At 75.3% G+C, this 230,686-nt stretch carries 176 protein-coding genes and 1 riboswitch (1 of these 177 cut by a window edge); of the genes, 75 read left to right on the plus strand and 101 right to left on the minus strand.

Going from position 1 to position 230,686, the window contains the following annotated elements:
* Nucleotides 1-294 precede the first annotated feature (294 nt).
* Nucleotides 295-987, plus strand: coding sequence for a YoaK family protein (locus MCM47_RS13435; protein WP_238861788.1), 693 nt, complete (start codon nucleotides 295-297; stop codon nucleotides 985-987).
* Between the two features lie 542 nt (nucleotides 988-1,529).
* Nucleotides 1,530-1,664 carry a hypothetical protein gene (locus MCM47_RS41685; protein WP_255752137.1) on the plus strand — a complete coding sequence of 45 codons (135 nt, stop codon included), beginning with the start codon at nucleotides 1,530-1,532 and terminating at the stop codon, nucleotides 1,662-1,664.
* Between the two features lie 187 nt (nucleotides 1,665-1,851).
* Here MCM47_RS41685 and MCM47_RS13440 read toward each other — a convergent pair whose 3' ends face one another.
* From MCM47_RS13440 to MCM47_RS13450, 3 genes are all read right to left on the minus strand, one after another.
* A complete protein-coding gene (locus MCM47_RS13440; protein WP_238861789.1) occupies nucleotides 1,852-2,574 on the minus strand; it encodes a GNAT family N-acetyltransferase in 723 nt (240 codons plus the stop codon).
* A 202-nt stretch (nucleotides 2,575-2,776) separates the two neighbouring features.
* The gene (locus tag MCM47_RS13445) at nucleotides 2,777-3,121 is read right to left on the minus strand and encodes a GNAT family N-acetyltransferase (RefSeq protein WP_238861790.1); all 345 of its coding nucleotides are present in this window, start codon (nucleotides 3,119-3,121) and stop codon (nucleotides 2,777-2,779) included.
* Nucleotides 3,122-3,163: 42 nt separating this feature from the next.
* On the minus strand, nucleotides 3,164-3,844 hold the full coding sequence (locus MCM47_RS13450; RefSeq protein ID WP_238861791.1) for a hypothetical protein: 681 nt from the start codon (nucleotides 3,842-3,844) through the stop codon (nucleotides 3,164-3,166).
* Between the two features lie 516 nt (nucleotides 3,845-4,360).
* Between MCM47_RS13450 and MCM47_RS13455 the strand changes: the two genes are divergently transcribed.
* From MCM47_RS13455 to MCM47_RS13465, 3 genes are read left to right on the plus strand one after another with little or no spacing between them, the layout of a single operon-like run.
* Complete coding sequence (locus tag MCM47_RS13455; RefSeq protein WP_238861792.1) at nucleotides 4,361-4,885, plus strand: PadR family transcriptional regulator; 525 nt, start codon at nucleotides 4,361-4,363, stop codon at nucleotides 4,883-4,885.
* A complete protein-coding gene (locus tag MCM47_RS13460) occupies nucleotides 4,882-5,574 on the plus strand; it encodes an ABC transporter ATP-binding protein (RefSeq protein ID WP_238861793.1) in 693 nt (230 codons plus the stop codon). The genes MCM47_RS13455 and MCM47_RS13460 overlap by 4 nt, the downstream gene beginning before the upstream one ends.
* A complete protein-coding gene (locus tag MCM47_RS13465) occupies nucleotides 5,571-7,802 on the plus strand; it encodes an ABC transporter permease (RefSeq protein ID WP_238861794.1) in 2,232 nt (743 codons plus the stop codon). Before MCM47_RS13460 ends, MCM47_RS13465 begins: the two co-directional genes overlap by 4 nt.
* 54 nt (nucleotides 7,803-7,856) lie before the next feature.
* On the opposite strand, the gene MCM47_RS13470 is transcribed toward MCM47_RS13465, so the two are convergent.
* Nucleotides 7,857-8,312 (minus strand): NUDIX hydrolase, encoded by a 456-nt coding sequence (locus MCM47_RS13470; protein WP_238861795.1) that lies wholly within the window; start codon nucleotides 8,310-8,312, stop codon nucleotides 7,857-7,859.
* Between the two features lie 59 nt (nucleotides 8,313-8,371).
* Nucleotides 8,372-9,880 (minus strand): SDR family NAD(P)-dependent oxidoreductase, encoded by a 1,509-nt coding sequence (locus tag MCM47_RS13475; RefSeq protein WP_238861796.1) that lies wholly within the window; start codon nucleotides 9,878-9,880, stop codon nucleotides 8,372-8,374.
* A gap of 279 nt (nucleotides 9,881-10,159) precedes the next feature.
* Between MCM47_RS13475 and MCM47_RS13480 the strand changes: the two genes are divergently transcribed.
* On the plus strand, nucleotides 10,160-11,599 hold the full coding sequence (locus MCM47_RS13480; RefSeq protein ID WP_238861797.1) for a GuaB1 family IMP dehydrogenase-related protein: 1,440 nt from the start codon (nucleotides 10,160-10,162) through the stop codon (nucleotides 11,597-11,599).
* Here the strand turns inward: MCM47_RS13480 and MCM47_RS13485 are convergent.
* From MCM47_RS13485 to MCM47_RS13495, 3 genes are all read right to left on the minus strand, one after another.
* A complete protein-coding gene (locus MCM47_RS13485; protein WP_308222319.1) occupies nucleotides 11,560-12,522 on the minus strand; it encodes a DUF5995 family protein in 963 nt (320 codons plus the stop codon). The genes MCM47_RS13480 and MCM47_RS13485 overlap by 40 nt on opposite strands.
* 100 nt (nucleotides 12,523-12,622) lie before the next feature.
* A complete protein-coding gene (locus MCM47_RS13490) occupies nucleotides 12,623-13,018 on the minus strand; it encodes a DUF3224 domain-containing protein (RefSeq protein WP_238861798.1) in 396 nt (131 codons plus the stop codon).
* 139 nt (nucleotides 13,019-13,157) lie between these two features.
* Nucleotides 13,158-14,249: a PP2C family protein-serine/threonine phosphatase gene (locus MCM47_RS13495; RefSeq protein ID WP_238861799.1), complete on the minus strand. Its 1,092-nt coding sequence runs from the start codon at nucleotides 14,247-14,249 to the stop codon at nucleotides 13,158-13,160.
* Nucleotides 14,250-14,471: 222 nt separating this feature from the next.
* Between MCM47_RS13495 and MCM47_RS13500 the strand changes: the two genes are divergently transcribed.
* The 3 genes from MCM47_RS13500 (at nucleotide 14,472) to MCM47_RS13510 (ending at nucleotide 17,671) form a co-directional block, all read left to right on the plus strand.
* Nucleotides 14,472-15,431, plus strand: coding sequence for a pseudouridine synthase (locus tag MCM47_RS13500; protein WP_238861800.1), 960 nt, complete (start codon nucleotides 14,472-14,474; stop codon nucleotides 15,429-15,431).
* Nucleotides 15,432-15,701: 270 nt separating this feature from the next.
* Nucleotides 15,702-16,607 (plus strand): SDR family NAD(P)-dependent oxidoreductase, encoded by a 906-nt coding sequence (locus MCM47_RS13505; protein ID WP_238861801.1) that lies wholly within the window; start codon nucleotides 15,702-15,704, stop codon nucleotides 16,605-16,607.
* Nucleotides 16,604-17,671 carry an S-adenosylmethionine:tRNA ribosyltransferase-isomerase gene (locus MCM47_RS13510; protein ID WP_238861802.1) on the plus strand — a complete coding sequence of 356 codons (1,068 nt, stop codon included), beginning with the start codon at nucleotides 16,604-16,606 and terminating at the stop codon, nucleotides 17,669-17,671. The genes MCM47_RS13505 and MCM47_RS13510 overlap by 4 nt, the downstream gene beginning before the upstream one ends.
* Nucleotides 17,672-17,783: 112 nt before the next feature.
* Here MCM47_RS13510 and MCM47_RS13515 read toward each other — a convergent pair whose 3' ends face one another.
* From MCM47_RS13515 to MCM47_RS13545, 7 genes are all read right to left on the minus strand, one after another.
* A complete protein-coding gene (locus MCM47_RS13515; RefSeq protein WP_238861803.1) occupies nucleotides 17,784-18,200 on the minus strand; it encodes a nuclear transport factor 2 family protein in 417 nt (138 codons plus the stop codon).
* A 166-nt stretch (nucleotides 18,201-18,366) separates the two neighbouring features.
* Entirely contained in the window at nucleotides 18,367-22,080 is a 3,714-nt protein-coding gene (locus MCM47_RS13520; RefSeq protein WP_238861804.1) for a SpoIIE family protein phosphatase, read from the minus strand.
* A 132-nt stretch (nucleotides 22,081-22,212) separates the two neighbouring features.
* Entirely contained in the window at nucleotides 22,213-23,400 is a 1,188-nt protein-coding gene (locus MCM47_RS13525) for a thiolase family protein (protein ID WP_238861805.1), read from the minus strand.
* Nucleotides 23,401-23,536: 136 nt separating this feature from the next.
* Entirely contained in the window at nucleotides 23,537-24,601 is a 1,065-nt protein-coding gene (locus MCM47_RS13530; protein WP_238861806.1) for a serine hydrolase, read from the minus strand.
* 178 nt (nucleotides 24,602-24,779) lie between these two features.
* A complete protein-coding gene (locus tag MCM47_RS13535; protein ID WP_238861807.1) occupies nucleotides 24,780-25,871 on the minus strand; it encodes a glycoside hydrolase family 19 protein in 1,092 nt (363 codons plus the stop codon).
* Between the two features lie 356 nt (nucleotides 25,872-26,227).
* Complete coding sequence (locus MCM47_RS13540; RefSeq protein WP_238861808.1) at nucleotides 26,228-26,647, minus strand: HIT family protein; 420 nt, start codon at nucleotides 26,645-26,647, stop codon at nucleotides 26,228-26,230.
* A 108-nt stretch (nucleotides 26,648-26,755) separates the two neighbouring features.
* Nucleotides 26,756-27,403, minus strand: a complete 648-nt coding sequence (locus tag MCM47_RS13545) for an MSMEG_1061 family FMN-dependent PPOX-type flavoprotein (protein ID WP_238861809.1) — start codon at nucleotides 27,401-27,403, stop codon at nucleotides 26,756-26,758.
* 185 nt (nucleotides 27,404-27,588) lie between these two features.
* On the opposite strand from MCM47_RS13545, the gene MCM47_RS13550 reads away from it, so the two are divergent.
* Nucleotides 27,589-27,903 (plus strand): antibiotic biosynthesis monooxygenase family protein, encoded by a 315-nt coding sequence (locus tag MCM47_RS13550; RefSeq protein WP_238861810.1) that lies wholly within the window; start codon nucleotides 27,589-27,591, stop codon nucleotides 27,901-27,903.
* A 111-nt stretch (nucleotides 27,904-28,014) separates the two neighbouring features.
* On the opposite strand, the gene MCM47_RS13555 is transcribed toward MCM47_RS13550, so the two are convergent.
* Nucleotides 28,015-28,263: an SCO4226 family nickel-binding protein gene (locus MCM47_RS13555; protein ID WP_238861811.1), complete on the minus strand. Its 249-nt coding sequence runs from the start codon at nucleotides 28,261-28,263 to the stop codon at nucleotides 28,015-28,017.
* A 216-nt stretch (nucleotides 28,264-28,479) separates the two neighbouring features.
* Between MCM47_RS13555 and MCM47_RS13560 the strand changes: the two genes are divergently transcribed.
* The 13 genes from MCM47_RS13560 to MCM47_RS13620 all read left to right on the plus strand — a co-directional run bounded on the left by MCM47_RS13560 (nucleotide 28,480) and on the right by MCM47_RS13620 (nucleotide 42,297).
* Complete coding sequence (locus MCM47_RS13560; protein ID WP_238861812.1) at nucleotides 28,480-31,803, plus strand: AAA family ATPase; 3,324 nt, start codon at nucleotides 28,480-28,482, stop codon at nucleotides 31,801-31,803.
* A 119-nt stretch (nucleotides 31,804-31,922) separates the two neighbouring features.
* Complete coding sequence (locus MCM47_RS13565) at nucleotides 31,923-32,315, plus strand: hypothetical protein (RefSeq protein WP_238861813.1); 393 nt, start codon at nucleotides 31,923-31,925, stop codon at nucleotides 32,313-32,315.
* 27 nt (nucleotides 32,316-32,342) lie between these two features.
* The gene (locus MCM47_RS13570) at nucleotides 32,343-32,819 is read left to right on the plus strand and encodes a hypothetical protein (protein ID WP_238861814.1); all 477 of its coding nucleotides are present in this window, start codon (nucleotides 32,343-32,345) and stop codon (nucleotides 32,817-32,819) included.
* A gap of 154 nt (nucleotides 32,820-32,973) precedes the next feature.
* Nucleotides 32,974-33,101: riboswitch (FMN riboswitch) on the plus strand.
* A 196-nt stretch (nucleotides 33,102-33,297) separates the two neighbouring features.
* Entirely contained in the window at nucleotides 33,298-33,993 is a 696-nt protein-coding gene (locus tag MCM47_RS13575; RefSeq protein ID WP_238861815.1) for a riboflavin synthase, read from the plus strand.
* Complete coding sequence (locus tag MCM47_RS13580; RefSeq protein ID WP_374209123.1) at nucleotides 33,990-34,634, plus strand: nicotinamide riboside transporter PnuC; 645 nt, start codon at nucleotides 33,990-33,992, stop codon at nucleotides 34,632-34,634. Before MCM47_RS13575 ends, MCM47_RS13580 begins: the two co-directional genes overlap by 4 nt.
* A complete protein-coding gene (locus tag MCM47_RS13585; RefSeq protein ID WP_238861816.1) occupies nucleotides 34,631-35,890 on the plus strand; it encodes a bifunctional 3,4-dihydroxy-2-butanone-4-phosphate synthase/GTP cyclohydrolase II in 1,260 nt (419 codons plus the stop codon). The genes MCM47_RS13580 and MCM47_RS13585 overlap by 4 nt, the downstream gene beginning before the upstream one ends.
* A gap of 109 nt (nucleotides 35,891-35,999) precedes the next feature.
* On the plus strand, nucleotides 36,000-36,470 hold the full coding sequence (gene ribH, locus MCM47_RS13590) for a 6,7-dimethyl-8-ribityllumazine synthase (RefSeq protein WP_238861817.1): 471 nt from the start codon (nucleotides 36,000-36,002) through the stop codon (nucleotides 36,468-36,470).
* 115 nt (nucleotides 36,471-36,585) lie between these two features.
* The gene (locus tag MCM47_RS13595; protein ID WP_030306151.1) at nucleotides 36,586-36,858 is read left to right on the plus strand and encodes a phosphoribosyl-ATP diphosphatase; all 273 of its coding nucleotides are present in this window, start codon (nucleotides 36,586-36,588) and stop codon (nucleotides 36,856-36,858) included.
* Nucleotides 36,859-36,927: 69 nt separating this feature from the next.
* Complete coding sequence (hisG, locus tag MCM47_RS13600; protein ID WP_238861818.1) at nucleotides 36,928-37,776, plus strand: ATP phosphoribosyltransferase; 849 nt, start codon at nucleotides 36,928-36,930, stop codon at nucleotides 37,774-37,776.
* A gap of 238 nt (nucleotides 37,777-38,014) precedes the next feature.
* On the plus strand, nucleotides 38,015-38,449 hold the full coding sequence (locus MCM47_RS13605) for a PH domain-containing protein (protein ID WP_238861819.1): 435 nt from the start codon (nucleotides 38,015-38,017) through the stop codon (nucleotides 38,447-38,449).
* Between the two features lie 246 nt (nucleotides 38,450-38,695).
* Entirely contained in the window at nucleotides 38,696-40,039 is a 1,344-nt protein-coding gene (locus MCM47_RS13610) for a hemolysin family protein (RefSeq protein WP_238861820.1), read from the plus strand.
* Nucleotides 40,036-41,082, plus strand: a complete 1,047-nt coding sequence (locus tag MCM47_RS13615; RefSeq protein WP_238861821.1) for a hemolysin family protein — start codon at nucleotides 40,036-40,038, stop codon at nucleotides 41,080-41,082. The genes MCM47_RS13610 and MCM47_RS13615 overlap by 4 nt, the downstream gene beginning before the upstream one ends.
* A gap of 231 nt (nucleotides 41,083-41,313) precedes the next feature.
* Nucleotides 41,314-42,297 (plus strand): NAD-dependent epimerase/dehydratase family protein, encoded by a 984-nt coding sequence (locus MCM47_RS13620; protein WP_238861822.1) that lies wholly within the window; start codon nucleotides 41,314-41,316, stop codon nucleotides 42,295-42,297.
* Nucleotides 42,298-42,373: 76 nt separating this feature from the next.
* On the opposite strand, the gene MCM47_RS13625 is transcribed toward MCM47_RS13620, so the two are convergent.
* Nucleotides 42,374-44,437, minus strand: a complete 2,064-nt coding sequence (locus tag MCM47_RS13625; RefSeq protein ID WP_238862137.1) for an AAA family ATPase — start codon at nucleotides 44,435-44,437, stop codon at nucleotides 42,374-42,376.
* A gap of 446 nt (nucleotides 44,438-44,883) precedes the next feature.
* Nucleotides 44,884-45,462 carry a uridine kinase gene (locus MCM47_RS13630; RefSeq protein WP_238862138.1) on the minus strand — a complete coding sequence of 193 codons (579 nt, stop codon included), beginning with the start codon at nucleotides 45,460-45,462 and terminating at the stop codon, nucleotides 44,884-44,886.
* Between the two features lie 342 nt (nucleotides 45,463-45,804).
* On the opposite strand from MCM47_RS13630, the gene MCM47_RS13635 reads away from it, so the two are divergent.
* Complete coding sequence (locus MCM47_RS13635) at nucleotides 45,805-46,968, plus strand: acyl-CoA dehydrogenase family protein (RefSeq protein WP_238861823.1); 1,164 nt, start codon at nucleotides 45,805-45,807, stop codon at nucleotides 46,966-46,968.
* A gap of 251 nt (nucleotides 46,969-47,219) precedes the next feature.
* On the opposite strand, the gene MCM47_RS13640 is transcribed toward MCM47_RS13635, so the two are convergent.
* On the minus strand, nucleotides 47,220-47,357 hold the full coding sequence (locus MCM47_RS13640) for a hypothetical protein (RefSeq protein WP_238861824.1): 138 nt from the start codon (nucleotides 47,355-47,357) through the stop codon (nucleotides 47,220-47,222).
* Between the two features lie 657 nt (nucleotides 47,358-48,014).
* On the opposite strand from MCM47_RS13640, the gene MCM47_RS13645 reads away from it, so the two are divergent.
* The 6 genes from MCM47_RS13645 (at nucleotide 48,015) to MCM47_RS13670 (ending at nucleotide 57,289) form a co-directional block, all read left to right on the plus strand.
* Nucleotides 48,015-48,833: a methyltransferase domain-containing protein gene (locus tag MCM47_RS13645; protein WP_238861825.1), complete on the plus strand. Its 819-nt coding sequence runs from the start codon at nucleotides 48,015-48,017 to the stop codon at nucleotides 48,831-48,833.
* Nucleotides 48,834-48,968: 135 nt separating this feature from the next.
* A complete protein-coding gene (locus MCM47_RS43230; RefSeq protein WP_238861826.1) occupies nucleotides 48,969-50,840 on the plus strand; it encodes an ABC transporter ATP-binding protein in 1,872 nt (623 codons plus the stop codon).
* Nucleotides 50,824-52,674: an ABC transporter ATP-binding protein gene (locus tag MCM47_RS13655; RefSeq protein ID WP_238861827.1), complete on the plus strand. Its 1,851-nt coding sequence runs from the start codon at nucleotides 50,824-50,826 to the stop codon at nucleotides 52,672-52,674. The genes MCM47_RS43230 and MCM47_RS13655 overlap by 17 nt, the downstream gene beginning before the upstream one ends.
* Nucleotides 52,674-53,606 (plus strand): transglutaminase domain-containing protein, encoded by a 933-nt coding sequence (locus MCM47_RS13660; protein WP_238861828.1) that lies wholly within the window; start codon nucleotides 52,674-52,676, stop codon nucleotides 53,604-53,606. The genes MCM47_RS13655 and MCM47_RS13660 overlap by 1 nt, the downstream gene beginning before the upstream one ends.
* Nucleotides 53,607-53,714: 108 nt before the next feature.
* Entirely contained in the window at nucleotides 53,715-56,285 is a 2,571-nt protein-coding gene (locus MCM47_RS13665) for a beta-ketoacyl synthase N-terminal-like domain-containing protein (protein ID WP_238861829.1), read from the plus strand.
* 53 nt (nucleotides 56,286-56,338) lie between these two features.
* Nucleotides 56,339-57,289 (plus strand): hypothetical protein, encoded by a 951-nt coding sequence (locus MCM47_RS13670; RefSeq protein WP_238861830.1) that lies wholly within the window; start codon nucleotides 56,339-56,341, stop codon nucleotides 57,287-57,289.
* A gap of 121 nt (nucleotides 57,290-57,410) precedes the next feature.
* On the opposite strand, the gene MCM47_RS13675 is transcribed toward MCM47_RS13670, so the two are convergent.
* The 18 genes from MCM47_RS13675 to MCM47_RS13760 form a co-directional block, all read right to left on the minus strand.
* The gene (locus MCM47_RS13675) at nucleotides 57,411-57,920 is read right to left on the minus strand and encodes a chorismate pyruvate-lyase family protein (protein ID WP_238861831.1); all 510 of its coding nucleotides are present in this window, start codon (nucleotides 57,918-57,920) and stop codon (nucleotides 57,411-57,413) included.
* Nucleotides 57,917-59,329: a class I adenylate-forming enzyme family protein gene (locus MCM47_RS13680; RefSeq protein ID WP_238861832.1), complete on the minus strand. Its 1,413-nt coding sequence runs from the start codon at nucleotides 59,327-59,329 to the stop codon at nucleotides 57,917-57,919. The genes MCM47_RS13675 and MCM47_RS13680 overlap by 4 nt, the downstream gene beginning before the upstream one ends.
* Nucleotides 59,326-60,009, minus strand: a complete 684-nt coding sequence (locus tag MCM47_RS13685; RefSeq protein WP_238861833.1) for an HAD family hydrolase — start codon at nucleotides 60,007-60,009, stop codon at nucleotides 59,326-59,328. The genes MCM47_RS13680 and MCM47_RS13685 overlap by 4 nt, the downstream gene beginning before the upstream one ends.
* Nucleotides 60,006-61,073 (minus strand): nicotinate-nucleotide--dimethylbenzimidazole phosphoribosyltransferase, encoded by a 1,068-nt coding sequence (locus MCM47_RS13690; protein ID WP_238861834.1) that lies wholly within the window; start codon nucleotides 61,071-61,073, stop codon nucleotides 60,006-60,008. Before MCM47_RS13690 ends, MCM47_RS13685 begins: the two co-directional genes overlap by 4 nt.
* Nucleotides 61,066-62,367 carry a glycosyltransferase family 4 protein gene (locus MCM47_RS43235; RefSeq protein ID WP_238861835.1) on the minus strand — a complete coding sequence of 434 codons (1,302 nt, stop codon included), beginning with the start codon at nucleotides 62,365-62,367 and terminating at the stop codon, nucleotides 61,066-61,068. Before MCM47_RS43235 ends, MCM47_RS13690 begins: the two co-directional genes overlap by 8 nt.
* Complete coding sequence (gene rfbG / locus MCM47_RS13700; protein ID WP_238861836.1) at nucleotides 62,364-63,524, minus strand: CDP-glucose 4,6-dehydratase; 1,161 nt, start codon at nucleotides 63,522-63,524, stop codon at nucleotides 62,364-62,366. The genes MCM47_RS43235 and rfbG overlap by 4 nt, the downstream gene beginning before the upstream one ends.
* Nucleotides 63,500-64,285 (minus strand): sugar phosphate nucleotidyltransferase, encoded by a 786-nt coding sequence (locus MCM47_RS13705; protein WP_238861837.1) that lies wholly within the window; start codon nucleotides 64,283-64,285, stop codon nucleotides 63,500-63,502. Before MCM47_RS13705 ends, rfbG begins: the two co-directional genes overlap by 25 nt.
* Nucleotides 64,282-65,928, minus strand: coding sequence for a carbamoyltransferase C-terminal domain-containing protein (locus MCM47_RS13710; protein WP_238861838.1), 1,647 nt, complete (start codon nucleotides 65,926-65,928; stop codon nucleotides 64,282-64,284). Before MCM47_RS13710 ends, MCM47_RS13705 begins: the two co-directional genes overlap by 4 nt.
* Before the next feature lie 99 nt (nucleotides 65,929-66,027).
* Nucleotides 66,028-67,044, minus strand: a complete 1,017-nt coding sequence (locus MCM47_RS13715) for a 3-oxoacyl-[acyl-carrier-protein] synthase III C-terminal domain-containing protein (protein ID WP_238861839.1) — start codon at nucleotides 67,042-67,044, stop codon at nucleotides 66,028-66,030.
* Complete coding sequence (locus tag MCM47_RS13720; RefSeq protein ID WP_238861840.1) at nucleotides 67,041-68,042, minus strand: isopenicillin N synthase family oxygenase; 1,002 nt, start codon at nucleotides 68,040-68,042, stop codon at nucleotides 67,041-67,043. Before MCM47_RS13720 ends, MCM47_RS13715 begins: the two co-directional genes overlap by 4 nt.
* Nucleotides 68,043-68,089: 47 nt before the next feature.
* Entirely contained in the window at nucleotides 68,090-69,349 is a 1,260-nt protein-coding gene (locus tag MCM47_RS13725) for a cytochrome P450 (RefSeq protein WP_238861841.1), read from the minus strand.
* Entirely contained in the window at nucleotides 69,346-70,629 is a 1,284-nt protein-coding gene (mpaD, locus tag MCM47_RS13730; RefSeq protein ID WP_238861842.1) for a daptide-type RiPP biosynthesis aminotransferase, read from the minus strand. Before mpaD ends, MCM47_RS13725 begins: the two co-directional genes overlap by 4 nt.
* Nucleotides 70,630-70,749: 120 nt before the next feature.
* Nucleotides 70,750-71,862 carry a MupA/Atu3671 family FMN-dependent luciferase-like monooxygenase gene (locus MCM47_RS13735; RefSeq protein ID WP_238861843.1) on the minus strand — a complete coding sequence of 371 codons (1,113 nt, stop codon included), beginning with the start codon at nucleotides 71,860-71,862 and terminating at the stop codon, nucleotides 70,750-70,752.
* Between the two features lie 3 nt (nucleotides 71,863-71,865).
* Nucleotides 71,866-72,156 (minus strand): phosphopantetheine-binding protein, encoded by a 291-nt coding sequence (locus MCM47_RS13740; RefSeq protein ID WP_238861844.1) that lies wholly within the window; start codon nucleotides 72,154-72,156, stop codon nucleotides 71,866-71,868.
* 159 nt (nucleotides 72,157-72,315) lie between these two features.
* Nucleotides 72,316-73,611 (minus strand): aminotransferase class I/II-fold pyridoxal phosphate-dependent enzyme, encoded by a 1,296-nt coding sequence (locus MCM47_RS13745; RefSeq protein WP_238861845.1) that lies wholly within the window; start codon nucleotides 73,609-73,611, stop codon nucleotides 72,316-72,318.
* Nucleotides 73,598-75,208, minus strand: coding sequence for an AMP-binding protein (locus MCM47_RS13750; protein ID WP_238861846.1), 1,611 nt, complete (start codon nucleotides 75,206-75,208; stop codon nucleotides 73,598-73,600). The genes MCM47_RS13745 and MCM47_RS13750 overlap by 14 nt, the downstream gene beginning before the upstream one ends.
* A 52-nt stretch (nucleotides 75,209-75,260) precedes the next feature.
* Complete coding sequence (locus MCM47_RS13755) at nucleotides 75,261-75,512, minus strand: acyl carrier protein (RefSeq protein WP_238861847.1); 252 nt, start codon at nucleotides 75,510-75,512, stop codon at nucleotides 75,261-75,263.
* A gap of 1,030 nt (nucleotides 75,513-76,542) precedes the next feature.
* Complete coding sequence (locus MCM47_RS13760) at nucleotides 76,543-77,001, minus strand: hypothetical protein (RefSeq protein WP_238861848.1); 459 nt, start codon at nucleotides 76,999-77,001, stop codon at nucleotides 76,543-76,545.
* Nucleotides 77,002-77,229: 228 nt separating this feature from the next.
* Here MCM47_RS13760 and MCM47_RS13765 point away from each other — a divergent pair, with 228 nt between their 5' ends.
* The 5 genes from MCM47_RS13765 (at nucleotide 77,230) to fxsA (ending at nucleotide 82,369) form a co-directional block, all read left to right on the plus strand.
* Nucleotides 77,230-77,670, plus strand: coding sequence for an Lrp/AsnC family transcriptional regulator (locus MCM47_RS13765; RefSeq protein ID WP_238861849.1), 441 nt, complete (start codon nucleotides 77,230-77,232; stop codon nucleotides 77,668-77,670).
* Between the two features lie 30 nt (nucleotides 77,671-77,700).
* Nucleotides 77,701-79,347, plus strand: coding sequence for an amidohydrolase (locus MCM47_RS13770; protein WP_238861850.1), 1,647 nt, complete (start codon nucleotides 77,701-77,703; stop codon nucleotides 79,345-79,347).
* Between the two features lie 162 nt (nucleotides 79,348-79,509).
* Nucleotides 79,510-79,965: an N-acetyltransferase gene (locus MCM47_RS13775; RefSeq protein ID WP_238861851.1), complete on the plus strand. Its 456-nt coding sequence runs from the start codon at nucleotides 79,510-79,512 to the stop codon at nucleotides 79,963-79,965.
* Between the two features lie 117 nt (nucleotides 79,966-80,082).
* Nucleotides 80,083-81,735 carry an apolipoprotein N-acyltransferase gene (gene lnt / locus MCM47_RS13780; protein ID WP_238861852.1) on the plus strand — a complete coding sequence of 551 codons (1,653 nt, stop codon included), beginning with the start codon at nucleotides 80,083-80,085 and terminating at the stop codon, nucleotides 81,733-81,735.
* 55 nt (nucleotides 81,736-81,790) lie between these two features.
* Nucleotides 81,791-82,369 carry an FxsA family membrane protein gene (gene fxsA / locus MCM47_RS13785; RefSeq protein ID WP_238861853.1) on the plus strand — a complete coding sequence of 193 codons (579 nt, stop codon included), beginning with the start codon at nucleotides 81,791-81,793 and terminating at the stop codon, nucleotides 82,367-82,369.
* A gap of 267 nt (nucleotides 82,370-82,636) precedes the next feature.
* Here fxsA and MCM47_RS13790 read toward each other — a convergent pair whose 3' ends face one another.
* From MCM47_RS13790 to MCM47_RS13800, 3 genes are all read right to left on the minus strand, one after another.
* Nucleotides 82,637-83,011 (minus strand): RNA polymerase-binding protein RbpA, encoded by a 375-nt coding sequence (locus MCM47_RS13790; protein ID WP_030396357.1) that lies wholly within the window; start codon nucleotides 83,009-83,011, stop codon nucleotides 82,637-82,639.
* Nucleotides 83,012-83,289: 278 nt separating this feature from the next.
* Nucleotides 83,290-84,933, minus strand: a complete 1,644-nt coding sequence (locus MCM47_RS13795; RefSeq protein ID WP_238861854.1) for a hypothetical protein — start codon at nucleotides 84,931-84,933, stop codon at nucleotides 83,290-83,292.
* Between the two features lie 144 nt (nucleotides 84,934-85,077).
* Nucleotides 85,078-85,272: a hypothetical protein gene (locus MCM47_RS13800; protein WP_238861855.1), complete on the minus strand. Its 195-nt coding sequence runs from the start codon at nucleotides 85,270-85,272 to the stop codon at nucleotides 85,078-85,080.
* A 433-nt stretch (nucleotides 85,273-85,705) separates the two neighbouring features.
* Between MCM47_RS13800 and MCM47_RS13805 the strand changes: the two genes are divergently transcribed.
* The 3 genes from MCM47_RS13805 (at nucleotide 85,706) to MCM47_RS13815 (ending at nucleotide 87,944) form a co-directional block, all read left to right on the plus strand.
* A complete protein-coding gene (locus MCM47_RS13805) occupies nucleotides 85,706-86,119 on the plus strand; it encodes an ankyrin repeat domain-containing protein (protein WP_238861856.1) in 414 nt (137 codons plus the stop codon).
* A gap of 96 nt (nucleotides 86,120-86,215) precedes the next feature.
* Entirely contained in the window at nucleotides 86,216-86,704 is a 489-nt protein-coding gene (locus MCM47_RS13810) for a GNAT family N-acetyltransferase (RefSeq protein WP_238862139.1), read from the plus strand.
* A gap of 58 nt (nucleotides 86,705-86,762) precedes the next feature.
* Nucleotides 86,763-87,944, plus strand: coding sequence for a serine hydrolase (locus tag MCM47_RS13815; protein WP_238861857.1), 1,182 nt, complete (start codon nucleotides 86,763-86,765; stop codon nucleotides 87,942-87,944).
* A gap of 62 nt (nucleotides 87,945-88,006) precedes the next feature.
* On the opposite strand, the gene MCM47_RS13820 is transcribed toward MCM47_RS13815, so the two are convergent.
* The 4 genes from MCM47_RS13820 to MCM47_RS13835 all read right to left on the minus strand — a co-directional run bounded on the left by MCM47_RS13820 (nucleotide 88,007) and on the right by MCM47_RS13835 (nucleotide 90,973).
* Entirely contained in the window at nucleotides 88,007-88,678 is a 672-nt protein-coding gene (locus tag MCM47_RS13820; RefSeq protein WP_238861858.1) for a vitamin K epoxide reductase family protein, read from the minus strand.
* Between the two features lie 64 nt (nucleotides 88,679-88,742).
* Nucleotides 88,743-89,606 carry a thioredoxin domain-containing protein gene (locus MCM47_RS13825; protein ID WP_238861859.1) on the minus strand — a complete coding sequence of 288 codons (864 nt, stop codon included), beginning with the start codon at nucleotides 89,604-89,606 and terminating at the stop codon, nucleotides 88,743-88,745.
* Nucleotides 89,607-89,831: 225 nt separating this feature from the next.
* Nucleotides 89,832-90,509 carry a hypothetical protein gene (locus tag MCM47_RS13830; protein ID WP_238861860.1) on the minus strand — a complete coding sequence of 226 codons (678 nt, stop codon included), beginning with the start codon at nucleotides 90,507-90,509 and terminating at the stop codon, nucleotides 89,832-89,834.
* A 248-nt stretch (nucleotides 90,510-90,757) separates the two neighbouring features.
* Nucleotides 90,758-90,973 carry a hypothetical protein gene (locus tag MCM47_RS13835; RefSeq protein ID WP_238861861.1) on the minus strand — a complete coding sequence of 72 codons (216 nt, stop codon included), beginning with the start codon at nucleotides 90,971-90,973 and terminating at the stop codon, nucleotides 90,758-90,760.
* A 434-nt stretch (nucleotides 90,974-91,407) separates the two neighbouring features.
* Between MCM47_RS13835 and MCM47_RS13840 the strand changes: the two genes are divergently transcribed.
* A complete protein-coding gene (locus tag MCM47_RS13840; RefSeq protein WP_238861862.1) occupies nucleotides 91,408-92,301 on the plus strand; it encodes a CHAD domain-containing protein in 894 nt (297 codons plus the stop codon).
* 39 nt (nucleotides 92,302-92,340) lie between these two features.
* Here MCM47_RS13840 and MCM47_RS13845 read toward each other — a convergent pair whose 3' ends face one another.
* On the minus strand, nucleotides 92,341-93,240 hold the full coding sequence (locus MCM47_RS13845) for a uracil-DNA glycosylase (protein WP_238861863.1): 900 nt from the start codon (nucleotides 93,238-93,240) through the stop codon (nucleotides 92,341-92,343).
* A gap of 278 nt (nucleotides 93,241-93,518) precedes the next feature.
* Between MCM47_RS13845 and MCM47_RS13850 the strand changes: the two genes are divergently transcribed.
* Together MCM47_RS13850 and MCM47_RS13855 are read left to right on the plus strand one after the other, a co-directional pair.
* Nucleotides 93,519-94,613, plus strand: coding sequence for a slipin family protein (locus tag MCM47_RS13850; protein WP_238861864.1), 1,095 nt, complete (start codon nucleotides 93,519-93,521; stop codon nucleotides 94,611-94,613).
* A gap of 90 nt (nucleotides 94,614-94,703) precedes the next feature.
* On the plus strand, nucleotides 94,704-95,174 hold the full coding sequence (locus MCM47_RS13855; RefSeq protein ID WP_238861865.1) for a CBS domain-containing protein: 471 nt from the start codon (nucleotides 94,704-94,706) through the stop codon (nucleotides 95,172-95,174).
* 60 nt (nucleotides 95,175-95,234) lie between these two features.
* On the opposite strand, the gene MCM47_RS13860 is transcribed toward MCM47_RS13855, so the two are convergent.
* The 4 genes from MCM47_RS13860 to MCM47_RS13875 form a co-directional block, all read right to left on the minus strand.
* Complete coding sequence (locus MCM47_RS13860) at nucleotides 95,235-95,645, minus strand: PaaI family thioesterase (protein ID WP_238861866.1); 411 nt, start codon at nucleotides 95,643-95,645, stop codon at nucleotides 95,235-95,237.
* 193 nt (nucleotides 95,646-95,838) lie between these two features.
* On the minus strand, nucleotides 95,839-99,594 hold the full coding sequence (gene fxsT, locus MCM47_RS13865; RefSeq protein WP_238861867.1) for an FxSxx-COOH system tetratricopeptide repeat protein: 3,756 nt from the start codon (nucleotides 99,592-99,594) through the stop codon (nucleotides 95,839-95,841).
* 104 nt (nucleotides 99,595-99,698) lie between these two features.
* Nucleotides 99,699-100,244 carry a hypothetical protein gene (locus MCM47_RS13870; RefSeq protein WP_374209124.1) on the minus strand — a complete coding sequence of 182 codons (546 nt, stop codon included), beginning with the start codon at nucleotides 100,242-100,244 and terminating at the stop codon, nucleotides 99,699-99,701.
* Nucleotides 100,245-100,441: 197 nt separating this feature from the next.
* On the minus strand, nucleotides 100,442-103,447 hold the full coding sequence (locus tag MCM47_RS13875) for an FAD-binding and (Fe-S)-binding domain-containing protein (protein ID WP_238861869.1): 3,006 nt from the start codon (nucleotides 103,445-103,447) through the stop codon (nucleotides 100,442-100,444).
* A 193-nt stretch (nucleotides 103,448-103,640) separates the two neighbouring features.
* On the opposite strand from MCM47_RS13875, the gene MCM47_RS13880 reads away from it, so the two are divergent.
* Nucleotides 103,641-104,264, plus strand: a complete 624-nt coding sequence (locus MCM47_RS13880; protein WP_238861870.1) for a hypothetical protein — start codon at nucleotides 103,641-103,643, stop codon at nucleotides 104,262-104,264.
* A 138-nt stretch (nucleotides 104,265-104,402) separates the two neighbouring features.
* Here MCM47_RS13880 and MCM47_RS13885 read toward each other — a convergent pair whose 3' ends face one another.
* Nucleotides 104,403-105,425, minus strand: coding sequence for a glycosyltransferase family A protein (locus MCM47_RS13885; protein ID WP_238861871.1), 1,023 nt, complete (start codon nucleotides 105,423-105,425; stop codon nucleotides 104,403-104,405).
* A 236-nt stretch (nucleotides 105,426-105,661) separates the two neighbouring features.
* The gene (locus MCM47_RS13890; protein ID WP_238861872.1) at nucleotides 105,662-107,200 is read right to left on the minus strand and encodes an MFS transporter; all 1,539 of its coding nucleotides are present in this window, start codon (nucleotides 107,198-107,200) and stop codon (nucleotides 105,662-105,664) included.
* A gap of 265 nt (nucleotides 107,201-107,465) precedes the next feature.
* Here MCM47_RS13890 and MCM47_RS13895 point away from each other — a divergent pair, with 265 nt between their 5' ends.
* A complete protein-coding gene (locus MCM47_RS13895; protein WP_238861873.1) occupies nucleotides 107,466-108,083 on the plus strand; it encodes a TetR family transcriptional regulator in 618 nt (205 codons plus the stop codon).
* A gap of 98 nt (nucleotides 108,084-108,181) precedes the next feature.
* Here the strand turns inward: MCM47_RS13895 and MCM47_RS13900 are convergent, their stop codons facing one another.
* The 3 genes from MCM47_RS13900 to MCM47_RS13910 all read right to left on the minus strand — a co-directional run bounded on the left by MCM47_RS13900 (nucleotide 108,182) and on the right by MCM47_RS13910 (nucleotide 112,120).
* Entirely contained in the window at nucleotides 108,182-108,895 is a 714-nt protein-coding gene (locus MCM47_RS13900; protein WP_238861874.1) for a transglycosylase SLT domain-containing protein, read from the minus strand.
* Nucleotides 108,896-109,461: 566 nt separating this feature from the next.
* Nucleotides 109,462-110,466 (minus strand): EI24 domain-containing protein, encoded by a 1,005-nt coding sequence (locus MCM47_RS13905; protein ID WP_238861875.1) that lies wholly within the window; start codon nucleotides 110,464-110,466, stop codon nucleotides 109,462-109,464.
* Between the two features lie 193 nt (nucleotides 110,467-110,659).
* The gene (locus tag MCM47_RS13910; RefSeq protein WP_238861876.1) at nucleotides 110,660-112,120 is read right to left on the minus strand and encodes an amino acid permease; all 1,461 of its coding nucleotides are present in this window, start codon (nucleotides 112,118-112,120) and stop codon (nucleotides 110,660-110,662) included.
* A gap of 298 nt (nucleotides 112,121-112,418) precedes the next feature.
* Here MCM47_RS13910 and MCM47_RS13915 point away from each other — a divergent pair, with 298 nt between their 5' ends.
* Nucleotides 112,419-113,621 carry a metallophosphoesterase gene (locus MCM47_RS13915; protein WP_238861877.1) on the plus strand — a complete coding sequence of 401 codons (1,203 nt, stop codon included), beginning with the start codon at nucleotides 112,419-112,421 and terminating at the stop codon, nucleotides 113,619-113,621.
* A gap of 109 nt (nucleotides 113,622-113,730) precedes the next feature.
* On the opposite strand, the gene MCM47_RS42570 is transcribed toward MCM47_RS13915, so the two are convergent.
* A complete protein-coding gene (locus tag MCM47_RS42570; protein WP_305067975.1) occupies nucleotides 113,731-113,955 on the minus strand; it encodes a hypothetical protein in 225 nt (74 codons plus the stop codon).
* Between the two features lie 175 nt (nucleotides 113,956-114,130).
* Between MCM47_RS42570 and MCM47_RS13925 the strand changes: the two genes are divergently transcribed.
* Together MCM47_RS13925 and MCM47_RS13930 are read left to right on the plus strand one after the other, a co-directional pair.
* Nucleotides 114,131-115,222: a Ku protein gene (locus MCM47_RS13925; protein WP_238861878.1), complete on the plus strand. Its 1,092-nt coding sequence runs from the start codon at nucleotides 114,131-114,133 to the stop codon at nucleotides 115,220-115,222.
* A 53-nt stretch (nucleotides 115,223-115,275) separates the two neighbouring features.
* Entirely contained in the window at nucleotides 115,276-115,557 is a 282-nt protein-coding gene (locus MCM47_RS13930) for a hypothetical protein (RefSeq protein WP_238861879.1), read from the plus strand.
* A 71-nt stretch (nucleotides 115,558-115,628) separates the two neighbouring features.
* Here the strand turns inward: MCM47_RS13930 and MCM47_RS13935 are convergent, their stop codons facing one another.
* From MCM47_RS13935 to MCM47_RS13965, 7 genes are all read right to left on the minus strand, one after another.
* Complete coding sequence (locus tag MCM47_RS13935; RefSeq protein ID WP_238861880.1) at nucleotides 115,629-117,017, minus strand: NADP-dependent succinic semialdehyde dehydrogenase; 1,389 nt, start codon at nucleotides 117,015-117,017, stop codon at nucleotides 115,629-115,631.
* A 228-nt stretch (nucleotides 117,018-117,245) separates the two neighbouring features.
* A complete protein-coding gene (locus MCM47_RS13940) occupies nucleotides 117,246-117,530 on the minus strand; it encodes a DUF6158 family protein (protein WP_238861881.1) in 285 nt (94 codons plus the stop codon).
* A gap of 203 nt (nucleotides 117,531-117,733) precedes the next feature.
* Nucleotides 117,734-118,327: a dihydrofolate reductase family protein gene (locus MCM47_RS13945; RefSeq protein ID WP_238861882.1), complete on the minus strand. Its 594-nt coding sequence runs from the start codon at nucleotides 118,325-118,327 to the stop codon at nucleotides 117,734-117,736.
* Nucleotides 118,328-118,381: 54 nt separating this feature from the next.
* Nucleotides 118,382-119,035 carry a vitamin K epoxide reductase family protein gene (locus MCM47_RS13950; RefSeq protein ID WP_238861883.1) on the minus strand — a complete coding sequence of 218 codons (654 nt, stop codon included), beginning with the start codon at nucleotides 119,033-119,035 and terminating at the stop codon, nucleotides 118,382-118,384.
* Entirely contained in the window at nucleotides 119,032-119,832 is an 801-nt protein-coding gene (locus MCM47_RS13955; RefSeq protein ID WP_238861884.1) for a thioredoxin domain-containing protein, read from the minus strand. The genes MCM47_RS13950 and MCM47_RS13955 overlap by 4 nt, the downstream gene beginning before the upstream one ends.
* Before the next feature lie 142 nt (nucleotides 119,833-119,974).
* The gene (locus MCM47_RS13960) at nucleotides 119,975-120,655 is read right to left on the minus strand and encodes a hypothetical protein (RefSeq protein WP_238861885.1); all 681 of its coding nucleotides are present in this window, start codon (nucleotides 120,653-120,655) and stop codon (nucleotides 119,975-119,977) included.
* A gap of 149 nt (nucleotides 120,656-120,804) precedes the next feature.
* On the minus strand, nucleotides 120,805-121,290 hold the full coding sequence (locus MCM47_RS13965; RefSeq protein WP_238861886.1) for an SRPBCC family protein: 486 nt from the start codon (nucleotides 121,288-121,290) through the stop codon (nucleotides 120,805-120,807).
* A gap of 165 nt (nucleotides 121,291-121,455) precedes the next feature.
* Here MCM47_RS13965 and MCM47_RS13970 point away from each other — a divergent pair, with 165 nt between their 5' ends.
* Nucleotides 121,456-122,325, plus strand: a complete 870-nt coding sequence (locus MCM47_RS13970) for an Fpg/Nei family DNA glycosylase (protein ID WP_238861887.1) — start codon at nucleotides 121,456-121,458, stop codon at nucleotides 122,323-122,325.
* Nucleotides 122,326-122,384: 59 nt separating this feature from the next.
* Here MCM47_RS13970 and MCM47_RS13975 read toward each other — a convergent pair whose 3' ends face one another.
* Complete coding sequence (locus MCM47_RS13975) at nucleotides 122,385-123,239, minus strand: SAM-dependent methyltransferase (RefSeq protein ID WP_238861888.1); 855 nt, start codon at nucleotides 123,237-123,239, stop codon at nucleotides 122,385-122,387.
* 449 nt (nucleotides 123,240-123,688) lie between these two features.
* Between MCM47_RS13975 and MCM47_RS13980 the strand changes: the two genes are divergently transcribed.
* The 6 genes from MCM47_RS13980 to MCM47_RS14000 all read left to right on the plus strand — a co-directional run bounded on the left by MCM47_RS13980 (nucleotide 123,689) and on the right by MCM47_RS14000 (nucleotide 129,036).
* Nucleotides 123,689-124,357: a polysaccharide deacetylase family protein gene (locus MCM47_RS13980; protein ID WP_238861889.1), complete on the plus strand. Its 669-nt coding sequence runs from the start codon at nucleotides 123,689-123,691 to the stop codon at nucleotides 124,355-124,357.
* 160 nt (nucleotides 124,358-124,517) lie between these two features.
* Entirely contained in the window at nucleotides 124,518-124,844 is a 327-nt protein-coding gene (locus tag MCM47_RS13985) for a hypothetical protein (protein WP_238861890.1), read from the plus strand.
* Between the two features lie 149 nt (nucleotides 124,845-124,993).
* Complete coding sequence (locus MCM47_RS41700; protein WP_255752147.1) at nucleotides 124,994-125,125, plus strand: hypothetical protein; 132 nt, start codon at nucleotides 124,994-124,996, stop codon at nucleotides 125,123-125,125.
* A 92-nt stretch (nucleotides 125,126-125,217) separates the two neighbouring features.
* Complete coding sequence (locus MCM47_RS13990; protein WP_238861891.1) at nucleotides 125,218-126,297, plus strand: class I SAM-dependent methyltransferase; 1,080 nt, start codon at nucleotides 125,218-125,220, stop codon at nucleotides 126,295-126,297.
* A gap of 145 nt (nucleotides 126,298-126,442) precedes the next feature.
* Nucleotides 126,443-127,315, plus strand: a complete 873-nt coding sequence (locus tag MCM47_RS13995) for a sulfurtransferase (RefSeq protein WP_238861892.1) — start codon at nucleotides 126,443-126,445, stop codon at nucleotides 127,313-127,315.
* Nucleotides 127,316-127,494: 179 nt separating this feature from the next.
* On the plus strand, nucleotides 127,495-129,036 hold the full coding sequence (locus MCM47_RS14000) for a M1 family metallopeptidase (RefSeq protein WP_238861893.1): 1,542 nt from the start codon (nucleotides 127,495-127,497) through the stop codon (nucleotides 129,034-129,036).
* 50 nt (nucleotides 129,037-129,086) lie between these two features.
* On the opposite strand, the gene MCM47_RS14005 is transcribed toward MCM47_RS14000, so the two are convergent.
* Nucleotides 129,087-130,457, minus strand: coding sequence for a condensation domain-containing protein (locus MCM47_RS14005; RefSeq protein WP_238861894.1), 1,371 nt, complete (start codon nucleotides 130,455-130,457; stop codon nucleotides 129,087-129,089).
* Nucleotides 130,458-130,579: 122 nt separating this feature from the next.
* Entirely contained in the window at nucleotides 130,580-131,506 is a 927-nt protein-coding gene (locus tag MCM47_RS14010; RefSeq protein ID WP_238861895.1) for a hypothetical protein, read from the minus strand.
* A gap of 193 nt (nucleotides 131,507-131,699) precedes the next feature.
* Here MCM47_RS14010 and MCM47_RS14015 point away from each other — a divergent pair, with 193 nt between their 5' ends.
* The gene (locus MCM47_RS14015) at nucleotides 131,700-132,278 is read left to right on the plus strand and encodes a hypothetical protein (protein WP_238861896.1); all 579 of its coding nucleotides are present in this window, start codon (nucleotides 131,700-131,702) and stop codon (nucleotides 132,276-132,278) included.
* Between the two features lie 33 nt (nucleotides 132,279-132,311).
* On the opposite strand, the gene MCM47_RS14020 is transcribed toward MCM47_RS14015, so the two are convergent.
* The 3 genes from MCM47_RS14020 to MCM47_RS14030 form a co-directional block, all read right to left on the minus strand.
* Complete coding sequence (locus MCM47_RS14020) at nucleotides 132,312-133,124, minus strand: class I SAM-dependent methyltransferase (protein ID WP_238861897.1); 813 nt, start codon at nucleotides 133,122-133,124, stop codon at nucleotides 132,312-132,314.
* Nucleotides 133,125-133,236: 112 nt separating this feature from the next.
* Nucleotides 133,237-134,661: an MFS transporter gene (locus MCM47_RS14025; RefSeq protein ID WP_238861898.1), complete on the minus strand. Its 1,425-nt coding sequence runs from the start codon at nucleotides 134,659-134,661 to the stop codon at nucleotides 133,237-133,239.
* A 132-nt stretch (nucleotides 134,662-134,793) separates the two neighbouring features.
* A complete protein-coding gene (locus MCM47_RS14030) occupies nucleotides 134,794-135,816 on the minus strand; it encodes a hypothetical protein (RefSeq protein WP_238861899.1) in 1,023 nt (340 codons plus the stop codon).
* Nucleotides 135,817-136,239: 423 nt separating this feature from the next.
* On the opposite strand from MCM47_RS14030, the gene MCM47_RS14035 reads away from it, so the two are divergent.
* Nucleotides 136,240-139,353 (plus strand): BTAD domain-containing putative transcriptional regulator, encoded by a 3,114-nt coding sequence (locus tag MCM47_RS14035; RefSeq protein WP_238861900.1) that lies wholly within the window; start codon nucleotides 136,240-136,242, stop codon nucleotides 139,351-139,353.
* A gap of 46 nt (nucleotides 139,354-139,399) precedes the next feature.
* Here the strand turns inward: MCM47_RS14035 and MCM47_RS14040 are convergent, their stop codons facing one another.
* From MCM47_RS14040 to MCM47_RS14115, 16 genes are all read right to left on the minus strand, one after another.
* Entirely contained in the window at nucleotides 139,400-139,669 is a 270-nt protein-coding gene (locus tag MCM47_RS14040; RefSeq protein ID WP_238861901.1) for a hypothetical protein, read from the minus strand.
* Between the two features lie 198 nt (nucleotides 139,670-139,867).
* Nucleotides 139,868-140,743, minus strand: coding sequence for a dimethylargininase (gene ddaH / locus MCM47_RS14045; RefSeq protein ID WP_374209125.1), 876 nt, complete (start codon nucleotides 140,741-140,743; stop codon nucleotides 139,868-139,870).
* A 35-nt stretch (nucleotides 140,744-140,778) separates the two neighbouring features.
* Nucleotides 140,779-142,065: an MFS transporter gene (locus tag MCM47_RS14050; protein WP_238861902.1), complete on the minus strand. Its 1,287-nt coding sequence runs from the start codon at nucleotides 142,063-142,065 to the stop codon at nucleotides 140,779-140,781.
* Nucleotides 142,066-142,071: 6 nt separating this feature from the next.
* Nucleotides 142,072-155,538, minus strand: coding sequence for a non-ribosomal peptide synthetase (locus MCM47_RS14055; RefSeq protein ID WP_238861903.1), 13,467 nt, complete (start codon nucleotides 155,536-155,538; stop codon nucleotides 142,072-142,074).
* Between the two features lie 44 nt (nucleotides 155,539-155,582).
* The gene (locus tag MCM47_RS14060; RefSeq protein WP_238861904.1) at nucleotides 155,583-156,578 is read right to left on the minus strand and encodes a TauD/TfdA family dioxygenase; all 996 of its coding nucleotides are present in this window, start codon (nucleotides 156,576-156,578) and stop codon (nucleotides 155,583-155,585) included.
* A 7-nt stretch (nucleotides 156,579-156,585) separates the two neighbouring features.
* Nucleotides 156,586-156,795 (minus strand): MbtH family protein, encoded by a 210-nt coding sequence (locus MCM47_RS14065; protein ID WP_238861905.1) that lies wholly within the window; start codon nucleotides 156,793-156,795, stop codon nucleotides 156,586-156,588.
* Between the two features lie 134 nt (nucleotides 156,796-156,929).
* Complete coding sequence (locus MCM47_RS14070) at nucleotides 156,930-158,117, minus strand: cytochrome P450 (RefSeq protein ID WP_238861906.1); 1,188 nt, start codon at nucleotides 158,115-158,117, stop codon at nucleotides 156,930-156,932.
* Nucleotides 158,118-158,199: 82 nt separating this feature from the next.
* Entirely contained in the window at nucleotides 158,200-159,042 is an 843-nt protein-coding gene (locus MCM47_RS14075; protein WP_238861907.1) for a thioesterase II family protein, read from the minus strand.
* Nucleotides 159,039-160,883: a non-ribosomal peptide synthetase gene (locus tag MCM47_RS14080; RefSeq protein ID WP_238861908.1), complete on the minus strand. Its 1,845-nt coding sequence runs from the start codon at nucleotides 160,881-160,883 to the stop codon at nucleotides 159,039-159,041. Before MCM47_RS14080 ends, MCM47_RS14075 begins: the two co-directional genes overlap by 4 nt.
* Nucleotides 160,884-161,045: 162 nt before the next feature.
* Nucleotides 161,046-165,482 (minus strand): amino acid adenylation domain-containing protein, encoded by a 4,437-nt coding sequence (locus tag MCM47_RS14085; protein ID WP_238861909.1) that lies wholly within the window; start codon nucleotides 165,480-165,482, stop codon nucleotides 161,046-161,048.
* Between the two features lie 41 nt (nucleotides 165,483-165,523).
* Nucleotides 165,524-170,305, minus strand: coding sequence for a non-ribosomal peptide synthetase (locus MCM47_RS14090; protein WP_238861910.1), 4,782 nt, complete (start codon nucleotides 170,303-170,305; stop codon nucleotides 165,524-165,526).
* A gap of 209 nt (nucleotides 170,306-170,514) precedes the next feature.
* Nucleotides 170,515-171,801, minus strand: coding sequence for a glutamate synthase-related protein (locus MCM47_RS14095; protein ID WP_238861911.1), 1,287 nt, complete (start codon nucleotides 171,799-171,801; stop codon nucleotides 170,515-170,517).
* A 166-nt stretch (nucleotides 171,802-171,967) separates the two neighbouring features.
* Entirely contained in the window at nucleotides 171,968-173,017 is a 1,050-nt protein-coding gene (locus MCM47_RS14100) for an asparagine synthetase A (protein ID WP_238861912.1), read from the minus strand.
* Nucleotides 173,017-174,318 (minus strand): methylaspartate mutase, encoded by a 1,302-nt coding sequence (locus MCM47_RS14105; RefSeq protein ID WP_238861913.1) that lies wholly within the window; start codon nucleotides 174,316-174,318, stop codon nucleotides 173,017-173,019. The genes MCM47_RS14100 and MCM47_RS14105 overlap by 1 nt, the downstream gene beginning before the upstream one ends.
* The gene (locus tag MCM47_RS14110; RefSeq protein ID WP_255752245.1) at nucleotides 174,315-174,761 is read right to left on the minus strand and encodes a cobalamin B12-binding domain-containing protein; all 447 of its coding nucleotides are present in this window, start codon (nucleotides 174,759-174,761) and stop codon (nucleotides 174,315-174,317) included. Before MCM47_RS14110 ends, MCM47_RS14105 begins: the two co-directional genes overlap by 4 nt.
* Before the next feature lie 331 nt (nucleotides 174,762-175,092).
* Nucleotides 175,093-176,430, minus strand: coding sequence for a helix-turn-helix domain-containing protein (locus tag MCM47_RS14115; RefSeq protein WP_238861914.1), 1,338 nt, complete (start codon nucleotides 176,428-176,430; stop codon nucleotides 175,093-175,095).
* A gap of 498 nt (nucleotides 176,431-176,928) precedes the next feature.
* On the opposite strand from MCM47_RS14115, the gene MCM47_RS43240 reads away from it, so the two are divergent.
* From MCM47_RS43240 to MCM47_RS14180, 13 genes are read left to right on the plus strand one after another with little or no spacing between them, the layout of a single operon-like run.
* Nucleotides 176,929-177,564: a hypothetical protein gene (locus tag MCM47_RS43240; RefSeq protein ID WP_238861915.1), complete on the plus strand. Its 636-nt coding sequence runs from the start codon at nucleotides 176,929-176,931 to the stop codon at nucleotides 177,562-177,564.
* Nucleotides 177,561-177,848, plus strand: a complete 288-nt coding sequence (locus tag MCM47_RS43245; RefSeq protein ID WP_238861916.1) for a LysM domain-containing protein — start codon at nucleotides 177,561-177,563, stop codon at nucleotides 177,846-177,848. Before MCM47_RS43240 ends, MCM47_RS43245 begins: the two co-directional genes overlap by 4 nt.
* Before the next feature lie 5 nt (nucleotides 177,849-177,853).
* The gene (locus tag MCM47_RS14130) at nucleotides 177,854-179,056 is read left to right on the plus strand and encodes a hypothetical protein (protein WP_238861917.1); all 1,203 of its coding nucleotides are present in this window, start codon (nucleotides 177,854-177,856) and stop codon (nucleotides 179,054-179,056) included.
* A 6-nt stretch (nucleotides 179,057-179,062) separates the two neighbouring features.
* Nucleotides 179,063-179,770 (plus strand): phage baseplate assembly protein V, encoded by a 708-nt coding sequence (locus MCM47_RS14135; RefSeq protein WP_238861918.1) that lies wholly within the window; start codon nucleotides 179,063-179,065, stop codon nucleotides 179,768-179,770.
* Nucleotides 179,771-180,226: a GPW/gp25 family protein gene (locus MCM47_RS14140; RefSeq protein WP_238861919.1), complete on the plus strand. Its 456-nt coding sequence runs from the start codon at nucleotides 179,771-179,773 to the stop codon at nucleotides 180,224-180,226.
* Nucleotides 180,223-182,922: a hypothetical protein gene (locus tag MCM47_RS14145; RefSeq protein ID WP_238861920.1), complete on the plus strand. Its 2,700-nt coding sequence runs from the start codon at nucleotides 180,223-180,225 to the stop codon at nucleotides 182,920-182,922. The genes MCM47_RS14140 and MCM47_RS14145 overlap by 4 nt, the downstream gene beginning before the upstream one ends.
* On the plus strand, nucleotides 182,922-185,666 hold the full coding sequence (locus MCM47_RS14150) for a baseplate J/gp47 family protein (RefSeq protein WP_238861921.1): 2,745 nt from the start codon (nucleotides 182,922-182,924) through the stop codon (nucleotides 185,664-185,666). Before MCM47_RS14145 ends, MCM47_RS14150 begins: the two co-directional genes overlap by 1 nt.
* Nucleotides 185,663-189,208: a hypothetical protein gene (locus MCM47_RS14155; RefSeq protein ID WP_238861922.1), complete on the plus strand. Its 3,546-nt coding sequence runs from the start codon at nucleotides 185,663-185,665 to the stop codon at nucleotides 189,206-189,208. Before MCM47_RS14150 ends, MCM47_RS14155 begins: the two co-directional genes overlap by 4 nt.
* Nucleotides 189,209-189,217: 9 nt before the next feature.
* A complete protein-coding gene (locus MCM47_RS14160; protein ID WP_238861923.1) occupies nucleotides 189,218-193,519 on the plus strand; it encodes a kelch repeat-containing protein in 4,302 nt (1,433 codons plus the stop codon).
* A 5-nt stretch (nucleotides 193,520-193,524) separates the two neighbouring features.
* Nucleotides 193,525-194,343, plus strand: a complete 819-nt coding sequence (locus MCM47_RS14165) for an aminoglycoside adenylyltransferase domain-containing protein (protein ID WP_238861924.1) — start codon at nucleotides 193,525-193,527, stop codon at nucleotides 194,341-194,343.
* Nucleotides 194,337-196,211 carry a glycosyltransferase gene (locus MCM47_RS43250; RefSeq protein WP_238861925.1) on the plus strand — a complete coding sequence of 625 codons (1,875 nt, stop codon included), beginning with the start codon at nucleotides 194,337-194,339 and terminating at the stop codon, nucleotides 196,209-196,211. The genes MCM47_RS14165 and MCM47_RS43250 overlap by 7 nt, the downstream gene beginning before the upstream one ends.
* Nucleotides 196,201-197,049 carry a glycosyltransferase family 2 protein gene (locus MCM47_RS14175; RefSeq protein WP_238861926.1) on the plus strand — a complete coding sequence of 283 codons (849 nt, stop codon included), beginning with the start codon at nucleotides 196,201-196,203 and terminating at the stop codon, nucleotides 197,047-197,049. The genes MCM47_RS43250 and MCM47_RS14175 overlap by 11 nt, the downstream gene beginning before the upstream one ends.
* On the plus strand, nucleotides 197,046-202,769 hold the full coding sequence (locus MCM47_RS14180; RefSeq protein ID WP_238861927.1) for a DUF4157 domain-containing protein: 5,724 nt from the start codon (nucleotides 197,046-197,048) through the stop codon (nucleotides 202,767-202,769). Before MCM47_RS14175 ends, MCM47_RS14180 begins: the two co-directional genes overlap by 4 nt.
* 56 nt (nucleotides 202,770-202,825) lie before the next feature.
* On the opposite strand, the gene MCM47_RS14185 is transcribed toward MCM47_RS14180, so the two are convergent.
* The 6 genes from MCM47_RS14185 to MCM47_RS14215 all read right to left on the minus strand — a co-directional run bounded on the left by MCM47_RS14185 (nucleotide 202,826) and on the right by MCM47_RS14215 (nucleotide 211,558).
* Nucleotides 202,826-203,107 carry a hypothetical protein gene (locus tag MCM47_RS14185; protein ID WP_238861928.1) on the minus strand — a complete coding sequence of 94 codons (282 nt, stop codon included), beginning with the start codon at nucleotides 203,105-203,107 and terminating at the stop codon, nucleotides 202,826-202,828.
* Complete coding sequence (locus MCM47_RS43255) at nucleotides 203,104-205,392, minus strand: ATP-binding protein (protein WP_238861929.1); 2,289 nt, start codon at nucleotides 205,390-205,392, stop codon at nucleotides 203,104-203,106. The genes MCM47_RS14185 and MCM47_RS43255 overlap by 4 nt, the downstream gene beginning before the upstream one ends.
* Nucleotides 205,389-206,834 carry a DUF4255 domain-containing protein gene (locus MCM47_RS14195; protein WP_238861930.1) on the minus strand — a complete coding sequence of 482 codons (1,446 nt, stop codon included), beginning with the start codon at nucleotides 206,832-206,834 and terminating at the stop codon, nucleotides 205,389-205,391. The genes MCM47_RS43255 and MCM47_RS14195 overlap by 4 nt, the downstream gene beginning before the upstream one ends.
* 1,248 nt (nucleotides 206,835-208,082) lie before the next feature.
* The gene (locus MCM47_RS14205) at nucleotides 208,083-209,030 is read right to left on the minus strand and encodes a hypothetical protein (protein WP_238861931.1); all 948 of its coding nucleotides are present in this window, start codon (nucleotides 209,028-209,030) and stop codon (nucleotides 208,083-208,085) included.
* 13 nt (nucleotides 209,031-209,043) lie between these two features.
* A complete protein-coding gene (locus MCM47_RS14210) occupies nucleotides 209,044-209,553 on the minus strand; it encodes a phage tail protein (RefSeq protein ID WP_238861932.1) in 510 nt (169 codons plus the stop codon).
* Between the two features lie 37 nt (nucleotides 209,554-209,590).
* The gene (locus MCM47_RS14215; protein ID WP_238861933.1) at nucleotides 209,591-211,558 is read right to left on the minus strand and encodes a phage tail sheath subtilisin-like domain-containing protein; all 1,968 of its coding nucleotides are present in this window, start codon (nucleotides 211,556-211,558) and stop codon (nucleotides 209,591-209,593) included.
* Nucleotides 211,559-211,892: 334 nt separating this feature from the next.
* Between MCM47_RS14215 and MCM47_RS14220 the strand changes: the two genes are divergently transcribed.
* Nucleotides 211,893-212,402 (plus strand): DinB family protein, encoded by a 510-nt coding sequence (locus tag MCM47_RS14220; protein WP_238861934.1) that lies wholly within the window; start codon nucleotides 211,893-211,895, stop codon nucleotides 212,400-212,402.
* 54 nt (nucleotides 212,403-212,456) lie between these two features.
* On the opposite strand, the gene MCM47_RS14225 is transcribed toward MCM47_RS14220, so the two are convergent.
* Nucleotides 212,457-212,855, minus strand: a complete 399-nt coding sequence (locus tag MCM47_RS14225; RefSeq protein WP_238861935.1) for a VOC family protein — start codon at nucleotides 212,853-212,855, stop codon at nucleotides 212,457-212,459.
* 93 nt (nucleotides 212,856-212,948) lie between these two features.
* On the opposite strand from MCM47_RS14225, the gene MCM47_RS14230 reads away from it, so the two are divergent.
* Nucleotides 212,949-213,938: a YafY family protein gene (locus MCM47_RS14230; RefSeq protein ID WP_238861936.1), complete on the plus strand. Its 990-nt coding sequence runs from the start codon at nucleotides 212,949-212,951 to the stop codon at nucleotides 213,936-213,938.
* 457 nt (nucleotides 213,939-214,395) lie between these two features.
* Here the strand turns inward: MCM47_RS14230 and MCM47_RS14235 are convergent, their stop codons facing one another.
* Both MCM47_RS14235 and MCM47_RS14240 read right to left on the minus strand, forming a co-directional pair.
* A complete protein-coding gene (locus tag MCM47_RS14235) occupies nucleotides 214,396-214,944 on the minus strand; it encodes a hypothetical protein (RefSeq protein ID WP_238861937.1) in 549 nt (182 codons plus the stop codon).
* Between the two features lie 313 nt (nucleotides 214,945-215,257).
* Nucleotides 215,258-216,868: a CocE/NonD family hydrolase gene (locus MCM47_RS14240; RefSeq protein WP_374209126.1), complete on the minus strand. Its 1,611-nt coding sequence runs from the start codon at nucleotides 216,866-216,868 to the stop codon at nucleotides 215,258-215,260.
* Between the two features lie 157 nt (nucleotides 216,869-217,025).
* Between MCM47_RS14240 and MCM47_RS14245 the strand changes: the two genes are divergently transcribed.
* The 3 genes from MCM47_RS14245 (at nucleotide 217,026) to MCM47_RS14255 (ending at nucleotide 219,023) form a co-directional block, all read left to right on the plus strand.
* Nucleotides 217,026-217,775: a TetR/AcrR family transcriptional regulator gene (locus MCM47_RS14245; protein ID WP_238861939.1), complete on the plus strand. Its 750-nt coding sequence runs from the start codon at nucleotides 217,026-217,028 to the stop codon at nucleotides 217,773-217,775.
* 478 nt (nucleotides 217,776-218,253) lie between these two features.
* Entirely contained in the window at nucleotides 218,254-218,772 is a 519-nt protein-coding gene (locus MCM47_RS14250) for a hypothetical protein (RefSeq protein WP_238861940.1), read from the plus strand.
* Between the two features lie 71 nt (nucleotides 218,773-218,843).
* On the plus strand, nucleotides 218,844-219,023 hold the full coding sequence (locus MCM47_RS14255; protein WP_238861941.1) for a hypothetical protein: 180 nt from the start codon (nucleotides 218,844-218,846) through the stop codon (nucleotides 219,021-219,023).
* A gap of 276 nt (nucleotides 219,024-219,299) precedes the next feature.
* Here MCM47_RS14255 and MCM47_RS14260 read toward each other — a convergent pair whose 3' ends face one another.
* The gene (locus tag MCM47_RS14260; RefSeq protein ID WP_238861942.1) at nucleotides 219,300-220,256 is read right to left on the minus strand and encodes a GlxA family transcriptional regulator; all 957 of its coding nucleotides are present in this window, start codon (nucleotides 220,254-220,256) and stop codon (nucleotides 219,300-219,302) included.
* An 82-nt stretch (nucleotides 220,257-220,338) separates the two neighbouring features.
* Here MCM47_RS14260 and MCM47_RS14265 point away from each other — a divergent pair, with 82 nt between their 5' ends.
* Both MCM47_RS14265 and MCM47_RS14270 read left to right on the plus strand, forming a co-directional pair.
* Complete coding sequence (locus MCM47_RS14265) at nucleotides 220,339-220,932, plus strand: MBL fold metallo-hydrolase (protein WP_238861943.1); 594 nt, start codon at nucleotides 220,339-220,341, stop codon at nucleotides 220,930-220,932.
* A 412-nt stretch (nucleotides 220,933-221,344) separates the two neighbouring features.
* The gene (locus tag MCM47_RS14270) at nucleotides 221,345-222,013 is read left to right on the plus strand and encodes a polysaccharide deacetylase family protein (RefSeq protein ID WP_238861944.1); all 669 of its coding nucleotides are present in this window, start codon (nucleotides 221,345-221,347) and stop codon (nucleotides 222,011-222,013) included.
* Nucleotides 222,014-222,185: 172 nt separating this feature from the next.
* Here MCM47_RS14270 and MCM47_RS14275 read toward each other — a convergent pair whose 3' ends face one another.
* From MCM47_RS14275 to MCM47_RS14305, 7 genes are all read right to left on the minus strand, one after another.
* Nucleotides 222,186-222,839, minus strand: a complete 654-nt coding sequence (locus MCM47_RS14275) for a 4'-phosphopantetheinyl transferase superfamily protein (protein WP_238861945.1) — start codon at nucleotides 222,837-222,839, stop codon at nucleotides 222,186-222,188.
* Nucleotides 222,840-223,018: 179 nt separating this feature from the next.
* Complete coding sequence (locus MCM47_RS14280) at nucleotides 223,019-225,400, minus strand: arylsulfatase (RefSeq protein ID WP_238861946.1); 2,382 nt, start codon at nucleotides 225,398-225,400, stop codon at nucleotides 223,019-223,021.
* Entirely contained in the window at nucleotides 225,397-227,079 is a 1,683-nt protein-coding gene (locus tag MCM47_RS14285; protein WP_238861947.1) for an ABC transporter ATP-binding protein, read from the minus strand. The genes MCM47_RS14280 and MCM47_RS14285 overlap by 4 nt, the downstream gene beginning before the upstream one ends.
* A complete protein-coding gene (locus MCM47_RS14290) occupies nucleotides 227,076-227,933 on the minus strand; it encodes an ABC transporter permease (protein ID WP_238861948.1) in 858 nt (285 codons plus the stop codon). Before MCM47_RS14290 ends, MCM47_RS14285 begins: the two co-directional genes overlap by 4 nt.
* A gap of 4 nt (nucleotides 227,934-227,937) precedes the next feature.
* Nucleotides 227,938-228,882: an ABC transporter permease gene (locus MCM47_RS14295; RefSeq protein WP_238861949.1), complete on the minus strand. Its 945-nt coding sequence runs from the start codon at nucleotides 228,880-228,882 to the stop codon at nucleotides 227,938-227,940.
* Between the two features lie 3 nt (nucleotides 228,883-228,885).
* Nucleotides 228,886-230,472 carry an ABC transporter substrate-binding protein gene (locus MCM47_RS14300; RefSeq protein WP_238861950.1) on the minus strand — a complete coding sequence of 529 codons (1,587 nt, stop codon included), beginning with the start codon at nucleotides 230,470-230,472 and terminating at the stop codon, nucleotides 228,886-228,888.
* 100 nt (nucleotides 230,473-230,572) lie between these two features.
* A protein-coding gene (locus tag MCM47_RS14305) for an ROK family protein (protein WP_238861951.1) crosses the window boundary here: on the minus strand, nucleotides 230,573-230,686 show its 3' portion. Its footprint extends 1,149 nt past the window's final position; the window shows 114 of its 1,263 coding nt (coding positions 1,150-1,263); the start codon falls outside the window, past its right edge; the stop codon is at nucleotides 230,573-230,575.

Raw genomic sequence — 230,686 nt, forward strand, 5'->3', positions numbered from 1 at the left:
CCCGACGGCACGGTGAACGAGCTGGCCGTCTGGACGACCGGCAGGAGCGGCGCCCAGCCCAAGGTCCCGTGGGCCGGCCCGGCCGACGCGGAGGTCGCCAAGGCGATGGACTCGGCGCTCTGCACCGCCCTCAAGGACTGCTGAGGACCGCCGGGGCGGCCGGCAGCGCCCCCCGACCCCGCCCCGCCCCGGCATGCCCGGAGCGGGGCGGCGTCGCCTCCGCGGTGCCCGGTCGGGCGTAGAACGGACGTGGTGCCGGAACCGCCGGGCACGCACGACCGGAGGAGGAGCGCGATGAGGAGCGACCCACGCCACGGCCCGCTGGTGTCGATGCTGCTGGCCCTGACCGTGGTCACCGGCATGGTGGACGCGGTCAGCTACCTCGCCCTCGGCCACGTCTTCGTCGCCAACATGACCGGGAACGTGGTCTTCCTCGGCTTCGCCCTGGCCGGCGCCCCCGGCCTCTCGGCCACGGCCTCGCTCGCCGCGCTGGCCGCCTTCCTGTCGGGTGCGCTCGCCGGCGGCCGGCTCGGCGAGCTCCTCCCCGGCCACCGCGGGCGGCTGCTCGTCGTCGGGGTCTGCGTCGAGGCGACGCTGCTGACCGGCGCCACCCTGGTCGCGGCTCTGGCCGACCACGGCGCCGACCCGGCCCGGTACGTCCTGATCGGGTCGCTCGGCCTCGCGATGGGGTGGCAGAACGCGGTGGTGCGCCACCTGAAGGTGCCCGACCTGACCACCACCGTGCTGACCATGACCATCACCGCCCTGGCCGCCGAGCGGGCGGGGCGCCGCCGACTCGCCTCCGCGGTCTGGATGCTCGGCGGTGCGGTGCTGGGCGCCGTGCTGGTGCTCCACGCCCACGTCACCGGCGCCCTCGGCGCGGCACTCGTCCTGCTGGTCGCCGTCGCCCTCCGGACCCGCGCCGCCGGCACCGCCCGTCCGGGCACCCCCGCCCCGGCCTGGACCGCCCCGGAGGGCGCGCCCTGAGCCCGGTCGAACCGGCGGCGCGGGGGCCGTCGGGTCTACCGGCTGTACAAGCAGTTGCCGACTCGTTGTGAGTCGCCGAATCATCACGCGTGACGGGTCGTTGATCAGTAGGCTGGCCAACCGACTATCAGGTCATGTTGGACGAGGGCGGGGGCTCGTGTCGGATGCAGTGATGAATGTCGTGATCGGGCTGATCACGAGCGTCGTCAGCGGCGGGTCCGTCTGGGCCTGGAAGCGTGTCAGCACCGCTCGCGTCCTGCACCAGAAGCAGGCACTGCTTGGTCTGCGGTCCGGTATACCGTGCGTCATCATCCTGAACAACCACTGGCAGATGCCCGCCGTCACCGAGCATGGTGACGTCTACGCGATCATCGAACTAGCGATGCTCGCGGAGGAGTCAGGGTGTGCGTTCTCTCTCGTTGCCGCAGACGCACCGGAGCTGAACGGGGATCGCACCGAACTCAGCATCGGTGGCCTGGGATCGAACCGACGCAACGTCGAGTACTTGGCCAGGCACCTGCCCGGTGTGAAGGTCAATCAACGTGGTGACTTCAGCGTCGGTGGTGAACGCTTCCCCCACAAGTTCGGTCGAACGGATGCTGCGCGTCGAAGCGGCGGAAACCTACGGCTACCAGGCTGTCGACGTCGCCACCGACCTGTCAGCCGTTGCGTTCTGACCCAGCCACGCTCCAGCAGCGACCGGGCTTCGGTCACCGATCGCCCGCCGGGGCCGGCATCGACTTCACGGAACTGCGGCCAGAGCCCTGAAACTCCCCACTCAGTCCGACCTTCAACTGAGTGGGGAACGGGGAGTAGCCCTGGCCGTTTTCCGAGATCCTCATCAACCCGGCCCCGACCCGCCTCCTATGCGAGCTCCACGCTCAGCTGAGCGCCCAGCTCGCGGAAACCCAGCGCGAGCGCGACCCGCCGCGAAGCGGGCACCCGGGCCCGCCACTGCGGGAGCAATCCGCCCGCCAACGCGTGCGCCACCGCCCCGGATCCCGTTGCCTGGGCAAGGCCCCGCCCCCGCCATTCAGGGGCGGTCAGCACACTGACGTGGGCGGTCCGGCTCGGCCAGGACCGATACCCGGCAGCAGCGACGACCTCGCCTCCCTCACGGATAACGAAGGCGGGTGAGGTGATCTCGTCCAGCTCGGCTTCGTCTGCGTCGTCTGCACCCGCCACGTTCTCCAGTTTCCGCAGATCAGGATGCTCTCCCGGCAGCTGTTCCACTGTCAGCCCGCGAGCCACCATCGACCGGAACCTGTCGTCGGACACATATGCCAGCGCCGCGGGGGCGAGGACCCGGGCCACGGGCAGCACCCCGCGGACCGAATGAGCGCCGGCGATCGCCGCTACCGGAAGGTTGGCCAGCGCGTCGCGCACCGTCTTGGCCGTGTCCTCGTTGGGGGTGGTCACGATCGCCGAGTTGCCCAGAACCACCATGCCCACCCAACCCGAGGGGCACATCCTCGACTCGGGTGACACCACCACGCTCACACCTCCCGTCGGCGCGAACGATACGGGCACCGAAGCGAGTTCCTCCCACAGCCCACGGGCTCTGGCCACCAAGGGATCTATCGACATGCGACCGATCCTGCCGGCCCGAGTACCCGACGGACCCGCGGAATAAAGCCGACGAGACCGCCACCAAGGACCACGAAGCCACGCAAACCAAGAACGCCCGCCCAGACGCATCCTGTCGGGGGCGCGATCGGGGCGGGCGTTGCTCACCACACGCTACCGACCGAACAACGCTCGCCGCCGACGCCACCACTCCAACGGGCGGTCAGCGGTGAAACCTCACCCGATCGAGGGGGTGGGGCCAACCAACTCGGAACTCTCCAACCCTTCCTCGCGCCCTCACCTGTTCAGCGCAGAAGTGGAGCCGACGGAACCCGGAAGCGTGGGGCCAACGGAACCCGTTAGAAACATGCCATCCGACCTCGACGGCGCCGTCCCCGTCGGGCAGCGGGAGCAGCAGGACGGAGCCGATCACGGTCCCGGTCTCCCGCTGCTCCAGCGCCCACACGCCGTAACGGGGGTCGGCCGAGCGGTCGCGGAACCGCTCGATCAGCTGCGCGGCCTCGGCCCGGGACTCCAGGGCCCTGGGCTCGGCGCCGAGCCAGCGCATCACCCCTCTTTCCGGGCGCCCGACGCCGCGCGCGGGTGCTTCCTAGTCGTCCGGCGGGCCGCCGGGGCTGCTGGCGGTGCGGCCGCTCCACAGCGGTTCGTGGCGGGCCCACGACCGCGTCCAGGCGCGGTCGGCGCGGCGGTCGAGGATGCGCAGCCGCAGTGCGAGCGCGCCGCCCACGCCGGCCCCGAGGGCGGCGAAACCGGCGAGGCCGAAGCAGACCGCCTCGGCGGCGAGGCCGACCGCGGACGGCGGCGTGTGGTGGGGCGTTCCGCCCCGGTCGACCCAGAGGGTGACGGCGGATCCGGCCACGACGGTGCGGCGCACCTCCACGGTGCCGGTGTGCGGCTGTCCGTCGGGCGCGGTCCGGGCGGCCCGGACGGTGATGCGCTCCTGGGAGTCGCCGGACCAGCGGGCACCGGGGGTGGCGGTGGGCCGCTCGGTGGCGAGGACGGTGGCCTCGACCGGCTCCAGGCGGGCCCGGTCGGCCGCGGCCGCACGCAGGGTCGCCCGGTGGGCGAGTAACGCACCGCCGACGGAGACGGCGAGGGCGAGCAGGAACGCCAGCGCCGCCGCGGCCCGGGCCCGGCTGCGGGAGCGGTCCAGCGGACGGGCGAGCGGCTCGCGGAGCCGGTGGCGGCGGGTGCCGAAGGCCCGCCGCAGCTCGCGGGCGGCGCGCCGCGGAGGCGACGCGGGCCGGGGCGGGCGGGGTGTGCTGGACACGGCGTGACTCCTCGGGTCGGCGCGGGCACGGCGGCGGGCGGCGTCCGGCGGCACCAGGGGCGGTCGGCCGGGCTCCGGCCACCAATCTCCCGCTGCCGGGCGCCCGGCACAAGAGCCGTGCGCGCTCGTACCACCGGGACCTCCGGGGCCGGCTCCCCGTGGCGGAAAGGGACGTTGGGCTCTGGCCGACAGGCGGCGGCAGGGCCGTTGGGCCCTCGGCGGCGGAGGGGTCGGCGGGGCAGGCTGGGGGCAGCCGCGTCCTCCACGTGCCGGGACGCGGCAGGCCCGGCCCGCTGTGGGGGCTCGTCGGGTCGCGGTGCGGGAGCGGGCGGCGGCGTGGGGCCGCCCCCGCTCCGGCCGCCGCCCCCGCTCCGGCCGCCGGCACCGGGCGGGCGTCGAGCGCTCTGCGCCCCCGCCGCACCCTTCGCGCCTCCGTCGATCCTTCGCCTTCCCAGGTCAGCGCCGTATCCTCGGCAGCTATACACTCGGAGTATACCTCTGGTGTATGTTCCTCCCATGAGTGTTCCTTTGACCCTCCTCGGGCTGCTGGAGCGGGAGCCGAGCCACGGCTACGACCTCAAGCGCGACTACGACACCTTCTTCGGGCGCGGCAAGCCCCTTCCCTACGGCCAGGTCTACGCCACGCTCGGGCGGCTCGCGCGGGACGGCAAGGTGGTGGCGGGCGAGGCCGAGCCCGGCGACGGGCCGGAGCGCAAGCGGTACGTCATCACCGAGGCCGGTGTGACCGAGTTCGAGCACTGGCTCACCGAGCCCGTCGCGCCCGAACCGAACCTGCAGTCGGTGCTGTTCACCAAGGTCGTGCTGGCCCTGATGCTCGGCCGCGACGCCGAGCTGTACCTCGACACCCAGCGCGCCGCCCACCTGCGGCGGATGCGCGAACTGACGGAACTCCGCCGCAGCGGCGCCCTGGTGGACGCCCTGCTCGCCGACCACGGACTCTTCCACCTGGAGGCCGACCTGCGCTGGATCGACCTGACCGCCGCCCGCCTGGACGCACTCGCCGAGGCGGTGCGGCCGTGACCACGCTGATCGAGGCCCGCGACCTCACCCTCTCCTTCGGCGAGACCCCCGCCCTGCGCGGCGCGAGCCTGGCCGTCGACGCCGGTGAGGTGCTCGCCGTCATGGGGCCCAGCGGCTCCGGCAAGTCCACCCTGCTGCACTGCCTGGCCGGCATCCTCACCCCCGACTCCGGCGAGGTGCACTTCGCCGGACGCCGGCTGGACACCATGACCGAGGGCGAGCGCAGCGCCCTGCGCCGTGACACCTTCGGCTTCGTCTTCCAGTTCGGGCAGCTCGTCCCCGAGTTGACCGCCGAGGAGAACGTCGCCCTGCCGTTACTCCTGCGCGGCACCAAGCGGGCGGCCGCTCTGGCCGAGGCCCGCCCGTGGTTCGCCCGGCTCGGGCTGGACGGCATGGAACGGCGCCGCTCCGGCGAGCTGTCGGGTGGACAGGCCCAACGGGTCGCCCTCGCCCGCGGGCTGGTGGCCCGTCCGCAGGTGCTCTTCGCCGACGAGCCGACCGGCGCGCTGGACTCGCTCACCGGCGAGCAGGTGATGGAGCTGATGGTCGGCGCCGCCCGCGAGCAGGGCACCGCCGTCGTCCTGGTCACCCACGAGCCCCGGGTAGCCGCCTACGCCGACCGCGAGGCGATGGTCCGGGACGGCAGGGCCAGGACGACCAGGCTCGCGCCGGAGCAGGTGGCCCCGTGATCGCCTTCGCGCTCCGCCTCGCCGTCAGCGGCGGACGGGAGGCCGTGGCCCGGCTGGTCATGATCGCCGGCGCCGTGGCGATCGGCGTCGGCCTGCTGCTCTCCACGCTGGCCGGCATCAACGCCGTCGGCGCGTCCAACGAGCGGCAGCTGTGGACCAACACCGGCGCGGTGAGCCGCACCGAGACCGCGGCGGTCGACCCGCTCTGGTGGTGGGACCACGGCGACTACTTCGACGGCAAGGAGATCCTCCGGGTCGACGTCGCCGCCACCGGGCCGAGCGCGCCCGTCCCGCCGGGCCTCGACCGGCTGCCCGCGCCCGGCGAGTACTACACCTCGCCCGCGCTCGCCGAACTGCTGCGCAGGACCCCGGCCGTCGAGCTGGGCGACCGCTTCCCCGGCCGTCCGGCCGGAGTCATCGGCGACGAGGCACTGCCCTCCCCGGACTCGCTGTACGTGATCGTCGGCCGCACGCCGGCGGAGATCGAGCACATGCCCGGCGTGAGTACGGTGACCACGATCGCCACCGCCCTTCCGCCCTCCTGCGAGCACGACTACTGCCCGGGGCTGGGTGTGCGCGGCGACGCCATGACCCTGATCCTCTCCGTGGTGGCCGGCGCACTGATCTTCCCGGTGGTCGTCTTCATCGGCACCGCGACCCGGCTCTCCGCCGCCACCCGTGAGCAGCGCTACGCCGCGATGCGGCTGGTCGGCGCCACCCCGCGGCAGGTCTCGCTGGTCTCGGCGGTGGAGTCCACGGTGGCCGCGGCGGCCGGCACCGCCGTGGGCTTCGGCCTGTTCCTCCTGCTGCGCCCGCTGGTGGCGACCGTCCCCTTCACCGGGGACCGGTTCTTCGTCCAGGACCTGACGCTCACCCCGCTCCAGGCCGCCGCGACCGCGCTGGGCGTCCCGGTGGCGGCGGCGGTCGCCGCCCGGCTGGCCCTCAGGCGGGTCACCGTCTCGCCGCTGGGCGTCACCCGCCGGGTGACCCCGAAGCCGCCGAGCGCCTGGCGGCTGGTGCCGCTGCTGGGCGGCCTCGCCGAGCTCGGCTACTTCGCCGACCGCCGTCCGGAGACCACCGACGGGCAGACCGCGGCCTACCTGACCGGCTTCCTGGTGATCATGCTCGGCCTGGTGGTCGCCGGACCCTGGCTGACGATGGCGGCCGCCCGGGGCGTGGCCCGGCGCACCGGCCGGCCGGCCACCCTGATCGCCGTCCGCCGGCTCGCCGACGACCCGAAGGCGGGCTTCCGCTCGGTCGCCGGCCTCGTCCTCGCCCTCTTCGTCACCACGGCGACGGTCTGCATCATCGGCACCATCAACGAGAACCGCGGCACGCTCAGCGGGGACCCGCAGACCCGGGTCGCGGTCGAGCAGAGCGGCCTGGTCGAGGACCCGCCGATGACGGACGCCGTGTCGGCCGGGCTGCTGGCCGACCTCCGGGCGGTCCCCGGCTTCCGCGGCCTCGCACTGGGCCACGACAACCCGAAGGCGGTCGGCGCGCTGCCCGGTGAACACCCCGGGTTCGCGCCGAACCTGGTGCTCTGCACCGACCTCGCCCAGGTCCCGGTGGTGGGCCGCTGCCCGGCCGGCGCGAGCGTCGCCGGTGTCCCGCCGTGGGGATTCCTGAGCCTGCGCTCCAGCTCCGAGATGGAGTGGCCGGCCGCGCCGGTCTCCGCGGAGGAGGTGGCTGCGCTGCCCGTGCGCAACGTCTACGTGACCACCGACGGCTCCACCGCGGCCATGGAGCGGATTCGGACCCTGCTCACCGTGGCCCACCCGGGGTACGGGTCCCGGACGGTCGGCGACTGGGGCTCCGCCCAGCAGAAGGAGCTGGCCGGGTGGCGGCAACTGGCCAACGTGGTGCTGCTGACCACCCTGCCGATCGCCGGCTGCAGCCTGGCGGTGAGCGTGGTCGCGGGCCTGTCCGACCGCAGGCGGCCGTTCGCGATGCTCCGGCTCACCGGGGCGCCGCTGCGCCTGCTGCAGCGGGTGATCGGGCTGGAGAGCGCGCTGCCGCTGCTGGTGGTGGCGGCGATCGCGACCGGGACGGGATTCGCGGCGTCCGCGATGTTCCTCGCGTCCCAGATGCACTACGACCTGGTGTCACCGGGCGCGGTGTACTTCGTCCTGGTGGCAGTGGGGCTGACGGCCGCGCTCGGGATCGTCGCCTCGACGCTGCCGCTGCTGAAGCGGATCACCGGCCCCGAGGCGGCCCGCAACGGCTGACCCCGGCCTCCGGGGCGGCGACCCGGGGCCCGGGCCGTGCCCCGTCGTCCGCGCTCAGCGGGCGACGGGGTACGCGTACGTGCCCGGGCGCAGGGCGGACGGACGGTCCGTCAGCCAGCTGCCCAGCACCAGTGCGGACGGGTAGAACATCGGCTCCGGCAGGGCGTCCAGCGGGAACCGCTCCCAGCCGGCGCAGGCGTGCGGTTCGGTGACCTCGGCGGCGGCCAGGCTCGGCGGCGCGAGGACGGCCGCGGTGAGCCGGGGCCTGCCGAGCTCGTGGTCGAGCAGGACGCCCAGCACCCGCATCTCCCCGGCCGGCAGCACGATGCCGGTCTCCTCGGCCAACTCTCGTGCGGCGGCCTGTTCGAAGGACTCCCCGGGGGTGTCCACCTTGCCGCCGGGCAGGCTCCAGGTCGGTGGCTCGCCGGCCGTGGTCCGGCGGCCGACGAGGACCCGGCCGTCCCCGGTGGGGACGATCACGCCGGCGCCGATCAGCGGTGCGGTGGTCAACTCGGTCTCTCCTCGGGGCCGGCGCCTGCCAGTCGGCGCGGTCTGCCAGTCGGCGCGGTCTACCAGTTGGCGCGCTCGTAGTCCTTCAGGAAGCAGCCGTAGAGGTCCTCGCCCCGTTCGCCGCGGACGATCGGGTCGTAGACCCGGGCCGCGCCGTCGACGAGGTCGAGCGGGGCGTGGAAGCCCTCCTCGTGGAGCCGCATCTTGTCCGGGTGCGGGCGCTCGTCGGTGATCCAGCCGGTGTCGACGGCGGTCATCAGGATGCCGTCCGCCTGGAACATCTCCTCCGCGCTGGTGCGGGTGAGCATGTTCAGCGCGGCCTTGGCCATGTTGGTGTGCGGGTGGCCGGCGCCCTTGTAGCCGCGGGCGAAGACGCCCTCCATCGCGGAGACGTTGACCACGTACTTGCGGCGGGACGCCGAGGCGGCCATCGCCGGGCGCAGCCGGCTGATCAGGATGAACGGCGCGGTGGAGTTGCACAGCTGGACCTCCAGCAGCTCCACCGGGCCGACCTCGCTCACGGTCTGCACCCAGCTGTTGGTGGGCGCGAGGTCGGGGACGAGACCGCCGGCGTCGATGGCCGTGCCGGCCTCGATCCGGGCGGGCGTGGCGGAGCCGGTGACCAGGGCGAGCGAGGTGACGTCCTCGGCGGAGATCCGCTCGACCTCGCCGCCCGCCTGGTGCGGCAGCGCGGGCAGGTCGACGCTGCCGCTGCCGAACCGGCCGATGGTGGTGGACTGCGGCAGCTCGCCGGCCGGCAGCGGCGCGGACTCGGCGGCGACCAGCTCGCGGTAGGACTCCGGCGGGCGGCGCACGGTCTGCGCGGCGTTGTTGATCAGGATGTCCAGCGGGCCGTCCGCGGCCACCTCGTCGGCGAGCGCCATCACCTGGGCGGGATCGCGCAGGTCGATGCCGACGATCTTGAGGCGGTGGATCCACTCGGCGCTGTCCGGCATGGCCTTGAAGCGGCGGATCGCGTCGTTGGGGAAGCGCGTGGTGATGGTGGTGTGCGCGCCGTCGCGCAGCAGCATCAGCGCGATGTACATGCCGATCTTGGCGCGGCCGCCGGTGAGCAGCGCCCGCTTCCCGGTGAGGTCGGCGCGGGCGTCCCGGCGGGACCGGTTCTTGGCCGCGCAGGCCTGGCAGAGGTTGTGGTAGAAGGCGTCCACCTCGACGTACCGGGTCTTGCAGGTGTAGCAGGAGCGGGGGCGCTCCAGGATTCCGGCGATCTCCGTGGTGGTGACGGTGGTCAGGCCGAAGGCGCCGGCCGTCTCGTCGTCGATCCGGGTCGGCGCGCCGGTGGCGGTGCGGGCGGTGACGGCACGGTCGTTGGCGGTCTTGCGGGCCCGGGTCTCCTGGCGGCGGCGCTGCTTGAGCGTGCGGAATATGCCGCCGACGGCCTGGCGGACGGTGATCGCGTCCGGGTGGTCGACGTGCAGGGTGTCCAGCTCGGCGAGCACGTCCAGACAGAGCCGCAGGCGCTCCGGGTCGAGGCCGGGACCGTAGTCGATCTCCTCCTCGGTGCCCTGGATGTCGCTGTCCCGCCCGATGTCCGTGCCCGCCGTCATGCCCACTGCCGTTCCTGGTTCGCCTCACCGTTTACCGCGTGAATGCTACGGGAGGGGGGCCGAGCGGGGCGAAAACCCGATCATTTGGAGGAACCTCCAGTCCGGGCCGCCGACCGGTGATCACGGTTTGTGCACTGCGCCAGCAAAGGTTCGCGGACTGGCGTTTTCACCTGTGGTTCGGCGAGGATTGGTCCACGGGTCAAGGGAGCCATGTGCGTCCACCCGTTCCCGGCCCAGTCCGCACCTTAGGTGTATCCACTGATCGCCGGAGTTCCCCCCATGCGTTTCCTGAACGATCTTCAGCCCTCGTACGACCTCACGTACGACGACGTCTTCATGGTGCCCAGCCGTTCCGCGGTGGGTTCCCGCCAGGGCGTCGACCTTTCCTCGAACGACGGCACCGGCACCACCATCCCGCTGGTCGTCGCCAACATGACCGCGATCGCCGGCCGCCGGATGGCCGAGACCGTCGCCCGCCGCGGCGGGCTGGTCGCCATCCCGCAGGACATCCCCACCGAGGTCATCGCCGAGGTCATCGGCTGGGTCAAGCAGCGTCACCTGGTGCACGACACCGCGATCACCCTGGCTCCCGGCGCCACCGTCGCCGAGGCGCTGTCGCTGCTGCCCAAGCGCGCGCACGGGGCGCTGGTCGTGGTCGAGGACGGCAGGCCGGTCGGCGTGGTCACCGAGTCCGACTGCCAGGGCGTCGACCGCTTCACCAGCCTCGCCGACGTCATGTCGCGCGACCTGCTGCTGCTCGACGAGGGCATCGACCCGCGCACGGCCTTCGACAAGCTGAGCGAGGCGCACCGCAAGCTCGCCCCGGTCGTCGACGCCGAGGGCCGCCTGGTCGGCATCCTCACCCGCAAGAACGCGCTGCGCGCCACCCTCTACACCCCGGCCGTCGACGCCCGGGGCCGGCTGCGGATCGCCGCCACCGTCGGCATCAACGGCGACGTCGCCGGCAAGGCGAAGGCCCTGATCGAGGCCGGCGCCGACGTGCTGGTGGTCGACACCGCACACGGCCACCAGGAGAGCATGATCAACGCGCTGCAGGCGGTGCGCGGGCTGGACCCGCAGATCCCGGTCGTGGCCGGCAACGTGGTCTCCGCCGCCGGTGTCCGCGACCTGGTCGAGGCGGGGGCCGACATCCTCAAGGTCGGCGTCGGCCCCGGTGCCATGTGCACCACCCGGATGATGACCGGCGTCGGCCGCCCGCAGTTCTCCGCCGTCCTGGAGTGCGCCGCCGAGGCGCGCCGGCTCGGCAAGCACGTCTGGGCCGACGGCGGTGTCCGCCACCCCCGCGACGTCGCGATGGCGCTGGCCGCCGGCGCGTCCAACGTGATGATCGGCTCCTGGTTCGCCGGCACCTACGAGTCGCCGGGCGACCTGCAGACCGCCGCCGACGGCCGCCAGTACAAGGAGTCCTTCGGCATGGCCTCGGCGCGCGCGGTGAGCAACCGCACCGCCCAGGACTCCTCGTACGACCGGGCCCGCAAGGCGCTGTTCGAGGAGGGCATCTCGCACTCGCGGATGTTCATCGACCCGGCCCGCCCCGGCGTCGAGGACCTCATCGACTCGATCGTGGCCGGCGTGCGCAGCTCCTGCACCTACGCGGGCGCCTCCAGCCTGGAGGAGTTCCACGAGAAGGCCGTGGTCGGCGTCCAGAGCGCGGCCGGCTACGCCGAGGGCAAGCCGCTGCACTCCAGCTGGGCCTGATCGCCCCGGCGCTCCCGTCCGGCCGCCGGCCGGTTCCCCGCCCCGGGGAGCCGGCCGGCCGCCGGGTTCCGGGCGGGCTCCCGGCCGGGTTCGCCGTCGTGTTCCTCGTCGTGCTCCCGACCGCGCGCGGTGACGCGCTCCCGGTCGGGTTGCCGGTCGGGTTCCCGGTCGAGCTCCCCGGCGAGTCCGAGCGGGGTGAGCAGGGCGTGGCCGAGCAGGCCGACCGAGCCGTCCAGCGCGTCGGCCAGCGCCGCCGCCGCGCGCGGCGACCCGCGCAGCTCCCAGAGGGCGCGGGCGCTCGCCCAGGCGGCGTCCCGGGCGGTGTCCACCGACCAGGCGCCGACCCGGTGCGTCAACGGCTCGATCCGCTCCAGCACGTCCGGCCCGGGCATCAGCTGCTCCCGGACGTCCGCCTCCACTCCGGCCAGCAGGCCGTTGATCCGCCGGTAGTCCCCGGCGAGGTGCTCCGGCTCGCAGCCGAGCCGGCGGCAGGTGTCCACCACCGCGAGCGGCAGGTCGTGCTGGATGTGCGCGTTCATGCCGGCCAGGGCGAACTGCAGCGGGTGCACCCCCGGGTGCGCCCGCAGCTCGAACAGCGGCCGCCAGCAGGCCGGCGGCCGGCGCCCCGCCGCGGCGGCGTCCACGGCCAGCAGGTAGCGCCCGGCGAACACCGCGTCCAACTCGGCCATCGCCGCGGGATCGGCGAAGTACGGCCGTGCCAGCCGGTCGCGCACCGCCTCGGTGACGGTGAGGTACATCCGGTTGAACACCGCGACGCCGTCACCCGCCGGCAGGCCGGCACCGATCGTGCGCAGGCGGCCGATCACCCCGTCCACCCGGTGCAGGCGCGGCCGCCGGCCGTGCCCGCTCGCCGCCGCTCTCCCTGCTGTCGCCGTTGCTGCCGCCTCCGTCGTACGGGGCATGCGCCACCCTCCGCGATCGATCGTGCACTGATCGCATCATCGTGGCAGTGCGTTGATCGGCCGGGTCGGTGCCGCGCGGACGGCGCGGCGGCCCGTGTCGTCAGCCCAGCTCGTACTCCAGGGTGTAGGTGTGCCGGCCCTCGTCGTCCACGGCCAGCTCGAAGGTGCCGGTGATCCCGGCCAGCTCGCCCGCGCCCGTACCGGACACCACCCGGATCGCCAGCCGCTCGCCGCTGCTGCCGGGCGCCGCGTGCTGCAGGACGAACGACCCCTTCCGCCCGTCCAGCTCGCCGGTGAAGCGCTCCACCGCCACGTAGGCCGCCGGCCCGCCCGAGCCGTCCAGCACGGAGAGCATCCGCACCGTGCTCCGGCCGGTCAGGCCGCCCGTGAACTCCTTGGTGATCCGGACCCGGCCGAGCGTCGCCCCCGGCTCCTCGTCCGTCTCCTCCGGCTCGAACGCCGTCACCTCGAACGCCCCGCTCGACCTCGTACCCATGGCGCACTCCGCTCATGACTCCGGACGGTGCGGCACCCCGCCGACCCGCGCACAGCCTGGCACGAGCCACTGACACCGGGGGCCCGGCCGGCGCGCGCACCGCCCCGGACACGGCGCCGAGGGGCCCGCCGGCGCCCGGTCAGCGCTCCCAGCGCAGGGCCAGCAGGGCGGCGTCGTCCGCCAGGCCGGCGTCCCCCACCCAGGCGCGGACCTCCGCCAGCAGGGCGTCCAGCACGTCCTCCGGGTTGCCTGCGGTGATCTCCGCCAGCCGCTCCGCCACCGGGAAGAACCGGCCCGCCGCGTTCCGGGCCTCCGAGACGCCGTCGGTGTAGAGCAGCAGCAGGTCGCCCGGTCCGGGGTCGAAGGAGCCCACCCGGTAGTGGCCGCCGAGCAGGTCGAGCAGGCCCAGCGGCGGGGCGTGCTCCGGCGGCACCAGCTCGGTCACCCGGCCGGCCCGGCGCAGCAGCGGGTGCGGGTGCCCGCAGTTGACGAAGCCGGGCCGCGCGCCGGACCCGTCCACCTCCAGCAGCACCGCCGTCACGAACCGGTCGTTCTGCGGGCGGCCCGCCAGCGCCGCGTCCAGCCGTTCGGCCAGCCGGCCGAGGTCCGGCTCGGTCCGGGCCGCCTCGCGGAACACCCCCAGGACGTCCGCCGCCGTCTCCACCGCGGGCAGCCCGTGCCCCTGCACGTCCCCCAGCAGCACCCGGACGCCCTGCGGGCCGGCGGCCGCCTCGTACAGGTCACCGCCGATCCGGGCCTCGGCGGCCGCGGCGACGTACCGCACGGCCACCCGCAGCGGGCCGAGGTGCTCCGGCGGCGGCCGCAGCAGCGCCCGCTGCGCCGCCTCGGCCACCGTCCGGACCTCGAACAGCTCACGCTCCCGGGACGCCACCAGGACGACGTTCCCCGCGCTGACCAGCGTGGCGGCCACGACGGTGACCAGCGCCGCCAGGTGCACGGAGGAGGGAAGCCGCCCGTTGACGGCCTCCAGCACGGCGACGAGGACCGTGGCGATCGCGCCGGTCACGAGCGGTCGCCGGGCCCGCCGGGTGGTGGCCCCGGCCAGCATCGGCGCCACCGCGAGCACCGGGGAGAGGGTCGTCCCCGGGCCGGTCACCAGGTCCACCACCACCGCCGCGACCAGGAGCAGCACCGCGCCGGCCAGCAGCCACCTGGTCCCCCGTGGCAGGCGCAGCGGCGGCAGGACGTCCGGCGGGCCGTCGGCGGTCACGCGCACACCTCCCGGGGGTCGGTCGGACAGCGGGCCTCACCGTCCACTCTCCCGCGCTCCCGCACCACCCGGCACGTCGGAGCGCCGGTGGGGAGGGGCGGGGCCGGACGGGGACGGGCGGGGCCGCAGGGGCGCGGCGGCCGCGCGCGGTCCGGACGGGGCGGGCCGGCGTCGGGCACCGCCCGGCATGCTCCGAAGGACACGCCCTAAGCTGGCGGCGAGATGAGACGCAGGAGCAAGGTGCCACCCGCCCCCCTTCCGCAGCGCCTCGGGGTCGACCCCGTGCACCTGCGGCTGCCCGTCGAGGGCGCGTGGCCGACGCTGCGCGCCTACCTGGCGGAGCGCCTTCCCACCGTCGCGCCGGAGCGGATCGACGCGCTGCTGTCCCGGCGCGAGATCGTCGGCGAGGACGGGCCGGTCGGGCCGGACGAGCCCTTCCGGCCCGGCGCGCACCTCTGGCTCCACCGGGACCTGCCCGACGAGGTCCCCGTCCCCTTCGAGCTGGACGTGCTGCACCACGACGACCGCCTGGTCGTGGTCGACAAGCCGCACTTCCTGGCCACCACCCCGCGCGGCCGCCACGTGGTCGAGACGGCGCTGTCCCGGCTGCGGCACAGCCTCGGCCTCCCCGCCCTCAGCCCCGCGCACCGGCTGGACCGGCTGACCGCGGGCCTGGCGATGTTCGTGGTGCGCCCGGAGGACCGGGGCGCCTACCAGACGCTCTTCCGGGACCGCCTGGTCCGCAAGGAGTACCGGGCCGTCGCGCCGTACGACCCGGAGCTGGCACTGCCCCGCACCGTCCGCAGCCACATCGTCAAGGAGCGCGGCGTGATCGCCGCCCAGGAGCTGGACGCGCCGCCGAACAGCGAGAGCCGGATCGAGCTGGCCGAGCACCGCGCCGGCCTCGGCCGCTACCGCCTGCAGCCGTTGAGCGGGCGCACCCACCAGCTGCGGCTGCACATGAGCGGGCTCGGCGTGCCGATCCTCGGCGACCCGGTGTACCCGGTGCTGCTGCCGGACGCGGCTCCGGACGACTTCCGCCGGCCGCTGCAACTGCTCGCCTCCAGCATCGAGTTCACCGATCCGCTGACCGGCCGGCCGCGCCGCTTCGAGAGCCGCCGCACCCTGGCCGCCTGGTCGGACCCGGCGGGCTGGGCCGACGGCGCGGCGCCGCAGCGGTAGCCGGCGGGCGCGCGCCCGGGGAGCCGTTCGCCGGTCCGCCGGCGGACCGGCCGTTCCGGTCGGGCTCCGTGACGGCAGGGCTCCGTGAGGGTCGGGCCCGTGGAGGCCGGTTTCCCGACGCTCGGGCGCCGTGACGGTCGGTCCGGGCCGCTCCGGCCACGGTCGGGCGGTCCGGCCACGGTCGGGCGGTCGGTCTAGGGCGAAGGGACGACCGGGCCCCGGGGCCGGTGGCCGATCCGGACGGACCGGTGCCGGAGCGATCGTGGTGCCATGAACGTTCCGCAGAACACCGACGTCGCCGCCGGACACGGTACCGGAGCCGCGCACACCACCGATGCCGCCCGCCTCGCGTCCGCCGCGTCCGCCGCGTCCGCCGCGCCGGTCGCCGTGGTGACCGGGGCCTCCCGCGGGCTGGGCCTGGCACTGGCCCGGGCGCTCGCCGCCGAGGGCTGGCGGCTGGTCGTCACCGCCCGCCACGCGGCCGAACTCTCCGTCGTCGCGGCCGAACTGGCCGCCCTCACCGAGGTGGTCGCACCGGCCGGCTCGGTGGTGGACGACGACCACCGCGAGCGCCTGGCCGAGGCCGCCGCCGGTCTCGGGGGCGCGGGCCTGCTCGTCAACAACGCCTCCACGCTCACCGGTTACGACCTCGCGGGCGCTCCGCTGCCGCGCCTCGCGGACTTCCCGCTGCCCGGCCTGCTGGAGACCTTCGAGGTCAACGTGCTCGGGCCGATCGCCCTCACCCAGCTCCTGCTGCCCCAACTACGGGAGCGGGGCGGGGCCGTGCTCAACCTCAGCTCGGACGCCGCCGTCGAGGCCTACCCGGGGTGGGGCGGCTACGGCGCCAGCAAGGCCGCACTGGACCACGCCTCCGCGGTGCTCGCGGAGGAGGAGCGGGAGCTGCGCGTCTGGGCGGTCGACCCGGGCGACATGCGGACCAGGATGCACCAGGAGGCCTTCCCGGGCGAGGACATCTCCGACCGGCCGCTCCCCGGGACCGTCGTCCCCGCGCTGCTGGCCCTGGTCCACGACCGCCCGGCTTCAGGCCGCTACCGCGCCGCCGACCTCCTGCCGAGGGCGACGGCGGAGGCGGCGGCAGGGGCGACGGGAGCCGCGGCGGCCCCGGAGACCACCGCCGCCCCGACCGGACCGGCCCCGGTCGGGGGTGGGCGATGACCGCAGCCGCCGATCCCGGGATCGACGTCGCCGTCCCGCCCGAACTCTCCGCCCGCGCCCCCGCCGAGGCCCGCGGCACCGCCCGCGACGGCGTGCGGATGCTGGTCGGCCGCCGCGACGGCAGTGCCCTCGAACACCGGCGCTTCACCGAGCTGCCCGAGGTGCTGCGCCCGGGGGACCTCCTCGTGGTCAACAACTCGGCGACCCTGCCCGCCGCCCTGGCCGGCACCCTGCCCGACGGCGCCCCGGTGGCCCTGCACCTCTCCTCCGCGCAGCCGGACCGGCTCGGCGCGTACCTGGTCGAGCTGCGCCGGGTGGTCCCCGGCGCCGCGCCCGGCCCCTACCCGCCCGACGGGTCGCCGGCCCGCCGCGGCCTGCGGGTGGCGCTGCCGGGCGGGGCCCGCGCCGAGCTGACCGAGCCGTTCACCGCCCGCCTCTGGCACGCCCGGCTCGACCTGCCCGGGCCCCTGGTGGCGTACCTGGAGCGCCACGGCAAGGCCATCCGGTACGGCTACGTGGACCGCGACTGGCCGATCGAGGCGTACCGGACGGTGTTCGCGACCGTCCCCGGCAGCAGCGAGATGCCGAGCGCGGCACGGCCGTTCAGCGCCGAGGTGGTGGCCCGGCTGGCCGGGCGCGGGGTCCTGGTCGCGCCGGTCACGCTGCACACCGGCGTCGCGTCCCCGGAGGCCCACGAGCCGCCGTACGCCGAGCGGTTCGAGGTGCCGGCCGCCACCGCCCGGCTGGTCGGCCACGTCCGGGCCGGCGGCGGCCGGGTGATCGCGGTCGGCACCACCGTCGTCCGGGCGCTGGAGTCGGCGGCCGGGGCCGGCGGAACGGTCCACCGGGCCGACGGCTGGACCGAGTTGGTGATCACTCCGGAGCGCGGCGTGCGGGTGGTGGACGGCCTGCTCACCGGCTGGCACGAGCCCCGCGCCTCGCACCTGCTGATGCTCGCGGCCGTAGCCGGACGGCCGCTGCTGGAGCGCTGCTACGCGGCGGCCGTTCAACGCCGCTACCTCTGGCACGAGTTCGGCGACGTCAACCTGCTCCTGCCGGACTGACCGCGGGCCGCGCGGGTCGGGCCTGGGACGGACGGGTCGGGCGTGCCGTGCGTGCCGGGCCCGGGACGGGCGGCGGGGCCGGACGGGTGCCGAGCGCAGCGCCCGCCGCCGCTCAGGCGGCCGGCTCCGCGAACAGCGTCCGCGCCGCGTGCTGCGTGTCCAGGTACTCGCGCACCGCCGTGATCAGCCCGTTCTCGACGGTGAAGATCCCCAGGCACCGGTTGTCGTAGGCGGAGCCGTTGGCGGCCGTGCCGCGGGCCGTCCACTCGGCGACGACCTGCGGTCCGTCGGCGATCAGGCCGGTGAGGGCGACCTTCGGGGCGCCGCCGGGGGCGAACAGGGTGCCCGCCGAGCCGAGGAAGTCCTCGACGATGGCGGCCTTGCCCCGCCAGATCCGTGACAGCGGCAGGTCGCCGGGGTACTCCCAGGTGGCGTGCTCGGCGAAGCAGGCCACCGCGGCGGGGAGGTCGCCGTCGGCGATGGCGGTCACGTAGCGCTCCACGACGGTACGGGGGTCGAGCTGGTCCACGGTGGGCTCCTCGGGTCGGTCGGGCCGTTCGGTCGACGGACCCAGCCAATCCCCCCGGCCCCCGCACGGGCGAACAACCGCACCGGTCCGACGACAACGATCCGTTGTCCACCCAGGCCGGCCGGGGAGCCGCACACTCGACCGGCGGGCTCCGGGCGCTGCCGCCCTACCGGCTCGACGCCCCCGGCGGCAGCTCCAGTTCGAACCAGACCACCTTGCCGTCCCGGGTGCGCCGGGTGCCCCAGCGGTGCGCCAGCTCGTTGACCAGGTGCATGCCGCGCCCGCCCTCGTCCTCCTCCCGGGCACGCCGCATCCGGGGCGCGCCGGAGTCCCGGTCGGCGACCTCCACGGTGAGCACCCGGTTGTAGAACAGGCGCAGCTGGACCGGGGAGCCGGCGTGCACCAGGGCGTTGGTGATCAGCTCGCTGGTGAGCAGCTCGGCCCAGTCGGCGAGCGGGCCGAGGCCCCACTCGGTGAGCGTGTCGCGGGTGAAGCGGCGGGAGTGCGCGACCATCGCGTGGTCGTCGCTGAGCGGCAGGGTGGCGATCCGGTCCGAGCCCGCCGGCCGGACCTGGGCCAGGATGATCGCGATGTCGTCCTCGCTGGTGCGGCCGGTGAGTTCGGCCAGCACGGCGTCGCAGGTCTGCTCCAGTGACCGGCGCCGGTCGGCGACGGTCCGGCAGAGCAGGTCGAGGCCCTCGTCCAGGTCCCGGCCGCGCCGCTCCACCAGGCCGTCGGTGTACAGGCCCAGGATGCCCTCCTCCGGGAGGGTGAACTCGACGCTCTCGAAAGGGACTCCGCCGACGCCGAGCGGGGCGCCGGCCGGCAGCTCCAGCAGCCGGGCCCGGCCGTCGGCCTCGGCGATCACCGGCGGCAGGTGGCCGGCGCAGGCGGCCGTGCAGTGCCGCTCCACCGGGTCGTACACCGCGCAGACGCAGGTGGCGAACTGGCCCTCGCCGAGCGCAGTGGTGGCCTCGTCCAGGCGGTGCAGCACTCGCGCCGGGTCCAGTTCGAGGGTGATCAACGTCCTGGCGACCGTGCGGAGTTGACCCATCGTGGCGGCGGCTCGGATGCCGTGGCCCATGACGTCGCCGACCACCAGGGCGACCCGGCCGGAGGAGAGCGGGACGACGTCGAACCAGTCGCCGCCGACCTCGCTGACCACGCTGCTGGGCAGGTAGCGATAGGCGATCTCCAGCCCGAGGGTGCGGTGGATCTCCTGCGGCAGCAGGCTGCGCTGCAGGGTCAGCGCGGTGTCCCGCTCGCGCCGGTAGAGCCGGGCGTTGTCCATCGCCAGCGCGGTGCGCGCGGCCAGCTCCTCGGCCAGCGCCCGGTCGGCCTGGCCGAACGGGACGGGATTGCGGATCCGGATGAACTCCGCACCGCCGAGCACGAGTCCGCGCGCCAGCAGCGGCACCATGAGGTAGGAGTGCACCCCGGCGTTCACGCCGGGCTCGACGCGGTCGGGCGAGGCGACGATCCGGCGCAGCGCCTCCTCGTCCACCTCCGAGACGAGGATCGACCGCCCGGTGCGCAGGCTCTCGGCGTAGAGCTTCGCCGACTGCGAGGTCTCGCCGACCTGGTCGGCGGCCGCGGACATGGGCCCCTCGGTGCTCGCCTCGCCGACCGCGACCGCCCGCATCAGCACCGAGCCGTCGTCCGGGACGGGCCCGGGCTCCTCGCCGCTGAGCACCGCATCGCGCAGGTCCACGGTGACGAAGTCGGCGAAGCGCGGGATCACCACCTGCACCAACTCCTCCGCGGTGCGGTGCAGGTCGAGCGTGGTGCCGATCCGGGTGCTGGCCTCGTTGAGCAGCGACAGCCGCTGCTGCGCCGCCCAGGCCTCGTCCAGGGCGCGCTGGCGGGCGGAGGCGGCGTCGCGCTCCCGGGTGAACAGCAGGGCGTTGTCGATCGAGACCGCGGCCCGCACCGCCAACTCCCCGGCCAGCGCGAGGTCGTCGTCCTCGTACGGGCGCTCCACGACGGTCCGGTAGAAACCGGCGACGCCGACCGGTGCGCCGCGCGCGATCAGCGGCACCACCATGAACGCGCGGACGTTCTGCTCGCGCACGGCCGCCGTCCGGACCGGGTCGTCGGCGAACCAGGCCATGCCGGCCTCGTCCATCCGCGGCACCAGCACCGGTTTGCGGTGCCGCAGGCTCCACGCGTACGGGGAGCCGGGCCGGAAGCGGTGGATTCCGCCGGTCCGGTCGATCGGCTCCAGGGTGGAGCCGTGCGCCGAGTGGAACGCCATCCGGCGCAGTACGGCCGAACCATCCGGCAGGGTGCGGGCCTCGCGCTCGCCGCGGACCAGGTCGTCCAGCACCTCGACCACCACGGTGTCGGCCAGCCGGGGTGTCGCGACCTCGGCCAACTCCTGCGCGGTCTGGGCGAGATCGAGTGTGGTGCCGATCCGGGCCGAGGCGGCGTTGACCAGCGCCAGCCGCTCCTGGGCGGCCTTCGCCTCGCGCAGCGCCTGCTGGCGGGCCAGCACGGTCTGGTGCTGGCGCAGGTAGAGCCGGGCGTTGTCGATCGCCACCGCCGCCCGCGAGGCCAGCTCGTCGCCGAGGGTGATGTCCGCCTCGGCGAAGGACTCCCGCTCGCCGCGCCGCGAGTACACCACCATGCCGAGCGTGGTGCCGCGCGCGACCAGCGGGGTGATCCGCACCGAGCGCGGGCGGTCCCCGAGGTAGGCCTGGCGGCGGCTCTCGCTGATCCCCTCGCTCAGCAGCGGCAGCTCCCAGGAGGGCACCACCACCGTCCGCCCGGTGGTCATCGCCCGCGCGTACGGCGAGTCGGGCGCCAGCTCGTAGACGGTGTCCACCGGCAGGGCCTCGGCCGGGTAGAGGGGGTCGGCGGTGGCGAGGGCGAGCCGGCGGACGAGGTGCACGGCGGCCGGGTCCAGCGGTTCGACGTTGCGGCCGGCCACCAGCGCCTCCAGGGCGAAGACGCCGCTGATGTCGGCGACCCGCGGGACCATCGCGTCGGCCAGCTCGCGGGCGGTCTGCCGCAGGTCGAGCGTGGTGCCGATGGACGCGGTGGCGTCGACGAGCAGGGCCAGGCGTTCCTGCGCCCGCGCGGCCCGGGCGTCCGCGCGGAACCGCTCGGTGATGTCGATGAGGGTGGAGCTGACCCCGAGCACCTCGCCGCTCGGCTCCTCCAGCCGGAAGTACGAGGCCGACCAGGCGTGGTCGTGCCCCGGGTCCCCGGGGGTGCGGCCGTGCGAGCGGGAGTCCAGGACCGGCTCGCCGGTCTCCAACACCCGCCGCATCACGGCCTCGCTCTCCTCGCCGTTGATCCCGGGCAGCAGCTCGGTGAGCCGGTGCCCGAGGTGCTGCTCGACGGAGAGGCCGTTCACCCGGGCGAGGGCCTCGTTCAGCCGGACGAAGGCGAGCCGGGTGTCGTACACGGCCATGCCGACGGGGGACTGGGTGAAGAACCCGTCGAGCACGGCGAGGTCCGCCTGGATCCGGCGGAGCGTGGTGACGTCGGACGCCACCGCGAGCACCAGCGGGCTGCCGCCGGGCCCGGCGATGGGGTGGGTGCGGAACTCCAGGTTGACGTGGTGGCCGTCCCGGTGTCGGACCGGGAAGACGCCCGACCAGCCCCGGCCGTCCAGGATCTCCTGGAACAGCTCCAGCACGTCGGGCCGCTCGTCGTCGGAGACCAGCAGCTGCGCGGCCTTGGCGCCGATCGCCTCGTCGGCGGTGTAGCCGAGCAGCGCTTCGGCGTCGTCGCTCCAGTGCAGGATCCGGCCGTCGGCCTCGATCAGCGCGGTCGCGATCGGCACCATCAGCAGGCCGTCCGGCCGCGGCTCCCCGCCCGGCTCGCCCCGGCGCGACCGGCCGGGCCCGTCGGCATCCCGCTGCTCGTTCACCATGGCCAGAGAACCGCCCGGAGATCGTTTCCACCAGCCCTGCCATCTTCCCACGCGGGCCCGGCCGCCCGCTCGTTCCGGCGGTGGCGGCCCGGCCGGGCCGGCGGGGGAGCCGACCTCGGCCGGACAGTGCCTCTAGTCCAGCGCCTCCAGGACGACGGCGTTGGCCAGGCCGCCCGCCTCGCACATGGTCTGCAGCGCGTAGCGGGCGCCGCGCTCGCGCATGGCGTGCACCAGGGTGGTCATCAGCCGGGTGCCGCTCGCGCCGAGGGGGTGGCCGAGGGCGATCGCGCCACCGTTGACGTTCACCTTCGCCGGGTCGGCCCCGGTCTCCTGCAGCCAGGCCAGTACGACGCTGGCGAACGCCTCGTTCACCTCGAACAGGTCGATGTCGGCGAGCGAGAGCCCGGAGCGCTGCAGCACCTTCTCGGTGGCGGGCAGCACACCGGTGAGCATCAGCAGCGGGTCCGAGCCGGTCACCGCGAAGGAGTGCAGCCGGGCCAGCGGGCGCAGACCGAGCCGGGCGGCCGTCTCGCTGCTGGTGATCAGGACGGCCGAGGCGCCGTCGTTGATCGGGCTGCTGTTGCCGGCCGTGACCGACCAGTCGATCTGCGGGAAGCGCTCGGCGAAGGACGGGTCGGCGAAGGACGGCCGGAGGCCGGCCAGCACCTCGGGCGTGGTGCTCGGCCGCACCGACTCGTCCGTCGTGACGAGGGTGCCGTCCGGCACGGTCACCGGCGCCAGCTCCGCCGCGAAGCTCCCGGCGGCGTGGGCCCGGGCGGCCTTGGCGTGCGACGCGGTGGCGAACTCGTCCATCGCCTCGCGGGTGATCGACCACTTGGCGGCGATCAGCTCGGCGCTCACGCCCTGGGGCACCAGCCCGCCCGGGTAGCGGGCGGCGACGGACGCGCCGAACGGGTCCGCGCCGGGCGGGACGTTGGACCACATCGGCACCCGGCTCATCGACTCGATCCCGCAGGCCACCACCAGGTCGTACGCGCCGGCGATCACTCCCTGGGCGGCGAAGTGGACCGCCTGCTGGGAGGAGCCGCACTGCCGGTCGACCGTGGTGGCCGGCACCGACTCGGGCAGGCCGGCGGCCAGCCAGGCGTACCGGGTGGTGTTCATGGCCTGCTCGCCGACCTGGTCGACGCAGCCGCCGATGACGTCGTCGACGAGCGCCGGATCGACGCCGCTGCGGGTGATCAGCGTTCCGAGGGTGTGCGCCAGCAGCTCCACCGGGTGGACGCCGGAGAGGGCACCCCCCGGCTTGCCCTTGCCGATCGGGGTGCGGACGGCTTCGACGATCACGGCGTCACGCATGGCGGCCGCCTTCCTCTAGGGTCGTTGGATTTCCAAACTTACTAGAGAGTAGTGAGTTTGGGAATCCAACGCTAGGAGGTCGGGCGCTAGGAAGTCGGGCGGCGGACCGTCTGCGTGCCCGCTCTGCCCGCAGGCCCTAACCGTTCTGCAGCGAGCGGAGCAGGGCGACGCCGGCCGGATCGACCGCACGCCGGCTGTTCGCCAGTGCGATGACGCCCACCTGCTTCTCGGGGTCGAAGGCGACGAACGAGCGGAAGCCGCCCGTCCCGCCGTTGTGCCAGATCTGCAGGTGGCCGCCCTGGCGCTGGTGCAGGCGGTGGCCGAGCCAGCCGAGGTGGGCCCAGGCGAACGGGTTGACCCGGTGGCGGACCTCCCGGGTGAGCGCGATCGCGGGCCCCAGGGGGGAGCCGTCCTCCGGGCCGGATGCCAGCTGGGCCCGGAGGAGGACCGCGAGGTCGCTCACGGTCGAGTGCAGCCCGCCCGCGCCGACCAGGTCCGCCAGGTGCCAGGCGGGCACCGGCCGGCCGCCGGCCGTGTGGCCCCGGGCGAGCCGGGCGGACCGCTCGCCGTCGACCGCCACGACCGTGTCGGTCAGGCCGAGGGGTGCGCAGACCTCGCGCGCGATCAGCTCCTCGTACCCGAGGCCGGACCGGTGGGCGAGGGCCAGGCCGAGCAGTCCCGCCCCGAGGTTGGAGTAGCGGAACGCGCGTCCGGGTGCGGTGCGAAGCCGCGTCCGGGCGAGCCCGGCCAGCAGCACGTCACGGGTGCAGTGGCGGTACGGGTCGGGCTTGTTCGGGCTGAGCAGCGCGGGCAGCAGCATCCCGGCGGGCAGCCGGGGCAGGCCTGAGGTGTGGGTGGCGAGGTGCTGCAGGGTGATCGGGGTGCCGCCCTTGGCAGGCATGGCTGCACCGGTCGGCAGTGCGCCGGCGAGCACCGCGGCGAGCGGCTCGTCGAGCGCGGCCGAGTCGGCGAGCACCAGCCGTGCCAGCGCGAGCGAGGTGAACACCTTGGTCACCGAGCCGATTTCGAACACCGTGTGCGGGCCCGGCACGTCGCCCGCGGGGTCGGTGCCGGTGGTGCCGGCGCGCCCGGCGCCGCGGATCTCCAGCGCGCCGCCGGCGAGTCCGGCGACCACCGCGCCGACGTGCTGGTCCGCGAGCCGGTCGGCGGTCTGCTGGACGAGGCTGCCAAGGTCGTTCATGGCGGTGAGCCTAGGGCCCGCCGGTCGCGCCGTCGTCCGCCGGGACGACGATTCCCGACCCCGCCGGTCTGCCGCCGGACGGCCGTTTCGGCTGCTCCCTGCGGCGTAGCAGGGAGCAGCCGCCGTTCCGGGTGCGTGCGGCAGTGCCGCGGGGGCCGGCCGGGGAGCCGTCGAACCGTCAGCAGCCCAGGTTCGAGCCCGGGACGGTGCCGAGGATCCGGGTGAAGTTCTGGTAGGCGTCGATCCGGCTCTGGACCTGCGCCGGATTGCCGCCGTTGCACTCCAGACTGCCGTTGATGCTGCGGATCGTCTCGCCGAAGCCGTAGCCGTTGACCATGGCGTTGTGCGGGGTCATGGTGCCCGGACCGGTCTGGGTGTTCCAGTACCAGAGCGCGGTCTTCCAGGCCACGGCCGGATCGGTCTGCACCAGGCCGGGGTTGTGCAGCAGGTCGATGCCGAGGGCGTCCCCGGCCGCCTTGTAGTTGAAGTTCCAGCTCAGCTGGATGGGGCCGCGCCCGTAGTACGCGGCCTGCCCGGCCGGGCACCCGTACGGCTGCGAGGCGTCGCAGTAGTGGGGGTAGTTGGCGGTGTTCTGCTCGACGACGTACACCAGGCCGCCGGTCTCATGGCTGACGTTGGCGAGGAAGGCGGCGGCCTCCTGGCGGCGGACGGTGTCGCTGCCGGTGTTGGCGAATCCGGGGTAGGCGCCGAGCGCGTCGAGCAGGCCCTGGTAGGTGTAGAAGGCGTTCCGGTTCGGGAACATCTGGTTGAACTGCGCCTGGCCGACCGGGAATCCGCCGGGGTTCGGGGTCGTGGTCGGCGTCCCGGTGGGAGTCGAACCGCAGGTGAACGGCTCCCAGTACCAGGTGCTGATCACCGGGTCGTAGCCCGGGTTGTCGTGGGTGGCCCGGTAGAGCCCGCCGTTGGTGTAGCGGACGATGCTCCCGGTGGTGTAGGTGCGGCCGGCCATCCAGGCCGGGTAGTCGCAGCTGCCCGAGGTGGGCGTGGGCGTCGGGCCGGTGCCGCCGCAGGCGCCCTGGTCGGACCAGACGCCGGAGCCGGCGGAGCTGGGGGCCTCGTTCTGGGTCCACCACTTGGCGTACCAGTTGTGGCCGCCGTAGGAGACGGCGGCGCCGCCGGTGTAGGCGGTGGCCGGGTTCCACGGCGCGGCGCAGGTGGCCGCGCCGGCGGAGGCTGCGGGCAGCAGCAGCGCGAGCGCGAGCGCCGTGGTGACGGCGGAGAGCAGTGCGAGCAGGCGTTTCACGGACACTTGATCACCCCTTGTGCGGTGGGGGCCGCACGGTCGTGGAGGCGGGAACGTTCGGCGCAGGGAGAGGTGCCGGGCAGGCGAGGGCGAGCGTCGGGGCAGGGGGCGGTACCCGCGGCGTGGGGCTCGTCGTGGGGGGCGGGCGACCGGGGTGTGGGCCGGGTGCGGGGCTGACCGAGACTCAAGCGGAATGGTCTATACCTGTCAAGGGGTTGGCCCGGAGTCGCCCGGCATTTCCGCGGATTCGGCCTGAACCGGGTGCATGCCGGCCGACGTCGACCCCGCGGGCCGCTCAGGGTGCGGGGCCGGACGACGGGCCCGCGCCCCGGAGCGCGGGCGGGCGGGGCGGATCCGGGGGGTCACCCGGTGGTGGCCAGCGCGGCCCGCAGGCGCTCGGCGACCTCCGCCGCACCCGCCTCGTCCGGGTACTTCCCGCGCGGCCAGAAGAAGCCGCGCAACCCGTCCTTCGGGTTGCGCGGCACCACGTGGACGTGGAGGTGCGGCACCGACTGGCTGATCCGGTTGTTGGCCGCGACGAAGCTGCCCGCCGCGCCGAGCCCGTGCTCCACGGCCGCCGCCACCCGCTGGACCTGCAGGAAGAACGGGCCCACCTGGGCCGCGGGCAGGTCCGCCAGGGTCCGGTGGTGAGCGCGCGGCACCACCAGGACGTGGCCGGGGAAGAGCGGCCGCCGGTCCAGGAAGGCCACCGCCGCCTCCTCGTCCAGCACCCGGTGGGCGGCCTCGGTGCCCGCGACCACCGCACAGAAGACGCAGTCCATCCGTCCATTGAAGCGAGCGGTCGCCCGCCCGGCGTGCCCGCGAGCCCCGCCCGGCGCGGGTTCACCCGCCCGGCGGCCGGGACGGCCGCGGGGCGGTGGCCCGCTCGGCTACTCGTAGCGGTAGAGCAGGGACTCGCGCTCGGCCTGCTCGATCGCCTCGATGGTCAGCGACGGGTCCCGGAGGTGGGAGAGGGTGACCTCGGCCGAGCTCGGCTGCGCGTCCTTGGCGAGCCAGTTCTCCGGCTTCCAGGCCGAGCCGCGCAGGAACGCCTTCGGGCAGTGCGCGTAGACCTCCTCGACCGCCACCACGATCGCGCTGCGCGGCGGCTTGCCGACCGCCGTCAGCTGCTCCAGCAGCCGCGGGTCGGTGGAGACGCAGGCGCGGCCGTTGACCCGGAGCGTCGCGTCCCGGCCCGGCACCACGAAGATCAGCCCGATCTGGCCGGTCTCGATGACGTTGTGCAGGGTGTCCAGCCGCTTGTTGCCGGTGGCGTCCGGTATCGCCAGGGTGTGCTCGTCCAGCACCGACACCAGCCCGGCCGGCCCGCCGCGCGGTGAGACGTCGCACCGTCCGGCCGCGTCGGCGCTCGCCACGAAGACCAGCGAGGAGCAGGCGATCAGCCGCCGGGCCACGTCGTGGATGTGGTCCACCTGCTTGCGGCGGACGAGGTCGCTCGGCTGCTCGTAGATCTCGCGCAGCTGCGCGGCCTCCCGGACGGCGTCCGCACGGAGCGACTCGAACAGGCTCGACGGCACGCGAGCCGGCGTGGCGTTCCCGGTGGTTGACGGTCTGACGGTCCCCGATGTTGTGGTCATGCCGGGAAATCTAGCGGAGCTCCGCCCGGCGGCCCCGACCGCCCTTCGCGAATGCCCCGGGCCCCTCCCCACCAGCGGTTCTGCGCCGATAATGGGGCCAAGGGCTCCCGTGGGAGGTGGTAGCCGTGATCGTCAGGATCTGGGCCGGTCAGGTCATGGCCGAACACATCGAAGAGTTCTGCAGCGTGCTGCTCTCGCAGGTGATCCCGCAGCTCGGGGAGAGGGACGGCTGCCTAGGCGGTGAGCTGCTGCGCTCGGTCTCCGACGACGGCCACCGGGTGCTCGTGGTGAGCCGGTGGCGCGACGAGGAGGCCCTGCGCGGGTACGCCGGGCCGATGTGGCGGATCCGGCCGGTCTGGTCGGAGGGCGAGCTGCGCTACCTCGCGCACCCGCCCGAGGTCTCCCACTTCATGCCGGTGGCGGCCGCCCAGCCGGCCTGAGCCGGTACGCGCCCGCGCCACGTCGCCGAACCGTCCGGCCCGGGGCCGCGCGCCGACCCGCGCGAGCCCGTCGGGGCCGGACAGAACCCTCGGCCGACGGCCGTCAGACCATCAGACCACCAGCGGTACCGGGTGGATCTCGTCCGCCGGGTGGCCGGTGCGCTCGTGGACCCGCATCACGGCTTCCTTGGACGGCCCCTCGGAGAGGCAGTAGACGGTGCCCGAGGCGGGGTCGGCCCAGGCCTGCTCGAAATGCACGCCCTCGGCGCCCTCGGCGTCGAGATCGGCCTGGTGCGCCATCCGCAGCTGTTCCTCGGTGATCCCGGTCATGCCGTGGTGGACGTCCATGAACTTCGCCATCGCCCTCGCACCTCCTGGGTCGGGGCCGGCGGTTGCCGACCGCCTCCCACCAGCCTGCGCCTGCCGCACCTCGGCCCGCCACCGGGGACGGGACGGGGCCACGGGTCCGGGGCCCGCCCCGCCCGCCGCCCCGCCCGCCGGGCGGCGGCCCGGTCCGGCGGCCTACCCTCGGAGCGGGGGCGGTCCCGGGTGTCCCGCGACGGAGAGGACGGTCCGATGCCCGTGCTTCCCTTCGTCGGCCGCGCCGACCTGCTGGCCGAGCTGGCCGCGGCGCTCGCCGACGCCCGGGCCGGCCGGGGCGGCCTGACCGTCCTCACCGGAGCGGCCGGCGCGGGCAAGACCCGGGTGGCGGAGGAGGCCGTCCGCCGCGTCCAGGGCTTCCGGACACTCTGGCTCTGGTGCCCGCCGCAGGTGGGCGGTCGGTCCGGCGCCGACTACCCGCTGGGCCCGTGGGCGCAGGCCGTGCACGAGCTCGCCGCCGCCACCGACTGCAGCCGGCTGGTCCGGTCCTCACCCGGGTTGCGCGCCCTCGTCGCGGCCGGGGCCGCCGGACCGGCAGACGCCCCGGTCCGGGCCGCGCCGCGCACCCGTGACCCGGAGGCCGCCCGCCGGCGCCTCGGCCGCGACCTCGCCGTCCTCCTGCGCACCGCCGCCGGGACCGATCCGCTGCTGCTCGTCCTGGACGACGTCCACGACGCCGACGCCTCCACCCTCCGGCTGCTGACCGAACTCGCCGCCGCGCTGCGCACCGCGCCCGCCCTGCTGCTGGTCACCGCCCGCGATGACGACGCCGCCTGGCAGGGCCGCGCGGCGGAGCGGGCCGCGCTGCTCCGGGCCGGACGGAGCCTGCCGGTCGGCCCGCTCGGCGAGCCGGAGGTCCGGACGCTGCTGGCCGCCGCCGGAGGGACGCGCAGCGGCCCGGCGGAGGTCCGGGAGCTGCTGGAGCGCACCGGTGGTGACGCCTTCTTCGTCACCGAGCTCCTGCGCCACGGCGGCGCCGAACGGCCCGGTCCGTTGCCGGCCACCGTCCGGGCGGCCGTCGCGGCGCGGCTGGCGCGGCTGCCGGGGGAGTGTGCCCGGGTGCTCGGCGCGGCCTCCGTGCTGGGCAGCCGCTTCGCCCTCGACGTGCTCGCCCGGTTGGCCGGGGTGCCGCTGGCCGACCTGCGGGCGGTGCTCGCGGCGGCGGCGGACGAGGGGCTGCTGGCGCTGGTCGATCCGGGGGCGGGCGAGTTCCGCCACGAGCTGATGCGGGAGGCCGTCCTGGACGGTCTGGCCCCGGCCGACCGCGCCGCGCTGCACGCGCGGGCGGGCACCGTCCTGGCCGGGCTCGCCGACCGCGGCCGCGACACCGGACCGGCCGGGGCCGCTCGCCACCTGCTGCTGGCCGGACCCGAACACGCCGCTGCCGCAGCCGAGTTCGCCGGCCGGGCGGCGGAACGGTCGGCCCGGCTGCTCGCCTTCGAGGACGCCGTCCAGTGGTACGGGCAGGCTCTGACCGCCCTCGCCGTCGCAGGCGGCGACGACGCCCGGCGGGCGTCGCTCCTGGTCGGCCTCGGCACCGCCCGGCTCGGTGCCGGCCGCCGGGAGGAGGGCCGGGCGGACCTCCTCGCCGCCGCCGACCCCGCCCGCCGCGCCGGCCGCCCGGACCTGCTGGCCCGGGCCGCGCTCGGCCTCGGCTCCGGCCCGGTGGGCTTCGAGGTGGAACTGCTCGACCGCCCGCAGATCGACCTGCTCGCCGAGGCGCGGACCAGGCTGCTCGCCCGCCCCGGCCGGCTGCCGGGGGAGCGGCCGTCCGCCGGCCCCGCGGACGGCGCCGCCGCACTGCTCGCCGCCGTCACCGCCCGGCTCTCCGTCGCCGGCGCGCTGGTCGAGCCGGACCGGGACCGGCTGGCACTCGCCGAGGAGGCGGTCGGGACCGCCCGGGAGAGCGGTGACTCCGCCGTGCTGGCCTACGCGCTCTCCGCGCTCTGCGACGCGCGCTCCGGCCCGGCGCACCGCACCGGGCGCCGGGCCTGGGCGGGCGAGATCGTCGACCTCGCGCGCGGTCTGGACGAACCCGACCGCGAACTCGAACTCCTCGGCCGGCGTCTGCGGTTGGTCGCCCTGCTGGAGGGAGGGGAACTGGCCGCGGTGGACGCCGAGAGCCAGGCGTACGAAGCGGTGTCGCGGGCGCTGGGCCGGCCGTCCTACGCCTGGTACGTGCCGCTCTGGCGCGGCATGCGCGCCCTGCTGGAGGGCCGGTACGAGGACTGCCCGGCCGCGCTGGCGGAGACGGAGGAGCTCGGACGGCGGGCGGACAGCCCCAACGCCGCGCTGCTCGCCGCCACCCAGCGGTGGTGCCTGTACGCCGAGACCGGCCGGACGGAGGAGCTGGCCCGGCTGCTCGCCGGGATGCCCCCGCTGGACTCGCTGCCGGGGGTGTGGCCCCGGGTGGCGGTCGCGCTGGTCGCCGCCCAGTTCGGCGACCGGGCCGAGGCCAGGCGCCGACTCGCCGCCGCCGCCCCGCTGGTGGACTCCGCCCCGGTGGACAGCGAGTGGCTGCCGATGCTGGCCCAGGCGGCGGAGGCGCTGGCCCTCGTGGGGCCCGACGCGCCCGCCGTCCCCGCCCGGACCGAGGACCCCACCGGTCCGGAGAGCGACGAGGACGCCCAACTGCGCGCCCTCGCCGGCCGCCTCTACGACGCGCTCCACCCCCACCGCGGGCTGCTGGTGGTGGAGGGCATCGGGGCCGCGGTCCGGGGTCCGGTCCACCGCCACCTCGGCCTCCTCGCAGGTCGCCTCGGCCGGACGGCCATCGCGCGCGAACACTTCGCCGCGGCCCTCGCGACCGCCCGTGCGCTCGGTGCGCCGCGCCTCGCCGAGCGGATCGCGAACGAGGCCGGCGCCCTGGCGCCGCGCGGCGCGCGGCTCCCGGCCCCGGCCCCGGCCGGGGAGGGGGGAGCGGAGACGGCCGCTCCGGACGGCCACGTCTTCCACCGGCAGGGCGAGTTCTGGCAGCTCCGCTACGCGGGGGAGGAGGTCCGGCTGGCCGACAGCAAGGGGCTGCGGGATCTCGCCGCGCTGCTGGCGCGCCCCGGCACACCCGTCCCCGCGCTCGACCTGGCCACCGCGTCGGCACCGGCGCCGTCGACGGCCCGGGCCGGGGCCCCGGAGGTCGGGGCCGACCTCCACCAGCCCGCCGACACCGGCGAATTGATCGACGCCACCGCCCGGGCCGCCTACCGCCGCCGACTCCGCGAGCTGGACGGGGAATCCGCCGAGGCCGACGCCGCCGGGGACGCCGAGCGCTCGGCCCGGATCGCCGTCGAGCGGGACGCGCTGGTCGGCCAGCTCTCCGCCGCGTACGGCCTGGGGGGCCGCCCGCGCAGGACCGGCTCGGCCACCGAACGGGCACGCACGGCAGTCACGGCCCGCATCCGCGCCGCCATCGACCGGATCTCACGCGCTCACCCGCCGCTCGGCCGCCACCTGGCGAACGCCGTCCGCACCGGCACGCTCTGTGTCTACGAGCCGGAGCGGCCCGTCCACTGGCGGCTCTGACCGGGCGGCCGCCGCCCGCCGGAGCGGCCGCCCCCGTCTCGTGCCGCCGCGGCTCACATCGTGCGGACGTTCCTCACGCCCCCTGAGCAGAGAAGCAGGACCGCACCGAGGAGGACACCATGCCCCGCATCTCCAAGGCCGAGGCCGCGCTCACTCTGGACGAGCCGGTGATCGAGGGCCGCTACGCCGAACTCGGCGGCTACACCGTCGGATTCGAGACCCACAAGGCCGACATGGACCCGGCTCCGTTCTTCGCCGGCCTGCCGCAGGACCGTTGCCAGAGCCCGCACTGGGGCGTCGTGCTGACCGGCCGGGTGGTGTTCCGCTACGCCGACCACGACGAGGTCTTCCAGGCTGGCGACGCCTACTACGGCGCACCCGGCCACCTCCCGCTGATCTTCGCCGGAACGGAGCTGATCGAGTTCAGCCCGACCGAGGAACTGGAGCGGACGTCGGCGGTGGTCGGCCGAAACCTCCAGGCCGCCAAGGCCGCCGAAGCCCCCACCGCCTGAGGCCGGCCGCACCCACCGGAGCGCATCATGACCACCACCACCCCCGCAGCCGCGGACCCCGTCCGGTCCCTCGGCGCCACCGAAGCCGTCGAGGCCACCGACGCCGCCGACCCGACCGAGCGCCTCGCCGCCCTCCTGATCGCCTTCCTGGAGACCGGCGCTCCGCCCGACGGCCTCTTCCACCCCGAGGTGTTCTGCGACCTCACCGTCCCGCAGTGGCGGCTCCAGGCGCGCGGTGTCCCCGGCCTGGTCGCCCTGCGGCGGGGCGGGCACCCCGCGCCCCGTGCGGTACCGCGCCACCGGCTGGACCGCACCGGCACCGGATTCGTCCTGGAGGTCGAGGAGAGCTGGGAGCAGGGCGGGCAGCGCTGGTACTGCCGGGAGCTGCTGCGCGCCGACGTCCGGGGCGGGGCGGTCGACCGACTCGCCGTCTACTGCACCGGGGACTGGGACGCCGAACAGCAGCGCCGCCACCGCACGGAGGTGACCCTGCTGGAACCCTGACCCCCGTGCACCACCACGCCCCTCGCCCCTTCTCCGCACCGCCGCGGCACCCGCGCCCATTCCCGGCCCGCGCGTGAAACAGGCCACAGCGGAAGCCTCTCCCTCGGCCCGCGCGGGCCATGGCACAATGACGTCAGTAGTAGCAGTGACGTTCAGCGCACTCCGGGGTCGGTGAAAATCCGAACCGGCGGTTACAGTCCGCGACCCGTCCGCAGCCAGCGGCCGGTTGACCAGGTGAAATTCCTGGACCGACGGTTAAAGTCCGGATGGGAGGCGTGCGCGGCGGACGAAGAGCAGTACCCGAGGCCCCCGGTGGGCCCCGGGAGGGCGTGCGACGGGAGAGCCCTCTCCCGGCGGCTCCGGCAACCCGGCGACGGGTCGTGCCGACGGCCGCGCCGCGCACCCGTGCAGCTGCCCCCGTCCGTGTCCTCTCCCGTGCCGCCCCGGAGTCCGCGCCCCAAGCGCGAGGAGAACCCGGGTGTTCACCGGCATCATCGAAGAGCTCGGCGAGGTCGTGTCGATCGAGGAGATCGGCGACTCCTCGCGGATCCGCCTGCGCGGCCCGGTGGTCTGTCAGGGCGCGCACCACGGCGACTCCATCGCGGTCAACGGCGTCTGCCTGACCGTCGTCGACACCCCGGAGCAACTGGCTACCGGCACTGGTGAGTTCAGCGCCGACGTGATGGCCGAGACGCTGCGCCGCTCCAGCCTCGGCGAGTTGAAGCCGGGTTCCCGGGTCAACCTGGAGCGGGCGATGGCGCTCGGCGCCAGGCTCGGCGGTCACCTGGTGCAGGGTCATGTCGACGCCACCGGATCGCTGTTGAGCCGCGAGCCGGGCGAGCGCGACACCGACGGGAACCTCCGCTGGGAGGTGCTGCGCTTCTCGCTGCCGGCGAGCATCTCCCGCTACCTGGTGGAGAAGGGCTCGATCACCGTGGACGGCGTCAGCCTCACCGTGGTCGAGGCCGCCCGGGACAGCTTCACCGTCAGCCTCATCCCCGCGACCCTGGCGCTGACCACGCTGGGCGCCAAGGCCGTCGGCGAGAGCGTCAACCTGGAGGTCGACGTCCTCGCCAAGTACGTGGAGCGCCTGCTGGAGTCGCGCACCCTCCCCGCCGGACTCGCCCCTGCAGAGACCGCCGAGACCGCCGAGACCGCTGAGGACGCCTCGTGAACTGGCTCAACGGCACCGTCCACCTGGTCGGCCAGGACGTCTACCGGTCCGACATGATCGGCAACCTGCTCGGCCTGGCCGCGCTGGCCCTCGGCTGGCGCCGCTCCCGGCTCACCTGGCCGGTCCAACTCCTCTCCGGCGTCGTCCTGGTGGGCGCCTACTGGACCGCCCACCTGAGCGGCGGCGTCGGCAAGCAGATCGTCGTCATCCTCGCCGCGATCTGGGGCTGGACCCAGTGGCGGCGCGGCAAGCGCTCCGACGGCGACGTCGAGGTCAGGTTCGCGACGGGCCGCGAGCGCGCCGCGCTGATCGGCGGCACCGCGCTGGGCACCCTCGCGGTCGGCACCCTGTTCACCGTCTACCCGCAGCTGTCCTGGGACGCCTGGCCGGACGCCTACATCTTCGTCGGCACGCTGGCCGCGATGGTGGCCCAGGCGCGCGGCTGGGTGGAGTTCTGGTTCGCCTGGGTCGCGGTGGACCTGGTCGGCGTCCCGCTCGCCTTCGACAACGGCCTGGTCTTCTCCGGCCTCACCTACAGCATCTACTTCGTCCTGGTGCTCCTCGGCCTGCGCGCCTGGTGGCAGCGCGGCCGCACGGGCCGCCCGGCGAAGGACACCGTCCTCCAGGGAGCCTCCGCATGAGCACCGACCGCGTCACCGAAGAAGACCTCGTGCTCGACCCGGTCGAGCGGGCCATCGCCGACATCGCACTCGGCCGGGCCGTGATCGTCGTCGACGACGAGGACCGCGAGAACGAGGGCGACATCGTCTTCGCCGCCTCGGCGGCCACCCCCGAGCTGATGGCCTTCACCATCCGCTACAGCTCCGGCGTGATCTGCGCCCCGATGACCGGCGAGGAGCTGGACCGGCTCAAGCTGCCCCCGATGACCCAGGTCAACGAGGACCGCAAGGGCACCGCCTACACCGTCTCGGTGGACGCCCGCGAGGGCGTCGACACCGGCATCTCGGCCGCCGACCGCGCCCGCACGGTCCGGCTGCTCTCCTCGCCGGGCACCGAACCGGGCGACCTCACCCGCCCCGGCCACGTCTTCCCGCTGCGCTCCGTCGAGGGCGGCGTGCTGGTCCGCCCCGGCCACACCGAGGCCGCCGTGGACCTGGCCCGGCTGGCCGGGCTGCCGCCGGCCGGCGCCATCGCCGAGGTGGTCAACGACGACGGCACCATGGCCCGGCTGCCGGAGCTGGTCGCCTTCGCCCGCGAGCACGGCCTGGCGATCATCTCGATCGAGGACCTGATCGCCTACCGCCGCCGGACCGAGCTGCACGTGGACCGGGCCGCCGTCACCGCGCTGCCCACCGCGTACGGGGAGTTCACCGCGGTCGGCTACCGGGGCAGCATCGACGGGGTCGAGCACCTCGCCCTGGTCGCCGGCGGGCTGGACGCCGACGGCCGGCTGCCGGACGGGGAGGACGTCCTGGTCCGGGTCCACTCCGAGTGCCTCACCGGCGACGTGTTCGGCTCGCTGCGCTGCGACTGCGGCCCGCAGCTGGAGGCCTCGCTGCGCCGGGTCGCCGAGGCCGGCCGGGGCGTCGTCCTCTACCTGCGCGGGCACGAGGGCCGGGGCATCGGCCTGGCCCACAAGCTGCGCGCCTACGAGCTGCAGGAGCAGGGGCGCGACACCGTCGACGCCAACCTTGACCTTGGCCTGCCCGCCGACGCCCGCGACTACAGCATCGGCGCGCAGATGCTCGGCGACCTCGGCGTGCGCTCGCTGACCCTGCTCACCAACAACCCGGAGAAGCTCGCCGCGCTCACCGAGCACGGCCTGAAGGTCAAGGGCCGCGAGGCGGTCCAGCCCCCGGCCGGCGAGCACAACCTGCGCTACCTGCGCACCAAGCGCGACCGGATGGGGCACGACCTGCCCGGCCTCGACTCCTGAGCCCCGGGCCCTGACCCCGGGCCCTGACCCCGGCCCGTCCCGCCGGACGGCGCCCGCCCTTCCCCTCCCGCACGATTCCACGCACCGCAGCACCGAAAGGGAACAGCAGATGAGCGGCCACGGAGCCCCCGAGCTGACCATCGAGAACGCCGCCGACCTCAAGGTCGCCGTGATCGCCGCGCAGTGGCACGAGCAGGTGATGAACGGCCTGCTGGACGGCGCCCACCGCGCGCTCAAGGAGCTCGGCGTCGAAGAGCCGACCGTGCTGCGGGTGCCCGGCACCTTCGAGCTGCCGGTCGCCGCCAAGCGGCTCGCCGAGCGCGGGTACGACGCGGTGATCGCGCTCGGCGTGGTCATCCGCGGCGGCACCCCGCACTTCGACTACGTCTGCCAGGCCGCCACGGCCGGCCTCACCCAGGTCAGCGTCGACACCGGCGTCCCGGTCGGCTTCGGCGTCCTGACCTGCGACGACGAGCAGCAGGCGCTGGACCGCGCGGGCCTGCCCGGCTCCGCCGAGGACAAGGGCCACGAGGCGGTGACGGCGGCCGTCGCCACCGCCGCCGTGCTCCGCGCGCTCTGACCGACCCGCCCCGCACGGGCCCGGAACACTCCCGGACCGTGGACGTCCACCGGACTGTCCACGGTCCGGAACTGTTTACCGCCTGTCAGCCCGCACGCCGTAAGGTGAGTCCATCATGGCTTCGAAGACATTCGAGGAGCTCTTCACCGAGCTCCAGCAGAAGGCCGCCACCGGCGACCCCTCGTCCTCCCGCACCGCGCAGCTCGTCCAGCAGGGCGTCCATGCGATCGGCAAGAAGGTCGTCGAGGAGGCCGCCGAGGTCTGGATGGCCGCCGAGTTCCAGTCGGACGAGCAGACCGCCGAGGAGATCTCCCAGCTCCTCTACCACCTTCAGGTGATGATGGTCGCCCGCGGGCTGACGCTCGACGACGTCTACAAGTACCTCTAGCACCCGGCCCCCTGCACCACGTCCAGGGCACGTGCACACCACCCCCAACCAGGTAAGGAACTGACCTCCATGCTGCGCATCGCCGTTCCCAACAAGGGTTCGCTCTCGGGTCCTGCGGCGGAGATGCTCCATGAGGCCGGCTACCGCCAGCGCAAGGACCCCAAGGAGCTCGTCCTCGTCGACCCGGACAACCAGGTCGAGTTCTTCTTCCTGCGCCCGCGGGACATCGCGGTCTACGTCGGCTCCGGCCGGCTGGACATCGGCATCACCGGCCGCGACCTGCTGCTGGACTCGCACTCCAACGCCGAGGAGGTGCTGGCCCTCGGCTTCGGCGGCTCCACCTTCCGGTTCGCCCGCCCGGAAGGCGTGGACGTCAAGGACGTGCAGGGCCTGGAGGGGCTGCGCATCGCCACCTCCTACACCGGCCTGGTCGAGCAGCACCTCGCCGACCACGGGGTCAAGGCCACCGTCACCAAGCTGGACGGCGCGGTGGAGACCGCGGTGCAGCTCGGCGTCGCCGACGTGATCGCCGACGTGGTGGAGACCGGCACCAGCCTGCGCAACGCGGGCCTGGAGGTGTTCGGGGAGCCGATCCTGGTCTCCGACGCCGTGGTGATCCGACCCAAGGGCGCGGGCGAGGACCCGGCCGTCGACCAGTTCCTGCGCCGCCTGCAGGGCGTCCTGGTGGCCCGCCGCTACGTGCTGATGGACTACGACATCCGGGCCGAGAACGTCAGCGCCGCCGTCGCACTGACCCCCGGTCTGGAGTCGCCGACCGTCTCGCCGCTCCACACCGAGGGCTGGGTGGCGGTCCGCTCGATGGTGCTCCGCAAGGAGGCCCAGCGGATCATGGACGACCTGTGGGGCATCGGCGCCCGGGCCATCCTGGTCACCAACATCCACGCCTGCCGCCTCTGATCCCTGCCGCCTCTGATCCGTGCCGCCTCTGGTCCCTTCCGTCGGCGGACCTCGCCGGCGAACCTCCAGCCAGCAGACCTCGCCGCGGACCCCCGCGCCGCGACCGCCGTCCCGCCGGGATTCGCCGCGGATCCCGGCGGGGCGGGCGCCGGCCGGGAGGTAAGCAGCGGTTCAATGGGGCGGGGCGCCGACTCCGGCGCCCCGCCCCCTTCCCCTGAACGACCCCCGGAGAACCCACGTGACCACCCCTGCCGAGCTCCCCGTCACCTGGGCCCCTCGCCGCACCCGGGCGGTGCTGCTGCCGATCTGCGGCCTGCTGGTGGTGATGTTCGCGGTGATCGCCGTGGCGCTCCCGGCGAACTGGCAGCTCAACGACCGGATCATGATGGTGCTCAGCGGGCTGCTGTTCGCCGGCGCCGGCGTCATGCTGGCGCGCCCGCGGGTGAGCGCCGACGCCGAGGGCGTCACCGTGGTGAACTTCGTCCGCAGCCGCCGGCTGGACTGGGCCGAGATCGTCCGGGTCAACTTCCGCCAGGGCGACCCGTGGGCGACCCTCGACCTCGCCGACGGCACCTCGCTCGCGGCCGTGGGCATCCAGTCCGGTGTCGGCAAGGCGCAGGCGATCGCGGACGCCCGGGCGCTGCGCGACCTGGTCGAGGGCCGCGGCCGCTGAGCGTCCGGGCCCGCCCGATCCCCGCTGCCGCCGAGCCCTGGCGGTGGCCCGCCCCCTGGTGGGTCCGAACACCGGGCCGACGGCCGTACGGGTATCGTCTACGCTGGTAAAAGCAGGGCAAAGACGCCCAACGGGGCTTCGCCCTGCCCGAGAACGACCTGAGGAGTGACTCCCCCCGTCCATGGACGATCCGTCCGGTAGTACCTACGCCGCCCCACTTCCGGCCACCGGAAGGCAGGCGGCACTGTGATCACCGCCTGGCTGCTGCTGTTCGCGGCCTTCCTGCTCATCCTGGCCAACGGCCTCTTCGTGGCCGCCGAGTTCGCCTTCGTGACCGTCGAGCGCGGGGCCGTCGAGCGTGCCGCCGCCGCCGGCGACGCCAGGTCCGCCCGGGTCTCCAGGGCCCTGCGGCACCTCTCCTTCGAGCTCTCCGGTGCCCAGCTCGGCATCACCGTCACCTCGCTGGTGGTCGGCATGCTCGCCGAGCCGGCCCTCTCCGTCATCCTCAGCCCGGTCTTCACCGGGATCGGCCTGTCCGAGGGCGCGGCCCGCGGTGCCGCGGTGATCGTCGGCATGGTGCTGGCCACGGTCGTGCAGATGGTGATCGGCGAGCTGGTCCCGAAGAACTGGGCGATCTCCCGGCCGCTCCAGGTGGCCCGCTCGGTGGCCGCCCCACACATGGCCTTCTCCTACGTCTGCCGCCCGCTGATCAGCTTCCTGAACGGGTCGGCCGACCGCACCGTCCGCGCCTTCGGCATCGAGCCGCAGGAGGAGCTGGGCCACGCCCGCACCCCCGCCGAACTGGTCTCGCTGGCCCGGCACTCGGCCCGCGCCGGCGCGATAGACGAGGAGTCGGCCACGCTGTTCGTGCGGACCCTCGGCCTCGGCGAGCTCACCGCGGAGTCCGTGATGACCCCGCGGGTCGACGTCGCCGCGCTCCAGCGCGACGCCAGCGCCGCCGACGTGGTCAACCTGACCCGGGCCACCGGTCTCTCCCGCTTCCCGGTCTACGCCGACAGCCTGGACGAGGTCACCGGCACCGTCACGCTCAAGGACGCCCTCGCCGTGCCGCCCGCCGACCGCGCCACGGTGCGGGTCGTCGACCTCGCCGTCCCGCCGCTGCTGGTGCCCGAGACGCTCCCGGCCGAGCGGCTGCTCGACCAGCTGCGCCGGCTCCAGCCGATGGCCATCGTGGTCGACGAGTACGGCGGCACCGCCGGCGTCGTCACCGTCGAGGACATCGTCGAGGAGATCGTCGGCGCGGTGCAGGACGAGCACGACCCCGCCGACACCCCGGACCTCGTCCCGCTGCCGCCCGTCGACGGGCGACCCGTCTGGGCGGCCGACGGCCGGGCCCGGATCGACCAGCTGGAGGGCATCGGCCTGTACGCCCCCGACGGGCCCTACGAGACGCTGGCCGGCCTGGTCTCCGACCTGCTCGGCAAGCTGCCCGCCCCCGGCGAGCGCGCCGAACTGCCCGGCTGGCGCTTCACCGTGGAGGCGGTGGACCGCCACCGCACCAGCCGGGTCCGGGTCGAACGCACCGGCGAAGCGCACCGCACCGGCGAGGACGAGGACGGCACCCGATGACCGCGCTCCAACTGGCCGTCGCCGTCCTGCTGCTGCTCGGCAACGCCTTCTTCGTCGGCGCCGAGTTCGCCGTCGTCTCGGTCCGCCGCAGCCAGATCGAACCGCTGGCCGAGGCCGGCAACCGGCGTGCCCGCACCGTGCTGCACGCGCTCTCCAACGTCTCCGCGATGCTCGCCGCCGCCCAGCTCGGCATCACCGTCTGCTCGCTGGGCCTCGGTGCCCTCGCCGAGCCGACCATCGCCCACCTGCTGGAGGGGCCTTTCCACGCCATCGGCGTGCCCTCCGGCCTGATGCACCCGCTCTCCTACGGCATCTCGCTGGCGGTGGTGGTCTTCCTGCACATGGTGATGGGCGAGATGGTGCCGAAGAACATGGCGATGGCCGGACCGGAGAAGGCAGCGCTCTGGCTCGGCCCGCCGCTGGACCGGCTCGCCCGCTGGCTCGCGCCGGTCATCCGCGCCCTGAACGCCTTCGCCAACGGCGTGCTCAGGCTGTTCCGGGTCGACGGCAAGGACGAGGTCGAGTCGGTCTTCACCACCGAGCAGCTGATGTACCTGCTGGTCGACTCCCGGGACGCCGGACTGCTCGACTGGGACCGTCAGGAGCGCCTGGAGGACGCCCTGGACCTGGGCCGCCGCCCGGTCACCGACGTGCTGCTCAAGCCCGAGCAGCTGGTCACGGTGGACACCGGGGTCACCGCGGAGCAGGTCGAGGAGCTGGCGCTGCGCACCGGCTTCTCGCGCTTCCCGGTCACCGACGGCGACCCGGCCGGCCACGGCTACCTGGGGTACGTGCACCTCAAGGACGTCCTGGACGTCGAGGACCGGTCGGCCCCGGTCCCGGCCCGCCTCTGGCGGCCGATCACCGTGCTGCGCGGCTCGCTCCCGCTGGACGACGCGCTCGGCGCGATGCGCCGGGCCGCCTGTCACCTGGCGGCGGTGCTCGACCAGGACGGGCGGACCCTCGGCGTCGCGATGCTGGAGGACGTGCTGGAGGAGCTGGTCGGCGAGATGCACGACCCGGACCACCGCACGGTGGCCTGACCGGCGTTCCGCCGCGGACCGGCGTTCCGCCGCGGGGGCGAGGGCCGGGAGAGGGCCGGGCAGCGCCCGGCGGGAGTTCGCGAAGCCAGTTCGCGGCCCGTCCGTTCCGGCGGTCCGTTCCCGCCCGGTCCCGCCCGCCGCAACGGCCGCGCGTCGTCCTTCGCTCCGGGCGATTCTGCTCTGAGCATGCAGCCGTTCCCATGCCGATCATCCGCGTGCAGGGTGGTCGGCATGAGGCTTCTACTGCTGGGTGGAACGGAGTTCGTCGGGCGTGCCCTCACCGAGGACGCACTGGCACCGGGATGGGAGGTGACGGTCTTCCACCGGGGGACGCACGCGCCGCCGGAGGGCGTGCGCGCCCTGCACGGGGACCGCACGGCCGAGGGCGGTCTGGCCGCGCTGGCCGAGGGGGAGTGGGACGCCGTGGTGGACACCTGGGCGGGCGCGCCGTCGGTGGTGCGCGACAGCGCCGGGTTGCTGGCCGACCGGGTCGGCCGCCACGTGTACGTGTCCAGCCGGTCGGTGTACGCCTTCCCGGTGCCGGCGGGGGCCGCCGCGGCCGAGGACGCCCCGCTGGTGGACGGTTCGCCCGACGACGGCGAGGTCCCGTACGCGGAGTCCAAGCGCGGCGGCGAGCTGGCGGCGCTGGACGCGTTCGGGGAGCGCGCGCTGCTGGTGCGGGCCGGACTGATCATCGGCCCGTACGAGAACATCGGCCGACTGCCCTGGTGGCTCAACCGGGTCGCCCGCGGTGGCCCGGTCCTCGCCCCGGGGCCGCGCGACCTCGCGCTGCAGTTCGTCGACGTCCGCGACCTCGCGTCCTGGACCCTCGACGCACTCGCAGCGGGCCGGTCCGGGCCCTACGACCTGGTGAGTCCGCCCGGGCACGCCACCATGGCCGAGCTGCTGGAGGAGTGCGTCCGGGTCACCGGCGCCGACGCGGAGCTGCGCTGGAAGGAGCCGGAGGCCGTGCTCGCCGCGGGGGTCGAGCCCTGGTGGGAGCTGCCGTTCTGGCTCCCGCCGGGCGAGCTCCGCGACGCCATGTACGGGGCCGACGTCAGCCGGGCGCTGGCGGCGGGGCTGCGCTGCCGCCCGGTCGCGGAGACGGTCGCGGACACCTGGGCCTGGCTGCAGGCGATCGGCGGCACGGCTCCGCAGCGCCCGGACCGGCCCGCCGTCGGCCTGGCGCCGGAGCGCGAGGCGGAGCTGCTCTGAGCGCGGTGCCCGGCGGAGTCGACCCGCCGGGCACCCCACCCCGGGCGCGTCCGACGGGCGGCCGGGGCACGGAGGATCAGCCCCGGCCGTCGATCAGCTCGCCGTAGGCCTGGACGAGGTCCGGCAGCCGCAGGGTGGCCAGGTCCTCGCGGCCGGGCGGTTCGCGCAGCAGCGTGAGCCGCAGGTCCCGGTAGGCGCAGGACTTCTCGTACAGGGTGCGGATGAACCGGCCGTTGCCGAGCTCGTCGATCCAGCCCTCGCGGACCACGTGGGTGCAGATGCTGGCCAGCTCCTCGGCGGCGTCCTCGTCCCAGCCGTCGCCGTCCCGGTCGGCCAGCGCCGCACCGATCGCGGTCAGCTCGCCCGGGCGGTAGCTGGGGAAGTCCACCCGGGTGGTGAAGCGGGAGTTCAGGCCGGGGTTGGTGGCGAGCAGCCGGTTCATCCCCTCCGGGTAGCCGGCCAGGATCACCACCAGCCGGTCGCGGTTGTCCTCGGCCCGCTTCAGCAGGACCTGCAGGGCCTCGTCGCCGTACGCATCACCCTTGCTGTAGCCGGAGTTGGAGAGGCTGTAGGCCTCGTCGATGAAGAGCACGCCGTCCAGCGCGGAGTCGATCAGCTCGTTCGCCTTCACCGCCGTCTGGCCGAGGAACTCGCCGACCAGATCGGCTCGTTGGGCCTCGACCAGATGGTCGCCGGAGAGCAGGCCGAGGGCGTGGAACACCCGGCCGAGGATGCGCGCGACGGTGGTCTTGCCGGTGCCGGAGGGGCCGGAGAAGACGAAGTGCCGCTTGGGCGGCTGGACCGGCAGGCCCTGTGCGGCCCGCAGCCGGGACATCCGCAGCTGGGCGGAGAGCGCCCGGACCTGCCGCTTGACCGGCTCCAGGCCGACCATCCGGGAGAGCTCGGCGAGGGCTGCGTCCAGCTCCTGCTCGCTGCCGGTCCGGCCGGCGGTGGCGAAGGCGCCCGCCGTCCGGGGGAGCGCCTCGCCGTGGGTCGGTCCGGCGCCGCCCGCCGCCGGGACGAGGGGCGGGACGGCCGGGCCCGGGCGCTCGCCGGCGGGGGCGGCCTGGCCCGGGGGCACCGGGGCGCCGGCGGCGCCGGGCGTACCGGGTCTGGGCGCCGGATCGGCGCCGCCGGCGTCCTGTTCGGCCGGGAGCGGCCCGGACGCCGGCCCGCCGGAGAAGGCCTCGGCAGGGTAGGACTCCGCGGAGTAGGCCTCGGCCGAGTACGCCTCGGCGGAGGAGGTCCCGGCCGGGCCGGCCCCGCCGCCGAAAGCGCCGGGCTCGAACCCGGCGGCGTCCTGGCCCCCGGCCGCCAACGCGTCCAGGTCGGCGGTGGAACCCGGTCCGTCGGTGTCCCACCCGATGTCGCCGGCCGCCGTACCCGCCTCGCGACCGGCCGCGCCCATGGCGTCCAGCAGCGCGTCCCCCAGCCCGTCCTCGGCCGCGATCGCCGCGAGCCGGGCCGCGGTGTCCATGAACGCCGGGTCGGCCCGGTGCACCGCACGGTAGAGCGGTAACGCGGCGGCGCTGCGCCCGGCCCCCTCGTACGCCCGCGCCAGCCAGTACCGCAGCTCCTTGCGCTGCGGCTGCTCGGAGCGGCAGCGGGCGAGCGAGGCCGCCAGCGGGGCCTGCGCCTGCGCGCACATGTCCAGCCGTACCCGGGCCATGCCGGCGAACAGCCCGGCCTCGATGCCGAGCAGCGGGTCGTCCAGCAGCCGGTCGGTGTCGCGGATCAGCTGCTCCCAGTCCTTGAGCAGGTAGGAGCGGCAGGCGTGCAGGAAGCGGGCCGACGGGTCCTCGGTGGGGGACGGGCACTGCTCCAGCGCCTGGTCCAGCTCGGAGAGGTGGCGGCCGTCCAGCCAGTGCGAGGCGTGGGCCAGGGCGAGGTCCCGGGAGTCCTCCAGCACCGGCTGGACCCACCAGCCCAGCCAGTACCAGGAGCTGAGCGGCCGGCTGTGGCGGCGGCGCTGCTCGCCGAAACGTTTCTGGTTCCGGTACATCGCCAGCAGGGCGCCGGAGGTGTCGCTGCGCAGCGCGTGCAGGCCGAGCCAGGCGTCGGCCATCCCCGGGTCCAGCCGGACGGCCGTTCGGAACTCCTCCTCCGCGCGGGCGTACGCTCCCGCCGTGTAGGCGTCCATCGCGCGCAGCCAGGCACGGTCGGCGAGCCGGTTCGGGGCCGGGCCGCCCGCGTTGTCGCTGTCGGAACTGTCCACCGTCGTCACTCACGCCCCCCGCGGTGTGCCTCGGGGCCCGGCCGGCGTCGGAGTCGTCGTGCGCGGAGCCGGCCGGTGGTCGTACGCCCCCGGGACGCATATGCGCCTCCCGGAAATCGTACCGGCGCGGCGCTGATCCGGAAGGGTGCCGCACCGGGTCAAATGCGATCGAGGGCGCGGGTGTTGGGCTTTCGACCGAGCCGCGGGGCCCGGAAGGGCGCACCGGCGCGCGGGGGCTGCGCACAGGGCGCGCGGGAGCGGGGACGGCACCCCCGGCTCACGGGGGAACAAGCCGGGGGTGCCGAGTCGAGGTGTCGCGCGATCCGTGGATGCGGCGACACCGGAAACCTAATTCCTGGCGATACCGCAGGTCAAGGGCTTGTTGAAGGTTCACCGACGGTGCTCGGCGTGATCCGCCCGGTCACGCCGTCGACCCGCGTCGCGGCGTACGGGCGGCTCGGGTCGACGGCGAAATGTGCCGTTTCGGCCCGTGTCCAGCCCTCCCAGAACTCCGCCAGTGCCGGGCCGTCCCGCTCCTCGCCGCGCCGCCGGGCGTCCTCGGCCGCCAGCTCCATCCAGACCACCCGTGCCAGCCACGGCCGCACCGCGCGCCGCCCGGCGCCGACCCCCTCCACCAGGACCACCGGCGCGCTCGGCACCGCTGCCGTGGAGGCGAAACGGCGCAGCGTCCAGTCGTACACCTCGTACGCGGCGTCCCGGCCGGCCGCCAGCGGCTCCAGCACCTGCTCCCTCAGCCGCCCGGTCCAGCCGAACGGCTCCGCGTGGGTGGCCAGGTCGTCCAGGTGCACGACCGGAGCGCCGCCGAGCGCGGCGGCCAGCCGGCCGGCGAAGGTGGTCTTGCCGGACCCCGCGTGGCCGTCCACCGCGACCAGTCGCACCGGCCCGCAGGACGGCGCGAGGGCGTGCAGCTCGGCCGCGAGCGCGGTCAGCCCGGCGGTGGACTCCCCGGAGCCGCCCCCCGCCCGGCGGCCGGCGCCCGCGGCACCGGCGCCGGCCGCCCCGGCGGTGCGCACATCGGACCGACCCCAGGACGGGGGTTCGAAGGTTTCGGAAGCAGCCACAATGGCCAGCCTACGGCGGCCCGCATGCCGATACGGACAGTGATCCCCCGCAGGTCGTGACGGCAGTGCCGGGAATCGGGCATACTCGCATCGCCACGCTTGTGAACGGCCGTTCACCGCAATCCGGTGCCGGTCGGTCCGACCAGCCACACCCGCGTCGGGCCCGCCACTCCGGGGCCCGGTGCCCGAACGAGGAGGCGACCAGCCGCCATGACCACCTCCCCTGCGAAAGCCGTGGACCGTCAGCTCCCCAGCGAGGAGGCCCGCGAGCTGCTGGGCCTGACCCGGGAGCTGGTCCAGCGCGAGCTGCTGCCGCGCGCGGCGGAGGACGAGGCCGCCGGCCGCTTCCCGCGCGAGGTCTTCCGCACCCTCGGCGCGGCCGGCCTGCTCTCGCTCCCGTACGAGGAGAAGTACGGCGGCGGCGACCAGCCGTACGAGGTCTACCTGCAGGTGCTGGAGGAGCTGTCGGCCGGCTGGCTGGCGGTCGGCCTCGGTGTCAGCGTGCACACCCTCTCCTGCCACGCCCTGGCCACCTTCGGCACGGAGGAGCAGCGCGCCGAGTGGCTGCCGGGCATGCTCTCCGGCGACCAGCTCGGCGCGTACTGCCTCTCCGAGCCGCAGTCCGGCTCCGACGCCGCCGCGCTGCGCACCCGCGCCGACCTGGACGGCGACGACTACGTGGTCAGCGGCACCAAGGCGTGGATCACCCACGGCGGGCAGGCCGACTTCTACAGCGCCCTGGTGCGCACCGGCGAGCCGGGCTCGCGCGGCATCAGCTGCCTGCTGGTGCCGGGTGTCACGGCCGGCCTCTCGGCGGCCCCGCCGGAGCAGAAGATGGGCATGCGCTCCTCGCCGACCGCCCAGCTGCACTTCGACGGCGCCCGGGTGCCCCGCGAGCGGCTGATCGGCACGGAGGGGCAGGGCTTCCAGATCGCACTCGCCGCACTGGACTCCGGCCGCCTCGGCATCGCCGCCTGTGCGATCGGCGTGGCCCAGGCCGCGCTGGACCTCGCCGTCGAGTACGCGCGCACCCGCCGCCAGTTCGGCCGCCCGATCGCCGACTTCCAGGGCCTGTCCTTCATGCTCGCCGACATGGCGACCCAGATCGAGGCCGGCCGCTCGCTCTACCTGTCCGCCGCGCGGCTGCGCGACGCGGGCCGGCCGTTCTCCAAGGAGGCGGCGATGGCCAAGCTGTTCTGCACCGACACCGTGATGCGGGTGACCACCGACGCCGTGCAGGTCCTCGGCGGCTACGGCTACACCCAGGACTTCCCGGCCGAGCGCTACATGCGCGAGGCCAAGGTGCTGCAGATCGTCGAAGGCACCAACCAGATCCAGCGGCTGGTGATCGGCCGTCACCTGACGAAGGGCTGATCCGTCGCCGGCCGGCCGGCGTGCGCGACGGTGGCCCGTCCGGGGATCCCCGGACGGGCCACCGTCGTTCCGGGGGAATCGCGGGCGTCCCGGAGGGGGGCGGAACGGCCGCTTGGAATTCCGGTATCGCCGTGGGGTGCATTCCCGGAGCCGCCCCGGGGATCCCCGGTCCGGGACGGCGAAAAGCGGCGGTCTCCGGGGCGGGGAAATCCGCCCCGGAAACCGCCGGGGTGCCGCTGGGCGGCGCCTGATCAGGCCGCGATCTTCCTCATGCTGAATTCACGGTCGGCGGCGTCGTCGCTCTGCAGCTCGGCCACCCAGGCCTCGAAATCGGCGATCTCCTCCAGGCTCGGCGCCGGACGGACCGCCTCGATGAGGGCAGTGCTCATGGAAATGTCACCCCCGTTCTTCCTGAGTTCCTGCTGTGGGCTGGAAGGCCGTTGATCAGGCCTTCTTGCTCGAGTTGATGTCGAAATCGGTCACCCAGGCCTCGAAGGCCGCGAGCTCCTCGTCGGTCGGAGCGATGCGCGTAGCCATGTCTGTCACCCCCGTTCGTGCGATATGTTCCGGAGATCGGGAGGGGCGCCCCTGAATGCCCGGAGGGATCATCCGGAGGCGCTTCCCGGATGACGCTCGAATTCAGCGCATCTTCATCGAGTTGATGTCGTACTCGGTGACCCAGGCCTCGAAGGCCGCGATCTCCTCGTCGGTCGGAGCCGGACGGGTAGCCATGGATTTCCACCCCCTTTCCTTGATCGACTGCGGGGCGACGCTAGCACGTTGCATGTCCACATCAGCAACGTGATGCGGGTCACATGTCCGGAGTGTTTGCGGCGATCGTCACGCTCGACTGCGTACATGTCATGACGTAGAGTCTGGCGAAGATCATCCAGTCGACGCCGCCGGGGTGCCGGAGTGCCGCACCCCAGGTCGGCCGGGCCGCAGCACGCCTGTGCGCGAGCCGGGACCACGGACATCGAGCGCCAGTGAAGCGCCGTCACCGGGCGGACCGGTCCGTCGACCTGCACATCGGAGGGGGAGTCCCAATGCCTGTCGAGGCGATCGGAGCCGACCTGCGTGCCTTCGCGGCCGTGGACGAGGCCGAGGATCCGCTGCCGCTGATCCGGGCGCTGGACGAGGGCAAGGCCTACCCGGGCATGCGCACCGCCGAGGAGGCCATCATGGCCGAGCTGCGGCTGGAGGGCGCCACGGCGGTGCTGGACGTCGGCTGCGGGCTGGGCGCCGACGCGATCGCGATGGCCGGGCGGGTGCCGCAGGGTGCCCGGGTCACCGGGCTCGACCTCAGCCGCACCATGGTCGCCGAGGCCCGGCTGCGCGCCGCCCGGGTCGGTGCGGCGGTCTCCTTCGAGGTCGGCAGCGCGCTCGACCTCCCCTTCCGGGGCGGCGAGTTCGACCGTTGCCGGGCGCAGACCCTGCTGCAGCACGTGCCCGACGCGCCGCGCGCGATCGCCGAGATCGCCCGGGTCCTGCGGCCCGGCGGCCGAGCGGTGGCCTTCGAGTTCGACCTCGGCACGACCGTGCTCGACCACCCCGACCGGGCGACCACCCGGACGATCCTCGACTACGTCACCGACGCGGCGCTCCAGGGCTGGATCGGCCGTCAGCTGCCCAGGCTCTACCGGGAGGCCGGCTTCACCGGGGTCGCGGTCCACCCGCACCCGGTGCCCAACGACCTCGCGTTCTTCCTGTTCACCATGCGGCGGCCGCTCGCCCAGCTGGTCAAGGACCGGGTGCTGACCGCCCGCCAGGTGGTCGCCTGGAAGGACCGGCTCGAGCAGCTGCACGAGGACGGTCACTACCTCGGCGGCACCACCGGATACCTGGTGTCGGCCACCAAGGCCTGACCCCCGGCCCCGACTCCCGGCCCACCGCGCCCGGCTTACCGCGCCCGGCCCACCACGCCCGGCCCCGGCCCGGCGCCGCCGCGCTCCCGAGACCTCACCCGCAGTTCCGTACCAGCGAGAGAAGTGTGCTTCCCCGTGCCCAGACGGCAAGACGGCGATCCGCCCCTGACCGAGACACCCCCGACCCCCGGCGGGGCCGAACCGCGCTCCCGCCTCGCGGCTCTGGCCGCCCGGCTGCATGACCGGGACGAGTGGAAGTTCTTCGCCGTCCTGCCCCGCGCTCACCGTGGCCTGGCCGTCGCCTGGTGGTCGCTGATCCTGGTGCGCGGCGCCCTGCCCGCCCTGTTCGCCGTCACCACCGGCCTGCTGGTGGACGCGATCGGCGACGGCACCTCGCTGACCGGCCCGCTCTGCGCCGCCGGCACGGTGTTCGTCCTGCTCCGGATGCTGGTGCCGCTGCACTCACAGGTCGGCGTCGCCCTCGGGGAGCGCCTCTCCTGCCTGCTGCACGACCTGCTTGTCGAGACCACCACGGCACCCGGCGGCATCGCCCACCTGGAGTCGCGCGAGCTGGCCGACGAGCTGGCCGGCGCCCGCGACTTCGACCAGGGCACGGTCGGCCCGCCGATGGCCATCTCGGTCGGGCTGATCGCCGGCGGCCTGGTCGAGGCGGCCGTCGGCGCCGGCCAGGTGATCGTGCTCGCCGCCTACACCTGGTGGGCACCCCTGCTGGTCGGAGGCGCCTGGCTGGCCACCCACTGGCTGCTGAGGGAGAGCAGCTTCTGGGACCGCAACACCGGCGAGGTGCTGGACGCCCAGCGACGCTCCGACTACACCTACAAGCTGGCCGTCGACGCCCCGGCCGCCAAGGAGCTGCGGATCTTCGGGCTCGGCGACTGGACCGTGGCCCGCTTCGCCGCCGCCCGCCGGCGCCTGGTGGAGCTGCGCTGGCAGACCACCAAGCTGCAGCAGCGGCCGCTGCGCTGGACCATCGTCGTCCTGGTCGCGGCCAACGGCGTCACCCTGTGGTCGCTGGCCCGGGACGCCGCCTCCGGCGCCATCGGGACCGGCGAGGTCGTGGTCTTCGCCCAGGCCGCGGTCGGCGCCAGTGCGATCGCCTTCGGCGGTCTGAACTGGGCCCTGCCGCCCGCCGCCGGTTCGGTCGCCGCCGTCCTCGGCCTGCGCGAGAGCATGGCGCAGGCCGGCCGGCTCGGCGGTACCGGCGAGCTCCCGGCCGGCGAGGCCCCGCGGGACGGGATCCGCTTCCGCGAGGTCGGCTTCTCCTACCCGAACGACGACCGGCCGGTGCTCGACGGCCTCGACCTCACCATCGAGGCCGGGACGTCGCTGGCCGTCGTCGGCCTCAACGGTGCCGGGAAGACCACCCTGGTCAAACTGCTCTGCGGGCTCTACGAGCCCACCAGCGGCACGATCGAGGTGGACGGCACTGCGCTCGGCGAGCTCGACCTGGCCTCCTGGCGCCGCCGGCTGACCGCCGTCTTCCAGGACTTCAACCGCTACGAGCTGCCGCTGCGGGACAACGTCGCACCGCTGGGTGCCCCCGACGAGGTCATCGAGGCCGCGCTGGCCGACGCCGGAGCGGCGGGCCTCGCCGACCTCGACACCGTCCTGGCCCCCGGGTACGACGGCGGCCGCGACCTCTCGGGCGGTCAGTGGCAACGGGTCGCCGTGGCCCGCGCGCTCTGCGCCGTGCGCCAGGGCGCCGGGGTCGTCGTCCTGGACGAGCCCACCGCCCAGCTGGACGTCCGGGGCGAGGCCGAGATCTTCGACCGGATCCTCACCGCCACCAAGGGGTGCACCACCGTCCTCATCTCCCACCGGTTCTCCACCGTCCAGCACGCCGACCGGATCTGCGTCCTCGCCGACGGGCGGGTCGCCGAGCTGGGCACCCACGACGAGCTGATGGCGGCGAACGGCCGGTACCGGCAGATGTTCGACCTGCAGGCGTCCCGATTCGAGGAGGAACCCGATGGCATCGCCGGCTGACAAGACCAAGGCCGCCGACCCGCTGCCGTCGTCCGTCCGGGCGCTGGCGCGCTCGCTGCGGCTCGGCTACCAGGCCAGCCCGCTGCTGATCGTGGTGGCCTTCGGGACCACGGTGGCCGCGGCCGCCCCCGACGCGCTGTTCGCGGCCGGCCTGGCCGCGCTGCTGCACGGGGTGCTCACCCAGGACGACGGCCGGATCCTCGCCGCCGCGCTCCTCCTCGGCGCCCTCGCCACGGGCAGCTGGCTGCTCGGCATCGTCAGCGACCGGGCCAACCGTCGCTTCGCCGACCGGGCCGCGGTCTACGTCGAGTCGCACGTCGCCCGGCTGCAGTCGGCGGTGACCACCCTGGAGCACCACGAGCGGCCCGAGCACGCGGACCGCATCTCCGTGCTGCGCAACCACGCCGGCGCGCTGAGCTACCTCTACCAGGAGCTCTTCGGCACCGTCGGCGTCCTCGTCCGGCTGGCCATCACCCTGCTGCTGCTGATGTCGGTGGACCCGCTGCTCGGCCTGCTGGGCGTGTTGGCCGTCCCGGGCGTGCTGGTGTCCGGCTGGCGTTCCGGCGTCGACAAGAAGGCCGAGGAGGCGGGCGCCCAGCACGAGCGCCGGGCCCGCCACCTCTTCACCCTCGCCACCTCGGCCGCGGCAGGCAAGGAGATCCGGGTCGCCGGCGTCCAGCGCTGGCTCCACGACGCCCGGCACGACGCCTGGAACCGCCGCTACCGGCCGCTGGCCCGTTCCCGCTGGACCACCGCGGTCTGGCAGGCCGCCTCCCACGCACTGTTCGGCGCCGCCTTCGTGCTGGCCGTCGCGCACGTCGCCGGAGGCTCCGGCTCGGCGGCCGCCGACAGTCTGCTGCTGCTCACCGCGGGCAGCCGGCTGGCCCAGTACGTCGGACAGACCGTCACCCAGACCCAGTTCTACCGGACCATCTGGCTCGACGTCTCGCGCCGGCTGACCTGGCTGGAGGACCTCGCCGCCGCCGACCGGGCCGCGGCCGATCTGCCCGTGCCCGCCCGCCTCACCGAAGGCATCCGGCTGGAGCGCGTCGGCTTCCGCTACCCCGGCTCCGAGCAGGCCGTCCTGGAGGACGTCACCCTGGAGCTGCCCGCCGGCAAGGTCGTCGCCGTGGTCGGCGAGAACGGCGCCGGCAAGACCACCCTGGTCAAGCTGCTCTGCCGGTTCTACGCCCCGACCGCGGGGACGATCACCGTGGACGGCGCCGACCTCGCCCGGATCTCCCCGGCCGGTTGGCGGGAGCGGATCAGCGGCGCGTTCCAGGACTTCTTCAAGTTCGAGTACCCGGTCCGGCAGTCCGTCGGTCTCGGCGACCTCCCGCGTCTCGACGATCCCGCCGCCGCCCGGGCCGGCATCGCCCGCGCCGGGGCCGAGGAGCTGGTCGACGGCCTCCCCGACGGCCTGGACACCCAGCTCGGCCCGACCTGGGAGAACGGCGTCGACCTGTCCCACGGCCAGTGGCAGAAGGTCGCCCTGGCCCGTGGCTTCGTGCGCGAGGAACCGCTGCTGCTGGTGCTGGACGAACCGACCTCCGCGCTCGACGCCGAGGTGGAGCACGAGCTCTTCGAGCGCTACGCCGAGGCCGCCCGTGCCGCCGCCGGCGACGGCTCCGGCCGGATCACCGTCCTGGTCTCGCACCGCTTCTCGACCGTGCGGATGGCGGACGTCATCGTCGTCCTGGACGGCTCACGGGTCGCCGAGTACGGCTCGCACGCCGAACTGATGGCGCGCGGCGGTCAGTACAGCGAGCTGTACGGCATCCAGGCGGCCTCGTACCAGGCGGGCGCGCGTGCCGTCCCCGCCGAGGCGCACTGATGGCCGGGCCCGCCCGCGCCGCCCGGCCGGTGGCCGACGAGCGGACCCTGCGCGCGCTCGTCGGCCGGATCGGGCGCGTGCCCGACCGGTACCGGGAGTTCGGGCAGACCGCTGCCGAGGCCGCCTGGCAGCACGGCATCGACGCGCCGCTGCTCGGCACGCTCACCGAGCTGGGCCTGCCGTGCCGACCGGCCGCCGACGGCCCCCGCTACGACCAGCTCGACCTCGCCAACGTCTCGTTGTCGCTCGCCCTGCCCTCCGCGCGGTTCATGGCCATGCGCGGCTGGGCGGCGGCGATCCGCTCGGCCGCCCGGGCCTCCGGCGCCACCGCCTACACCGTGGACGTGCTGCCGGCCTGTCCGCCCGGCCCGCGCGCGCACGACTGCAACCCCGCTGCGGCACCGCTGCTGCGCGAGCAGCCGGGCTTCGCCGGACCGGCCGGCGGCCCCTTCACGCTGACCCGGCGGGTCCCGGCCCGGCCCGCCGCGGTCCACCCGGAGCTGGCGGCGCTGACCGAGCTGGTCGCGGCGGTGCACTTCCACCACCTGCCCGCCGGACTCCGCCAGGACGTCGGCTTCCTGCGGGAGGCGGCCCTCGCCGACTGCGGGCTGGCGGCGACCTTCCTCGCCGAGGAGGCGCACGGGCTCGGCCTGACCGCCCGCCGCTCCTTCGGCCTGTTCCTCTCCGCGCCCTACTCGATCGCCCACTCCTGGCTGGACGTCAGGGTGGACGACCGCTGGGTCTCCTTCGACCCGCACCTGCTGAACCTGCTCACCGGCTGGAACCTGCTTCCGGCCGAGGAGTGGCCGTCCTACCGGTCGATCGGCGAGGGCGCCTGGCGACTCGCGGACCACGAGTTCGTGATGGCCACCCACGACGGCGCGGAGACGCCGGTGTCGTTCCCGACCCGCGCGGTGGCCTGCGACGCGTAGGGCGTCCCCAGGCCCCCGGGCCCGGCGTCCTCCGCCGGGCCCGCTGCCCGAGGCCGGCGGAGGACGCCCGGGACAGCAAGCTCCCCGGACCCAGACGAAAGGATCACCATGGCAGCCGATTCCCCGGACGGCGACCCGGCGGGTGCCGGACGGGTGCCCCCGATCGCAGCCGTGCGCGGCTACGTCCGCGCCGTCGTGGCGGAGGTCGCCGGGGTCCCGGTCGAGGAGCTGGCGGCCCCGGACGCCCTGCGCGAGCTCGGCCTCTCCTCGCTGGCCAGAATGAACGTCACCGTCCGGTTCGACCAGGACCTCGGCGACATCGAGCCCACCCTGACCTTCGAGTACCCGACCGTCGAGGAGCTGGCCGACCACCTCCTGGCGACCAGGCCGGCCGAGCTGGCCCGACTGCTCCCGGCGTCCGGCGCCGCGAGCGCCTCGCCGCGGGCCCGGCCGGACCGGAGCGACCGGCCGGACCGCACCGAGCACGCCGCACGGTCCGCCGGGGCGTCGTCGGGGGACATCGCCGTCATCGCGGTGACCGGCCGCTACCCCGGCGCGCCGGACGTCGAGGCGCTCTGGCGAAACCTCCGCGACGGGGTGCGCAGCACCGGCGAGGTCCCGGCCGACCGCTGGGACTGGCGCGCGTACTTCGACCCGCGCAGGGGCCGGCCCGACCGCACCCACGGTCGCTGGGGCGGCTTCCTGGACGGCGTCGCGGAGTTCGACGCCGAGCTCTTCCACGTCCTGCCGCTGGACGCGGCCCACCTCGACCCGCAGGAGCGGCTCTTCCTCCAGACCTGCTGGCACCTGCTGGAGCAGGCGGGGATGCTGGGCCCCACCACTCACGAGCCGGAGACCGGTGTCTTCGTGGGCAGCATGAACCACACCTACGGCAAGATCGGCGCCACCCGCTGGCCGCTCGGCGAGCTCACCGGCCCCAACTCCGCCCCGTGGTCGATCGCCAACCGGGTCTCCTACTTCTTCGACCTGCACGGGCCGAGCTTCGCCGTCGACTCGGCCTGCTCCTCCTCGCTCACCGCCGTCCACCTGGCCTGTGAGAGCCTGCGCCGGGGCGAGTGCCGCACCGCGATCGCCGGCGGCGTCAACCTGATCCTGCACCCGGCCCACCTGGTCGGGCTCTCCACGTCGTCGATGCTCTCCTCCGACGAGGCGTGCAAGGTGTTCGACGCGGCCGCGGACGGGTTCGTCCCGGGGGAGGGAGTCGGGGCGGTCCTGCTCAAGCCACTCGCGGCGGCCGTCGCCGACGGCGACCACGTCTGGGGCGTCATCAAGGGCAGTGCGCTGAACACCGCCGGGCGCACCTCGGGCTACACCGTGCCCAACCCGGCGCGCCAGTGCGACCTGGTCACCGCGGCGGCCGAGCGGGCCGGGGTCGATCCCGCGACCCTCTCCTACGTGGAGGCCCACGGCACCGGCACCGCCCTCGGCGACCCCCTGGAGATCGCCGGCCTGGCCCGCGCACTGGCCCCCGGGCGCCCTGCCGACCGGCCCTGCCCGGTCGGATCGCTGAAGGCGAACATCGGACACCTGGAGGGCGCCGCCGGCGTGGCCGGACTCACCAAGGTCCTGCTCCAGCTGAAGTACGGACAGCTCGCGCCCTGCATCGGGCTGGAGGACCTCAACCCCCGGATCGACACCCCGGTGGTGCGGTTCCCCCGGGAGACCGAGGCGTGGGTGGCGGCGCCGGGGGCGCCGCGGCGCGCCGGGGTGAGCGCCTTCGGGGCCGGTGGAGCCAACGCGCACCTGATCCTGGAGGAGTACCGGCCGGCCGCGACCGGGGTCGAGGAGGAGCCCGTCCCGGAGGAGGAGCAGCTGGTGCTGCTCTCCGCCCGCACCGGGGAGCGGCTGCGCGTGCTCGCCGCCGCCCTCGCCCGGTCCCTGTCCGAGGAGCCGGCCGGGCCGGCCGGGCTGGCCGGGCTCGCGTACGGCTCGCAGGTCGGCCGCCGGGAGCTGGCCGCGCGGCTCGCCGTCACCGCGCGCGACCGGGCCGGCCTCCGCGCCGCGCTGGAGGCCTTCGTCGCCGGGCGGTCCGCGCCCGGGCTGCGGACGGGTGCCGTGCGCACCGACGCCGGGCCCGGCGGCCTGCTCGACGACGAGGACGGGCGTACCTACCTGGACGCCCTGGTGGCCAAGCGACGGCTGGACCGGCTGGCCGCGCTCTGGGTCGACGGCGTGCCGGTCGACTGGACCCGGCTCTGGCCGGCGCCCGCCCCGCGCCGGGCGGCGCTGCCGCCGTACCCGTTCGAGCCGCGGCGTTTCTGGGTCGACCCGGCGGAACCGTTCGGCGCCCCGGGGGAAGCCGGCGACGAGGGCGGGTCCCGGGACGCGGCGGCGCCGGTCGGTGCGGTGCCGGACCCTGCCGCGGACGGCCCCGCCACCGCCGTCGAGGAGGTCCTGCGGCAGGTGGCCGCCGGCTTCCTGCTGATCGACCCCGCCGGGGTCGACGTCGAGGCCGACCTGATGGAGCTCGGCTTCGACTCCATCGCCCTGGTCCTGCTGACCGCCCAGGTGGGCGAGGCGTTCGGCATCGAGCTGGACCCGCTGCAGGTCCTGGACCACCCGACGCTGGCCGCGCTGCGCACCTTGCTGATGACGGAGCACCCGGAGGCCGTGGCGGCCCGGCCGGGCGTTCACGGCCTGCCCGGCACCGCGCGCTGACCACGCCCGGCGGCGCCGACCGCGCCCCGACCGACGAGAGAGTGGAGAACCCGATGCACGACCAGGTGGCGCAGCTGCCGGACCGCAGCCGGACGATCGAGGAGGTGGTCGCCCGGACCCTGCTGATCCCCGGCCGTCACCGGGACTTCGACGTCCCGCGGGCGATGCTGGCGAAGGCCTACGCCATCGACGCCGAACTGCTGGCCGACCTGCTCGACGCCGGCCTGCCGCACCAGGGCGGCGGCGAGGAGCTGCGGCTCAACTCGTTCGACCTGGAGAACGTGACCGTCGAGCTGGAGCTCAACTGCCCCAACTGGATGCTGATGAAGACCCTCGCCCGGGCCTTCGACGGCGAGCTCGGCAAGGACAGCAGCAGCGCGTACGCCTTCCGCACCACCGGCCGCTGCCCGGAGCCCGGCCACCCCGGCGAGTGCGAATTCGCCCCCAGCGCCATGCTGGACGCGACCCCGGGCTCCGGCGAGGTGACGTGGGACAGCCCGCTCTCCTTCACCCGCCGGGTCCGGCTGCCGGAGGAGGAGTACTGGTTCGACGACACCGCGCGGGCCCTGTTCGAGCCCGTCCACCGGCTGACCTTCCACCTGCTGCCGCACGAGCTGTCCACCGACGTCGGTTTCGCCCGCGAGACCGGGCTGGCCGACTGCCGGCTGGCCAGCCACGTCCTGCTGGCCGAGACCCGCGACGCCGGGGCGGAGGTCCGCGGCGCCAGCGGTCTGATCATGGCCGCGCCCTTCCCGCTCCAGCACATGTGGATCGAGGTCAGGACGGCCGACGGCTGGACGGCGGCCGACCCCTTCTTCCTCCGTACGCTGGCCGGCTGGCGGATCCTCGACCCGCGGGTCTGGCCGGAGCACCGCTCGCCGCGACGGATCTACTGGCCGATCGACGGTGCTCCCGCGCCGGAGGACATCGTGCTGGTCACCCACCGGGGCGAGCGGGCGTCGAGCTCCAGCCGGATCGTCAACTGGCAGCCGCAGCAGCCGTAGCGCTCGTGGAGGTCGAGGCGGCTCGGTCGGGCGCACCGGCCACCGCCGAGGGCCCGGGACCGTGCTGGTCCCGGGCCCTCGGCAGCCGTGCGGGCGGTCGCCCGCAGCTCCGCGCACCGGATCAGGCGCCCGCCCGCAGGGACTCGGGCGCGAAGTGCTCGTCGATCAGCATCACCGGGACCCCGCCGGCGAACACCCGGTAGCGCCGGGCGGCACCCGACCCGGCCGGGACGCTGTAGGAGAGGATCTCGCGGAAGGACTCCACCCGGTGCCGGCGCAGCAGCCGGCCGATCGGCTCCTCGCCGCCCAGCAGGTCGGCCCGGAGCGGCGCCGGCAGCGCGCCCGCCGCCAGCACGGTGGCCGCCCGGACGTACACCCGGCCCGAATCGGCCCCGACGAGGTGGGTGGTGCGCGACAGCAGCGGTCCGGCGGCGGGTGCCAGCAGCCCGGTGACGTCCTCCGCGGGCGGTGCGGGCGCGTGGGCGAGCCGGGCGGTGACGATGCGCTCGCCCACCACCTGTTCCACCAGCGGCGTCACGGTGCCGTCGCAGGTCAGGATCAGCCGGCCGACCAGGTCGAGGCGGGCCAGCTCCGGCGGCAGCGGGTGCGCGGGGGCCGCTGCGCGCCTCATCGGCCGGCCCCGGGGGCCAGCGCCTTGCCGGTGGCTGAGCGGGGGATCTCCGCGACCACGTCGATGCGGCGCGGCACCTGATGGGGGGCCAGCCGCTCGCGGCACCACGGGACCAGGTCGGGGGCGTCCGCGCGGAGCACCACGGCGGCCACCGGCACCTGCCCGTGCGCGGCGTCCGGGGCGGCCGTCACCCGCACGTCCGCCACCGCCGGGTGACGGGCCAGCACGCGCTCGACCTCGACCGGGGCGACCTTCTTCCCGGCCACGTTGATCAGGGTCCCGATCCGGCCGGCCAGCCGGATGCCGTGCTCGGTGGCGGTCCGGGCGAGGTCGCCGGTGCGGTACCAGCCGTCGGCGTCGAGGTCGAGCGGCACCAGGCCGTCCGGCCCGATCCGGCCGGCCGCCAGCGAGGAGGTCCGCAGCCGGAGTTCGCCGCTGTGCGGGTCGCCGTCGTCGAGCGGCACCACCCGGGCCTCGACGCCCGGCAGCGGTGCGCCCACCGCGCCGTCCTCCGCCTCCGCGGTCGCCGGGGCCAGCGTGACGGCGCCGGCCTCGGAGGAGCCGTAGCAGTTGTGCAGGCGGAAGGCGAACCGCTCGGCGATCGCGGCGGCCACGCCCGGGCCGAGCGGCGCCCCGGCCGACACGGCCGTGGCGAGCGGCGCCAGGGCGGACGCCAGCGTGCCGCCCGGGTCGGCGGCCTTGGTGAGCAGCGCGTAGTGGAACGGAAGGGCGACCAGGGCGCGGGCGCCGTCCGCCCGGACGGCGTTCGCCAGCTGGGAGGGCACCGAGCGCGCCGGGCGGATCCGCGCGGGGGCGCCGAGCGCCAGCGGGGCGATCAGGCCGTAGTTGAAGCCGTACGCGTGGAAGAGGGGAGCGGCGACCGTCACCGGTGCGTCGGGCCGGTAGCCGAGGAAGGTGCCGACCCGGCGCGCGTCCGCCAGCACGGCGGCGGCGGTGCGGACCACGCCGGTGGGCGTGCCCGTCGAGCCGGAGGTGAGGAAGACGTGGGCCCCGGCCGGGACTCCGGCGGGCAGCTCCGAGCGGCCCGATCCGGTGAGCCGCAACGGCGGCTCCGCGCAGAGCACGGTCGTCGGGCCGGCCGGCCCGTCCGGGTCGGTGTCGAGAACGGTCGGGACGACGGAGCCGGCGGGGGCGGGGGCCGCCGGGTCCTGATGGACCAGCGGGACGCCGGCCAGGTCGCAGCCGAGGACGAGGACGGCGTACGCGGCGGGCGCCGACAGCCGCGCGGTCACGGGCTCGTCGGGCACCTGCCGGCCGCGCAGCGCGCCGGCGACCCGCTCGGCGGCGGCGAGCAGCTCGCGGTACGTCCAGGCCCGGCCCCCGGCGACCAGTGCGGTGGCGTCCGGCGGGGCCGCGTTGCCGCGCACTGCTTCGACGATGCTGCTCATGGGCGGGCCTTTCGGAGGACTGCGGGGAGATCGTGGAGGGAGCGGAGGGTGCCGTCGGCGGGCGGGCCGTCGCCCGGCCGCAGGAGCAGGGTGGGGACCCCGGCCGCCGCGCCCTGCCGGGCGTCCGCGGGGCTGTCGCCGACGTAGTGCGCCCGGCCGGGCGCGAGGCCGAGCCGGCGCAGCGCCAGCAGCAGGCCCTCCGCTGCGGGTTTGGGGTGCGCGGCGTCCTCCCGGGCGACGGTCAGCCCGATCGGGAGACCCGACGCGTCGAGCAGGGCCTGGGCGTGCGCGCGCGAGCGCCCGGTGCAGATGCCCAGCGCCAGGCCGGCGGTCCGCAGCGCGGCCACCGTCTCCCGCGCTCCGGGCATCGCCAGCCGCTCCGCCGGCTCCTCGGCCAGCAGCCGTCGCAGCTCCCGGTCGTAGCCGCGCGCGGCTTCGTCGAGCAGGTCGGGCGGTACCAGGACGGCCAGGGTCTGCGCGTCGGTCGGCCGCTGCGCGGCGGCGAGGCGCGCGGCGCTCGGCTCGGGCAGGCCGACGGCGTGCAGGCTGCGCCGCAGGCAGCGCAGGTGCAGCGCCCAGGAGTCCACCAGTGTCCCGTCCAGGTCGAACACCACCCCGGCCGGTGCGTCCGCGGCACCGCGCACGGTATCGGGGCCGACCGGGGTGGCGGCCGCGGTCATCGGTGCTCCGTGAGGCCGGCCGAGGCGGCGGTGGGCGTCGCGTCGGCGACGGCGAGGGCCCCGTTGAGCAGACCGACGGCCAGGGCCGCGCCCGACGCCATGCCGAGGCGCATCTCCAGACGCAGCAGCGGAGGCTGCCCGAGGGCGGCCAGGACGTGCCGGTGCGAGGGCTCGGTGGACTCGTGGGCCGCGATCAGGTAGCCGGCCGCGGCCGGGCAGAGACGGACGGCCAGCAGGGCGGCGACGGCGGTGATCGCGCCGTCGAGCAGGACGACCTGGCGGCGGGCGGCCGCAGCGAGGATCACGCCGACGTTGCCCGCGATCTCGTAGCCGCCCAGAGCCGTGAGGGCGGCCATCGGGTCGTCGGGCCGCCCCGCGGACCGGGCGAGCGCACGCTCCACCAGGGCGGCCTTGTGCCGGACGGTGTCGTCGGGCACGCCCGAGCCGAGGCCGGTGACGTCGGCGGCCGGCCGGCCCAGCAGCCGGGCGGCGAGCGCGGCGGCGGCGGTGGTGTTGCCGACGCCGATCTCGCCGACGGCCACCAGCTCCACGTCGGCCAGCCGCTCGGCGGCGTACCGGGCGCCGGCCAGCACCGCCGCGACGGCCTGGTCGGGCGTCATGGCGTCCTCGACGGAGATGTCCCGGGTGCCCGGGCCGATCTTGTAGCGCTGGTCGCCGACCGGCTCGACCAGGCCGAGGTCCGCGGTCTCCACCCGGGCGGGCAGGCGGGCGGCCAGGATGCTGACCGGGGCCCGGCCGGCGTCGATGAGCCGCAGGACGCCGCCGGTCAGGCCGTGCCGGAACCGCGAGGTGCCGTGCACGGCGACGCCGTGGTCCCCGGCGAGCACGCTGACGGCGGCCGTCAGCGGGCCCGGCGCGGCGGTCCGGCGGATCGCGGCGACCCGCTGCACGAGGGTGTCGAGCTGCCCGAGGCTGCCGCCCGGCCGGGCCAGCGTCAGCTGCCGGACCTGCGCCAGCCGGGCGTACCGCCGCTCGGGAGCGGCCACGCCCGCACAGAGCGCGGCGACGCCCTCGCGGCCCGCCGCGGAGCCGGTCTCAGCCATCGGCCCGCTGCCCGGTCGCCGGCCGGCCGGCCGTCAGGCGTTCGCCGATCGCCGCCATGCCGCGGGCGAAGCGCTCGTTGGTGAAGCATTCGGTGATCCGCCGCTGCGCGGCCGCGCCCCGCAGCCGTGCCTCCTCCGGCCGTTCGAGCGCCCGGCGCAGCGCCGCCGCGAGGTCGGACGGGTCGAGGGTGCGGTCACCCGAGGGGCCGCTCACCGGGACGGGGTAGCCGTACTCGGGGCCGGGGATCAGCTCCCGCAGCGAGTCGACCGCGCTGGCCACCACCGGGTGGCCGAAGGCCATCATCTCGGCGCAGACGTAGCAGAAGGACTCCCACAGGCTCGGCACCACGTTGACGTCGGCCACCGACATCCAGCCGAGGGCCTCCTGCCGGGGCACGTCGCCGAGGAAGGTCACCCGCTCGGACAGCCCGGCCGCGGCGGCCAGCCCGCGCAGCTCCTCCTCCTCGGGGCCGACGCCCACCAGGGCCAGGTGCGGCAGCACCGCCCCGGCCGTGCCCGGCCGTTCGACCGCCCCCAGCAGCTCCAGCGCCCGGAGCAGTTGGGCGAAGCCCTTGACCGGGACCAACCGGCCGCAGCCGACCAGCAGCGGGGCGGGACCGAGCGCCAGCGCGCCCCGGCGCAGCGGCCACTGCGGGTCGCCGGCCACGGAGTCGATCTCCGCCGGGTCGACGCCGAGGTGGACCACGCTGTGCGGGGCGGTGCTCTCCGGGTAGTAGCCGGTGATCGCGTCGGACAGCGCCTGGCTGATGAACACGGTGTGGTCGCTGCCCAGCACCGACTTGCGCTCCAGCTCCAGCAGGTGTGACCGGTCGGCGGTCACCCCGCTGGTGACGCGGTGCTTGTCGCGGTCGTACGGGGTGATCGCGCGGAAGTCCTGGAGCAGGACGTTGACCAGCGGCACGCCGTGCCGGCGGGCGAACATCGCGGCCTCGGGGTAGCAGAAGAGGTCGGGCAGGGCGACCAGCGCCGGAGCGCCCAGCTCGGCGGCCAGCGCCTCGGCGGCCCGGTGGAAGCGCCGGTGGATCAGGAGGCTGTCGTCGGCGAGCCCGCTGCCCGCGTTGTAGACCACCTCGGTGCCGACCCGGTGCACCGTCACCCCGTCGACCCGCTCGCGCAGGTCCTCGGCCGCGCCCGGGCGGGAGGTGACCACGACGGCCTCCCAGCCCTCGGCCACCAGGCCTGCCGCGAGGTTGCGGGCGACGGTGCTGGTGCCCCCCACGGTGGTCGGCGGGTACTCCCGCGAGAAGACGAATACGCGTCGTGCGTCGGTCACTGCTGCCCGCCCGTCCGTTCGTTCTGGTTCTGGTGGTGCTGCCGCAGGCCCGCGGGGTAGTGCTCCCGCAGGAAGTCCCCGACCTGCCGCGCGGTCTGTTCGACGGGCGGGGTGCCCGCGGTCACCGCCCGGTGCCAGGCCACGACCGCGGCGGCCGAGCCGTCGAGGTCGTGGTGGTGCTGCCAGCCGAGGGCGGTGGCGGCCCTGCGGCCGTCCAGCCGCAGCAGCTCGTCCTCGGTGAACCGCGCCGCGGCGCCGTCCGGGGACACCTCGACCGCGGCCCCGCCGGCCGCGCTCCAGGCCGCGGTGAGGGCGTGCGCGAGGTCGAGCACGGTCGCGCCGTCCCCGGGAGGGGCGAAGTTGAAGACCTCCCCGCCGGCGACCGATCCGTCGGCCAGCCGGTCCGCCAGCAGCAGCAGGCCGTGTACGACGTCCAGCACGTGCTGCCAGGGCCGCACCGCGTTCGGGCGCCGCAGCCGGACCGGCCGGCCGGCGTCCAGGGCCGAGAGCAGGTCGGGCACCAGGCGGTTGGCCGCGCGATCGCCGCCGCCGATGATGTTCCCGAACCGCACCGAGGCGCCCCGGGTGGGGGCGTCCTGGTCGCGCAGCAGCGTCGCGTACGCCTCGAAGACCAGCTCGGCGGCGGCCTTGGAGACGCTGTACGGGCAGCCGCCGCCCAGCTCGTCGATCTCCCGGTACGGCCAGGCCCACTCCCGGTTGCGGTAGCACTTGTCGGAGGTGACGTGCACCAGCACCCCGGGGCGGCAGAGCCGGACGGCCTCCAGCACGTTGAGCGAGCCGGCGATGTTGGTGCCGAGCGTGCCGTGCGGGTCGGCCAGACCGACGCTGACCAGCGGCTGGGCGGCCAGGTGGAACACCGCGTCGAAGGGCTGCGCGGCCATGGTCCGGTGGACGGCGGCGAAGTCCCGGACGTCGCCGGTGACGATCCGCGCGCCCAGGCCGGCCAGGCCGGCGCTGCGGTCCCGGGTCTGCTCGTCGGTGTCCGCCGCGAATCCGGTCACCTCGGCGCCGAGCCGGAGCAGCGCAGTGGTCAGCCAGGAGCCGACGAAGCCGCTGTGACCGGTCACCAGGACCTTGCGGCCGATCCAACCGCCCTGCTCGGAGCCGGGGTTCAGACCCGGACGGGGGTCGGCCATGGGAAGCCCTCCTGTGCCGCCAGCGCCTCGGCGTCGACGAAGTCCTTGTAGGTGTCGAACGGCAGCCACCGCCCGTCGTGCACCACCGCGTCCACCTCGCCGCGCGCGGCGAGGGCCGGCAACACGTCCTCCTCCAGCCCCAGTTCGGGCGAGAGCGCGGCCAGCAGGCGGGGCGAGCAGGCGAAGTACCCGGCCGAGATCAGCGCCGGCTGGAGCGGCTTCTCGACGAAGGCGGTGACCTCCATGCCCGGCCCGACGACCAGCTCGCCGTACCGGGACCGGACCCGGGTGGCGGTCATCGTGACGGTGGCGCCGGACTCCTCCCGGCGCTCGGCGAGCCGGCCCAGGTCGAAGTCGGAGAGCACGTCCCCGTAGCCGAGCAGGAACGGCCCGGGGCGCAGGTGCCCGGCGGCGTCCAGCAGCCGGACGCACTTCTCCGCGTAGGGGCCGCTGTCCACCAGGGTGACCCGGATCCCGTCGGAACCCAGCCGCAGCCAGCCGGGGCCGGTCGCGATGTCCGCGGCGGGCAGCTCGCCGAGCAGCAGCTGCTCCATGGCCCGCGCGCCGTAGCCGGTGCAGAGCACGAAGTCGTCCAGCCCGAACGACCGGTAGTAGTCCAGGACGTGCAGGATCAGCGCCCGGCCGTCGGGCAGCGGGCGCAGCGGCTTCGGCAGGTCGTCGCCGTCGCTGCGCTGGCGCAGTCCGAGGCCGCCGCAGAGCAGGACCACCGTCGGGCGCCCGGGGAACGGCCGGGCGTTCACGCGGCCGCCTTGCGGATCACCAGGTCGTGCAGGACCAGCACGTCCAGGTCGGTGGAGAGGAAGCAGCGCAGGGCGTCCTCGGGCGTCTCCACGATCGGCTCCTCGTTGTCGTTGAAGGAGGTGTTGAGCAGCACCGGCACGCCGGTGAGCCGGTCGAAGGCGCCGAGCAGTTCGCACAGCCGCGGGTTGAGCTCCGGGGTGGCGGTCTGCAGCCGGGCGGAGCCGTCCACGTGGGTGACGGCGGGGATCACCGCGCGCTTCTCCGGGCGGACCTGCGGCACCAGCAGCATGTAGTGGGCCGGGACGGCGGAGGCGAAGTACTCGGTCTGCCGTTCCTCCAGGACCACGGGGGCGAACGGGCGGAACGCCTCGCGGTGCTTGACCTTGGCGTTGATCCGGTCCTTCATCGCGGGGTCGCGCGGGTCGGCGAGGATGCTGCGGTTGCCCAGGGCGCGCGGCCCGATCTCGGAGCGCCCCTGGAACCAGCCGACCACGGCGCCGTCGGCGAGCTCCCGGGCCACCGTCGCGCAGAGGTCCTCGGGGCGCTCCACGGTCAGCCGATCGGCCCGGGCGGCCACGGCCGCCTCGATCTCCTCGGCGGCGTACAGCCGGCCGAGGTAGGGCGAGAACAGCCCGGCGGCGGGGGCCCAGGGGTTGCCGCCCAGCGCGTGGTGGCCGTGCAGTGCGGCGCCGATGGCGGTGCCGTTGTCGCCGGCGGCGGGCACGATGTGCACCCGCTCGAAGGGCGTCTCCCGGAGGATCAGGTGGTTGGCGACGCTGTTGAGGGCGACCCCGCCGGCCAGGCAGAGGTCGGTGGCGCCGGTCTCCCGGTGCAGCCAGCGGGCCAGCTCGACGACGATCCGCTCGGTGTTGGCCTGGACGGCGTACGCGAAGTCGGCGCGGACCTGCTCGGCGGCCTCCGCGCCGACGGCGCGGGCGAGTTCGCCGGCGATCAGGGCGCGCACGGCCTCCTGCTGGGCGAGCGACTGGCGGAAGTCGCCGTCGGTCAGGTCGTACAGCCCGGCCAGCGCCTCGACGTAGCGCGCAGTGCCGTACGGGGCCAGGCCCATGGTCTTGCCGGGGGCGCCCATGCCGCCGACGGTGTGGAAGCCGATCTCCTTGGAGACCGCCTCGTACATCCAGCCGATGGAGTTCTCGTAGGTGTCGTCGAGCCGCTGTTCGGCGGTGGCGATCCGGCCGGTGATGCCGCGCAGCAGGGTGAGCCCCCGGGCGTCGCCGGTGTAGAAGCTGATCGTCTCGCCGTGCCGCTCGCCGTCGCGTTCGACCTCGGAGCCCCGGCCGTCCATCACCATGACCGCCGCCCGCTGGAACGGAGAGGTGTAGAAGGTGCTGGCGGCGTGCGAGAGGTGGTGGCCGATCCACTCGATCCGGTCGCGGTAACGCAGCGAGTACACCGGGTTGAGGAAGTCGTTGGCCACGATCAGGTCGACGTCCTCCGGCCCGAGGCCGGCCTCGGCGAGGACGTAGTCCGCCGCCAGGCAGCGCTGCAGGCGCGGCCCGAGGCCGAAGGCGATCTTCACCCGGGTGAGGCGTTCCTCCTCGACCGCGGCCACGATCCGGCCGTCCTCCACCAGGCAGGCGGCGAAATCGTGGTGGGACCCTCCGAGTCCGAGAATGCGCACGGGGGTTGTTCTCCTTACTAGTTCGGACACGCGGTGCGGGATCGGCGGCGCGGCCGGCGCCGGTGCTACGACGGCTCGGCGACGCCCGGCGGTATCCGCTCAGACGCGCAGCAGGGTGCAGGCCCAGTGCATGCCGTTGCCGGTGCTGGTGAGGGCCACCGGCTCGCCCGCGGGGAGCGCGCCCGCCTCCAGCAGCCGGCCGAGGCTGAGCAGTTGGTCGGCGCAGCCGAAGTGGCCGTGCTCCAGGGCGATGGCGGCGTTGGTGCGCTCCAGCGGGACGCCGTAGTCGCGCGCGGCCTCGGCGAGGCCGTCCGCGGTGCCGTTCATGTGCAGGACGTGCCGGACGTCCTCGACCGGGACGCCGGCCCGCCGGCAGGCGGCTGCCAGCACGGCCAGGTTGTTGTCCCTGGTCAGGCGCATGAAGCGGAGCTTGGCGCGCAGGTCGCCGCCGAGGAACGCGTCCATCAGGGCCACCGGGTTGCCGAGTACGCCGGGGTCGGGGTGCTCGGGGGTGACCGGCCGTGCCGCGCCGCCGCCGGGCAGGAACGCGACGTCGACCCACCGGCCGTCGGTGATCACCTCGGTGGCCAGCCAGCGGCACTGCTCGTGCCCGCGCCGGAGCACGGCCGCGACGGCGCCGTCCGAGGTGATCGCGGTGCTGGACTCCATCCGGTTCCAGTACTGCTCGCAGACCCGGTTGACGGTGATCAGCAGGGCCGTCCGGTAGTCCGGGTGGGTGGCGAACTTGCCGGCGGCGGCGTCGAACCCCATCACCCCGCTGCTGCACGCCTGGTTGACCAGCAGGGCCTCGGCGCGCAGGGCGCCCAGCTTGGCCTGTGTGGCGGCCGCAGGGTCCCAGTAGAGGTACTCGGGCACGTCCGCCATCGCCAGCACGACCAGGTCGACTTCGTCGGCGGCCACCCCGGCACGCTCCAGCGCGTCCCGGCCCGCCCGCTCGGCGAGGTCGGTCAGACCGACGCCGTCCGGCGCGCGGTGGAAGCGGCGGTAGCCCCAGTCCCGGATCCGCTTGAGGTCGCCGGTGTAGCGCGGGGCGTGTTCCTCGACCTCGCAGGGCTCGCCGAGGGCGTAGCCGAAGGCGGCGATCCCGTACGTCACGGCGCCGCGTCCAACCGGCCCATGCTGCGCAGCACGTACGCCCGCCGGGACTTCGACAGGAAGTAGTCCCCGGAGCGCACCGGGGGGTGGTGCGGCGGGTCGTCCGGCCCGGTGCAGGTGGGGATGCACGCGATCTCGGCGTCCGGGTTCGCCTGGTAGAAGAAGGCGATCGAGATCCGGTCGAGGTGCTCCTGTTCCGCGGGCGGGTTGACCACCCGGTGCACGGTGCTGGCCCAGCGGTCGTTCGTCCAGCGGGTCATCAGGCGCCCGAGGTTGACGACGAAGGAGCCGGCCAGCGGCGGCACGTCCAGCCACTGCCCGTGCTGGTCGCGGACCTGGAGGCCACCGGGCGCGTCGTCCTGGTAGAGGACGGTGAGGCTGCCGAAGTCGGTGTGCGGGCTGTTGCGCAGCTTGTCGTGGGCGACTCCGGTGCGCGGCGGGTAGTAGTTGACCATCATCGGCGTCATGTGCCGGTCGAACTTGTCGTCGAACCAGGTCTCCGGCAGCTCCAGCCCGAGCGCGAACAGCCGCATGATCTCCCGGGACAGCCCGGCGGCGGCCTCGTAGTACGCCAGGAAGGCGTCCCGGAAGCCGGGCTGGTCCGGCCACCGGTTGGGGCTGTCCAGGCCGGGGAAGCGCCCCTCGGTCCGCTCGCCGAGCAGGCTGCCGCCGAACAGCTGCATCCGGTCGTTGGCGCTCCAGCCGTGCTGGAGCGGGTCCTCGAAGTCGTTGGCGGCCTGCTCGCGGACCTCCGCGGGCCCGCGGAAGAACGCGCCGGCGGCGTCGTACAGGTCGGTGACGGTGGCCTCGGGCACGCCGTGGCCGACCACGACCAGGAATCCGCTGGTCTCGCAGGCCCGGCGCACGGCCTGGGCGACGGCGGCCCGCCGCTGCGGGTCGGCCGGCTCCTCCAGCCCGAGGTCGATGACGGGCACGTAGCCGTGCAGCAGGGTGATGCCGTCCGCGTCCGGCTGGACGGCGGGATCTGTCGTCGGCATGCCGGGCATCCGACCCCCCTCCGTTGGTAGTGGTTCCCGGTGACGGGTCACCAGGTGACGTTCAGGTTCCGCAGGCCGTAGATCAGCATCTCGGCCAGGAAGGCGGGTTCGGCCTGCGGTTCGGCGAGCCGGAGCCCGGGCAGGCGCCGCATCAGCGCGGCGACGGCGAGCTCGGTCTGGGTCTGGGCGAGGAAGCTGCCGAGGCAGCGGTGGATGCCGTGCCCGAAGGCCAGCTGGCTGCGGACGCCCCGGGTGAGGTCGAAGCGGTCGGGCTCCTCGAAGACGGACCGGTCCCGGTTGGCGGTGGCCAGGTGCACCACCACGCCGTCGCCGGCCCGGATCAGCCGGCCGCCGAGCTCGACCTCCCGGGTGGCGACCCGGGCGACGCCGTGCTGGACCAGCGTCCAGTAGCGCAGCGCCTCGGCGACCGCCGGGCCGGCCCAGCGCTCCGGGTCCTCGCGGACCAGGTCGCCCTGCCGCCGGTCGGCGAGCAACGACAGCACGGTGAGCGAGAACAGCCCGGCGGTGGTCTCCAGCCCGGCGACGACGATCAGGTTGGCCACGCCCACCAGCTCGGCCATGGTCAGGACGTCGTCGTCCAGGCTGCGGGCGAGCCGGCTGAAGAGGTCCTGGTCGGTGCCGGTGCGCTTGGCGGTGAACAGCTGTTCCAGGTACTGGTTCATCTTCCCGGCCGCCAGGACCCGCTGGGCGACCGTGGCGTCGTGGGTCTGGAGGTCGCGGGTGCAGGCGAGGAAGAAGTCCCGGTCGGCGAGCGGCGTGCCGAGCATCTGCGAGGCGCTGAGCGCGGGCAGCGGGACGGCCAGGGCGGAGACGAGGTCCTGCGGGCCGCCCGCCGCGGTCATCCGGTCGATCAGCTCCTCGGCCGAGGCGGCCAGCGCTGGCCGCAGGGCGCGGACCCGGGAGCCGCTGAACTCGGCGGCGACCAGCTGGCGCAGCCGGGTGTGCTGCGGCGGGTCCATGGAGAGGAAGTGGCCGGGGACGGTCCGCTTGGAGGAGAGCGGGAAGGCCGGGTAGCCGGGCAGGGTGGAGTCGGAGCTGAAGCCGTGGTGGTCGGCGAGGACGGCCCGCGCCTGCTTGTAGCCGGTCACCAGCCAGGCCTCGCCGCCGTAGCTGAGCGGTACCCGCCGGATCGGCTCGCCCTCCTCGGTCCGGTACTCGGCCGGCGGGTCGCAGGGCTGTGCGCGCGCTACCGGGAAGCTCCAGCCCACCGCGGCGGCGGTCGGCCGGCTCGGGTCCGCGGCCGGGGCCGGGGCCGGGGGCAGCGTGTCGGTCGGTGCGTCGGTCATGCGCCGGTCGCCTCCCCGGCGAGCAGCCACTCGGCGGCGCGGTCGAGGCCGCTGCGCAGCGCCGCGGCGAGCAGCTCCACGTCGGCGGCCTGGTACACCAGGGCGGGGGCGAGCTGGAGGCGGCTGGGCCCGGCGGACACCAGGGCCCCGGCCTCCCGGACCTCCTCGACGACCTGCCGTACGGCCTGCTCCGGCAGGTCGTCGCCGTTGACGCCGAGCCGTAGCGCCCGGAAGCAGCCGAGGCCGTTGTCGCCCGCGACCAGCGGGTGGGCGGCCAGCTCGGCGAGCAGGCCGTCCAGCGCGGCGGTGACGGCGGCGGCCTGCTCCAGCGCCTGCAGGCGCTCCATCTCCTCGATGGTGGCGAGGATCGCGGCGCAGGTGGGGGGCGCCCCGGCCTGCGTCTCGGCGTGGGTCAGGGCGGCGTCGTGCCGGTCGAAGACGTCGCAGACGGCGTGCGAGACGACCACCGCGGCGGCGGCGCAGGTGCCGTTGGTCATGCCCTTGGAGGCCAGCATGATGTCCGGCGGCTCCGGCCAGTTCTGCGAGGCGAAGTAGGAGCCGGTGCGGCCGAAGCCGGTGGCGACCTCGTCGGCCACCAGCAGGAAGCCGTACTCGGCGCGGAGGCGCGCCAGCGCGGCGAGCATCGGTTCGGGCAGCGGCAGCGCCCCGGTGCCGAGCACCGGCTCGACCACCACGGCGGCGATCTGCTCGCCCTCGGCCCGCAGCAGTTCCTCCAGCTCGGTCGGGTCCTCGTGGCTGACGTGCCGGATCAGCCGCTGGTCGACGCCGTAGTAGCTCTGGCCCAGCGACATGCCGGTGAGGCCGTGGCTGCCGTACGTCAGACCGTGGTAGCTGCCCTTGAGGCCGACGATGACTCGGCGCCGGAACTGGCGGTGCAGCGCCCAGTACTGACGGGCCAGCTTCATGGTCAGGTCGTTGGCCGCGCTGCCGGAGGTGGAGTGCACCACCCGGCCGAAGTGCTCGGGGCCGCAGACGTCCAGCAGGGCCCGGGAGGCGGCGACGGCGGGCTCGTGCCCGGAGCGGAAGAGCGAGAAGTAGGAGGTCTCCAGCAGCGCCGTGTGGACGGCCCCGGCGACGGCGCGGTTGCCGTAGCCGAGGTTGACGTTCCACAGGCCGCTGGTGGCGCACTGGCGCCACCGGCCGTCGGCGAAGAGCACCCGGGTGCCCTCGGCGCGCACTGCGGAGTGCTCCCGGCGTCCGAACGTGCTGGGACGCTCCAGGAGTTCCCACAGCGGATAACGCCCGGAATTGTTGCCCACGGATTTCCCCCGACGTGCTGGTAGGTGCGGACGGAACTCGGCGCCCGCCGCCGCGCACGGAATTCGCGATTACGCGTGAAGGCGCGGCGAAATGACTCTGATCATGTACCGTACAAGAGATCAGGGGCGCTGACCAGCCCTGTTCTGCCCGGTGCCGGGAGAATTCCCGGAATATTCGCCGGCCGGCGCCGGTACGGCGATCCGCCGGCGCAGTTCGGCGAGGTGCTCCAGGCCGTCCAGCACCGCATCGGCGGGCAGGCCGAAGTCGATCAGGCAGGCGATCTCGTCGACGCCGGCCCGGCGGTACCCCTCGACCAGTTCCTCGGCCCGCTCGACGGTGCCGAACAGCCCGCTGCCCTGCCGCAGGTAGCGCTCCACCGCCGGGCGGACGGCGGTCCGGGCGCGGGCCGGGCTCCAGGAGGCCGCTTCCGCGGGTCCGAACAGGGTCAGCGCGCTGACCAGGTACTCCTGCAGCGGCCCGCGCACCTCGGCGGTGACGGCCTCGGTGTCGGTGCCGAGCCGGGTGTGCACCATCAGGACGACGTGCCCGTCCCCGGCGTGCCCGGCCGCCGCGTACGCCTGCCGGTACTCCGCGGTCCGCTCGGCCAGGCCGGCGAGGTCCTGGCCGGCCAGGTGCGTCAGCACGCCGACCCCGGCCCGGCCGGCCGCCCGGAAGGTCTCCGGGTTGCCCGAGCTGGTCAACCACATCGGCAGCTCGCCGCGGACCGGCAGCGGGTAGATCCGCGGGCCCTCACCCCGGCCGTCCGGGTCCGGCAGGCGCTCGCCGCGCCAGAGCCGGCGCAGCGTGTCGATCGACTCGACCACGGTCCGGGCGCGGTCGGCGAAGCCTTCGGGCCGGAGCACGAAGTCGTCCTCGTTCCAGCCCGAGGCCAGCGACAGACCGGCCCGGCCGCCGGAGAGGCCGTCCACCACCGCCCAGTCCTCGGCGATCCGCAGCACGTGGTGGAGCGGGGCGACGACGCTGCCCGCCCGGATCGCGATCCGCTCGGTGCATGCCGCGACGGCGGCGCCGGTGACCGCCGGGTTGGGGTAGTTGCCGCCGAACCGGTGGAAGTGCCGTTCCGGCGTCCAGACCGCCGTGAAGCCGTGCGCGTCGGCGAACCGGGCGCCCTCCATCAGGAGCCGGTAGCGGCCCGCCGGGTCGGGTCCGGTCCCGCCGCCGGTGCCGGCGCCGTCGGCGTCGTCGGCGAAGTAGAAGAGGCTGAGGTCCACCGCTCAGTTCCCCGGGTGGCCGGCGCGTCGCAGCCCGGCGGCGACGATCGCGCTGATCCCGTCGATGCTGCCGAAGGACGGGTCCGCCAACGCGTCGTCGTCGAGCTCCAGCCGGAACCGCTCCTCGATGTGGTTGATCAGGTGCACGGTGCCCAGCGAGTCGAGGTAGCCGGAGGCGAAGAGGTCGACCTCCCGGGTGAAGTCGGGGTCGCCGTCCTCAATCCGGCCCTCCGCCCGGACGAAGCGCTCCAGGATCTCCGCAACGGCGGCGGCGTCCACGGCGGATTCCGCCACGGATCCTCCGGTGGATCCCGCGGATCCCGCGGATCCCGCGGATCCCGCGGATCCCGCGGATCCCGCGTATCCCGCGTATCCCGCGGATTCCTGGGATTCCTGGGATTCCACGTCGCGGGCGGTGGTGATGGTTTCCATGCTTTCCCTGCCTTGCTCGGTTCAGTTCTTCGGGGCGCGGTTCGGCGCGGTTCGGCGGAGCGTCGACGAACCGTTCGCGGTGGCCGTTTCGAAGGCCGCGCGCAGGCTCCGGGCGACTTCCCCGAAGCGCTCCGGGCCGACGTTCAGGGCCAGCCGGAAATACCCTTCTTCGTGGAACAGCGACGACGGCATCGCGATCACACCTCGGCGGGCGAGGAGTTCGGTGAACTCCCAGTCGCCGAGCCCGCCCGGGCAGCCGGCGTAGAGGAACGCCGTCGCCTCGCCGGGGACGACCCGGTAGCCGAGGCCGGTCAGCAGGGCGCGTAGCGCCTGCTGGTCCTTGCGCAGGGCGGCGCAGTCAGGGGTGAGGCCGGCGATCCGCTCGACCAGCCGCTGCATCAGCGCGGTCGGTGCACAGTGTCCGAGGGAGCGCAGTGCCCGTTCGGCGCGCACCCGGACCTGCGCGGCGTGCGCCAGCCCGGGCCCGAGGGCGAGGTAGCCGGTGCGCTGCCCCTGGAGCGACCAGGCCTTGCCGTAGGAGTAGAGGCTGACGGTGTCCGGGTACAGCCGCATCGGGCTGGTGAACGCCGTGCCGCCCCAGTTCTGGTCGCGGTGCACCTCGTCGCTGATCAGCACCGGTCGCCGGCTGTGCCGGGCCCCGGCCGTCTCCAGCACCCGGGCGAGGGAAGCGAGTTCACCGGCGTCGTGCAGGACGCCGGTGGGGCAGACCGGCTGGCTGATGATCACTCCGGCGGTCCGCGGCCCGAGGGCGGCGGCGAGCGCGTCGAGGTCCAGCCGCTTGTCCGGCCCGGACGGCACCGCCGTGGCCCGCAGCCCCAGACGGCGCAGGTACAGGAAGTAGTCCATCCAGCAAGGGGTCACCACCAGCACCTCGTCACCGGGGACGAACAACGCGGCCAGCGCGGTGTTCAGGGCGGCGGTCGCGCCCGGGGTGAGCAGCAGGTCGCGGTACCCGAGCGCCACACCGGTCCGGGTGGCGAGCGCGGCGGCCGCCTTGCGCCGGGCCACCGTGCCTCCGCCGAACGGCGTGTACTGCAGCGCGTCCTGATCGGTCCCCTCGAGCAGCCCCCGCAGCAGCTCGAAGGCGCGCGGGTCGCGATGGACCAGCGGGTTGGGGTAGGAGAGGTCGATGACGCCACCGGATCGCCGCAGGGCGGCGGCGTGCAGCGCGCCGAACCGCTCCAGCGGCTCGGCGAGCAGCGCTTCCTCGTCCGCGGCGGTCACGGTGGTCGCGGCGGCCACGGTGTTCGGGGCGGTCACGGTGCTCCCGGCGGCCACGGTGTCAGTCGCGGTCACGGCCGCCTCCCCTCGGTGCGGCCCCGGCCGACGCGGCGGCGTCCGGCCCGCCCGCGTACCTGGCCTTGACCAGGGCGCGGTCGGCCTTGCCGGAGCCGGTGCGCGGCAGCGTCTCCATCACGTGGAACCGGTCCGGCTGCTGGTAGCCCGGCAACCGGGCACGGACGTGCGCGGCCAGGTCGTCCGGCCGGAAGGTGGCCGGGTCGACCGGCACCACCGCGGCGACGATGCCCGGGTCCGGCTCCCCGGACGCGTCGGCGAAGACCACGGCCGCCGAGAGCAGCCCCGAGGCGAGCAGTCCGGCCTCGATCTCGCTCGGATTGACCCGGAACCCGCGCGACTTGAACTGCTCGTCGCGCCGGCCCAGGTAGCTGAGGAACCCCTGCTCGTCACGGCGTACGTAGTCCCCGGAGTGGACCACGTACTCCGTCACGGCGCCCTCGGGCGCGAACGGGTACGGCCGGAACACCCGCGCGGTCGCCTCCGGGTCACGCCAGTACCCGGCGGCCACCGTCGGCCCGCGGTGCACCAGTTCACCTGTCTCGCCGGGCCCGCACCGGCGCCCGTGCTCGTCGAGCACGAGGATCTCGGTGTCGGGGACCGCCCGGCCGATCGAGTCGGGGCGGGTGTCGACCAGCTCCGGCGGCAGGTAGGTGGAGCGGAACGCCTCGGTGAGCCCGTACATGAGGTAGACGTCGGTACCGGGGTGGGCGGCACGGATCCGCGCCAGCGTGCCGGTGCGCAGCGCCCCGCCGGTGTTGGTGACGTACCGGAGGTCGGGCAGGTCCAGGTCGAGGAACGGCGAGGGTCGGTTGACCAGCAGCTCCCAGAGCGGGGGGACGCCGGCCAGGCCGGTGATCCGTTCGTCGGCGAGCTCGCGGCAGATCCGGGGTGCGAACACGGCGTCGCCGATCACCAGGGTGCCGCCCGCCCAGAAGGTGGCGAGGACCTGGTTCAGCCCCGCGTCGAAGCTCCACGGCAACAGCGACAGGGTGCGGTCGGCCGGGGTGAGCCGCAGGTAGTCGGCGACGATCCGGGCGCCCGCGACCAGGTTGGCCTGGGTGACCATGACGCCCTTGGGGCGGCCGGTCGAGCCGGAGGTGTAGATGAGCGCGGCGAGGTCGCGCCCGGTGGGGCCGGCCGTCGCGCCGCCCCCGGGCAGGAGGGGGCCGCCCCGGCCCCGGCCGGTGGCACCGACGGGCGCGTCGGGCACGGCGGCGTCGAGCACCGGGACCTCCCCGGCCAGATCGCCGAGCAGCCCCCGCAGCCGCCCGCCGGTCACCACCGCCTTCGCGCCGCTGTGCCGGACGATGTGCTCGATCTGCTGGGCCTTCAGCGAGTCGTTCACGACGACGGCCACCGCGCCGAGCCGCTGGGCCCCGAAGAACCAGGCCAGGCACGCCACCGAGTTGGGCAGCAGGATCGCGACCCGGTCGCCCGGCTCCACACCGCGCTCGGCAAGGGCTGCGGCTGCGCCCTTCGCGAGCACCGACAGGCCGCGGTAGTCCAGTGCCTCCCCGCGGTGGCGCACGGCGGGGCTGGCGCCGTGGGTCACCGCGCGGACCGCGAGCAGGTCCGCGAGGGTGAAGATCTCCATCGTCCGACTCCAATGACGGGCGGGCCGGCGGCGACCCGCCGGCGATCGAGGGCTACTGGTGGGCGACGACGTAGTCGACGATCTTCCCGATGGAGTTGAAGTTGTCGACGCTCAGCTCCTCGTCCGGGATGGTGACGCTGAACTCGCCCTCCAGCCAGACCAGGACCTCGAGAATGCCCAGCGAGTCGAACTCCGGGTAGTCGCGCAGGTCCTTGTCCTCCACCACGCCGCCCTCGCCGAGACTGGGCAGGATCTGGCGCAGGCGCAGCACCACGGAATCGGTGATTTCCTGACGGGAGGTCATGGCGGGGCTCCAAACTCGGTCATGGCGAAAAGGGAAGGAAGGCGAAAGCGAAAAGCAGGGCGGCGAAGAAGTGCCGCGATCGCGGGGACGGATGTCCCGGCACCGGCCGACGGGCCGGTGGTGCCGCCGTTCGCTCCGCGCCGGGTCGATTGCGGCGGAGGCGGCGAGCCGCAGGGCGTAGGACGATGCCCCGGGCGGTGCAGCGAGAGTAAAGCATGACAGGTGCATGTACAACCCGCTGACCTGGGCAATGTGACTCGCGTGACAGTCGCCACCGTTCGGCCGGTCGTCGGCGGGACGGTGGCGGGCGGCCCGGTGACGGCGGGTCAACCCGGTCGTGGGCCAGAGGTGGTGGGGCCGGGTGCCGGTGCGGGGCTGCGAGTCGGGGCGGCTCGCCCGGGCGGCATCGGGCGAATATAGCCCGGGCCGTCTGACCTGGGAAGAGTCGGGCAGGCTGGGCCCGGCGGCGCCACCGGCGCGACCTGGCGCGGTGGGGGGCGGGCTGCGGCCGCGACCGTTGACGATCTTGTCATGTGCCGCGTAGAGTCCGGCTCGGGTCGATCGAGGGGCCGGTTTTCACCATCGCGTGGAAAAGGCCCCCGGTTCGTTCACGGGGGTGACTATCGGGGGTCAACGGGATTCGCACAGGGCGGTCCCATATTCTGCGCGGGATTCCCGCGGGCGGCACGGCGCGCCATTCCGTACGCGTTCCACCGGTATTCCGGTTCCGGGGAATTGTGGCGCCGGTCCCGCACGGAACCGGGGGCCGGGTGGCCGCCCGGTGCGCCGCGGGCCTCGTGGCGCGAGCGGTCGGAGGGCCGGTGCGCGCAAGTGGCCCGCCACCGGCGAGCGGTGACGGGCCGACGGGTCCGGTCTGCCAGGCCGGCCGCTCCGCTTCTCGCTCGCTCGCGTCGCCGTCGCTCGCCCGGGTCGTGCTTCCGGTGCACCACCCGGTGCACCACTCGGTGCACCACTCGGTCACGTCACCGGGGCCGCGCCGGGGCGCCCCCGGCGCGGTCTGCCGGCAGCCTCAGCGGCGGGCCAGCCGGGCGCGCGAGCGCTGCACCGGGATGCCCGGCGCCGTCGCCACCCGCACCGGGCGGTGCGCCACCGCGTGCGAGAACGGCTGGGTGCGCCAGTCGAGTTCGGCCGGAAGCGTCAACAGGGCTTCGAGGCCGGTGGGTTCGGCGTCCTCCGCGGTCTCCACCTCGGTCAGGTCGTCCGTCGGCGCGCCCGAACCCGGGCAGAGTGCGGGGGAGAAGGGGTGCCAGGCGGTCGGCAGCACCGCGTGCTGCGGCAGCCGCTCCTCGTCGCCCACGAGGGCGATCGGGCGCCGGCACTCGGGGCAGTGCACCCGGATGATCTCCCAGGTGTCCCCCTCGCCCGGGTCCATCCCCGGCGCGGGGTCGGACGGGACCGCGAGGTCCTCGCGGTCGGTCATATCGTGGGTGTCGTCTGCGCTCAACGAACGCTGGTCAGTGGCACGCATGGTGATCCCCCTCGGATCGGGCCCGGCGTGGTCGCCCGGGGCCACAACCAGCACTTCCCTGCGACGCGGACTCATAACCCTGCGGCCGGGCGCACCGTGATGCACCGGGTGTGTCCTTCGCCACATTCGCCGGGCATGTGCCGCCCGGCACCCCGTACGACCGCGCGTGCCACCGCACGCTCCCGCCCTGGCGCCGCACGCGCCGTCGACCGGGTAGGTTTGCGCCTTGTGGAGGATCTCGACCAACGCATCGTCCAGCTGCTCCTCCAGGACGGCCGGATGAGCTACACGGACCTGGGCAAGGCCACCGGCCTGTCCACCTCGGCGGTGCACCAGCGGGTGCGCCGCCTGGAGCAGCGCGGCGTCATCCGCGGCTACACGGCGATCATCGATCCGGACGCCGTCGATCTGGCGCTCACCGCCTTCATCTCGGTCAAACCGTTCGACCCGAGCGCCCCCGACGACACCCCGGAGCGCCTCGCCGGGCTGCCGGAGATCGAGGCCTGCCACAGCGTCGCCGGCGACGAGAACTACATCCTCAAGGTCCGCGTCGGCGCCCCCGGGGACCTGGAGGACCTGCTCGCGCGCATCCGCAGCGCGGCCGGCGTCTCCACCCGCACCACCGTCGTCCTCTCCACCCCGTACGAGGCGCGGCCCCCGAAGCTCTGAGCACGTCCGACGAGGTGCAGACTTAGGGCCATGACCGAACGCACCCTCCCCCCTCGCCCGTCCTCGGGCGGGAGGGGCCCACGGACCGTCCTGCTGCGCGGCGGCGCCGTCTACAGCCCCGCAGACCCCTTCGCCACGGCGATGCTCGTGGAGGGCGAGCACGTCGCCTGGGTCGGCAGCGACGGCGCCGCCGAGGCGTACGCCGATCTCGCGGACGAGATCGTCGAACTGGACGGAGCCCTGGTCACCCCCGCCTTCGTCGACGCCCACGTGCACGCCACCTCCACCGGGCTGGCGCTCACCGGCCTCGACCTCACCGGCAGCCCCTCGCTGGCCGCCGCCCTGGCCGCCGTCACCGCCTTCGTCGCCGCGCAGCCGGAGACCGGTGGCGTGCTGATCGGCCACGGCTGGGACGAGACCGGCTGGCCCGAGGGCCGCCCGCCCACCCTCGCCGAGCTGGACGCGGCCGCCGGTGGCGCCGCCGTCTACCTCTCCCGCACCGACGTGCACTCCGCACTCGCCACCAGCGCGCTGCGCGCCCTCACCGAGGGCCTCGCCGACCGCCCCGGCCACAGCGCCGACGGCCCGCTGACCCGCGACGCCCACCACGCCGTCCGGCGGACCGCGCTCGCCCACCTCACCCCCGAGCAGCGCCGGCGCGCCCAGCGCGCCACCCTGGCCCGCGCGGCCGAGCTCGGCATAGGCGCGCTGCACGAGTGCGCCGGCCCGGAGATCTCCTCCGAGCAGGACCTGGCGGCCCTGCTGGAGCTCGCCGCCGCCGGCGAGGGGCCCGAAGTCTTCGGCTACTGGGGCGAGTCCGGCGGCATCGAGACCGCCCGCCGGCTCGGCGCGGTGGGTGCCGGCGGCGACCTCTTCGTCGACGGCGCGCTCGGCTCGCACACCGCCTGCCTGCACGCCCCCTACGCCGACGCCGACCACACCGGTACCGCCTACCTGACCGCCGAGCAGGTCGCCGACCACGTCGCCGCCTGCACCGAGGCCGGCCTGCAGGCCGGCTTCCACGCGATCGGCGACGCCGCGATCACCGCCGTCCTGGACGGCGTGCGGGCAGCGGGGGAGCGGGTCGGCGCGGGCCGGGTCAAGGCGCTGCGCCACCGGGTCGAGCACGCCGAGGCGCTGGACGATAAGTCCGTCGCGGCCTTCGCCGAGCTCGGCCTGACCGCCTCCGTCCAGCCCGCCTTCGACGCCGCCTGGGGCGGACCGGAGGGCATGTACGCCCAGCGGCTCGGGACCGAGCGGGCGGCGGCGCTCAACCCCTTCGCCGCCCTGCTGCGGGCCGGCGTCCCGCTCGCCTTCGGCTCGGACGCCCCGGTCACCCCGCTCGACCCGTGGGGCACCGTCCGCGCGGCCGCCTTCCACCGGACCCCGGAGCACCGGATCTCGGTCCGCGCCGCGTTCACCGCCCACACCCGCGGCGGCTGGCGCGCCATCGGCCGGGACCAGGACGGCGTCCTCGTCCCCGGCGCGGTCGCCAGCTACGCGGTCTGGGCCGCCGACGAGCTCGTCGTCCAGGCCCCCGACTCCCGGGTGGCCGGCTGGTCCACCGACCCCCGCTCCGGCACGCCGGGCCTGCCCGACCTCACCCCCGGCCGTCCGCTGCCGGCCTGCCTGCGCACCGTCGTCCGCGGCCGGACGGTCCACCGGGCGGCCGAGTAGCGGCTGCCCGGTGGGGGCCGGGCAAGAGGCGGCCAGCGCAGAGTCGGGCCAGCGCAGAGTCGGGCCAGGGCAGAGTCGGGCCAGGGCAGAGGCGGCCTGGGCCGCGGCGGACCAGGGCAAAACCGGGTGCGGCGGCCCGCCGGCGTCCGTAGGTTGACCCGCGTGACCGATCATCCGCTGGTACCCGCCGACTTCGCCGTCCCCCGCACCCTCGTCGCCGAGGGGTTCCGCCTGGAGCCCCTCGGCGAGCAGCACAACGAGTCCGACCTCGCGGCCTGGACCTCCAGCATCGAGTACATCCGGGCCGGCGCCGGCTTCACCGGCAGCTGGCCGCCCGCCGAGGGCATGACGCCCGAGCAGAACCTCGCCGACCTGCGCGAACACGCCGCCGACTTCGAGCAGCGCCGCGGCTTCACCTACACGGTGCTGGAGCCCGGCGCGGACGTCGTCCTCGGCTGCGTCTACATCTACCCGGACCGGGAGGACCCGTCCGTCACCAAGGTGCGCTCGTGGGTCCGCGCCGACCGCGCCGAACTGGACGCGGTGCTCCGCCGGACCGTCTCCGCCTGGCTCGCCGAGAGCTGGCCGCTCCGCCAGGTCCGGTACGGCCCGCGTTGAGCCGGGGCCCAGCACCCTGACCTCACGGCCGGATGTCATTCCGGGGTACCTTCTTCGGACAGCGTCCGAACAGTCGGCCCCGCACTCGCGGCGCCGCGCCGAGAGAAATGGTGCGCCGTGGCACTGCCCTTCCAGGCCGAGCGGTCGGAACCCAGGCCGGTCGCGGTTCCGGCCCCGTCCGGCCGTGCCGCCCGCGCCGTCGCCAAGGTCCGGGCCGGGCTGCCGCGCACCGGGCTGGCCGTCCTGGCCGGCCTGCTGCTGGCGCTCGCCTTCCCGCCGTTCGACCTCTGGCCGCTCTCGCTGGTCGGTGTCGCCGCGCTCTCGCTGCTCACCCTGGGCCGCACGGCCCGGCAGGGCGCCTGGACCGGCTTCGCCTTCGGCCTGCCGTTCTTCCTGCTGCTGCTCAGCTGGCTGCGGGTGGTCGGCTGGGACGCCACCATCGGCCTCTCGATCGTGGAGGCGCTCTTCCTGGCGGCCCTCGGCGCCGGCCTGGCGCTCACCTCCCGGCTGCCCGGGTGGCCGCTCTGGGCGGCCTGTCTCTGGGTCACCCAGGAGTGGGCGCGCGACCGGCTCCCGCTGGGCGGCTTCCCCTGGGGCCGGCTGGCCTTCGCCAACACCGCCACGCCGTTCACCCCCCTCGCCGCACTCGGCGGCGCGCCGCTGGTGACCTTCGCGGTCGCCCTCGCCGGCGCCCTGCTGGGCTGGGCCGCACTGCGGCTGCGCGGCCCCCGCCGGGCGCCGAAGGCCGCCGCGCTGGCCGCCCTCGGCGCGGTCGCGACGCTGCTCGCCGGCTACGTCGTCCCGGTGCCGACCGCCGCGGCCGACACCGTCAAGGTCGCGGTGATCCAGGGCAACGTGCCCAACCCAGGCATGGACTTCCTCGGCCGCCCGATGATGGTCCTCAACAACCACGCCGCCGCCACCGAGAAGCTCGCCGCCGACATCAAGGCGGGCCGGGCCGAGAAGCCGGACATCGTGATCTGGCCGGAGAACTCCTCCGACCTCGACCCGTTCAGCGACCCGATGGCCTACCGGCGCATCGACGACGCCGTGAAGGCGATCGGCGTGCCCACCCTGGTCGGCACCCTGGTGGACGGCCCGGACGAGCAGCACGTCCAGAACGAGGGCATCGTCTGGGACCCGACATCCGGCCCCGGCGCCTCCTACACCAAGCAGCACCCGGTGCCGTTCGGCGAGTACGTGCCGTTCCGCGACCAGCTGATGAAGGTGATCACCCGCCTCCAGCGCGTCGCCCGGGACTTCTACCCCGGCGACCACAACGGCGTCATGCAGCTCGGCCCGGCCAGGATCGGCGACGTGATCTGCTTCGAGGTGGCGTACGACGAGATCGTCCGCGACACCGTCGACAAGGGCGCCCGGGTGCTGGTCGTCCAGACCAACAACGCCACCTACGCCAGGACCGGCCAGCCCGAGCAGCAGCTGGCGATGTCCCGGCTCCGCGCGGTGGAGCACGGCCGCGCCGTGCTGATCGCCGCCACCAGCGGCATCAGCGCCGTGGTCGCGCCCGACGGCAGCGTGCAGCAGCGCACCGAGGAGCTGACCGCGGCCGAGCTCTCCGCGAGCGTCCCGCTGCGCGACGGCACCACGGTGGCCGACGAGGTCGGCGCCGCCCCGGAGTGGACGCTGGCCGTCGCCGGCCTGCTGGCCTGCGGCGCCGCCGTGCTGATCGGCCGTCGCCGGCGGGCGACTCGACCGGCCGCCACCGGAACACCGGCCGAGCCGGGATCGTTGGACCAGGTGGTGCCGTAGCCGGCCCGGACCTCCCGTGCGGCGCGCAGAGCACCTCTTGGAGTGAGTTCGTACCGTGACCCAGCAAGCTACCCCCGCCCGTCCCGCCCGGCGTGGAAAGCTCCGGCGGGTGCTGCCGCTGCTGATCACCGTCTGGCTGGTCCTGGAGATCTGGCTGCTGGTCCAGGTGGGCTCGTGGCTGGGCGGCCTGACCGTGGTGCTGCTCCTGCTCGCCGGTGCCCTGATCGGCGGCTCGCTGATCAAGCGGGCGGGCGCGAAGGCGTTCTCCGCGGCGATCGACCAGAGTCGGGACCCGAAGTCGCAGCAGCCGCAGACCGGCACCAGCATGACCGTGCTGGCCGGCCTGCTGCTGATCGTGCCGGGCTTCCTCTCCGACGTCCTGGCGCTGACCCTGCTCCTCCCGCCGACCCGGGCGCTCTGGCGGGCCGCCGGGCGCCGCTTCGTCGACAAGGCGCTGCGGAACACCTCGGCCGTCGGCACCGACCCGTTGGCGGACGCGATGCGGCTGCAGGAGCAGCTGCGCATCCACCGCCCGGACGGCAAGGTGATCCAGGGCGAGGTGGTCGAGCCGGGCGCCGGTCCCGGCGCTCCGAAGGGCCCGGACACCGCCTACCGCCCGCCGCTGGCCGGCTGAGCCCCGGGCCGCCCGCCGCCCGTCGGGCTCGGCCCGCATGAGTCCCGGGCCTCCCATCGCCCGCCGCCCGTCGGCCCGCACGAGTCCCGCTGCGCCCGCCCGGTCCCCGCGACCGGGCGGGCGCAGGCGTTTGCCGGAGCGCTTCGCCCCGGTGCGCCGAGCGCGGTTCCCCGACCCGGTCCGACCGGCTCCGGCACAACGCGAAAGGGACCCTGGTGACCAGGGTCCCTTTTCGCGTGCTCCCGCCGGGTGGCGGCGGGGGCGGGGTCAGGCGCTCTTGCGGGTGTCCCGCGGGTGCACCGCGAGGTTCATCCCACCGGAGCGGAGCACGGCCAGCCGCTCGGCCAGCACCTCCTCCAGCTCCTCGCGCGTCCGGCGCTCCATCAGCATGTCCCAATGGGTGCGCGTGGGCTTGGTCTTCTTCTCCTCCGGCTCGTCACCGTCGAGAAGCACCGCTTCCTGTCCGCAGAAGCGGCATTCCCAGGCCGAGGGGATCTCCGCCTCGACCGAGAAGGGAACCTCGAATCGGTGTCCGTTCTGACATGCGTACTCGACGGTCTGGCGGGGAGCCAGATCGATACCACGGTCGGTCTCGTAGCTAGTGGCCCCGAGTCGCGTGCCGCGGAGAGCTCGCTCGCTCATGAATCGTGCCTCCCGGGCTTATGGCCCACAGGACTAGTGGTCGCTGTTCTTCGTCGTTCGGTCAACGCTCGGCTTCCGACGAAGATTCCCGTCCCGGGACATGCGTCGTCTGTCGTGCCGCCCCTGTTTGTACCCACCGGCGCCCGATTTGTCACATCTGGCCGGTGATATCACCCCAGGTGTCACCTATTTCACATCCGGTGATCCGGCGGCGGTCTCCTCCCGAGCGTACCGGGGCGGCTTGCGGCGGCGGGCGCCGCCCCGGTCCTGCGCGCGGCTCAGGCGAGCGGGCGGAAGCGCAGGGCGGGGTGCTCCTTGCCCAGGTCGACGCCCGAGCGCCCCTCTGCCGAGGGCTCCAACGGGGCGATCGGGACCACCGGCATGACCGCCGGCGGCACGACCGGACGGGGCGGCACCCCGCTCGGCGCGGCCGCCTCGGTCCGGGTGTCCCGGTGCGGCAGCAGCGCGATCACCGCGTCGCGCAGCGGGGCCGGCGCCTCCTCGTCGAGCGGGTCGACGGTGGCCGGCACCTGGAGCCGCACCGGCGTGCTGTTGCCGATCCGCGCGTAGCCGCGCCCGGCGGGGGCGTGCGCGGCGGGCACGATGTCCAGCGGTGCACCGAGCGCGGCGTGCGCCTCTTCCGGCCCGGTCGGGCCGAGCACCACCCGGGCCCGGGTGGTGGCCCGGACGGTCGGGGTGAGCCGGTCGCGGGCCTCGACGTCGTCGGCGATCACCACGGTGACCCGGGCGGCGCGGCCGTGCCGCAGCGGCAGCTCCAGCAGGTCCTGCGGGTCCCGCCGGCCCTCGGCGTGGGCCAGTTCGCTCAGCTCGGTCGGGTGGTCGAGCAGCAGCCAGAGCGGCCGGGTGACGTCCTCGGGCGGCGCGACCCCGGCGTGCCGGGAGGCGTTCAGCGCGGTCAGCCGGCGTTCGGTCTCCTGGGCGGCCCACTCCAGTGCGGCCAGCGCGCCGTGCAGGCTGGTCTCCACCGTGTGCACGCCGGGCCGGTTCACCAGGCAGGCGTGCTCGCCGGTGCCGGCGCCGTCGATCACCACCAGGTCGGCGAAGGGGAGCGCCTGCAGCGCGATCGAGCGGATCAGGCTGGAGGTGCCGTAACCGGCCGCGCCCAGGGCCAGCAGGTGCGGTTCGGCCGAGCGCGGGCCGGTGCGCCAGACCACCGGCGGCTGCTGGGTGACGGCCCCGCCCTGCCCGACCGGGATGGTGCGGGCGCTGCCGTCCTCGTCGGTGAAACCGAGCACGATCTCGCCGGGGGCGGCGACGAAGCGCTGCACCGCGATGTCGGTGGCCAGCGGGGCGAGGGCGGCGATCCGCAGCTTGTTGGACTCCTCGTCCCAGTCGAAGCGGTACTCCCGGGCCCGGCCCGCCTTGCCCTGGACGACCTGCTCGATCCGGGCCCGGGCGGCGGGCTCGGTGTCGGTGAAGTACGCCGGGTAGGCCAGCTCCAGCCGGGAGAGCCGGCCCTCCGCGTCGAACTCCCAGGAGCGGAAGACGTCCTTGTAACTGCCCTCGTGGCGGTAGAGGGGGTTGAGGTCCTCGGGCCCCGCCAGGTACGGGGTGAGGGCCGCGTAGAGGGCGGTCAGCTTGATGTCCGCGACGTCCGGCTCGGGCGGCGCCGGCGCCGCCTTGGGTGCCCGGCCGACCCAGGCCGCGCTCGCCATGAGGGCGATCAGCGCGAACAGCAGTCCGTGCGGCAGCAGGTAGATGCCCAGGCCCATCGCGGCGACCAGGAAGACCGTCGGCCCGCGCCGCTCCTTCGGGGTGGCCTGCCAGCGGGCCTTGGCCCAGGCGGAGTGGTGGCGCAGGCCGCGTCCGATGACGGTGAGCGGCGCGAACATGTCGGAGGCGTGGTCGCCGGCCGTGCGGGCGAGTTCGCGGCCCTTGCTGAGATGGAGGTTGAGCGGCATTCCTTGACTCCCCGGGCGAGTGGGACGGTCGGGTTTCGGGGGACGGTCCTGCGGTCCTGCGGTCCTGCGGTCCTGCGGTCCTGCGGTACGACGGGGCCCGGGGCGGTGGGATCCGCGCCCGGGCCCGTACGGGGAGTGGCGGCGCTAGAACTTGATGCCGCCGAGCAGGCTGGCCAGGCTGGCGCCGCCCGCGGTGATGCTGGGAGCGATGGAGGAGCCGGCCACGTAGAAGCCGAAGAGGGCGCAGACGATCGCGTGGGAGACCTTTAGTCCGTCCCGACGGAAGAAGAGAAAGGCGATGGTGCCGAACAGGACGATGCCGGAAATCGAGAGGATCACGTTCTGCTCCTCGAGGGAGGGGGACAGGGACGGTGTCACGCAAAGTGCCACAATCGTGACAAAAAGTAATAGATGATGGAACGGTGCAAATGGGTGGTTTCGCTCGGGCGATGCCGGCCTGGGCGCCGGGCGGAGGTATGCGAACCGCCCGGGCGGGGGCGGTTCGACGCTTCCTTGCGGCGCGCCGAGGCATTCCCGCGCGGCGGGCGGGAAGCGTCCGGGGGGCGCGGGAAGTTCGCTCGAATGGCTGTCCGATCCGTCCGCCCGCGGGCCGTGCCGGGGAGAGGCGCACCCGCCGTGGACCCGCCGCACATCCGCGATCCGGACGAGTACTGGATCAAGGCCGGTCCGGCCGTTACGGTGCGGACAGACCGCAGCACGGCGGACAGGCCGCGCACGCACGAGAGACCGCACCCCGCAAGAGAGGCCAGCCATGACCGACGCCGCCAGCCAGCCCGCCGACGCCCCGGACGCCGAGGTGATCGCGCTCGCCGGCAAGCTGTTCGACGCCGCCCGGGCCGGTGACACCGAGACCCTGAGCGCCTACGTCGACGCCGGCGCCCCCGCCGACCTCACCAACGACCGCGGCGACACCCTGCTGATGCTCGCCGCCTACCACGGCCACGCCGCCACGGTCGCCGCGCTGCTCGCCCGCGGCGCCGATCCGGACCGGGCGAACGACCGCGGTCAGACGCCGCTGGCCGGGGCCGTCTTCAAGGGGGCCGACGACGTGCTCGACGCCCTGCTGGCCGCCGGCGCCGACCCGCAGGCCGGCACCCCGTCCGCCGTCGACACCGCCCGGATGTTCGGCAAGGAGGCGCTGATCGCCCGGTTCGAGGGCCGCTGACCGCAGGTCGTAGGCTCTTCGACCATGGAGAGCACCCCGGCCGTGGAAGCCGGCACCCCCGACAGCACCGTCCTGCGCGACGCCAAGGGCGACGCCATCGAGATCCGCGTCACCGGCTACGGCCACCCCGACGCGCAGCGCCTGTCGGCGGAGGTGCAGGAGGAGTACGTCCGGCGCTACGGCGACGGGGACCTCACCGTGCTGCACCCGGACGACTTCGAGCCGCCGGCCGGCCTGTTCCTGATCGCCTACCTCGGGGACCGGCCGGTCGCCTGCGGCGGCTGGCGCGCCAAGCGGGCCGACCCGCACGGGCTGCGGGACGGCGACGCCGAGCTGAAGCGGATGTTCGTGGTGCCCTCCGCCCGGGGCCGTGGCCTCGCCCGGGCGGTGCTGAGCCGGCTGGAGGAGACCGCGGCCGCCGCCGGGCGGACCAGGATCGTCCTGGAGACCGGCACCGAGCAGCCCGAGGCGGTCGCGCTCTACACCTCCGAGGGGTACGGGCCGATCCAGAAGTTCGGCCTCTACCGCGAGCACCCGCAGAGCATCTGCCTGGGCAAGGAGTTCGGCGGCGAGTCCGCCGTCTGACGCGGCGCCCGCTGGGTAGGCTCCCGGCGGACCGACGGCCGAGCGGGCGGGGGCAGGCATGGACGAGCAGACGCGACCGGACGCCGCCTCCGCCCGGCCCGGACCGGTGCGCGGTCCGCAGCCGGAGCCCCGGCCCGGTTCGCTGCCCGCGCCGGCGCCCCTGCCCCAGGCCGTTCCCCTGCCCGTGCCGGCCCCGCTCGCCGTACTCGCGGCGCCCGGTGGGCCGCTGGAGAGGCTGGTCGCGGGCGGGGCGCCCACCGTCGGCACCGGGGCGGTCTGGGCCGTCGGCGACGCCGGCGGCACCCGCGGCCGCGGCCGCACCGGGGTCCTCGGCCAGGGCCCGTACGCCCGGCAGGAGATGGGCCCCGACACCCTCTTCGACCTGGCCAGCCTCACCAAGATCGTCGCACTCTGGCCGTGCGTCGGCGCCCTCCGGCAGGTCGGCCGGCTCCCGCTCGACCGGCCCCTCGGCAGCTACTGGCCGGCCGCGGTCGGCCACCCGGCCGGTGAGGTGACGGCCCGCCAACTCCTCACCCACACCGCGGGCATGCCGCTGCGCACCAACTTCGAGGCGCTCTACGGCCGGGACCGGGCCGCCGTGCTGGCCGGCGTCCTCGCCGCCCCGCTGTACCGGCCGCCCGGCACGGCCGTCGAGTACACCGACCGCGCCGCGGTCCTGCTCGGTCACCTGGTCGAGTCGCTGGCCGGCGCCCCGCTCGACGAACTCGCCGACCGGCAGGTCTGGCGGCCGCTCGGCATGGCCGACACCCGGTTCGGCCCGCTCGGCCCGGCCGACACCGCCCGCACCGCGCCCACCGAGTACGACCGGGTGGCCGGAGCCCATCTGCGCGGCATCGTGCACGACCCGTCCGCCCGGCTGCTCGGCGGTGTCTCCGGCAACGCGGGCGCGTTCTCCACCGCCCGGGACCTCGAACGGTTCCTCACCGCCCTGCTGGACCCTCCGGGCGCGCTGGACTGGGCCGGGCCGTGGACCGCCGAGTCGCTGCGCGAGCAGACCGGCGGCCTGGCCCCGGCCCGCGGACTCTCCTGGCTCTGCGCCCCCGGCACCGACCCCGCCGAGGGCACCTTCGTCCACTACGGCTTCACCGGCACCGGGATCTGGCTCTCCCGGCGGCTCGGCCGCTGGGCGCTGCTGCTCACCAACAAGGTCCACTACGGCCGCGAGCTGCAGCCGCTGACCGACCTGCGCAACGCCTTCCGCCGGGCGGTGTTCGGCTGACCCGGCGCAGGCGCCTGCACGGAAGGACGCGGAGGCGGGGCGACCGGGGCAGCAGAGGCGGCTCAGAGCAGGGTGCTCCAGTAGTACCAGAACCGGTTGAGGACCAGCAGCGCGATCACCGCCGCCCACAGCACCGGCAGCGCCCAGTGGTAGCGCGCGGCCTCGCGGACCACCACCGCCGTCCGCGGCCCGACCGGGATCGCCCCGGAGCGCAAGTTGTGCAGGGTGGTGTACCAGCACACCACCACCACCGCCGCCCAGACCACCATGCAGTACGGGCAGAGCGCGCCGATGTCGTACAGCGCCTGGTCGATCAGCCAGTGCACGAAGACGACGCCGAGCACGGTGCCGGCCTGCAGACCCCACCAGAACCAGCGGCGGAAGGCCGCGCCCGCCAGCAGGCCCGCACCGATCGCGGCCAGTGCGCCGAAGGCGGCCAGGCCGAGCAGCGGGTTCGGGAAGCCGAAGACCTCGGCCTGCTCGGTGCGCATCACCGAACCGCAGCTGATCACCGGATTGAGGTTGCAGCTGGGGACGTACGAGGGGTTCTCCAGGATGCGGAGCTTGTCGAAGGTCAGGACGGCCGAGGCGGCCAGCCCGAGCAGGGCGCCGAGGAGCAGCAGCAGCGCGAACGCGCGGCTCGCGCCGATCGTCGCGCCGGGCGCCGCAGCGGCGCCGGCACGGTCGCCGGCGGGCGCGGGGCGACGGGGGTTCACGGTGGTCGGGGCGGTCATGGCAGAACACTCCGGTGGGTGAGAAGGGCCGGCCCGGCCGGGAATTCGGCCGGGCCGGTGGTGCTCACTGCAAGCCCGCGGCCTGCTTCACCTGTGCGGTGAACTGCTCCGGGGTCACCGGGCGGTTCGCGCTGAACAGGGTGATCGGCTTGCCGTCCAGCTTCACCGTCGGCGTGCCCGTCACCCCGCTGCTGTTGAACGCCTCCGCGACCTTCGCCGCCCACGGCGCGTAGGTGCGCTCGGTGACCGCCTTGACGAAGGCGTCCGTCTTCAGCCCCGGCACCTGCTCGGCGAGGTCCAGCAGGTGGTTGACGCTGCCGAAGCCGTCCTCGCGCTCCTCCGGCTGGTTGGCGTAGAGCACGTCGTGGTACTGCTTGAACTTGTCCACGCCCTCGTTGAGCGCGGCGCCGGCCGCGGCCAGCGCGGTGCGCGAGCCCTTGCCGCCGAGGTTCTTGTCCAGGAACGCGGCCAGGTGGTACTCCACCTTGACCGAGCCGTCGTCGGCGAGCTTCTTGACCGTCTCGCCGTTGGTCGACTCGAAGGTCTTGCACACCGGGCAGCGGAAGTCCTCGAACACCTGCAGCGTGTGCGGGGCGTCCGCCCTGCCGTAGGTGATCACCGTCCCGTCCGGGCCGGTGGCGTTGGCGGGGACGAGCAGCGCCGTCGGCTCGGCGGCGGCGGATTCGGCGGACGACTTGCCGTCACCGGCAGTGCTGATCGCCAGCGTCGTGCCGCCCGCCAGGGCGAGGACGGCGACGACGGAGACGGCGACCACGATCCGCCGGCGGCGCTGGGCGGCCAGCCGCTCCAGGCGCTGCGCCTCCTGGATGCGCTGTCGGGCGCTGATCTTCTCGGCGTGCTTGCGGCTGGGCTTCTTGTCGGCGGGCTGCTTGCCGGCGGTCGTCGGGGTGCTGTCGGTCTGGGCCATGGTGGGTCAACTCCGTGACGCGGCGCGCGGGTGCGCGCAGGGGTGCTGCCCGCCTCGGCGCGGCGGCGGCGCGGGGCGCCCGCGGCTGCGCGGGTACGAGGGGGCTCGGTCGGTGTACGCGGGAGTGGTGCGCACTGCCTACGGGGGGCCCACCGGGGCGGTGGGGCCACAGCCGGCCGACCGGGCGCGGCCCCGGAGGGGGCGGCGCGTCAGGGTGGCGGCTCGTCAGCAGGCAGGCGCGAAGGCGGGCGGCCCGCGACGCGGCGCCGGGGCGACCACCACGTCCTCGCGGCGCGGCCGCGGGAGGTCCGAGACCGGCAGCGGTACCCGCAGCACCGGGCGGACCGGCACCGGCGCCAGCAGCGCGAACAGCGCCCGCAGCGGCGCCGCGAGCGATTCGCTCAGCACCCGCAGCGCCCGGGCCAGGCCCGACAGGGCGGAGTCGCCCAGTCGCAGCCAGACGGCGGCGGCGAACGCGACCAGCAGGTGGACCACCAGGACGAGCAGCTGGGTCAGCGCCGGCGGGAACGGCCCGCCGTGCCCCAACTGCCCCGAGAACAGCGAGCCGTCCACCGAACCACCGCCGCACACCAGCAGGTTCATGCCGCGTGCGGAGACGTGCTCCGGCCCGAGGACCGGACCACAGCCGGCCTGGCCGAGGTTGAAGGTCGTGTTCAGCAGCAGCTCGACCGGCACCAGCACGGCCGAGATGTGCAGCAGCCGCCGCTCCCCGCCGGCCAGCGCGGCCGCGACCAGGAAGACGACGCCGGTCGCGGCGACCACCAGGGTCAGCGGCAGCGGGCGACCGGTGATGACGACCTGCCCCAGGGCGGACAGCGGCACGGCGAGCGCGGTGAACACCGCGGCCCGCAGGGCCCTCGTCGCAGGGGTGGAAGACGTCACGTTCGGAGTATGTCACGAGCTCTGCACCGCACACGAGGGCACATGGACCCTTCCGTTCCTGACGGCCGAACAGGTTCCCTGCCCGCCCCTGCCCGTTCGCGCCCGGGCGGCCTGCGGTTCAGGGCGACGGGTTTGCGGTGGATGCGCGGCCATCCAACTCCGGCCGCGGGCAGGGCAGGGAGCACAGACGGCAGTGCCCCGTCCGGAATCCCGGACGGGGCACGGGGAACGATCCCGGTCGCGCTCGCTCAGCCCTCGGCGAGGTCGATCACGCCGTAAACCAGGCCGTACACCGAGATGGCGATGAACACCCACCCCACGAGAAGGTGAACGCGAGCGGGCCCCTTCGTCGAAGACCTGCCACTCGGCTGCATGAAGAACCTGCTGATCCCGCGGAAGTCCGAGACGACGACCGCGCCGAGGAGCAGGGGGATCAAACACGCCAGGAACACGAGCACTCCCACTGCAGGTCCGGAGGCTCTGAAGCCTAGTCGCACACTCCCGACGGATACAGCAGCCAGATCGCCACCACGGCTACGGCGATCACGCCGATCACGATCGTCATGAATGGGGCGAGTCCCGGATCGCGGAACCTGGAGAGCATGCCGACTCGGGAGGACGGCGAAGCTCAGCGCATACCCCACGGCCAACTGTGCGGCGAAGCCCGTCGGTGCCGGTCGGGGTAACCCCGGACCGGCGCCGACCGCAGCTCCACCGTGGCCTTCCCCGAGCGCCCGCTCGGGGGAGGCCACGGCGGTTGGCGCGGTGGTGTGGGGTGGCCGGGCCCGGGTGGGGCGGTCTCGTGCCGGGAACGGGGGGAGGACCTAGCCTGGAAGGCGTTCCGGCGGCCCCGAGGCAGTCCCGGCAGTCCCGGCGGTCCCGAGGAAGGGGTGAGCGCGTGGGTGCGCAGAACCGCAGCTGCACGGTGGGTGCGGTGGTGCTCGACCGGATCGGGACGCAGGCCGCCGTGCTGGACGGACTGGACGCGGCGGTGCGGGCGGACGAGCCGGACGCCGTGCACCGGATGCGGGTGGCGTGTCGGCGGCTGCGCAGTGCGCTGCGGACCTTCCGGCGGGTGTTCGCGTCCGGCGCCACCGACGACCTGGTGGCCGAGTTGCGGTGGCTGGGGGCCGCTCTCGGGCGGGCGCGGGACCGTGAGGTGCTCGGCGAGCGGCTGGTGGCGCAGGCGCGGGAGCTGCCGGCGGCCTGCGGGCCCGACCGGGTGGCGCGGGAGCTGGAGCGGTGGTCGGCGCAGGAGTACCGGCGGCTGTGGCCGGAGGTGGTCGCGGCGCTGGACAGCCCGCGGCGGCGCGCCCTCGCGGACGGCCTCGCCGCGCTGCTGGCGGACCCGCCGCTGCGTGGCCGGGCCGGGCGCCCGGCCCGGCCGGAGCTGGCCCGGATCGCCGCGCGCGAGCAGCGCCGGACGGCGAAGCGGGTACGGGCGGCACTGGGGGAAGGGCCGGCGGACGGGCCCGCGCGGGACCGGGCGCTGCACGAGGCCCGGAAGGCGGCGAAGCGGGCCCGGTACGCGGGGGAGACGGCGGTGCCGGCGGTCGGCCGGCGGGCCGAGCGGTACGTCGAACGGATGAAGGCGGTCCAGGAGGTGCTCGGGGAGCACCAGGACGCCGTGGTGGCGGGGGCCGCGCTGCGGGAGCAGGCGGTGGGCTCGGGCGAGGCGTTCGGCTTCGGCGTGCTGTACGCGTGGCAGCTGGCGGCGGGCGAGGCGGCGCGGCGCGAGCTGCCGGTGGTCTGGGCGCGGGCGTCGCGCCGGAGGCTGGCGCGGTTCGGCTGAGGCGACGACGGGAGCGTCGGTGGAGCCGAGCGCCGGGCGTCAGGCCCCGGTCGGTCCGGGGTCGGTCGGCTCCAGTCCGGCCGAGCGGGCGGCCGTGCGGAGCAGGTCGTGCAGCATGGCGGTGGTGAGCCGGCCGGTGTTCGTGTTGCGCGGGCTGACGTGGTAGCACCCGTAGAGCTCCAGCGGTGGGCCGCCGTCACCGGCGGGCAGCACGACGTGGGCACCGTGCCCGAACACCGGGAGGGGGCGCGGCAGCTCCCAGCCGGCCGCGGCGATCACCGGGAGCATGGCCTGCCAGGCGAACCCGCCGAGGGCGACCACCGTCCGGACGGTGGGGCGCATGAGTTCCAGTTCGCGGACGATCCAGGGGCGGCAGGCGTCGCGTTCGGCGGTGGTCGGCCGGTTGTCGGGCGGCGCGCAGCGCACCGGGTCGGTGATCCGGACGCCGTGCAGCTGCAGCCCGTCGCCGTGGCGGACGGATTCGGGGCGGTTGGCGAGCCCGAGGCGGTGCAGTGCGGCGTAGAGCAGGTCGCCGGAGGGGTCGCCGGTGAAGATCCGGCCGGTGCGGTTGGCGCCGTGCGCGGCGGGGGCGAGGCCGACCAGCACGAGCGGGGCGTCCGGCGGGCCGAAGCCGGGGATCGGGCGGGCCCAGTAGTCCCAGTCCAGGTAGGCGCGGCGCTTCGTGCGGGCGGCCTCCTCGCGCCAGGCGACCAGCCGGGGGCAGGCACGGCAGCCGGTGACCACGCGGTCGAGCGCGGCGAGCCCCTCGGCGCGGGCGGCGGCCGCGACCGGGTGGCGCGGGTCGTCCGGGTCGGTGGCGGCACCGGTGGCCGGGTCGGCGATGCGGCCGGTGCCAGAGGCGGCGATGCGGCCGGAGGCAGGGTCGGCGATGCGGCCGGGGCTGCGGCCGGGGGCGGGGCCGTGGTCGGCTGGCTGCATGGCTTGATCGTAGAGCCTCTCCGGGGGATCGGACCGGGCCCGGCCTGATCTCCAGGACGACCCCTCCGGCGGTCCCGCCGGTCGGTTTCCGGCCGTCGCGGTGGGGTAGACGCGGCGCGTCCGGCGCCTGCCCCGGCGCCTCTTCCGCCGCGCCCGCCCTCGGCGCGCGCCCCGGTGCCGGGCCCGCAGGCGTAGCGTGGAAGGTGCTGCCCCGGCGGCCCCCGGCAGGGCCGGGACGGCGACGGCCGGGACTCGCCGGTGCCCGCGAGGAGGCCGTGATGGTCGTCGATATCGTGGTGGGGGTCATTGTCGGAGTGCTGCTGGTCGGTGCCGTGGTGGCCGGTCTGAGCGTCCGGGTCGTGCAGCAGTTCCAGCGCGGCGTGGTGTTCCGGTTCGGCCGGGTGCGGGAGGAGATCCGGCAGCCGGGGCTGGTGGCGCTGATGCCGGTGGCCGACCGGTTGCGCAAGGTGAACGTGCAGATCGTGACGCTGCCGATCCCCGCCCAGGAGGGCATCACCCGCGACAACGTGACCGTGCGGGTGGACGCGGTGGTCTACTTCCGGGTGGTGGACCCGGTGAAGGCCACCGTGAACGTGCAGGACTACAAGTTCGCGATCTCCCAGGTCGCGCAGACCTCGTTGCGCTCGATCATCGGCAAGAGCGAGCTGGACGACCTGCTGGCCAATCGCGAACCGATCAACCAGGGCCTGGAGCTGATGATCGACAGCCCGGCGCTCGGCTGGGGCATCGAGATCGACCGGGTGGAGATCAAGGACGTCGCTCTCCCGGAGTCGATGAAGCGCTCGATGTCGCGGCAGGCGGAGGCCGAGCGGGAGCGCCGGGCGCGGATCATCACGGCGGACGGCGAGTACCAGGCGTCCGCGCGGCTGTCGGAGGCGGCGGCGGTGATGAGCGAGACCCCGGCGGCGCTTCAACTGCGGCTGCTGCAGACCGTGGTGGAGGTGGCGGCGGAGAAGAACTCGACATTGGTGCTGCCGTTCCCGGTCGAGCTGCTGCGGTTCCTGGACAGTGCGGCCGAGGCACAGCAACGGCGGACGGCGCCGGCGGACGGCGAAGCGCCGGCGGCGGTCGGGCCGGGGGCGGGGGAGCAGCGGCTGCCGAGCGTGGAACAGCTCGAACTGCCCCCGTTGGAAGAGCTGTTGGAGCGTTCGCCACTGGACCCGCCGCCCGATCGGGCGGCCGAGACCCCGGCCGAGCAGCCGTCGGAACAGCCTCCCGGGCGCTCGGCGGGCGGGTCGGTGAACGGGGCGACGGGCGTGGCCCGCGTGCCGGACCGTTCGGGCGAACGGGCGCCGGGCGAACGGGCCCCGGGTGACCGGGACCGGGAGGAGCGGCCCACCGGGGAGTCGTGACGGCCGGAGCCCCGGAGCCCGGTGGCGAGGCCTGCGGGGCCGGACCAGGATGGAGTGAGCGCCAGTGGCAGGTACGTCAGGAGGCCGATCATGATCAGAGCCAGCGACATCATGCACCCGGGCGCGGAGTGCATCCGCGAGCACGAGACCCTCGCCACCGCAGCCCGGATCATGCGGGACCGCGGCGTCGGTGCCCTGCCCATCTGCGGTGAGCGGCAGCGGCTGCTGGGCATCGTGACCGACCGCGACATCGTGCTGAAGTGCGTCGCCGAAGGCCGCGACCCCGAACATGTGACGGCGGGCGAACTGGCCCAGGGACGGCCGATGACGGTGGAGGCGGACGAGGACGCCGAGCAGGTGCTGCGGGTGATGGAGCAGTACAAGGTGCGCCGGCTGCCGGTGATCAACCACCCCGAGCACGAGCTCGTCGGGATGATCAGCGAGGCCGACATCGCGCGCGGCCTGCCGCAGGCGCGGCTGGCCGAGTTCGTCACGGCGGTCTGTGAGGAGGACGACCCGAAGTCGAAGGAGATGGAGCAGCCGTACTCGACGCCCCTGTAGCACCGGCCCACCGGACACCGGTCCGCCGCGGCGGCCGCCGCGGCGGACCGTAATCCCGGCTCAGGCCAGCGCGTACACCGCGGTGGCGTGCGCGGCCGGTTCGTCCTGTCCCTCGGCGGTCAGGGCGATGTCCAGGAACGCGATCCGCCGGCCGAGCCTGGTGACCCGGGCGAGGACCAGCACGTCCTGACCGGTGACGGCCCGCTGGAAGCTGGTGGACTGCTGGACGGTGGTCATCGGGCCGAAGCCGCCGCGCGCCGCCGACACCGCGATCACGCTCGCGGTGTCGGCGGCGGCCATCAGGGCCTGACCGGACAGGCCGCCGCCCTCCCGGGCGAGCTGGTCGGACCAGGGCAGCCGGAGTACCGCGTGCTGCGGGCCGGTCTCGGCCACCGAGAGGCCGAGGGCCTGCACCCAGGGGGCGAAGTTGTCGGCGAGGATCTTGTCCGCCTCGGCGGTGGTGAGGGTCATCCCGCCATTGTGGCGGCCGTGAAGACCCGCTGTCAGCGGCTTCACCCCGTACGCGTGGCGAGTCCCGGCGCCGCCACGTCCGCCCGCCCGTCCGCCACGTCCGTCCGCCACGTCCGTCCGCCACGTCCGTCCGCCGCGTCTGCCGGCGCGTCTGCCTGCGCCGCCCGCCGGTCCGTCCGGCCGGCGGGCGGACTCAGATCGGCTGGGTCTCCAACTCGCGGTCGAGCGGCCGCAGTCCCCGGGCCGCCCGGGTCTCCGGGTGGTCCTCGCCGAGGAGTCGGGCCAGAGCGGCCACGGCATGCCGATGGGCCTCGGCGCCGTTCGGGTCGGCTCCCCGCCGGAGGACGGTCAGAGCCCGGTCCGCCGCGGTGATGAGAACGTCGTGGTGGTCGGGGCCGTAGCGGTCCCGCAGACCCTCGACCGCCGTCCGGTGAAGCTGTTCTGCCTCCTCCCAACATCCCTCGTCGGCCAGGGCGTTGGCGAGGTTGGCGGCGGCGGTCAGGGTGAACGGGTGGGCCGCCCCGACCGCTCCGGTCAGGGCTTCCAGCACGGCGCGGCCCTCCCGGACGGCCGCCCGCGGGTCGCCGGCCCGGCGCAGGTAGACGGCGACGTTGTCGGCGCAGGCCAGGGTGAACGGGTGTTCGTCGCCGAACATGCGACGGTAGGCGGTGTGGACGCGTGCGGCCAGGTCGCGTGCGGCCTCCTGGTCGCCGGCGACGCTGAGGTCGGCGGCCCGGCTGAGCAGGCAGACCAACCCGTCGGGCGTGTCGAAGCCGTACCGCTGCACGTACCGCTCGTAGGCGTCGCGGGTCAGTCGGCCGCCCTCCTCGGGCAGACCGGACCGCCGCAGCGCGGCGCCCAGCAGGGTGGTGTTGCGCAGGTGCTCCGGCAGGTCCGGCTCCAGCACGGCGTCGAGGTCGGCCATGGCCTCCCGCAGCAGCCCGATCGCTGGCTCGTGGTGGCCGAGTTCGTGGAGGTCGCGGGCGAGGCAGGTCTTGGTGGACAGGGTGTACGGGTGGCGCGGGCCGAGCACGACGGTGCGGCGCGCCAGGTTCTCCCGGTCGAGTACGCGCGCGGCCTCGCTGTCGCCGACCAGGCGGTGGTCGATCGCCAGGTTGTTCGCCATGGCGAGGGTGCGCGGGTGGACGTCGCCGAACAGGTCGGCCGAGTGCCGTAAGGTCGCGCGGTCCAGTTCGAGTGCCGCCTCGAACCGGCCGAGCGCGCGGAAGTCGGCACCCAGCGAGCCGGCGGTCTGCAGTGCGTCGGGGTGGCGCTCGTCGAGCAATGTCCGCTGGCGCTCCAGGGTGGCTTCGTCCAGGGACAGCGCCTCGGCGTAACGGCCCTGGGTGCGCAGCACGTTGGCGAGCTGGAAGCGGAGCAGCAGGGTCTGCCGGTCGTCCCCGCCGAGCTTGCGGGTCCAGTCCTCGTCCAGCGACCGCCCGAGGGAGAGTGCCTGCGACAGCTCGCCGCGCTTCCACAGGTAGCGGACGCGGTCGATCAGCAGCGTCCGGGTCTCGGGCTCGTCGCAGAGATGGGCCTCGGAGGGGTAGAGGTGCGGCCAGATCTCCTCGAACGCAGGCCAGTTGGCCGGATCGTCGGTGTCACCCACGGCCGGGCGGGCCCGGCTGAGGATGCGGTGGACGGTGTGCTTGGCCCGGAGCTGCCCGCCGTCGCCCTCGACCTCGCTGCGGACCACCGCCTGGACGAGCCGGTGGAGTTGGAGACGGCCGGCCTCCGCGTCGACCCGGACGAGCGAGTAACGGCCGAGCGCCCGGACGGCGGCGGCCACCGCGAAGGCGTCGGTCGCCGCCGGATCGAACTCGGCCAGGGCGGCGACCATCTCCTCGCCGTAGAGCAGGCCGGCCGAGATCGGCTCCGGCGCGCAGTACGCGCAGAGCTGCAGCAGCCGGACCGCGGCCGGGGACCGGTCCCGCAGCCGCTCGATCGAGACGCCCCAGGCGGCGGCGACCGACCGCGGGTAGTCGAAGGCGCCCTCGGTGGAGAGCGCCTGCTCCAGCCGGGTCAGGTAGGCGGCCACCGGCATCGCGGTGGCGTCCAGCCAGGCGGCGGCCACCTCCACGGCGAGCGGCAGGTCGCCGAGTGCGTCGGCCACCGCGTGGGCATCGGCGGTGGCGATTCCGCGGACGCGACGGCGCAGGTGGTCGGTGCTCTCCTCCCGGGTGAAGACGTCGACCTCCAGGGCGCTGGCGGCCCTGGTCCAGCCGAGGTTCCGCGAAGTGACCAGGACCCGGCCGGGGCCGTCGGGGAAGAACCGGCGGATCTCGGCGGGCTCGTCGGCGTTGTCGAAGACCAGCAGCCAGCGGTCCGAAGGGTTGCCCCGGCCCAGCGCCTCGCGAGCCGCCTCGGCGGCCTCGGCCACCGAGTCGCCGACCGGGAGCCCGAGCCGCCGCGCGAGCCCGGCCAGGGCGAGGAGCACCGACTCGGTCTGCTCGGCGTCGATCCACCAGATCAGGTCGTAGTCGGCCCGGTAGCGGTGGGCGTACTCCAGGGCCAGCTGGGTCTTGCCGATGCCGCCGAGCCCGTAGAGGGTCTGCGAGGTCGGCAGCACGGCCGCCACACCGGCGCCGAGCTGGCGGTGCAGGTGCTCCAGCACGGTCCGGCGGCCGGTGAAGGACGGGTGCCGCGGCGGCACCTTGAAGTGCGCGGGGACGGAGCCGGGATGGCGCAGGCCGGTCAGGTCGGGCGCCCGGGGTGCGCCGCCGACCGCGGCGAGCAGGGCCGCGGCGGCCGGCTCGGGGCCGAGCCCGACCAGGTCGATCACCGGCCCCTCGACCGGTGTCGGTTCGATCCGGACGGCCACCGCGGCCCCCGGGGCGAGGTCCCATGCGGGGCCGGGTCCGGCGGAGGGGCCCACCGTTGACGGGCCCGGGGCGGGCGCGCCCGATCCGTCGGCGGCGGAAGTCCCGCCGGAACCGCGGCTCGCCCGAAGGAACGCGGGGGACAGCAGGGCGACGGTCCGGTCCGCCGTGTCCGGGAGGACGCGCAGGCCGGCGCGGCGCAGCACCGCCTCGGTCCAGCGAGCCCAGAGGGCGTCCTCGGGTGCGTGGCGCACGGCGACCGTCGTGCCCTCGGTGGAGAGCCGACACAGCGCGCACTCGGCGCTTCGACGCGCCTGCGCGCCGGCCTGCAGCGGCCGGAGCCAGGGCACGGCCCCGGGATCGGCGACCAGCCGTCCGGCGGCGTCGGCGAGGCCGGCGGGCAGGCACCCGTGGTGGGCCGCGAGCCCGCGCAGCTCGGCCCCGGGCGCCGACAGATCGTGCACGGCCAGGCGGTCCGCCAGGTAGTCGGCCGCCTCGGCCGCGGTGAAGGCGCCGACCGGGACCAGCCGGCGCCTGCTGGTCCGCAGGCCCCGGTCCGCGCGGCGGGTCGTGACCAGCACCAGTCCGGACGCGCTCGGGGCGGGCCAGAGCCCGGCCAGGTCGGCCGGGTCGGCCAGCCCGTCGAGCACGATCAGCCAGCGGCGGTCGGTGGTGTTGAGCCAGGTCATCAGGCGCCGGTCGGCCTCCGCTCGGCCGATCCCGCCGTTCGCGCCGACATCGGCGACGCCGCCGAGCCCGAGGCGGTCGGCGGCCAGCCCGTAGGCGTGCCGGATCGCGTCGGCGCTGCTCGCGTCGGCCCACACCACCAGGTCCACCGCCCCGGTCCGCAGGGCCAGTTGGACGTGGTGGACGGCCGCCTGGGTCTTCCCGACGCCGGCCGGTCCGCTGAGCACGACCGAGCGGAGGCTGTCGACCGGGCGGCGGGCCCCGGTCGAGGCCCGGCCGTCGGCGGGGAGGGTGCCGTCGGCAGCGCCGGAGCCCGGCACGGCGAACGAGCCTTCGACGGCGGCCCGGTGCCGGAAGCAGTCCGCCAGCAACGGGACGGTGCCGACCTGGACCGGCCAGTCCACGGCGGGAGCCGCGCCGGCGCGCCCGCCGTGGACGTACACGTCGCGAACGGAACCTGCTACCACGCCGCCGGAGTTGCGGAGGTCGCGCGCGCTGCGCACCCCGTCGCGCGGGGTGTCGCCGCCGGGCACTGCCCCGGGAGCGGTCAGCGCGGGGCCGCCCCCGGCGAGGTAGGGCGGTCGGAGGCTCCGGCGCGGTCCGGGGTGTGCGCGCGGTCGGCGGCGCCCGGGCTGTCCGGTGCGCCGCCGATGGTGACCGGCCCGCCGAAGTCGCGGCCGACGGCGCCGCCGTGGTTGACGACGTCCCCACCGGCCGTGACGCCGCTGTGGGACGCCTCGATCCGGACGGCCGCCGGTGCGGCCGCGGCGACCTGGTCCAGCAGCTCCCGGAGCCGCGCACCGGCCTCCGCCTGCTCGGCCGGACCCAGCCCCTCCAGGAAGTCCTCCAACCTGGTCTGCCAGGAGGCCTCCTGGCGCTCGGCGACCTGGGCCCGTTCCTCCGGAGCGGCGGCCGCCAGAGCTGCGCCGGTCCGGTCCAGGCGTTCGAGCGCGGCCTGTTCGGCGGCCGGCCGCCCCCGGCCCAGGAGACGGGCGACCCGCCCCCGGACCTCCGTCCAGACGTCCGTCCCGGCGGCCTGGACGATCCCCGCCCCGCCGGCCGCGGCCAGTGCGGTCAACGCCTCCACCAGCATCCCCCACCCCCGGAGTCCCTGCGTGCTCGGCGTACCTCGCCGGAGTCGCCGACGCCCATTCAATTCCACCGGTACCCGGCGGGGAAGGCCCCGGCGCGATCAATCCGTCGACGCAGTGGGGCGGGTGGGGCCGAAGGGGTGGAGGAGGCCGGGGAGGCTCGGGAGGGCCGCTGTCCCGTCGCGTTCGGGAGCTCCGTTCACGTCCGTTGCTCGCGCAGGGCAAGGGCGATCACTTCGGCGAGGTGCAGGGCGCGGCGTCCCTCGGCGAGTTGGGCGATCTGGGTCCGGCAGCTGAAGCCGTCCGCCAGGATCAGGGTGTCCGGCGCCGCGGCCCGTACCTCGGGGAGCAGGACGCGCTCGGCGATCGCCTGCGACACCTCGAAGTGGCCCTGCTCGAAGCCGAAGCTGCCGGCCAGCCCGCAGCAGCCGGAGTCCAGCACCCGGTTCTGCAGCCCGATCCTGGCCTCCACCCGCCGGTCCGCGGCGGTGCCCAGGACGGCGTGCTGGTGGCAGTGGGTCTGGGTGATCGCGTCGGCCGGGAGCCGGGGGAGCGGGGCCCCGGGTGCGTACTCGTCGAGGAACTCGGCGAAGGTGCGGGTCCGTGCGGCGAGCGGGCGGCCGGCGGCGCCCAGCAGGCGCGGCACGTCCTCGCGCAGGGTGGCGGTGCAGCTCGGGTCCAGGACGACCACCGGCGTGTCGGCGGGCAGACCGGCACCGGCCAGCGCGCGCAGGCTGCGCCGCACCACCCGCCGGGCGGTGCCGAGTTGGCCGGTGGAGTACCAGGTCAGTCCGCAGCAGACGGGCCCGGACGGCAGCCGGACGTCGAAGCCCAGGTGTTCCAGCACCTCGACGGCGGAGCGCAGCACGCCGGGCTGGAGGTGGTCGGAGAAGGTGTCCGGCCAGAGCAGCAGCGGCCGGGCGTCCGCCGGGGCGGGCCGGGCGGCGCGGTGGCGGCGGAACCAGCGGGTGAAGGTCTCCGGTGGGAAGACCGGCACCACCCGGCGCGGGTCGATCCCGCCCAGCCGCTTCAGCGGTCCGGCCGCCGGGGAGCGGGCGATCAGGTTCGCCGCGGCCGGGGCGAGCGCCACCGCCCGCAGCCAGAGCGGCAGCCAGCCCATCGAGTAGTGGGCGACGGGCCGTGGCCGGCGCCGGTAGTGCTGGTAGAGGAACTCGGTCTTGTAGGTGGCCATGTCGACGTGCACCGGGCAGTCGCTCGCGCAGCCCTTGCAGCCGAGGCAGAGGTCCAGCGCCTCGCGCACCTCGGGCGAGCGCCAGCCGTCCGGGACGGCCTCGCCGCGCAGCATCTCGGCGAGCAGCCGGGCCCGGCCGCGGGTGGAGTGCCGCTCCTCGCCGGTGGCCATGTAACTGGGGCACATCACCCCGGTGGTGGTGTCGACGCAGGCGGCCACGCCGACGCAGCGGCGCACCGCCCTGGCCAGGCTGCCGCCGTCCTGCTCGTAGGGGAGGGCGAGGGGCAGCCGGCGCACCGGGCCGGCCTGGCGGAGGTCGGCGTCGAGGGGGCGCGGGTCGACCAGGGTGCCCGGGTTGAGCAGGTTCTCCGGGTCCCAGATCCGCTTGAACTCGGCGAAGAGGCCGATGACGTCGGGCGGGTACATCCGGGGCAGCAACTCGGCGCGGGCCTGCCCGTCACCGTGCTCGCCGGAGAGCGAACCGCCGTACGAGACCGCCAGATCGGCGGCCTGCTCCATGAACTCCCGGAACACCGGGACGCCTCGGGGATCGGCGAGGGGGAAGTCGATCCGCAGGTGGACGCAGCCCTCGCCGAAGTGCCCGTACGGGACGCCGCGCAGGCCGTGGCGGCGCAGCAGGGCCCGCAGGTCGCGCAGGTAGTCGCCGAGCCGCTCGGGCGGGACGGCCGAGTCCTCCCAGCCGGGCCACGCCTCGGCGCCGCCCGCCCCGCCCGCGTCGCCGGGCCCGCCGGGCCCGCCCGGCCCGCCCGGCCCGGCTGCGGGCCCGGCGCCGGCCGGTCCGGAGCCGGACCCGGTGCCGGGGTCGCCCGCTCCGGCCGGCAGGCGGGTGACGATCCCCGCCCCCGCCTCGCGCACCGCCCAGAGCTGCCGCTGCTCGCCGGGGTCGGCGACCACGGTGACCGTGGCGGAGCGCTCGCGCCGGACGGCGTCCGCCAGCCCGCGGGCGGCGTCCAGGGCCTCGGCGGCCGTGTCGCCGCCGGCCTCCAGGAAGAGCCAGCAGGCGCCCTCGGGCAGCCGGTCCAGTGCGGGCGGGCGCGGCCCGGCGGCGAGCAGGGCGGCGATCAGGTCGGCGGCCATCCCCTCCGCCGTGAGCGGGCGCAGCGGAAGCAGGGCCGGGACGGCGTCGGCGGCGGCGGTCTCGTCGGGGTAGCCGGCCACCACCAGGACGCGGGCGGCGGGCTCCGGGACCAGGCGGACGGTGGCGCCGAGCAGCAGCGCGCAGGTGCCCTCGGTGCCGGTGAGCGCCCGGGCGAGCTGGTGGCCGCGCTCGGGCAGCAGCGCGTCCAGCGGGTACCCGGAGGTGCGCCGGGGCAGGTCCGGCATGCCACGGCGGATGGTGGCGAGGTTGCGGTCGGTGAAGTCCTGCAGCTCCCGGTGGAGTGCGCCCGGCCGCCCGGGGAGGTCGCGCAGGGCGGCGCGCTCGGCCGGCCCGAGCGGTCCGCCGACGGTCAGTTCGGTGCCGTCGGCGAGCAGCAGGTCGAGCGACTCCACGTTGTCGGCCGTCCGCCCCCAGGCCAGCGAGTGGGCGCCGCAGGCGTCGTTGCCGATCATGCCGCCGAGCGTGCACCGGCTGTGGGTGGACGGGTCCGGGCCGAACCGCAGCCCGTACGGGCGGGCCGCCCGCTGCAGGTCGTCCAGCACGGCGCCGGGTTCGACCCGGGCGGTGCGGCGCTGCGGGTCGATGTCGAGCACCGCGCCCAGGTGGCGCCGGAAGTCCAGGACGACGGCGCCCGGGCCGACCGCCTGCCCGCCGATGCTGGTGCCGGCCCCGCGCGGCACCACCGGCACCCGGTACCGCCGGCAGAGTGCGAGCGCGGTGCGCACGTCGTCGAGGTCGGCGGGTTTGACCACGCCGAGCGGCAGGTGGCGGTAGTTGGAGGCGTCGTGGCTGTAGACGGTGCGCTCGGCGGGGCCGAAGCGGACGTCGCCGCGCAGGGTGCTGGCCAGCTCCCGGGCGAGGTCGGCGCCGGGCGTGGCGGACGGTCGGCTCACGTGGGTCCTCCCGGTGCGGGGCGGGGCGAGCGTTGCGGAACGAGCCGCGAGGGGGCGAGCGGGGCCGCGCGGTCCCGCGTACCGCCGCAGTCGCGGCCGGTGCACCCCGCGATCATCGCAGCCGGGCGGGTCCGCGCGGTACCGGCACCCCGGTGTGCATCCGACGCGGCGTCATATGGCACGCTCGGCCGACATGACGATCACGAACTCGGCCGGCGGCTCCGCCGGAGCCGACTACGTCGCCGGTCTGCCGATCGGCGAGCGTCCGCCGTTCCCGGTCGACGGCGCGCCGTCCTGGGACATCTTCCCCTACGAGGGGGACCTGGAGGTCCGGGTGCTGCAGGCGCCCGAGCTGCCCGAGCCGCCGCGGGAGGGCGAGGACGGAGCCGAGAGCTGCGCCCAGTGCGCCCGCCCGGACCCGGACTTCCTCTGGACGGACGAGCACTGGCGGCTGAGCACCATGGAGGAGCCGGCCGGCCTGCCCGCCGTCGTGCTGCTCCAGCCGCGCGCCCACCACGACCTGCTCGACCTCCCGCCGGAGCGCTCCGCCGAGCTGGGCCCGATGCTGCAGAGGGTGGAGGCGGCGCTGCTCGCGCTCGGCGGCATCGGCCGGGTCCACGTGAACCGCTGGGGCGACGGCGCCGCCCACCTGCACCTGTGGCTGATCGCCCGGCCCGAGGGCATGACCCAGCTGCGCGGCTCCACCCTGCCGCTCTGGATGGACGTCCTGCCGAAGCCCTCCGCCGAGGCGTGGGCCGCGACGGCGAGCCGGATCGCCGCCGCGATGGCCGCCGACGGCGGCACGGCCCACGTCTGAGCGGCGGACGGACCCAGGGCCCGGGGGCCCGGGCCGGGGCCCGGGCCGGGGGCCGGGGGCCGGGGGCCGGGGGGGCGGCCCGGGCCCGGAGACCCCGCCCCGCTCGCACGCACCGACCCCGACGACCGTGCGCCCGCGTCAGGCCGAGGCCTTGCGCCGGGCCGATCCGGTGAGCGTGCCCTTGGCGATGTGGGAGAGCTTGGCCACCTCGAACGCCGGGTAGGCGCCGCCGGCCAGCAGCGAGAACTTCACGCCCTCGCGTCCCCCCGGCCGCCGGTGCCCGGCCGGCAGGAACCGGCGGTGGTGCTCGGCGGCGCGGTGGAAGAACTGCGGGCGCTCGGCCCGCGCCACGCACCCGGCGAGGTCGAAGACGAAGAGGTAGTGCCGGATCATCCGGGTGAACAGCGCGTCCCGGACGGCGTCCGCGTCGGGGAGCTCCTCCAGCAGTGCGAAGCTCCGCTCGTACTGGTCGAAGATGTCGAACACGCCGCTGCCGGGCGAGCCGGTGGGGTGGACGGTCTCCCGGCGGCGCAGCTGGACGCAGGCGCGCGGCAGCACGGCGATCCGGCGGGCCGCCAGCATCGCCGCGTGGACCACCGGGACCTCCTCGTACCGGCCGTCGGGGAACGCCAGGCCCTGGGCGTGCCAGTGCTCGCGGCGCACCAGCCGGTCCCAGATCAGCGGGGGCGCGCCGAACACCTCCGGCCGCTCCAGCGGCCCGAACGGCTCCGGCCCGGCCTCGGCGAGCAGCGCCTCGGCGCCGCCCGGCCAGTCCCGCCCGCCGTGCCGCCGGGTGTGCCCGAACAGCAGCACGTCCACCGGCCCGGTCTGTCCGAGCCGGTCGGCGAGCGTCTGCAGGGCGTCCCGGGCGAGCAGGTGGTCGGCGTCCAGGAACAGCAGGTACTCGCCCGCCGCCCGGGCCGCGGCCGCGTTGCGGGCGACCCCGACCCCGACCGCCGCGTCCAGGTGGAGCGCCGAGACCTGGGGGTACCGGGCCGCGTAGGAATCCACGATCCCGGCGGGGGTGTCGGCCGAGCGGTCCGCGACGACGATCACCTCGAAGTCGCGGAAGGACTGGGCGAGCAGCGAGTCCAGGCACTCCGAGAGCTGTTTCTGCTGGTCGTAGGCGGGGACCAGGACGCTGAGCAGGGGTGAGGGCATGAGGCCGGAGCGTAGGAGCGCTCGCCCGAGGTGGCAAAGCCCTGACAGCCCGTAATTCTGAGCAATACCCGTCAAATCGTACGGGCGTGCGCCATATCTTCACGCGTCGTTCCGGACGCGTCCACGTCAGCCCAGGTGTACGCACGGCCCCCACGGCGCCCCGCCGCCGTCGCCCGGCGCGGTGGCCGGGCGACGGCGGCGGAGGTCCGAGGAGGGGCGCTCCCGGCGCGGCCGGCTCAGCGGTCGCCGGTCGAGGGCTGCGGCAGCCCGGCCACCACCCGCGGGTCGGCCGCCGGCTCGGCCGGCCCTCCCGACCGCCGCCGCAGCAGGGCCGCCACGGCGACGGCCGCCAGCAGTGCGGCGCCCGCGCCGCCGAGCAGCGTGACGTGCATGCCGGCCACGAACGCCGCGCGGGCGTGCTCGGCCACCGGCCCGCCGAAGTGCGAGGCCGCGGCCAGCGAGGAGCGCGCCGCGTCGGCCACCTGCGGCGGCAGCCCGGTGACGTCGAGTCCGGCGCGGTAGCCGGCGCCGAGGACGCTGCCCAGGACGGCGATGCCGAGGGCGCCGCCGAGTTCGCGGGAGAGGTCGTTCACCGCCGAGCCGACGTTCTGCAGGGACTGCGGCAGCGCGTCCGTGATCGCGGTGGTCGCGGGCGTCATCGCCAGCCCGGCCCCGGCGCCGAGCAGCAGCAGCCCGCCGGCGAACAGCGCGTACGGGCTGTCCTCGTCGAGCCCGCCGAACGCGGCCATCGCGGCGGCGATCAGCACCAGGCCGGTCACCCAGGGGCCGCGGGCGCCGAACCGGTCGGTCAGCCGGGGGCTGAGGCGGGACATCGGCACCATCGCCAGGGCCATCGGCAGCACGCTCACGGCCGCCACCAGGGCGGTGTCCCCGCGGACCAGCTGCAGGTACTGCATGATCACGAAGATGTAGCCGAAGAAGGCGAAGAACTGGCAGGTGATCGAGAGCGAGCCGGCGGCGAACCGGCGGTTGCGGAACAGCCGCGGATCGAGCAGCGGGTGACGCCGCCGCAGCTCCCAGCCGACGAAGCCGCCCAGCACGGCGAGCCCGACCGCGATCCCGCCGAGGGTGAGCGGATGCCCCCATCCGCGGGTCGGGGCCTCGATCACCGCGTACACCAGCACGCCCAGGCCCGTCGCGGCCAGCACCGCCCCGCCGAGGTCCAACCGCGGCGCGTCCGGATCGGCGGACTCGGGCACCACGAGGAGGGTCCCGACCAGCGCGACCACCGCGAGCAGCACGTTCAGCAGGAACACCGAGCGCCAGGACCACAGCTCCAGCAGCGTCCCCGAGGCCAGCAGCCCGACCACCGCACTGGCCCCCGCCACGGCCGCCCAGACGCTGACCGCCCTGGTGCGCTGCTCCCGCGGGAAGGTGCCGGTGATCGTCGACAGGGTGGCCGGCATGACCAGCGCCGCCCCCACGCCCAGCACGCCCCGCAGCGCGATCAGTGCCGTGGCGTCGGTGGTGAGCGCGGCCAGCCCCGACCCGCCGCCGAACAGGGCCAGACCGACGAGCAGGGCCCGGCGCCGGCCGAACCGGTCGCCGAGCGCCCCCGCGGGCAGCAGCAGGGCGGCGAACACCAGGCTGTAGGCGTCGATGATCCAGGAGAGCTCGGTCTGGCTGCCGTGGGTCGCCCGGGCGATCTCCGGCAGGGCCACGTTCAGCGAGGCCATCGCGGCGACCACGGTGGCCAGCGCGAGGCAGGTCACCAGGAGGACCAGGCCGTGGCGGACGGCCGGCCCGCCCGGCATCGCGGATCCGGCGGGACGGCCGGCGCCCGCGGACGCGGCGGCGGCTCCCGGTGCGGTGGCTGCCGGTGCGGTGGCTGTCGGTGCGGTGGCTCTGGGCCCGGCGGCGGCTCCCGGAGCGGTGGCTCCCGGCCCGGTGGCTCTGGGCTCGGCGGCGGTCATGGCAGGCCTTCTCTCCCTCGCGTCCTCCACCCCCGCGGGTCCGGTCCGGCCGTCGGGGGTGGCTCGATGCCGCCAGACTGGGTGCGCCGCCCCTAGGATTTCAACCATGATGAATAAGCCGCCGCGCCGGGGCCGGCGGGCCGGCAGCCCGGACACCCGCGCCCAGATCCTCGACGTCGCCCGCCGGCGGTTCCTCGCCGAGGGCTACCAGGCGGTGACGATGCGCTCGATCGCGGCGGAGGCCAGCGTCGACCTCGCCCTGATCAGCTACTTCTTCGGCTCCAAGAAGGGCCTCTTCGGCGCCGCGCTCGCCCTGGCCACCAACCCCGCCGAACGCCTCGCCCTCGTCCTGGAAGGCGACGTCGAGACCCTGCCGGACCGCATCCTGACCGAGGTCCTCGACGTCTGGGGGAGCCCGGTGGCCGCCGACCCGCTGCGCGCCATGCTCGGCAGCGCCGCCCAGGAGCCGGCGGTCGGCACCCTGGTGAGCGAGGTCCTGCAGCGGGAGATGGTCGACCGCATCGCGGCCCGGATCGGCGGTGCGGACGCCCGGCGCCGCGCCTGCGACCTCGCCGCCCACCTGGCCGGCCTGATCATGGCCCGGTACGTCCTGCGCCTCGAACCGCTCGCCTCGCTGCCGCCTGATGAAATCGCGCGCACCCACCTCCCCCTCCTCCGCCTCGCCCTCCGCCCGCGCCCCGCCTCCCCCCGCCCGGGGAGGTAGCCGGCCGCGCCCGGCCCGGGAAAGGCCGGAGGCCACCCGCGCGGTTTCGCGGGTGGCCTCGGAGGAGCTGCAGGCTCGGCGGGAGCTGCTGGGTCGGCTCAGTACCAGTGGTGCGACTGCCAGAAGGACCAGGCGGCGCAGGGGCTGCCGTAGCGGGAGTTCATGTAGTCGAGGCCCCACTTGATCTGGGTGGCCGGGTTGGTGCGCCAGTCGGCGCCGGCCGAGGCCATCTTGGAGCCCGGGAGGGCCTGGACGAGGCCGTAGGCGCCGGAGGAGGCGTTGACGGCGCGCGGGTTCCAGCTGCTCTCGTGGGAGACGATGTTGCTGAAGCACTGCAGCTGGCCGGCGGGGACGATCTGGGCGGCGATCTCCCGCGGGCTGCCCGAGTAGCCGGGCTTGGCGTTGAGAGCGGAGCGCTGCTGGGAGCGGGAGGCGGCGGCCTGGGCGTCGGCCTTCGCCTTGGCCTCGGCCTGGGCCTTCGCCGCGGCGTCGGCCTGGGCCTGGGCGGCCTGCGCCTGGGCGGCCGCCGCGGCCTCCGCGTCGGCCTGCGCCTGGGCCTGCGCGGCCTGCGCCGCGGCCTCCGCCTGGGCGGCGGCAGCGGCAGCGGCAGCGTCGGCCTGGGCCGCCTGGTCGGCGACCGGCTGCCCGTCCACGGAGACGCCGGTGGTGCCGGTGACGCCGGCCGCCGGGGCGGCGGCCTCGGCGACGCCGCCGCCCTGCGGGATGGCGAGGGCGGCGGTGGCCGCGCTCGCCACCACGAGGGTGGTGATGCCGGTGATCAGGGAGTTGCGGCGGGCATGGCTGAGCTGCATGGAGCGGCGATCCTTTTCCGTCGGGGGCCGTGTCGGGAGCGCGGGGCATCCGGCACGCGGGCTCGGGTGAGCAGGCCCGCAATGCCGTCCGGGACGGCCATGGCACCCCGGCGGTGACGACGGGGCGGGCGGGATGCGCGGCGGGGGACAGGTCCGCAGCGCTGCCTGGCGACGGGCCATTCTTGGCAGGGCGCGGCGCGGGCGGCAAAGCCGCCCGGTACTACGCGGCGTAGTGGGTCAGCGGGCGGAAACGGCGAAGCGCCCGGCCGGAGCCGGGCGCTTAAGTCCGTTTTGTTCCGTTTGCCCAATCGTCGGCCGGATCGGCCGTTCCGTCGACGAACGATCGGCCGCAACCCGCCGACGGCCTGCGTTCTTCCGGGCCGCCGGGGTCGCGGATGCCTGCCGCGCCGCGGGCGCGGCCCCCGTCGCGGGCCTCCGCGCGAGGGTGCCCGCGGACTGGCCACTATCGACGGCAGTAGTACGAAAACCCCGTGTGGGCGGCTTCACACCCCGGCCGGCGGCCGGTGGACGCAGGGTGAACGGGCGGCTACTCCCGCCGCCCCCGCTCAGGTGCGGTAGGGATTGTCCGCGTACGGGTCCGGCGCGTACGGCCCCTCGGCGAAGCGGCCCCCGGGCCGCCGGCCCTCGGTGGCGTGGCCGCCCGTGGCGTAGGGGTTCTGCGCGTACGGGTTGCCTGGCACCGGCTTCGGGCCGTCGTACGAGGGGTGACCGGGTGAGGGGTACCCGGGCTGCGCAGGGTGGGAGGGGGCACCCGGTGCGACGGCGGCCGCGTCCGCCGGCTCCGGAGCGTCGTCCTCCTCGGCCGGCTCCTCCTCGACCGGGACCAGGTCGCGGGCCAGCAGGGTCGCCCCGGCGACCGCGCCGGGCATGGCCAGGACGGTCACGAAGGGGATCAGGAAGGCGAGCACCAGCGGCACGCCGAAACCGAGCGTGAGGCCGAGCCGGGCGCGCAGCAGGCGGATCCGCTCGCGCTGCGGGACCTCGCGCCGCTGCAGCGCGACGGCCGTCAGCTCGACCGCGAGGAAGAAGCCGGACACCACGAACCCGGCCGCCGGCACCAGGGTCTGCCCGATCACCGGGATGAACCCGCAGGCGAACAGCAGGATGCCGAAACCGACCACGCGCACCAGCACGAAGAGGCTGTCGCGGGCCGAGACCACCAGCTCCCGCCAGAGCGGGACGTCCGGCGGGTTGGGTGCGCCGCCCTCGGACTCGTCCACCTTCTCGCAGAGCGACTCGTAGAACGGCTGGCCGACCAGCAGCGTGACCGCGGTGAAGGTGATCAGCGAGATCAGCAGGCCGCCGCCGAAGGCGATCGCGGCGAGCGCGGTGCGCAGCATGCCCCGCCAGGGCGATCCCCAGTCGTCGGCGAACGGGGTGACCCAGGCGGCGAGGTCGTCCGACCAGCCGCCGAGGAACGCCAGCGCCACCGCGTATCCGATCAGGGTGATCAGCGCCGGGATCATCCCGAAGGCCCACCAGCGGCCGTGCCGCGCCACCCACTTCTGGCCCTTGACCAGGTACCCCGTCCCCGCCACAAGATCTCGCATAGGGGGAAGGGTAGGGGCTGGCCGTCGGCAGGTCATGTCGGCGCCGTCGCAGTCCGGTGACCGGCCGCGCGGCAGCGCGCGCAAGCGCGTGTACCGAGCCGAAACGCCGCACCGGGCCGGGAAACGCCGCACCGGGCCCGGGAGCCTCCGCAACGGCTCCCGGGCCCGGCGTTCGCGGCCGGTGTGCCCCGGATCAGGCAGCCGGTTCCACCGCCGCGGCCCGCCGCCGCCGGCCCACCACGGCCGACGCCGCCAGCACGATCGCTGCGGCGACCAGCGACAGGTACATCTGCTTGCGCCCGTCGGCGTCGGTGAACATGTAGGCCACCACGAAGCCGATCATGCCGATCGCGGTCCAGGTGAGGTAGGGGTACAGCCACATCCGGACGGTCAGCCGCTCCGGCGTCTCACGCTCGATGATCTTGCGCATCCGCAGCTGGGAGAAGCAGATCACCAGCCAGACGAAGAGCGCGACGGCGCCCGAGGAGTTGAGCAGGAAGGAGAAGACGGTGTCGGGGGAGGTGTAGTTGAAGAAGACGGCGATGAAGCCGAACACCACCGAGCACAGGATCGCGACCCGCGGCACGCCGCGGTCGGTCACCGAGGCGAAAACCTTGGGGGCGTCGCCGCGCTGGCCGAGCGAGAAGGCCATCCGGGAGGCGGTGTACATCCCGGAGTTGAGGCAGGAGAGCACGGCGGTCAGGACGATGACGTCCATCACCTGGCCGGCGCCGGGGATGCCGATGTGCTCCAGCACGGCGACGTACGGGCTGCCCTTGACGGCCTCGGAGTCCCACGGCAGCAGGGTGACCACGAGCAGGATGGAGCCCAGGTAGAAGACGCCGATGCGCCAGATCACGCTGTTGGTCGCCTTGCTGACCGCCTTCTCCGGGTCCTCCGACTCGCCGGCGGCCAGGGTGACGATCTCACTGCCCATGAAGGCGAAGACGACCGTGAGCATGCCGGTGAAGACCGCGCCCATGCCGTGCGGGAGGAAGCCGCCGTGGCCGACCAGGTTCTCGGTGCCCACCGCCTGGGTGTCGGGCAGCAGGCCGAACGCGGCCAGGGTGCCGATCACCAGGAAGGCGGCGATCGCCACCACCTTGATCCCGGCGAACCAGAACTCGAACTCGCCGTAGGAGGCGACCGAGAACAGGTTGGTCGCGGTGAGCACCGCCATGACGATCAGTGCCCAGCCCCACTGCGGTACGCCGGGCACCCAGTGGTTGAGGATCTTCGCGCCGGCGGTGGCCTCGACGGCCAGCACCACGACCCAGAAGAACCAGTACAGCCAGCCGATGGTGAAGCCGGCCCAGCGGCCGAGCGCCCGGTCCGCGTACGCGGAGAAGGAGCCGCTCTGCGGGTCGGCCGCCGCCATCTCGCCGAGCATCCGCATCACCAGCACGACCAGCACGCCGGCGAGCGTGTAGGAGAGCAGGATGCCGGGGCCCGTGGAGGCGATGCCGGCACCGGAGCCGACGAACAGGCCGGCGCCGATCACGCCGCCGATCGCGATCATCGACAGGTGGCGGTTCTTGAGCCCGGCCTTCAGGTGGCCGTCGCCGCCGTGGCCGGGCGCGCCGTGCTGGAGCTGCTGCCTGGTGGCGGCGTTGGCCGGCGAGGAGCCGGCCGACGTGGTGGTTTCCGCACTCATGGAGGGTGTCCTGTTGCCTTTCCGGCGCGGCCTGCCCCTCGGCTCGTTCGCCCGAGGGTGGGGGACGGACCCGCGCAATGCGGTGCAACCTAACTTCTACCTACGAGTATCGGAACAACGTCCCGGAAATCGTTCGCTGAGCGGACACGAAAGCCCAGGTCAGCATGGGTGAAGAGTTGTCCTGGAAAGCTCAAATCTGACACATCGCCAGGTGTCTCGGAGGCTTTCGGGGCGATCTCGCGGCCGCGCCGGACCCAGCGGCGGGCGGGCAAGGCCGGGCGGACATACTGTCCGCGTGATGATCGTCCTCGTCCTGCTCGGCCTCCTCGCGGTGCTCGCCGTGCTGGCCCTCGCGCACTGGTACCTCTGGCGGCGCCTGGTGCGCGACGTGTCCGCGCCCGGCGGGTGGTGGCGCCGGAGCGGCACCGTGCTCGCGGTGGCGCTGCCGCTGCTGTCGCTGGGGGCGCTGCTCGGCGGGCGGAAGTTCCCGCTCGCCGTCGAGCGCTGGTTCGCCTGGCCCGGCTTCCTCTGGCTCGCGGTGCTGCTCTACCTGCTGCTGGCCCTCGCGGTCGGGGAGGCAGTCCGTCCCCTGCTGCTGCGGCTGCCGCGCCGGAAGGCGGCGGCTGCGGCGGCCTCCGCCGAGACCCGGGATCAGCCGGTGCCGGCGGTGCCGTCGCCCGAGCGCCGGCTGTTCGTCGCCCGGACGGTCGCGATCGGCGCCGCGGGCGCGGCGGCGGCCGTGGTCGGCAACGGCGCCTACGGGGTGCTGCGCGGACCGCGGCTGAAGCAGGTCACCGTGCCGCTGGCCAGGCTGCCCCGGCAGGCGCACGGATACCGGATCGCCGTGGTCAGCGACATCCACCTCGGACCGATCCTCGGCCGTGCCCACACCCAGCGGATCGTGGACACCATCAACCGCACCCAGCCCGACCTGATCGCGATCGTGGGTGACCTGGTGGACGGGACGGTGCCCGAACTGGGCTCTGCTGCCGAGCCGTTGGCGCAGCTGCGGGCCCGCGACGGCGCCTTCTTCGTCACCGGCAACCACGAGTACTTCTCCGGCGCGGCTCCCTGGGTGGAGTTCGTCCGCGAGCTGGGCGTGCACCCGCTGCAGAACGCTCGGGTGGAGCTGTCCGGCTTCGACCTGGCCGGGGTGAACGACCTCGCCGGCGAGGGCGAGGGCGACGGGCCGGACTTCGCCAAGGCGCTCGGCGACCGCGACCGGGCCCGTACCTCGGTGCTGCTCTCGCACCAGCCGGTCACCGTCCACGACGCCGTCCGGCACGGCGTCGACCTTCAGCTCTCCGGCCACACCCACGGCGGCCAGCTCTGGCCCGGCAACTACCTCGCCGAGCTGGCCAACCCGACGGTGGCCGGGCTGGAACGCTACGGCGACACCCAGCTCTACGTGACGCGCGGCGCCGGGGCCTGGGGCCCGCCCGTCCGGGTGGGGGCGCCGTCCGACATCACCGTCGTCACGCTGGCCTCGCTCCGGGCCTGAGGTCGCAGCCGGGCGGGCCGGCGGGCCGCCCCGGGTCGGCCGGGTCGGCCGGGTCGGAGGGCCGCCCGGGTCGGCCCTTTCGCGCCCGTGTCCGGTCGGTGCGCCCGCCTCAGCGCTCACGCACGTCGAGCAGGACGATCCGCCGCCCGTCGGCGGGGTTCCCGGTGAGGCGGGCGGCCAGGATGCGGGGGATGTCGCTCTCCTGCGAGTAGCCCGGCACCACCGCCACCTCCGCCCGGCGGACGGCCCGCTCCCCGGCCAGGGTGTACGCCACCCGGTACACCGTCCGCTCCGGCGGCGGGGCGGGCGGCGGTGCCGCCTCGGTCCTCGGCATGACGGCTCCTCCTCGGGTCGGCGCCCCCGGTGTCCCCGCCGCCCATTCTCCGCCGTCCGGTGCCGGAGCGGATCCTGTGGCCGATCCGGGCAAACGCGGGCAGAGTGGGAGTTCCCGGAGCGGGAGGCTCCGGTCGGCGCGAACCCCGGGACGGCTCCGGAGAGGGGCGACCCCCATGCAGACGACCTGGAAGGGGACGATCAGCTTCGGGCTGGTCAGCATCCCCGTGCACCTGTACTCCGCGACCCAGGAGCACGACGTACCGCTGCACCAGGTGCACGCCAAGGACGGCGCCCGGGTGCGGATGAAGCGGTACTGCGAACGGGAGGAGCGGGAGGTCCCGTACGCCGAGATCGCCAAGGGCTACGAGTCGCCCGACGGCCGGACGGTCACCCTCACCGACGAGGACCTCGCCGACCTGCCGCTGCCCAGCAAGAAGATCATCGACGTGCTGGCCTTCGTCGACGCGGGCGAGATCGACCCGCTGATGTTCTCCAAGGCCTACTACGTCGGGGTGGCCGACAAGGCCGCGGCCAAGCCGTACGCGCTGCTGCGCGACGCGCTCACCGAGTCCGGCCAGATCGCGGTGACCAAGATCGCCCTGCGGACCAGGGAGTTCCCGGCGGTGCTGCGGGTGCACGACGGGACGCTGGTGCTGCAGACCTGCATCTGGCCCGACGAGGTGCGGCCGGCGGCCGGGATCGCGCCCGAGGAGGAGGTCGTCGTCCGGCCGCAGGAGCTGAAGATGGCCCGCTCGCTGATGGAGACGCTCTCCGAGGACTTCGACCTCGCCCAGCTCCACGACGACTACCAGCAGGCGCTCCAACAGGTCATCGAGGCCCGGCTGCAGGGCGTCGAACTGCCGCACGAGGAGGAGCCGGGCGAGGCGCCCGACAACGTCATCGACCTGATGGAGGCGCTGCGCAGCAGCCTCCGGGAGGCGAAGGGCGCCCGGCGCGGCCACCCGGGTGAACCGGCGGAGGACGCCGCGGAGGCGGGGACCGGGCCGGGGGCGGCGGAGCCTGCGCCCCGCAAGCGCGCCGCCGCCCGCCGGAAGCCGGCTGCCGCCGGCGGGGGTACCGGCGGCGCCACGCGGACCGCCGCCGCGGCAGGGAAGAGCACGGCGGGCAGGACCGCCGCCAAGAAGACCACCGCGAAGACCACCGCGAAGACGACCGCGAAGAGCACCGCGAAGGCCACGGCGAAGACCACCGCCGGTGCCAAGACCGGCACCAGGAAGTCCGCAGCTCCCCGCAAGGCCTCGTGAGGCCCCGCGAGCTGCTCACCGGCAGTCCCGACGACGTCCGGAGGCGATCACAGATGGACCTGCTCACCTACAAGGCACTCGACACCGGCCCCGGTGCCCCGCAGCACCCGGGCCTGGCGCACCGGGCCTGGCACGGCCTGCTCAGCATCACGCCCACGGCCGTGGTCTTCCTGGTCGGGCTCTCGCTCGGACTCGGCGCGGTCGGTTCCCAGACCACCTCGATACCGTGGCTGGTCGTCTTCAGCGTGGTCTGGGGCATCACCCTGATCGTCCTGCTGGGCATGGTCGCGCGCTGGGCGACGCACGCCCGGGGCGCGCAGCGGCTGGCCACCTGATCCGGCCGGAGCCCTTCGCCCCCGGCCTGGGGCGAAGGGCTCCGGAAGGCTGCGCGGGCCGGAACGCCGCGCTACGCGACCCAGACCGTGGTCACGTTGCAGAACTCCTTGATCCCGTGGCCCGACAGCTCCCGCCCGAAGCCGGAGCGCTTGACCCCGCCGAACGGCAGGGCGGGGTGCGAGGCGGTCATGCCGTTGAAGAAGACCCCGCCGGCCTCGATGTCCCGGACGAAGCGCTCCTGCTCGGCCGGGTCGTCGGTCCACACGTTGGAACTGAGCCCGAACGGCGTGTCGTTGGCCAGCGCCACCGCCTCGTCCAGGTCGGCCACCCGGTAGACGGTGGCGACCGGGCCGAAGGTCTCCTCCTGGTGGATCCGCATCGCCGGGGTGATGCCGGTCAGCACCGTCGGCTCGTAGAACCAGCCGGCGTCGTGGCCCTCGGGGCGGCGGCCGCCGCACTCCACCCGCGCGCCGTGCTTCTTCGCGTCCTCGACCAGCTCCTCCAGGTCGTCCCGACCCTGCCGACTGGCCAGCGGGCCGACCTCGGTGGTCTCCTCCATCGGATCGCCGACCTTCAGTGCCCGCATCGCCTCGGCGAAGGCGGCCGTGAACGGCTCGTACACGTCCGCGTGCACGATGAACCGCTTGGCCGCGATGCAGGACTGCCCGTTGTTCTGCGCCCGGGCCGTGACGGCGGTGCGCACGGCGGCGTCCAGGTCGGCGCTGGGCAGGACCACGAAGGGGTCGCTGCCGCCGAGCTCCAGCACCGCCTTCTTCACCTCGTCGGCCGCGGTGGCGGCCACCGCGCGCCCGGCCGGCTCGCTGCCGGTCAGGGTCACGGCGGCGACCCGGCGGTCGCGGATGACGCCGTCCACCGCGCGGGAGCCGATCAGCAGGGTCTGGAAGCAGCCCTCCGGGAACCCGGCCCGCGCGAACAGCTCCTCCAGGGCCACGGCCGTCCGCGGCACGTTCGAGGCGTGCTTCAGCAGGCCCACGTTGCCCGCCATCAGGGCCGGCGCCGCGAACCGGATCACCTGCCAGAACGGGAAGTTCCACGGCATGACGGCGAGGACCGCCCCGATCGGGCGGTAGCGGACGTAGGCGCGGGCGGCGCCGGCGTCGGCGACGTCCGCGGGGTCGGGGTGCTCGTCGGCGAGCAGCGCCTCCGCGTTCTCGGCGTACCAGCGCATCGCCTTCGCGCACTTCGCGGCCTCGGCGCGGGCGGCCGTCAGCGGCTTGCCCATCTCCTCGGTCATCGTGCGGGCGACCGTCTCCCGGTCCTCGTCGAGCAGGTCGGCGGCGCGGCGCAGCAGCTGGGCGCGGTGGGCGAAGGAGGTGGTGCGGTAGGTGCGGAACGCGGCCTCGGCGCGGGCCAGCCGCTGCTCGATGCCGGCGGCGTCCAGCTCCTCGAAGGTCTCCAGGGTCTCGCCGGTCGCGGGGTTGACGCTTGCGATGGGCACGGTCGGGCCTCCGGGTGTCCGTTGGGGTCGGGTTGGGCTTCGGTGTTCGGCTCGGTGTCCTGCTCGGGGTCCTGCTCGGGTCGGGCGGTCGGGCTCAGGACCGCGCGGGCGGATCCGCGGAGCGCGGGCCGGCGGTCTGAGACCACCCTGGCCGACGGCCCACCCCCGGGCACGCCTCCACCGCCCGGCGTGTCCCGTCGGGCGGTGGACCGGGAACGGGGGCGCGACCTACTCCGGCAGCGACTCCACGCGGGCCGCCGCCTCCCGGGCGCGGGCGCCGGCCCTGGTCCGCCCGGCCGTGACCAGCCGGTTCGGGAACCGGTGCAGGTACTCCGCCTCCAGCTGCCCGGTGCGCAGGGTGTGGCGCTTCAGCGCCTCCTCCGACCCGTACAGGAACGTCTCGTGCCGGGTCCGGTGCAGCTGCTCCAGCTCGTGCAGCAGGGTGTCGTTGCCGAGGGCGTGTGGCGAGATGCCCTCGGGCTTGATGTGCGGAGCGTCGGTGGGGTGCCGCATGTCCACTACCTCCTCGGCCGATCCCCCCGCTTACCCGGTGCCCGGCCCCCGCCGCCGGTACACCCGTCGAGTACGGGGGACCTGTCCTCGCCGACGGCCCTTCCGACCGCCGACCGGTGATCGGATCGTACGACGCACACCCCACCCGCGTCGCGGCCGGAACGCGCCGGTGGGGAGCCCGACCGGCGCCCCGCCCTGGCCGGCTACTCGGGGGCTGCGGCGTTCGCGGAGCTCACGGGCGTGCGGGCGTAGCGCAGGAGGACCACGCCGTTGGGGAAGGCGCGGGTCTCCAGGAGGGTGAGGTCGGTGGAGTCCGGCGTGGCGGGGAAGAGCAGTCGCCCGCGGCCCAGGCGGACCGGGTGGACGTAGAGCCGGTACTCGTCGACCAGGCCGAGGCGGAGGAAGGTCTCGGCGAGGTTCGCACCGCCGAGTGCGAGGTCGCCGCCCTCGCCGGCGGTGAGCGCGGCGACGGCGGCCGGGGTCACCTCGGGGAGGACGGTGGTGTTCCACTCCGCGTGGGTGAGGGTGCGGGAGAACACCGTCTTCGGCAGTTCGCGCCAGATCCGGGCGAACTCGACCACCGTGGGGCTCGCGCCCGGGTCCTGGTCGGCGGTCGGCCAGAAGCCGGCCATCAGCTCGTGGGTGACCCGGCCGCTGATCAGGCCGCCCAGCGGGGCGATCGCGCGGTTGAGGTGGCGGTGCAGCTCCTCGTCGACGCGGTGCCAGCCGATGTCGTGGTCGGGACCCTCGAAGTAGCCGTCGAGGGACACGGACATGAAGAGGACGACCTTGCGCATGGCGGCCTCGCCGGGGGTCGGGCGGCGGCGCCCGACCCCGGGCGGCCGAGCCGGTCAGATCAGCGTGCTCCAGTAGTACCAGAACCGCGCGAGGACCAGCAGCACGATCACCGCGTACCAGAGCGCGGGGACCACCCAGTGGTAGCGGGCGGCCTCCCGGACGACCGGGCGCAGTCGGCGTCCCACCGGAATCACCCCGGAGCGCAGGTTGTGCAGCGTGGTGTACCAGAACAGCGGGATCACGGCCGCCCAGACCACCGTGCAGTACGGGCAGAGCGCGCCGATCCGGTACAGCGCCTGGTACATCAGCCAGGTCACGAAGCCGATCCCGAAGACCGTCCCGGCCTGCAGGCCGAGCCAGAACCAGCGCCGGTAGGAGGCGCCGGCCAGCAGTCCGGCGCCGACCGCGGTCACCACGGCGAAGCCGACCAGACCGAGCAGCGAGTTGGGGAAGCCGAAGGCCTCGGCCTGCTCGCTGCGCATGATCGAGCCGCAGCTGATGATCGGGTTGATGTTGCAGGTGGGGACGTACGAGGGGTCCTTCAGCAGCCGGAGCCTGTCCAGCGTGAGGACGGCCGAGGCGCAGAGCCCGACCACGCCGCCGATCACCAGCAGCAGGGCGAAGGGCCGGCTCGCACCGTAGGTCCGGGCACGGGGGGCCTCGGGGGAGGCGGTGGACGCGGGGGACGCGGGGGACGCGGCGGTCATCCGGTCACCTGCCGGACCATCGCGGTGAACTGCTCGGGCGGGACGGGAGCGCCGCCGGTGAACACGTCGAGCTTCTTCCCGTCCAGCTTCACCGTCGGGGTGCCGGTGACGCCGCTCCTGTCGAAGGCCTTGTCCACCTGGTCGGCCCAGGGCAGGTAGGTGCCCTCGCGGACGGCCTTGACGAAGCCGTCGGTCTTCAGCCCGGGGACCTGACCGGCCAGGTCGAGCAGGTGGTCGACGTCGGCGAAGCCGTCCTCGCGCTCGTCCGGCTGGTTGGCGTAGAGCACGTCGTGGAACTGCTTGAACTTGTCCACGCCCTCGTCGAGCGCCGCACCCGCGGCGGCCAGCGCGGTGCGCGAGCCCTTGCCGCCGAGGCCCTGGTCGAGGAAGGTCGCCAGGTGGTACTCGACCTTGTAGGTGCCGGCGTCCGCGAACTGCTGGGCGGTCTTGCCGGTGGTCGTCTCCAGCCGCGCGCAGTACGGGCAGCGGAAGTCCTCGTAGACCTCCAGCGTGTGCGGGGCGTCGGCCTTGCCGTAGGTGACGACGGTGCCGTCGGCACCGCTCGTGTGGGCGGGGACGACCAGCGGGCCGCCGGCGCCGGAGCCGGACCCGCCGCCGACCGCGAAGGCGACGCCCGCGGCGAGGGCGAGGACGGCGGCGCTCGCGGCGCCGACGACGGTCCGGCGGCGGATCCGGGCCGACCGCTCGGTGCGCTCGCGCTCCTCGCGCATCCGCTCGGTGGCGGCGCGGGAGGCGGCGTTCCCGGTGGGGCGGGAGGTGCGGTGCTTCTTGCTCATGGGGGTGTCGTCCTGTGCTCTCGATCGGGTGCTCGGGCGCGGGGCGGGCAGCGGGTGCCCGCCGGCGCGGAGCGGGGCGGGCGCGCCGGGGCGCGCGGCGGGACGACCGGCGGAGAGGCCGCGGATGCGGGGGCGGAGGTTCTCAGCAGGCCGGCGCGGGCACCGGGGGGCCGCGCCGGACGGCGGGGCTGAGCAGGACGTCCTCGACCGGGACGCGGATCCGGCTGGCCCGCGGGAACGGCACCCGGGCCACCGGGCGGCCCGGGACGGGCGCGGCGAGCAGGAGCAGCAGCCGGCGGGCGGCCGCGACGGGGAGGCGCCGGGCGAAGTCGGCGAGGATGCGCGCCGACCGGGCCAGGCCGGTCAGGGCGGCGTCGGCCCGGCGCAGCCAGAAGGCCGCCGCCAGCGCGATCGCCGTGTGCAGGGCCAGCAGCACGAGCACCCCGGCGGGGCGCGCGAGCCCGTGGCCCGCGAGCAGGCCGCCGAGCGAGCCGCCGCCGCAGAGCAGCGGTTCGAACCCGCGGGCGGAGCCCGGCGGGAGGGCGGGACAGGTGCTCTGGGCGAGGTCGAACAGCGCGCTCAGCCCGAGCTCCAGCGGCAGGAGGACCGCCGCGATCGCGGGGTAGCCGCGCTCGGAGCCGGCGAGGGCGAAGGCCACCGCGAAGACGGCGGCGCCGGCCGCGGCCAGCGTGCCGAGCGGCAGCGGACGGCCGGTGACCAGCACCTGGCCGAGCCCGGCGAGCAGCACGACCAGCGCGGCGAAGATCGCCGCGCGGAGCGTCCTGGGGGCCGGGTCGGTGGTCACGGCATCCGAGTCTGCCACAGGTTGAATCGTGGACGACCGACCCGGCGGTCCGCTGTGAAGATCCTCACCACCCGCCCTGACCTGCGCTTATGTACTGCTTACGCAGGGGGGAGGGGGCCGGCCCCGTGCCGCACGGCGGATGGGCCGGGGTGGCCGGGCCCGACCGGTCAGGCCGGGCCGCCGGCCTCCGCCGGCTCCTCCGGACCCGGATCGGCGGCGGCTCGCACCCGGGCCTCCACCAGCTCCCGGAAGTGCGCGAGGTCCGCCCGCACGGTCCGCTCGACGGCCCCGGCGAGCGCGAAGCCGCGCGGCCCGCCGAAAGCCTCGTGGACCGTCTCCGGGTCGTACTCGACCCGGATCTGCACCCGGGTGTGCTCCCGGTCGAGCGGCAGCAGCGCGAACGCGCCCTGCAACTGCAGGCCGTCCAGCGTCCGCCAGGCCATCACCCGGCCCCGCCCCCGGTCGGTGATCTCGGCCTCGACGTCCCACCGGACCCCGTCGACCTCCACGGCGAGGTGTGCGAGGTTGCGGCCGTGCGGCTGGGCGCTGCGCACCCCGTCGACGAAGGACGGGTAGTCGTGGACCCGGTGCAACTGCTCCCATGCCGCCAGCACGGGGGCGTCGACGTCGATCTGTTCCTCAAGCGTGCTCATGGCGGGGCCGGACCTCCTCGGACGGCCGGGAGCCTGACGTGTCGCGGCTCCCTCCAGCCTGCTCCCCGGGGCGCGCCCGGGCAACGGGCCGGCGGCCCGGACCGGGGCCGGCGGCCCCGGCGCGGCCGGTGGGCGGAAGCGGCCGGGCTGCGCGAGACTGGGCGCATGCCGGAGCTGCCCGAGGTCGAGGCCCTCACCGCCTTCCTGTCCGAGCGGCTGTCCGGGCGGGAGATCGCCCGGGTGCAGCCGGTGGCGATCAGTGCGCTCAAGACCTACGACCCGCCGGTGACGGCGCTCGAGGGCCGCGTGGTCGGCCTGGTCAGCCGGCACGGCAAGTTCCTGGACATCGAGGCCGGTGGCCTGCACCTGGTCGTCCATCTGTCCCGGGCCGGCTGGCTGCGCTGGAAGGACCACCTGCCCGAGGAGCCGCCCCGGCCGAGCGCGAAGAACCCGCTCGCCCTGCGGGTGCGGCTGGCCGGGGAGGCCGGCGACGGGTTCGACCTCACCGAGGCCGGGACCAAGAAGGGCCTGGCCGTGTACGTGGTGCAGGACGCGGGGCAGGTGCCCGGCGTCGCCCGGCTCGGTCCGGACCCGCTGGACCCGGCGTTCACGCGGGAGGACTTCGCCGCCCTGCTGCAGGGTGAGCGGCGCCGCCTCAAGGGCGTGCTGCGGGACCAGAGCGTGCTGGCCGGGGTCGGCAACGCCTACTCGGACGAGGTGCTGCACGCGGCGCGGATGTCCCCGTACAAGCTGGCGTCGAGCCTGACCGAGGACGAGACGGCCCGGCTGTACGAGGCGCTGGGCAGCACGCTGCGCGAGGCGGTCGAGCGCTCCCGCGGGCTCGCGGCGGGGGAGCTGAAGGCGGAGAAGAAGCTCGGGCTGCGGGTGCACGGCCGTACCGGGCAGCCGTGCCCGGTCTGCGGGGACACCGTGCGGGAGGTGTCCTTCGCCGACTCCTCGCTGCAGTACTGCCCGACGTGCCAGACCGGCGGCAAGCCGCTGGCGGACCGCCGGCTCTCCCGGCTGCTGAAGTAGCGCGCCGGGCCGCGCACCGAGCCCCGGCTCGGTCGGCGGCCCGCGCCCGGGCCCCGGTCCTACGGCTTCCGGGCGACGGCGCCCCAGTAGTAGGCGGCGTGCGGGTCGGCCGGAGGCTCGCCGTCCGGGTGCCAGGCCATCACCGGGGCGACGCCGGGCTCGACGAGTTCCCAGCCGTCGAAGAACCGCTCGACCTCCCCGCGGGTGCGCGGCACCAGCGTCATCCCGCCGGCCCGGGCGGCCGCGGTGACCTTGGCGACGCTCTCCGGGTCGAAGTCCTGGGTGGGGTGGGTCAGCGCGAGGAAGCTGCCGGAGGGCAGCGCGTCGCGCAGGGCGGCGACCTTGGCCCACGGGTCGTCCTCGTCGGCGATCAGCATCAGGACGGCGATCATCAGGAGGCCGACCGGCCGGTCGAGGTCCAGGGTGGCGGTGAGGGCCGGGTCGCCGAGCAGCTCGGCGGGCTTGCCCAGGTCGGCGTGGACGTAGGTGGTGCGGCTGTCCGGCGTGGCGACCATCAGCGCCCGGGCGTGGGCCAGCACGATCGGGTCGTTGTCGACGTAGACCACGCGGGTGCCGGGGCTGACCGACTCGGCGATCTCGTGGGTGTTCGGCGAGGTGGGGATGCCGGTGCCGAGGTCGAGGAACTGGCGGACGCCGTACTCCCGGGCCAGGCGGCGCACGGCGCGCTTCTGGAACGCCCGGTTCTCCCCGGCCATCGCCTTGATGCTGGGGACGGCCTCCTCGATCGCCAGGGCCATGGCGCGGTCCGGCGGGAAGTTGGTCTTGCCGCCGAGCCAGAAGTCGTACACGCGGGCCGAGTGCGGGGTGGTGGTGTCGACGCCGAAGCGCTCCCACTGGCTCGGCTCGGCCTCCTGGTCGGCGGGACCGGCGGGGAAGTCCTGACTTGTCGTCATGGCCACGTCCTCTGGGCGCAGATCATCACATCGGGGAGGGTCAGCGTAGCGGTCCAGGTCGGAGTCCGGTCACCGCGCGTGCAGGCCGGGGTGCCGCCGGGCGCCGACGGCCGCCCGGCCTGGGCCGTCGGAGTGACGCTGGCGGCCGTCGGGGTTGCCCGTGGGAGGCGCGGAGCCGGACGGGGGAAGCATCGAAGATGCTGTCTGATCGTCAGATTACTTCGCGCAGGTTGCTGCTGGTCGCCGCCGGGATGTCCCTGTTGGGCGTCGCCGGCTGCCGGGGGGTCCAGGACGGGGGCGGAGCGCCGCAGGCCGGGGCCGCGGGTGCTCCGGAGACGCCCGGGGCCGCTCCCGGCCCCGCCTCCGGGCCGCCGTCATCGGCCGGTTCGCCGCCGGCCGGTTCGCCGCCGGCCGGTTCGCCGTCGGCGTCCGGGCCCCCGTCCGCCCCGGTGTCGTCCGCCGCCTCGGCGCCGCCCGCGGCGGTGGGCGCGCCGGTGGCGGCGCCTCGGGTGCTGACGGCGGACGAGTCCAAGCCGGTGTACGAGCTCGACGGCCAGAAGCGGGTGGTCGCGCTGACCATCGACGACGGCCCGGACCCGCGGTACACCCCGACCGTGCTCTCCCTGCTGGAGCAGTACGGAATCCGGGCCACCTTCTTCCTGGTCGGCGAGAACGCCGCCCAGCACCCCGACCTGGTGCGGGAGATCGCCGCCCGGGGTCACCACATCGCGAACCACACCTGGACCCACCCGGACCTGCGGCAGCTCACCGAGGGCAAGGTCCGCGACGAGCTGGAGCGCACCTCGGACCTGCTGCACCGCACCACCGGGAGGCAGCCGACCTGGTTCCGCGCCCCGGGCGGGGACTGGTCCTCGGCGTCGCTCAAGGTGGCCGCCGACCTCGGGATGCGCAACATGGCCTGGTCGGTGGACCCGCGCGACTGGGCCCGGCCGGGCACGGTCGTGATCACCGACCGGGTCCTCAAGGACGTGCGGCCGGGCGCGATCGTGCTCAACCACGACGGCGGCGGGGACCGGTCGCAGACGGTGGCCGCGCTGAAGGCGTACCTGCCGGTGCTGATCGACTCGGGGTACTACTTCACAGCGCCACCGAACTGACGGTGTATGAGGGATGGGTGCAGTGGGTAGCGGGATTGGAGGCTAAACCACTCGAACGAGTGGATTGGAAGAACCGTTTCTGCGGTTTTCGGGCTTCTAGGGTGATCTCGCACCAATTCTCCCGGTGCCGCTGAGCACCGCCCCGAAAGGCCCATCCCCCATGCGTCTGCGCAACGCCACGATCGCCGCCGCCAGTGCGGTCGCCCTCGTCCTCGCCGTTCCCACGTCCGCGAACGCGGCGGTCGGTGACTTCCTCTACAAGGTCGGTCCCGGCGTTCCGGCCGGCATCGCCGACCCGGAGAGCCGCAGCTGCATCAACCTGTTCGGTGCGACGGAGGAACACCCCGCGTTCGCACCCCAGAACCTCACCGCGTCGACGGCCACGGTCTTCCTCGACTTCGACTGCAGCGGCGACACCTTCTACGTCATGAACCCGGGCAAGAAGCTCGGTGACCGGCTCAAGCTGCGTTCGGTCGTCTTCTCCTGAGCCGGGTTCAGGAGCACTTCCGGCGAAGCACGGGACAGTCCGGCGATCGGTTGGGATCGTTCCGGTGGCTCGACACCGGGAGCGGCCGTGCCCTCACCCGTCGCCGGGCTGCCCGCCCGGATCCGTGCGGACCGCTGATCCTCCACGTCGTGCCGGTGCTCGCAGCGGCCGGCTTCGGTGCCTACCGCGCGCTCGGGGCCGGGGGCACCGCCTCCGCCCGGCCGGTCGCGGCCGGCCCGCGCACCGGGGACCGGATCGTGCCCTGGCCGCCGGGGCGGTAGGCGGGCCCCGCCGGCGGCGTGCCCGGTGAGCGGCGGCGGCGTAGCGTGACGAGGGGAGGGTTCGTGAAGGTCCCGCCGGCGGAGGAGGAACGATGTCCGTTCGGGAACCGGACCCGGCGAAGCAGGAGGAGTTCGCGGGTCGCACGGTGCAGGTGCTCAACGACGCCTGCCTGGGATTCATGACGAGCGTCGGCCACCAGACCGGGCTCTTCGACACCATGGCGGGGCTCGAACCGTCGACGAGCACGGAGATCGCCGACGCCGCCGGGCTGAACGAGCGCTACGTCCGCGAGTGGCTCGGCGGGATGGTCGTCGGCGGCTTCGTCGAGTACGACCCCGACGGGGCCCGCTACCGGTTGCCGCCCGAGCACGCGGCCTCGCTGACCCGGGCCGCGGGGCCCGAGAACATGGCGGGCCTGATGCAGTACCTCGCGCTGATGGGCGAGGTGGAGCAGCAGATCGTCGAGGCGTTCCGCAAGGGCGGCGGCCTGCCGTACTCGGCGTACCCGCGGTTCCAGGCGCTGCAGGCCGAGGAGAGCGCCCGGGTCTACGACCTGGCGCTGGTGGACGGGATCGTCCCGCTGGTGCCGGGGCTGGCCGACCGGCTGCGCGCCGGCATCGACGCGCTGGACATCGGCACCGGTGAGGGGCACGCCGTCAACATCCTCGCCCGGGCCTTCCCGGCCAGCCGGTTCACCGGCGTCGACATCTCGGAGAAGGGCATCGGCGCCGCCAAGGCCGAGGCCGCCCGGCGCGGCATCGACAACGCCCGCTTCGAGGTCGTCGACTCGGCCGAGCTGACCGGCGCCTACGACCTGGTGACCGCGTTCGACGTCATCCACGATCTGGCCCGCCCGGCCGAGACGCTGGCGGCGGTCGCCCGGGCGTTGCGGCCCGACGGCGTCTTCCTGATGGGCGACATCGCCGCCAGCAGCCGGCTGGAGGAGAACGTCGACCACCCGCTGGGACCGGCGCTCTACGCCTTCTCGACGTTCTACTGCATGACGGTCTCGCTCGGCGAGGGCGGTGCGGGGCTGGGCACGGTCTGGGGCGAGCAGACCGCCCGGCGGATGCTGGCGGAGGCCGGGTTCGGCTCGGTCGACGTCAAGCAGGTCGAGGGGGACGTGCTCAACCTGTACTACCTGGCGAGGCCGAACGGCTCCGCGGCGTGACCGGCGCCGGGTGCCGGCGCTGGCGGCCGGGGCGTACCCGGGAGCCGGTGCCGGGGCCCGGCAGGGCGTGTCCGCGGGTGGCCCCGCCGGACGGTCGGACGTAGGTTCGAAGGTGTCCGGGCTCCGTGCGCGAAGGAGGGCGGCGATGACCGGCAGCGGCTACGCACACCCCGAGGCCCTGGTCCCCACCGAGTGGCTGGCCCACCACCTGGACGACGGGACGATCCGCGTCGTCGAGGTGGACGAGGACACCGCCGCGTACGAGCAGGGACACATCCCCGGCGCGGTCGGCTGGAACTGGACCACCGACCTGCACAGCCGGGTGGGGCGCGACTACGCCGACCGCGCCGGCGTGCAGCACCTGCTGCGCGCGGCCGGCGTGGAGGACGACACCACGGTGGTGCTCTACGGCGGCAACAACAACTGGTTCGCCGCCTACGCCTACTGGCTGCTGCGGCTGCGCGGGTTCGAGCCGGTGAAGCTGCTCGACGGCGGGCGGAAGAAGTGGGAGCTGGAGGGCCGCGACCTCACCCAGGAGGTGATGGACTACCAGCACAGCGGCTACCGCCTCCTGGGGCCGGAGCACCCCGAGGTGCGGGCGCTGCGCGACGAGGTGCTGGCCAGGGCGGAGGTGTTCGCCAAGCCCGGCTCGGACGCGGTGCTGGTGGACGTCCGCTCGCCCGCCGAGTTCCGGGGCGAGGCGCTGGCGCCCCCGAACCTCCCGCAGGAGCAGGCGCAGGTGCCGGGGCACATCCCGGGCGCGGTGAACATCCCCTGGTCGCAGGCGGCCAACGAGGACGGCACGTTCCGCTCCGCGGACGAGCTGCGGGCGCTGTACGGCGGGCAGGGCGTGGAGTCCGAGCGCGAGGTGATCGCCTACTGCCGGATCGGGGAGCGCTCCGCGCACACCTGGTTCGCCCTGACCGAGCTGCTGGGGTTCCCGCACGTCAAGAACTACGACGGCTCGTGGACGGAGTACGGCTCGCTGGTGCGTGCGCCGGTGGCGCTCGGGGCCTGAGGCGCACCCGTCACGCGGCCCGGCGCCCGGGGCGTGGTGCGGCGCCGCGTGACGGGCGGGCGGCTGCACGATTTCGGCCTGTTTCTTCGCATGAACATTTCAGAAGACAGGAGTGCACCAGGGTTCACCGGGACAGGGATCCTTGCGACCCACTGTCCCAGTGACCCTGGAGGACCACCGTGCGCAAGAGGCTGATCGTCTCTGCCGCCGCCAGCGCTCTCGCCCTGCTGCTCGCCGTCCCCGCCTCCGCCGCCCAGGCCGGACCGGGCGCCGCGGGCATCGGCGACGCCTACTACCCGAACGCCGGCAACGGCGGGTACGACGTCTCGCACTACGACCTACGCCTCAAGTACCAGCCCGCCACGGACGAGCTGGAGGGCACGGCGACCATCCTGGCCACCGCGACCCAGGACCTCACCCGGTTCAACCTGGACTTCGTGCTCGGGGTGAAGGAGGTCCTGGTCAACGGGCGCACCGCCGGGTTCGCGAGCACCGGTGAGCAGGAACTGGAGATCACCCCGGCCCGGACGCTCACCCGGGGCAGCACGGTCACCGTCGTGGTCCGCTACGCCGGCAAGCCCGGCGAGGTGAAGCGCGGCGGCTACTCCGCGTGGCTGCGCACCCCCGACGGCGGCGTCGCCGCGAACGAGCCGGAGGGCTCGGCCTGGTGGTTCCCGAGCAACGACCACCCCACCGACAAGGCCACCTACGACGTCTCCGTCCTGGTGCCCGACGGCACCCAGGCGATCAGCAACGGCCGCCTGGTCGGCCAGAGCTCCAAGGCCGGCTGGACGCGCTACAGCTGGCGCGAGACCGAGCCGCAGGCGACCTATCTGGCCACTCTGGCGATCGGCAGGTTCGACGTCCGCACCGACACCACGCCGAGCGGGCTGCCGGTCATCACCGCCTACAGCAAGGACCTCGGCGACAACGACGGTGCGGCGCGGGCCAGCGTCGAGCGCACCGGCGAGCTGGTGGACTGGCTCAGCGAGTACTTCGGCCCGTACCCGTTCAAGTCGGCCGGCGGCTACGTGCCCAACGTGCCCACCGGCTACGCACTGGAGACCCAGACCCGGGTCTTCTACAGCCCGGCCCAGTTCGCCCGCGGCTCCAACACCTCGGTGGTGGTCCACGAGCTCGCCCACCAGTGGTACGGCGACAGCGTCTCCGTCCAGCGCTGGAGCGACATCTGGCTGAACGAGGGCTTCGCCCGCTACTCGCAGTGGCTCTGGTCCGAGCACGAGAACGAGGGCACGGCGCAGGAGCTCGCCGACTACGTCTACTCCTCCTACCCGGCCGGCGACGCCTTCTGGACCGTCGAGCCCGGCGACCCGGGACCGGACCACCAGTTCGCGGGCGCCGTCTACGACCGGGGCGCGGTGGCGATCCAGGCGCTGCGCAACGCGGTCGGCGACGAGAAGTTCTTCCGGATCCTCAAGGGCTGGCCGGCCGAGCGCCGGTTCGGCAACGCCACCATCCAGCAGTTCCAGGCGTACGCCGAGCAGGTCTCCGGCAAGCCGCTCGCGGACCTGTTCCAGACCTGGCTGTTCACGCCCGCGAAGCCGGCCGTCTCCTCCGCCGGCGTCCCGGCGGCCGTCGCGGCCGCAGCCGGGGCACCGGGTGGGGCGGCCCTGGCTCCGGGCGCCGGGGAGCAGCCGCGCGAGCCGAAGTCGTGGAAGAAGATCCAGGAGACCAACTCGGTCCACGAGCACCGGCACTGACCGGGTGACGGGTGCGGGGCGCCGCCGGGGAGGCGCCCCGCACCGCAGGTCTAGAGGGAGCGGGCCTCGGTGACGATCAGGTCCTCGATCCCGAGGAGGAACCGCTCCATCGCGGCCCGGGGCAGCACCGAGCCGTCGGCCGTGAGCGCCAGCCGCAGCGCGTCCGCGGTCCGGAGGACGTCCAGGGCGTAGGTGAGCCCCGGGCGCGGCTCGAACTCCCGCGGCCACTCGAGGGTGGTCCGGGTGAGCGCCTCGGCGAGGGTCTCGCCGGCGGCGGCGCCCCCCGCCGGGGTGGCGGGGGCCGCCGGGAGCAGGTCGCGGGTGTCGTTGACGATGCACGAGCGGTCGGCGAGCGGGCCGTGCTCGGCGGTCAGCCGGGCGACCTCCTCGTCCAGCAGGCGCTTGTCGAAGTAGGCGTGCCGGTAGGTGGCGATGGTGGCGGCGTGGGTCCGCCGGACCAGTGCCCCGAACTCCTCGTCGACGTCGGCAAGGTGGAGCAGACCGTCGCCGGCCACCACGCTGACCGCGTGGGCGAGACCGGGCAGGAAGCGGTTGTCGACGATGACCTGCAGGACGGCGTCCGGCGATCCGGACAGCCGCGCCGTCATCGCCGCGACCGCGGCGAGCAGGACGGAGGAGCCGCTCGCCCGGTGGCCGACCGCGACGAGGTCGACGGCGCGCAGCAGCGCGGGCGAGTCGAGCACGGCGTTCGGGAAGGGCGGCGCCGTGTCCTCCCGGGCCGGCGGGAAGAGCCGCGGCGGGCCCGAGCGCAGCTTGCGCACCGCGTGCGCGCGGGCGTTGGCGTCGCGCCGCAGGCCGCGCGGGGAGGTCTGGAACCCGGCCTCCTCCAGCGGCTGCAGGGCGGGGCGGCGGTCGCGGATGGCGGCCGGCGGCACGCCCAGGGAGAGCTCGGTGAGGTCCGCCACCAGCAGGCCCATCCCGGCGCCGTCCACCGCCGTGTGGGAGAGCACGAGGGAGATGTGCCGCACGGCGCCGTCCTGCTCCACCAGGCCCACCCGGATCGGCCACTCCCCGGCGCAGTCGAACGGCAGCGCCGCCAGCTCGTCGTGCAGCGCGGCGCCGGCCGCGGTCGCGCCGTCGAGGCCGCCGTCGGCGCGGCGGAGGTGCACCGCCAGCCGGCCCGCCGGGTCGACGGTCTGCCGCAGCCGCCCGTCCGCGTCCGGGTGGAGCCGGGTGTGCAGGGAGTCGTGCAGGTGGAGCAGTTGCTCCAGGGCGCCGAGCACCACCGGGAGCGGCAGGCCCGGGTCGAGGGGGGCGGCGGTGGTGATGTTGTACCGCGGCGCGTCGGTGGGTGCGAGCCGGTGGACGGCGTCCCAGACGGCCTGCTGTCCCCAGGTGGCCGGCCCGGTGCCGGACCGGCCGGACGAGAAGGTGATCTCCAGCTGCTGACTCGTGGTCACGTGTGCTCTCCGATGTGCGGTTCTGGGCGCGGTCTGCCGGTGCGTGGGGAGCGCAGGTGTCGTCGGGGAAGAGTCTGGCGCACCGCCCGCCCGGGCGTCGAGAGCGGCGCCGGCCCGCCCGGTCAGAGCCAGCCTCGCTCCTTCGCACGCAGGGCGGCCTGGAACCGGGTGGTGGCGCCGAGCCGGCCCATCAGCTCGGCCACGTGGGAGCGGTACTTGCGGACGGACATGCCGAGCGCGCGGGCGGCGCTCTCGTCCTTGTCCTGCTCGGCCAGCGCGCGGAGGACCAGTGCCTCGGTCGCGCTGAGGCCGAGCCCGTCGAGGTCGGCGGCGCGCGCCCAGAGCCGCTCGAAGAGGGCGACGAGCATGGCCACGATCCCGGGCTGGCGGATCATCAGGGTGTCTCCGTCCGGCCGGTCGGGGTCGAGACGGACGAACGCGACCCGGCGGTCGATCACGAGCAACGGGGAGTACGGCTCCGTCGTCACCCGGTGCAGATCACCCAGGGCGTGCCAGCGCCGGGCGTAGGCCAGCTGATCAGGCAGGTCCAGGGCCGCCGCGCCGACGAGGGTCCGGCTGACCATCCCGTCGTTCAGGCGCCGGCGGTACCGGCGTGCCGCCGACTCCGCGTACGGCCGGTTGAACGGCAACCGCTTGGCGTTCATCGTCTCGGCGCGGTGCGTCATCGCCTGAACCCGGCGGTTCACCTCGTCGATGGTGTCGAACCGCTCGACGAGTTCGACCGGGCGCCCGCAGCGCGCCTCCTCGGCCAGTTCCCGCACGACGTCGAAGGCCGCGTCGAGGCGGGCCAGCTCGCGGGAGGTGCGCTCCACGCGGTGGCGCACCAGCAGGTCGACGGCGGCCGCCGGCGGCAGCGGGACCAGCTGGTCGTCGACCAGCCCCAGCGCCCGTAGCTCCGCCAGGACCTCGCGCGCCGCGGGCATGCCGAGGTCGGCCCCGACGGTGTCGGTTCCGGCGTGCGGTGCACGCAGCAGGTAGCGGTAGACCCGCTCCTGGTCGTACGTCAGCCCGAGACTCTCCAGGCTCATCGGTCCCCCGTTCCGTGCAGCTTCCTGCACGGAATCTTGCACCTTCTTCGCCTGCCGCCGCACGCGCGTGAGGAGCAGGATGGTCACCAGGCAGGGGAGGGCCGCCGGAACGGCGGCCGCCGGCGATCGCGCGCTTGCACCGCGCCGGGTCGACCGGCCCCATCTCACGAACACCAGGGGAACCATCACCGCCATGGGTTACATCCGCAGCTTCGTCCCGTGGATCGCCGTCGCCGTGCTCACCGGCACGGTCGACATCCGTTGGGCCGCCCTCGTCGGCCTCGTCCTGGCCGTGGGCCTCGTGGTGGTCCAGCGCCGGGCGGGCCGCGGTTGGGACGCCCAGGTGATCGAGGTCAGCGCCGTCGTCTACCTCGCCGGCTTCACCGCCGCGGCCGTTCTCGTGCCGCACTCCGCGGCCGTCGCCCACTACGGGTCGGCGCTCTCCTCGCTCTGGCTCGCCGCCACGGCCTGGGGATCGCTCGCCGTCGGCCGGCCGTTCACCCTCGGCATCGCCCGCACCCAGGTGCCCGAGCAGTTGTGGCGCAGCCCGCTGTTCCTCCGGGTCAACCGGACCATCACGGCCGTGTGGGCGGTCGCGTTCACGCTCTCCGGCGCCGGGGCCGCGCTGCTGCGCCACTACCGGCCGGACGACTCCTCGGCCCGGACGCTGCTGACGATCGCCGCGTTCGTCCTCCCGGTGATGTTCACGATGCGCTACCCCGAGATCGCCCGCGCCCGCCACGCGGCCGGCCGCGGAGCCACTGCGGAGTGACCCGGCGACCGGGGGCCCGCCCGGTCGGCCCCCTCAGGCCCGGTCGGCCGTGATCAGGTGGTAGTCGATCAGGCCGTCCTTCCAGGCCGTCAGGAAGTGGCGGGTCCAGTGGCCGGGCGGGACGGTGTCCTCCAGGTAGCGGTCGAGGCCCGGCCAGACGTGGGCGCCGATGGAGTCGGCGGTGACGTCGGTGAACCCGGCCGCCGCGAGGTCGGCGGTGAAGGGGCCGAGCGGGTGGGCGACGTCCAGGCCGTCGGCGAAGCTGCCGAGCAGGATGGCCAGCCGCTCGGCGACGTCGGGGCCCTCGGCGGTGAAGAAGGTGGTGACCACCAGGCGGCCGCCCGGGCGCAGGACCCGGGCGGCTTCGTGGGCGAAGCCGGTGAGTTCGCGGAAGTGCTGGGCCGCCTCGACGGAGTGGAGGCCGTCGAGGGCGGCATCGGGGAAGGGGAGTTCGTCGGCGGCGCCGAGGACGTAGGCGAGCCGGTCGGGGTAGCTGGCCAGGGCCTTGGCGTTGACGGCCCGGGCGCGCTCGATCTGGTCCGGGTGGATGTCCACGCCGGTCACCGCCGCGAAGCGGAACTCCCGCAGCGCCAGGGCTGCGCCGAGGCCTCGCCCGCAGCCGACCTCGGCCAGTCGCAGCCGTTCGTGGGGCTCCGGGAAGCTCCGCAGCACCCGCCGGTAGAGCTGTTCCTGGCTGTGCACCCGGTCCTCGGGGCCGACGGCGGTCAGGTCGATGCCGCTCCAGTCGCCGAAGTTGATGAAGCCGCCGGCGAAGCTGGCCGCCTTGGACAGGTCGTCCACGCCGTAGGTGCGGCGCACGGCTGCGGGAATGCGGTCCTGGTTCATGGGCTGCTCGGCTTCCTCGTCGGTCGGTGCCCGGCCCCCGGGCGATGACGTACGTACCCCAACCGGTGCGCGTCCGAACACGCCCTGTGACGGGTGTGGCGCGGGGGCGGGGTCAGCGGGCCGACCGGGCCGACGACGTCGTGGAGGGCCGGGTGCGCGAGGTGCGCGAGGTGCGGGCCACCGCGAGGAGGAAGAGGCCGCAGGCCGCCACGAGCAGCCAGCCGGGGCAGGAGGCCCGGGCGAGGCCGGCCGGGTCGGTGCCGGCGACCAGGGCGCCGGCGACGGCGATCCCGACCGCCGAGCCGAGCTGGCGTGCGGTGGAGGTGATCGCCCCGGCCACCCCCGCCCGGGACGGCGGGAGGCCGCCGACCGCGGTGTTGGTGATCGGCGCGTTGGCGAAGCCGAAGCCGACGCCGATCAGCAGGAGGGCGAGCACCAGTAGCGGGGTGGCGGTGTCCGGGCCGAGGACGGCGAGGCAGAGGCCGCCCGCCGCGGTGAAGGCGCCGGCGAGCAGCAGCGGCAGCCGGGGACCGTGCCGTCCCACCAGGGTGCCGGACCACGGGGCGCAGACGGTGGCCCCGAGGGCCATCGGCAGGGTGGCCAGGCCGGTGGCGAGCGGTGTCCAGCCGCGGGCGTGCTGGAGGTAGAGGGTGTTGAGCAGCAGGGCGGCGCTCAGCGCCGTGAACACGGCCACCGCGCCGAGCACGGCCGCGGCGAACGGCGGCCGGCGGAACAGCCCGAGGTCCATCAGGGGTTCGTCGCGGCGCAGTTCGACCCGGACGAAGCCGGCCGTCGCCAGCGCGGCCAGGGCGTAGCCGGCCACCGCCCAGGGCGAGGCCCAGCCGAGCCGCGGGCTCTCGATGAGCAGGCCGACGATCGTGCACAGGGCCACGGTGAGGAGCGCCTGGCCGGGCAGGTCGAGCCGCCTGGCGCGCTCGCCGCGGGACTCCGGCACGTACAGCGCGACCAGCACGAGGGCGGCGGCGACGACCGGGGCGTTGACCCAGAACACCGAACGCCAGCCGAGCGCCGCGATCAGCGCGCCGCCGGTGACCGGGCCGGCCGCCAGGCTCAGCCCGAACACCGAGGCCCAGATGCCGATCGCCCGGGCCCGCTCCTTGGGGTCGGGCAGTGCGGCCACCACGATCGCCAGGGCCACCGGGCTCAGCATCGAGGCCCCGATGCCCTGGACGGCCCGGGCCGCGACCAGGACGCCGAGCGACGGGGCGAGCGCGCAGACCAGGGACGAGGCACCGAAGAGCACCAGCCCGCAGCGGAACACCCGGCGCCGCCCGAAGCGGTCCGCGAGCGCGCCGGAGACGATCAGCAGGCTGGCCAGGACCACCGTGTAGGCGTCCACGACCCATTCCAGGCCGCGGGTGCCGGTGCCCAGACCCGCCCCGATCGCGGGCAGGCCGACGTTGACGATGGTGGTGTCCAGGCCCACCAGGAACATGCTGAGTGCGCAGACGGCCAGCACCGTCCAGCGCCGGCGCGCGTCCGATGCAGGTGGCGCAGCCGCGATCGTCGTGGTCAAGGGTGGTCCTCCGGTCCGTGACGGGGTGTCGCCCCATGCTCGGACGGTCCGGCGGCGTGGGCCCAGAAAGTTTGCCGCGACAGCAAATCGTCTTCCTGTCGGGACCTCGCGGGCCGCACCGGGCCCGGGCGGTCAGCAGAGGGCGTCCCAGTGGTGGAGGGCCGCGAAGGCGGCGGTGCGCTGGGCGGCCGTGATGCCCCCGGGGGTGGCGGTCAGCAGGTAGTCGGCGACCGGGGTGAGCAGCACGGTGGCGTCGGCGGCGGGCAGCAGCCGCGCCTCGTCCCAGTCGTGGCGGATGACCGTGCGCCGCAGCAGGCTGCCGTGCCGGGCGGGCGGGCGGGGGGCGGCGGCCTCCGCACGGCGGCGGCGCTCGGGTGCGAGCTCGGCCTCCAGGGCGGCGCGGACCGGGGCGAGCCGGCCGAGCGGGGTGTGGGCGGCGGCGAGGTCCAGCAGCGCGGCGGCCTCGGGGGCGACGCGGTAGGCGGCGATGACGGCGGCGGTCTCGTCCGGCTCGAAGGGCTGCTCGGCGAGCGCGGCCACGTCGACCACGTCGTCCGGGCGGAACGCCCGGGTGAGGCCCTCCTCGGCGAGGGCGATCAGGCACTCGACGTGGTCGTCGGCGACCAGGTACGGGCGGACCGGCACCCCGGCGCCGTCGCCGGCCAGCGCGGCGGTGACCAGGCGGACCCGGTACCACGGGTCGACCAGCGGGTCGTCGGCGGGCCACTGGACGGTGACGGCGGTGTGGTGCGGGCGGTCGCCGAGCAGGGTGACCTCGATCCGCTCCACGGGGTGCTCGGTGACCAGTCGGATCACCGCCTGCCAGAGCGCCGCCTCGCCGGGGGCGACGAGGTCGAGGTCGTTCTGCGGCCGGAGCAGGCCGGGCGGGTAGTACCCGGCGAGCGGCAGCCCGCGGATGGCGCGGATGCCGGTGGCGCGGGCGAGGTCACGGGCGAGGCGGACGTAGTGGTCCGCGCGGGCGCGGGCGCGGCGGAGCTCGGCGCGGGCGGGCTCGCCCATCCGGACGTCGTCGCGGGCGAGGGAGGAGAGCACCAGGTAGGGCAGGCGGCGGCTGGCACGGGCGCGGCGGAGCAGTTCGGCCGGCCCGTCGGCCGGGTCGACGTCGAGCAGGTGGTACAGCAGTGCGGTGTTCACGGACGTCCGCCTCCGAGGATCTCGTCATGGCCGATGCCACCGGCGGCCGACGGCGGGGCGGGCGGATCCGGGGCGCGGGCCCCCGGCCGTCAGGGCGGCGGCCGGGGCGGGGGTTCGCCGATCCACGGCGCAGCGGCCGTGGGCGGTAGGGGAGTTCGGGGTGCGGGGGTTCTCCCCGCACCGGGGGTCAGGGGCGGTGCCGGGACCCGGCCGGACCGTCCCCGGCGGCCCCCGGCACGGTTCGATTCTGCCGGGTGGGGTTCAACGTCCGGTCACCGCACGCTCAACGGTGTCTCGACACCGGGCGTGACGCTGTGGTTAATAGGTGACACAAATGTGACGTGTGCACGAGCGGGGGCGGGCACGGTCCGGGGTGGCTGGGGGCTGGATTTGGGCGATCTCCGTTTTTCGTTACTCGGTCTGATGCGCGCTCACCGGGGCGCGGCGGTGCTCAAGGTGGGCAGTCCGCAGCAGCAGGCCATGCTGGCCGTGCTGCTGTTGCGGCCCGGGCATGCCGCGAGTGCCACCGACCTGATCGCCGCGCTGTGGGGCGAGGAGCCGCCGAACGCGGCGATGACCACCGTGCGCACCTACGCCTGGCGCTGGCGCAAGATCCTCGACGAGGGCGCCGAGGGCGGTGCCGGCGGGGAGGACCGGGCCGCGCCGAGCGTGCTGGTCTCGATGGGCGACGGCTACCGGCTGCTGCTGCCGAAGCTCGCGGTGGACGCGGCGGAGGCCGAGTCACTGGCCGCCGAGGCCGAGCGGACCGCGGCGTCCGGGCAGCCGCTGCGCGCCCGCGACCTGCTCAACCAGGCGCTCGACCTCTGGCAGGGCGAGCCGCTGGCGGGCATCCCGGGGCCGTTCGCGGAGCGGCACCGGCAGCGGCTGGAGGAGCTGCGGCTGACCCTGCTGGAGGAGCGGATCGGCCTGGACCTCGGGCTGGGCCGGTACTCGCGCTGCATCCCCGAGCTGACCGCGCTCACCACCGAGCACCCGTTGCACGAGCGGGCGTACGGGCTGCTGATGCGCGCGCTCTACCAGGCGGGGCGGCAGGCGGACGCGCTGGCGGTGTTCCGGGGGGTGCGGCAGCTGTTCCTGGCCGAGCTGGGGGTCGGACCGGGCACCGAACTGGAGCTGCTGCACCGGCGGATCCTGGAGGGCGACCCGTCGCTGGCCGCGCCCGAGCAGGTGCGCGGCGAGTCGGCGGCGACGGGGAGCCCGGCGCCGCAGGCGCCCGCCGCCGAGGCGGAGGGTCCGGCGGAGCCCGCGGCGCAACCGGAGGGGCCGGGCCGGGCGGCCCGGCCCGCCGCCGTGCCGCGCCCCGCCCAACTCCCTCCGGACGCAGCCGACTTCACCGGCCGGACGGCGACCGTCCGGGTGCTGGACGAGGCGCTCGGCACCCCCTCGGCGCAGGCCCTGGTGGTGGCCACCGTGGTCGGTATGGGCGGCGTCGGCAAGACGGCGCTGGCCCTGCACGTCGCACACCGCGTCCGGGACGCCTACCCGGACGGCCAGCTGTACGTCGACCTGCGTGGCTCCGACCCCGTCCCGGCCGATCCGGAGGCGGTGCTGAGCGGGTTCCTGGTGGCGCTCGGCGTGGCCGCGGACGCGGTGCCGGACGGGCTGGACGCCCGCTCCGCGCTGTTCCGCTCGGTGGTGGACGGGCGGCGGCTGCTGATCGTCCTCGACAACGCCAAGGACGCCGCACAGATCCGGCCGCTGCTGCCGGGCGCGGTGGGCTGCGCGGTGCTGACCACCGGCCGCACCCGGCCGGCCGGGCTGCCCGCCACCGTCCAGGTCGACCTGGACGTGTTCCAGCCCGACGAGGCGCTGGACCTGCTCGGCCGCACCATCGGCCCCGAGCGGCTGGCCGCCGAGCCCGAGGCGGCGGTGGAGCTGGTGGTGGCCTGCGGGCACCTGCCGCTGGCGGTGCGGATCGTGGCCGCCCGCCTGGCGGCCCGGCCGGGCTGGACGGTGGCGACGCTCAGTCGCCGCCTGCAGGTGGAGCGGCGGCGGATCGACGAGCTGCGGATCGGCGACCTCGGGGTGGCCGCGGCTTTCGAACTGAGCTACCGCCAGCTGACGGCCGACCAGGCCCGGGCCTTCCGGCTGGTCGCCTCGGTGGACGGGCCGGACATCGGCCTGCCGGCCGCCGCCGCGCTGCTCGACCTCGACGAGTACGACGCCGAGGACCTGCTGGAGGCGCTGGTGGACGTGGCGATGGTGGAGTCGCCGTTCCCAGGGCGCTACCGCTACCACGACCTGCTGCGGGCCTTCGCCCGGCGGCGCCCGGTCGAGGGGGCCGGTCCGGTGGACGGCGAGGTGGAGGCGCCGGCCGCCCGGGACCGGCTCCTGGACCACCTGCTGGCCACCGCCTGCGCCGCGTTCCAGCACGCCGTGCCGGGCGACCCGGCGGCCGGCGCACTCGGTCCGGCACGGTCGGCCGGCGTGCCGCTGGCCGGTCGGGAGGCGGCGCGCCAGTGGGCGGCGGCCGAGGGCGCGGGTGCGGTGGCGCTCGCCGCGCAGGTCGCGGCCCTCGCCGGGAGCCCGCCCGTGGGAGCTACGCCGGCCGGGGCCGGGGAGGCCGGCCGGGCGGCGGCGGAGCCGGCCGGGCCGGGAGGCGCCGACGGGCGGCCACTGCGGGCGGCGATCGACCTGTTGATCGCGCTCACCCCGTTCGTGCTCACCCCGCCGAGCCGTCAACTGGCCGCCACCGCCGAGGCGCTGGCCGCGGCGGCGGCGCGGAACCAGGACGCGCGCGCCGAGGGGCGGGCGCACTTCCTGCGCGGCAACGTCGCGCTGGCCGCGACCCGGCTGGACGCCGCCGAGGCGGCCTCCCGGCAGGCGGCCGAACGGGCGCGGGCCGCGGGGGACACCGTGATCCTGCGGCAGGCGCTCAACGACCTGGGCCTGATCTGCCAGTTCCTCAGCCGCTTCGACGAGGCCGTGGACCACTACGACGAGGCGCTGCTGCTGGCCAACCGGCTGGGGCACCGGTCGGGCGCGCTGGTGACGACGGTGAACGCCGCGCTGGCCAGGGTCCGCAGCGGCCGGGCGGACGAGGCGGTGGCGATCTGCCACGAGGTCCTGGCCGAGCTGCGCACCCGGCAGGACGATCCGGGCCGGGCGTACACGCTGTACGTCCTGGGGCTGGCGTTGCACGGACTGGGCCGGCACGAGGAGGCGGTCACCTGGTTCGGTGAGTGCCTGGCGGTGGCGGTGGCGGCCGGACTGCGGGACCGGGCCGCGCACGCCCGCTACCGGCTCGCCGACAGCCTGCGCTCGCTCGGGCGGACGGAGGAGGCGCTGGAGCAGGCGGGGCAGGCGCTGGAGCTCTGCGAGGAGTTGGGGGCGGAGCGGGACCAGGCGCAGGCGCTGGTGGTGCTGGGCCGCTCGCTGGCCGAGCTCGGGCGCGGGGCCGAGGCGGGGGCGCGGTTGCGGCAGGCGTTCGAGATCTTCCGCCGGCTGGGGCTGCCCGAGGCGGCCGAGGTGGCCGGGCTGTTGCGGGAGCCGGCGTTCGCGCTGGCCGATCCGTAGCGGCCGGCCGGCGGCTGCGGGGACGGACCGGGGGCGGCGCCGTGGCTCAGGACCCGGTGCTGTTCCAGTCCCCGTGGCCGCCGCCGGTGCCCGGGTCGGTGGTGCCGGTGCCGGTGCCGCCGGACCCGGTGCCCGTCGAGCCGGTGCCGGTGCCGGTGCCGGTGGTCGTGGTCGTCGTGGTCGTCGTGGTGGTCCGGCCGGTGCCGGTGGTGTCGTCCGCCGCCGCGGTGCCGGCGGTGCCGAGGGCGATCACCAGGCCGAGGCCGGCGGCGGCCAGGCGGATCCGGGTGCTGCCGAGGACCGAGTGCTTCGCCATGACGTCTCCCTACGGTGTCTTCCCTGGTGGGAAGGGGTCTTCCGGGCTGATGGGACCAGCATGGCAAGGGGCGTTCAACGGCCGATCGACGCACGAGCACCGTGCGTCGATCGGCCTCGTCGATCGGCCCGTCGACCCCCCGCCGACGGGGCCTTCCGGGGTCGGGGACGGGCCCGCCGCGCCCTCGCGGGGCCGGCCCTACTCGCGGATCTCCAGCGTGCAGCACTTCACGCTGCCACCGCCCTTGAGCAGTTCGGAGAGGTCCATCGCGATCGGCCGGAAGCCCCGCTCGCGCAGCCGGGCCGCGACCCCGGTCGCCGGCTCCGGGTGGACGACGTGCAGGCCGTCGCTGACCACGTTGAGCCCGAACGCCTCCGCGTCCGCCTCGTCGACCAGCACCGCGTCGGGGAAGAGCTGCTGGAGCACCTGCCGGCTGCCCGCGGAGAACGCGCCCGGGTAGTACATGATCTCCTCGCCGTCCAGCACGCTGAGCGCGGTGTCCAGGTGGTAGAAGCGCGGGTCGACGAGGTCCAGGCCGATCACCGGCCGGCCGAGGAACTCCTGCGCCTCGGCGTGCCCGGCCGAGACGCTGCGGAAGCCGCGCCCGGCGAGCAGGTAGCGGCCGGTCAGCAGGATGTCGCCCTCGCCCTCGTTGACGTGCGCCGGGTCGTGCGTGGCGAATCCCCGGGCGCGGAACCACTCCAGGTACGCCGGCCCCTCGGCGGCCCGCTCGGCGTTGCGGAACCGGGCGCCCAGCACCCGGCCGTCGACGACGGTGGCGCCGTTCGCCGCGTACACCATGTCGGGCAGGCCCGGCAGCGGGTCGATCAGGTCGACCCGGTGGCCCAGTTCGCGGAAGAGCCGGTACAGCCGCTCCCACTGGGCCACCGCGAGCTCGGTGTCCACCGGCTCGGCCGGGTCCATCCACGGGTTGATCGCGTAGCTGACCTCGAAGTGGGTCGGACGGCACATCAGGTACCGGCGCGGGCGGGCGGCGCGGGCCGCGGAGGCGGCGGCACCGGAGGCGTCGGTGCCGGCGCTCGCGCCGGGACGGGTCAGCGTGGTGGCGGTCATGGCAGGCTCCGGGGGACGAGGGTGGGAGGGGACGGTCAGGAGGAGGCGGGGCGCTCGGGGAAGTTCCGCAGGCCGCGCAGCGGGCTGGCCAGCAGCACCCCGCCGGCCGACATGAGCACGCCGGCCATGATCCAGATGGTGGTCCGGGCGCCGAGCACCTCGCCCAGCCAGCCGCCGAGCAGGGCGCCCAGCGGGATCGCACTGAAGTTGACGGTCGAGGCGCTGGCCCGGATCCGGCCGATCATGGCCGGCGGGCAGTACGCCTGGTAGAAGCTGCCGGCGATGACGTTCCCGGCGATCACGCCGCAGACCGCGACCGACCAGGCGACCGCGCTGACCGGCAGCGGCAGCCGCTCGCCGGCCAGCGGCAGCAGGAAGATGAACGGCGCCACCACCAGCTCGCAGAGCAGCAGTCCGCGCGCCGTGCCCAGCCGGCGGGCGATCCGCCCGGCGAGCGCGGCCCCGGCCAGGCCGCCGATCGACACCACCGCGAAGACCGCGCCGACGCCGCCGGGCGTCACGCCCACGCTGCGGACCAGGAAGACGGTCTGCACCGCCTGGATGCCGTTCAGGCCCAGGTTGCCGACCGCGGCGAAGGAGGCCAGCGTGCGCAGGTACGGATCGCGGACCAGGAACCGGACCCCCTCGCCGATCTCGCGCAGGATGCCGCGCCGCTCGGAGGCCGGCGGCGGCTTCTCCTCGGTCTCGATGGTGGCCACGCAGAGCGCGGAGACGAGGTAGGTGACCGCGTCCGCGAGCAGCCCGCTGGCCGCACCGAAGGCCTGGGAGAGGAGGCCGGCGACACCGGGCCCGGCGATCTCGGCCGCGGACTCCCCCGAGCGCAGCTTGACGTTGGCCTCCAGCAGGTCGGGCCTGGCGACCAGCGAGGGCAGCGCGGCACCGTACGCGGTGGAGAAGAACACCTTCACCGACCCGGCCAGCAGTGCCACCGCGATCAGGTGGGCCATCGTCAGGGCGTCGAACCAGCCGGCCACCGGCACGCTGCCGAACAGCGCCAGCAGCAGCAGGTCGCAGACGAGCATCACCTTGAGCCGGGGCCAGCGGTCCACCCAGGCGCCGGCCAGCAGGCCGAGGAAGAGCCAGGGCACCCAGGCGGAGGCGGTCAGCACGCCGACCATGAACGGGCTGGCGTCCAGGGTGACGACCGCGACGAGGGCGAGCGCGACGTTGCCGACGGCGGTGCCGAGGCCGCTGGTGGTCTCACCGATCCAGAGCTTGCGGAAGTCGCTGTGCGCCCAGAGGCCCCAGCGGCTCTTCGGCCGGTCCGCCTGCGGGGGCGGCTCGACGGAGACAGTGGTCATGGCGGGCTACTCTCCAAGCTTCTGGGCGAGCACGGCGGCGATCCGTGCGACGGGCTCCGGCTGGGTCATCGCGCCGTGCTCGCACTCGACGCGGTGGTGCTCGATGCGGCCGTCGACGTACGGCCGCCAGGCCTCCTCGTAGGGCCAGTCCGCGGGCTTGCCGACGGTGGCGCCGAAGAAGACGACGTCCCCCCGGTAGCGGTCCGGCACGTGCTCGGCCATCAGCTTGCGGTGGTGCTCGAAGACGTCGGGCAGGACGGCGGCCGCTTCGCCCAGCAGGGCGGTGAGGTCGGCCTGGCCGCGTCCGTCGGCCGGGTCGTAGCCGAGTGAGGCGAGCAGTTCGGCGAGGGTGTCCACGGGGTCGTCGGAGGGCGCGGCGGGGCGGGCGGGCCGGGCGGCCGGCGCGCCGTCCAGCAGGGCCAGCAGGGCGATCTCGGCGCCCTCGGCCTGGAGCCGGACGGCCATCGCCTGGGCGACCACCGCGCCGAAGGACCAGCCGAGCAGGTGGTAGGGACCGTCGGGCTGGACGGCCCGGATCTGCCGCACGTAGTCCTCGGCGATCTCGGCGACGTCGGCGGGGGAGCCGCCGCGCAGTCCACGGGCCTGGAGACCGTAGACCGGCCGGTCGGCGCCGAGGTGGCGCAGCAGCCCGGAGTAGACCCAGCTGATGCCGGCGGCCGGGTGGACGCAGAACAGCGGGGCCCTGCCGCCGGTGCCGTCACCGCGGGCTGCGCCGGTGCGCAGCGGGAGCAGGACGTCCAGGGCGTCGGCCGCCGGACCGGCGGCGTCGAGGCGGCGGGCCAGGCCGGCCACGGTGGGGGTCTCGAAGAGCGCCCGCATCCCGGGGTCGGCGCCGAGCGTGGCACGGATCCGGCCGAGCAGCTTCATCGCCAGCAGCGAGTGGCCGCCGAGGTCGAAGAAGCCGTCGTCGACGGAGACCGCGGGCAGTGCGAGGACTTCGGCGAAGAGGCCGCAGAGCACTTCCTCGCGGGCGGTCCGCGGGGCCCGCCCGGCGGGCGCGGTGGTGAAGTCCGGTGCGGGCAGGGCACGGTGGTCGACCTTGCCGCTGGCGGTCAGCGGCAGGGCGGCGAGCGGGACGAACGCGGCCGGGAGCATGTACCCGGGCAGCGACTCGGCGGCGAAGGCGCGCAGGTCGGCCGGGTCGAGCGGGCCGTCGGCGACCACGTAGGCGACCAGCCGGGGGCCGGCCGTGCCGTCCTCGCGGGCCACCACGGTGGCGGCCCGGACCAGCTGGTGGCCGGTCAGCACGTGCTCGATCTCGCCGGGCTCGATCCGGAAGCCGCGGATCTTGACCTGGTGGTCGGTGCGGCCGAGGTAGTCGAGGCCGCCGTCCCGGGTGCGCCGGACCAGGTCGCCGGTGCGGTACATCCGGGCGCCGGGCGTGTACGGGTCGGCGACGAAGCGCTCGGCGGTCAGGCCGGGGCGGCCGAGGTAGCCGCGGGCCAGGCCGGCGCCGCTCAGGTAGAGCTCGCCGGGGACACCGGCGGGAACGGGGTCGAGGTGCTGGTCCAGGACGAGGGCGCGGGTGCCGGCCACGGTCCGGCCGAGCGAGGGGCGCTCGGTGTCGGCGAACGGCTGGGTGAGGGCGTCGACCGTGGACTCGGTGGGGCCGTAGAGGTTGTGGCCCGCGGTGTGCGGGGCCTCGCGCAGCCGGGTCCAGAGTGCCTGGCCGACGGCCTCGCCGCCGAGCAGCACCAGCTGCGGCGCCGGGTCCTCCAACAGGCCTTCTTCCAGCAGCAGTTCGGCGTAGGAGGGGGTGACCTCCAGGACGCCGATCCGCTTCGCGCGGACGTGCCCCACCAGCGCGGCGGCGTCGCGGCGGACGTCGTCGGCCACCAGGTGCAGCTCGTGGCCGGCGATCATCCAGAGCAGGCCGTCCCAGGAGGCGTCGAAGCAGAGCGAGGCGGTGAGGGCGACCCTGAGCCGCCCGTGGGCGCGTTCCGCCGCCCCGATCGGGCCGGCCCGGTGGGCGGCGAGCAGCGCGGCGATCGAACCGTGGCCCACCACCACGCCCTTGGGCCGGCCGGTGGAGCCGGAGGTGTAGATCACGTAGGCGGCGTCGGCCGCGGTGGCGCGCGGGGCCGGATCGGACGTCGCGCCGTCGGAGCCGTCGTGGTGGCCGGCGTCGGCCCGGTCGAGGCAGTGGACGGGCAGGCCGTCCAGCAGCTCGGGCAGCGGCCAGCGCTCGTCGGTGAGGACGAGGGCGGGTGCGGCGTCCGCCAGCATGGCGGCGGTCCGGTCGGCCGGGTACTCGGCGTCCAGCGGGAGCGAGGCGGCGCCCGCCTTGAGCACGGCGAGCAGGGCGATCACGGTCTCGGCGGAGCGCGGTAGCGCCAGGGCGACCACCGCGTCCGGGCCGGCGCCCGCCGCGATCAGGCGGTGGGCGAGGCGGTTGGCGCGGGCGTTCAGCTCGGCGTAGGTCAGCGCGGTCGGACCGGAGACCAGGGCGACGGCGTCCGGGGTCCGGGCGGCCTGCGCCTCGAAGGCGGCCGGCAGCAGCGGGGGGCGATCCGGCAGGCCGGCCCCGGGGGCCAGCAGTTCGGCCCGCTCGGACTCGGAGAGCAGGTCGGCCCGCCCGATCGGCTGCGCCGGGTCGGCGGCCACCGCGGCGAGCAGGCGGCCGTACCGGACGGCGATGGACTCGGCGGTCTCCCGGTCGAACAGGTCGGTGGCGAAGTCGATCGCGCACTCCAGGCCGGCGGGGGCGCCGTCGGCGTCGAAGGACTCGCCGATGCCGATGGAGAGGTCGAACTTGGCCGCGTAGCCGCCCACCGGCTCGACCTCGGCCCGCAGGCCGGCCAGGTCGAGCGGCTCGCCGCCGGTGCCGCCCTGGAGCAGCAGCATGACCTGGAAGAGCGGGTGGCGGGCCAGCGAGCGGGCCGGGTTGAGCTCCTCGACCAGCCGCTCGAACGGCACGTCCTGGTGGGCGTGGGCGTCCAGCTGGGTCTCCCGGACCCGGCGCAGCAGCTCGGCGAAGTCCGGGTCGCCGGAGGTGTCGGTGCGCAGCACCAGGGTGTTGATGAAGAAGCCGACCAGGTCGTCGAGTGCCTCGTCGGAGCGGCCGGCGACCACCGAGCCGATCGGCACGTCGGTGCCGGCGCCGAGCCGGGTGAGCAGTGCGGCCAGCCCGGCCTGCAGCGCCATGAACATCGTCACCCGGTGTTCGCGGGCCAGATCGACCAGGGCGCGGTGGAGTCCGGCTCCGAGCGGGACGACGACCCGGTCCCCGCGGTGTCCGCTGTCGGCGCGCCGGGGCCGGTCCACCGGCAGCGCCAGCTCCTCCGGGAGGCCGGCCAGCGCCTCGCGCCAGTAGGCGAGCTGGCGGGAGATCAGACTCTCCGGCTCGGTCTCGTCGCCGAGCAGTTCGCGCTGCCAGAGCGCGTAGTCGGCGTACTGGACCGGCAGCGGCTGCCAGGCGGGCGGCTCGCCGCCGAGGCGGAGCGTGTAGGCCTCGGCGAGGTCGCTGAGCAGCGGGCCCATCGACCAGCCGTCGCCCGCGCTGTGGTGCAGCACCAGGAGCAGCAGGTGCTCGTCGGCGGCGAGCGGGAGCAGGTGGGCCCGGAACGGCAGGTCGGCGGAGAGGTCGAAGGGGAGGCCGGCGCAGTCGGCCAGTGCGGCGGCGAGGTCGGCGGGCGCCTCGGTGCGGCGGTCGAACGGGACGCGGGCCGCGGCGGGTTCGACGATCCGCTGGTGCGGCTCGCCGTCCTGCTCGGCGATCACGGTGCGCAGGCTCTCGTGCCGGGCGGCCAGGTCGTCCAGGGCGGCCGCCAGCGCGTCGGCGTCGAGGGCGCCGGTCAGGCGCAGCGCGAGCGGGAGGTTGTAGAGGGCGCTCGGGCCCTCCATCCGGTCGATCAGCCAGAGCCTGCGCTGGGCGAAGGAGAGCGGCACCCGCTCGGGGCGTTCGGCGGCCGCGGTGAGCGGGAGGCGGGCCCCGGCGCCGTCCAGCCGCTGGGCCAGGCCGGCCACCGTCGGCGCCTCGAAGACGTCCCGGATGTCCAGCTCGGATCCCAGGGCGGTGCGCACCCGGCTGACCAGCTTGATGGCGAGCAGCGAGTGGCCGCCCAGCGTGAAGAAGTCGTCGTCGATGCCGACCGCGGTCAGGCCGAGGACCTCGGCGAAGAGGCCGCAGAGCAGCTCCTCGCGGGCGGTGCGGGCGGCCCGGCCGCCGGCGAAGAGTCCGAAGTCCGGGGCGGGCAGGGCCCGCCGGTCGACCTTGCCGCTGCCGGTCAGCGGCAGTGCGGCGAGGGTGACCACGGCGGCCGGGACCATGTGGCCGGGCAGTGTCTCGGCGGCGAACCGCCTGAGTTCGAGAGCGAGCTCGGGGCTCGGTGCAGCCGTCGCGCAGTAGCCGACGAGCCGGCGGTCGCCGTCGGCCTCGTGCAGCACGACCACCGTCTGGCGGACGGCCTCGTGGCGGGTGAGCACCTGCTCGATCTCGCCCGGCTCGATCCGGAAGCCGCGCACCTTGACCTGGTGGTCGGTGCGGCCGAGGTAGTCGAGGCCGCCGTCCCGGGTGCGCCGGACCAGGTCGCCGGTGCGGTACATCCGGGTGCCGGCCGCGAACGGGTTCGCGACGAAGCGCTCGGCGGTCAGGCCGGGGCGGCCGAGGTAGCCGCGGGCCAGGCTGTCCCCGGCCAGGTAGAGCTCACCGGGGACGCCGAGGGGGACCGGGTTCAGGTGCTCGTCCAGGACGTGGGCGCGGGTGCCGAGCACGGTGTGGCCCAGGGACGGGCGCTCGGAGCCGGCGTACGCCTGGAGCAGGGTGTCGACGGTGCACTCGGTGGGACCGTACAGGTTGTGGCCGGTGGTGTGCGGGGCCTCGCGCAGCCGGGTCCAGAGCGCCTGGCCGATCGGCTCCCCGCCGAGCAGCACCACGCGCGGTGCGGGTGCGTCCAGCAGGCCCTCGGCGATGAGCTGTTCGGCGTAGGACGGGGTGAGGTTGAGGGCGTCGACGCCGACCGCCCGCAGGTGCCGGACCAGGGCCGCCGGATCCCGGCGCAGGTCGTTGCCGATCAGGTGCAGCTCGTGGCCGGCGACCATCCAGAGCAGGCTGTTCCAGGACGCGTCGAAGCAGAGCGAGGCGGTCAGCGCGGCGCGGAGCCGGCCGTGCACCCGCTCGGGCTCGCCGAAGGTCTCGGCCTGGTGCGCGGCCAGCAGCCCGGCGATCGAACCGTGGCTCACCACCACGCCCTTGGGCCGGCCGGTGGAGCCGGAGGTGTAGATCACGTAGGCCGCGTGCGCCGGGCCGACCCGGACCGGGAGCGCGTCGGCGGGCTGCGCCGCCCACAGCTCCTCGTCGGTGCGCAGCACGGGCAGGCCGTCCAGGACGTCCGGCAGCGGCCAGCCGTCGGAGGTGAGCACCGCGGCCGGGCGGGCGTCGGCCAGCATGTGGACGGTGCGCTCGCGCGGGTACTCGGCGTCCAGCGGGAGGAAGGCGCCGCCGGCCTTGAGCACGGCCAGCTGGGCGACCACGGTGTCCACCGAACGGGGCAGGGCGAGCGCGACCACCGACTCCGGACCGACCCCGGCGGCCGCCAGGCCGTGCGCCAGGCGGTTGGCGCGGACGTCCAGCTGGGCGTAGGTCAGTCGGGTGCCCTCGAAGACCAGGGCGGTCAGCTCGGGTGTCCGCGCCACGCGCTCGGCGAAGGCCGCCGGGACCAGCGGCAGGCCGGCCGGCAGCGGCCGGTGGCCGCGCCGCAGGTCGGCGCGCTCGTCCTCGGCGAGCAGGTCGACCCGGCCGATCCGGCGCCCGGGCGCGGCGGCCACGGCGGTGAGCAGGCGCCCGAAGCGGGCCGCCAGCGACTCGGCGGTCTCCCGGTCGAACAGGTCGGTGGCGAAGTCGATCGCGCAGTCCAGACCGGCGGGGGCGCCGTCCGGCCCGAAGAACTCCTCCAGGGTCACGTTGAGGTCGAACTTGGCGACCCCGGTGCCGGCCGGCAGCGCCTCGGCGTGCAGCCCGGCCAGCTCCGACCCGGCCTCGGCGTTGGACTGCAGGACCATGGCCACCTGGAAGAGCGGGTGCCGGGCGAGCGAGCGGGCCGGGTTGAGCTCCTCGACCAGCCGCTCGAACGGCACGTCCTGGTGGGCGTAGGCGCCGAGGCCGGTCTCCCGGACCCGGCCGAGCAGTTCGGCGAAGGTCGGGTCGCCGGAGGTGTCGGTGCGCAGCACCAGGGTGTTGATGAAGAAGCCGACCAGGTCGTCGAGTGCCTCGTCGGAGCGGCCGGCGACCACCGAGCCGATCGGCACGTCGGTGCCGGCGCCGAGCCGGGTGAGCAGCGCGGCCAGCGCGGCCTGGAAGGTCATGAACAGGGTGACCCGGTGCTCGCGTGACAACTCGACGAGCCGGCGGTGCAGTTCGGCGTCGATCGGCAGGGCGACCCGGTCGCCCCGGTGGTCGGAGCGGGTGCCGCGCGGGCGGTCCACCGGGAGCGCGATCTCCTCGGGGAGGCCGGCCAGCGCCTCGCGCCAGTAGGCGAGCTGGCGGGAGACGAGGCTCTGCGGGTCGGTCTCGTCGCCGAGCAGTTCGCGCTGCCAGAGTGCGTAGTCGGCGTACTGGACCGGCAGCGGCTGCCAGGCGGGCGGCTCGCCGCCGAGGCGGAGCGTGTAGGCCTCGGCGAGGTCGCTGAGCAGCGGGCCCATCGACCAGCCGTCGCCGGCGATGTGGTGGAGGGCGACCACCAGCACGTGGTCCTCGGGCGCGATCCGCAGCAGGGTGGCGCGGATCGGCGCCTCGGCGGCGAGGTCGAACGGGCGCCGGGCGAGCCGCTCGACCTCGGCGTCCACCGACTCCGGTGCGCAGTCGAGCAGTTCGACCGGCAGCGCCGCGGCGGGCGGCAGGATCCGCTGGTGCGGCTCGCCGTCGTGCTCGGCGATCACCGTGCGCAGGATCTCGTGCCGGCCGGCCAGGTCGCCGAGTGCGGTGGCCAGCGCGTCGGCGTCGAGGGCGCCGGTCAGCCGCAGCACGAGCGGCATGTTGTAGAGCGCGCTCGGGCCCTCCATCCGGTCGATCAGCCAGAGCCGCTGCTGGGCGAAGGAGAGCGGCACCCGCTCCGGCCGGGCCCGGCCGGCGGCGAGCGGGAGGCGGGCCTCGGCGCCGTCCAGACGCTGGGCCAGGCCGGCCACCGTCGGCGCCTCGAAGACGTCCCGGATGCCCAGCTCGGCGCCGAGGGCCGCGCGGACCCGGCTCAGCAGCTTGGTGGCGAGCAGTGAATGGCCGCCGAGGGCGAAGAAGTCGTCGTCGACGGTGACGCCCTCGACGCCGAGGAGTTCGCCGAAGAGCCCGCAGAGGATCTCCTCGCGCGCCGTGCGGGGGGCCCGGCCGCCGGCTCCCGCGGCGAAGTCGGGGGCCGGCAGCGCGGCCCGGTCGAGCTTGCCGTTCACGGTGAGCGGCAGCTCGGCCAGCACCACCACGGCGGCCGGCACCATGTAGTCGGGCAGGGCGGCGCCGGCGTGGGCGCGCAGCGCGGCCGGATCGAGGTCCGGGGCGCCGACCGCGTAGGCGACCAGCCGGGTACCGGCGGTGCCGTCCTCGTACGGCAGCACGGCGGCCTGCAGGACGCCCGGGTGGGCGGTGAGGACGGCCTCGATCTCGCCGAGCTCGATCCGGAAGCCGCGGACCTTGACCTGGTGGTCGGTGCGGCCGAGGAACTCGATCTCGCCGTCGGGGCGGCGCCGGACGAGGTCGCCGGTGCGGTACATGCGGGTGCCGGCCGCGAACGGGTCCGCGACGAAGCGCTCGGCGGTCAGTGCGGGGCGGCCCAGGTATCCGCGGGCCAGGCCGGCACCGCTCAGGTAGAGCTCGCCGGCGACACCGGCGGGCACCGGCCGCAGGGCGGCGTCCAGGACGTGGGCCCGCAGGTTGGGCAGCGGGCGGCCGATCAGCGGGCGCCCGGCGTCGGCCAGCCGGTGGAACACCGCGTCGACGGTGCACTCGGTGGGGCCGTACATGTTGAGCGCCACGGTGTCCGGGGCGGCGGCCAGGGCGGTCCACAGGGCCTGGCCGACGGCCTCGCCGCCGACCATCACCAGCGCGGGCCGGCAGCAGGTCAGCAGGCCCTCCTCGACCAGCCGCTCGGCGTGGCCGGGAGTGAGGTCGAAGACGTCGACGCCGTGCCGCTCGGCGTGGCGTACGACGGCGGCGGGGTCGCGGCGCAGCTCGTCGTCGAGCAGGTGGAGCTCGTGCCCGGCGACCATCCAGAGCAGCGATTCGAGCGCGGTGTCGAAGGACAGCGAGCCGACCTGGGCGAACCTGAACCGGCGGCCCGGGTGGGCCCGTTCGGCGGCGCCGACGGTCTCGGCGCGGTGGAAGGCGAGCAGGTTGGCCAGGCCGCCGTGGCGGACCACGACGCCCTTGGGGCGGCCGGTGGAGCCGGAGGTGTAGATGACGTAGGCGGCGTGGTCGGGCCCGATGCGCACCGACGGGGCGCCGGCCGGCCGGTCGGCCCGGTCGTCGGCCCGGTCGTCGGCGCGGTCGTCGGCGCGGAGCACGCGCAGGCCGGCCAGGACGTCGGGCAGCGGCCAGCCGTCGGTGGTGAGGACGGCGGCCGGGCGGGCGTCGGCCAGCATGTGGGCGATCCGGTCCCGCGGGTACTCGGCGTCCAGCGGCAGGAAGGCGGCGCCGGCCTTGAGCACGGCGAGCACCGCGACCACCGACTCGGCCGAGCGGGGCAGTGCCAGGGCGACCACGGCGTCCGGGCCGACCCCGGCGGCCGCCAGGCCGTGCGCCAGGCGCTCGGCCCGGGCGTCCAGCTCGGCGTAGGTCAGCCGGGTCTCCCCGAAGACCAGGGCGACGGCCTCGGGCGTGGCGGCCGCCTGGGCGGCGAAGGCGGCCGGGACGAGGGTGCCGGCGCCCGGCCGGTCGGTGTCGTGCCAGCGGGCCAGGGCGGCCCGGCCGTCCTCGTCCAGCACCTCCAGATCGGCGACCGGGCGGTGCGGGTCCGCGGCGACCTGGCGCAGGATCAGGTCGAGGGCGGCGGCGAGCCGCTCGGCGGTGCTCCGCTCGAACAGGTCCGTGGCGAATTCGAGGCCGCCCTCCAGGCCGGCCGGGGAGCCGTCCGGGTGGTGCCGCTCGGAGAGGTTGAGGGTGAGGTCGAAGGCGGTGGTGGGCAGGCCCAGCGGCTCGTACGCGGCGCGGGTGCCGGGGAACTCCGGGCCGCCGGCGGCGGTGTTGTCGAAGGCGATCATCACCTGGAAGAGCGGGTGCCGGGCCAGCGTGCGGGCCGGGTTGAGCTCCTCGACCAGCCGCTCGAACGGCACGTCCTGGTGCGCGTAGGCGGCCAGGTCGGCCTCCCGGACCCGGCCCAGCAGCTCGGCGAAGGCCGGCCGGCCGGACAGGTCGGTGCGCAGCACCAGGGTGTTGGCGAAGAAGCCGACCAGCTCGTCCAGGGCCTGGTCCAGCCGGCCGGCCAGCGGGGTGCCGATCGGCAGGTCCTCGCCGGCGCCGAAGCGGTGCAGCAGGGTGGCGAAGGCGGCCTGGAGCACCATGAACAGCGTCACCCCGTGCTCGGCGGCCAGCGCGGCCAGCCGGGCGTGCAGGGCCTCGTCCAGCTCCAGCGGGACGACGTCGCCGCGGTGCGAGGCGACCGGCGGACGGGGGCGGTCCAGCGGCAGCGCCAGCTCGTCCGGCAGGCCGGCCAGGGCCTCGCGCCAGTGGGCGAGCTGGCCGCCGAGCAGGCTCTGCGGGTCGGAGTCCGCGCCCAGCAGCCGGTGCTGCCAGAGGGTGTAGTCGGCGTACTGCACCGGCAGCGGCTGCCACGCCGGCCGCTCGCCGCCCAGCCGGGCCGTGTAGGCGTCGGCGAGGTCGCGGAACAGCGGGCGCAGCGACCAGCCGTCGCTGGCGATGTGGTGCATCACCAGGAGCAGGACGTGCTCGTCCGGACCGACCGGGCGCAGGTAGGCGTGCAGCGGGACGTCGACGGCCAGGTCGAAGGTGTGGCCGACCAGCTCCGCGGCCGGGCGGTCGGTGACGGTGAGCAGCGGGGCGGGCGGAGCGGCCAGCACCCGCTGGTACGGGACGCCGTCGTGCGCACCGAATACGGTGCGCAGGCTCTCGTGCCGCCCGACCACGTCGCCGAGGGCGCGTTCGAGGGCGGCGGCGTCGAGCGGGCCGGTCAGCCGCAGCGCGAGCGTGACGTTGTAGGTCGCGGCCGGCCCCTCGGCCTGGCCGAGGAACCAGAGCCGGCGCTGGGCGAAGGAGAGCGGCAGCCGCTCGGGCCGGGGCTCGGGGCGCAGTGCCGGGCGGGCCGGCCCGGTGGAGAGCCGGGCGGTGAGGGCGGCGACGGTCGGGGCCTGGAAGAGGTCGGCGATGGCCAGCTCGGCGCCGAGTTCGGCGCGGGCCCGGCCGACCAGCCGGGTGGCGAGCAGGGAGTGGCCGCCCAGCTCGAAGAAGTCGTCGTCGATGGTGATGCCCTCGATGCCGAGGATCTCGCCGAACAGCTCGCACAGGGCGCGCTCGCGCTCGTCGCGCGGGGGGCGGCCGGTCGAGTCTCCGCCGAGGTCGGGGGCGGGCAGGGCCCGGCGGTCGACCTTGCCGTTGGCGTTCAGCGGCAGCGCCGGCAGCACCACCACGGCGGCGGGGACCATGTAGCCGGGGAGTGTCCGGGCGGCGAACTGCCGCAGCTCGGCGGCGAGTCCGGGGTCGTCGTCCGCGGCCGCGCAGTAGCCGACCAACCGGGTGTCGCCGGGCCGGTCCTCGCGGGCGACGACGATGACCTGGCGGACTGCGGGGTGGCCGGAGAGCGCGGCCTCGATCTCGCCGAGCTCGATCCGGAAGCCGCGCACCTTCACCTGGCCGTCGATCCGGCCGAGGAACTCGATCGCGCCGTCCGCGCGGCGGCGCACCAGGTCGCCGGTGCGGTACATCCTCCCTCCTTGCCCGCCACCGGGCAGGAGGGGCCCACCTCCTTGCCCGCCACCGGGCAGGAGGGGCCCACCTCCTTGCCCGCCACCGGGCAGGAGGGGCCCACCTCCCGGCGCGTAGGGGTCGGCGACGAAGCGCTCGGCGGTCAGCCCGGGCCGGCGCCAGTAGCCGCGGGCCAGGCCCGCCCCGGCGACGTACAGCTCGCCGGGCACGCCGGGCGGCACCGGCCGCAGCCGGGCGTCCAGGACGTAGGCCCGCATGTTGTCGAGCGGCCCGCCGATCGGGGCCCGGGGGCCGGCCAGGTCGGCGGGGACGAGGTGGTGGTGGGTGGCGAAGGTGGTGGCCTCGGTGGGGCCGTAGACGTGGGCGAGCAGGAGGTCCGGGCAGTGGTCGAGGACCCGCTGCATCAGGGTGCCGGAGGCGGCCTCGCCGCCGGTCAGCACCACCCGCAGGGCGCGGAAGGTCTCCGGGGCCTGCTCGGCGACCAGGTCGAAGAGCGCCTTGGTGAGGAAGACCGCGGTGACGCCGTGCCGCGTCGCGACCGCGTGCAGCGCGGCGGCGTCCAGCCCGCCGGGCGGGGCGACGACCACGGTGTCGCCGGCGAGCAGCGGCGTCCACAGCTCGTACGTGGCGGCGTCGAAGGCGTGCGGGGAGTGCAGCAGGATCCGCTCGTGCCGGCCGTCCTGCCAGCGGCGGTCGGCGGCCAGGTCGACCACGTCCCGGTGCCGGACGGCGACGCCCTTGGGGGTGCCGGTGGAGCCGGAGGTGAACATCACGTAGGCGAGCCGGTCGGGGTGGACGGGCAGGCCGGGGTCGTGCCCCGGCGCGCCCGCCTCGTCGCCGGGGCGGACCACGGCGGCGGCGTGCGGGAAGCCCGGGTCGGCCCGGTCGGTGAGCAGGACGGGGGCGTCGGTGTCGGCGAGCAGCGCGGCCATCCGCTCGGGCGGCAGGCTCGCGTGCATCGGGACGTAGCAGCCGCCGGCCTTGAGCACCGCAAGGGTGGCGACGACCAGCTCGACCGAACGCTCCATCAGCAGCGCGACCGGGCTCTCCGGGCCGACGCCGCAGGCGATCAGGTGGTGCGCGAGCCGGTTGGCGCGGGTGTTGAGCTCGGCGTAGCCGACCGTGCCGCCGTCGTGGACCAGCGCTGCCGCGTCCGGGGTGCGGGCCGCCTGCGCCTCGAACAGCTCGGGCAGCGAGCCGGGGCGCAGCGGCGCCGCGGTGGCGTTCCACTCGTCCAGGATGCGGGTCCGCTCCTCGGCGCCGAGCACCTCCAGGGCACCGATCGGGGCCTGCGGGTCGGCGGCCGCGGCCGCCAGCAGCCGGCCGAACCGCTCGAAGAGGGCGGTGACGGTGGCCCGGTCGTACAGGTCGGCCGCGTACTCGACCGAACCGGTGAGGCCGGCCGGGGTGCCGTCGGCGGCGCGCTGCTCGGTGATGCCGATGTTCAGGTCGAACTTGGCGACCCGCAGGCCCAGCGGCTCGGACTCCGACTCCAGCCCGGGCAGGCCGAGTTCGCCCTCCTCGTGGTTCTGCAGCACGAGCAGGGTCTGGAACAGCGGGTGGCGGCCGAGCGCGCGGGCCGGGTTGACCTCCTCGACCAGCCGCTCGAACGGCACGTCCTGGTGGGCGAACGCGTCCAGCTGCGCCTCCCGGACCCGGTCGACGAGTTCGGCGAAGGACGGGTCGCCCGAGGTGTCGGTGCGCAGCACCAGGGTGTTGACGAAGAAGCCGACCAGGTCGTTCAGCGCCTCGTCCGAGCGGCCCGCCACGCCGGTGCCGAGCGGGATGTCGGTGCCGGCGCCGAGGCGGGTGAACAGGGCGGCCAGGCCGGCCTGGAGGACGGCGAACAGGGTGCAGCGGTGCCGGTGGGCCAGGCCGAGTAGGGCGGCGTGCAGCTCCGGTCCGTACGCGAAGGCCACGGCGTCCGCGGCGCCGCTCGGGGCGGGCGGCCGGGGGCGGTCCACCGGCAGCTCCAGCTCCTCCGGCAGGCCGGCCAGGGCTTGCCGCCAGTAGTCGAGTTGACGGCTCAGCAGGCTGTCCGGATCGGCTTCGTCGCCGAGCAGGTCGCGCTGCCAGAGCGCGTAGTCGGCGTACTGGACCGGCAGCGGCTCCCAGTCGGGGGCGGTGCCGGCCAGCCGGGCCCGGTAGGCGGTGGCGAGGTCGCGCAGCAGCGGGCCGAGCGACCAGCCGTCGCCGGCGATGTGGTGGAGCACGACGAGCAGCACGTGCTCGGCCGGTGCGAGCGAGAAGACCGTGACCCGGATGGGCAGTTCGGCGCTCAGGTCGAAGGTGCGGGCGGCGGCCCGGTCCCGCAGGGCGGGGTAGTCCGCCGGCGTGCAGTCCACCGTCTCGAAGGAGGGCTGCGCCTGCGCGGACGGCAGGATCCGCTGCACCGGGACGCCCCCGTCCACCGGGAACACCGTCCGCAGGGCCTCGTGCCGGTCGACCACGTCCGCCGTCGCGGCGCGCAGCGCGGCGGTGTCGAGCGGACCGCGCAGGCGGACCGCGAACGGCAGGTTGTAGAGCGCGGTCGGTCCTTCGATCTGGTCGATCAGCCAGAGACGCTGTTGTGCGTACGAAACCGGGATCACGGTGCTTCCTCTGCTCACGTCACGGCGCGGTTGGTGGTGGGGCGTCAGGCGGGCACTGCCGTGGGCAGCACGGTGGGGCGGCAGTCCAGGACGTCGACCGGGCGCCCCATCGCGACGGCGATCCTCCGGTCGCCGCGGTACGGGTCGCGGCCGTGCGCGCAGAGCACGTTGTCGACCAGCATCACGTCGCCGACCTGCCAGGTCTCGCGGACGGTGGCGGCCTCGTAGGCGGCGTTCAGCGCGTCCACGTCCTCCCGGGTGAGCGGCTCGCCGTCCCCGAAGCCGGTGTTGAACGGCAGGCCGTCCGGGCCGAACTCGTCGACCATGGCCTCCCGGATGTCCGGGTCCAGCGACCACTCGTTCCAGAAGGCGAGGTGGTTGAACCAGACCTCCTCGCCGGTCTGCGGGTGGTGGATGGTGGCCGGCCGCAGCTGGCCGGTGCGAAGGTTGCCGTCCGGCTGCCACTGCCAGGAGATGCCGTTCTCCTTGCAGTACAGCTCCACCTCGGCTCGGTCCTCGGTGCCGAAGGCGGTCCGCCAGCCGAGCGAGACGTAGTCCGAGTAGTTGCGGGTGAGCGTCCAGCCGGACGACCGGCCGCGGGCCGCCAGGTGCGCCGGCAGGTGGGCCAGGACCTTGCGGACGTCGGCCGTCGGGGTGGCCCCGCCCTCTTCGGGGGCGGTCAGGCAGGCGAAGAGCAGCCTGCCGGGGAAGGTCAGGGTGTAGCTGTTCTCGTTGTGCATCCGGATCGACTGGGCCGGCGGCAGGTCGGTGGACGAGAAGACGCCGTGGCCGAAGTCGCTGCGCGGGGTGGCCTTCTCCCGGTACGGGGTGGGCTCGGGGATCAGCACGTCGCGGACGGCGGCGACGTCCTCGGTGGAGGCCACCGGCAGACCACGCAGGAAGATCGTGCCGTGTTCGTGGAGCGCGGCGGTCAGCTCGGCCTCGTTCTCCCGCAGCCAGGCGCAGCCCTCGGCGAGGCCGGCGCCGGCCGGCACCTGAGTGAGGGCGGGGCGGCCGGGGGTCAGCTCCCAGGTCGGCATCGCGGGCTCACCGGTCCAGGGTGGCCAGCAGGCCGGCCGGGCGGATGTCGGTCCAGTTGGTCTCGATCCAGTCGAGGCACTCCTGGCGGGACGCCTCCCCGTGGACGCTGGTCCAGCCGGCCGGCACGTCGATCCAGACCGGCCAGAGCGAGTGCTGGTTCTCGTCGTTGACCAGCACCAGGTAGCCGGCGTTGTCGTCCTCGAACGGGTTGGTCATGGTGCTCTCCTCGGTGTGGTGTGGACCGGTGGGGCGCGTCCCCCGGTGTGCTTCGAAGCTATCGGCGGCGCAGCGGCCGCAGCGGCACAAGGCCCGGCAGGTGGGCGGCAGTTAGCGCCTGCCGGTGCACGCGGTCAGCGCGGGGTGAGGCGGACCGGGAAGCGGTCCAGGCCGAAGTTGATGATCGAGCGGTTGTACTCGACCGGACCGGCCGGCTCGATGGCGGCTGCCTTCTCCAGGGCCGCCGAGTACAGCGCGCTCAGCTCGGCCTTGGCCAGCGGTGCGCCGATGCAGTAGTGGGCGCCGAGCCCCAGCGCCAGGTGCTTGTTGGGCGAGCGGTCGAGCAGGATCTCCTCGGGCCGGTCGAAGGCCTCCGGGTCCCGGTTGGCCGACCAGACCCAGACCGCCACCCGGTCGCCGCGGCGGATCTGCCGCCCGGCCAGCTCGACGTCCCGGCTGGCGGTGCGCAGCGTGTGCAGCCCCACCGAGGTCCACCGCAGCAACTCGTCCACGGCGGAGTCCATGTCGACCTCGCCCTGCTGGAGCCTGCGCCACAGGTCCGGGCGCTGGACGAGGGTGTGCAGGCCCATCGCGGCGGTGTGGCGGACCGTCTGGACGCCGCCGACCACGATGTTGTCCAGGTTGAGCACGACGTCCTCGACCGGCAGCAGCCGGCCGTTGACCTTGTAGGTCGCCATCATCGAGATCAGGTCGTCACGCGGGTCGCTGCGGCGCAGCATCACCTGGTGCAGCAGGTACGGGATGAGCTGCTGGTGGCCGGCCCGGCGCTCCTCGGGGGTACGGCCGAGGAAGGCCACGTCGCAGACCCGGACCACCATGTCGCGGTCCTTCTCGGGCACGTCCAGCAGGTCGCACATGACCGCCAGCGGCAGTGCGGAGACCACGTCGACGAGGTCCACCTCGCCCTGCTCGACGGCCCGGTCGAAGAGCTCGCCGGCCCGCTCGGCGATCGAGCGGGCGGCGCCGCGCACCCCGCCCTTGGAGAAGAACGGGTTGGCGGGGGCGCGCAGTTCGCGGTGCCGCGGCGGGTCGGTGAGGGCCATCATCCGGCCCGAGCCGACCGGCACCTTGCCCTGGCCCGAGCCCAGCAACGAGCCGGACTCCGAGCTGAACACGGCGGCGTTGCGCAGCACGTCCGCGGACTCGCGGTAGGTCAGCACCGACCAGACCGGGCCGTCGTCCACGGTCTCGGTGCGGTGGACCGGGGCGGTCCGGCGCAGTTCGGCGACCAGCGCCGGGGTGTCGGGGCGGGCCCACAGGGCCGGGTCGGTGAGGTCGACGGAGGTGGTGGTGGTCGTCAAGACTGCTCCCTGGGGGTGGCCTCGGGCCCGCGCCCGAGGGTCGGAGTGGGCGGGGTGGGGCCGGGCCGGGTGCGGTCGGCCCTCATGGGCGGGGCCGGACGGCGGGCCGCAGCGGTGGCCGGGCCGGCGCCGGCGCGCGGACCCGGTCGGCCGCGGGCCGGGGCGGGGCGGCGGCCAGCAGCGAGGACAGCAGGGCCACCGGGCCGGGCCGGTCGACGGTGGCCAGCAGGTGCCCGCCCGGCAGGACGTGGTGGCCGAACGCCCCGCCGGTGAAGGCGGCCCAGCCGGTGAGGTCGGTGGTGCCGAGCATCGGGTCGTCGGCGCCGGCCAGCGCGTACAGCGCGGAGCCGATCGGCGGGTGCGGGCGGTGGCGGAAGGTGGCGCTGACCGCGAGGTCGGTGCGGATGCCGGACAGGGCCAGCTCGACCAGGTCCGGATCGGCCCGGACCAGCTCCTCCAGGCCGGTGAGGCGCAGGAGTTCGACGGCGTCGAGGTCCTTGCTCTCCCGCTCGGCCCACTCCGCGGGGCAGGGCGCGCCGGCGGCGACCACCAGGTCGGGGCGCCGGTCGGCGGGCAGCGCGCGGGCCACCTCGTAGGCCAGCAGGGCGCCGAAGCTCTGCCCGTAGAAACCGAACCGGCCGCCGGCCAGGTGCGGGGTGATCGCCTCGACGACCGCCGCCACCAGGGCGGCGAAGTCCGGCGGCATCCGGTCCCGGCTGCGGCCGCCGCGGGCCGGCGGGCGCAGCGCCCAGACCTCGGCGGCGGGTGCGAGCGCCCGGGCCAGCGGGGTGAAGGCGGTGGCGTCGCCGCCGGCGTGGGGGAAGCAGAACAGCCGTGGCGGGCGGTGGGGTTGGGGCGCGGGGACGAGGAACCAGTCGCCCTCGATCCGCGGCCGGGCGGCCGGGCGGGCGGCGGTCGCGCTCATCGGGCGGCCCGGCGGGCGGTCAGGGCGGGTCGCGGCGCGGCCGGGCCGGCCTCGGCGGCCAGGCGGACGGCGGCGGTGAAAGCGGCCAGGTCGGCGGCGTCCAGCAGGTGCCGCAGCTGGAGCTCGACGTTCAGCTTGCGGCGCAGCAGGTGGACGACGCGCAGCGCGGCGAGCGAGTGGCCGCCGAGCGAGAGGAAGTCGTCGGTGGGCTCGACCGCGGGGACGCCCAGCACGGTCCGCCAGACCTCGGCGACCTGCTCCTCGACGCCGCCGGCCGGCGCGGCCTCCGCGGCGGCGGCCGGGGCGGGCAGCGCACGGTGGTCGACCTTGCCGTTGGGGGTGAGCGGGAGGGCGTCCAGCACGGTGACGGTGGCCGGCACCAGGTGGGCGGGCAGCGTCCGGCGCAGCGCGGCGAGCAGCGCGGCGGCGTCGGCCCCGGATCCGGCGGTGGTGACGACGTACCCGGCCAGCCGGAGGTCGCCGGGGGCGGCCTCGTGCACGGTGACCGCCGCCGCGGACACCCCGTCCAGGGCGGCCAGGGCGTGCTCCACCTCGCCCGGCTCGATCCGGAAGCCGCGCAGCTTGACCTGGCGGTCGACCCGGCCGACGTACTCCAGCAGGCCGTCCGCGGTGCGGCGCGCCCGGTCGCCGGTTCGGTACATCCGGCTGCCCGGCGTGAACGGGTCGGCCACGAAGCGGCCGGCGGTCAGGCCCGGGTGGCCCGGGTAGCCGTGCGCCACGCCCGGCCCGGACAGGTACAGTTCGCCGACCGTGCCGGGCGCGGTGACCGGTGCCAGCCGGTCGTCCAGCAGGTGGGCGCGGACGCCGGGCAGCGGCTCGCCCAGGTGCGGGCCGGGGCCGGTGATCGGGGCGGTGATCGCGTCGACGGTGCACTCGGTGGGCCCGTACAGGTTGAGCGCGTCGATGCCGGTGTCGGCCAGCTCGCGCCAGGTCCGCTCGGGCACCGGCTCACCGCCCATGAACAGGCGCGGCACCCGGGCACCGGCCAGCGGCTCGCGCAGCAGCTGCCAGTGCGAGGGGGTCAGGTCGAGGTCGGTGACGCCGTGCTCGGCCAGCAGGACGGCCAGCCGGGCCGGGTCGGCCCGGCGGGCGTCGTCGATCAGCACCAGCGTGTCGCCGCGGCAGATCCGGACCCACTGCTGGACGGAGGCGTCGAAGGAGACGCTGGCGTTCCAGCCGACCACGGCCGGCTCCGGGCGGTAGGCGCCGCTGCGCTCCAGCGCGGCGGCCAGGTGGGCGACGGCGCCGTGCGGCACCTCGACGCCCTTGGGACGGCCGGTGGAGCCGGAGGTGTAGATGACGTAGGCGGAGTCGAGCGGGTCCGGGGCGAAGTCCGCGTCACCGGAGGCCGCGGCCTCGCCGTCCGCCGCCCCCGCCCCGGCGTCCGCCGCCCCGGCGTCCGGGCGGAGCACCGGGACACCGGCCGGTACGGGCGGCGCGGCGTCGGTGCTGACGACGGCCGCGAGGCCGGCGTCGGCGGCCATGAAGGCGATCCGCTCGGCCGGGTAGGCCGGGTCGAGCGGGACGTACGCGGCGCCGGCCCGCCAGGCGGCGAGCAGCGCGACCGGCAGATCGGCGGTGCGGGCCAGGTGGATGCCGACCCGGTCGCCGCGCCGCACGCCCCGGGCGCGCAGGGCGCGGGCGAGGGCGGCGGTCCGCCGGTCCAGGGCGGCGAAGTCGAGGCTGCCGTCGACGGCGTGCACGGCCGGCCGGTCGGGATGGGCGGCGACGGCGGCGCGCAGGCGGGTGAGCAGGTCGGCGGGGGCCGCCGCGGGGGTGGTGGGCTGGACGGTGGCGGCCGGTTCGGCGGTGGTGGTCATGCGGGGGTGCTCCTCGGTCGGGATGGGTGGTGGCGCGTCGGGGCCGACGCGGTCGTACGGGAGCCGCGGGGTGCGGCCGGCGGGGTGTGGCCGCCGGGGGTGGACATGCGGCGGGCGGCCGGACGGGCGCCCGGGCCGGTGGCCGGCCCGGGCGGCGCGGCGTCAGACCGACGCCGCCAGGGCGGCCAGGGCCGCCGCGTAGGCGTCGATGAACTCCTCGGCGGTGGCGTCGTCCACCACCGCACGCTGGTGGTCCACGGCCAGCAGCACCCGGTCCGAGACCGGGTCCTGGATCAGCGAGGCGCCGAAGGCGAAGCTGTTGGGCTCGTGCCGAAGGGTGGGCTCGCAGCCGATCCGGCCGTCCTCGATGCGCGCCGAGCTGAGCCGGCCCAGGGCGTGGAACCGCAGGTAGCCGAACTGGCTGTCGAGCGCGGTGTCGGCCATCAGCCGGGCCAGCCGGGCGAACGGCACCCGGCGGTGCGGCATCATGTCCAGCTCCTCCCGGTGCACGTGACGGACCAGCGCGGCGAGGTCCGCCCCGGGTTCGGCCACCAGCGGGACGGTGTTGAGGAAGAGCCCGTAGACCTCGGTGCCGCCGAGCCGTTCCAGCCGGCCGTTCATCGCCAGACCGGTGGTGACCCGCTCCCGTCCGGTGATCCGGGCCAGGGCGTGCAGGTGGGCGGCGAGCGCGACGGACTTGACCGGCACGGCGAGCGCGTCCGCGACGCCGCGCAGCTGCCGGGGGGCGTCCGGCAGCACCCGCTCGACCGTGCGCGGCAGGTCGTGGACGTCCTCGCTGCCGGGCCAGAGCTGGCCGGTGGCGCCGTCCAGCCGCTCGCGCCAGAAGGCCAGCGAGGCCGGCTCCTCGGCCGCCGCCCGCTCCACGGCGACGAAGTCGCGGAAGGCGGTGCGCGGCGGCGGGGTCGGCGCGGACGCCGGGTCGGCGGCCAGCGCGGAGTGCCGTTCGAGGATCTCGGTGAGCAGCGAGGTGAAGCTCCAGCCGTCCAGGATCGCGTGGTGCTCGGAGATGGTGAGCTGGAACGCGCCCGCCCCGAGCCGCTGCACGGTGATCCGGAACAGCGGCGGCTCGGCGAGGTCGAACGGCCGGTCCCGGTGGTCGGCGAAGACGGCCCGGACCGCCGCGTCCTGGGCCTGCTCGTCCGCGCCGCGCAGGTCGGCGAACTCGACGGGGGCGGGCAGCGTGCCGTGCACCAGCTGGAGCGGTTCGCCGTAGCCGGAGATGTCGAGGCCGGTCCGGAGCACGGCGTGCCGGGCCATCGCCTCGTTGACCGACCGGACGAAGGCGGTCTCGTCCAGATCGCCGGAGATCCGGTAGGAGTTGACGTTGTGGTAGCTGTCGGTGCCGCCGGCCACCTCCATGTGGAAGACCATGGACAGCTGCATCGAGACCATCGGGTAGGCGTCGACCACCTCCGGCGGGAGCTCGGCCCGGTCCTCCTCGGCGATCAGCGCGAACGGCCGGTCCGCCCCGGGGTCCGCCGCCACCGGGCGGGCCGCCGGCAGCAGCGCGGCGACGGTGGGGGCGTTGAAGACGTCCCGCAGGCTGACCTGCCAGCCGCGGTCGTGCAGCGCCCCGGCCAGCTGGACGGCGCGGATGGAGTCGCCGCCGAGGTGGAAGAAGTCGTCGTGGACGCCGATCCCGGGCAGGCCGAGCACCTCCGACCAGACGGCGGCGAACAGTTCCTCCTCCGGGGTGCGGGGCTCGACGTGCCGGCCGGTGGCGGGCGCGGCCCGGCCGGGCGCGGGCAGCGCAGCCCGGTCCACCTTGCCGTTGACGGTCAGCGGCAGCGCGTCCAGCACGGTGACGCTCGCCGGGATCATGTACTCGGGCAGTGCCCTGCCCAGGAAGGCCCGCAGGTCGGCGGGCTCGCACCCGGTGACGTACGCGGCGAGCCGGTCGTCGTGCACGGTGACCACGCAGGCGTCCACGTCCGGGTGGGCGGCGACGGCGTTCTCGATCTCGCCGAGCTCGATCCGGAAGCCGCGCAGCTTGACCTGGAAGTCGGCCCGGCCGACGTACTCCAGCCCCCCGCCGGGCAGCCGCTTGGCCACGTCGCCGGTCCGGTAGAGCCGGGCGCCGGGCGGGCCGTACGGGTCGGCGACGAAGCGGCAGGCGGTGAGACCGGGCCGGCCCCAGTAGCCGTGGGCGAGGCTGCCGCCGCCGATGTAGAGCTCGCCGGGGACGCCGGCCGGGCAGGGGCGCAGCCAGTCGTCCAGGACCGCAGCGGTGAGGTGCGGCATCGGCTCGCCGATCAGGCTCCGTTCGAAGCCCTCGCCGCCGGCGGCGACGTCGTGGACGGTGACGTGGACGGTGGTCTCGGTGATCCCGTAGAGGTTGCAGAGCCGGGCGGGCGGCAGCGGGTCGAGACCGGACCAGCGCTGCACCACCCCGGGGTCGAGGGCCTCGCCGCCGAGCATGATCCAGCGCAGCGCCGGCAGGGCGCGCGGCTGGCGGCGCAGTGCCGGTTCGAGCTGGCGCAGCGCGGACGGGGTGAGGCAGAGGTGGGTGACCTGCTCCCGGTCGACGAGTTCGGCGAACTCGTCCGGCGAGCGGCTGGTCAGGTACGGCACGACGACCAGGCGGGCGCCGTGCAGCAGGGCGCCCCAGAGCTCCCAGACGGTCCAGTCGAAGGCGTAGCTGTGGAAGAGCGTCCAGACCGCGTCCGGGCCGAAGCCGAAGTGCGGGCGACCGGAGTCGAGCAGCCGGCTGACGTGCTCGTGGGCGACGGCCACGCCCTTGGGGCGGCCGGTGGAGCCGGAGGTGAAGATGAGGTAGGCGACGTCGCCGGGGCGCCCGGCGGCCGGGGGCCGGGTGCCGGGCAGGGCGGCGAGCTCCTCGGCGCGGGCCACCACGTCCAGGGTCTGCCAGGGGCCGTCCGGGGCGCGGTCGGGCCGGTCGGTGACCACCACGGTGACGGCGGTGTCGCCGAAGACCAGGGCGGCCCGGTCGGCCGGGGCGGCCAGGTCGACCGGTACGTAGGCGGCGCCGGTCTTGAGCACGCCGAGGATCGCCGCCGGCACGGCCGCGGTGCGCTCCAGCAGGAGGCCGACCCGGTCGCCGGGGCGGACCCCGCGGGCACGCAGCGCGTGCGCCAACCGGTTGGCCCTGCGGTCCAGTTCGGCGTAGTCGAGGGTGCCGTCCGGGTCGCTGACGGCGGGCCGGTCGCCGTACGCGTCGGCGGCCCGCTCGAAGAGGTGGTGCAGGCAGTGGCCCGGCTCGAGCCGCGCCGGCCGGTGCGGCGCACCGGCGGAGGTGAGCCGGAGCACGGTGGCGTCCGGATCGGCGAGCGCGGCGTCCAGCAGGCCGGCGTAGTCCGCGGCGAGCCGGCGGACGGTGCCGGGATCGAAGAGGTCGCTGCTGTACTCGGCCTCGCCGCGCAGCTCGGCGCCCTCGCCGCCGTCGAAGAGCGACCAGGTGAGGTCGAACTTGCTGGTGCCGTTGGAGCGGACGGTCCGCTCGGCGGTGGCCGCGCCGAGGACGAGCGGGGCGCGGTCCTCGGCGTGGGCGCCGAACACCACCTGGACCAGCGGGGGGTGCTGGGCGGTGCGGGCGGTGCCCAGCCGGTCGACCAGCTGGTCGAAGGGCACGTCGAGGTAGCCGAAGGCGTCGAAGGCGGCGTCCTGGACGTGCTCCAGCAGGGCGCGGAAGCCCGCTCCGGGCGAGAGCCGGATCCGCAGCGGCAGTAGGTTGACGAAGTAGCCGATCAGGTCCGCGAGTTCGGGCCGGTTGCGGATGGTCACCGGGGTGCCGACGAGCAGGTCGTCGGCACCGGTCCAGCGGCCGACCAGCAGCGCGAAGGCGGCCAGCTGGACGGTGAACGGGGTGACGCCCTCCTGTTCGGCGAGCGCCCGGACCCGGGCCGCGGTGCCGGGGGAGAGGTCGAACGGCTCGGTGGCGCCGCGCTGCCCGCGCTCGGCCGGGCGGGGCCGGTCGGTGGGCAGCTCCAGCAGCGTGGGAGCGCCGTCGAGGCGGTCCTTCCAGTAGGCCAGGTGCTCCTCGTAGGAGGTGTGCTGCTCCTCCAGCGCCCAGTCGGCGTACTGGGCGGCGAGTTCCGGCAGCCGCGGCTGCCGCCCCTCGGCGAGGGCGCCGTACAGCTCGACGAGCTCGCGCTCGAAGAGGTCGGCGGACCAGCCGTCCCAGACGATGTGGTGGACCACGAACACCAGGGTGGTGCGCTCGTCGGCGAGCCGGACGGCCTCGGCGCGCAGCAGCGGGCCGGCGGCCAGGTCGAACGGCTCGGTGGCCCGCTCGGCGAACAACCGGGCGGCGTGTTCGGGCCGTTCGGCCTCGGGCAGGCCGCGCAGGTCGGTGACGGCGAGCGGGACGGCGAGGCTGCGGTGGACCAACTGGCGGGGGCCGTCGGGGTGCAGCGCGAAGGTGGTGCGCAGCGCCTCGTGCCGGGCCACCACGCCGTCCAGCGCCCGCTGCAGCAGGTCGAGGTCGAGCGGGCCGGTGACGTCGTACGTCCAGGGGGTGGTGTAGGTGGCGGCCTCCGGGTTCAACCGGTCGAGGAACCAGAGGCCGCGCTGCAACCCCGACACGGGGGCGGTGCGGGCCGGATCGGCGGACGGGCTCACGGCCGTGTTCCCTTCGTTCGGGTGGTCGGTCTGACGATCCGTCATCGTGCGCCCAGCCGTTCCGCGATGGCGCCGACGGTCTTGCCGCGGAACACCACGTGCGGCGGGACACGGGTGCCGGTCTGCTGGGAGAGCCGCATGGCGACCCGCACGGCGGCCAGCGAATTGCCGCCGACCCGGAAGAAGTTGGCGTCCGGGCCGAGGTCCTCGGTCAGCTCCAGCACGGCGCGGACGGCGTCGGCGACCAGCCGCTGGTCCGGCGTGAGCGGGTCGGCCGGCTCGGCGGCCCGGCGCTCGGCGGGCGCGGGCAGCGCGCGCCGGTCGACCTTGCCGTTGGGGTTGAGCGGCAGGGCGTCCAGCACGTCGAGACTGGCGGGCACCATGTGCTCGGGCAGCAGCGCCGCCAGGTGGTCGAGCAGGGCGTCCGGCCCGGGCGCGTCCGGGCCGGTGGTGACGTAGGCGGCCAGCCGCCGGTCGCCCGGGGCGGGCTCGTGGACGGTGACGGCCGCCTCCCGGACGGCCGGGTGGCGGGTGAGCGCGTCCTCGATCTCGCCGGGCTCGACCCGGAAGCCGCGGATCTTGACCTGGTCGTCGATCCGGCCGGTGATCTCCAGCACGCCCCCGGCACCGCGGTGCCCGAGGTCGCCGGTGCGGTAGAGGCGCTCGCCCGGTGCGCCGAACGGCGAGGCGACGAAGCGCTCGGCGGTCAGCCCGGGCCGGCCGACGTAGCCGTACGCCAGCCCGCCGCCGGCCGCGTACAGCTCGCCGGTGGTGCCGTCCGGGACCGGGCGCAGCTGCTCGTCCAGGACGTGGACCGCCTTGCCGTGCAGCGGGTGACCGATCGGGATGGAGGCGCCGGCGGCGTCCTCCGGGGTGGCGCGGTGGCACGTGGTGAGGCCGAGGCTCTCGACCGGGCCGTAGCCGTTGGCGACGACCAGCTGCGGGTACTGCTCCAGCGCCTTGCCGACGTGTGTGACGGAGGCCCGCTCGCCCGCGGTGAACGCCACCTTGAGGTCGTCGTAGGTGTCCGGGAACTCCTCCAGCAGGAAGTTGAACAGGCTGGCGGAGAGCTGGAGCTGGGTGACGCCGTGGCGGCGGGTGAGCTCCGCGACGGCCTGCGGGTCGGGCCGCTGGCCGGGTTGCAGGACGCAGACGCCGCCGAAGGCCAGCGCGCCGTAGAGCTCCAGCGCGAAGGCGTCCCAGGACACGGGGGAGCACTGCAGCCAGACCTCGTCGGGGCCGAACCGGGCGTAGTCCTGGCCGAGGTAGGTGGTGGTCAGGGCGCGGTGCGGCACGGCGACGCCCTTGGGACGGCCGGTGGAGCCGGAGGTGAACATCACGCAGGCGAGGTCGGCGCCGGTGACCGGCAGCCCCGGGTCGTGCGCCGACCGGGCGGCGACGCCGGCCGCCTCGGCGTCCAGGTCCAGGTGGTCCGCGACGGGGAACGGCGGGCTCGCGTGGCGGTGCGTGACCAGTAGTGCGGCACCGCTGTCGGCGACCGCGCCGGACAGCCGCTCGGCCGGGAAGTCGGGGTCGAGCAGGGTGTAGGCGGCGCCGGCCTTCAGCGCGGCGAGCAGTGCGACGACGAGGTCCGGCCCGCGCTCGACCAGGACGGCGACGGTGTCGCCCCGGCCGATCCCGCGGGCGGCCAGGTGGTGTGCGAGCCGGTTCGCCGCGGTGTTCAACTCGCCGTACGCGACGCGCCGTTCCCCCGAGACCAGGGCCACGGCGGCCGGCTCCCGGTGGGCCCGGGCCTCCACCAGGGCGTGCACCGGCACCTCGACCGCGGCGGCCAGGGTGCCCAGCCAGTCCTCGCAGAGGCCGGCCATGGTGGCGGCATCGAACAGGTCGGAGTCGTACTCGAAGCGGCCGGTGAAGTCGGTGCCGCGGTCGTCGACGGAGATCGACAGGTCGAACCGGGAGACCGGGTTGGAGTGGAGCTCGCGGGTGACCTCGGTGCCGCCGATGGTCAGCGGACGGGTGTCCAGCGGGTGCAGCTCCAGCAGCACCTGGCAGAGCGGGTTGCGGTTCTCCGCGCGGTCGTCCGGGCGGTCCTCCAGCACCGTGGTGGCGATGTCGTCGAACGGCGCCTCCTGGTGGCGGTAGCCGTCGATCGCCACCTCGCGGACGTGCCGGACGAGTTCGCGGAAGTCCGCACCCTCGTCCAGCCGCACACGCAGCGGCAGCAGGTTGACGAAGTAGCCGATCAGCGCGTCGAGTTCGGCCCGGCCGCGGACGCTCACCGGGGAACCGAGCACCAGGTCGCGCTGCCCGGTGCGCCGGTGCAGGGTCAGCGCCAGCCCGGCGAGCAGCACCATGAACGGCGTGGCGTCCTCGCTGCGGGCCAGCGCCCGCACGGCCTCGGCGACCGGGCGCGGCATGGCGAAGCGGTGGAAGGCGCCGCGGAAGGCCTGCACCTCCGGCCGTGGGCGGTCGGTGGGCAGGACGGGCTCGGTCGGCGCGTCGCGCAGGTGCTCGCGCCAGTGGTCGAGGTGGCGTGCGGCCGCGGCCGCGTTGTCCTCCCGGTACTGCCAGGCGCTGTAGTCGGCGTACTGCACCGGCAGTTCGGGCAGTGCGGGGGCCCGGCCGGCGGCCAGCGCCTCGTACAGCTCGGCCAGTTCGGCCTCCAGGACGGGCAGCGAGCCCTCGTCCCAGACGATGTGGTGGCAGAGCAGCAGCAGCGTGGACGTCCCACCCGTCCGGTAGAGGTGCGCGCGCAGCAGCGGGCCGGTCTCCAGGTCGAACGGGACCAGCGCGGCCTCCGCCAGCAGCTCGCCGACCTGTTCGGGTGCGGTCTCCACCACCGTGAACGGCAGCTCGACGGACGGGTGGACCACCTGCCGGGGGCCGTCCTCGCCGAACGCGAAGGTGGTGCGCAGGCTCTCGTGCCGTTCCACCACCCCGGCCAGCGCCCGCCGCAGCAGCTCCGGGTCGACCTCGCCGGCGAAGCGGAACACCCACGGCACGATGTACGTCGGTGCGCCCGGGTTCCACTGGTCGAGGAACCAGAGCCCGCGCTGGAAGGTGGCCAGCGGGGCCTCGGCGGCGCCGGTGCGGGTCAGCTCCGGGCGCTCGCCGCCCGCGGAGGCGGTGACGGCGGCCGCGAACCCGGCCAGCGTGGGCGCGTCGAAGATGGTGTACGGGGAGATCATGCCGAACACGTCGAAGACCCGGCCGACCACCCGGACGGCGGTGAGCGAGTCCCCGCCGAGGTGGAAGAAGTTGTCGTCGGCGCCGACCTCGGGCACGCCGAGCACGTCCGCCCAGACGGCGGCGATCAGCTGCTCGGCCGGGGTGCGCGGCGGGCGCCGGCCGCTCGGCGCGGCGGCGGGCGCTGCCTGCGGCTCGGGCAGCGCGGCCCGGTCCACCTTGCCGCCGGCGGTCAGCGGGAAGGCGGCCAGCGGGGTGACGGTGGCCGGGACCATGTGCTCGGGCAGCCGATCGGCCAGGAAGGCGCGCAGCTCGGCGGGGTCGGGAGCGGCGCCGGTGACGTAGGCGGCCAGCCGGCCCTCGTGCGCGACGACGACCGCGCCGGCGACGCCGGGGTGACCGGCCAGCACCTGTTCGATCTCGCCGGGCTCGACCCGGAAGCCGCGGATCTTCACCTGGTGGTCGGTACGGCCGACGAACTCCAGGGCCCCGTCCGCGGCGCCCGCCCGGACCACGTCACCGGTGCGGTACATCCGGGCGCCCGGCTCGGCCGCGAAGGGGTCGGCGACGAACCGGCCCGCCGTGAGGCCCGGCCGGCCGTGGTAGCCCAGGGCCAGCAGCGGTCCGCCCAGGTAGAGCTCGCCGGACTCGCCGGGCGCCACCGGCCGCAGCCGGCCGTCCAGCACGTAGGCCCGGCGGTCGCCGAGGGGGCTGCCGATCGGCACCGCTTCGGCGTCCGCGGCGGTCCGCTCGGCCCGGTGGACGGTGGCGGTGACCACCGTCTCGGTCGGCCCGTAGGCGTTGAGCAGCGCCACCCCGGTCGCGGCCCACCAACCGGCGGCGGCGTCCGGGTGGAGCCGGTCGCTGCCGGAGATCATCAGGCGCAGGGTGCGCGGGGCGCGGCCGCGCTCGCGGACGGCGGCCACCACCTCCTGGAAGTACCCGGCGGCCACGTTGGCCACGGTGACGCCCTCGGCGTCCAGCAGGTCGAGCAGGGCGGCCGGTGCGACCAGCTGCTGCTCCGGGATCACCAGGCAGGCGCCGGCGCAGAGGGCGGTGAGCACCTGCTCGACGGCCACGTCCACGGTCGGGCGGGCGAAGTGCAGCACCACGTCCTCGGGGGTGAGGGCGAAGCCCTCGACGGCGGCGGCCAGATGGCCGGTCAGCGCGGCCAGCGGGACGTGCACGCCCTTCGGGCGGCCGGTGGTGCCGGAGGTGTAGACGAGGTAGCCGGCGGAGGGCGGCACGGCGTCGGCGTCGGCGTCGGCGGGGGTCCGGGTGGCGGCGGCATCGCTCGGGGCGGCGTCGGCGGCTCCGGTGCCGGCGGGCGGGGTGCCGTCCGGTGCCCCGAGGTCGACGAGCTCACCGTCGACGTAGCCGAGGGTGGCGCCGGCGTCCTCGCGGATCCAGCGGTTGCGCTCCTCGGGGGCCTCGCGGTCCAGCGGCAGGTAGGTGGCGCCGGCCCGCAGGGCGGCGAGCATACCGACCACGTGGTCGAGCCGGTCGCGGCCGGCGACGGCCACGGTGCGCCCGGGGGCGAGCCGGGCGGCGAGCGCGCCGCTCAGCTCGTCCAGCTCCCGGTAGCGGACCGTCCGCCCGCCCAGCCGGACGGCCGGCCGCTCCGGGAACCGGCGCGCGACGGATATGAAGGGGAAACCGCGTGATTCCATCATTTAACCCCGATGAATGAGCGACGCTGGTGGCAGTGGTTCCGACGATAGGGCGGCTCCTGCGGCCCGATCGGCAGAATGTCCGGAAGACCATCGGCAGTTTCAACTGCCGCTCTTACCAACGGACTTGAGCGAAATGGGACAGCCCGCCGGGGGCCTGGCGGCGCCCCGGCGGGCTGCTGGGAAACACGGTGGGAAGGTGGGGGGAAGGGCTACGGCGATTCCGCCGAAAGGGCTTCCGGAACGGCCAGGCGCCCGTCCGCGGACCACACGTCGGAGCGGTCCAGCGCGGCCGGAGCGTACTTCCCGAGCGCGCTGATCAGGAGCCGCAGCTCCAGGGCGAGGCACTGCGCGAACCGGACCAGCCCGTCCTGCGGATCCTCGGCGGAGGCCAGTACGGCCGCCCGGCCCAGGCCCACCGCGCGCGCCCCGAGCGCCAGGGCCTTGACCGCGCGCGCACCCTCCCAGATCCGCCCGGAGACGAGCAGGCAGGGCGGCGGCCCGGCGACCGCCAGCCGGCGCAGGCACTCCGCCAGCGGGAGGCCCACCTGCGCGGGGAAGGCCTCCGGCGCCCAGCCGGTGCCGCCCTCCGCACCGTCCACCGTGACGGCGTCCGCCCCGGCCTCGGCCGCCACCCGGGCGGCCTCGGCGACGTCCCGGCCTGGGTGCAGCTTCACCCAGACGCGGGCGCGGGGGAAGTTGTTGCGCATCAGCCGGACCTGCTGGCGCAGGATCTCCGCGGTGAAGGTGCCGGGCGTGCTGGAGCGGAGCACCCGGCCGTCACCGAACACCGGGTCCAGCCCGTACCGGTCGCCGAGCCGGGCCGCCGCCTCGGCGTCCAGCACGGTCATCCCGCCCAGTCCGGGCTTGGCGCCCTGGCCGACCTTCAACTCGAAGGCCAGGCGCCCGGATTCGAGCAGCGGCAGGGCGGCAGGGTCGCTGTAGACGAGGTTCCAGACCTCGGCGTCCGCGTCCTCGGTGGACTGCTGGACGGCGACCCCGCCGAGCCCGTCCGGCAGCTCCGCGGCGTAGGCCCGCAGCCGGCCGAGCAGGGCCCGGTCGGCGTCCTCGCCGAGCCGGCCGTAGCCGTTCACCGGGACGACGTTCTCGCCGATCACCATGGGGACGCCGAGCGCCCCGGCCTGGCGGGAGAGCGCCTGCCCCAGGTCACCGCCGGCCGCCCGGGTGGAGCCGAGAGCGGACACGTACACCGGCAGGGCGGAGGTGAACCCGCCGATCACGGTGGTGAGTTCGACGTCCCGGTAGTCGGGCTCGCGACCCAGGTCGATCAGCCGGGCCAGTCGCTGCGGCATGAAGACCGGCGGCACCAGGCGCAGCGCGTCCAGCGGATCCCGCAGGTCGACCGGGCCGTCGGCGCGTTCGGCGCCGAACAGCACCCGGCCGTACTCGCCCGGCGGAGGGAAGGCCGCGGCCACGCCGGCCCGCGCCCGCCGGCGGACCTCCTCCTCCGGGAACCCCGGTGCGGACAGGTCGCTCATGCGGCCACCCCGCTTCGGCAGGTGCCCGCGCCGGGGGCGGTCCGGCCGGTGGCCGGGTTCGTGGCGGTCGCGTGACCACCCGCGCCGGGGGCGGTCCGGCGGGTCGCCGCGCCGGGGGCGGTCCGGCGGGTCGCCGCGCCCGACACCGCCCGTTCGTCCCGCCCGGTCACGGCGACACCACCCCGGCCAGCTTCGGGAACGCGCTGGCCTGCCAGACCGCGTCCAGCCCGGCGACGTAGCGGGTCAGCCGCTCGACGCCGATGCCGAAGCCGGCGCTGCCGGGCACGCCCTCGCGGACCAGGTCCAGGTACCAGCGGTACTTCTGCGGGTTCTCACCGGTCTCCCGCATCCGGGTGACGATCTCCGCGTAGTCGTTGGTGCGCTGGCTGCCGCTGCACAGCTCGCCGTAGCCCTCGGCCGCGATCAGGTCGAAGTTCCGCAGCAGGCCGGGGTCCTCCGGGTTCTCCCGGTCGTAGAAGCCGCGCGAGCCCTTCGGGTAGTCGGTGACGAAGAACGGCCGGTCCCGCTGGGCGGAGAGCAACGCCTCGCCCGCCCAGTCGAGTTCGGCGTCCGGACTCTGCGAATGGCCGAGCCCCTGCAGCTCCGAGACCGCCTCCGCGTGCCGCATCCGGCCGAACGAGCCCTTCAGCAGCTCGGTGAACGCGCCGACGTCCCGGCCGAGTTCGGCGAAGTCCTTGGGCAGCTCGCGGACCGCGCTGTCCACCATGTGCACCACCAGCTCCTCGACCAGCTGGACGGCGTCGTCCCGGGTCGCGCCGGCCACCTCCACGTCGAGCTGGTGGAACTCGGCCAGGTGGCGGCTGGTTCCGGCGGTCTCCAGCGGCTCCAGCCGGACGTTCGGCGCGATGCAGAAGATCTTGTCGAAGGCCAGCAGCGAGGCCTGCTTGTACAGGATCGCGCTGGTCATCAGCTTGTAGCGGTGGCCGTAGAAGTCGACGTCGACCTGCTTGGAGCCGCGCGCACCCGGGTCGGTGACCGGGCCGATGATCGGCGGCAGCAGCTCGGTGAACCCCCGTCCGCGCAGGAACTCGCGCGCAGCGGTCAGGAGTTGGTGCTGGATCCGGAGCGCGCTGCGGGTGGTCGGCGCGGTCAGGTGCCGCCCCGGGTCCACCGGCGCGGCGGCGGCCGGGGTGGTGGCGGCTTCGGCGGCGGCCGGGGTGGCGGCGGCCGGTGCGGTGAGCCCGTCGTCGGTCATCACGCGTTGAGTCCCATCTCTCGTCGTGGGGCGGGGTTTCGGGGCGGTTCGGGGGCGGCGGCGCGGGCGTCGTACGTCCGCTGGACGTGCGAGAGCGCGGTGAGCAGCTCGGCCGAGCCGAGGATCGGCGGGCGCGCTCCACCCGACAGGCCGGCGATCGGCATCGAGCCGACGCTCGACCAGTGCAGCCGGCCGTCCGGCCCCAGCGAGCTGCGCGCCCGGCCGGCGTTGTCGGGGTGCAGGCAGTACGGGACGTCCAGGTAGCCGGCCGCGAACGCCCGCACCAGCGCCCGGCCCACGTCGGGGTCCAGCTCCAGCACCGCGCCGATCAGCGCCCGGGCCTCCGCCTCGATGCCGGTGTCGGGCACCGCGGTGAGCGGTGGCCGGTCGCGCTCCTCGGCCGCCGCCGCGGCGGCCGTCTCCAGTGCCCGGACGTTCTCCCCGACGGTCGGGATCCGGTGCGCCTCGGCGGTGGTCTTGACGATCAGCCGGGCCACCCCGGTCCGCACCGCCAGCCGGGCCGCCTCGGTCAGCAGCAGACGGGCACCGCCCGGCGTCCGCGGGTAGACGCCCATGTAGGCGTAGAGGACGAGGTGCCGGTCGACGTCCGGCAGCAGCTCGTCGGCCAGCCGGCCGAGGACGGTGAGCGCCTCCTCGTCCTGCCGCAGGTCGGCCTGCTGGGCGTAGCTGAGCGAGACGCTGCGCAACCCGTGCTGCCGGAAGAACAGCGCCTCCAGGACACTGACCGCGATCAGCAGGCTGGGCGGGCAGAGCTGCCCCATCAGGCAGCCGCCGAACGTCTCCAGGTGCGGTTCGGCGCCGAACTCCCGGATCGACGCGAGCACTTCGCAGCTGCGCTGCCAGGCGGCCACCGCCTCGTGCAGCGGCGTCCGGCTGTAGGGCAGGCAGTACGAGACCGGGCCGCCCTCGGTGGCGTCCAGGCCGACCGCCAGCAGAGCCCGGACGATGTGCTCCGGCGACGCCGAGCCGTGCCGGACCTGCACCGGGAAGCCCGCGTCGGCGACCCCGCGCAGCACCGCGCGGGTGACGTCGGCCGGGTGGGTGGCGATCGGGTAGCCGTTCAGCCCGGCGCCGTCGGCCAGCGCCCGCCGGGCGGCGGCGAGATCACCGGTCCGGGTGTAGCTGTCCAGGGTGATGGTGCCCACCGTGACGGCCCTCGCGTCCCGGGTGGCGATCAGGCCGTCGCGCTGGCGCAGCGGGTCGGCCATGCCCATCCGGGGCTGGACGACCAGGGCGCCGGCGGCTCTGGCCTGGGCGACGAAGGTGCCGAAGCCGGTCACAGCAGCACCCCGGCGGAGAGCGACCTCACGAAGGCGCGGAACTGCGCCACGGCGCCGGCGTCCTCGAAGACGCCGTCGAAGCCGGCGGCCAGCAGCACCTCCTGCCGGGTCGGGTCGTCGGAGCCGGCGATGCCCAGCTTGCCGCCGATCACGGTCGGCGTGCGGCGCAGCTCGGGGCAGGCGCGCAGGGCGGCGATCACCCGCAGGCCCTCCTGCTGGCCGTGTCCGTTGACGCTGCTCAGCACGATCAGGTCGGGCTCGATCCGGCGGCACTCGGCGACCAGGAGTTCGTCGGGCACGCAGGCGCCCAGGTTGGTGACCCGGTGGCCGAGCTCCTCCAGCAGCAGCTGGAGGAAGACCAGGTTCCAGGTGTGCGAGTCCGAGGCCATGGTCGTGACCACGACCTCCAGTCCGGCCGGCTCGGCCTCTCCATGCTGATCCAGCTGCTCCACGGCATGCTGCTCCACGGCGCAAACCCTCTGTGTCGGTTGGTGGTGGGGAGTCCCGGCCGGTGGTGGTGGGTGTCCGGGGCAGTGGGTCTCGGGATTCCGGCTCGCCCGGCCGTGGACAGAACGCTAGGGAGGATCCGCTCGCCGGACCGGCAGCTTGCCCGGCAAGTGACGGGCAGTATCGGTGCGGGCCGGGCCGGGTCGGGCCGGCCCGGGCCGGGGCTGGTCACGCGGCGCGTCAGGACGGAGCGGGCGGGGTCGGGCCGGGGCTGGTCACGCGACGCGTCAGGACGGGGCGGGCCGGGGGTCGGAGGGGTGGCAGCGGTCAGCCGGCCGCCGCCAGCACCGGCTGGGCGTCGCAGAGCCGCCGGCACAGGTTGAGCACGGAGAACCGGACGCCGTCGCGGGCCGGGACGCTGCGGATCAGCCCGCTGGCCAGCAGCTCGTGCAGTGCGAGCAGGCACTCCTGCGGCGGGCGCCCGCTCAGTGCCACGGCGTCCTCGCCCGACCAGTCGCCGGGCTCTGCGGCGAGCCGCTCCAGCAGGTAGCGCTGGCTCAGCGTCAGCCGCTCCAGCGCCGCGCCGAGCGCCGCGCCGACGTCCCCGCGCCCGCCGAACCCGGCCGGCGGCGTCAGGTGGAACGGCCCGTCCGCCAGCCGGGCCACCAGCTGCCCCGGCGACAGCACCGTGGACCAGCCGGCCGCGAGCTCCAGGGCGCCCGGGAGGCCGTCCAGTTGGCGGCAGAGTGCGGCCACCGCCGGCGCCTCGTCGCGCTCCAGCCGGTAGCCCGGGCGCAGCCGGCGCAGGTGCGACAGCAGCAGCCGGACGGCGCCCACCTCGGCCAGCGCGGCCGGGTCGTGGTCGAGTTCGGGCCCGGGGGTGGGCAGCGGGGCGAGCGGGATCACCTGGCCGCCGGGCAGCGGTTGGGCGACCCGCGCGGTGATCAGCACCCGCAGGCCGGGGCAGCGCTGGAACAGCTCGTCCAGCAGGGCGGCGTCCACCCGGCCGTCGGCGCCGTCCAGCACCAGCAGGGTGGGCCGGTCGCCGATGGCGCGGGCGAGGTCGGCGCGGCCGTCGCGGGCGCGGCCGAGGTCGCTCCGGCCGCCGTCGGCGCGGCCGAGGTCGATGAGGGTCGGGCCGGACGGGGCCGGCTCGGGGTGGTACTGGGTGCCGACGGCCACCGAGCTGGCGCAGTCGATCCAGCGCACCGACCAGCGGGCGGCCAGGTGCAGCCGCCGGGCCACCTCCAGCACCAGCCGGGTCTTGCCGACCCCGCCCAGACCGGTCACCGTGACCAGCCGGTCGCCGTGGACGGCCAGCGCGTCGGCCAGCACCTCCACCTCCAGTTCCCGGCCGACGATCGCCCCCCGGGCCACCGGCGGCGCGGTGGGCTCCTCGCGCGGTTCGTCGGCGAGCGCCTGCCGGCGCGCGGCCGCCTCGAACGCCTGGCGGTTGCGGCCCTCCAGCCGCAGCGCGTCGGCGAGCAGCCTGACCGTCTCCTGCCGGGGGCGCTGCACCCGGCCGCTCTCCATGTCCCGGATCGCCCGCACGCTCAGGGTCGCGTGATCGGCGAGCACCTGCTGGGTCAGGCCGACCCGTTCGCGCCTGATCCTGAGCAGCTCTCCGAAGCCCACCGTCGTCTGCAGCGACTGACCGCTGTCCATGTCTCGTCCGCCTTCCGTGGGTTGGCCAACTACCGGGGACCGGATCGGGTCCGTGCGGCCGCCGGCACGCCGGGGGCGGCGCCGACCGGCTGTGGCCGTCGAACCGTGTTCCCCCGCTGCCGATGGTCCACGGCGCTGCTCTACGGGCGATCAACGGTCGATCACCGTAGGTTCACGGACTCTCCGCATCGTCCACGAAGCTTCCCCCGGCACCCCTGCCCGAGGGTGCCGGCAGCCGCACCGCCGGCCGCGGAAGGGCCTCCCGGTCCGGCCATGGGCCGTGTCCGCCGCAGGTTCCGGGGCGCTCCCCGGGGTGGCCGGCCCCCTGTGCCGCCGGCTCCGCGTCAACCGAAACGAGCGATTTGCACCTTTCGCGTGTATGTCGGCGCGGACCGTTGCAGCGGGCGGTTCGGGTACGTCAAGCTGACGCCCACTCAGCGACCCGGCGCCGACCCGGCCGGCGGGCCGACCGCATCGCATCGAGACAGGGGTCGCGTGGTGCCAGCGCTCAAGGGGGCCTTCGTCAAGTTCGACGCGGGGCTGCTCGGGGGGCTGCCGGACATCGTGCTGTTCCAGTTCAACCCGGAGACCGTGAGCCGGACCCCGGGCCTGGCCTTCCCCCCCGATCCCCCCGACGGGTCCGGCCCCGCCCCCGCGAACCAGCCCGGCGAGCCGGACGAGGCCATCTCGTTCACGCTGCGCCTCGACGCCACCGACCAGTTGGCCGGCGGCAACCCGATCGCCCTGGTCGCGGGCGTGCTGCCCGCCCTGTCGGCGCTCGAACTGCTGATGTACCCGCAGGAGTCGCTGGCCACCTCGTTGTGGGGCGGCGGGCCGCAGCCCTACCGCAGCCCACCGGCGCAACTGCCGACCGTGCTGTTCTTCTGGGGCCCCTACCGGCTCCTCCCGGTCACGGTCACCAACCTCTACGTCACCGAGCGCGAGTACGACCGGATGCTCAACCCCGTCCGGGTCGAGGTGAACGTCTCCCTGCGGGTGCTCACCCCGGTCCGGCTCCCCGCGGAGGCCAAGCTCGCCATCGGCGCCTACAAGTACACCCAGTCCGTGCGCGAGGTGATGGCCGCCCTCAACCTGGCCAACGTCGCGGGAGACCTGCTGGGGGCCCTGCAGTGACCGACCCCGGCAGCCGCTACGCCGAGGCCGCCCGGCGCAGCCGCCTCGTCGCCACGGCGGACGGCCGGGTGCATGCGGTGCTGCCGATCCGCTTCGTCCCGCCCACCGCCGGCTGGTACCGCCACACCGTCGTCGAGGGCGACCGGCTCGACCTCCTCGCGGCGCGCTACTACGGGCGTGCCGACCGCTTCTGGCTGATCGCGGACGCCAACCCGGGCGTCGATCCGGAGGACCTGCTGGCACCCGGGGCCCGGATCATCGTCCCGCCGGACCGGGCGGGGTGACGGCGGTGCCGGAGAAGGCCTTCCAACTGCGCTGCGGCGGTGCCCCGGCCACCGACCTCCACCCCGACGTGGAGTTCGTCGAGGTGGACGAGAGCGTCGACGGCACCTTCTTCACCGTCCGGCTGCGGCTCACCGCCGGGCCCGACGGCGAGTGGAGCCACCTGTCGGACGAGCGGTTCACGCCGTTCTCACCGCTCGGGCTGGACCTCGGCTTCACCGGCGGCGGGGGTGCCGGCGGGGCCGTCGGCGGTCTGCTCGGCGGCGGCGCCCCCGGGCCGGAGCCGCTGGCCGAGGGTTACGTGGTCGGCGCCACCGTGCGGTTGACGGGCCGTGACGCCCACGTCGACGTGTTCGGGCAGGACCCGTGGGCCGTCCTCGGCCAGGAGGAGAAGGCGGTGGCCTGGCCGGACCTGGCCGACTCCGACATCGCCAAGCAGGTCCTCACGGCCGCCGGCTTCGAGGCCGACGTCACGCCGACCGCCCCGCTGCGCGAGGCGGACGGGACGACCGTCGTCCAGCGCGGCACCGACGCCGCCTTCCTGCGGGCGATCGCCCGCCGCAACGGCTTCGAGGTGCGGTTCGTCGCGGGGAAGGGCCCGGCCCGCTGCCGGTTCGGACCCCCCGCGCTCGGCGGCTCGCCGCAGCCGGACCTGGCGATCCGGTTCGGCGCGGCCGGCAACCTGCGCACCTTCGAGGCCACGCTCGACGGGCGCCTGCCGCTCGCGGTCCGTGCCGAGCAGGTGGCGCCGGAGACCAGGGGGACCTCCGTCGCCGAGGCGGCCGTCCCCGCCCAGCGCCTCACCGGCCGGACCACCCTGGCCGACCTCGCCGGGGCAGCCCTGGCCCGGGCGGCCCGGCCGCTGCGCGCTCCCGGCACCCTGCTGCTGACCGCCACACCGACCGCCGACCCGTCCGAGCTGACCCGGCAGGCCCAGGCGGCCCGGGACGAGGCGGCCTGGTTGGTCGACGCGGTCGGTGAGATCAACAGCGACGCGTACGGGCACGTGCTGCGGGCCGGACGGACGGTACTCGTCAAGGGCGCCGGGACGCTGCACAGCGGCTTGTACTACGTGACCCGCGTCGTCCACCGGATGCGGCCGACCGGCGAGTACGTGCAGCGGTTCGAGGCCCGCCGCAACGCGGTCGGACTGGACGGCACCGAGGCGTTCGGCGGCGGGGCTCCGGGCCTGCCGCTGCCGGGACTGTGAGGCGCGGTGGAACCCCTGGAGCACGTGGTCGCCCGCCTGGTCGAGCGGGTCGAGGGGCGGTACTTCGGCAAGTACCGGGGCATCGTCAGCGACGTCGACGACCCGCGTGCGCTGGGCCGGGTCCGGGTGCGGGTGCCGCACCTGACCGGGGACGTCGAACTGGGCTGGGCCCTGCCGTGCCTGCCGTACGGCGGCTTGCCGGGTGAGGGGCTGTTCGCCGTCCCCGGCAAGGGCGCGGGGGTCTGGGTGGAGTTCGAGGGCGGCGATCTCGCCTATCCGGTGTGGACCGGCAGCTGGTGGGCCACCGGCGAGGTGCCGGAGGACGCCGGACCGGCGCAGAAGGTACTGCGCAGCGCCAAGGGGCACGTCGTGGTGCTCGACGACGAGGAGGAGACCCTCACCGTCACCGACGCCAACGGAAACAGCGTCACCATGGACGCCACCGGAGTCGTGATCGAGGACGTCGGCGGCAACACGGTCACCATGGACGCGGGCGGCATCACCATCGGCGGCTCCACCGTGGCCATCGGGGAACAGGCCACCGACCACCTGGTCGGTCACGCGGCCCTGAACACCGCGCTGCAGGCGCTGGTGCAGGCCCTCGCCACGCACACCCACACCCTCGTCGGACCCGCCGGGCCGACCGGCCCACCGGTCGTCCCGATCGTGCTGGGCCTGGACGCCGCCAAGTCCCGGCACGAGGTGGAGCTCTAGATGGCCGCGGCCCCGGAACGTCACCTCGCCGTCCCGCTCGACCTCGCCCCCGGCGGCGGTCTGCGCACCTGCGGCCCCGAGCAGCACCTGCGCGACCTCGTGCTGCAGGTGCTGCTCACCGAGCCGGGCGAGCGCGTCAACCGGCCCGACTTCGGCTGCGGCGTCCGGCGGCTGGTCTTCGCCGGCGGCGACGAGATCCAGCGCGCCACCACACGGTTCCTCATCACCCAGAACCTCGACCGCTGGCTCGGTGACCGGCTGCGGGTGGAGCAGGTCGACGTCCGGGCCGAGCCGGGAGCCGAGGAGGCGTTGCTCGTCACGGTCGTCTACGTCGTGAAACAGACCGGTACCCGGCAGTCCCTCGCCGTGGCCACCGGCGGGCACGGTGGATCCGTCACGGTGGCCGGCGGCATCGGCGGTACCGGCGGCCTCGTCGCGGCGGAGGCGGGGCCGTGAGCGGCCGGTCCGCGGGGCTCGCCGGTGGGAGGCTCCCGGCGCCGCCGTTGGCGGGTGCCCGTCCGCTCCTGCGCACCGGCATGGTGGGGATCGCCCGGGTCGACGTCGTGGACGCCGACCGGGCCGCCGGCACGCCGCCGCTGCTGGTCGTCCGGCTGCAGCCGGACGACGCCACCGACCGTGCACCCTGGCTGCTCGACCGCGCCGGGTACGCCCTGGCCGGCGGCGCCCGGCTCCACCCGCGCATCGCCGAGGTGACCCCCACACCCGGCCGGCGGGACGAGGTGACCCTGCGGCTCGACGCCGAGGGCGACCGCGACGGCTACACCCTGACCCTGGTGGGGGAGAGCGCCGACCCCTTCCACGGGACGGCCGCCCTGCGGTTCCGGCTGGACTGCGCCGGCGCCGACTGCGCCGTGGCACCCGTGACCGCGGCCCCGCCCCCGCCGGCCACCGTGCGGATCGACTACCTGGCGAGGGACTTCGAGGGGTTCCGCCGCGCCCTTCAGGACTTCGTGCCGACCCGGGCCCCCGGTTGGACGGAGACCAGCGAGGCCGATGCCGGTGTCATGCTGCTGGAGCTGTTCGCGGCCACCGCCGACGGCTTCAGCTACGTCCTCGACCGGGTGGCCAACGAGGCGTTCCTGGACACCGCCACCGAGCGCCGCTCGGTGGCCGGACATCTGGCCCTGATCGGGTGCCCGCTGGACGAGGGGGCGTCGGCCGAGACCGTGCTGCAGTTCCGGGTGAGCCGCTCCCACCTGCTGGTGGCGGGCTTCGCCGTCCGGCAGCAGGACGGCGCCGGGGCGGTCCCGGCCGGCGACGGAGGCGACGGCGACCAGGACGGCACGGTGTTCGAGACCGTGGCGGACGCCGTGCTGCTGCCCGCGCACAACGAGCTGACCCTCTACGACTGGGACAGCCCCGACGGCTACCTGCCCGCCGGCGCCACCACGGCGTACCTGGTCGGGGACCTCCCCGCGCTGGACGCCGGCGACCTCCTCGCCCTGTGCGACACGGTGACCGGCCGGGCCGAGGTGGTCCGGCTCGACCGGGTCCCCGACCGGCTGCGACCGTCCGGCTTCGGTGCGAACGGGACGCCGGCGCTCACCCGGATCACCTGGAGCCGCGACACCGCGCTCCGGCACGACCACCCGGTCCGCCGGACCGCCGTCCGGGGGAACCTCGTCCGGGCGAGCCACGGGCTCACCCGGCGCGAGCGGATCGTGCTCGCGGCGACGGGCCGCGGTGGTGGCGAGGCGGCCGCGGCAGTCGCCGGGACGAGCGCGTGGGCGGTCGCCCGGCCCGCGGTGACAACCCCGGCCACCGTCGTCCTGGTGACGGTGTGGGGGTTGGCGGACGGTCAGGACGTCGTCGTGGTGGTGGTGTCGCCGCAGGGCGACCGGACCGTGCACACCGTCGCCCAGGACGGTCCCGGCGGAGTGGACGGCTTGGCGGTGCCGATCGTCCAGGACGCCCCGGCGGGGATCTGGCGGGCCGTGGTCGGTCGCACCGTCGACGAGGCGCTGACGGTCCCGCAGGCCGTCGCCCGTTGGGAGGTCCGCGCCGCCGGCGCCCCGTCGGCGCCGGACACCCCGCTGCCGCGGCTGCGGGTGCCCGTCCCCGGGGCCCCGCTGGGCATCGACGCCGCCGGCCGGCCGCAGCTTCAGGTGGTGATCGACGGCACCGAGTGGGAATGGGCCCCGACCCTGCTCGACAGCGGCCCGCGCGACCGCGTCTTCACCCTCGAGTTCGGCGACGGCGGCGCCGCGACGATGCTGTTCGGCCAGGGCGGTACCCGGCCGGCGGGCCGCGGGGCGTTCGGACTGCGCCCGCCCGACGGCGCCGTCCTCGACCTGCGCTTCCGGGTGGGGCTCGGGACCGGTGGCAACGTCCCCGCGGGAACGCTCACCGTCCCCGCGGACCAGGAGCCCTCCCGGCCCGGCGCCCGGACCGGTACCGGTGACTGGCTGCTCGCCGTCACCAACCCCGTGCCCGCCACCGGCGGCCGCGACCCCCAGGAGCTGGACGACGCGCGACGGGCCGGCCCGGTCGCTGCGGGCCGGCGCGAGGTCGCCGTCACGGCGCGCGACTACGCCGAGGCCGTCGCCGAGTTCGACCGCGCCGCCGGCGGCGGGCTGATCTCCCGGGCCGGTGCGGAGTTCCGGTGGACCGGTAGCTGGGTCGCCGTCGACCTCGTCCTGGACCTGGCCGACGGCACGGAGCTCGACGACCGGCTGGCCGCCGACCTGCTCGCCTTCCTCGACCGGCGGCGCCTGGCCGGCTACGACCTCCGGCTGGTGCCCGCCCGTGACCTGCCGCTCCAGCTGGTCCTCACGGTCTGCGTCGAGCCCGGCTACCTCGCCGGCGCGGTCCGGCAGGACGTCGCGACGGCCCTGCGGCCCGGCGTCCGGACCGACGGTTCCCGGGGCCTGTTCGACCCGGAGCACCTGAGCTTCGGCGACCCGGTGCTCCTGAGCCGGCTCCACCTCGCGCTGGCGGCCGTACCGGGGGTTCGCTCCGTCACCGTCGACGTGCTCGCCCCGCTCGACTCCGCCACGCCGGAGGCGGACACCGCCCTGGTGAAGGCGACCGGGCAGCTCACCGTCGGCCGGGACCGGATCGCCCGGCTCGACGACGACCCGGCCCGCCCCGAGCGCGGCAGGCTCACGCTGGTCACCCGGGGAGGCAGCTGATGGCGCAGACCGACGGTCCTCCCGCCGGCGGCACGCCGGGCCTCCCGGTCCGCCGGCCGGAGAACCTGCCCGGGCGCGGCCGGCTGGACTACCGCCTCGGCACGTTCGAGACCTTCCGCCGGGCCATGCTCGACGACCTGCCGCTCCAACTGCCCGGCTGGCACGAGACCGAGTCCGCCCCCGACCGCGCCACCGCGCTCGTCGACGCCTGGGCCTACCTGGCCGACAGCGCCTCCTTCTACGCCGAACTCGTCGCCAACGAGGCCTTCATCGGCACGGCCACCCAGCTCGACTCACTGCAGCGCCTGGCCCGTCTGGTCGGCTACCGGCCCGGCCCGGGCGCCGCGGCGAGGGTCTTGCTCGCCCTCACCGTCGACCCGGCGCGGGCCGGGCAGGAGGTGACCGTCCGCCAGGGCACCCGGGTGGGCGGGCGCGCCGCGCCGGACCGGCTCCCGGTCGTGTTCGAAACCGACCAGGCGGTGACCGCGCGCACCGAGCACAACAGCATCCCGCTGGCGTCCGCCGGCCCGGCCGACCAGTTCGCCCCGCTCGGCGCGCTGGCGGCGGTCGAGGCCCTGACCACGCCCGGCGCGCCGGGGCCGCCCGCGGGGGAGGTGGCCGACTTCAACCGGATCGCCAACGACCTCGGGCTGGTCTTCCCCCTCCTCGCCGGGGCCCTGCTGCAGACCGGACGCCACCCCGCCCCCGGCCGGCCGCCGACGCCCCCGCCGGACCCGGCGGAGCAGGCCCTGCCCGACGCCACGAGCGGCCTGCGCCGCACGGTGCACATCGTCGGCACCGGGCTGCGGCTGCGGGCCGGGGGGTACGTGCTGGTCTTCGACCGCTTCGACGGCGACGGAGTGCCGACCGGGGAGGGGCTGCTCCGCGAGCTCGCCGAGGTCCGGGAGGACCGGCGGGCCGGGCGCACCGCACTGACCTGGGTCGAGGACGGGACCGTCTACGCGACGACGCCGGGCACAGCCCCGGCCGTCTACGCGCTGCGGGCGACGGCGCTGCCGTTCGGCGCCGCCGCCCCGCGGTTCGCCGACATGCCGCAGCCGCCCCCGCAGGGCCTCGCGGACTGGGACACCGGGGACGGCCGCTGGCTGCCCGAGGAGGCCTTCGTCCTGCACCTGGACACCGTCGTCGCCGCGGCGGCGGCCGGGAGCGAGGCCGACCCCCGCTTCGCCGTCCTGCTCGACGTCAGCGGCACCCGGCGCCCCTACCGCACCTTCCGGCTGACCGGCGCCGACACCGCCATGCACCTGGCCTTCGCCGTGCGCGGCCTGGTGACGCGGCTCCGGCTCGCCTCCGCCGTCCCCGCCAAGCGGTTCCTGCGGCGTGCGACCACCGTCCTGCTCTGCTCGCAGCGGCTGCCGCTCGACGACCGCCGCCCCCTTCCCGAGCCGCTCGGCGGCGACCGGCTGCTCCTGGCCGGCCGGTACCCGGCCCTCACCCCGGGGCAGTCGGCCGTCGTCACCTCGACCGTCGCGGGCGAGCGCGGCGAGAGCACCCTCACCGAGGCCGTCGCCGTCGAGGAGGTGCGGGTACTGGACGCCTCGGACCTGACCCTCGTCACGCTCCGCGCCCCGCTGATCCACGTCCACCAGCGCTCCCGCACCGCGCTGCTGGGGAACGTGGTGGCGGCGAGCCACGGGGAGACCACGCCCGCCGAGACGCTCGGCAGCGGGGACGGCACCGCCTGGCAGGCGTTCCGGCTGCGCCGTGGCCCGCTGACGTACCTGCCGGACAGCGAGGGCATGCTCCGCAGCACCCTGCAGGTGAGCGTCAACGGGGTGCGGTGGACCGAGCGGGACACCCCCGCCGACGCCGGGGCCGCGGAGGGGGCCGCCTTCACCGTCGAACACCCACCGGGCGACACCCCGGGTACCGTCGTCCGCTTCGGCGACGGCGGCTCCCGCCCACCCACCGGCCGGGACAACGTGGTCGCCACCTACCGGTGCGGGCTCGGGTCCGAGGGCGCCGTCCCGCCGGGGGGCGTGACCCGGCTCGTCGACGCCGTCCCGGGCCTGCGCGCGGTCACCAACCCGCTGCCCGCGGAGGGCGCCGCCGACCCGGAGACCGCCGACGGCATCCGCCGCAACGCCCCCGCCTCGCTGCGGACCCTGGGCCGGGCGGTGTCGGTCTCCGACCACACCGAGCTCGCCCTGGCCTTCCCCGGCATCGCCCGGGCCCGGGCGAGCACCGCCCCGGCCGGCGGTGAGGGCCTCGGCCTCGGCACCGAGATCCGCCTGACGGTGGCCCGGGCCGACCGGCAGCCGCTGACCGGCGACCACCTCACCCGGCTGCGCCGCTACCTCGACGCCCGCCGTGACGTGAACCAGCCGCTGCGGATCGTCGACTTCACGCCCGTCCCCGCGGACGTCACCGTGGTGGTGGACCTGGACGACCGCTACGGACGGCGGCCCACCCTGGCCGCCGTCCGGGCGGCGCTCGCCCAGCGCACCGGCCCGGACGGCAACCCCGGGCACCTCGCCACCCTCGGCTTCGGCGAGGCGCTGCGGGTGAGCGGGGTCTACGCCGCCGCGCAGGCCGTCCCCGGGGTGACCCGGGTCGTGGTCACCCGCCTCTGCGCCGCCGGTACGACCGGCGGACCGGCCCTGCTCGACGTGCTGCCCGTGCCCGCGACCGGCCTCGTCCTGGTCGCGGACGACCCCGCCGACGGCGCCGGCCTGCGCGGTCGGCTCACCGTCCTCCTCGGCACCGGGGGGTTCGCGGAATGAGGCACACCCGGGAGTTCTGGCTGGAACGCCTCTACGCGCGGGTGCCCGCCTTCCACCGCGAGCAGGACCTGGCGATCGCCCGGCTCCGCTCCCCGGGCCTCGACGACGGTCAGGCCGCCGAGCGGGCCCCGCTGCGCAGCCTGCTGCGGACGATCGCCGCCCAGGTCGCGGCCGTGCGCCAGGACCTCGACGACCTCCGGGACGACTTCTTCCTGGAGACCGCCGAGGACTGGGTGGTCCCCTACCTGGGCGCGCTCGTGGGGACGACACTGCTGCCGAACCCGGTCGGGCAGAGCAACCGCCAGGACGTCCGCAACACCCTGGCCTGGCGGCGGGCGAAGGGCACGCCGGCCATGCTCGCGGGGCTGGCGCGCGGTACCACCGGTTGGGGCGCGGAAGTCGTGGAGGGCTTCCGCACGCTGGCGTGGACGCAGCACGCCGCGCACGTCCGCCTCGACCGGCCGCTGACCGCCGACCTGCGCGACCCGGTGGCACTCGCGCGGCTCGGGACCGCGCACGACCCGTTCGCGCACCTGCCCGACTTCCGCGCCCCCGGGCGTTCGGGCGCGGCCGGGCAGGGCGGGCGGTACGACCTGGGCACGGCCGTGACGTTCCTCCGCCCGCTGCAGACCTTTCCGCAGCGCGGGGTGACCCCGGCCGCGGCGGCGCCGGGCGATCCCGCTCCCGCCGGCACCCGGGCCCACACCTTCGACCCGTTGCACGAGGAACTGCCGCTCTACGGCGCGGACGGGCTGCCGGTCGACCCGGTCGCCTTCGCCGTGGACCCGGCCGCCGCCTTCGGGCCGGAGCGCTCCTTCGTGGTGCGGCGCGCCGGAGTGCCGCTCGCGCTGGCCCCGGCCCGCGGCGGCGGGGACGGCCGACCGGACAACGGCGGCCGGGGACCGGGAGCCGCTGCGGACGCCGAGCCCGAGGAGGACTTCGCCTTCGGCACGCCCGAGCCGGCGACCGGGCTGCACCCGACGGAGGGGATGCGCGTCCTGGACCCGACGGTGTTCCGGCGGCCCGCCGAGCACTTCACGGTGTCGGCGCTCTGGTACCCGGACGCCGCTCCCGGCTCTGCCACCGGCCCGGTCGCACCGGTCCGGCTGGGAGCGATCGCGACCTCGCTGCTGCCCGACACCGGGCGGGCCTTCCGCACCGACCGGCCGCTCGGCGGAGCCGGCCGGCTGGTGGTGCGCATCGAGACCGGCCGCCCCGAGCCGCTGCCCGGCTGGGCCGGCCTCGGCACCGCCGACGCCGGCCGGTTCCCCGCCTGCGAGCTCGTCGTGCGTGACGACCGGCCGCCGCGCGCCGCCCGGCACGGCGGGGTGCCCTCGGTCGCCGGCCGCTACGCGGGCGCGGTGACCGTCCACCTGCCGGAGGTCTTCGTCTGGCCCGGCCGGCCGGTCGACCTGCTGGTCGCCGCCGACGGTTCGACGTACCGGGCCGAACCTCCGGCGGCGGGCGGCCCGCCCGGCCGGGGGCGGCTCGCCCGTGCCTCGGACGGCCAGGCCTGGCCGTCCGCCGGGCCCGCCCGCCCGGTGACCTGGCCCTACCGGCCCGACGGCGGCGTGCACCGGGTGCGCGGGCTCGCGGTGGCCGACCGCACCCGGTTCACCGGGCTGCCCGGCTTCGTCGTGGAGGTCCACGAGCTCGCGGCCGTCCCGCAGCTGGCCGGCGCCCTGGTGACCGCCGACACCCCGGTGACGGAGGAACACCGGGCCCGCCTCGCCGTGCCGGCCGGACTCACCGACTGGCCGGCCTTCACCTTCCTGCCGAGCCGCGACGCCGTCGCCGACCGGATCCCGGTCGAGCGGACCGTGCTGGTCGCCCTGGAGATCCGCCCGGCCGCCCTGCCCGGCCCGGGGGAGGCGCCCGCGGTCTGGCCGATGTCGGAACTGGTCGTCACCGACCGGGCCGGCGGCGCACTGCTCGCCTACCTGCCCGAGGCCGATCCGGTGGCGGACGGCGACGGCGCCCCGGTCGCACGGTTCGCGCTCGCCGCCGACGGCTCCGGATGGACGATGCCCGGCGGGCTGCGGCCCGGAGCCCCCGGGATGCTGCCGCCGGGCTCGGTGCCCGCCCGGGCGGCGCAGGGGCAGGTCCTGCCGCTGGAGGGCGCGGTGCCGCTGCGCCGCCGCCGCGTCGTGCACGGCCCCGCGCGCTCCGGGGAGTTGGGGGTCGACCCGGCCCGCGGCGTGTTCTGCCTGGCACCGGACGACCCGCTGGTCGCCCTCCCGCCGGCCGACCGCGACCTCACCGTCGACTACATCGAGGCCTTCGGCGGACCGGTCGGCGCCCGCGGCGTCCGGACGGCGCCGGGCGCGGCGGAGGACGGCGCGGCCGCGCCCACCCGGATCGTCTCCGCCGCGGGCGACGCCGCGGTCCGGCTCCCGTTCGGCCGGATCCACCGCACTCCGGCCGAGGCGGTCGCCGCGGCGGAAGCACTGTGGGCGGCGACCCGGGCATCCGTCGACGAGGTCATCGAGATCGTCGACAGCGCGAGCTATGCCGGTCCGGTCACGCTCGACTTCGGGCGGCTCGGCCCCGTTGCGGCGGGGCTGCGCCGGCACGTCACCATCCGCGCCGGCGGCCCGGCCGGGGCGGCCCGGCCGTGCCTGCTGCCGGAGACACCGGCCACCGGTGCCGCGCTCGTCACGGTGCGTGGCATGACCGGCCTCGGCGCCGTCGAGGCACTCTCCGTCGACCACGTCGTGCAGCTCTCGGGGCTACTGATCGGCGGCCGGATCCAGTTGACCGACGGCTTCCTGACGGCGTTGCGGCTGGACGCCTGCACGCTCGATGTGCCGTCCGGCGGCTCGCCGGAGGGCGAAGCCGACGGCCCGGCCGGCGAGGCCGCCGTCCGGTGGGACGACGCCGAGGCCGACCACCAGGCCGAACTCTCCTTCACCGCCTCGATCCTGGCCGGGGTCCGTACCGGTCCCGGGGTGGCGCTGGTGACCGGGACGGACTCGGTGCTCCACCGCACCGCCCCCGGACGGCGGCCCGGACTGGCCCTGGGCGGCCCGGACGCGCCCGGCCGGACCCGCGCGGAGGAGGCCGACGACTCGGCGGGCGACCGTCCGGCCCGGCTGGTCCGGCTGCGCCGGGTCACCGTGCTGGGCCGGCTGCGCGCCGAAGAACTGGAGGCGGACGAGGCGCTGCTCGCCGGCACGGCCGTCGTGGACGCCCGGCAGAGCGGCTGCCTGAGGTTCAGCCGGGTCGAGCCGGGATCGGTGCTGCCGCGCCGCCACCGGTGCGTCCCCGCGGACGACGACCTCGCCCGCGGGGACACCGCGGCGCCGTCCTTCAAGTCGCTGCGGCCGCGGTCCGCACTCTTCGCCGCGATCGGCGACGCCTCCTCGCCCCTCGTCCTCACCGCCTCCGGGTCCGGGGACGAAGTGGGCGCCTTCGCCGGCGGCCACAGCGGCCTGCGGCGCGCCAATCTCGCGGCCAAGCTGGCCGAGTTCCTGCCGGCCGGACTCCGACCGGTGATCGTCGTCGAGGACGGGGCCGTCGGCCGTCCTCCCGGGACCGTCTGAAGGAGCCGCATGAAGGCCGATTTCTCCCGACTGCGCGTCGACGACCTGCCGGGGGACGAGTGGTTGCAGCAGCAGGGCCGGGTCTGGCTCGACTCGGACTGGAACGAGGCCGCGCTCGCCCGTCTGCGCCGCCTCGAACACCACGTACGCGACCTGGTCGGCCGCCGGGGGCGTCCCGCGGCGGGGCGCGGGTTCCTGCTGGGCGACGGCGGGAACGGCGTGCTGACCATCGGCGGCGGTGCCGGAGCGGCCGGCCGCTTCTACCTCGACGGACTCCAGGCCGCCAACCCCGTTCCCACCACGTACGCGACGCAGCCGGACTACCCGAACGCCCCGCCGCTGCCGCTGCCGACCGGACCGGCCACCGGCTGGGAGCTCGTCGGCGACCTGGCCGGGGCACGGGCCGGGCACGGCTCGGCGCTGGTGCACACCGACCCGGACGACACGGAGGGCCACGGCATCGTCCTGGTCTGCGGCGGCACGGTCGCCGGAGCGGCCACCGCGACCGCGGAGCTGTTCCACCCGGACACGGCGGTCTGGTCGGGGACCGGGGCGATGACCACCGCCCGGACCGGCCATTCGGTCACCGACCTCTTCGACGGGAGGGTCCTGGTGGTCGGCGGGATCGGGCCCTCCGGGATCACTCTCGCGTCCGCGGAGATCTACGACGTCTTCGAGGGCACCTGGACGGCGGTGGCCGCGCCCGCGACGGCCCGTTCGGGCCACACCGCCACGCTGCTGAGCGACGGACGGGTGCTGGTCGCCGGCGGTCTCGGACCTGCCGCCGCTCCGCTCGGCGGCGCCCCCGGCACCGTCGGCGACCCTGTGGCCGGGGCCGAGATCTACGACCCGGACAGCGACACCTGGACCACGGCCGCCGCCATGACCGTACCGCGCGGCCGCCACGCCGCCGTCCGGGTCGGCCGCAGCCCGGGCCCGGACCAGGTCCTGGTCTGCGGCGGGTTCCGCGGCGGAGCGGCCGTCGCGTCGGCCGAGATCTACCACGCCGCGGTCGACGAGTGGCGGGCCGTGCCCGACCTCGCCGAGGCGCGCACGGGGCACACGGCGACCGTGCTGAGCGGCGGCCGCGTCCTCGTCGTCGGCGGCGCCGCGGCCGAACAGCCGCTGAACTCCTGCGAGCTGTTCGACCTCGACGCCGGCGCCTGGCGGCCGGCGGCCCCGATGGCCGCCAACCGCACCGGGCACGCCGCCGTGCGGCTGGCCGGCGGACAGGTCCTCGTGACCGGGGGGCACCGGGGGGACCGCCCGCTGGCCTCGACGGAGCGCTACGATCCCGCCGCCAACCGCTGGACCGAAGGCAGCCCGCTGGCCGAGGCGTGCGCCTGGCACCAGGCCACCGTGCTCGACCACGGCTCCGTCCTGGTGAGCGGCGGGACCAGCGAACCGTCCCCGGTGATCGGCGCCGGCGGGGAGATCCCGACCACCGAACTGCTCGATCCGGTCGGGACCACCACGGCCGTCGCCTACCTGGAGGTCTGGCGACGGCTCGTCGGCTTCCTCCAGGAGGACCGCCGCGAGACCGCGCTCGGCGGGGCCGACACCACCGTTCAGCTGCGGACGGTGGCCCAGGTCAAGGTCGTGCGGGTGCCCGCCTCCCACCTGCCCGACGAGCTCGACTGCGAGCATGCCGCGGGCTACCTGCCGGACGACGGTGCCGGCCGGCTCTCCACCGTCGTCGCCGCGGCCGCGCCGGTGAGCGGCCCCTGCGACACCGCCGCGGACAGCGGGTACTCCGGACGGGAGAACCGCCTCTACCGGGTCGAGATCCACGACTCCGGCGAGATGCTCGGTGCGCTGGCCCCCGGCGCCGTCCCGCTGGCCGCCGACGCCTCCGGCGGCCAGCGGGAACTGAGGGTCGGAAAGCTCACGGCGATCCAGCGGGCCGCCCTGCTGGTCGGCGGCTGGGAGCTGGTCGCCAGGTCCGCCTCCCCGGACGTGCGCGAGGTGGTGTCGATCGCCGAGGTCGACGCCACCGGCAGGGTGCGGTTGAAGGCGCCGGTGCGGCACCTCTCCTACCCGGCGGCGGGCGGCGCGGCCCTGATCCCCCGGAGGGACGTCGCACGCCTCGCCGAACCCGCCGTGGCCGGGGCGCACTCGGTGCGACTGGTGCCGGGGGAGGGGCCGGGCCCCGCGGAGTCCGCGGCCGGCCGGCTGGCCCGCCGCGGCTGGTTCCTCCGCGACGGCGAGAGCTCCGAACCGGTGGTCGTGACGAGCTACGACCCGGTGACCGGCGTGGCCAACCTGGCCGACCCGATCCGTTCCTCGCAGTCGGTGAACGCCGAACTGGTGCCGCGCGCCCGCTACAAGTGGTCGGCGGAGAACGCGGGGTTCGCCACCGCGGTCACCGCGGTGCTGCGCTCGGACCTCACCGCGGCGACCACCACGGTGCGGGTCGGCAGCCTCGGGCGCGACCGGGCCGGACAGCTGCGGGTGGGGGACCTGGTGGAGATCGCCGGCGACTCCGACGAGCTCGGTCCGGGGCGTGGTCTGCTCTGCCGGATCGCCACCGATCCGGACCCGGACGCCCTCACCGTCACTCTGGACGCGGCGGACCCGCTGCTCGTCCCGGAACGCAGCGCCGAGATCCGCGCGGACCACGTCGTGCTGCGCCGTTGGGACGGCATCGGGTTCGTCGGCCCGGAGGCGGTCGACCTCGGTGAGGGGGTGAAGATCGGCTTCACCGGCTACGACTTCCGGGCGTCCTCCTACTGGTGGTTCACGACGCGGGCCCGCGACGGCTCGGTCGAGAGCCTGGACGGCGTTCCGCCGCACGGCGTCCGGCGCCACCGCACGCCGCTCGCCGTCCTGCACTGGCGCAGCGACGACCGGGGCGGGGTCGTCCTGGAACGGATGGTCGAGTGCACGCCGGTGTTCGACCCGCTCACCGGCCTGCAGGCCCGGCACGTCGCCTACGACCCCCGCCGCACCGGACTCGGCGACACCGTTCAGGAGGCCATCGACGCGCTCGCCCCGCAGCACCACGCCCGGGTGGCGCAGAACGGCATCAGCTGGCGCAACGACCGGCCGCTACCGCTCACCCGGCTCAACGAGGGCCTCAGCGTGGACTTCACCGAGCCGATGGCGGAGGCCACGCTCACCGACCGCACGGTCGAGCTCTGGTTGCACGTGCCGGACGACGACGACCCGCTGGTCCACGCGGTGCGGGTGCCCTGCACGGTCACGCCCGGCCGGCGGCAGCCGCCCCCGGCGGGGAGCCCTCGTCCGGCCGGAGCCGACCGGGTCACCTTCCGCCCCAGGACCCCGCTCGACCCCGTCCGCGTCGGACAGTGGCTCGGACGGTTGCGGGCGATCCAGGGCAGTGCGGCACTGCGCGCGGACGTCGTCCTGCACAGTGCGAAGATCCTCGACGCGGCGCGGAAGCAGCCGCTCGACGGTACGGCCTTCGGGCGGCTCGTCCAGCAGGGGTACGACACCGTGACCGCCCTGCGCCTGCCCTCCGGGAACGGCCGCCCCGGGGGTGACTTCGAGAGCTGGTTCTTCGTCGCCGCGCCGCCGGCGCCGGTCCGGGTCACCCGGCTCGACCCGCCGAACCGGGAGCCGGTGCCCCGCTTCCCGGACGCGGTCCACGTGATGTTCAGCAAGGACGTGCTCCTGGCCGACGTCAGGTCCGCCGGGACCGTCGTCGTGGCGGGGCCGAACGGTGCCGCGGTCACCGTCCGGGTCGACCCGTTCCCGTTCGACGCCGCCGTCGAGACGTGTTCGGGCATCACGGTCACCCCGGCCAACCCGAAGTGGGGCGGTCCGGGCAAGCACGTCCTGACCCTGTCGAACAGGATCCACGACGTCGACGGGCTCACGCTCGACGGCAAGCGCGACGGCACCTCGGCCGACTTCACCGCGACCTACTTCTTCCTCCCGCAGACCCCCGTGGAACCGGTGCCCGTCCGCGTCGCCAGTATCCGGCCACCGGACGGAGCGGAGTTGGAGCTGTTCCCGGCGGTCATCCGGGTCGACTTCACCAAGCTGGTGCGGTTGGACACCCTGAACAGGCAGACGGTGGAAGTGACGGAGACCAATCCGGACGACCCGCTCGGTCTCGGTGACGTGGAGGGCAGCCTGGTCCCGTTCGGGGAGGCCCGACCGGGCCTGGTCAAGGGCTTCACCTTTGCGCCCGCGGACCGCGACTCGCTCAGGTCGCCCGGGCTGTTCACCCTCAGCCTGCGCCACGACCAGGGCTCGGTCATCATCGACGAGGACGGGCTGGTCCTCGTCGGGGACAACGAGGCGATTCCGTTCGACTCCGAGTTCACCGTGCGGCCCGCGCAATGAGGGCGGTGCGCGGCCGCGCTCCGCTCATCGGGCTGCTCGACCCGGCCGCGGACCGGTACCTGCGGGCCTGCGTCGAAGTCCTGCGGCGTACGCCGGGAACCGAGCTGATCGGCGCCTACCTGTACGGCTCCGGGGCGATCGGCGAGTTCCACCCCGGGCGCAGCGACGTCGACGTGGTGGCCGTGGTCGCAGGCCCGCTCCCGCGCGGGACGGCACTCGCGCTCGGCCAGCGGATCGCGGAGGAGCCGCGTCCGTTCGCCGTCAAGGGGATGGACCTGGTCGTGGTGACGGCAGCCACCGCGGTCGGACGCTTCCCCGTACCCAGGTACGAGCTGAAGCTGCTCACCTTCCACGGACGGGCCCGGACGGCGGAGGACGAACCGGGCGGCGACCGGCGGCTGGTGATGCACTTCGCCTGCTGCCGCGACCACGGGATCACCCTGGCGGGCCCGCCCCCCGTCCAGGTCTTCGCCCCGGTGGACCGCCGGACCTACCTGGGAGCGCTGCGGGCCGAGCTCTCGCTGCGCTGGATGCCCTCGCACTACCGGGTGCTCAACGCCTGTCGGGACTGGCGGTACGCCGCGGAGAGCGTCATCTGCTCGAAGGTCACGGGCGGCCGGTGGGCGCGCGAGCGGGTCGGCGACCCCTGGCTCGTGGACGCCGCACTGCAGTGGCAGATCGACGGCGCTGGACCGGTCCTGGACCTGGTCGAGGTGGAGGAGTTCCTGGCCGAGACGGCCGGGCGCCTCGGCGCGGCCTCGGCACCGCCGGCGGTGGTCCGGCCCGGCACCGTGCCGCCCGGTGGAAGGGGAGCGGCGTGGTGACGGACGAGTGCCTGCCGCCCGAGCGGGTGGCCCGGCGGCTGGCGACGCCCCCGGAGCTCTCACCGGCCGGGCCGGGCGCGCCGCGGGTCTCGTGCGTCCTGGTCGGGGGCGATCCGGCGGTGACCGCCCGAGCTGTCCGCCTGTTCGCCGAACAGGACTATCCCGCACGCGAGTTGGTTCTCGTCATGCCCGACGGCGGGCCGCCCGGTGGCCACGTCGGGGAGCAGGGGGCCGGAGCGCCCGTCCGTACGGTCACCGTGCCCCCGGGAACGGCTGCCTCCGCCGCCCGGGACGCCGGCTGCGCGGTGGCGCGCGGGCCGCTGATCGCCCTCTGGGAGGCGGACACCTGGTATCCGGCCTGGCGGTTGCGGTACCAGGCCGCCGCGCTGACCGGCACCGGGTGGGAGCTGTCGGCGACCGCCTCGGCCGTCGTCTGGGATCCGGTCGCGGGCGAGAGCTGGGCCGGGGACGCCGCTCCGTGGTTCTCGCCGCCGGTCCTGTTCGGTGCCACCGTCTGCCTCACCCGGCAGGCCTGGGCGGCCCGTTCGCTCACCGCCCGGGGCGGGGCGGTGGCCCGGGACGGCGGCCACTTCGTCCTCGGGCTCCCCGGGACGGCGTTCCACGTGCCGCGCGGCGCCCACCTCGCGGTCGTGGTCCGTCCGGGAGGGCACCAGCCCGAGGCGGGCCATGCGGCCTACCCCCGCGGCAGTGCCGAGCTGCTGCTGGGGGCGGCCGCGGCGCTCGACTGGGGGCCGGGTGCGCACCCGGTCACCCGCCCGCCCGTACCGCCGGGGAAGCCCGCCCAACCGGGGAAGCCAGCGCCGCAGGTGAAGCCCGCACCGCCGGGGAAGCCCGTGCCACCGGGGAACCCCGTGCGCCTGGGGAACCCCGCGCGCCTCGGGAACCCCGCGGCGCCGCTGCCCGGAGACCCGGGGCGCGACCGGCCCGGAGCCGGGAAGCCCGTGCCGGCGGAGCCTGCGCCGTCGCCGACCCGGTCGGTCGCCCGGGTGGCCCTCGCCGGAACGGCCCGGCCGCTGGTCTCCTGCATCATGCCGACGTTCAACCGGCGCCGCTTCGTCGAGCACGCCCTGCGCAAGGTGGCCCGGCAGGACTACCGGCAGCTCGAACTCGTGGTGGTGGACGACGGTTCCGAGCCGGTGGAGGACCTGCTGGCCGGTCTGGCGTGGGCGCGGTACGTACGCCTCGGCGAACGGGCGACGATCGGGCGCAAGCGCGACATCGCCTGCGAGACGGCCCGTGGCGACGTCATCGTCCAGTGGGACGACGACGACTGGTACGGCCCGCAGAGGGTGGGCCGGCAGGTCGAGGACATCGTGCACGGGACCGCCGACGTCTCCGGGATCGGGATCAACCTGATGCTGGAGGTGCGGACCATGCAGGTCTGGTCGACCAGGGAGCAGGCCGCGGCCTCGCCGCGCTACGCACCCGTCGAGTCGCTGGCCGGCGGGACCCTCGCCTTCACCCGGGACTGCTGGCGGGAGGTCGGCGGCTACCCCGACGCGTCCGTCGGCGAGGACCTCGGCCTGCTGCGACGCTTCGCGGATGCCGGGGCGCGCATCCAGGCCGTCAGCAACCGGGACGCGTACGTGTACATCCGGCACGGGCGCAACTCCTGGCGGTTCGACTTCACGGCGGACGACGGGCCGGCCGGCTGGCGCCGGTACGACGGCTTCGGCCCGTTGTCCGCCGAAGACCTCGCCTTCTACGCCTCGCTGAGTTCGGCCGAGACCCTGGAGGCGGCGGACTCCGGGGTGGCCCCGGACGCCGGCTCCGCCGACGCCCAGGCCGTCGAGTCGGGGGGCGCCGACCGGCCGGCGCCCCCCGGAGGTGCCGCCGATGCCCACTGAACCGCCCCTGGTGACCTGCGTCATGCCCACCCGGGACCGGCGCGGGTTCGTCGCGAAGGCCCTCGCCTGCTTCCTCGCCCAGGACTACCCGGCCCTGGAGCTCGTCGTGGTCGACGACGGCCGTGACGCGGTGGCCGACCTGATGCCCGACGACGCCCGCGTGCGCTACCTCCGGCTGTCGCACACCCGGTCGATCGGGGCCAAGCGCAACATCGCGGTGCAGGGTGCGCGCGGCGAGATCGTCGTCGGCTGGGACGACGACGACTGGCACGGGCCGGGCAGGGTCTCCGCCCAGGCCGCCCCGCTGCTGGCCGGCACGGCGGACCTCACCGGCCTCGGCACCCCGGTCTTCCTGGACGCCCGGACGGGGTGGTTCTGGGAGTGCGACGATCCGCAGTGGTGCCTCTTCGCGGGGCAGGTGATCGGCGGAACGCTGGCCTTCCCCCGGCGCTGGTGGCTGACCAGCGGAGGCTTTCCCGACACGTCGCTCGGTGAGGACGTCCACTTCGCGGCGGCGGCGCTGCGCCGGCACGCCAGGCTCGTCGCGATGCCGGCGGGCGGGCGCTTCCTGTGCGTGCGCCACCCGGGCAACACCTGGGGCTTCGACGCCGGCGGGCTCGGCGACCGGGACGGGCGCGGTCCGTGGCGCCGGGTGCCAGCGCCGGACTGGCTGCCGGAGCCGGACCGCGTCTTCTACGAGCGGTTGCGGCCCTCCGGCGCGGCCGCGGGCGGACCGGCCCCGGCCCCGCCGCCCGCCGGCCCGCCCGCCGCCCCGGCCCCGCCGCCCGCCGGCCCGCCCGCCGCCCCGGCCGGCCGGCGCCGAGGCCCCCGCCGGTGACCGGCGACCGGGCACCGCGAACCCTCGACGCCGCGCCGCCCGCCCACCGCCACCGAGCGGAGGCCGTCGCGGACCTTCTGCACGCCGCCCCGCGCGGGGCGGACGGCGAGGCGGCCGAGCGGCACGCCGACGCCGTCGCGGAGGCCCTGCTCCCCGTCGTGGAGACCGCCCTGCTGGCCGGCCCGCCGCCCGTTGCGCCGGCCCCGCAGCACCCTTCGCCTGCCGCGCCCGGCCGCCGGACCGGCGCCGGTGGGCGGACCGGGGACGGTGGGCGGGACCCGGCCCCGCCCACCGGTCGACCCTCCGAACCCGAGGCCGCCGCCGGCATCGGCACCCCCGGCGAGCCGCTGCCGCCCCCGCTGCAGGAGGCGGCGCAGGCCGTGCTCGGTGTGGACCTGGGCCCGGTCCGCCTCCACCGCGGCGCCGTGGCGGAGAGCGCCGCGGCGGCGCTCGGCTCCCGGGCCTACGCGTTCGGCGCGCACGTCGTCCTCGGCGCCGGCTGGGACGGCCCCGCAACGGCCTCCGGCCGCCGACTGCTCGCCCACGAACTCGCCCACGTCGCCGTCCAGGCCCACCAGGGCCGGGCCCGCGTCCAGCACGAGACGGTGACGCGGGCGCCGGCGGAGGACGACTTCGAGCCGATCGACACCGGTACCGACCCGGCGGCGCTCGTCGGAGCGGTTCCCCAGCTCTTCGGCAAGCTGAAGACCGTCACGCTCGACGAGCGGGCCCGGGCCGACGGAGTGTCACGGAACGTGCTGCAGCCCGCGGAGTGCTTCGTGTACGCGGAGAACTACATCGTGGTCATCCGCGCGGACGGCACGGTGCGCGACGTGTTCGAGCAGGACACCTCGAAGCCGGTGATGTTCGACGCACCGGTGCTGCTCCTGCGCGAGCTGCGGACCGGTCGGATCTGGTTCGTCGGCCAGCGCGGCGAGAACATCGCCGTCCAGTCGTTCCGCCGTTACGTCGCGGCGCCGAAGCCGGACCGCCCGGCGGGGGAGAGCGCGCTCCTCGCCTTCCTGCCCGGTGTGCTGATCACACCGGAGCTGGCCCGGTCGCTGCGCCGGCGGGCGCGGGGCGGGTCCGGCACCGAGGCGGAGGCCCCGGAGTGGGCGCGGGACGCTACGGCCAGACTCCGCAAGCGCCGGGCCGGCGGCGCCGGGACGGGGGGCGAGGGCACCGGCACGGGTGGGAGCGGGGAGGGCGCGGGCGGCGGCGGCACCGCCGAGCGCTCCAGCGGCTCGGGCGCCGGTACCTCCGGGACCGGCACCGAGACCGCCGGCACCGGCGCTGCCACCGCAACGCCGGCCGCGCCTCCGGTGCTGCGCGGTCGGGCGACGTACGAGGTCGGCGTGAGCCGGACCGGGGTGCCGGAAGTCAGGATCACGATCGACCGGGCGTCCACCGCCACCGCGCTCCGTCGCAACGAGTCGGAGGCCTCCCTCGACCGGCGGGTGAAGGCCGCCGAGCAGGCACTTCAGGAATCCCGCGACCCGGGTCGGCACGAGCGGGTCGCCGGCGGGGCCGACACCACCGGGTTCACCCCGCCGCCCCCGGGTGCGTCCGGCGCGGTGGTGCCGGTGCAGGACGCCCAGGACCAGGCGCGCGCCTCGGTCGGTGCCCGGACCCCAGGTGAGCGGGCACCGGGCGGGCGTACCGGTGCGAACGCCCCGGGCTACCCGGCGAAGCTGACCATGGTGGGCACCGCCCCCCAGGATCCGGCGGTCAGCAGCCCGGGGGCGACCAACCGCTTCGCCATGGACCTCGACTACGCGGCCCTGTCGTTCGGCGTTCAGGACGAGGCCCTCAACCGGATGCAGACCGTCCAGTTCTACTGGGAGGTCATCGAGGTCACCACCAGGGCGGACGCCGCGGAGAAGAACAGGACCACCCGGGTCGGTGCGGGCCGGGCGCAGTCGGAGTTCGACGCCCTCGGAGCCAACCTGACCCGGGACCAGGCGGCGATCGCGGAGGACCAGGCGAACGACCTCGCCATGATGCGCGATCAGCAGTGGTCCTGGCCGGCGCGAGCCGCCTACCTCGCGGTCGTCGGGCTGTCCAACACCGTACGCGTGGTCGGGTCGATCGCCGGGAGCTTCATCGACACCGTCACCAAGCCCCTGGACGAACGGTCCATCAGCTTCGACCACGAAGGCGACTTCCTGGTGCGGTGCGTCGCCACCCCGCAGTGGTCGGACGCGGCGGTCGCCGACCCGGACCACCACGTGCGGCGCGCGTCCAGCTACGCCGTCAAACCGGTCCGGATCGCAGCCCTCGGCAGCCGCGCCGCCGAGGGCGCCGACCGCGAGGCGAGCTCGCTCGCCGCCGCCCGGGCGGAGCTGGAGAAGGCGATCGCCTCGGGCGACCCCCGACGCATCGCCAGGGCCCGGATCGAGCTCGCCCGGCTGGTCGCCGCCGGGCACGCGAGCGGCTTCGAGACCTACACCCGGACGGTGTCCGCGCTTCGCAACCGACTGGACGCCGCCCGGCGGTTGCGGGACCACCGCGCGCGGCGCTCCCCGCTGTCGGAGCTGGCGGACGACGAGGTCGCGCTCGACATCGAACTCATCCAGACCGGACGGCTGGTCGACGACCTCATCGCCGAGACGGAGCGGCAGCTCGCCCACGTCGCCGGCGAGGGGGGCTCGCACGAGCGCTGGGTGCGGGAGCAGTACGCCCGGTTCGCACCGGTCGGCGGAGTCACCGACTTCCGGCCCCGGCTTGCCCTCGCCAGCGAGGAGAACGGCCAGGTCACCGAAGTCCGGACGATGCTCGGCGAGCTGAAGGAGTCACGAGAGGGCGACCGGCGGTGGGCACTGGTCGACATCACCGCCGCCGGCAGCCGGGACGTCCACGTCGGGCGCAGCGCGCTGCCCGGCCACGCCGGCCAGGTGGCCGCGATCCGGGACGCCTTCCGGGTGTTCGCGGAGGGCTCCGGCTACGGCCGCGGCACCCTCGCGATCCGGCTGCCGCAGGAGCTCACCACGGCTCTCGGCGCCCCCGTCCCGATCGAGACGGCCATGCGGTCCGCGCCGGGTGCCCACGAGCGGGTCATGCAGCGGCTGCGCGACCTCGCGATCGTCGCGGAGATCGCCGGGATCTTCGCCACCGGCGGTCTGGCCCTGGCGGTCGGCGTCGTCGGGGGTCTCGCGGGTGCCGTCACCGCCATCGACTCGCTGGCCCGGCGCTACCGGACGGACCACACCTGGGAGCTCTCGACGGTCTTCGACGTCCTGGGCGTGGTCGGTGGTATCGCCTCGACCCTCTCCGTGGGCACGGTGATCGCCCGGAACGTCGCCGAGACCGGCCGGGCGGCGGGCAGGCTGCCGAGCTGGATCAACCGGGTGGAGCGGACCGAACGGGGCCTCCACGTCCACGGGGTCCTCACCGGCGGCCTCCAGATCGCCGTTCTCATCCCGCTCCAGCTGGCCCTGGAGTGGAACGAGATCGACCACGCCGAGGGCCTCTCCGACGGCGAACGCGATGCGCGCCGCGCGCGGGCCCTGCTCGGCGCGCTCAGGTCGGGGGCGATCACCGTGGTGACCACGGGCGGTGGGATCGGGCACGGGGCGGGCAAACGGCCGGGCTCCGGCGAAGCCGAGCCGCCGCTGCCCCGGGGCACCGGGGCGTCCGAGGCACAGCACCTGGCCGACGGCAGCGGGCCGCCCCGCCCGCCGGTGCGCGAAGGCGCCGCCCCCGGCGCCCGCCCCGAGGAGGGGCCGGCGGCCAGGCCCGAGGGCGGCGCCGGCGCCGGCACGGGCGGGCCGGCGGAGACGGCGGTCGCCGACCAGGTGGCGTGGGGCCGGGAGCTGGCCACGGGCCGGCTCGCCGCCGACCGGCGGGCCGCCGCTGCCGCGGATCCCAGGACGGCCGGCCCGGAGCACCCGGAGGAAGCGGCCGGTGAGCCGCGGACGGCGGCCGGCACCACCCGTGCGCAGCGCCCACCGGCACAGGGCGGCGACGTCAACACCGCCGAACGTGACGTCGCGCTCCACATCCTCGGGGTGCGGCTGGGGCAGGAGCGGCCGCCCGGGCCGGCCGACCCGGCGGCCCCGCGGCCCCGACCCGGTGCCTTCGGCAGCCGGACCACCTCCGGTGAGCAGGCCGTCGCCACCTACGACCAGGCGGTTGCCGCCGCCAGGGGTGCCGAGGTGGGGCTCTTCTTCAACCCGAACACCGGCGAGTTCGCGGTGCAGACCGGCACGGAGTTCTCGGTCCGGTCCCCTGCCGGAGACGGCTGGCAGGCGCTCGTCCACCTGCACCCCAACCCGGGGAATGTCATCGTCCGCCGGATGCCGGCCCCCGCCGACGTCGCACTGGCCGTGCGGGCGGCCTTCCGGACCGGCCGTCACACCGAGTTCGTCCAGTCGACCCGTCCCGACGGTTCGACCGGCATCACCCGGGTCACCGTGACGACGGACCCGGTACGCATCGTGGTGGAGGTACCGGCCGCTCCCGGCGAGCCCGCGCAGCGGATCGAGGTGGACTCGCCCGAGGCGTACAGCCGCGAGTACGGGGAGCGGACCACCTACGTCGATCCGACCAGCCCGGAGTTCCAGTGGATCGTGCAGGACCTCGACGACTACTACCGGCTGCGGGAGCAGGATTCCCTGAGCGAGGCAGGCCTCGGCCCGGCCGGGTCCGCGGAAGCGGAGTCCGAGGATCGCACCGCGGCGGGAACGGCCCGGCGCCGGAGAGCCGCTGCGGCGGCCGAGGCCCGCGCCGGGAGGGAGACCGCCGCCGCGGCGAGGGCCGAAGCCACCGCGGAGATCGCCCGACTGCGTGCGAGGCTCTACCGCTGGCGGAGCACGGCCGGGAACGACCCTGCGGCGGCCACCCTCATCGACCACCACCTCGCCGTGCTGCGCGACCTCGCGGAGGCGGTGCGCCGCGGGCAACCCGTGGAGGGGGCGCTGGCCGGGATCCGCGAGGACCTTCCGGAGCAGCGCAGCACGCTGCGCCCGGTCGACGCCGACCGGGTCAGGGCACTGGCGGCGCGCGCCCGACGGATCGCCGGCCGCTCGAAGGACCCGGAGGCGGTGGCTGAGCTCACCGGTATCGCCGGGGAGGCGGACCGGCTGGCGGCCCGGTTGACCGCCGACCCGAACCAGGACGTCCGGACCGCCTACGACATGCTCGACCGGCGGGCCGACCGGGCCACCAAGCGGGACTTCGAGGTCTACATCGCCCTCGACCAGCCCGGCGAGCGGGCCCGCATCATGGCGTGGTTCGAGGAGAGCCTCGCCCCGCTGAACGCCACCCCGGTGGGTGAGCTGCTGGTACGCGACATCATGCGGCACCTGGAGACCGCCGATGCGCTGACGCTCGCGCAGTCACCGCGGGCCGCGGGCGTCGACGTCGCGAACACGGCCGCCATGCGCCGCCGGGTCCGCGAGGGGATCGAGGCCGGCGCCTACAGCGACCGATACACCGCCCTGTTCCGCGCGGCCGTGCGGGACGCGGAGGCCCAGGGCTTCACCGACGGATGGCCCCGCACCACCGACGGGCGGGTCTGGGAGGTGGACCACGTGGCCGAGCTCTGGCTCGGCGGTGCGGACGACGCCTCGAACTACCTGGCGCTGCCGCCCGCCGTCCACGACCAGAAGTCCACGGTCCTCGGGCGGTTCCGGAGGGAGTTCCGCACCCGCGGCGCCACGGGCGAGAGCCGCGACCTCCGCGAGACCGACGAGCCGGAGCCGCCCTCCGGCACGGACTGACCCCGGCGCGCCCGCTCCCGGCGGACCGACCGGGCCTGACGCACGTCGCGCCGCCGTCAGCCGAGGGTGAGGCGCAACGCGTCGAGCCAGGCCCGGGCGATCCGGCCGGCGACCTCCTCGTCACCCTCGCGCGTGAGGTCGACGGCCACCTCGCCGGCGGAGAGCGCGTCGAGCCGCGAACCGCCGCGGTGCGCGGGCGGCCGGACCAGCTCCGCCGGGGCGAGCGCCGCGAAGAGCGCCAGGGCGCGGCGGGTGATCGCGTCGATCCGGTGCCGGTGTTCGGACGGCACGTCGACATCGAGGACCAGACGGTCGACGCGCAGGTCCAGGCCGCTCACCGAACGCCGGCCCGGCAGCCCTCGGCGGAGACACGGGCGACCTCGGGCCAGTACGGGCCGAAGTCCCCGGGGCCCGCCACCCGGCCCAGCTTCTCGAGCTCGCGCCGCAGCCCGGCCAGCAGGCCGACCGTGCCGATCGGACGGGAGGCGGCCGCCGCCCGGTACGCCGCGTGCAGGACGGCTCCGCGGATGCTGCCGCCGGCGATCGGGAAGGAGGCCAACAGGTCCCAGTCGACGAGCGGTTCCAGCGGCGCCCCGGGCGGGATCTGCACCCGCCAGATCCGCTGCCGCTCGGCGGCCCCCGGGAACGGGAACTTCACCGAGAAGGCGAGGCGCCGCAGGAACGCCTCGTCCAGGTGGCGCTCCAGGTTGGTGGCGAGCACGACCACACCGTCGTGCGCCTCGATCCTGCTCAGCAGGTAGCTGATCTCGATGTTCGCGTAGCGGTCGTGGGCGTCCTTCACCTCGCTCCGCTTGCCGAACAGTGCGTCCGCCTCGTCGAAGAACAGCAGCCCGTCGGTCTCGGCGGCGGTGGCGAACACCCGGCTGAGGTTCTTCTCCGTCTCGCCGATGTACTTGCTCACGGCGGCGGAGAGGTCGACGGCGAGCAGGTCGAGGCCGAGCTGAGCGGCGATGATCTCGGCGGCCAGGGTCTTGCCCGTCCCGGGCGGGCCGCTGAACAGCGCAGCGATGCCCCGGCCGCGCGGATTGCGGTCCCCGAAGCCCCAGTCCGAGAGCACCCGGCTCCGGCTGCGGACGGCATCGGCCAGCTCTCCGAGCTGGCCCCGCTGGTCCGCCGGCAGGACGAGGTCGTCCCAGGTGAGCGCGGACCGCACCCGGCGGACGGCGGTGCCGAGCGTGGCACCCGAGCCGTCCCGGGCGGCCGCCTCGACGTCCGCCAGGCCAGCCGGGCGGGCGAGCAGCCGGGCGGACGCCGCGGCTCCGGCGACCACCCGGCCGATGTCGGCAGGCCCCACCCGGAACCGCGAGGCGAGCGACGCGACACCGGCGGTGTCCACGGTGAGCCCGGCGGCGGTGAGCTCGGCCTGCCAGCGCCGGGCCAGGTCGCCCGGGCGGGCCCGGGCCACGGCGACGTTGACCCAGGGCGTCACGGTCGCGGCGGGGGGCACCAGCGGCTGGGGCGCTGCGACCAGGGTGAGCCGCCCGGTGGTGTCCAGGACGGCCGCCAGGTCGCGGACCGCGCCGTCGAGGTCGGCGGTGGACGGCTCGGCCCCCGCCGGGTGGCCCGCAACGCCCGCCGGTCCCGGACCCGGGAGCAGCACGAGCAGCACCGCCGGCTCCATCCTCGCGACGAGGGCGGCCTCGCGCACGGCCTCGGCCGGTGGACGGAGCGCCCGGTCGACGGCGCCGAGGTCGAGCACGACCAGGCCGGTGCCCAGCCGCGCAGCGATCCGGTCTGCGGCGTCGCGGAGTTCGGAGTCGGGCGCGCCGTGCAGACAGGCGACCAGACGGTCGTCCGCCGGGCCGTTCCCCCAGGCGCCGGTGCGGACCAGGCCCGCGGCGGCGCGCGCCAGCGCCCCCAGGACGGGGCCGAGCTCGTCGGGCTCGTCGGCGGCGCCGGCCGGACCCGGCGCCGCCGTCCGCAGCCACGGGTACTGCGGCGCCGGTCGTCCGAGCAGCAGGTCCAGCACGTGCTCGGTGAGCGCGAGCGACTGTCCGGGGCCGCCGTGCGGATCGGGGAGCAGGCGGAGCACCCCTGCGCCGACCAACGAGCCGGTCGGGCGCAGAGCGCTGCGGCCGGCGGCCCGCTCGGCGATCCCGCCGCCCAGCAGGTCGAGGGCGAGCAGGGTGCCGGGCCGGCCGCGCGCGGGGTCGCCTTGGAGCAACCCGCACAACCGGCCGTAGCGGGGGTCGAGTTCGACGCCGAGGCAGAGGACGACCAGCGTCACCTCCCAGGGGGTGAGCGCGGCGGCCGTGCTCAGCCGGGCGAGGGGAAGCCGGACCTGCACCGGTGTCGCCGCCACGCGCTCGTCGGCCAGCGCGCGCAGCTCGGCGAGCGCGCTCGCCCGCCCGCCGGTGCCGGCGTCGGCATCGCTCCGCTCCTCGCCCCGGGACCGCTCCTCGTCCCGGGACCGCTCCTCGCCGGGGAGCGGCGCCCGGCTGCGGCGGGCGACCTCCTGCAGGGCGTGGTCGAGCAGCGCGAACTCGGCCCGAAGGTGCTCCCAGTGGTCGGCGAAGCCGCGGACCGGGGCCGGGGATCCGAGCTCCGGTCCCGTGCCGTCGGCCTCGGGGTCCGGGGCACCGTCCTCCCGGGGGCCGGTCACGCGGAGACCTCGATCGTGTCGGAGCGGAGTCCGTCGACCAGCACGTCGACGGTGTGCCCGCCGGCCGGAAGCGGCCGGGCGAACCGGTGGGTGAAGGAGGCAGGGTCGGGCTGCCCGTCCAGCTCGTACTCGACGCCGTCGACCCGCAGCCGGACGTCGGCCCCGTCCAGGCGGGCGCCGCGCAGCGTCAGGAGGCGCTGTGCGGCGTCGTACCCCGATCCGTCAGCGGCTCCGGTGACCGGCTTCAGCAGCGGGACCACCAGGAACGTCCGCGGGTTGGTCAGGGCGCCGCCGGCGAGCCGGACCCGCAGGTCGTAGCGCCCGTTGGGCACTGCGCCCGGTTCGGGCCCGGCCGGCTGCCCGGCGGGCAGGTCGGCGGCCGCCGTCGTGTCGTCCGTGCGGGCCGGATCGACCGGGACGCTCCAGCGCACCGCGTCGGTCGCGTCGGTGGCGACCAGCTCGACTGCGCCGGCCAGGCCGCTGCCGGTGACGACGACCGAGGTCGCCGAAGCGCCGAACGCCGTCCGGACCGGGGTGACCGCGGCGGCCCACGGGTCGATGCGGAAGGCCGGCGACTCGCCGCTCGGCCGGCCGCCGAGGACGACCCGGACCTCCGCCCGCGGTCCGGTGGGCGGGGTGCGGGGGAGCTCCACGGTGAGGGACTCGGCGGTCGCCGGGCCGACCGGGTGGGCCGGCGCCCCGGCGACCGTGACGGCCGGGGCGAGCCCGGGCGCGGCGAGGCTCTCGCCCTGGAGCCGGAGCCGGCCCGGGACGACGGCGCCGCCGCTGAGGGTGGCCACCGCCCCGCGCGCGGGCACGAGCGCGGCCACCCGGGGTGCGCTGCGCGGGTCGACCACGGCCCGGGCACGGGCGACCGGGGCCACCGCGACGGTGGGCTCGGCTCCGCGCAGCTGCACGAGCGACACCTGGTAGGCGGCCGAGAGCCGGTAGGGCTTGCCGATCGTGCTCCAGATCCGCGAGAGGTCCTCGACGGACAGGGGGTGCGGGCGGACCCGCAGTTCCTCGAACGAGTCGCGCAGAACGGCGGCCAGGTCGGTGTCGGCGTCGAACCCGCTGCGGTGCACGTGGTTGAGGACAGGCGCGTCGTGCAGGGCGAGCATCGCCTCGCCGAGTGCGCCGTGGGCCTCGTCTGACGCATCGTCCGCGCCGGGGGTGGGACCGAACGGCGTGATCAGGTAGGAGAGTTCGAGCGAGAGGACGGGCCGTTCCCGGGGCGGGGCCCCGGCGCGGTCCCCCGGGAAGGAGGAGTTGCGCAGGTAGGGGCTCTCACCCACCTGGTATAGGTAGACGTTCACGCCGCTGCCGTTGACCGGCGGATCCTCCCCGGGCGGCAGCAGGGTCACCGAACGGCCGCTGGAGAGGGCCGATCTGAGGAAGGTGCGCAGGGCGGCGGTGGTGGCGAAGATGGCCTGGGCGCTCATGTCAGCGGCCCAGCCGGGTGCGATCGAACGGCGACATCGCGAACCCTGCCCGCGGGGTCGGGGCCGGGTGTCGCTCCGGGCCCGCCGGTGCCGGCAGCGGGGCCATCGGCCGGTGGACGACGGTGACCTCCACCCGGCCGATGGTGACGGTGACCGGCGGGAGCGGCGGGCCGGGCGGGGACTGCGCTGCGCCGGGGCCGACCGTGCGGCCCCCGCCGTGAGCCGGTGCGGCGGCGTCGGCGGGCCGGAGCCCGGGCGGATCCCCGCGCTCGGGCGTGCCGGTCGGCGGCTCCGCACGTCGGGCCCGCGTTCCGGGCGGGTGGAACGGGCGGGAGACGTCCGGGTCGTGCGGCTCCGCGTCCGCCGTCCCGGCGGGCCCGGCGCTGGGCGCGGCGCCGGTGCGGCGAGCCGGCCGGGCGCTGGAGGTCGACCGTGGGCCGGCGGCCGTGGGCGGCGCGGCCGTACGACTCGGCGTGCCCGCGGCGGGCGGCTCGGGCGGGGCCGGCCGCGCGGCGTCCCCGACCGGTGCGGGCAGCGGCCGCACCGGCGCGGCGGCTGGGCCGGTGCGGAGCGCTCGGGCCGGAGCGGGCGGCGCGGGGGAGTTCGGCGGCGGGAGTGGGTCCGGAGTGTCCGGCGCAGCCGTCACCGGCCCGGCCGGGCCGGCCCCGGAGGGGGACGTGAGGGTGGTCGCCTCGCCGGCGGCGGACGGAGCGGGTGGCAGGGTCGGCCGGCCGGGGGCGGGCGGCCCCGGTGGCCTCACCTGCCGACCGGTCCGCGGTCGCCCCGGAGCGTCGGGGTCGGCGGAGCCGGGGGGACGTTCGTGGGCGTCGTGGGGGCCGGGGGCGTCGAGCGCCTCGGCCGCCCGGCCGCCGGAAGGCGCGGCGTGCCCGGTGGTGCCCCGGGACGGGGGCGCGGCCGCCTCCTCGTCGCGGAGGTACCGCCCGCCGTCCGCGGGAACGGGGCGGTGCACCTCTCCAGGACCGGGCCGGTCGTGGCGGGCAGCGCCACCCGCCACTGCGCTCCACCGGGTCCGGTCCGCGTGGCGCGGCCCGGCGGGGCGCTCCGCGCGCGGGTCGGGATCGGCCCCGGGCGGGGCCGGCCGGTGGCCCGCGGCCCCGTCGTCCGGGTCCGCCCGCGTGGCGTCGGGCGGCCCGCTCCGGGCGATGCGGGCCGCGGCACTCTGACGCATCGTCGGGGCGGACCGCCACGGCCGCGAGCCCGCGGCAGCCGACCGCTCCAGGTACCCGCTCACCCGTGCCCCTTGGCCCGCAGGTCCTGCGCGACGAGGCCGGCGAGTGCCCGCCGGCGCGGGCTCGGCATGCTCATGATGGTGTGTTCGCTCCAGTGGTAGGCGGTCGCGAGCAGGTGCAGCTCGTACAGGACCGTGCCGGCGGGGGCGAGGAACTCGTCGAGCACGTAGCCGGCGAGGTCGAGATCGGCCTCGAAGTCGACTCCGCACTCGGGGCAGCTGAGGTCCATCGCCAGTTCGACCTTGGCACTCGCGTCGTCCACCGCGGCGGCCAGGGCTCCGCGGGCCGGGACCGGCAGCCGCTCCCACCCGTCCGCCCCGCCGGGCCCGCCGCCGACGCCGACCAGGCAGCGCTGGAGCAGCAGTTCGACCGGCGGGGTGGGGTCGCCGGCCGCGGCGGCGGCCGCCACGGCCTCCTGGTCCCGGCCGTTCGGCGGGCGCAGGGCGACCTCCAGTACGCCGCCGCGGCCGTCCGGGAGGGCGGTCGGCAGGGGCGCGTCCGGCGTCCGGCAGGACTGGACGGGGATGTCGCCGGCGGCGAAGGAGACGTCCATGGGTCGCTCGCACGCAGCGCAGGAGAGCACGACGTCGAAGCGGTGGCCGTAGGTCGAGGTCCGGACGGCGAGCAGCAGGAGGTCCCGGTCGGCGATCGGCAGGTCGAGCAGCCGCTCGGGCGGCGGGGGTGCCCAGGGGCCGAGCCGGACGACGGTGCGGGCGAGCAGTTCGCTGACGACGGCGGCGCCGGCGCGGGTCGGCGGCTGGGCCGCGAGCCACTCCTCGTCGTCGCCGTTGAGCGGCCGCACCCAGGCGGTGGCGACGAGCTCCCCGCCGGCCAGCGCGAGACCGGCCGGCAGGGCCACCGGCCGGTGGCTGTGGTGGGCGGGGTGCGTCGTCGGGTCGGCCGGGCTCGGGACGGCCGCCGGCAGACCGGCGGAGAGGGGGAGCACGGGCGCGACCGGGTCAGCCGATGCGGGCCGGCCCACGGTCCGCGGCCTCCGTCACCGCGACGTCGCGCTCGAACCACTCGAACTCCAGCTTGACGGTGGTGATCGCGACTGCGTTGGCCGAGGCGTCGAGGTCCGGTACGGCCTGGTAGTCGGCGACCCAGGCGCGGTAGAGGTTGTAGGAGAGGGCTTTGACCCCGGCCTCGTTGAACATGTCGACGGTCACGTTCTTGCGGAAGTCGCCGAGGTCCGTCCGGCTGTGGCTGGCGAAGTCGTTGACCAGGTTGGCCCAGTCCTCGAAGGCGGTGTCGTAGGTGATGCCCGCCTCCAGGGTCACCGCCTCGTACTTCGTCTTGCCGGGGAGCTTGCGGGCGACGATGTTCTCGCCCGCCTCCCGCCACTCCGTCATCTCCGTCGAACGCTTGAGGCCGGTCATCTTCGACAGACCGGCTACGTAGAGCCCGTCCCACTTGATCTTGAACCGGAAGTTGCGGTACGGGTCGAACCGGTTGGTGCTTGCACTCATGCGCATGGGATCCGGCCTTTCCTGGCTCGGCCGACGGTCACACCGCCGACTGGTCGACCTTCTGGCTGAGGGTGAACACGACGAACTCGGCGGGCTTCAGCGGGGCGAACCCGACATGGAGGTTGACCACCCCGTTGTCGACGTCCTGCTGCGTGGTCGTCGTGGCGTCGCAGGCGACGAAGAACGCCTCAGCCGGCGTCGCCCCCTGGAAGGCGCCGGCCCGGAACTGCGTGAGCATGAACGCCCGCACGTTGAGCCGCAGTTGGGACCAGAGTGGCTCGTCGTTCGGCTCGAACACCGCCCACTGGATGCCCCGGTGGATGCTGGCCCGCAGGAAGATGGCGGTCCGCCGGACCGGGATGTACCGCCAGGCGGCGTCGGTGCTCGTCGTACGGGCGCCCCAGGCCACGATGCCGTACCCCGGGAAGCGGCGCAGGGCATTGAGACCGACCGGATTGAGGACGTCCTGGTCGGCGTCCTGGAGGTCGTCGCAGAGGCCGAGCGCACCGGTCAGGCCCGCCTCGGTGCCCGCCGGCGCCTTGAACACGCCGCGGCTGTTGTCGATCCGGGCGTACAGCCCGGCGACGGCGCCCGAGGGCGGCACCGCGATGGTGGGATTGCGGCCCTTGCCGATCGGGTCGGTCACGCGGAGCCAGGGGTAGTACGCGGCGCCGTAGTCGGTCGGCGTGGACAGCGCGCGGACGAAGTCGCGGGCCTCGGTCCGGTCCCCGACGTCGGGCCGGGCCCCGGGCACCCGCGCGTCCGCCGGGGTGATCACGCCCACGTCTGCGACGAAGAACGCGTCCTGGAGCGGGCGGTTGCGGCAGTAGGCCATGCCTGCGCTGACCGTGAGGTCGTTGCCCGAGCCCGGGACGGCGATGATGTTCACATCGGTCACGCCGTCGAAGGCGTGCAGGCCCGACCCGCGGTCGGCCCGCCCGATGAAGTGACTGTCGCCCGGCGCGGGTACCCGGCCGTCCGAGCCGGCTCCGGCCGACACGGTGCCGCCGGGGAAGGAGATGCCGGCGGGGAAGGCCGGCTGGGTGAAGGCGGCGGTGCCGTCGGCCGGGCGGGAGCGGGGACCGGCCGCGGGATCGGTGGCACGGACGACCAGGTGCCGGGAGGCCGCGTTGACCTTGCGCTCCACGAAGTTGCCGAGCGCCGGGTCCATGCTGAGGTTCTCGTGGCTCTCCAGCACCTGGTCGTCGCGGAGCACCTGGAGGGAGAAGGTCGGGGGGTCGTCCGTGGCCGAGCCTACGGTGCGGACACTGAGCGGCCGGCCGAGCGAGATGTGCGCCGACGCGGTGAAGAGGGCGTTGCCCTCCGCGTCGGCGAACGTGAGGAGGTTCGCCGACGCGGTGGCGGCCGGCCGGGCGTCCGCGAAGGAGACCCCCTCCGGGACGACCGACTTCACGTACACGTACTGCGAGGCCCCGTTGACCGCGGTGTCGACGAAGCGCTCGCCGGCCGGGTCCATGCCGAGCCCGTCGAAGGACTCGACCGGAAGGCCGGCGTCGTACACGGTGAGCCGGAACAGGTTCTGCGGATCCGTGGTGCTCTCGGTGACGGCCAACGCCACCGTGTTCGCCCAGGCACCCGGCGAGCGGGCGACCACGCCGAGGGTCGGGCTCGTCTCGGCGCGGTCGAGCAGCCCGACGCCGGCCAGCCGGGCGTTGCCGGTGTCGGACCCGTACCCCTCCTCGGGTTCGCCGTCGGTGACGACGCGCACGATGTAGGCGCGCCGGCCCCCGTTGTCGAAGAACGCCTGGACGGCGTAGGCGAGGTAGCTGTCGGTGCGGAAGCCACCGAACAGCCGGGTGAACTCGGCGAAGCTGGTGACCAGCGGCGGCCTCGGCGGTTCGCCGAACGGCATGGCGAACCCCGGGACGGGCCCCTTGTCCGCGACTCCGACGAAGCCGGCCGTCGACGTGCTCACGCCCTCGATCGGCTTGACCGCCGAGGGCGCTTCCAGCACGTAAACGCCCGGATGCAGCAACTCGGGCATCGGCCCTCCTCGGGCGCGCGGACTGCGGGCCTGGCGCCTGGTGCAGGCCTGGGTGACGCAGTGCTGACGCTCCGTGAGCAGGCTGTCAAAGCCCCTCTGCGGAGTCAACGCTCGCCCCCGGCGCGGCGCCGCCGACCTCGCGCGCCGCCCGGTCCGGCCGACCTGCGCAGCCGGACGGCGGCTCCTGGCGCCTCCGCGCGGTGGGCCGGGGCCCCGACCACGCCTCGACTCGCCGGCCCGCGGATATGCGGTGGACATCGAGGAGCGGGACGCAGTAGTGGTACGGGGGCGGAGGTGCCAAGGGGGCGCCGCCACGAGAACGGGGAGACGCACCATGACGGCCACCGAACGGATCGCGCCGCCGCTGACCGGCGGCGAGCGCGAGATGCTGCGCGGCTTCCTCGACTACCACCGGGCCACCCTGGCCATGAAGTGCGACGGGCTGACCGACGAGGAGCTCCGGCTGCAGTCCAGCCCGCCGTCCACGCTCTCCCTGCTCGGCCTGGTGCGGCACATGGCCGAGGTGGAGCGGACGTGGTTCCGCCGGGTGATCAACAAGGAGGACGTCCCCTTCGTCTGGTCCCCCGAGGGCGACTTCCAGGCCGCCTACGACGCCCGCGGGGCCGACCGGGCGGCGGCGTTCGCGGCCTGGGAGGCCGAGGTCGAGCACGCCCGCCGGATCGAACGGGAGGCGGAGTCGCTCGACGTGACGGGCTACATGCCGAAGTGGGAGTCGGACGTCTCGTTGCGCCTGGTGATGCTGCACCTGATCCACGAGTACGCCCGCCACAACGGCCACGCCGACTTCCTCCGCGAGTCGATCGACGGCGAGGTGGGTGCCTAGCCGGCCCTGTCCGGCCGGACGGGACCGGGGTCAGCCGGCCGGACAGGGCCCGGGTCAGCGTGCGAACTTCTCGACGGCCTCCGGGGTGACGGGGGTGAAGAAGTTGACGAGGTTGCCGTCGGGGTCGCGGAACAACAGGGACCGGTTGCCCCAGGGCATCGTGGTGGGCTCGTTGACGAAGTCGGTGACGAAGCCGGTCAGGTTCCGGTGGACATGGTCCACGTCGTCGACGCGGAACTCGGTGATCACGCTGTGGTTGTCCGCAGGGCGGGCGGAGCCCGGGGCGAACAGCGGGACGGTGCGGGTGCCGGCGATCGCGAGGGTCGCGCCCGCGGTCCTGAGCTCGGCGAAGTCCTCGGTGGCCCGCACCGCCTGGATCCCGGTCGCTCGCTCGTAGAACTCGACGAGGCGGGCGACGTCGCCGGTGACGATGCGGATCGAGACGAAGTCCATGGGAATCTCCTTGGCTGTGCCGGAAGCGTGCACGTCGCAGGCTAGGAGAGATAGGGGACAGGATCGGTCCGGTATTCGCGTTAGGCTGCGAACATGCCACGACCCACCGGCCGCGTGCTGACACTCCTGGAACTGCTGCAGTCGGGCGGCACCCGGACCGTGGCGGAGCTCGCCGACCGTCTCGGGGTCGAAGGGCGCACGGTGCGGCGCTACGTGGACCACCTGATCGAGCTGGACGTGCCCGTCGAGTCGGTGCGCGGCCGGTACGGCGGGTACCGGCTGGCTCCCGGGTACCGCCTGCCGCCGCTCATGCTCAGCGACGACGAGGCGCTGGCCGTGCTGCTCGGCCTGCTCGCCGGCCGCCGGGCAGGGCTGACGACGACGGAGCGCACGGCCAACGAGACGGCGTCGGCGAAGATCCGGCAGGTGCTGCCCAAGCACGTCGCCCGCCGGCTCGACAGCCTCCTGGAGGCCCTCGCCTTCACGGATGAGCCCGGCGAGCCGGACCACCCCGACGCCGGGCTCCTGCTCACCGTCGCCGATGCGGTGCGCCACCGCCGACCGGTCTCGATCCGCTACACCGACCGCGACGGACGGCGCAGCGAACGCACCCTGCACGCGTACGGGATCGTCGCCCACGCGGGCCGGTGGTACGTGACGGGAAGGGACGCCCAGGCGGGCGAGGACCGGACCTTCCGGCTCGATCGCGTGGCAGCCGCGAGGGCCCTGCCCGGCTCGTTCGACACGCCCGTCGGTCCCGGTCCCGCGGAGCGCGTGCTGGCGGGATTCGCCACGGCCCGGTACCGGCACGAGGTGACCCTGCGGATCCACGGGACGGTCGAGCAGATCCGCGCGCACCTCCCCGCCGCCGTCGCGAGCGTGGAGGAGCACGAGCCCGTGGCCGGCCGGGACCCGGCGGCCGAGCACTGGCTGCGCGTCGAGCTACGGGCGCAGCGGCTCGACTGGTTGCCCCGGGTGCTCGCCGCACTCGACCGGCCGTTCGTCATCGAACGCCCCGACGAACTGCGCGACCTCGTCGTCGCGCTCGCGGACCGCCTCGCGTCCCACGCCCGCCGAGCCTGACGGCGAGGGCCGGTCATCGGGCGTCCCCCGGCGCGGGGTGCGGCGCGCGTTCCTCCGCACCGCGCGCACGCCCGACCTGCCGATCCGTCGCGACCGCGGTGAACCGTGCGGGTGGTGCCGTCCGTATCCCCGGGTGGCGGCACCGCCGACCGGCGCCCGGATCCCCCGTACGGGCGCCGGTTCCCCGCTCCTGGTCGGCCACGGCCGTCCGGGTGCCGATCGGGCGGACGCCTCGCGGCCGTGGGACGCGCAGCGAGCGGCCGGATCTCTCGGACCGCCGGCTCCCGAACCCTGACGGGAACCGGTCGACACGGCGCCCCCGGCGGCCGTCCTCGTGGGAGAGCGACGGCCGGGGCGCACGGTGTCGGTGGCGGCCGGGGACGCCTCGCGTCGAGCAGGCGGGCCGCCGGGGCCGCCGGGCCGTCACGACCGGCGGCCGTCACCGACGGCCGGGCCGTCACCAGCCGAGCAGGAACGTCCCCCGGGCCAGGCCGGTCAGCACGGTGGCGGCGGTCGAGGCCGGGTCGGCCGCACCGGCGCCCGCGTCGGCAGCGGCGGCACCGTCGGCAGCGGTGGGGGCGCCCACCGCGTGGCGCTCCAGCGCCCCCAGGTCGGCGGGCTCGCCCGGTGCGCGCAGGACCACGTAGTGCAGGGCCGCGCCGGTCGCCCGGCTCTCGCGGCGGAAGGCGTCCAGGGCCGACGGTGCGACCGCGGCCTCCACGACCACCTGGTAGCCGCCCGTCGCGAAGGCGAACGCGGCCTGGGCCGCAGCCGCCAGGGCCGTCGCGTTCTGCCGCCGGGCCTCGGGCAGGTGCGCCGGCACGAAGCCCTGCCGCACCGCCCGCTGGAAGTCGTCCGCCCGCAGGTGGACGCTCGGGTGCAGCGCGTCCGCCAGCAGGGGCGCGACCGTGCCGCTCCCGGCCCCGGCCGGGTCGGCGAGGACGACGACGCCGCCGGCGCCCCGCCCGCCACCGATCTCCGGCCCACCTACGGTCGTACGGTTCACGGCTGCTGATCCCTTCGCGGGCCGGGGACGGACGGGGCGCCGGGGCGGGGCCGGCCGGCGTCTGGGGACGGCCGGACCCGGGTACGGACAGCCGAGCGCCTCGTCCCGACGAGTGACTGCTGTCGGAGATCAACCTAGTCCACGGTGGTGCTCCGAGTCGTCCCCCCATCCGTTCCCGGCCGCTGCCCCGGGGGCCGCCCCCGCTGGCCACCGTCGCCGGCGGCGCCTTCACGGTTCGTCCGTTCTTCCGCCCGCAGGAGGCCGGGCGACGGCCGCTGCGCGAACCGTCGCCCGATGAGGAGGGCGGCGACGCCTAGGGAGCTGCGGCCTCCTCCGCGATGGGGAGCACGAGCGCTGACGGGTGGTGGAGCGAGATCCGAACCGCTGCGAGGCGGGTGGCCGTTGCCACGGGCTCGCCGGTTCCGGTGTTGCGGGCGAAGCGTGGGTGGGCTCCACCGCTGATCTGCAGGCGGATCCGGTGTCCGGCGGGGAATCGGTAGGCGGTGGAGCTCATGGCCACGGTGACGGTGGCCGGGTCCCCCTCGCCGGCCTTGAGCCGTCGAAGGCCGTCGCAGACGTTGGTGGAACGGTTCCGGGGGTCGACGTCACACAGCCGGGCGAACACGTCGGCGTGGCCGGTGTCCGTGCTGATCTGCAGGACCGCGCTCACCGGTCCGAGGATGGTGACCGGTTCGGGGAGCGGTGCCGTGGTGAAGGTCAGGACGTCCTTGCGTGCCTCCAGGGGGCGGTTGTCCGCCTGTGGGGCCTTCCCGCCGGCCAGGGCACCGCCGAGGGAGGGGGTCGGGTCGGCCGGGTCGTAGCGGAAGGACAGCGGCTCGGTCGAGTCCTCGGGCGCTCGGTGCGTCAGGGCGCCGTCGGTGTGGATGTACCAGTGTCGGCTCTGGAGGACCGGTGGCCAGTCGGGCAGATCCCGCCAGGCTCCTCGGCCTCCGACGTGGACGCGAACCCTTGTCGGCCGCAGGGCGGACGGGTCGTCGCACAGGTGGGCCCTCAGCCAGGCGAGGCTTTCGGTGAAGACCTCGGGCCAGCCCTGCTGGAGCGCCGACTGATGCGACCAGGGGCCGACGAACAGGGCTGTTGCACAGTCGGCACGCCGCAGCCGCTCGTACTGCTGCAAGGTCTGGTGGAGATTCACGTCGTGCCAGCCGCCTATCAGGGCGGTCGGCACCCTCAGCCCGTCGGCGGCGGACCCCACGTCCGCGCCGTCCCAGTGGACATCCCCGGCATCGGGGTGCGCCATGGCCCCGTCGAGGAACGGCACCGGTCCTCCGAGGGCAGGCCGGTATGCCTCGACGAGGGGGAGGTCGGCGGCAGCCCTTCGCAGATGGCGCTGCAGCCGCAGGCTCGCCCGCAGGAAGCTCGGTACACCTTGGTGCTGGGTGGAGAGGCCCATGGCGACGACGAGCGCGTTCTCCAGCGAGAACGCGCCTCCGGGGTGGAAGAAGCCGTGCGGATCGTGCATGCCGATCTGGACCACCATCGCGCGCAGCTCCGGAGGCGGATCCAGGGCCAGCGCCCACTGGACGTAGCCGAGGTAGCTGGGGCCGATGGTCCCCAGAACGCCCGAGAACCAGGGCTGCTGGCGCAGCCAGGCGACGCTGGCCCGGCCGTCGGCGGCCTCGTTGCGCCAGAGGTGGAAGTCGCCGCCGGAGCCGCCGGTGCCGCGGCAACTCTGGAGGACGACGTGGAAGCCCTGCTCGGCGAGGAGCACTCCGTACATCGGCGCCCAGGGGAATCCCCGGCCGTAGGGCGAGCGCACCAGCAGTGTGGGGAAGTCGCCGTCGCCGAGCGGGAAGTAGTGGTCGGTCAGCAGGGGGCTGCCGTCTGCTGCGGGTACGACGAGACCGGGGTCGTAGGCGATGTCGTGCAGCTTGGGAGGCAATCCCCTCATGGACCGCCGCATGGCCCTGGTGCTCAGGGGCGGCTTCTTCCCGACTGGGCGGTGCGTGGGCATCGTCACGGTGCCTCGTTTCTGGGAGGGGCGGGCGGTCTCTCACTTCCCGTACGATGTACGAGAATAGCTCATGCTTGGATTGACCGTCAGAAGGAGGGAGATCACGATGGCCCGCGCAGATTCGGCGGCCCCGTCGGGCGGTCGCGCCGGGGTGGATCCGGAGGCGCTCTGGTCGGTGTCCGAACGCCCGCGTCGCGGCAGGCCACCCGCCCACAGCCGTGCCGAGATCACGGCGACCGCCGTCGCCATCGCCGATGCCGAAGGGCTCGCCGCCGTCACGATGCGCGCGGTCGCGGCCCGGCTCGGGGCCGGAACCATGTCCCTGTACAGCTACGTCCCCAACAAGGAGACGCTGCTGGAGCTGATGATCGACGAAGTGAGCGGCGATCACCGGTTGCCGGCCATGCCCACCGGTGACTGGCGCTCGGACCTCCGGCGGATCGCGCACGAGCAACGCGCCATCATGCGGCGCCACCCGTGGCTTCCCGCTGCGCTCCCAGCTCGGCAGACCCTGGGCCCGAACACCCTCGCCGTCCTGGACCACGTGCTCGCCGTGATGATCCCCACCGGCCTGGACGCCCAGGCCCGACTGGAGACCTTCAGCCTCCTCACCGGGTTCGTGGCCAGCCACATGTCGTACGAACTCGCCCAGCAGCGCGCCGTCGAAGCCGCAGGGCGGAGCCCCGGCGAACTCCTCGACGCCCAGGCCCGCTACCTCCGCGCCGCCGTCGCCGACGGCCGCTACCCCCACCTCGCCCAGGCCCTGGCCATACCGGGCGGCGACCAGAACCCCCAGGCAGTCTTCGATCGCCTCCTCGACCGCGTGATCAATGGCATCGCGCCGGACCCCGCGTAGCTGACCCTCGCGCCGGCCGGTCAACAGCCATCGCAAGGCGCACACGGTCGGCGAACTCCGGCGCCGCAAGATCGGGCATGCCGGACAGGGACGGACTGAAGCAACTGAGCAGAGAATTTGCCCTGTTCGAGGTTCCGGGACGTGGCCTCGGCAATGCAACAAGCCGCCGACCGGTCGGGCGCCTCAGAGCCTGCAGCGGCACCGCCGGGCCCTTGCCGGCGGGCGCAGTCACCAGGGATGGGCCGTCCTCGTTGCGGCGGCGCCGCTGAGAAGAACGTTTCGGCACCGGTCTGGGCATGAGTCACCTCCAATAGAGCGTGAGAACGGCCGTTGCTACTCGACACGGGGCAGCACCCCGACGCAAACTTGAGTGAGGACGTATCCAAGGGTCCGATGCCTACTGGCAGAGAAGTCGTTTCTCGGCAGGCGACTCCGGCTCGACCCTATCCACCTATCTCGGCCCGCCAGGGGAGGGGAAGTGTCCTATCCAGAATGGGGAGAGTTCGACGTCATATCCCCGGAGCTCATCGTGGATCGGGATAATGAGGCGCGCTGCCCCAAAAGTCCAAAGATTGCATTAGTTGACGCCAAGTCGTTCAGTCGCGCCATCGAATCGACATGGAATCAATATGGCTTGAATGAGTGGAAAGGTATCGATGATCGTACCCGGGGGAATGCGTTCAATGTCGAGCGACTGCTCTGCCTGATGTTTCCATCGGAACGACTCTGCGCCTATCACCTGGGGCGAGGTATGGCGGGAGTTGCTCTTGAGGTGATCATGTTTCCATGCGACCAGTACACGCCCCTGATGGCTCCGATGGCTGCGCTGATTCCGCAGGTGACAGTTGGGGCACCCTCGTCGTACGTTTCGCAGGCCGCAGGTGTATTCAGAGACTTCATGGCTGTGGAAGAAAGTCGCGGAACCCGGGGCTTCGCTGACCTATTCAGGGCCACTGAGCCTGTAAAGCGGAAGAAGGTTCACTGGTGGCAAAGGTGAGCGGTGCCAGGTTCTGGGGGTGGGCGGTGCACGTATTGTCGTAAACGCCGCTCCACGAGGGGAGTGTCGAAATGGGTAGCAGATCTGTTGACGCCGTCCTTGGCGAGATATCCGAGAAGCCGGCCCTGGCCAGTTTTGTGGTGTCCGCGATGACGTTCGCCCTTGCGCAGATAAGAAGCGACATCATCAATGAGAAGGACCGGCACCTGGTCGAAAAGCTGATCGACAATCTGGATACATGGGAGAAGTGAGGATCGGCCACCATATGGGCGTCGGGCCCCGCGGTAAGGACGATCCCGAACCGCCGGGCCCTGACCGGCAATAGCGCGAGCTGTTGTAAGGGCTGCAAGGGATGGCGCACCGGAGGTTGGTCGTCGGTCGATGGCGGGCCGGAACGTCGCAGGAGTTGCCCGGGGTGCCGGCCGGGACGGGCGGCTTGTCGTAGCCGTAGGAAACGGCCACCTCCCCTACGCCGTGCGGCACTTCGAACGGGAGGTAGACGAAGTCGGCGGCCCGCCGGCCGCAGCTCACGGGATGCGGGTGAAGGCGCGGCGGTAGGAGCGGGGCGGCACCCCGCGGCGGCGGACGAACTGCTCGCGCAGCACGGCAGCGCTGCCGTAGCCGACCAGCCGGGCGACCTCCTCGATCGGCAGGTCCGTGGTCTCCAGCAGCTCCTCGGCCCGGCCGAGGCGCAGCCCGAGCAACCAGGCGTGCGGGGTGGTGCCGGTCGCGGCCGAGAACCGGCGGGCGAAGGTGCGCCTGCTCATCAGGGCGCGCCGGGCGAGCTCGCTCACCGGCAGTGGCTGGTCGAGGTGTTCGCGGGCCCAGGCCAGCACGCCGGCCAGGCGCTCGTCCTCGCAGTCCTCGGGAACGGGCGCGGCCAGGTACTGGGCCTGGCCGCCGTCGCGGTGCGGGGGGAGCACGAGGTCCCGGGCCACGGCGTTGGCCGCCGCGGCCCCGTACTCGCGTCGCAGCAGGTGCAGGCAGAGGTCGAAGCCGGCCGCCGCGCCCGCGCCGGTGACGACCCGGCCCTCGTCGACGTACAGGGCGTCGGGCTCCACGGCGACGTCCGGGTGGCGCTCGGCGAGCAGGCCGGCGAACCGCCAGTGGGTGGTGGCCCGGCGTCCCGCGAGCAGGCCGGCGGCGCCGAGCGCGAACGCGCCGACGCAGTGTGCCGCGACGACCGCGCCGCGCTCGTGAGCCGCCGCCAGCGCGTCGAGCACGGCGGCCGGCGGGGGCGTCCGGAAGCCGGCCCACGGCAGGGCGAGGACGAGGTCGGCGGCGGCCAGCCGGTCCAGCCCGTGGTCGACGGTCAGCGGCACGCCGAGATCGGTGGGCACCCGGCCGGGCCGGTCGGTGCAGAGCGCGAAGTCGAAGCGGGGCAGGCCGGGCGCGACGCCGCTGAACACCTCGGCGACCACACCGACCGCGAGCATCCCGACACCGGGCGGGACGTAGGCGGCGACGGTCGTGAAGGGCGGCATGCCGGCATTGTGGCACGATTCCTGCGATCGGTGGCAGAAGGGCCACTCGTGGGCCGCGGGCCGGTTCGCGAGGATTACCGGCATGAACGACGCACCGCACGGCCGCAGCGCCGACTGGACGATCCTGACCACCGGTTACACCCTCTCCACCGGCCCCGGAGTGGCCGCCACCGTCTCCTTCGTGTCCGACGGGGACCGGCGGGTGATCGTCGACCCGGGCATGGTGGCCGGCCGCGACCGCATCCTCGGCCCGCTCCGGGAGCTGGGCTTCGGCCCGGAGGACATCACGGACGTGGTCCTCAGCCACCACCACCCGGACAACATCATGAACGTCGGGCTCTTCGGCGAGGCGGTCGTCCACGACCACAAGGCCGAGTACCGGCACGACCAGTGGACGAGCCGGGACGCCGAGGGGTACGAGCTGACCTCGTCCCTGCGGCTGATCCGGACCCCGGGGCACAGCCTCGAGGACATCACCCTGCTGGCCGGCACCGCCACCGGCGTGACGGCCTTCGTCGGCGACCTGTGGTGGCGCCCGGACGGCCCGGAGGAGGACCCGGTGTCGCCGGACCGCGAGTTGCTGCGCGCGTCGCGGCTGCGGGTGCTCAAGGCCGCGGACCTGATCGTGCCCGGTCACGGGCCGGCCTTCCCGGCCGACGACCGCGCACCCCGGTAGGGACGTCCGGCTCCCTGCTCCCCTCGCTCTGGAGTTGCGGCCGACGGCTGATCAGGGTTCATAGAGGTGACGGGCTGATGATCGGACGACCATGGAGGCGGGCGTGTCGCTGAGTCGGCGAAGGCTGCTGCTGGTGGCCGCGGGGGCCGCGCTGGCGGGCTGTCAGGGGGCGGCGCGGCGCGGCGCCCACCCCCTCCCGGCCGGCGAGCCGTCGGTCACGCCCACTCCGGCGTCCCTCCCGATGCCCTCCGCTCGGCCGTTCGAGTCACCTTCCGCGTCACCTGCCGCGTCACCGCCTGCACCGGCCGCACCGGCCCTGCCGGGGGCCTCGGCCTCGGCCTCGCCAAAGCTGGCGCCCGCTGCCCAGGAGGCCGCCCCGGCCGGCCGGTCCGTGGCGGCCCGCTATGTCGGCGTGGAACCCACCGCCTGGGGCCTGGACGTCCCGGGAGTGATCACCGCCCTCCCGGACGGCGCCCGGGCCACCGCCCTCACCTTCGACGCGTGCGGCGGGGCGGGCGGCTCCGGCTACGACGCTGCACTGGTCGAGCTCCTGCGCACCCACGGCGTGCCGGCCACCCTCTTCCTCAATGCCCGCTGGATCGACGCCAACCCGGCCGAGTTCGAGCAGCTCGCCGCCGACCCGCTCTTCGAGATCGCCAACCACGGCACCGCCCACCGCCCGCTCTCCGTCACCGGCCGATCCGCCTACGGCATCGCGGGCACCCGGGACCCGGGCGAGGTCTACGACGAGATCGCCGGCAACACCGCCAAGCTGACCGCCCTCCTCGGCCGCCCGCCCCGCTTCTTCCGCTCGGGCACCGCCCACTACGACGACGTCGCCACCCGCATCGCCGCCGACCTGCACACCCGCGTGGCCGGCTTCACCGTCAACGCCGACGGCGGCGCCACCTTCACCGCCGCCCAGGTCCGCGCAGAGGTCGCCGCCGCCCCGCCGGGCGCCATCCTCATCGCCCACATGAACCACCCCGCCTCCGGCACCGCCCCCGGCTTCGCCGCCGCCCTCCCACCCCTCCTCGCCGCCGGCCGGACCTTCACCCGCCTCTCCGACGCCCTCCGGTGAGCGCGCCGCGATACCCGTCCGCGCCCAGCGGCGGGAACGCCCCGGACCGGTGCCGGTCCGGGGCGTGCGGCATCCTGTGCCGCCGTCGGCGGCACCTCGTGAACGGCCAGCCAGCCGCCCGAACGACCACGGACCGCAGCGGCAGGCGAGGGCCGGCGTTCCGGTCGGGCCGTCAGGGCAGGACGGTGATGGCCGTCGCCAGGTGGCCGCCGTGGACGATCCACCGACCGGTGAAGGACTGGAGCCGACGACCGTCGACGACCGGGCCGGGGACCTGGAGCTCGGCGTGGAAGGTGCCGTTCGGGTCGAGGGTGATGTCGGCGCCGTCGAAGTCGAGGAAGACCCCGGTGAGCGGGAACCAGGTCTTGTAGACCGACTCCTTGGCGCTGAAGAGCAGCCGGTCCCACGGGATCTCCGGGTGCTCGGCGAGCAGCTCGGCGTTGCGCTTCTGCTCGCCCGGCAGGGCGATGGTGTCGAGCACGCCCTCGGGCAGGGCCTCGGCCGGCTCGGCGTCGATGCCGAGCGAGACGACGTCGCCGGCGCGGGCGACGGCTGCGCCGCGGAAGCCCGCGCAGTGGGTCAGGCTGCCGACCACGCCGTCCGGCCAGCCGGGGGCGCCGCGCAGGCCCGGGACCAGCGGGCGATAGGGGACGCCGAGTCGGGCGAGCGCCAGCCGGGCGCAGTGGCGGACGGTGGTGTACTCGCGGCGCCGGCCGTCGACGGCGCGGGCGACGGCCGGCTCCTCGGCCGGCTCCAGCCGGGCCTCCGGCGGGTCGTCGTACGCGACCTCCACCATGACTGCGGCGGGCAGCAGTTCGCCGATCACAGGTTCCCCCCTGTCGATGTCTGTCTCGGTGCGCCGAAGTGCGCTCGGTGCGAGTGCGGACCGGCCGAGCCTAACCCGAGCGGCCCCGGCCCCGCCGGGAAGGGCGGGAACCGGGGCGGAGGCGGGGACGGGGAGCCGGGGTGGCGGCCGGGAACCGAGCCCGGGTACCGCGGCCGGGACTACTCGAAGGCCGCGGCGGCCTCCCGGAGCGCCCGGGCGACCGTCTCCGGGTCGTACGGCGCCGGCTCGCCGGGGAGGTAGGTGACCGCCCGGAGGCCACCGGTGTACCGGAAGGAGCGGTGGCGCCGGTGGACCGGCCAGGAGACCGGGGACTTGCGGTCGACGCCGACGCTGATGCCCTGGAAGGGCGCCATGCCGATCAGCTGGTGGACCGGACCCAGCCGGCCGCCCTCGGTGCCGTCCACCAGGAGCCGGAACTCCCACTTGAGGTCCGCCACCGCCGTCGCCTCCAGGGTGATCCGGTGGGCGCCGGGGGCGAGCGGGCCGCCGTCGGCCTCCAGCAGCTCGCCGTACTGGTTGTAGGCGAACCGGAGCCGGCCGTCCTCGACGTAGAGGCTGTAGCCGCCGCCCTGGTCGCCGTGCGAGACCAGCACGCCCTGGTCGGTGGCCCCGTGGGCGTCGAGTTCCACCTCGACGGCGAAGGAGCGGAAGGAGATCAGCCGGGACGAGCGGTACCGCTCCAGCTCGGGGGTGCCGGGGAGGAGGGTGACGGGGCGGCGCAGCCGCTCGGCCTCGGGGCCGCGCAGGGCGAGGGCGCCGCTGCCGTCGGCGAGCGGGAAGACGCCGTTGCGCCACGCGGCGGCCTCCCAGGCCGCGGACAGCTCCTTGACGAGGTCGGGGTGGTCGGAGCTGACGTCGTGGATCTCGGTCGGGTCGGTGCGCAGGTCGTACAGGGCCCACTCGGCGTCGTCGTACGGGGCGCCGAAGCGGTGCAGGGTGACGAGCTTCCAGCCGTCGCGGTAGTAGCTGCGGTTGCCGGTCATCTCGCAGTACTGCTCGGTGTGGGTCGAGGCAGCGCCGGGGGAGCGGAGGACGGGGGCGAAGCTGACGCCGTCGAGCGACTGGACCGGCTGGCCCTCGCCCGGGCCGCGGTGCAGCGGCCTTTCCACACCTGCGAGTTCGAGCAGGGTGGGGAGGACGTCGGTGACGTACTGGTACTGCGTCCGCACCCCCGGGTCGTCCTCGGCGCGGGGCAGGCCGGCGGGCCAGGAGAGCACGAACGGCACCCGGACGCCGCCCGCGTAGGTCTGGCCCTTGTAGAAGCGGAACGGCGTGTTGGAGGCCATGCCCCAGCCGCGCGGGTAGTGGACCAGGGACTGCGGGCCGCCGATGAGTTCGATCTCCCGTGCCACGTCGGGGTTCCAGTCGGCGGGCAGGGCGGGGTGGTGGACGAAGCGGCTGAAGTAGCTGCGGGTGCCCTCGGAGCCGCCCTCGCCGGTGCCGCCGTTGTCGGAGGTGAACACGATGATGGTGTTGTCGAGTTCGCCGAGCGCCGCGAGGGTGTCGGTGAGCCGGCCGAGGTTCTGGTCGACGTTGTCGACCATCGCCGCGTACACCTCCATGTAGCGGGCGTACAACTTCCGCTGCACCTCGTCGAGTTCGTCCCACGGTCCGACGTCGTAACCGAGTTCTCCGTTGCGCTCGGGCAGTTCGGTGCCGGGCGGGAAGTGACCGGCGGCCAGCTGGCGGGCGAACCGGGCGGTGCGCAGCTCGTCCCAGCCGCCGTCGTAGCGGCCCCGGTGGCGGGCGATGTCCTCGGGCTTGGCCTGGAGCGGGCCGTGCACGGCGTTGTGCGCGAGGTAGAGGAAGAAGGGCTTGTCGGCGTCGTGGGCGCGCAGCGACTTGACCATGGCGATGGCCTGGTCGGTGATGTCGTCGGCGTAGTAGTAGTCGTCGGGGAACTCGTCGATGTCCAGGGGGCTGTTGTCGCGGACGAGTTGGTGCGGGTGGAAGAGGCTGGTGAGGCCCTCCAGGACGCCGTAGTACTGGTCGAAGCCTTTCTGCAGCGGCCAGTTGGCCCGGTTGTCGGCCGCGTTGGAGGCGGAGTCGCGGGTGAGGTGCCACTTGCCGACGGCGTAGGTGGCGTAGCCGGCGTCGTGCAGCAGTTCGGCGAGGGTCGGGATGTCGCCGGCCACCTCCATGCCGTAGCCGGGGAACCCGGGGTCGGCGTTGGCGACGAAGGAGTAGCCGACCCGGTGCGGGTTGAGGCCGGTGAGCAGGGCCGCGCGGGCGGGGGAGCAGAGCGGCATGGTGTGGTAGTTGGCCAGCTTGACGCCGGTCGCCGCGATCCGGTCCAGGGTGGGCGTCGGGATCTCCGAGCCGAACGGGCCGATGTCGCTGTAGCCCATGTCGTCGATCAGCACGACGATGATGTTGGGGGCGCCTTCGCGGGGGCGGACCCGGGCCGTCCAGGCGGGTGTCGAGGCGCCGAAGGTGCGGCCGACGGTGCCGGGGAAGCCTTCGTAGGGGTCGCGCCGGTGGGGGTCGCGCTCGTGCGGGCCGTGCTCCTGCGGGTCGTGGGCCGCGGGCGTGGTGCTCATCGGGTGCTCCGGAGGGTCGGGAGGAGGGTGGTCTTCGACGCCGGCGCGGCCTGCTGCGGCAGGCCGGCCGCCGGACGCGGGACGGTGTCCAATCCGGGTATGGCGGCGAGGAGTTCGGCGGTGTAGGGGTGCTCGGGTGCGGTGACGACCCGGTCCGCCGGGCCGGTCTCGACGATCCGGCCGCGGTGCATGACGGCGATCCGGTGGCTCACCTGCCGGACCACCGCGAGGTCGTGCGCGATGAAGAGGACGGCGAGTCCGAGCTCGCGCTGGAGCCGGGCGAGCAGTTCGATCACCTGGGCCTGGACCGAGACGTCCAGCGCGGAGACCGGCTCGTCGCAGATCAGCACGCTCGGCCCGGGTGCCAGCGCCCGGGCGATGCCGATGCGTTGGCGTTGCCCGCCGGAGAAGGAGCGCGGGTGCCGGTCGGCCCAGGAGGGATCCAGCCCGACCTGCTCCAGCAGCTCGGCGACCCGGCGCTCACGGGCCGCGCGGTCGCCGAGGCCGTGCGCTATCAGCGGCTCGGCGATGATCTGTCCGGCGGTGAGCCGCGGGTTGAGCGAGGCGTACGGGTCCTGGAAGACCATCTGGATCTCACGCCGGGCCGCCCGCTCGGAGCCGCCCCGCGCGCGGCCGCGCCGCACCCCGAACTCCTCGCCCCGGAAGCGGATGGAGCCGGCCGAGGGCGCGTGCACCCGGACGAGTGCGCGGGCCAGGGTGGACTTGCCCGAGCCGGACTCGCCGACCAGTCCGAGCGTTTCGCCCGGGTGGAGCTCCAGGTCCACGCCGGCGAGCGCCGTGACCGGCCGCCGCCGCGGCCCGTACGTCTTCCGCAGCCCGCGGACGGTGAGCAGCGGCTCCTCGCCCGGGGTGCTGTTGGCCGCCGCCCCGGAGGGCGCGTCCAGCCGCGGTACGGCCGCCAGCAGCTGCTTGGTGTAGGGGTGTCGGGGCGCGGCGAGGACGTCGGCGGTCTCGCCGTGCTCGACCACCCGGCCACTGCGCATCACGAGCATCCGGCGGCAGGTCCGGGCGATCACGCCGAGGTCGTGGCTGATCACCACGAGCGCCGTGCCGGTCTCGCGGTTGATCCGGGTGAGCAGGCCCAGGATCTGCTGCTGGACCGTCGGGTCCAGTGCCGTGGTGGGCTCGTCGGCGACCAGCACCCGGGCGTCGTGGGCGAGCGCCAGCGCGATCATGATCCGCTGGCGTTGGCCGCCGGAGAACTGGTGCGGGTGGTCGCGCAGCCGCCCGGAGGCGTCCGGGATGCCGACCAGGTCGAGCAGCTCGGCCGCGCGGGCGGCCCGTGCGGCCCTGGGGGCGTCACCGTGGGCCCGTAGTGCTTCGTCGAGCTGCCGGCCGATGGTGAGGACGGGGTTGAGCGAGGACATCGGGTCCTGGAAGACCATGGCGATCCGGCGGCCGCGCAGACCGCGCAGGGCAGGTTCGGGCAGGGAGGCGAGGTCCTGGCCGTCCAGCTCGACCGAGCCGCCGGTGATCCGCCCGCCGGCCGGCAGCATCCGCAGCAGGGCCAGCGCGGTGGTGGACTTCCCGGAACCGGACTCACCGACCAGCCCGAGGGTGTCCCCGGAGGCCAGTTCGAACCCGATGCCGTCGACGGCGCGGGTGCCGGCGAACTCCACGGTGAGGTCGTGGACCTGGAGGACTGGGCGGTGGCTCATCGGCGGATCCCCCGGTTCAGGGCCTCGGCGATCAGGGTGAAGCCGAGCACCAGCGCGGTGGTCGCGGCCAGCGGTGCGGCCGCGAAGGAGGGATTGGTGGAGAGGTAGGCGACCGACTGGCTGAGGATGGAGCCCAGGGTGGGCTCCGGGGGCCGGACGCCCAAGCCGAGGAAGCTCATCGCGCCCTCGATGAAGACGCCGACGGAGAGGGCGACGGCGGTCTGCACGATCAGCGGGTCGGCGGCGTTGGGGACGACGTGGCGCAGCAGCACCCGCAGCCGGGAGGCGCCGCCGACACGTGCGGCCAACGCGTACTCGCGCTCCCGCTGGACCAGGATGCCGGCCCGCAACTGGCGGCCGAAGCCCGGTATCTCGGCGAGGGCGATGACGATCAGCACCGGCCAGCGGCCCGGTCCGAGGACGGCCGTGACGGCCAGCGCCAGGATGATCCCGGGGAAGGCGAGGAGCAGGTCGAAGAGCCGCTGCACTCCGAGGTCGGCCCACCGGGACGAGGCGGCGAGCAGCGCGAAGGAGCAGCCGAGCAGCGCGCCGACCGGTACGGCGGTGAAGGTGATCGCGAGGTCGGTGGCGATGCCGTGCAGGACCCGGCTGAACAGGTCTCGGCCCATGTCGTCGGTACCGAAGGGGTGTTCGGCGCTGGGGCCGGCGAGGGCGAGCGGCCCCTGGGCGTTCGGGTCGAGGTCGGTGAGCAGCGGGGCGAGCAGGCCGGCCAGGGCGAGGGTGCCGACCAGGGCCACGCCGGTCAGGCCGCGGCCGGTGCGCAGGCCGGCCAGGTAGCGGTTGCGGCGCCGGAGGCCGGCGGCGGGCGCTCGGTCGGCGGTGATGGCGGTCATCGGTTCACTCCCACCGGATCCGGGGGTCCAGCCACGCGTACACCAGGTCGGTGAGCAGCTGGACGGCGACGTAGACGGCGACGATGAGCAGCAGGAGGTCCTGGACGACCGGGTAGTCCCGGCGGACCACGCCCTGCTCGATCAGCTGGCCCAGTCCCGGCCAGGCGAAGATGCGCTCCACCAGGACGGCGCCGGCGATCAGTTGGCCGACCTGGAGGCCGAGCACGGTCACCGCGGACGGCAGCGCGTTGGGCAGTGCGTGCTGCCAGACGATCCGCCGGCGGGAGACGCCGAGGGCGGTCGCGGTGCGGACGTAGTCCTCGGCGAGGGCCCGCTCGATCCCGTCCTTGAGGTAGCGGGCGAGCACGGCGGCGCTCGGCAGGGCGAGGCAGACGGCGGGCAACAGGAGGTACTGGACGGCCAGGTCGGGCTGGTCGAGCAGTGACTCGTGGCCGCCGGCCGGCAGCAGGCCGAGGGTGACCGCGAAGACCAGCACCAGCAGGACGCCGGTGACGAACGGGGGCACCGCGAGGACGGCCGTGGTGAAGGCGTTCACGGCGGCGGAGACCGGCCGGCGCCGGGTGGTGGCCCCGGCCACGCCGAGCGGCAGCGCGATCAGGACCACCAGCAGCAGGGCGCCGAGGGTGAGTTGGACGGTGGCGCCGAGGCCGTTGCCGATCAGGTCGGCGACCTGGCCGCCGATCGCGTAGCTGGGCCCGAGGTCCCCGCTCGCGAGGTGGCCGAGCCAGCCGGCGTACTGGGTGAGCAGCGGCTGGTCGAGGCCGAGCCGGGCGCGGACGGCCGCGACGGCCTCCGGTCCGGCGTCGGGGCCGGCCAGCGACGTGGCCGGGTCGCCCGGGATCAGCCGCAGGATGAGGAAGACCAGGAAGGAGGCCAGGGCGAGGACGAGCAGCCCGGAGGGCAGGCGTTTGAACAGGAAGGTGCGCATCGGTCAGGCCGTCAGGTAGGCGTCGTCGAGGTTGAGGTAGCTGAACTTGTTGAGGTCGGTGCCGCGCACCCTGGCACCGGCGACCTCGACCAGGCCGGCGACGGCGAGGTCGATCACGAACTCCTCGTCCAGCAGGATGTCGGTGATCTGCTGGTAGAGCGCCTTGGCCTCGGGGCTGTCGCTGTCCGGTCGCTTCCACGCCTGCTGGACGACGTCGGTGTAGGCGGGGGAGGAGAAGCGCGAGCTGTTCCTGGCCTCGTTGAACGGGTAGGCGCTGACCGCGAGGGTGGCGGGGTGGAGCTGGGCGAAACCGTGGCTGAGCGTCCAGAGGGCCGGCATGCTCTGCGCGATGAGCTGCTTCTGCATGGTCGGCGAGTCGGTGGGCTGGAGCACGGTCCCGATGCCGACCTGCTGGAGGTCGTACTGCAGGATCTGGGCTATCGCGGTGGAGCCGGGGTCGTTGGAGTGGGCGAACGGGAGGGTGACGGTGCCCAGACCCGCCTCCTTGAGCAGGGCGCGCGCCCGGTCGGGGTCGTGGTGGTAGCGGGCGGCGTTCGCCTCGCTGTACGCGGGCGAGGACTTCGGCCAGGGCGCCGCCGAGACCGTGCCGTACCCGCCGAGCGCCTGCTGCACCAGCCGGTCGCGGTCGACGGCCCAGGCGATGGCCTGCCGCACCCGCTTGTCGCCGACGTGCTCGGCGGTGAGGTTGACGCCGATGTAGTAGGCGCCGGATCCGGTGTCGTACTGCTTGATCCGGAACTGCGGGTCGCTCCTGAGGGTGGCGACGTCCTTGCCCCGGACCCGGTAGGAGAGGTGGGTCTGGCCGGTCCTGAGCGAGGAGAGCAGCGACTCGGCCTGCGGGATGATCCGGATCTCGACGCCGTCCAGGTAGGGGCGGCCGGGGTTCCAGTACTTCTCGTTGCGGGCGAAGGTGAGCGAGCTGCCGGGCTTGCGGTCGGTCAGGGTGAACGGGCCGGTGCCGATCAGCCCGGTCCCGGCGACGGCGTCCTCGACGCTGGCCGAATCCGGGATGATCATGAACTCGAAGAGGTCGAAGAGGTTGCTGACCGGGTGGGCGAGGACGAGCGTCAGCTCGAAGTCGCCGTTCTTGCGGAAGTCGGTGACGGCGGCCGCGGTGGAGCGGAGCTGGGCCGAACGGGCCGGGTTCTGCAGGTTCTTGACGGCGAAGACGACGTCGTCCGCGGTGAACCTGCGGCCGCTGTGGAAGGTGACGTCCTCGCGCAGCTTGAGGGTGACGGTGGTGCCGTCCGCGCCGAGCTGCCAGGAGGTGGCCAGCTCGGGCTGCGGCCGAAGCCGGTCGTCGTATCTGGTCAGGGTGTTGAAGACCAGGCGCTGGACCAGGGTGTTGGCGCTCTGGGCGAAGAGCAGGCCGGGCGTGAAGTCGACGTCGGTGCCCACCGTGAGGACGCCGCCCCGGCGCGGGCCCGCCGAGCCGCTCGCGGCGGAGGTGGCGGTGCCCGCCGCCGAGCGGCAGGCCGCCAGCGCCAGCAGGCCGGCACCGGCGAGGCTCCCGCGCAGCAGGGTGCGGCGGGAGGGGCCGGACACGGAGGGGGTGGTGAACGCGGTCATGGCGGGTCCTTCGGGAGGGGGGCGGTTCGGGTCGGCGGGCGGGGACGGCCGCGGTCGGCTGCGCGGTGGTCGGGGTGACGGGCGGCGCGGAGGTCGGCGGTCAGAGTGGCCGGGCGTGCGCTGCGAGGGCGAGGGTGGCGGTGGCGCCGGCCGGGACCGGCGCCGCGGCCGTGGCCTGGAGCGGCCTGGCGTACAGGGCGCCCAGGGCGGCGGC

It is taken from the genome of Kitasatospora sp. A2-31, from assembly GCF_022288725.1.
Lineage (GTDB): Bacteria > Actinomycetota > Actinomycetes > Streptomycetales > Streptomycetaceae > Kitasatospora.

What these genes read in the sequence shown, in the direction of transcription:
- MCM47_RS13435 (WP_238861788.1), top strand. Translation starts at nt 295, where the DNA reads ATGAGGAGCGACCCACGCCACGGCCCGCTGGTGTCGATGCTGCTGGCC.
- MCM47_RS13440 (WP_238861789.1), bottom strand. Translation starts at nt 2,574, where the DNA reads ATGTCGATAGATCCCTTGGTGGCCAGAGCCCGTGGGCTGTGGGAGGAA.
- MCM47_RS13445 (WP_238861790.1), bottom strand. Translation starts at nt 3,121, where the DNA reads ATGCGCTGGCTCGGCGCCGAGCCCAGGGCCCTGGAGTCCCGGGCCGAG.
- MCM47_RS13455 (WP_238861792.1), top strand. Translation starts at nt 4,361, where the DNA reads ATGAGTGTTCCTTTGACCCTCCTCGGGCTGCTGGAGCGGGAGCCGAGC.
- MCM47_RS13475 (WP_238861796.1), bottom strand. Translation starts at nt 9,880, where the DNA reads ATGACGGCGGGCACGGACATCGGGCGGGACAGCGACATCCAGGGCACC.
- MCM47_RS13480 (WP_238861797.1), top strand. Translation starts at nt 10,160, where the DNA reads ATGCGTTTCCTGAACGATCTTCAGCCCTCGTACGACCTCACGTACGAC.
- MCM47_RS13485 (WP_308222319.1), bottom strand. Translation starts at nt 12,522, where the DNA reads ATGCCCCGTACGACGGAGGCGGCAGCAACGGCGACAGCAGGGAGAGCG.
- MCM47_RS13490 (WP_238861798.1), bottom strand. Translation starts at nt 13,018, where the DNA reads ATGGGTACGAGGTCGAGCGGGGCGTTCGAGGTGACGGCGTTCGAGCCG.
- MCM47_RS13500 (WP_238861800.1), top strand. Translation starts at nt 14,472, where the DNA reads ATGAGACGCAGGAGCAAGGTGCCACCCGCCCCCCTTCCGCAGCGCCTC.
- MCM47_RS13505 (WP_238861801.1), top strand. Translation starts at nt 15,702, where the DNA reads ATGAACGTTCCGCAGAACACCGACGTCGCCGCCGGACACGGTACCGGA.
- MCM47_RS13510 (WP_238861802.1), top strand. Translation starts at nt 16,604, where the DNA reads ATGACCGCAGCCGCCGATCCCGGGATCGACGTCGCCGTCCCGCCCGAA.
- MCM47_RS13520 (WP_238861804.1), bottom strand. Translation starts at nt 22,080, where the DNA reads ATGGTGAACGAGCAGCGGGATGCCGACGGGCCCGGCCGGTCGCGCCGG.
- MCM47_RS13525 (WP_238861805.1), bottom strand. Translation starts at nt 23,400, where the DNA reads ATGCGTGACGCCGTGATCGTCGAAGCCGTCCGCACCCCGATCGGCAAG.
- MCM47_RS13530 (WP_238861806.1), bottom strand. Translation starts at nt 24,601, where the DNA reads ATGAACGACCTTGGCAGCCTCGTCCAGCAGACCGCCGACCGGCTCGCG.
- MCM47_RS13540 (WP_238861808.1), bottom strand. Translation starts at nt 26,647, where the DNA reads ATGGACTGCGTCTTCTGTGCGGTGGTCGCGGGCACCGAGGCCGCCCAC.
- MCM47_RS13555 (WP_238861811.1), bottom strand. Translation starts at nt 28,263, where the DNA reads ATGGCGAAGTTCATGGACGTCCACCACGGCATGACCGGGATCACCGAG.
- MCM47_RS13560 (WP_238861812.1), top strand. Translation starts at nt 28,480, where the DNA reads ATGCCCGTGCTTCCCTTCGTCGGCCGCGCCGACCTGCTGGCCGAGCTG.
- MCM47_RS13565 (WP_238861813.1), top strand. Translation starts at nt 31,923, where the DNA reads ATGCCCCGCATCTCCAAGGCCGAGGCCGCGCTCACTCTGGACGAGCCG.
- MCM47_RS13570 (WP_238861814.1), top strand. Translation starts at nt 32,343, where the DNA reads ATGACCACCACCACCCCCGCAGCCGCGGACCCCGTCCGGTCCCTCGGC.
- MCM47_RS13585 (WP_238861816.1), top strand. Translation starts at nt 34,631, where the DNA reads ATGAGCACCGACCGCGTCACCGAAGAAGACCTCGTGCTCGACCCGGTC.
- ribH (WP_238861817.1), top strand. Translation starts at nt 36,000, where the DNA reads ATGAGCGGCCACGGAGCCCCCGAGCTGACCATCGAGAACGCCGCCGAC.
- MCM47_RS13595 (WP_030306151.1), top strand. Translation starts at nt 36,586, where the DNA reads ATGGCTTCGAAGACATTCGAGGAGCTCTTCACCGAGCTCCAGCAGAAG.
- hisG (WP_238861818.1), top strand. Translation starts at nt 36,928, where the DNA reads ATGCTGCGCATCGCCGTTCCCAACAAGGGTTCGCTCTCGGGTCCTGCG.
- MCM47_RS13615 (WP_238861821.1), top strand. Translation starts at nt 40,036, where the DNA reads ATGACCGCGCTCCAACTGGCCGTCGCCGTCCTGCTGCTGCTCGGCAAC.
- MCM47_RS13620 (WP_238861822.1), top strand. Translation starts at nt 41,314, where the DNA reads ATGAGGCTTCTACTGCTGGGTGGAACGGAGTTCGTCGGGCGTGCCCTC.
- MCM47_RS13625 (WP_238862137.1), bottom strand. Translation starts at nt 44,437, where the DNA reads ATGGACGCCTACACGGCGGGAGCGTACGCCCGCGCGGAGGAGGAGTTC.
- MCM47_RS13635 (WP_238861823.1), top strand. Translation starts at nt 45,805, where the DNA reads ATGACCACCTCCCCTGCGAAAGCCGTGGACCGTCAGCTCCCCAGCGAG.
- MCM47_RS13640 (WP_238861824.1), bottom strand. Translation starts at nt 47,357, where the DNA reads ATGAGCACTGCCCTCATCGAGGCGGTCCGTCCGGCGCCGAGCCTGGAG.
- MCM47_RS13645 (WP_238861825.1), top strand. Translation starts at nt 48,015, where the DNA reads ATGCCTGTCGAGGCGATCGGAGCCGACCTGCGTGCCTTCGCGGCCGTG.
- MCM47_RS13655 (WP_238861827.1), top strand. Translation starts at nt 50,824, where the DNA reads ATGGCATCGCCGGCTGACAAGACCAAGGCCGCCGACCCGCTGCCGTCG.
- MCM47_RS13660 (WP_238861828.1), top strand. Translation starts at nt 52,674, where the DNA reads ATGGCCGGGCCCGCCCGCGCCGCCCGGCCGGTGGCCGACGAGCGGACC.
- MCM47_RS13665 (WP_238861829.1), top strand. Translation starts at nt 53,715, where the DNA reads ATGGCAGCCGATTCCCCGGACGGCGACCCGGCGGGTGCCGGACGGGTG.
- MCM47_RS13670 (WP_238861830.1), top strand. Translation starts at nt 56,339, where the DNA reads ATGCACGACCAGGTGGCGCAGCTGCCGGACCGCAGCCGGACGATCGAG.
- MCM47_RS13675 (WP_238861831.1), bottom strand. Translation starts at nt 57,920, where the DNA reads ATGAGGCGCGCAGCGGCCCCCGCGCACCCGCTGCCGCCGGAGCTGGCC.
- MCM47_RS13680 (WP_238861832.1), bottom strand. Translation starts at nt 59,329, where the DNA reads ATGAGCAGCATCGTCGAAGCAGTGCGCGGCAACGCGGCCCCGCCGGAC.
- MCM47_RS13685 (WP_238861833.1), bottom strand. Translation starts at nt 60,009, where the DNA reads ATGACCGCGGCCGCCACCCCGGTCGGCCCCGATACCGTGCGCGGTGCC.
- MCM47_RS13690 (WP_238861834.1), bottom strand. Translation starts at nt 61,073, where the DNA reads ATGGCTGAGACCGGCTCCGCGGCGGGCCGCGAGGGCGTCGCCGCGCTC.
- rfbG (WP_238861836.1), bottom strand. Translation starts at nt 63,524, where the DNA reads ATGGCCGACCCCCGTCCGGGTCTGAACCCCGGCTCCGAGCAGGGCGGT.
- MCM47_RS13720 (WP_238861840.1), bottom strand. Translation starts at nt 68,042, where the DNA reads ATGCCGACGACAGATCCCGCCGTCCAGCCGGACGCGGACGGCATCACC.
- MCM47_RS13725 (WP_238861841.1), bottom strand. Translation starts at nt 69,349, where the DNA reads ATGACCGACGCACCGACCGACACGCTGCCCCCGGCCCCGGCCCCGGCC.
- MCM47_RS13750 (WP_238861846.1), bottom strand. Translation starts at nt 75,208, where the DNA reads ATGGAGATCTTCACCCTCGCGGACCTGCTCGCGGTCCGCGCGGTGACC.
- MCM47_RS13755 (WP_238861847.1), bottom strand. Translation starts at nt 75,512, where the DNA reads ATGACCTCCCGTCAGGAAATCACCGATTCCGTGGTGCTGCGCCTGCGC.
- MCM47_RS13760 (WP_238861848.1), bottom strand. Translation starts at nt 77,001, where the DNA reads ATGCGTGCCACTGACCAGCGTTCGTTGAGCGCAGACGACACCCACGAT.
- MCM47_RS13770 (WP_238861850.1), top strand. Translation starts at nt 77,701, where the DNA reads ATGACCGAACGCACCCTCCCCCCTCGCCCGTCCTCGGGCGGGAGGGGC.
- MCM47_RS13790 (WP_030396357.1), bottom strand. Translation starts at nt 83,011, where the DNA reads ATGAGCGAGCGAGCTCTCCGCGGCACGCGACTCGGGGCCACTAGCTAC.
- MCM47_RS13795 (WP_238861854.1), bottom strand. Translation starts at nt 84,933, where the DNA reads ATGCCGCTCAACCTCCATCTCAGCAAGGGCCGCGAACTCGCCCGCACG.
- MCM47_RS13805 (WP_238861856.1), top strand. Translation starts at nt 85,706, where the DNA reads ATGACCGACGCCGCCAGCCAGCCCGCCGACGCCCCGGACGCCGAGGTG.
- MCM47_RS13815 (WP_238861857.1), top strand. Translation starts at nt 86,763, where the DNA reads ATGGACGAGCAGACGCGACCGGACGCCGCCTCCGCCCGGCCCGGACCG.
- MCM47_RS13820 (WP_238861858.1), bottom strand. Translation starts at nt 88,678, where the DNA reads ATGACCGCCCCGACCACCGTGAACCCCCGTCGCCCCGCGCCCGCCGGC.
- MCM47_RS13825 (WP_238861859.1), bottom strand. Translation starts at nt 89,606, where the DNA reads ATGGCCCAGACCGACAGCACCCCGACGACCGCCGGCAAGCAGCCCGCC.
- MCM47_RS13845 (WP_238861863.1), bottom strand. Translation starts at nt 93,240, where the DNA reads ATGCAGCCAGCCGACCACGGCCCCGCCCCCGGCCGCAGCCCCGGCCGC.
- MCM47_RS13850 (WP_238861864.1), top strand. Translation starts at nt 93,519, where the DNA reads ATGGTCGTCGATATCGTGGTGGGGGTCATTGTCGGAGTGCTGCTGGTC.
- MCM47_RS13855 (WP_238861865.1), top strand. Translation starts at nt 94,704, where the DNA reads ATGATCAGAGCCAGCGACATCATGCACCCGGGCGCGGAGTGCATCCGC.
- MCM47_RS13860 (WP_238861866.1), bottom strand. Translation starts at nt 95,645, where the DNA reads ATGACCCTCACCACCGCCGAGGCGGACAAGATCCTCGCCGACAACTTC.
- MCM47_RS13870 (WP_374209124.1), bottom strand. Translation starts at nt 100,244, where the DNA reads ATGCTGGTGGAGGCGTTGACCGCACTGGCCGCGGCCGGCGGGGCGGGG.
- MCM47_RS13880 (WP_238861870.1), top strand. Translation starts at nt 103,641, where the DNA reads ATGACGATCACGAACTCGGCCGGCGGCTCCGCCGGAGCCGACTACGTC.
- MCM47_RS13885 (WP_238861871.1), bottom strand. Translation starts at nt 105,425, where the DNA reads ATGCCCTCACCCCTGCTCAGCGTCCTGGTCCCCGCCTACGACCAGCAG.
- MCM47_RS13890 (WP_238861872.1), bottom strand. Translation starts at nt 107,200, where the DNA reads ATGCCGGGCGGGCCGGCCGTCCGCCACGGCCTGGTCCTCCTGGTGACC.
- MCM47_RS13895 (WP_238861873.1), top strand. Translation starts at nt 107,466, where the DNA reads ATGATGAATAAGCCGCCGCGCCGGGGCCGGCGGGCCGGCAGCCCGGAC.
- MCM47_RS13900 (WP_238861874.1), bottom strand. Translation starts at nt 108,895, where the DNA reads ATGCAGCTCAGCCATGCCCGCCGCAACTCCCTGATCACCGGCATCACC.
- MCM47_RS13905 (WP_238861875.1), bottom strand. Translation starts at nt 110,466, where the DNA reads ATGCGAGATCTTGTGGCGGGGACGGGGTACCTGGTCAAGGGCCAGAAG.
- MCM47_RS13910 (WP_238861876.1), bottom strand. Translation starts at nt 112,120, where the DNA reads ATGAGTGCGGAAACCACCACGTCGGCCGGCTCCTCGCCGGCCAACGCC.
- MCM47_RS13915 (WP_238861877.1), top strand. Translation starts at nt 112,419, where the DNA reads ATGATCGTCCTCGTCCTGCTCGGCCTCCTCGCGGTGCTCGCCGTGCTG.
- MCM47_RS42570 (WP_305067975.1), bottom strand. Translation starts at nt 113,955, where the DNA reads ATGCCGAGGACCGAGGCGGCACCGCCGCCCGCCCCGCCGCCGGAGCGG.
- MCM47_RS13925 (WP_238861878.1), top strand. Translation starts at nt 114,131, where the DNA reads ATGCAGACGACCTGGAAGGGGACGATCAGCTTCGGGCTGGTCAGCATC.
- MCM47_RS13930 (WP_238861879.1), top strand. Translation starts at nt 115,276, where the DNA reads ATGGACCTGCTCACCTACAAGGCACTCGACACCGGCCCCGGTGCCCCG.
- MCM47_RS13940 (WP_238861881.1), bottom strand. Translation starts at nt 117,530, where the DNA reads ATGCGGCACCCCACCGACGCTCCGCACATCAAGCCCGAGGGCATCTCG.
- MCM47_RS13945 (WP_238861882.1), bottom strand. Translation starts at nt 118,327, where the DNA reads ATGCGCAAGGTCGTCCTCTTCATGTCCGTGTCCCTCGACGGCTACTTC.
- MCM47_RS13950 (WP_238861883.1), bottom strand. Translation starts at nt 119,035, where the DNA reads ATGACCGCCGCGTCCCCCGCGTCCCCCGCGTCCACCGCCTCCCCCGAG.
- MCM47_RS13955 (WP_238861884.1), bottom strand. Translation starts at nt 119,832, where the DNA reads ATGAGCAAGAAGCACCGCACCTCCCGCCCCACCGGGAACGCCGCCTCC.
- MCM47_RS13965 (WP_238861886.1), bottom strand. Translation starts at nt 121,290, where the DNA reads ATGAGCACGCTTGAGGAACAGATCGACGTCGACGCCCCCGTGCTGGCG.
- MCM47_RS13970 (WP_238861887.1), top strand. Translation starts at nt 121,456, where the DNA reads ATGCCGGAGCTGCCCGAGGTCGAGGCCCTCACCGCCTTCCTGTCCGAG.
- MCM47_RS13975 (WP_238861888.1), bottom strand. Translation starts at nt 123,239, where the DNA reads ATGACGACAAGTCAGGACTTCCCCGCCGGTCCCGCCGACCAGGAGGCC.
- MCM47_RS13985 (WP_238861890.1), top strand. Translation starts at nt 124,518, where the DNA reads ATGCGTCTGCGCAACGCCACGATCGCCGCCGCCAGTGCGGTCGCCCTC.
- MCM47_RS13990 (WP_238861891.1), top strand. Translation starts at nt 125,218, where the DNA reads ATGTCCGTTCGGGAACCGGACCCGGCGAAGCAGGAGGAGTTCGCGGGT.
- MCM47_RS13995 (WP_238861892.1), top strand. Translation starts at nt 126,443, where the DNA reads ATGACCGGCAGCGGCTACGCACACCCCGAGGCCCTGGTCCCCACCGAG.
- MCM47_RS14010 (WP_238861895.1), bottom strand. Translation starts at nt 131,506, where the DNA reads ATGAGCCTGGAGAGTCTCGGGCTGACGTACGACCAGGAGCGGGTCTAC.
- MCM47_RS14015 (WP_238861896.1), top strand. Translation starts at nt 131,700, where the DNA reads ATGGGTTACATCCGCAGCTTCGTCCCGTGGATCGCCGTCGCCGTGCTC.
- MCM47_RS14020 (WP_238861897.1), bottom strand. Translation starts at nt 133,124, where the DNA reads ATGAACCAGGACCGCATTCCCGCAGCCGTGCGCCGCACCTACGGCGTG.
- MCM47_RS14035 (WP_238861900.1), top strand. Translation starts at nt 136,240, where the DNA reads ATGCGCGCTCACCGGGGCGCGGCGGTGCTCAAGGTGGGCAGTCCGCAG.
- MCM47_RS14040 (WP_238861901.1), bottom strand. Translation starts at nt 139,669, where the DNA reads ATGGCGAAGCACTCGGTCCTCGGCAGCACCCGGATCCGCCTGGCCGCC.
- ddaH (WP_374209125.1), bottom strand. Translation starts at nt 140,743, where the DNA reads ATGACCGCCACCACGCTGACCCGTCCCGGCGCGAGCGCCGGCACCGAC.
- MCM47_RS14050 (WP_238861902.1), bottom strand. Translation starts at nt 142,065, where the DNA reads ATGACCACTGTCTCCGTCGAGCCGCCCCCGCAGGCGGACCGGCCGAAG.
- MCM47_RS14060 (WP_238861904.1), bottom strand. Translation starts at nt 156,578, where the DNA reads ATGCCGACCTGGGAGCTGACCCCCGGCCGCCCCGCCCTCACTCAGGTG.
- MCM47_RS14065 (WP_238861905.1), bottom strand. Translation starts at nt 156,795, where the DNA reads ATGACCAACCCGTTCGAGGACGACAACGCCGGCTACCTGGTGCTGGTC.
- MCM47_RS14075 (WP_238861907.1), bottom strand. Translation starts at nt 159,042, where the DNA reads ATGAGCGCGACCGCCGCCCGCCCGGCCGCCCGGCCGCGGATCGAGGGC.
- MCM47_RS14080 (WP_238861908.1), bottom strand. Translation starts at nt 160,883, where the DNA reads ATGACCACCACCGCCGAACCGGCCGCCACCGTCCAGCCCACCACCCCC.
- MCM47_RS14090 (WP_238861910.1), bottom strand. Translation starts at nt 170,305, where the DNA reads ATGATGGAATCACGCGGTTTCCCCTTCATATCCGTCGCGCGCCGGTTC.
- MCM47_RS14095 (WP_238861911.1), bottom strand. Translation starts at nt 171,801, where the DNA reads ATGAGCGACCTGTCCGCACCGGGGTTCCCGGAGGAGGAGGTCCGCCGG.
- MCM47_RS14100 (WP_238861912.1), bottom strand. Translation starts at nt 173,017, where the DNA reads ATGACCGACGACGGGCTCACCGCACCGGCCGCCGCCACCCCGGCCGCC.
- MCM47_RS14115 (WP_238861914.1), bottom strand. Translation starts at nt 176,430, where the DNA reads ATGGACAGCGGTCAGTCGCTGCAGACGACGGTGGGCTTCGGAGAGCTG.
- MCM47_RS14140 (WP_238861919.1), top strand. Translation starts at nt 179,771, where the DNA reads ATGGCCGCGGCCCCGGAACGTCACCTCGCCGTCCCGCTCGACCTCGCC.
- MCM47_RS14150 (WP_238861921.1), top strand. Translation starts at nt 182,922, where the DNA reads ATGGCGCAGACCGACGGTCCTCCCGCCGGCGGCACGCCGGGCCTCCCG.
- MCM47_RS14155 (WP_238861922.1), top strand. Translation starts at nt 185,663, where the DNA reads ATGAGGCACACCCGGGAGTTCTGGCTGGAACGCCTCTACGCGCGGGTG.
- MCM47_RS14160 (WP_238861923.1), top strand. Translation starts at nt 189,218, where the DNA reads ATGAAGGCCGATTTCTCCCGACTGCGCGTCGACGACCTGCCGGGGGAC.
- MCM47_RS14175 (WP_238861926.1), top strand. Translation starts at nt 196,201, where the DNA reads ATGCCCACTGAACCGCCCCTGGTGACCTGCGTCATGCCCACCCGGGAC.
- MCM47_RS14195 (WP_238861930.1), bottom strand. Translation starts at nt 206,834, where the DNA reads ATGAGCGCCCAGGCCATCTTCGCCACCACCGCCGCCCTGCGCACCTTC.
- MCM47_RS14210 (WP_238861932.1), bottom strand. Translation starts at nt 209,553, where the DNA reads ATGAGTGCAAGCACCAACCGGTTCGACCCGTACCGCAACTTCCGGTTC.
- MCM47_RS14215 (WP_238861933.1), bottom strand. Translation starts at nt 211,558, where the DNA reads ATGCCCGAGTTGCTGCATCCGGGCGTTTACGTGCTGGAAGCGCCCTCG.
- MCM47_RS14220 (WP_238861934.1), top strand. Translation starts at nt 211,893, where the DNA reads ATGACGGCCACCGAACGGATCGCGCCGCCGCTGACCGGCGGCGAGCGC.
- MCM47_RS14225 (WP_238861935.1), bottom strand. Translation starts at nt 212,855, where the DNA reads ATGGACTTCGTCTCGATCCGCATCGTCACCGGCGACGTCGCCCGCCTC.
- MCM47_RS14230 (WP_238861936.1), top strand. Translation starts at nt 212,949, where the DNA reads ATGCCACGACCCACCGGCCGCGTGCTGACACTCCTGGAACTGCTGCAG.
- MCM47_RS14240 (WP_374209126.1), bottom strand. Translation starts at nt 216,868, where the DNA reads ATGCGGCGGTCCATGAGGGGATTGCCTCCCAAGCTGCACGACATCGCC.
- MCM47_RS14245 (WP_238861939.1), top strand. Translation starts at nt 217,026, where the DNA reads ATGGCCCGCGCAGATTCGGCGGCCCCGTCGGGCGGTCGCGCCGGGGTG.
- MCM47_RS14255 (WP_238861941.1), top strand. Translation starts at nt 218,844, where the DNA reads ATGGGTAGCAGATCTGTTGACGCCGTCCTTGGCGAGATATCCGAGAAG.
- MCM47_RS14260 (WP_238861942.1), bottom strand. Translation starts at nt 220,256, where the DNA reads ATGCCGCCCTTCACGACCGTCGCCGCCTACGTCCCGCCCGGTGTCGGG.
- MCM47_RS14265 (WP_238861943.1), top strand. Translation starts at nt 220,339, where the DNA reads ATGAACGACGCACCGCACGGCCGCAGCGCCGACTGGACGATCCTGACC.
- MCM47_RS14280 (WP_238861946.1), bottom strand. Translation starts at nt 225,400, where the DNA reads ATGAGCACCACGCCCGCGGCCCACGACCCGCAGGAGCACGGCCCGCAC.
- MCM47_RS14285 (WP_238861947.1), bottom strand. Translation starts at nt 227,079, where the DNA reads ATGAGCCACCGCCCAGTCCTCCAGGTCCACGACCTCACCGTGGAGTTC.
- MCM47_RS14290 (WP_238861948.1), bottom strand. Translation starts at nt 227,933, where the DNA reads ATGACCGCCATCACCGCCGACCGAGCGCCCGCCGCCGGCCTCCGGCGC.
- MCM47_RS14295 (WP_238861949.1), bottom strand. Translation starts at nt 228,882, where the DNA reads ATGCGCACCTTCCTGTTCAAACGCCTGCCCTCCGGGCTGCTCGTCCTC.
- MCM47_RS14300 (WP_238861950.1), bottom strand. Translation starts at nt 230,472, where the DNA reads ATGACCGCGTTCACCACCCCCTCCGTGTCCGGCCCCTCCCGCCGCACC.